The organism is Macrococcus equipercicus (assembly GCF_024205945.1).
GTDB classification, from domain to species: Bacteria; Bacillota; Bacilli; order Staphylococcales; family Staphylococcaceae; genus Macrococcus; species Macrococcus equipercicus.
Window position 1 is genome coordinate 1949782 of sequence record NZ_CP073809.1, and the last position, 190379, is coordinate 2140160.

The 190379-nt window shown below is 45.2% G+C and carries 190 protein-coding genes, 11 tRNA genes, 7 rRNA genes, 1 other RNA gene, 1 pseudogene, 1 riboswitch and 1 other annotated feature (1 of these 212 running past the window's edge); of the genes and pseudogenes, 38 read left to right on the top strand and 172 right to left on the bottom strand.

Annotation, left to right across the window (positions count from 1 at the left end):
* Nucleotides 1-170, top strand: partial view of a hypothetical protein gene (locus KFV11_RS10395; RefSeq protein WP_149459218.1) — the 3' portion only. The gene continues 34 nt to the left of window position 1, outside the view; only the last 170 of its 204 coding nucleotides appear in the window; its start codon lies off the left edge, out of view; its stop codon occupies nucleotides 168-170.
* A 40-nt stretch (nucleotides 171-210) separates the two neighbouring features.
* Here the strand turns inward: KFV11_RS10395 and KFV11_RS10400 are convergent, their stop codons facing one another.
* The 3 genes from KFV11_RS10400 to KFV11_RS10410 are packed head-to-tail and all read right to left on the bottom strand — an operon-like array spanning nucleotide 211 to nucleotide 2352.
* On the bottom strand, nucleotides 211-1086 hold the full coding sequence (locus KFV11_RS10400; protein ID WP_149459219.1) for a TcaA NTF2-like domain-containing protein: 876 nt from the start codon (nucleotides 1084-1086) through the stop codon (nucleotides 211-213).
* Between the two features lie 16 nt (nucleotides 1087-1102).
* Nucleotides 1103-1351, bottom strand: a complete 249-nt coding sequence (locus KFV11_RS10405) for a hypothetical protein (protein WP_254249888.1) — start codon at nucleotides 1349-1351, stop codon at nucleotides 1103-1105.
* 2 nt (nucleotides 1352-1353) lie between these two features.
* Entirely contained in the window at nucleotides 1354-2352 is a 999-nt protein-coding gene (locus KFV11_RS10410; protein ID WP_254249889.1) for a hypothetical protein, read from the bottom strand.
* Between the two features lie 165 nt (nucleotides 2353-2517).
* On the opposite strand from KFV11_RS10410, the gene KFV11_RS10415 reads away from it, so the two are divergent.
* Complete coding sequence (locus tag KFV11_RS10415) at nucleotides 2518-3672, top strand: MFS transporter (RefSeq protein WP_254249890.1); 1155 nt, start codon at nucleotides 2518-2520, stop codon at nucleotides 3670-3672.
* Nucleotides 3673-3676: 4 nt separating this feature from the next.
* Here the strand turns inward: KFV11_RS10415 and KFV11_RS10420 are convergent, their stop codons facing one another.
* Entirely contained in the window at nucleotides 3677-4672 is a 996-nt protein-coding gene (locus KFV11_RS10420) for an aldose epimerase family protein (RefSeq protein WP_254249891.1), read from the bottom strand.
* Between the two features lie 254 nt (nucleotides 4673-4926).
* Between KFV11_RS10420 and KFV11_RS10425 the strand changes: the two genes are divergently transcribed.
* Nucleotides 4927-5211 carry a hypothetical protein gene (locus KFV11_RS10425; RefSeq protein WP_149459224.1) on the top strand — a complete coding sequence of 95 codons (285 nt, stop codon included), beginning with the start codon at nucleotides 4927-4929 and terminating at the stop codon, nucleotides 5209-5211.
* Nucleotides 5212-5239: 28 nt separating this feature from the next.
* Here KFV11_RS10425 and KFV11_RS10430 read toward each other — a convergent pair whose 3' ends face one another.
* Nucleotides 5240-5524, bottom strand: coding sequence for a hypothetical protein (locus KFV11_RS10430; RefSeq protein WP_149459225.1), 285 nt, complete (start codon nucleotides 5522-5524; stop codon nucleotides 5240-5242).
* Nucleotides 5525-5682: 158 nt separating this feature from the next.
* Between KFV11_RS10430 and KFV11_RS10435 the strand changes: the two genes are divergently transcribed.
* Nucleotides 5683-5928, top strand: coding sequence for a helix-turn-helix domain-containing protein (locus KFV11_RS10435; RefSeq protein WP_149459226.1), 246 nt, complete (start codon nucleotides 5683-5685; stop codon nucleotides 5926-5928).
* A 35-nt stretch (nucleotides 5929-5963) separates the two neighbouring features.
* On the opposite strand, the gene KFV11_RS10440 is transcribed toward KFV11_RS10435, so the two are convergent.
* The 10 genes from KFV11_RS10440 to KFV11_RS10485 form a co-directional block, all read right to left on the bottom strand.
* Nucleotides 5964-6218, bottom strand: a complete 255-nt coding sequence (locus KFV11_RS10440; protein ID WP_149459227.1) for a hypothetical protein — start codon at nucleotides 6216-6218, stop codon at nucleotides 5964-5966.
* Nucleotides 6219-6296: 78 nt separating this feature from the next.
* Nucleotides 6297-6776, bottom strand: coding sequence for a glutathione peroxidase (locus KFV11_RS10445; protein ID WP_149459228.1), 480 nt, complete (start codon nucleotides 6774-6776; stop codon nucleotides 6297-6299).
* Nucleotides 6777-6874: 98 nt separating this feature from the next.
* On the bottom strand, nucleotides 6875-7945 hold the full coding sequence (locus KFV11_RS10450; RefSeq protein WP_254249892.1) for a hypothetical protein: 1071 nt from the start codon (nucleotides 7943-7945) through the stop codon (nucleotides 6875-6877).
* Between the two features lie 106 nt (nucleotides 7946-8051).
* The gene (locus KFV11_RS10455; RefSeq protein ID WP_149459230.1) at nucleotides 8052-8678 is read right to left on the bottom strand and encodes a YczE/YyaS/YitT family protein; all 627 of its coding nucleotides are present in this window, start codon (nucleotides 8676-8678) and stop codon (nucleotides 8052-8054) included.
* 46 nt (nucleotides 8679-8724) lie between these two features.
* Nucleotides 8725-9468, bottom strand: coding sequence for a class I SAM-dependent methyltransferase (locus KFV11_RS10460; protein ID WP_149459231.1), 744 nt, complete (start codon nucleotides 9466-9468; stop codon nucleotides 8725-8727).
* Between the two features lie 79 nt (nucleotides 9469-9547).
* The gene (locus KFV11_RS10465; protein WP_254249893.1) at nucleotides 9548-10321 is read right to left on the bottom strand and encodes an alpha/beta fold hydrolase; all 774 of its coding nucleotides are present in this window, start codon (nucleotides 10319-10321) and stop codon (nucleotides 9548-9550) included.
* Between the two features lie 126 nt (nucleotides 10322-10447).
* Complete coding sequence (locus KFV11_RS10470) at nucleotides 10448-11038, bottom strand: hypothetical protein (RefSeq protein WP_254249894.1); 591 nt, start codon at nucleotides 11036-11038, stop codon at nucleotides 10448-10450.
* A gap of 144 nt (nucleotides 11039-11182) precedes the next feature.
* The gene (locus KFV11_RS10475; protein WP_254249895.1) at nucleotides 11183-11974 is read right to left on the bottom strand and encodes an alpha/beta fold hydrolase; all 792 of its coding nucleotides are present in this window, start codon (nucleotides 11972-11974) and stop codon (nucleotides 11183-11185) included.
* A gap of 9 nt (nucleotides 11975-11983) precedes the next feature.
* Nucleotides 11984-12697 carry a hypothetical protein gene (locus tag KFV11_RS10480; RefSeq protein ID WP_254249896.1) on the bottom strand — a complete coding sequence of 238 codons (714 nt, stop codon included), beginning with the start codon at nucleotides 12695-12697 and terminating at the stop codon, nucleotides 11984-11986.
* Nucleotides 12698-12724: 27 nt separating this feature from the next.
* A complete protein-coding gene (locus tag KFV11_RS10485; protein ID WP_254249897.1) occupies nucleotides 12725-13393 on the bottom strand; it encodes an HAD family hydrolase in 669 nt (222 codons plus the stop codon).
* Nucleotides 13394-13473: 80 nt separating this feature from the next.
* Between KFV11_RS10485 and KFV11_RS10490 the strand changes: the two genes are divergently transcribed.
* The gene (locus tag KFV11_RS10490; RefSeq protein WP_254249898.1) at nucleotides 13474-13980 is read left to right on the top strand and encodes an NUDIX hydrolase; all 507 of its coding nucleotides are present in this window, start codon (nucleotides 13474-13476) and stop codon (nucleotides 13978-13980) included.
* Here KFV11_RS10490 and KFV11_RS10495 read toward each other — a convergent pair.
* The 14 genes from KFV11_RS10495 to pta all read right to left on the bottom strand — a co-directional run bounded on the left by KFV11_RS10495 (nucleotide 13977) and on the right by pta (nucleotide 26690).
* Nucleotides 13977-14897, bottom strand: a complete 921-nt coding sequence (locus tag KFV11_RS10495; protein WP_149459238.1) for a magnesium transporter CorA family protein — start codon at nucleotides 14895-14897, stop codon at nucleotides 13977-13979. The two genes, KFV11_RS10490 and KFV11_RS10495, sit on opposite strands and share 4 nt — an antisense overlap.
* A 15-nt stretch (nucleotides 14898-14912) precedes the next feature.
* Nucleotides 14913-15899 carry a FecCD family ABC transporter permease gene (locus tag KFV11_RS10500; RefSeq protein ID WP_254249899.1) on the bottom strand — a complete coding sequence of 329 codons (987 nt, stop codon included), beginning with the start codon at nucleotides 15897-15899 and terminating at the stop codon, nucleotides 14913-14915.
* Nucleotides 15853-16695 carry an ABC transporter substrate-binding protein gene (locus KFV11_RS10505; protein ID WP_254249900.1) on the bottom strand — a complete coding sequence of 281 codons (843 nt, stop codon included), beginning with the start codon at nucleotides 16693-16695 and terminating at the stop codon, nucleotides 15853-15855. Before KFV11_RS10505 ends, KFV11_RS10500 begins: the two co-directional genes overlap by 47 nt.
* 209 nt (nucleotides 16696-16904) lie before the next feature.
* Nucleotides 16905-18563, bottom strand: coding sequence for an arginine--tRNA ligase (gene argS / locus KFV11_RS10510; protein ID WP_254249901.1), 1659 nt, complete (start codon nucleotides 18561-18563; stop codon nucleotides 16905-16907).
* Entirely contained in the window at nucleotides 18560-18970 is a 411-nt protein-coding gene (locus tag KFV11_RS10515) for a YwiB family protein (protein WP_149459242.1), read from the bottom strand. The genes argS and KFV11_RS10515 overlap by 4 nt, the downstream gene beginning before the upstream one ends.
* A 146-nt stretch (nucleotides 18971-19116) precedes the next feature.
* Nucleotides 19117-19620, bottom strand: coding sequence for a YwhD family protein (locus tag KFV11_RS10520; RefSeq protein WP_254249902.1), 504 nt, complete (start codon nucleotides 19618-19620; stop codon nucleotides 19117-19119).
* A 10-nt stretch (nucleotides 19621-19630) separates the two neighbouring features.
* A complete protein-coding gene (locus tag KFV11_RS10525) occupies nucleotides 19631-20926 on the bottom strand; it encodes an HD domain-containing protein (RefSeq protein ID WP_254249903.1) in 1296 nt (431 codons plus the stop codon).
* Nucleotides 20927-21057: 131 nt separating this feature from the next.
* Nucleotides 21058-21540, bottom strand: a complete 483-nt coding sequence (locus KFV11_RS10530; protein WP_149459245.1) for a GNAT family N-acetyltransferase — start codon at nucleotides 21538-21540, stop codon at nucleotides 21058-21060.
* 11 nt (nucleotides 21541-21551) lie between these two features.
* On the bottom strand, nucleotides 21552-22040 hold the full coding sequence (locus KFV11_RS10535) for a GNAT family N-acetyltransferase (RefSeq protein WP_436970233.1): 489 nt from the start codon (nucleotides 22038-22040) through the stop codon (nucleotides 21552-21554).
* A gap of 69 nt (nucleotides 22041-22109) precedes the next feature.
* Entirely contained in the window at nucleotides 22110-23222 is a 1113-nt protein-coding gene (locus tag KFV11_RS10540; RefSeq protein ID WP_254249905.1) for a peptidogalycan biosysnthesis protein, read from the bottom strand.
* A gap of 16 nt (nucleotides 23223-23238) precedes the next feature.
* Complete coding sequence (locus KFV11_RS10545) at nucleotides 23239-24387, bottom strand: ATP-grasp domain-containing protein (protein ID WP_254249906.1); 1149 nt, start codon at nucleotides 24385-24387, stop codon at nucleotides 23239-23241.
* Between the two features lie 161 nt (nucleotides 24388-24548).
* Nucleotides 24549-24875 (bottom strand): YuzB family protein, encoded by a 327-nt coding sequence (locus tag KFV11_RS10550; RefSeq protein WP_149459249.1) that lies wholly within the window; start codon nucleotides 24873-24875, stop codon nucleotides 24549-24551.
* Nucleotides 24868-25701, bottom strand: coding sequence for a lipoate--protein ligase family protein (locus tag KFV11_RS10555; protein ID WP_254249907.1), 834 nt, complete (start codon nucleotides 25699-25701; stop codon nucleotides 24868-24870). The genes KFV11_RS10550 and KFV11_RS10555 overlap by 8 nt, the downstream gene beginning before the upstream one ends.
* A complete protein-coding gene (gene pta, locus KFV11_RS10560) occupies nucleotides 25701-26690 on the bottom strand; it encodes a phosphate acetyltransferase (protein WP_254249908.1) in 990 nt (329 codons plus the stop codon). Before pta ends, KFV11_RS10555 begins: the two co-directional genes overlap by 1 nt.
* Nucleotides 26691-26846: 156 nt before the next feature.
* Between pta and hemQ the strand changes: the two genes are divergently transcribed.
* Nucleotides 26847-27596, top strand: coding sequence for a hydrogen peroxide-dependent heme synthase (gene hemQ, locus KFV11_RS10565; protein WP_149459252.1), 750 nt, complete (start codon nucleotides 26847-26849; stop codon nucleotides 27594-27596).
* Nucleotides 27597-27652: 56 nt separating this feature from the next.
* Here the strand turns inward: hemQ and KFV11_RS10570 are convergent, their stop codons facing one another.
* The 4 genes from KFV11_RS10570 to KFV11_RS10585 form a co-directional block, all read right to left on the bottom strand.
* Entirely contained in the window at nucleotides 27653-28678 is a 1026-nt protein-coding gene (locus tag KFV11_RS10570) for a ferrated catecholamine ABC transporter substrate-binding lipoprotein SstD (RefSeq protein WP_254249909.1), read from the bottom strand.
* A gap of 91 nt (nucleotides 28679-28769) precedes the next feature.
* Nucleotides 28770-29573, bottom strand: a complete 804-nt coding sequence (locus tag KFV11_RS10575) for an iron ABC transporter ATP-binding protein (RefSeq protein WP_254249910.1) — start codon at nucleotides 29571-29573, stop codon at nucleotides 28770-28772.
* Nucleotides 29566-30519: an iron chelate uptake ABC transporter family permease subunit gene (locus KFV11_RS10580; RefSeq protein ID WP_254249911.1), complete on the bottom strand. Its 954-nt coding sequence runs from the start codon at nucleotides 30517-30519 to the stop codon at nucleotides 29566-29568. The genes KFV11_RS10575 and KFV11_RS10580 overlap by 8 nt, the downstream gene beginning before the upstream one ends.
* Nucleotides 30503-31465 carry an ABC transporter permease gene (locus KFV11_RS10585; RefSeq protein WP_254249912.1) on the bottom strand — a complete coding sequence of 321 codons (963 nt, stop codon included), beginning with the start codon at nucleotides 31463-31465 and terminating at the stop codon, nucleotides 30503-30505. The genes KFV11_RS10580 and KFV11_RS10585 overlap by 17 nt, the downstream gene beginning before the upstream one ends.
* Before the next feature lie 220 nt (nucleotides 31466-31685).
* On the opposite strand from KFV11_RS10585, the gene KFV11_RS10590 reads away from it, so the two are divergent.
* Complete coding sequence (locus KFV11_RS10590) at nucleotides 31686-33029, top strand: APC family permease (protein WP_436970234.1); 1344 nt, start codon at nucleotides 31686-31688, stop codon at nucleotides 33027-33029.
* Between the two features lie 431 nt (nucleotides 33030-33460).
* Here KFV11_RS10590 and KFV11_RS10595 read toward each other — a convergent pair whose 3' ends face one another.
* From KFV11_RS10595 to KFV11_RS10605, 3 genes are read right to left on the bottom strand one after another with little or no spacing between them, the layout of a single operon-like run.
* Nucleotides 33461-33823: a DUF423 domain-containing protein gene (locus tag KFV11_RS10595; protein WP_254249914.1), complete on the bottom strand. Its 363-nt coding sequence runs from the start codon at nucleotides 33821-33823 to the stop codon at nucleotides 33461-33463.
* A gap of 13 nt (nucleotides 33824-33836) precedes the next feature.
* Nucleotides 33837-34109 (bottom strand): DUF5327 family protein, encoded by a 273-nt coding sequence (locus KFV11_RS10600; protein ID WP_254249915.1) that lies wholly within the window; start codon nucleotides 34107-34109, stop codon nucleotides 33837-33839.
* Nucleotides 34090-34767, bottom strand: a complete 678-nt coding sequence (locus KFV11_RS10605; protein WP_149459260.1) for a uracil-DNA glycosylase — start codon at nucleotides 34765-34767, stop codon at nucleotides 34090-34092. The genes KFV11_RS10600 and KFV11_RS10605 overlap by 20 nt, the downstream gene beginning before the upstream one ends.
* Before the next feature lie 109 nt (nucleotides 34768-34876).
* On the opposite strand from KFV11_RS10605, the gene thiD reads away from it, so the two are divergent.
* From thiD to KFV11_RS10630, 5 genes are all read left to right on the top strand, one after another.
* Nucleotides 34877-35707: a bifunctional hydroxymethylpyrimidine kinase/phosphomethylpyrimidine kinase gene (gene thiD / locus KFV11_RS10610; protein ID WP_149459261.1), complete on the top strand. Its 831-nt coding sequence runs from the start codon at nucleotides 34877-34879 to the stop codon at nucleotides 35705-35707.
* A 169-nt stretch (nucleotides 35708-35876) separates the two neighbouring features.
* Nucleotides 35877-36233 (top strand): YojF family protein, encoded by a 357-nt coding sequence (locus KFV11_RS10615; protein WP_149459262.1) that lies wholly within the window; start codon nucleotides 35877-35879, stop codon nucleotides 36231-36233.
* A gap of 11 nt (nucleotides 36234-36244) precedes the next feature.
* Nucleotides 36245-36913 carry a bacillithiol biosynthesis deacetylase BshB2 gene (gene bshB2, locus KFV11_RS10620; RefSeq protein ID WP_149459263.1) on the top strand — a complete coding sequence of 223 codons (669 nt, stop codon included), beginning with the start codon at nucleotides 36245-36247 and terminating at the stop codon, nucleotides 36911-36913.
* 23 nt (nucleotides 36914-36936) lie between these two features.
* A complete protein-coding gene (gene folE2 / locus KFV11_RS10625; protein ID WP_254249916.1) occupies nucleotides 36937-37806 on the top strand; it encodes a GTP cyclohydrolase FolE2 in 870 nt (289 codons plus the stop codon).
* Between the two features lie 6 nt (nucleotides 37807-37812).
* Nucleotides 37813-38373 carry a sugar O-acetyltransferase gene (locus KFV11_RS10630; RefSeq protein ID WP_254250623.1) on the top strand — a complete coding sequence of 187 codons (561 nt, stop codon included), beginning with the start codon at nucleotides 37813-37815 and terminating at the stop codon, nucleotides 38371-38373.
* Nucleotides 38374-38436: 63 nt separating this feature from the next.
* On the opposite strand, the gene KFV11_RS10635 is transcribed toward KFV11_RS10630, so the two are convergent.
* Both KFV11_RS10635 and tadA read right to left on the bottom strand, forming a co-directional pair.
* Entirely contained in the window at nucleotides 38437-39315 is an 879-nt protein-coding gene (locus tag KFV11_RS10635) for a Cof-type HAD-IIB family hydrolase (RefSeq protein WP_149459266.1), read from the bottom strand.
* 43 nt (nucleotides 39316-39358) lie between these two features.
* On the bottom strand, nucleotides 39359-39841 hold the full coding sequence (tadA, locus tag KFV11_RS10640) for a tRNA adenosine(34) deaminase TadA (RefSeq protein ID WP_254249917.1): 483 nt from the start codon (nucleotides 39839-39841) through the stop codon (nucleotides 39359-39361).
* A 66-nt stretch (nucleotides 39842-39907) separates the two neighbouring features.
* On the opposite strand from tadA, the gene KFV11_RS10645 reads away from it, so the two are divergent.
* Both KFV11_RS10645 and KFV11_RS10650 read left to right on the top strand, forming a co-directional pair.
* Complete coding sequence (locus KFV11_RS10645; RefSeq protein WP_254249918.1) at nucleotides 39908-40501, top strand: deoxynucleoside kinase; 594 nt, start codon at nucleotides 39908-39910, stop codon at nucleotides 40499-40501.
* The gene (locus KFV11_RS10650; protein WP_149459269.1) at nucleotides 40494-41150 is read left to right on the top strand and encodes a deoxynucleoside kinase; all 657 of its coding nucleotides are present in this window, start codon (nucleotides 40494-40496) and stop codon (nucleotides 41148-41150) included. The genes KFV11_RS10645 and KFV11_RS10650 overlap by 8 nt, the downstream gene beginning before the upstream one ends.
* A 344-nt stretch (nucleotides 41151-41494) precedes the next feature.
* Here KFV11_RS10650 and KFV11_RS10655 read toward each other — a convergent pair whose 3' ends face one another.
* From KFV11_RS10655 to KFV11_RS10670, 4 genes are all read right to left on the bottom strand, one after another.
* Nucleotides 41495-42193, bottom strand: coding sequence for an HAD family hydrolase (locus tag KFV11_RS10655; protein ID WP_254249919.1), 699 nt, complete (start codon nucleotides 42191-42193; stop codon nucleotides 41495-41497).
* Nucleotides 42194-42290: 97 nt separating this feature from the next.
* Nucleotides 42291-43322, bottom strand: coding sequence for a PTS sugar transporter subunit IIC (locus tag KFV11_RS10660; protein WP_367305166.1), 1032 nt, complete (start codon nucleotides 43320-43322; stop codon nucleotides 42291-42293).
* A gap of 18 nt (nucleotides 43323-43340) precedes the next feature.
* On the bottom strand, nucleotides 43341-44408 hold the full coding sequence (locus tag KFV11_RS10665) for a branched-chain amino acid aminotransferase (RefSeq protein ID WP_149459271.1): 1068 nt from the start codon (nucleotides 44406-44408) through the stop codon (nucleotides 43341-43343).
* Between the two features lie 138 nt (nucleotides 44409-44546).
* A complete protein-coding gene (locus tag KFV11_RS10670; protein WP_149459272.1) occupies nucleotides 44547-45506 on the bottom strand; it encodes an IS30 family transposase in 960 nt (319 codons plus the stop codon).
* A 241-nt stretch (nucleotides 45507-45747) separates the two neighbouring features.
* Here KFV11_RS10670 and KFV11_RS10675 point away from each other — a divergent pair, with 241 nt between their 5' ends.
* From KFV11_RS10675 to KFV11_RS10685, 3 genes are all read left to right on the top strand, one after another.
* Nucleotides 45748-46869, top strand: a complete 1122-nt coding sequence (locus KFV11_RS10675) for an IS4 family transposase (RefSeq protein ID WP_254249921.1) — start codon at nucleotides 45748-45750, stop codon at nucleotides 46867-46869.
* A 186-nt stretch (nucleotides 46870-47055) separates the two neighbouring features.
* On the top strand, nucleotides 47056-47445 hold the full coding sequence (locus KFV11_RS10680; RefSeq protein ID WP_149459273.1) for an NUDIX hydrolase: 390 nt from the start codon (nucleotides 47056-47058) through the stop codon (nucleotides 47443-47445).
* 2 nt (nucleotides 47446-47447) lie between these two features.
* Entirely contained in the window at nucleotides 47448-48008 is a 561-nt protein-coding gene (locus KFV11_RS10685; RefSeq protein WP_254249922.1) for an LOG family protein, read from the top strand.
* A 150-nt stretch (nucleotides 48009-48158) separates the two neighbouring features.
* On the opposite strand, the gene KFV11_RS10690 is transcribed toward KFV11_RS10685, so the two are convergent.
* Nucleotides 48159-49334, bottom strand: a complete 1176-nt coding sequence (locus KFV11_RS10690) for an MFS transporter (RefSeq protein ID WP_149459275.1) — start codon at nucleotides 49332-49334, stop codon at nucleotides 48159-48161.
* 605 nt (nucleotides 49335-49939) lie between these two features.
* Between KFV11_RS10690 and KFV11_RS10695 the strand changes: the two genes are divergently transcribed.
* The 3 genes from KFV11_RS10695 (at nucleotide 49940) to KFV11_RS10705 (ending at nucleotide 51977) form a co-directional block, all read left to right on the top strand.
* Nucleotides 49940-50764, top strand: a complete 825-nt coding sequence (locus KFV11_RS10695) for a PhzF family phenazine biosynthesis protein (RefSeq protein WP_149459276.1) — start codon at nucleotides 49940-49942, stop codon at nucleotides 50762-50764.
* Nucleotides 50765-50821: 57 nt separating this feature from the next.
* Nucleotides 50822-51292, top strand: coding sequence for a DinB family protein (locus tag KFV11_RS10700; RefSeq protein ID WP_254249923.1), 471 nt, complete (start codon nucleotides 50822-50824; stop codon nucleotides 51290-51292).
* A gap of 166 nt (nucleotides 51293-51458) precedes the next feature.
* Nucleotides 51459-51977 (top strand): YfiT family bacillithiol transferase, encoded by a 519-nt coding sequence (locus KFV11_RS10705; RefSeq protein ID WP_149459278.1) that lies wholly within the window; start codon nucleotides 51459-51461, stop codon nucleotides 51975-51977.
* A 123-nt stretch (nucleotides 51978-52100) separates the two neighbouring features.
* Here the strand turns inward: KFV11_RS10705 and KFV11_RS10710 are convergent, their stop codons facing one another.
* Both KFV11_RS10710 and KFV11_RS10715 read right to left on the bottom strand, forming a co-directional pair.
* Nucleotides 52101-53045, bottom strand: coding sequence for an L-threonine 3-dehydrogenase (locus KFV11_RS10710; RefSeq protein ID WP_254249924.1), 945 nt, complete (start codon nucleotides 53043-53045; stop codon nucleotides 52101-52103).
* A gap of 129 nt (nucleotides 53046-53174) precedes the next feature.
* A complete protein-coding gene (locus KFV11_RS10715) occupies nucleotides 53175-54365 on the bottom strand; it encodes a glycine C-acetyltransferase (RefSeq protein WP_254249925.1) in 1191 nt (396 codons plus the stop codon).
* Between the two features lie 109 nt (nucleotides 54366-54474).
* Here KFV11_RS10715 and KFV11_RS10720 point away from each other — a divergent pair, with 109 nt between their 5' ends.
* Genes KFV11_RS10720 through KFV11_RS10730 form a run of 3 tightly spaced genes read left to right on the top strand, consistent with a single transcriptional unit; the run spans nucleotide 54475 to nucleotide 57981 of the window.
* A complete protein-coding gene (locus KFV11_RS10720) occupies nucleotides 54475-55644 on the top strand; it encodes an amidohydrolase (protein WP_254249926.1) in 1170 nt (389 codons plus the stop codon).
* On the top strand, nucleotides 55634-56806 hold the full coding sequence (locus tag KFV11_RS10725; protein ID WP_170234576.1) for an amidohydrolase: 1173 nt from the start codon (nucleotides 55634-55636) through the stop codon (nucleotides 56804-56806). Before KFV11_RS10720 ends, KFV11_RS10725 begins: the two co-directional genes overlap by 11 nt.
* Nucleotides 56806-57981, top strand: a complete 1176-nt coding sequence (locus KFV11_RS10730; RefSeq protein WP_149459283.1) for a M20 metallopeptidase family protein — start codon at nucleotides 56806-56808, stop codon at nucleotides 57979-57981. The genes KFV11_RS10725 and KFV11_RS10730 overlap by 1 nt, the downstream gene beginning before the upstream one ends.
* Nucleotides 57982-58050: 69 nt before the next feature.
* Here the strand turns inward: KFV11_RS10730 and tuf are convergent, their stop codons facing one another.
* From tuf to KFV11_RS10880, 30 genes are all read right to left on the bottom strand, one after another.
* On the bottom strand, nucleotides 58051-59238 hold the full coding sequence (gene tuf, locus KFV11_RS10735; protein WP_149459284.1) for an elongation factor Tu: 1188 nt from the start codon (nucleotides 59236-59238) through the stop codon (nucleotides 58051-58053).
* 127 nt (nucleotides 59239-59365) lie between these two features.
* Nucleotides 59366-61447, bottom strand: coding sequence for an elongation factor G (gene fusA / locus KFV11_RS10740; protein ID WP_254249927.1), 2082 nt, complete (start codon nucleotides 61445-61447; stop codon nucleotides 59366-59368).
* A 93-nt stretch (nucleotides 61448-61540) separates the two neighbouring features.
* Nucleotides 61541-62011 carry a 30S ribosomal protein S7 gene (gene rpsG / locus KFV11_RS10745; protein WP_133443661.1) on the bottom strand — a complete coding sequence of 157 codons (471 nt, stop codon included), beginning with the start codon at nucleotides 62009-62011 and terminating at the stop codon, nucleotides 61541-61543.
* Nucleotides 62012-62090: 79 nt separating this feature from the next.
* On the bottom strand, nucleotides 62091-62510 hold the full coding sequence (gene rpsL, locus KFV11_RS10750; RefSeq protein ID WP_149459286.1) for a 30S ribosomal protein S12: 420 nt from the start codon (nucleotides 62508-62510) through the stop codon (nucleotides 62091-62093).
* Nucleotides 62511-62597: 87 nt separating this feature from the next.
* A complete protein-coding gene (locus KFV11_RS10755) occupies nucleotides 62598-62852 on the bottom strand; it encodes a ribosomal L7Ae/L30e/S12e/Gadd45 family protein (RefSeq protein WP_149459287.1) in 255 nt (84 codons plus the stop codon).
* A gap of 175 nt (nucleotides 62853-63027) precedes the next feature.
* Complete coding sequence (gene rpoC / locus KFV11_RS10760) at nucleotides 63028-66645, bottom strand: DNA-directed RNA polymerase subunit beta' (RefSeq protein WP_149459288.1); 3618 nt, start codon at nucleotides 66643-66645, stop codon at nucleotides 63028-63030.
* A gap of 357 nt (nucleotides 66646-67002) precedes the next feature.
* Nucleotides 67003-70539, bottom strand: a complete 3537-nt coding sequence (gene rpoB, locus KFV11_RS10765) for a DNA-directed RNA polymerase subunit beta (protein WP_254249928.1) — start codon at nucleotides 70537-70539, stop codon at nucleotides 67003-67005.
* A 191-nt stretch (nucleotides 70540-70730) separates the two neighbouring features.
* On the bottom strand, nucleotides 70731-71330 hold the full coding sequence (locus tag KFV11_RS10770) for a class I SAM-dependent methyltransferase (RefSeq protein ID WP_254249929.1): 600 nt from the start codon (nucleotides 71328-71330) through the stop codon (nucleotides 70731-70733).
* Nucleotides 71331-71417: 87 nt separating this feature from the next.
* Nucleotides 71418-71780: a 50S ribosomal protein L7/L12 gene (gene rplL, locus KFV11_RS10775; protein ID WP_149459291.1), complete on the bottom strand. Its 363-nt coding sequence runs from the start codon at nucleotides 71778-71780 to the stop codon at nucleotides 71418-71420.
* 34 nt (nucleotides 71781-71814) lie between these two features.
* Nucleotides 71815-72372, bottom strand: a complete 558-nt coding sequence (gene rplJ, locus KFV11_RS10780) for a 50S ribosomal protein L10 (protein WP_149459292.1) — start codon at nucleotides 72370-72372, stop codon at nucleotides 71815-71817.
* Nucleotides 72373-72407: 35 nt separating this feature from the next.
* Nucleotides 72408-72533, bottom strand: a sequence feature (ribosomal protein L10 leader region).
* 34 nt (nucleotides 72534-72567) lie between these two features.
* Entirely contained in the window at nucleotides 72568-73263 is a 696-nt protein-coding gene (gene rplA / locus KFV11_RS10785) for a 50S ribosomal protein L1 (RefSeq protein WP_149459293.1), read from the bottom strand.
* Between the two features lie 107 nt (nucleotides 73264-73370).
* A complete protein-coding gene (gene rplK / locus KFV11_RS10790) occupies nucleotides 73371-73793 on the bottom strand; it encodes a 50S ribosomal protein L11 (RefSeq protein ID WP_149459294.1) in 423 nt (140 codons plus the stop codon).
* Nucleotides 73794-73944: 151 nt separating this feature from the next.
* Nucleotides 73945-74490: a transcription termination/antitermination protein NusG gene (gene nusG / locus KFV11_RS10795; protein ID WP_149459295.1), complete on the bottom strand. Its 546-nt coding sequence runs from the start codon at nucleotides 74488-74490 to the stop codon at nucleotides 73945-73947.
* Between the two features lie 11 nt (nucleotides 74491-74501).
* Nucleotides 74502-74678 (bottom strand): preprotein translocase subunit SecE, encoded by a 177-nt coding sequence (secE, locus tag KFV11_RS10800; protein ID WP_149459296.1) that lies wholly within the window; start codon nucleotides 74676-74678, stop codon nucleotides 74502-74504.
* Between the two features lie 11 nt (nucleotides 74679-74689).
* Nucleotides 74690-74830 (bottom strand): 50S ribosomal protein L33, encoded by a 141-nt coding sequence (gene rpmG, locus KFV11_RS10805; RefSeq protein WP_149459297.1) that lies wholly within the window; start codon nucleotides 74828-74830, stop codon nucleotides 74690-74692.
* A gap of 48 nt (nucleotides 74831-74878) precedes the next feature.
* On the bottom strand, nucleotides 74879-75493 hold the full coding sequence (locus tag KFV11_RS10810) for a sigma factor (RefSeq protein WP_246143142.1): 615 nt from the start codon (nucleotides 75491-75493) through the stop codon (nucleotides 74879-74881).
* Between the two features lie 92 nt (nucleotides 75494-75585).
* Nucleotides 75586-76107 carry an NYN domain-containing protein gene (locus KFV11_RS10815; protein ID WP_149459299.1) on the bottom strand — a complete coding sequence of 174 codons (522 nt, stop codon included), beginning with the start codon at nucleotides 76105-76107 and terminating at the stop codon, nucleotides 75586-75588.
* A complete protein-coding gene (gene rlmB, locus KFV11_RS10820; protein ID WP_149459300.1) occupies nucleotides 76107-76841 on the bottom strand; it encodes a 23S rRNA (guanosine(2251)-2'-O)-methyltransferase RlmB in 735 nt (244 codons plus the stop codon). Before rlmB ends, KFV11_RS10815 begins: the two co-directional genes overlap by 1 nt.
* The gene (locus KFV11_RS10825; RefSeq protein ID WP_149459301.1) at nucleotides 76838-77239 is read right to left on the bottom strand and encodes a Mini-ribonuclease 3; all 402 of its coding nucleotides are present in this window, start codon (nucleotides 77237-77239) and stop codon (nucleotides 76838-76840) included. The genes rlmB and KFV11_RS10825 overlap by 4 nt, the downstream gene beginning before the upstream one ends.
* Nucleotides 77232-78626 (bottom strand): cysteine--tRNA ligase, encoded by a 1395-nt coding sequence (gene cysS, locus KFV11_RS10830; RefSeq protein ID WP_254249930.1) that lies wholly within the window; start codon nucleotides 78624-78626, stop codon nucleotides 77232-77234. Before cysS ends, KFV11_RS10825 begins: the two co-directional genes overlap by 8 nt.
* Complete coding sequence (gene cysE, locus KFV11_RS10835; RefSeq protein ID WP_149459303.1) at nucleotides 78610-79251, bottom strand: serine O-acetyltransferase; 642 nt, start codon at nucleotides 79249-79251, stop codon at nucleotides 78610-78612. Before cysE ends, cysS begins: the two co-directional genes overlap by 17 nt.
* A gap of 260 nt (nucleotides 79252-79511) precedes the next feature.
* A complete protein-coding gene (gene gltX / locus KFV11_RS10840; RefSeq protein WP_254249931.1) occupies nucleotides 79512-80966 on the bottom strand; it encodes a glutamate--tRNA ligase in 1455 nt (484 codons plus the stop codon).
* A 15-nt stretch (nucleotides 80967-80981) separates the two neighbouring features.
* Nucleotides 80982-81461 (bottom strand): 2-C-methyl-D-erythritol 2,4-cyclodiphosphate synthase, encoded by a 480-nt coding sequence (ispF, locus tag KFV11_RS10845; RefSeq protein WP_149459305.1) that lies wholly within the window; start codon nucleotides 81459-81461, stop codon nucleotides 80982-80984.
* Nucleotides 81461-82138, bottom strand: coding sequence for a 2-C-methyl-D-erythritol 4-phosphate cytidylyltransferase (ispD, locus tag KFV11_RS10850; protein WP_254250624.1), 678 nt, complete (start codon nucleotides 82136-82138; stop codon nucleotides 81461-81463). Before ispD ends, ispF begins: the two co-directional genes overlap by 1 nt.
* The gene (locus KFV11_RS10855; protein WP_254249932.1) at nucleotides 82135-83187 is read right to left on the bottom strand and encodes a PIN/TRAM domain-containing protein; all 1053 of its coding nucleotides are present in this window, start codon (nucleotides 83185-83187) and stop codon (nucleotides 82135-82137) included. Before KFV11_RS10855 ends, ispD begins: the two co-directional genes overlap by 4 nt.
* A 12-nt stretch (nucleotides 83188-83199) precedes the next feature.
* Nucleotides 83200-84564, bottom strand: coding sequence for a DNA repair protein RadA (gene radA, locus KFV11_RS10860; RefSeq protein WP_149459308.1), 1365 nt, complete (start codon nucleotides 84562-84564; stop codon nucleotides 83200-83202).
* A gap of 135 nt (nucleotides 84565-84699) precedes the next feature.
* Complete coding sequence (locus KFV11_RS10865) at nucleotides 84700-87141, bottom strand: ATP-dependent Clp protease ATP-binding subunit (protein ID WP_149459309.1); 2442 nt, start codon at nucleotides 87139-87141, stop codon at nucleotides 84700-84702.
* Nucleotides 87142-87153: 12 nt separating this feature from the next.
* On the bottom strand, nucleotides 87154-88161 hold the full coding sequence (locus KFV11_RS10870; RefSeq protein ID WP_149459310.1) for a protein arginine kinase: 1008 nt from the start codon (nucleotides 88159-88161) through the stop codon (nucleotides 87154-87156).
* Nucleotides 88162-88542, bottom strand: coding sequence for a UvrB/UvrC motif-containing protein (locus KFV11_RS10875; RefSeq protein WP_149459311.1), 381 nt, complete (start codon nucleotides 88540-88542; stop codon nucleotides 88162-88164). It abuts the gene before it with no gap.
* 16 nt (nucleotides 88543-88558) lie between these two features.
* The gene (locus KFV11_RS10880) at nucleotides 88559-89017 is read right to left on the bottom strand and encodes a CtsR family transcriptional regulator (protein ID WP_149459312.1); all 459 of its coding nucleotides are present in this window, start codon (nucleotides 89015-89017) and stop codon (nucleotides 88559-88561) included.
* Nucleotides 89018-89223: 206 nt separating this feature from the next.
* Here KFV11_RS10880 and KFV11_RS10885 point away from each other — a divergent pair, with 206 nt between their 5' ends.
* Nucleotides 89224-90444 (top strand): NupC/NupG family nucleoside CNT transporter, encoded by a 1221-nt coding sequence (locus KFV11_RS10885; protein WP_254249933.1) that lies wholly within the window; start codon nucleotides 89224-89226, stop codon nucleotides 90442-90444.
* A 40-nt stretch (nucleotides 90445-90484) separates the two neighbouring features.
* On the opposite strand, the gene KFV11_RS10890 is transcribed toward KFV11_RS10885, so the two are convergent.
* The 4 genes from KFV11_RS10890 to KFV11_RS10905 all read right to left on the bottom strand — a co-directional run bounded on the left by KFV11_RS10890 (nucleotide 90485) and on the right by KFV11_RS10905 (nucleotide 94143).
* A complete protein-coding gene (locus tag KFV11_RS10890; RefSeq protein ID WP_254249934.1) occupies nucleotides 90485-91174 on the bottom strand; it encodes a LutC/YkgG family protein in 690 nt (229 codons plus the stop codon).
* Nucleotides 91164-92606, bottom strand: coding sequence for a LutB/LldF family L-lactate oxidation iron-sulfur protein (locus tag KFV11_RS10895; RefSeq protein WP_254249935.1), 1443 nt, complete (start codon nucleotides 92604-92606; stop codon nucleotides 91164-91166). The genes KFV11_RS10890 and KFV11_RS10895 overlap by 11 nt, the downstream gene beginning before the upstream one ends.
* Nucleotides 92603-93337, bottom strand: coding sequence for a (Fe-S)-binding protein (locus tag KFV11_RS10900; RefSeq protein WP_254249936.1), 735 nt, complete (start codon nucleotides 93335-93337; stop codon nucleotides 92603-92605). The genes KFV11_RS10895 and KFV11_RS10900 overlap by 4 nt, the downstream gene beginning before the upstream one ends.
* A 107-nt stretch (nucleotides 93338-93444) precedes the next feature.
* Nucleotides 93445-94143, bottom strand: a complete 699-nt coding sequence (locus KFV11_RS10905; protein ID WP_254250625.1) for a FadR/GntR family transcriptional regulator — start codon at nucleotides 94141-94143, stop codon at nucleotides 93445-93447.
* 197 nt (nucleotides 94144-94340) lie between these two features.
* Between KFV11_RS10905 and KFV11_RS10910 the strand changes: the two genes are divergently transcribed.
* Nucleotides 94341-95612: a pyruvate MFS transporter gene (locus tag KFV11_RS10910; protein WP_254249937.1), complete on the top strand. Its 1272-nt coding sequence runs from the start codon at nucleotides 94341-94343 to the stop codon at nucleotides 95610-95612.
* 34 nt (nucleotides 95613-95646) lie between these two features.
* Here the strand turns inward: KFV11_RS10910 and KFV11_RS10915 are convergent, their stop codons facing one another.
* From KFV11_RS10915 to pdxS, 3 genes are all read right to left on the bottom strand, one after another.
* Complete coding sequence (locus tag KFV11_RS10915; protein ID WP_254249938.1) at nucleotides 95647-96303, bottom strand: nitroreductase family protein; 657 nt, start codon at nucleotides 96301-96303, stop codon at nucleotides 95647-95649.
* A gap of 100 nt (nucleotides 96304-96403) precedes the next feature.
* The gene (pdxT, locus tag KFV11_RS10920) at nucleotides 96404-96964 is read right to left on the bottom strand and encodes a pyridoxal 5'-phosphate synthase glutaminase subunit PdxT (protein WP_149459315.1); all 561 of its coding nucleotides are present in this window, start codon (nucleotides 96962-96964) and stop codon (nucleotides 96404-96406) included.
* Between the two features lies 1 nt (nucleotide 96965).
* On the bottom strand, nucleotides 96966-97853 hold the full coding sequence (gene pdxS, locus KFV11_RS10925) for a pyridoxal 5'-phosphate synthase lyase subunit PdxS (RefSeq protein ID WP_254249939.1): 888 nt from the start codon (nucleotides 97851-97853) through the stop codon (nucleotides 96966-96968).
* A 101-nt stretch (nucleotides 97854-97954) separates the two neighbouring features.
* On the opposite strand from pdxS, the gene pdxR reads away from it, so the two are divergent.
* Complete coding sequence (pdxR, locus tag KFV11_RS10930) at nucleotides 97955-99322, top strand: MocR-like pyridoxine biosynthesis transcription factor PdxR (protein ID WP_254249940.1); 1368 nt, start codon at nucleotides 97955-97957, stop codon at nucleotides 99320-99322.
* A gap of 106 nt (nucleotides 99323-99428) precedes the next feature.
* Here pdxR and rrf (KFV11_RS10935) read toward each other — a convergent pair.
* The 43 genes from rrf (KFV11_RS10935) to metG form a co-directional block, all read right to left on the bottom strand.
* Nucleotides 99429-99543 (bottom strand): 5S ribosomal RNA (gene rrf, locus KFV11_RS10935).
* Nucleotides 99544-99740: 197 nt separating this feature from the next.
* Nucleotides 99741-102664, bottom strand: a 23S ribosomal RNA gene (locus KFV11_RS10940).
* A 138-nt stretch (nucleotides 102665-102802) separates the two neighbouring features.
* Nucleotides 102803-102879, bottom strand: a tRNA-Ile gene (locus tag KFV11_RS10945).
* 91 nt (nucleotides 102880-102970) lie between these two features.
* A 16S ribosomal RNA gene (locus KFV11_RS10950) occupies nucleotides 102971-104524 on the bottom strand.
* 129 nt (nucleotides 104525-104653) lie between these two features.
* A tRNA-Ala gene (locus KFV11_RS10955) sits at nucleotides 104654-104729 on the bottom strand.
* A 17-nt stretch (nucleotides 104730-104746) separates the two neighbouring features.
* Nucleotides 104747-104820: transfer RNA gene (locus KFV11_RS10960), tRNA-Pro, on the bottom strand.
* A 13-nt stretch (nucleotides 104821-104833) separates the two neighbouring features.
* Nucleotides 104834-104910 (bottom strand) — tRNA-Arg (locus tag KFV11_RS10965).
* Nucleotides 104911-104916: 6 nt separating this feature from the next.
* A tRNA-Leu gene (locus KFV11_RS10970) sits at nucleotides 104917-105005 on the bottom strand.
* 24 nt (nucleotides 105006-105029) lie between these two features.
* Nucleotides 105030-105104: transfer RNA gene (locus KFV11_RS10975), tRNA-Gly, on the bottom strand.
* 5 nt (nucleotides 105105-105109) lie between these two features.
* Nucleotides 105110-105196 (bottom strand) — tRNA-Leu (locus tag KFV11_RS10980).
* A gap of 9 nt (nucleotides 105197-105205) precedes the next feature.
* Nucleotides 105206-105278 (bottom strand) — tRNA-Lys (locus KFV11_RS10985).
* Nucleotides 105279-105283: 5 nt separating this feature from the next.
* Nucleotides 105284-105359, bottom strand: a tRNA-Thr gene (locus tag KFV11_RS10990).
* Between the two features lie 11 nt (nucleotides 105360-105370).
* Nucleotides 105371-105446: transfer RNA gene (locus KFV11_RS10995), tRNA-Val, on the bottom strand.
* A gap of 10 nt (nucleotides 105447-105456) precedes the next feature.
* Nucleotides 105457-105571 (bottom strand): 5S ribosomal RNA (rrf, locus tag KFV11_RS11000).
* Together the 16S, 23S and 5S rRNA genes with 10 tRNA genes alongside form the textbook arrangement of a ribosomal RNA operon.
* 217 nt (nucleotides 105572-105788) lie before the next feature.
* Nucleotides 105789-107276 carry a lysine--tRNA ligase gene (lysS, locus tag KFV11_RS11005; protein ID WP_149459887.1) on the bottom strand — a complete coding sequence of 496 codons (1488 nt, stop codon included), beginning with the start codon at nucleotides 107274-107276 and terminating at the stop codon, nucleotides 105789-105791.
* 2 nt (nucleotides 107277-107278) lie between these two features.
* Complete coding sequence (gene dusB / locus KFV11_RS11010) at nucleotides 107279-108277, bottom strand: tRNA dihydrouridine synthase DusB (protein WP_149459888.1); 999 nt, start codon at nucleotides 108275-108277, stop codon at nucleotides 107279-107281.
* 14 nt (nucleotides 108278-108291) lie between these two features.
* Nucleotides 108292-108765 (bottom strand): 2-amino-4-hydroxy-6-hydroxymethyldihydropteridine diphosphokinase, encoded by a 474-nt coding sequence (folK, locus tag KFV11_RS11015; protein WP_254249941.1) that lies wholly within the window; start codon nucleotides 108763-108765, stop codon nucleotides 108292-108294.
* Nucleotides 108766-108769: 4 nt separating this feature from the next.
* Nucleotides 108770-109126, bottom strand: coding sequence for a dihydroneopterin aldolase (folB, locus tag KFV11_RS11020; RefSeq protein ID WP_149459890.1), 357 nt, complete (start codon nucleotides 109124-109126; stop codon nucleotides 108770-108772).
* Nucleotides 109119-109901, bottom strand: coding sequence for a dihydropteroate synthase (gene folP, locus KFV11_RS11025; protein WP_149459891.1), 783 nt, complete (start codon nucleotides 109899-109901; stop codon nucleotides 109119-109121). The genes folB and folP overlap by 8 nt, the downstream gene beginning before the upstream one ends.
* Before the next feature lie 105 nt (nucleotides 109902-110006).
* Nucleotides 110007-110939 carry a cysteine synthase A gene (gene cysK / locus KFV11_RS11030; RefSeq protein WP_436970203.1) on the bottom strand — a complete coding sequence of 311 codons (933 nt, stop codon included), beginning with the start codon at nucleotides 110937-110939 and terminating at the stop codon, nucleotides 110007-110009.
* A 71-nt stretch (nucleotides 110940-111010) separates the two neighbouring features.
* Nucleotides 111011-111883, bottom strand: a complete 873-nt coding sequence (gene hslO, locus KFV11_RS11035; protein WP_302054842.1) for an Hsp33 family molecular chaperone HslO — start codon at nucleotides 111881-111883, stop codon at nucleotides 111011-111013.
* Between the two features lie 56 nt (nucleotides 111884-111939).
* Nucleotides 111940-114018: an ATP-dependent zinc metalloprotease FtsH gene (ftsH, locus tag KFV11_RS11040; protein ID WP_149459894.1), complete on the bottom strand. Its 2079-nt coding sequence runs from the start codon at nucleotides 114016-114018 to the stop codon at nucleotides 111940-111942.
* Between the two features lie 118 nt (nucleotides 114019-114136).
* The gene (gene hpt, locus KFV11_RS11045; protein ID WP_149459895.1) at nucleotides 114137-114676 is read right to left on the bottom strand and encodes a hypoxanthine phosphoribosyltransferase; all 540 of its coding nucleotides are present in this window, start codon (nucleotides 114674-114676) and stop codon (nucleotides 114137-114139) included.
* The gene (gene tilS, locus KFV11_RS11050; RefSeq protein ID WP_254249943.1) at nucleotides 114669-115916 is read right to left on the bottom strand and encodes a tRNA lysidine(34) synthetase TilS; all 1248 of its coding nucleotides are present in this window, start codon (nucleotides 115914-115916) and stop codon (nucleotides 114669-114671) included. The genes hpt and tilS overlap by 8 nt, the downstream gene beginning before the upstream one ends.
* A gap of 60 nt (nucleotides 115917-115976) precedes the next feature.
* Nucleotides 115977-116363, bottom strand: a complete 387-nt coding sequence (locus KFV11_RS11055) for a S1 domain-containing RNA-binding protein (RefSeq protein ID WP_149459897.1) — start codon at nucleotides 116361-116363, stop codon at nucleotides 115977-115979.
* Between the two features lie 97 nt (nucleotides 116364-116460).
* Nucleotides 116461-116835 (bottom strand): FtsB family cell division protein, encoded by a 375-nt coding sequence (locus KFV11_RS11060; protein ID WP_149459898.1) that lies wholly within the window; start codon nucleotides 116833-116835, stop codon nucleotides 116461-116463.
* Nucleotides 116836-116847: 12 nt separating this feature from the next.
* Nucleotides 116848-117117, bottom strand: coding sequence for an RNA-binding S4 domain-containing protein (locus KFV11_RS11065; RefSeq protein WP_254249944.1), 270 nt, complete (start codon nucleotides 117115-117117; stop codon nucleotides 116848-116850).
* Complete coding sequence (locus tag KFV11_RS11070; protein WP_254249945.1) at nucleotides 117104-118261, bottom strand: MazG nucleotide pyrophosphohydrolase domain-containing protein; 1158 nt, start codon at nucleotides 118259-118261, stop codon at nucleotides 117104-117106. The genes KFV11_RS11065 and KFV11_RS11070 overlap by 14 nt, the downstream gene beginning before the upstream one ends.
* Nucleotides 118262-118272: 11 nt before the next feature.
* Nucleotides 118273-119775: a polysaccharide biosynthesis protein gene (locus KFV11_RS11075; protein WP_254249946.1), complete on the bottom strand. Its 1503-nt coding sequence runs from the start codon at nucleotides 119773-119775 to the stop codon at nucleotides 118273-118275.
* Nucleotides 119762-123265, bottom strand: coding sequence for a transcription-repair coupling factor (mfd, locus tag KFV11_RS11080; RefSeq protein WP_254249947.1), 3504 nt, complete (start codon nucleotides 123263-123265; stop codon nucleotides 119762-119764). The genes KFV11_RS11075 and mfd overlap by 14 nt, the downstream gene beginning before the upstream one ends.
* Nucleotides 123262-123834 carry an aminoacyl-tRNA hydrolase gene (gene pth, locus KFV11_RS11085; RefSeq protein ID WP_149459903.1) on the bottom strand — a complete coding sequence of 191 codons (573 nt, stop codon included), beginning with the start codon at nucleotides 123832-123834 and terminating at the stop codon, nucleotides 123262-123264. The genes mfd and pth overlap by 4 nt, the downstream gene beginning before the upstream one ends.
* 188 nt (nucleotides 123835-124022) lie before the next feature.
* Nucleotides 124023-124667: a 50S ribosomal protein L25/general stress protein Ctc gene (locus tag KFV11_RS11090; protein WP_149459904.1), complete on the bottom strand. Its 645-nt coding sequence runs from the start codon at nucleotides 124665-124667 to the stop codon at nucleotides 124023-124025.
* Nucleotides 124668-124810: 143 nt separating this feature from the next.
* A complete protein-coding gene (locus KFV11_RS11095) occupies nucleotides 124811-125776 on the bottom strand; it encodes a ribose-phosphate diphosphokinase (RefSeq protein WP_149459905.1) in 966 nt (321 codons plus the stop codon).
* A 29-nt stretch (nucleotides 125777-125805) separates the two neighbouring features.
* Nucleotides 125806-127161, bottom strand: a complete 1356-nt coding sequence (gene glmU, locus KFV11_RS11100; protein WP_254249948.1) for a bifunctional UDP-N-acetylglucosamine diphosphorylase/glucosamine-1-phosphate N-acetyltransferase GlmU — start codon at nucleotides 127159-127161, stop codon at nucleotides 125806-125808.
* 157 nt (nucleotides 127162-127318) lie between these two features.
* Nucleotides 127319-127708, bottom strand: a complete 390-nt coding sequence (spoVG, locus tag KFV11_RS11105; protein WP_149459907.1) for a septation regulator SpoVG — start codon at nucleotides 127706-127708, stop codon at nucleotides 127319-127321.
* Nucleotides 127709-127751: 43 nt separating this feature from the next.
* Nucleotides 127752-128126, bottom strand: a complete 375-nt coding sequence (locus KFV11_RS11110; RefSeq protein WP_149459908.1) for a RidA family protein — start codon at nucleotides 128124-128126, stop codon at nucleotides 127752-127754.
* 13 nt (nucleotides 128127-128139) lie between these two features.
* The gene (gene purR, locus KFV11_RS11115; RefSeq protein ID WP_149459909.1) at nucleotides 128140-128964 is read right to left on the bottom strand and encodes a pur operon repressor; all 825 of its coding nucleotides are present in this window, start codon (nucleotides 128962-128964) and stop codon (nucleotides 128140-128142) included.
* 62 nt (nucleotides 128965-129026) lie between these two features.
* Nucleotides 129027-129878: a 4-(cytidine 5'-diphospho)-2-C-methyl-D-erythritol kinase gene (ispE, locus tag KFV11_RS11120; protein ID WP_149459910.1), complete on the bottom strand. Its 852-nt coding sequence runs from the start codon at nucleotides 129876-129878 to the stop codon at nucleotides 129027-129029.
* A 118-nt stretch (nucleotides 129879-129996) separates the two neighbouring features.
* On the bottom strand, nucleotides 129997-130260 hold the full coding sequence (veg, locus tag KFV11_RS11125) for a biofilm formation stimulator Veg (protein WP_133444403.1): 264 nt from the start codon (nucleotides 130258-130260) through the stop codon (nucleotides 129997-129999).
* Nucleotides 130261-130359: 99 nt separating this feature from the next.
* Nucleotides 130360-131250: a 16S rRNA (adenine(1518)-N(6)/adenine(1519)-N(6))-dimethyltransferase RsmA gene (rsmA, locus tag KFV11_RS11130; RefSeq protein WP_254249949.1), complete on the bottom strand. Its 891-nt coding sequence runs from the start codon at nucleotides 131248-131250 to the stop codon at nucleotides 130360-130362.
* Nucleotide 131251: 1 nt separating this feature from the next.
* Nucleotides 131252-131791, bottom strand: a complete 540-nt coding sequence (rnmV, locus tag KFV11_RS11135; protein ID WP_149459912.1) for a ribonuclease M5 — start codon at nucleotides 131789-131791, stop codon at nucleotides 131252-131254.
* A gap of 93 nt (nucleotides 131792-131884) precedes the next feature.
* Complete coding sequence (locus tag KFV11_RS11140) at nucleotides 131885-132652, bottom strand: TatD family hydrolase (protein ID WP_149459913.1); 768 nt, start codon at nucleotides 132650-132652, stop codon at nucleotides 131885-131887.
* A gap of 10 nt (nucleotides 132653-132662) precedes the next feature.
* Nucleotides 132663-134624 (bottom strand): methionine--tRNA ligase, encoded by a 1962-nt coding sequence (metG, locus tag KFV11_RS11145; RefSeq protein ID WP_254249950.1) that lies wholly within the window; start codon nucleotides 134622-134624, stop codon nucleotides 132663-132665.
* Nucleotides 134625-134888: 264 nt separating this feature from the next.
* Here metG and abrB point away from each other — a divergent pair, with 264 nt between their 5' ends.
* Complete coding sequence (gene abrB, locus KFV11_RS11150) at nucleotides 134889-135173, top strand: transition state genes transcriptional regulator AbrB (RefSeq protein ID WP_133444398.1); 285 nt, start codon at nucleotides 134889-134891, stop codon at nucleotides 135171-135173.
* Nucleotides 135174-135209: 36 nt separating this feature from the next.
* Here the strand turns inward: abrB and rsmI are convergent, their stop codons facing one another.
* The 14 genes from rsmI to KFV11_RS11220 form a co-directional block, all read right to left on the bottom strand.
* The gene (gene rsmI / locus KFV11_RS11155; RefSeq protein ID WP_149459915.1) at nucleotides 135210-136046 is read right to left on the bottom strand and encodes a 16S rRNA (cytidine(1402)-2'-O)-methyltransferase; all 837 of its coding nucleotides are present in this window, start codon (nucleotides 136044-136046) and stop codon (nucleotides 135210-135212) included.
* Nucleotides 136009-136296, bottom strand: a complete 288-nt coding sequence (locus KFV11_RS11160) for a GIY-YIG nuclease family protein (RefSeq protein WP_149459916.1) — start codon at nucleotides 136294-136296, stop codon at nucleotides 136009-136011. Before KFV11_RS11160 ends, rsmI begins: the two co-directional genes overlap by 38 nt.
* The gene (locus KFV11_RS11165) at nucleotides 136289-137014 is read right to left on the bottom strand and encodes a tRNA1(Val) (adenine(37)-N6)-methyltransferase (protein ID WP_254249951.1); all 726 of its coding nucleotides are present in this window, start codon (nucleotides 137012-137014) and stop codon (nucleotides 136289-136291) included. Before KFV11_RS11165 ends, KFV11_RS11160 begins: the two co-directional genes overlap by 8 nt.
* A gap of 35 nt (nucleotides 137015-137049) precedes the next feature.
* Nucleotides 137050-137370, bottom strand: a complete 321-nt coding sequence (gene yabA, locus KFV11_RS11170; protein ID WP_149459918.1) for a DNA replication initiation control protein YabA — start codon at nucleotides 137368-137370, stop codon at nucleotides 137050-137052.
* A gap of 12 nt (nucleotides 137371-137382) precedes the next feature.
* A complete protein-coding gene (locus KFV11_RS11175; protein WP_149459919.1) occupies nucleotides 137383-138180 on the bottom strand; it encodes a PSP1 domain-containing protein in 798 nt (265 codons plus the stop codon).
* Entirely contained in the window at nucleotides 138181-139104 is a 924-nt protein-coding gene (locus KFV11_RS11180) for a DNA polymerase III delta subunit-related protein (protein ID WP_254249952.1), read from the bottom strand.
* A gap of 42 nt (nucleotides 139105-139146) precedes the next feature.
* Nucleotides 139147-139476, bottom strand: coding sequence for a cyclic di-AMP receptor DarA (gene darA / locus KFV11_RS11185; protein WP_149459921.1), 330 nt, complete (start codon nucleotides 139474-139476; stop codon nucleotides 139147-139149).
* A gap of 30 nt (nucleotides 139477-139506) precedes the next feature.
* Nucleotides 139507-140121, bottom strand: a complete 615-nt coding sequence (tmk, locus tag KFV11_RS11190; RefSeq protein WP_254249953.1) for a dTMP kinase — start codon at nucleotides 140119-140121, stop codon at nucleotides 139507-139509.
* Nucleotides 140122-140129: 8 nt separating this feature from the next.
* A complete protein-coding gene (locus tag KFV11_RS11195) occupies nucleotides 140130-141464 on the bottom strand; it encodes an aminotransferase class I/II-fold pyridoxal phosphate-dependent enzyme (protein ID WP_149459923.1) in 1335 nt (444 codons plus the stop codon).
* A 135-nt stretch (nucleotides 141465-141599) separates the two neighbouring features.
* A 5S ribosomal RNA gene (gene rrf, locus KFV11_RS11200) occupies nucleotides 141600-141714 on the bottom strand.
* A 197-nt stretch (nucleotides 141715-141911) separates the two neighbouring features.
* Nucleotides 141912-144835: ribosomal RNA gene (locus KFV11_RS11205) — 23S ribosomal RNA — on the bottom strand.
* Nucleotides 144836-145072: 237 nt separating this feature from the next.
* A 16S ribosomal RNA gene (locus KFV11_RS11210) occupies nucleotides 145073-146626 on the bottom strand.
* Nucleotides 146627-146995: 369 nt separating this feature from the next.
* On the bottom strand, nucleotides 146996-147847 hold the full coding sequence (locus KFV11_RS11215; protein WP_254250627.1) for a patatin-like phospholipase family protein: 852 nt from the start codon (nucleotides 147845-147847) through the stop codon (nucleotides 146996-146998).
* Nucleotides 147848-147932: 85 nt separating this feature from the next.
* Nucleotides 147933-149441, bottom strand: coding sequence for a DNA-binding protein (locus KFV11_RS11220; RefSeq protein WP_254249954.1), 1509 nt, complete (start codon nucleotides 149439-149441; stop codon nucleotides 147933-147935).
* 207 nt (nucleotides 149442-149648) lie between these two features.
* Between KFV11_RS11220 and KFV11_RS11225 the strand changes: the two genes are divergently transcribed.
* From KFV11_RS11225 to phnE (KFV11_RS11240), 4 genes are all read left to right on the top strand, one after another.
* Nucleotides 149649-150596 carry a phosphate/phosphite/phosphonate ABC transporter substrate-binding protein gene (locus KFV11_RS11225; RefSeq protein ID WP_211359983.1) on the top strand — a complete coding sequence of 316 codons (948 nt, stop codon included), beginning with the start codon at nucleotides 149649-149651 and terminating at the stop codon, nucleotides 150594-150596.
* 80 nt (nucleotides 150597-150676) lie between these two features.
* A complete protein-coding gene (gene phnC, locus KFV11_RS11230) occupies nucleotides 150677-151450 on the top strand; it encodes a phosphonate ABC transporter ATP-binding protein (RefSeq protein WP_254249955.1) in 774 nt (257 codons plus the stop codon).
* Nucleotides 151450-152226 carry a phosphonate ABC transporter, permease protein PhnE gene (phnE, locus tag KFV11_RS11235; RefSeq protein WP_149458858.1) on the top strand — a complete coding sequence of 259 codons (777 nt, stop codon included), beginning with the start codon at nucleotides 151450-151452 and terminating at the stop codon, nucleotides 152224-152226. Before phnC ends, phnE (KFV11_RS11235) begins: the two co-directional genes overlap by 1 nt.
* The gene (gene phnE, locus KFV11_RS11240; protein WP_254249956.1) at nucleotides 152223-153029 is read left to right on the top strand and encodes a phosphonate ABC transporter, permease protein PhnE; all 807 of its coding nucleotides are present in this window, start codon (nucleotides 152223-152225) and stop codon (nucleotides 153027-153029) included. Before phnE (KFV11_RS11235) ends, phnE (KFV11_RS11240) begins: the two co-directional genes overlap by 4 nt.
* A gap of 56 nt (nucleotides 153030-153085) precedes the next feature.
* Here phnE (KFV11_RS11240) and recR read toward each other — a convergent pair whose 3' ends face one another.
* The 10 genes from recR to KFV11_RS11290 form a co-directional block, all read right to left on the bottom strand.
* Nucleotides 153086-153682: a recombination mediator RecR gene (gene recR, locus KFV11_RS11245; protein ID WP_149458860.1), complete on the bottom strand. Its 597-nt coding sequence runs from the start codon at nucleotides 153680-153682 to the stop codon at nucleotides 153086-153088.
* Entirely contained in the window at nucleotides 153682-154002 is a 321-nt protein-coding gene (locus KFV11_RS11250; protein WP_149458861.1) for a YbaB/EbfC family nucleoid-associated protein, read from the bottom strand. The genes recR and KFV11_RS11250 overlap by 1 nt, the downstream gene beginning before the upstream one ends.
* Before the next feature lie 15 nt (nucleotides 154003-154017).
* Entirely contained in the window at nucleotides 154018-155643 is a 1626-nt protein-coding gene (gene dnaX / locus KFV11_RS11255; RefSeq protein WP_254249957.1) for a DNA polymerase III subunit gamma/tau, read from the bottom strand.
* A gap of 114 nt (nucleotides 155644-155757) precedes the next feature.
* The gene (locus tag KFV11_RS11260; protein WP_254249958.1) at nucleotides 155758-156999 is read right to left on the bottom strand and encodes an aminoacyltransferase; all 1242 of its coding nucleotides are present in this window, start codon (nucleotides 156997-156999) and stop codon (nucleotides 155758-155760) included.
* Nucleotides 157000-157197: 198 nt separating this feature from the next.
* An RNA gene (gene ffs / locus KFV11_RS11265) (signal recognition particle sRNA large type) lies at nucleotides 157198-157463 on the bottom strand.
* 60 nt (nucleotides 157464-157523) lie between these two features.
* Nucleotides 157524-158258, bottom strand: a complete 735-nt coding sequence (gene treR, locus KFV11_RS11270) for a trehalose operon repressor (protein ID WP_254249959.1) — start codon at nucleotides 158256-158258, stop codon at nucleotides 157524-157526.
* A 70-nt stretch (nucleotides 158259-158328) separates the two neighbouring features.
* The gene (gene treC, locus KFV11_RS11275; RefSeq protein ID WP_254249960.1) at nucleotides 158329-159966 is read right to left on the bottom strand and encodes an alpha,alpha-phosphotrehalase; all 1638 of its coding nucleotides are present in this window, start codon (nucleotides 159964-159966) and stop codon (nucleotides 158329-158331) included.
* Nucleotides 159967-160018: 52 nt separating this feature from the next.
* Nucleotides 160019-161470, bottom strand: a complete 1452-nt coding sequence (gene treP / locus KFV11_RS11280) for a PTS system trehalose-specific EIIBC component (protein WP_254249961.1) — start codon at nucleotides 161468-161470, stop codon at nucleotides 160019-160021.
* Nucleotides 161471-161690: 220 nt separating this feature from the next.
* Nucleotides 161691-161783, bottom strand: a tRNA-Ser gene (locus KFV11_RS11285).
* 109 nt (nucleotides 161784-161892) lie between these two features.
* Complete coding sequence (locus tag KFV11_RS11290; RefSeq protein WP_254249962.1) at nucleotides 161893-162825, bottom strand: nucleoside hydrolase; 933 nt, start codon at nucleotides 162823-162825, stop codon at nucleotides 161893-161895.
* A gap of 147 nt (nucleotides 162826-162972) precedes the next feature.
* Between KFV11_RS11290 and KFV11_RS11295 the strand changes: the two genes are divergently transcribed.
* Both KFV11_RS11295 and KFV11_RS11300 read left to right on the top strand, forming a co-directional pair.
* Nucleotides 162973-163665 carry a hypothetical protein gene (locus tag KFV11_RS11295; RefSeq protein ID WP_254249963.1) on the top strand — a complete coding sequence of 231 codons (693 nt, stop codon included), beginning with the start codon at nucleotides 162973-162975 and terminating at the stop codon, nucleotides 163663-163665.
* Between the two features lie 146 nt (nucleotides 163666-163811).
* A complete protein-coding gene (locus KFV11_RS11300; RefSeq protein ID WP_254249964.1) occupies nucleotides 163812-165137 on the top strand; it encodes a sodium-dependent transporter in 1326 nt (441 codons plus the stop codon).
* A gap of 33 nt (nucleotides 165138-165170) precedes the next feature.
* Here the strand turns inward: KFV11_RS11300 and KFV11_RS11305 are convergent, their stop codons facing one another.
* The gene (locus tag KFV11_RS11305) at nucleotides 165171-165362 is read right to left on the bottom strand and encodes a hypothetical protein (RefSeq protein ID WP_149458870.1); all 192 of its coding nucleotides are present in this window, start codon (nucleotides 165360-165362) and stop codon (nucleotides 165171-165173) included.
* 195 nt (nucleotides 165363-165557) lie between these two features.
* Here KFV11_RS11305 and KFV11_RS11310 point away from each other — a divergent pair, with 195 nt between their 5' ends.
* Complete coding sequence (locus tag KFV11_RS11310; protein WP_254249965.1) at nucleotides 165558-166688, top strand: NADH-dependent flavin oxidoreductase; 1131 nt, start codon at nucleotides 165558-165560, stop codon at nucleotides 166686-166688.
* A 187-nt stretch (nucleotides 166689-166875) separates the two neighbouring features.
* On the opposite strand, the gene KFV11_RS11315 is transcribed toward KFV11_RS11310, so the two are convergent.
* A complete protein-coding gene (locus tag KFV11_RS11315; RefSeq protein WP_149458872.1) occupies nucleotides 166876-168099 on the bottom strand; it encodes a Fic family protein in 1224 nt (407 codons plus the stop codon).
* A 493-nt stretch (nucleotides 168100-168592) separates the two neighbouring features.
* On the opposite strand from KFV11_RS11315, the pseudogene KFV11_RS11320 reads away from it, so the two are divergent.
* Nucleotides 168593-169024, top strand: a pseudogene (locus KFV11_RS11320) (tyrosine-type recombinase/integrase); the annotation flags it as partial.
* 337 nt (nucleotides 169025-169361) lie between these two features.
* Here KFV11_RS11320 and guaA read toward each other — a convergent pair.
* The 4 genes from guaA to xpt are packed head-to-tail and all read right to left on the bottom strand — an operon-like array spanning nucleotide 169362 to nucleotide 174288.
* Entirely contained in the window at nucleotides 169362-170903 is a 1542-nt protein-coding gene (gene guaA, locus KFV11_RS11325) for a glutamine-hydrolyzing GMP synthase (RefSeq protein ID WP_254249966.1), read from the bottom strand.
* Between the two features lie 13 nt (nucleotides 170904-170916).
* Complete coding sequence (gene guaB / locus KFV11_RS11330) at nucleotides 170917-172386, bottom strand: IMP dehydrogenase (protein WP_149458888.1); 1470 nt, start codon at nucleotides 172384-172386, stop codon at nucleotides 170917-170919.
* Nucleotides 172387-172441: 55 nt separating this feature from the next.
* A complete protein-coding gene (locus KFV11_RS11335) occupies nucleotides 172442-173710 on the bottom strand; it encodes a nucleobase:cation symporter-2 family protein (protein WP_149458889.1) in 1269 nt (422 codons plus the stop codon).
* Complete coding sequence (xpt, locus tag KFV11_RS11340; protein WP_149458890.1) at nucleotides 173710-174288, bottom strand: xanthine phosphoribosyltransferase; 579 nt, start codon at nucleotides 174286-174288, stop codon at nucleotides 173710-173712. Before xpt ends, KFV11_RS11335 begins: the two co-directional genes overlap by 1 nt.
* A 98-nt stretch (nucleotides 174289-174386) precedes the next feature.
* A riboswitch (purine riboswitch) is annotated at nucleotides 174387-174488 on the bottom strand.
* Nucleotides 174489-174725: 237 nt separating this feature from the next.
* Here xpt and KFV11_RS11345 point away from each other — a divergent pair.
* Both KFV11_RS11345 and KFV11_RS11350 read left to right on the top strand, forming a co-directional pair.
* Entirely contained in the window at nucleotides 174726-175886 is a 1161-nt protein-coding gene (locus KFV11_RS11345) for a YsnF/AvaK domain-containing protein (protein ID WP_254249967.1), read from the top strand.
* Nucleotides 175887-175948: 62 nt separating this feature from the next.
* Entirely contained in the window at nucleotides 175949-176728 is a 780-nt protein-coding gene (locus tag KFV11_RS11350; RefSeq protein ID WP_149458892.1) for a ZIP family metal transporter, read from the top strand.
* Nucleotides 176729-176752: 24 nt separating this feature from the next.
* Here KFV11_RS11350 and KFV11_RS11355 read toward each other — a convergent pair whose 3' ends face one another.
* The gene (locus KFV11_RS11355; protein ID WP_170234550.1) at nucleotides 176753-177268 is read right to left on the bottom strand and encodes a YfbU family protein; all 516 of its coding nucleotides are present in this window, start codon (nucleotides 177266-177268) and stop codon (nucleotides 176753-176755) included.
* A 217-nt stretch (nucleotides 177269-177485) separates the two neighbouring features.
* Here KFV11_RS11355 and KFV11_RS11360 point away from each other — a divergent pair, with 217 nt between their 5' ends.
* Nucleotides 177486-178073 (top strand): GNAT family N-acetyltransferase, encoded by a 588-nt coding sequence (locus KFV11_RS11360; RefSeq protein ID WP_254249968.1) that lies wholly within the window; start codon nucleotides 177486-177488, stop codon nucleotides 178071-178073.
* Between the two features lie 37 nt (nucleotides 178074-178110).
* On the opposite strand, the gene rpsR is transcribed toward KFV11_RS11360, so the two are convergent.
* The 16 genes from rpsR to rpmH form a co-directional block, all read right to left on the bottom strand.
* A complete protein-coding gene (rpsR, locus tag KFV11_RS11365) occupies nucleotides 178111-178353 on the bottom strand; it encodes a 30S ribosomal protein S18 (protein WP_149458895.1) in 243 nt (80 codons plus the stop codon).
* Between the two features lie 27 nt (nucleotides 178354-178380).
* Entirely contained in the window at nucleotides 178381-178902 is a 522-nt protein-coding gene (gene ssb, locus KFV11_RS11370; protein ID WP_149458896.1) for a single-stranded DNA-binding protein, read from the bottom strand.
* Nucleotides 178903-178922: 20 nt separating this feature from the next.
* The gene (gene rpsF, locus KFV11_RS11375) at nucleotides 178923-179213 is read right to left on the bottom strand and encodes a 30S ribosomal protein S6 (RefSeq protein ID WP_149458897.1); all 291 of its coding nucleotides are present in this window, start codon (nucleotides 179211-179213) and stop codon (nucleotides 178923-178925) included.
* 106 nt (nucleotides 179214-179319) lie between these two features.
* Nucleotides 179320-179643, bottom strand: coding sequence for a hypothetical protein (locus KFV11_RS11380; RefSeq protein ID WP_149458898.1), 324 nt, complete (start codon nucleotides 179641-179643; stop codon nucleotides 179320-179322).
* Between the two features lie 11 nt (nucleotides 179644-179654).
* The gene (ychF, locus tag KFV11_RS11385) at nucleotides 179655-180755 is read right to left on the bottom strand and encodes a redox-regulated ATPase YchF (RefSeq protein ID WP_149458899.1); all 1101 of its coding nucleotides are present in this window, start codon (nucleotides 180753-180755) and stop codon (nucleotides 179655-179657) included.
* 11 nt (nucleotides 180756-180766) lie between these two features.
* Nucleotides 180767-180964, bottom strand: coding sequence for a DUF951 domain-containing protein (locus KFV11_RS11390; RefSeq protein WP_149458900.1), 198 nt, complete (start codon nucleotides 180962-180964; stop codon nucleotides 180767-180769).
* Complete coding sequence (locus KFV11_RS11395; RefSeq protein ID WP_149458901.1) at nucleotides 180954-181850, bottom strand: mechanosensitive ion channel family protein; 897 nt, start codon at nucleotides 181848-181850, stop codon at nucleotides 180954-180956. The genes KFV11_RS11390 and KFV11_RS11395 overlap by 11 nt, the downstream gene beginning before the upstream one ends.
* 9 nt (nucleotides 181851-181859) lie before the next feature.
* On the bottom strand, nucleotides 181860-182711 hold the full coding sequence (locus KFV11_RS11400; RefSeq protein WP_149458902.1) for a ParB/RepB/Spo0J family partition protein: 852 nt from the start codon (nucleotides 182709-182711) through the stop codon (nucleotides 181860-181862).
* Entirely contained in the window at nucleotides 182704-183462 is a 759-nt protein-coding gene (locus tag KFV11_RS11405; RefSeq protein ID WP_149458903.1) for a ParA family protein, read from the bottom strand. Before KFV11_RS11405 ends, KFV11_RS11400 begins: the two co-directional genes overlap by 8 nt.
* A gap of 165 nt (nucleotides 183463-183627) precedes the next feature.
* Entirely contained in the window at nucleotides 183628-184479 is an 852-nt protein-coding gene (noc, locus tag KFV11_RS11410) for a nucleoid occlusion protein (RefSeq protein WP_254249969.1), read from the bottom strand.
* 33 nt (nucleotides 184480-184512) lie between these two features.
* Complete coding sequence (rsmG, locus tag KFV11_RS11415) at nucleotides 184513-185229, bottom strand: 16S rRNA (guanine(527)-N(7))-methyltransferase RsmG (RefSeq protein ID WP_254249970.1); 717 nt, start codon at nucleotides 185227-185229, stop codon at nucleotides 184513-184515.
* The gene (gene mnmG, locus KFV11_RS11420; RefSeq protein ID WP_149458906.1) at nucleotides 185230-187101 is read right to left on the bottom strand and encodes a tRNA uridine-5-carboxymethylaminomethyl(34) synthesis enzyme MnmG; all 1872 of its coding nucleotides are present in this window, start codon (nucleotides 187099-187101) and stop codon (nucleotides 185230-185232) included.
* Nucleotides 187102-187113: 12 nt separating this feature from the next.
* Nucleotides 187114-188493, bottom strand: coding sequence for a tRNA uridine-5-carboxymethylaminomethyl(34) synthesis GTPase MnmE (gene mnmE / locus KFV11_RS11425; RefSeq protein WP_254249971.1), 1380 nt, complete (start codon nucleotides 188491-188493; stop codon nucleotides 187114-187116).
* Between the two features lie 124 nt (nucleotides 188494-188617).
* On the bottom strand, nucleotides 188618-189409 hold the full coding sequence (gene jag / locus KFV11_RS11430; RefSeq protein WP_254249972.1) for an RNA-binding cell elongation regulator Jag/EloR: 792 nt from the start codon (nucleotides 189407-189409) through the stop codon (nucleotides 188618-188620).
* 15 nt (nucleotides 189410-189424) lie between these two features.
* Nucleotides 189425-189772, bottom strand: coding sequence for a ribonuclease P protein component (gene rnpA / locus KFV11_RS11435; protein WP_254249973.1), 348 nt, complete (start codon nucleotides 189770-189772; stop codon nucleotides 189425-189427).
* A gap of 93 nt (nucleotides 189773-189865) precedes the next feature.
* Nucleotides 189866-190003 (bottom strand): 50S ribosomal protein L34, encoded by a 138-nt coding sequence (rpmH, locus tag KFV11_RS11440; protein WP_133417655.1) that lies wholly within the window; start codon nucleotides 190001-190003, stop codon nucleotides 189866-189868.
* Between the last annotated feature and the right edge of the window lie 376 nt (nucleotides 190004-190379).

Sequence of the window (190379 nt, forward strand, 5' to 3'; positions counted from 1 at the left end):
TTGACGGTGTCGACCCGAAAGAAAGCGGCACGACTAAACCTGAAGCACTGACGAAAGACTTCGATCAGAGCATCGACGGTGTCGATGTCGACGGCGACGGACTCGTTACTGAACAGAAAGAACGCTTCACTGACAATGCCGACTACAAGACTGAAGTCGGCGGCGAGTAAATAAAAGAGTTCTGCGACAACGTCGCAGAACTCTTCTTTGTTATTCAGCGATAATTTCGTGAGAATGCAGATAAACTTTGAACGACTGCACCAGCTGGTTACCAGCTGTGGCCTGGACTGCATAGTATTTACCGCCGGCATCTGCTGCCGGCTGACTGTCGTGATAAGTGAAAGTGACAGCAGTCCCTTGTGCCTGTTCGACACGCGTCCGGTAAGTACGGTCGACGAGTGCGACTGCTTCCTGCACGGTCATCGGACCGGCCACTTGCGCGGCACTTTTCTCCGCCTGGATCGCCAGTGAATCTTTAATGGCACAGTTCAGGCAGTCAGTAAGCGCCGACTGCGGAAGTCTGCCTGACGTGACAAGCTTGTTGTACGACTGCTTAAGTTCATGCTCCGTCAGTCCGCTGCACTGCGACTTCAGGCCGCTCATGACACAAGTTTCGGCATCACTTTTACTGACCTGGACGGAGCTGTCGTTGAAATCAGTGATCCGCATCTGACGCGCCGCCTTGTCATAGCGCATGTCGAATACAGTCACGACTGTCGTCAGCTGCTCTTTTGTTGCACGGGATGACATGATGCGGGTGACGACAGCTTCAGTCGCTGTCCCTTTCACCGAGACTTTATCGATCGTTACACGCTTAATCGTGTAATGGTCAAAGCGGTCGGTCGCCATCGTCTGCTTAATATACTCGGCCGCTTTAGACTGCGGCTGAATATAGCGTTCGATACGCTTGTAATCTTTAGCGTTAAGGGCCGCGGGCAGCACTTTAAAGTAGGCGGTCAGCTGCTGCTTCGTCAGCGCGCCGTAGTCCGGCGCTTCCTGCACTGATGCGACATGGTCCGGCTGGACATTGGTCTTATTGCCGCATGCTGCAAGCAGCAGTACTAACAGTATACTGAGTCGTTTCATCTGATTTTCCTCATCTCTAGTATCGTTTCTGCGTGACTCTGCCCGCTATCAGCACACTAATTAAAGCGGCTAAGACAATGAGCGTCCACGGGCTGAGCAATTGAGCGGCAGCTGAACGGTAGTCCATATGGTACCACGTCACTCTCAGCACGACGAGCAGCACGCGGTGCAGCAGCATCAGGCCGAGCAGTGCGGCTATCGTCAGACCGCGTCTTGCGATGTAGAGCACGCCGGCAATGAATAATATGGTCAGCAGCAGTTCCATCGTCAGTTCTGTCTGAAGACGTCGAAGTTAATGACCTTCTTCTCTTTCTCTTCTTCTTCGACTTTCTCGCGTTCATCGGCGGCCACCTTCACTTCTTCTACGGTCATGCCGCCGTATATCCAGAGGCGTGTTGTCTCAAGCGTCTTCATGTATAATGACTCAAACGTCTCAAACGCCTCGTCTGATAAGCTGCCGGCGAATAAATCAATCAGCTCCTCCATCGTCACGTTGGCATCATTGCTCGCGACGATCAGGAAGACTGCTGTATCCATGACTTCCTCGCGGTTATCTTCTTCCGTATGCAACGCGATGAAGTCGAGCAGATTCTGCATGGCAGGCGTATGGCGGTGATGGTCCGGCCGTGAAAACTGCGCGAGTTCTTCGAGTGTCGCCGGCTCGTAGTAATAGTTCGGTGAATAAGCCGGTGTCTCCTGACCGTCGTAGCTGTCATAGATCGCAGGCATCATCACGATATCGTTCACGCGCTTCAAGCCGAGAATCGTCATCCACTCGTCCAGCTTATCGACCGGCAGCGGCTCCTCGAAGTAAGTGCGATAGAGCTTCGCGATATGCTGCTCGTGCACATAGCCGTATAAGAAGATAATACCTGTAATGAATGCCTTCTCCTGGTCGACCTGCGTGCGGCGTGCGGCAATCGCGCTCTTGTCGAGCGCCTTGACGGCATCGACCAGGTCATGCGGAATCATCAGCCCTTTCCTGCTTTCGAACATCATTAAGAACTGCAGCGTGAACAGCATGCGTTCTGCCGGCAGCGGCACAAAGTCATGCCCCTGATTCACGGCATTCATGTACAGCTGATACTCATCTTCCGGCATCATTGTCAGCATCTGCGTCATATAGTCCTCAGACAGCACAAGCTGGCGGATGGATTCAATCAGTTCAATGCGGTGCACATCGGTAGTATCTTCATCAATCAGATGGCTGTATATAAATCTTAAATCCTGGTCGCTTAAATTCATCAATGCTTCTCTATAATCCATGGCAATCATTCCCGTTCCTATATTTTGTTTTCATTATATGTTAATTGCGCACGAGACACAAAGAAAGTTCAAGAATATTTTGTATTTCATAGTTCCGGCCGGGACCACTTCCTTGACGAAGCCGTGCGATTTGTCATACTAGTAGTAAAGCTTAAGGAGGCTGCTATGACTAAGAATATAACACTCAGCATTTTGCTCGCCATCATGTTCATCATCTTTCTCGGCATCGGTCTCGTCATACCAGTGCTGCCGACGATTATGAATGAACTGCATATCAGCGGCTCGGTCGTCGGTTATTTGACGGCTTCATTCGCGCTGACGCAGCTCATCTTCTCGCCGGTTACAGGGAAGCTCGTGGACCGGCTCGGCCGGAAAGTCATCATTGTCGTCGGTCTCATTGTCTTCAGCGTATCTGAGCTGCTCTTCGGCCTCGGCAGAGCGACAGAATGGCTCTTTCTCTCACGTATACTCGGCGGCTTGAGTGCGGCACTCGTCATGCCGGCAGTGACTGCGTTCATTGCAGATGTCACAAGCATTCAGACACGCGCCAAGGCAATCGGCTATATGTCAGCGGCCATCAGCACGGGGCTGATCATCGGTCCCGGTATCGGCGGCTTCCTGGCAGGCTTCGGCTCCTGCGTCCCGTTTTTCGCGGCGTCAGTCATCGCCCTGCTCATTGCCGTCACGGCGCTGCTGGCACTGCAGGAACCTGAGCGGCAGGCGAAGACAACGCCAGGCGGTGAGAACAGTTCGCGGAAGTTACTGCAGCCGATGTTTCTCTATGCGTTTATCGTCATACTGATCTCATCATTCGGCCTCGCTGCCTTCGAGTCGTTCTTCAGCCTGTATACCAATCATAAGTTCGGCTTCACACCGTTTGATATCGCGGTTGCCATTACCGGCGGCGCGGTCGTCGGTGCAGCGGCACAGATTCTGCTGTTTGAACGGCTCACCCGCAAGATCGGTGAGATCAGCATCGTCCGCTGGTCCATCGCTGTCTCCATCGCCCTCGTCGTGATGATGACAGTCGTCACAACATACTGGATGATCATGCTTGTGACGTTCACCGTGTTCATCGGCTTCGACTTGATCCGTCCCGCGGTCACGACTTATTTGTCGCGTATCGCAGGTGACGAGCAGGGCTTTGTCGGCGGGATGAATTCCTTCTTCACGTCGTTTGCCAACGTGCTTGGACCAGTGATCGGCGGCATTCTCTTCGACATCGACTTGAACTATCCGTTCTATTTCAGCGCGCTTGTCTTAGTCGCTGCGCTTGCCGTCACTTTTTTCTGGCACAAAGAAAAACCAGCTGTCTCGTAGCTGGTTATTTTTCTATACTGAAATAATAGCTGGTTGATGACTGGAACGTCTCTGAGCCGAGTACTCTCACTTCACCGAGCTCAGGCTTGTTGATGGCGTCCGGCAGCACCTGCGTCTCAAGTGCGATAGCTGCACCGTCTCCGACATGAAAACCGTCTGACGCTGTAAAGTCGACGCCGCCTGCAGAATAGACGATGACTGCCGGACGGTCTGTCTTAATATCAAGCCTGCGCCCGGAGTCATCGTCCCGGAGCGTGATGCGTACGTCATCCGGGTCACCGGCGAGCACGTATGGTGTGTCGAGCCCTGCCGCCACGCGCTGCTCAGTGCTGTAATCGACGTCTGGTACTAGCAGACGTCCCGTCGGAATAAGTTCGTCATCAGTCTCAGCAACCTGCTGACTGTTAATGGTCAATAACTGCCCCGTGACGTCACCTGTCATACCGTTCAAGTTGAAGTAGCTGTGATTCGACGGATTGAACAGTGTGTCTTCATCGGTCACTGCCTGATAATGCACGGTCCAGGCGTTTTGGTCATTGACCGTATGCGTCACCTGCACCCGCATATTGCCCGGGTAATGATCTTCTGCCGACTTCACTTCTGTCGTCATGATCAGCGCAATTTCACTGCCGTCTTCACGGACGCTGACTTCCGTGTCATAGACGCGGTAGCTCATCGTGCCGCCGCCGTGCAGGTGATGGTCACCTAAATTTTTAGCCAGATGATACGTCTCCCCGTTCAATTCAAATGTGCCGTGCGCGATTCTGCCGGCGACACGGCCGAGTGTCATACCGTAGAAGCCGCCGCTCTCCACATAGTCGGCAGCTGTCGAAAAGCCGATGACGACGTTCTTCTTCCTTCCTTCTTTGTCAGGCATCATGACACTATGAAGCGCGGCACCGAAATCAAGAAACGCGAACACCATGTCGTCTGTCGTTATCGTGTACTTCTTAACCTCGCGTCCATGATATTCATCGAATCGCTCTGTTGTTACTTTCACCGCTATCTCCCCCTTATATCGTATCCATCATCTTTTACCCTGTTTTCGTGATCTGTGACGACCAGCGTCATATGGACTGGTAATATAATGTAAATTAATTATTTTCATATAGATAAAAAATGCATTTGAGCATATTATTTTTTAACGTATGTGTTTGGATATAAGTCTTCAGCCCGCCAATAGTTTTTATATTATTATAAGGCTTTTCGTGTTATTCTTACTTAAGTAAAACATTGTCCAGGAGGTTAAATCTTATGGAGATAGCGCGCGATATAGAGATTTTTGATTACCTCGGCAACCGCTGGGTATGTTCCATATACAATAACGATGATTACAGAAATGCCCCGTCTTTCATGCGCTTACGCTGCAGGCGACTCGGCTTCGACAAAATACTTGAAAGTCTGAACAACGACCAGACATTGATCAAAGTATTGAAGTTCATTACATTTTACAATTACTCAGCTGTCGAAGTCGGAAAAGACCCGATAAAAATGGATGCCGATGCGATTATTCATATCAGCGACGAGCCTGTCCTGTAATCCATCATGTTTGAACATGCCTGCTGACTTACCTTAAGCCCGGAAATAACAGCACGATGACGAAGAGCAGCACCATGATAGCAATACTTGCATAGCCGAACAGGCGGTCACGCGCTGTTACAACGACCGGTAATGCTGCTGCACGATATTTCTTGTTTTTGAAGCGGTTGACGACAACGAGCAGCAGCATTAAAATCATCAATGCTGATATCGCCAGTGAATCCCAGCCCGCGAACTTCAATCCGAGCACAAGCACTGTACTGAGCAGCAGGGCGACAATATTTGAATAATCGAGAATCGTTAATAACTTCATAGTTCCACTCCACTTCACTGATTTCATCATTAGTATACGGGATAACTGAAATTTTCGCTAATATGCATTAATACATAGGTAATATTCAAATTTCTCAATGACACGACATTTTAATAGCAACGTTCAGCCTCATGTGATTAAATTTATTTAATATTAACATGAAAGAGCGTGAGCGAATGAATGAGCTTCAGACACCTGACTTAAAATACAGCGTCCATGTATGCACACTGCTCGGCAAGCTGCGTGTCCTTGCCGGCTATTCCATTAAAGAAGCGGCAGACTTTGCCGGACTGACTGACAAAGAACTCACTGACATGGAAAGCGGCCACTCTGCCGCCGATGATGATCTCATCGATTCATTATGCCAGTTATACGGCGTCGATACGAGAAAGCTTGCTGCATAACAAAAGCTGGCCCCACTTTGTGGGGCCAGCTTTTGTTAACTCGAATAGAGGATCATGAACAGCACTAATATGATTGCATCAAATATATGACGGCTGCGATTTTCTCTCAGGCGGTTCCGGTCCAGGCTATCAAGCAGCCCTACAATGAGTAGAGCGGCAAGTGCCAGAATAATATACAGTCCGATATTCAGAGGCGTGAACCAGCGCGCTAAAATCATCATGATCACAGCAATGTTAAGGACACGGTACACCGTTCCCCATATAGGTCTATTGTTTGTTTCTCTGCTCATTTAAATCTCCTTCATGACGCTCAACTTCTACTTACTAGTTTACATATAATCAAGAAGAAATATAAGGGAATTGACTTATTAAGCTTCGAGATATTTTTCGATATCGCCTTTCAGCTTGCCAGGCTCTGTCTGCGGCGCATAACGCTCAACGACATTGCCTTCTTTGTCGACAAGAAACTTAGTGAAGTTCCATTTGACGGCGCTGCCGAGCAGACCTTTCGTCTCACTCTTCAAGTATTTGAACAGCGGATGTGTATTGTCGCCGTTGACATCAATCTTCTCATGCATCGGGAAAGTCACCCCGTAGTTCAGACGGCATGCCGCCTCTGCCTCTTCCGCAGTACCCGGCTCCTGATTCGCAAACTGGTTGCACGGGAAACCAAGAACAACAAGACCGCGGTCTTTATACTCCTGATATAACTGCTCAAGCCCATCGAACTGCCCTGTCAAACCGCATTTGCTCGCTGTATTGACGATGAGCAGCACATGCCCCCGATATTTATCCAGCTTGTAACTGTCATTTTTGCTGTCCGTCGCTTCAAATTGATAAACTGACATAGCTACCTCTCCTCTATCTTCATTTTTATTACTCCTCTATTATAGCGATTTGATAGCGGGAATAATAATATATTGATTAAGAGGTAAGTTTGAACCCGTTATTTCCTGAACCTGCTGACATTCATGTTCTTTCTGCGTTTCTTTGATTTCTTCTTCACTTGTTTGTTGATGACCCGCATCGGTGCTGTGCGTCTACTGCCTTCTGCTGCTGCGATTTCCAGCATTTGATGGCCGCCGAGATGCCAGTTGCGGACCGTTCTGAACGCCGCGATTAAATACAGCTCTGTCGGCTGCTGCGGCACAGATGCCAGTATCCCTTCCTGCTCAAGATCGGTGATGATGTTCATCAAGTGTTTCGGATGATCCATCATCTTCATCATGACGATGACAGAATCTATTAAGTCTTTCCGGCGCAGCGGTGTCGTCAAGTACTGCTCCAGATGGTCAAGCAGCGTTGTCAGCTCACGTGTCTCCGGATGATATTCAAACGCAAAGTACTGCTGGAACTCGTCCCACGTGTCCGGCATGTAATACGTCCGCTCGGTATCCACGCCCTGCCCGCTGAACATGCTCTCAGACATCAATGGGTTGAGCACAAAGCCGTCTTTCAGCGTCGCAACGCCTGCCAGTTCGCGCTCCAGGTCAGCAGCCGTCATCTCGATGTTCAAGTATTTCTTCAGCACTGCCGCATAGTGGTCGAGTGAGAAGTAGCCGTACAGATTGACCGCACTGACCAATGCCTTCACTTCATCGTCCTGACCTTCTGTGCCGCTTCTCTCAACGACATACGCTCTTAAGTATTCTTTGACGTCTGACGGCATGAAGGCATAGCCGCTTCCTGAGAAGATCAGGTGATGCGGTGCCAGCTCTGCATCGAATGCTTCCGCATAATGGTCTGATATCAGCAGATGATTGAGGACGTTATACTCTTCCACTGCCATGTCGTCGAACATTTTGTCCGCCGCTGCGTTGTCTTTGAACACGAAGTCATTGATCAGCGCAACAAGCGCCTCTTTATTTTTGCCGGAATAGCCTTTAATGCCGAAGAACCGGCATATTTCTTTCAATGAGTCGTTTTTCTGCTTCGTTAAATAGTAAGCGAGCGGACGTTCGAACTTCCGGATCTGTTCTATGTCCATCGCTGTTAAATCTAATTCTTTATCAAACATTCTGCACCTCAATCAGCTTATCGCTTATATAAATTTTAAGATATACTGTTGTATTCAGTTATTAATTGTAACACACATAAAAAGACGAAGTCACATCGACTTCGTTTCATTGTGCGTGTTCTGCTTTCACCCATATTTCCAGCAGCTTCCGTGTATAGGGCAGCCAGAGCTGGATGAACGGGCCGAGCATGAAGGTGATGATGATCGTGCCGACTGACACTGGTCCGCCGAGCAGCCAGCCGATGAGCAGGACGACAAGCTCCATGATCGTACGGGCGGTCTTCAAGTCAAAGCGCGTTCTCTCAATGAGCAGCAGCATGAACGTATCGCGCGGTCCTGCTCCGAGCTGCGGTGTAATATAGAGCGCGATGCCGAACGTCATGATGACAATGCCCGCTGTATAAGTCATGAGCTGAGCGGCAAAGCTGTGGGCGTCCGGCAGCAGACCATTGAATATATCGATAAACGTCCCGATGGTCAGCATGTTGACAAAGACGCCGACCCGCGGATACTGACGCGTGATGAGAATCGTCAGCAGCACAACGACAATCCCCATCAGAATGCTCCACAGCCCGATCGACAGTCCGAACTGCTTCCACAATCCGTAGTGCAGCACATCCCAGCTGCTCAGTCCGAACTGCTTCCCTCTCAGCATCAAGGCGATGCCGAGCCCGATAATCGCAAGGCCCGTGACAAAAAACGTCCATCTGATGCCGTATTGTCCTCTATACATTGTCCTACCCCTTTTCTTCTCATAAAAAAACTGCCTGTCCGGCAGTCTACTTGCGTCTGGCAGCAATAATCAGCATCATCGGACGCCTCAGCTCATCCTTCATATCCGGGTTCTCATTGATGAGCCGCTCTGACGGCACAGGTTCATCAATCCCTTTAATGACAAAGTTATGGTCGATCAGCACGCTCAAGTAATGCGTCATGGTCTTATGGTATTTAGTGAGCGGCTCACCGAGGAAATTCGTCTGCCGCTCGCCTTCCCGGTGGTAGTTATCCACCGGCCAGCTCACTTTATTGCCGGCCTCATCGTACAGCCAGTCCTGTGAGCCGTGCGCCGTGAAGATCGGATGTTCCACGCTGAAGACAAACGTCCCGTTGATCGTCAGCACATCTTTCACTGCTTCAACGACGTCGCTGAAACTCGGGAGATAATGCAGGGCAAGGCTGCTCATGACAACGTCAAACTCATGCGCTTCAAAGTTCAGCGGCTCCAGGTCATCAAGACTCCCTTGAATGTAAGTCACCTGATCTGCATGCGGCTGCTGCTTCGCCCGCTCGAGCATCTTCTCGGAAATATCGATGCCGACGACGCGCTCAGCTCCTTGTTCGACCGCATATTCACAGTGCCAGCCGTAACCGCAGCCGAGATCAAGGACATGTGCACCGTGTAACTCAGGTATCATCTTCTTGAATGCTTCCCATTCCCCTGCTGCTTCCAGCCCTTTTTGAGACCGCTGCATTTCACCGTAGTTGTCAAATATCGTACTGTCGTCATAATAATTGTTAGCCATCGCCTTAGTCTCCTTCAATCGACTTAACTCATATATACCACAAAAAACCTTTCCAATCCAGAAAGGCTCTCCCAGTGAATTAACTCAAAAAGCGGATGACCGTGTCATTAAACCGCGCGTGTTCTTCTACGAGCGGTGCATGGCCGGAGTGTTGAAACTCAAGCAGGAAGCTCCGTTTGACTTCATGTTCAATCGCTTCGCTCTCTTCCGGCGGATTCAAGCCGTCATGCTCACCGACGATGAGCAGCACTTCCTTATCGATGAACTTCAGCTCATCTCTGTAATCAAAGTTAGCCATGCTGCGTGAGGCGATCGCTTCTTCGTTCGAAGTCATCGTCGCATAGTCTTTAACTTTCAGCAGCCAGTCGTCTACGATATCAGTATTATGATAAATATAAGGATGCAGCTTATCCAGCACCTGCTCTTTAGTCAGCCCTTTAATCTCATGCCGGTGCTTTATCATCAGCCGGGCATAAGAACTGACCTCACCATGTCCTTTACCGCCGACTAGAATTAATTTATTCACGTATTCAGGATATTGGATCGCAAATCCAAGCGCAATATACGCCCCTAATGAGAAGCCGAGTATATTCGCCCGTTTGAGCTTCAAATGCTGCATTAAACGAAAACAGTCATCAATATGATTATCCATTGTGTAGTTAAGGGGTCTGTCCGATCTGCCGTGACCTCTAAGATCATAAGTGATCACCTGATAATGCTTACTCAATTCTTCGACGTTGTGATAAAACATTTCAAGGTTGCCGTTGATTCCATGAATAAGTATAAGAGGTTCTCCGTGACCGGTTACTTCATAGGCAATTGCTACAGACCCACCAGATTTAAAAGTAGTCATCGTCTGAGCCCTCCTTTAGTTAACACTACCCGATTTGCGGGATGTTTAACTAAAGAATATCATAAGTCATCCAAAATTAATTGATAACTTCGCAATAAAATGACGCGCCGGCCGCTTTTCATAATATTATTTGGTTGAATCATCCAGTGTATAAGTTTCTTTAATGACCGGCTGCTCTGACAGAGGAGCCGTCGTCTCTTCTGATGGTGCGTCAGCCAGTTCATAAATGGCAGCGTTCAAATAAGTATGGGCCGATACGAACTGCGAGAATCCTTCCTCCTTCAGTGCATCATCTTTCGTCTGAAGGCCGGTGACGACTTTATCGAGCGCGCTTAAATAGTTGGCGTTAGCTGCTCCGACATTGCCTTTCACTTCGGTCATCCGGCTCGAGGTCTGGAGTTTACTCTGCTTCTCGTTATAGGCCGCTATGTTTGCTTTCATCGTTTTGAAATAGGCGGTCGCGGTCTTTGTCGTCAAATCCGGACTCATCTCTTTGATCACTTCGTCTATTTCTGCTATATAGTAGAACGTCACCTGTCTATACTCGATGTCCTGCACCGTCCAGTTGTCGGCTGTCACTGCAGGGCGGTTCTTTGCGGCAGCGGTCAGGTGAATCAGCTCTGTCTTAGTCATGGTCTGCGGCTGTGGTTTTGTGTCTTTCGGCTCTGCTACTATTTTCCGGTCGTCACTGCATCCTGCCAGAACTATTATCAGCACGATAATCATTAATAGTTGATATCCAAGGCTTTTCAGTGCACTCCCTCATTTCTATCAGCTGTTTTATTGTTTTTTATGTAATTATTTTACAATAAAATACAGTGATTGTAAATCATTAATCACTGTAATAGAAATAATATGGAATTAAATGTCCAGCTCAGGTGCTAAAAATATTTTAACGTCCTGGACGAAACGGTCTTTTTCTTCGATCATCGGTGCATGACCGCTGTTTTCAAACAGCATGTAAGTAGCGTTCGGAATCTTTTCACTCAATGTCCGGCCGTGATCCGGACGGATGATATGGTCATGCTCACCGCTGACAACAAGCGCTGGTGCACTAATTAAATGCGACTGACTGAGCAGATCGACACCCTCTGTTGAATAGTTGACGGCTTTCCGCTCGAGGTTTGTCATTGTAGTCTCCGTATCCTTCAGCCGGCGCTTCCAGCGTTCAACTGTCTTCCGGTCATGGTACATGTACTGAGCCAGCAGCTTATCCTGATCCTTCTGCTTCATCGTCCGCAGCAAGTTGGCAAACTCCAGGTGGAACCGCTCCTCTGAATCATTGAACGGTTCGTTACCGACGCTGACCAGCACGAGCCGCTGCACAAGGTGGGGGTAGCGGATAGCGATGGCCTGTGCCACCATGCCGCCGAGTCCGTAGCCTAGAAAATGCGCTTTTTTGACGTAAAGTTCATCAAGCACTGACAATACATCTGAAATATAGTCATCAAGGTTAATATGCAGCGGCTTATCAGAATAACCGTGACCTCGTAAATCGATTTTGATGAGCTGATAATCCTCACCGAACTCCTGGTCAAATGTATCAAACATCGTTGAATTCATATACTGTCCGTGGAGGAGGACAAGCGGGTAACCCCTTCCCGACAGTTCGTAATAGATGGCCGTATCTTTCTCGCTAATCACTATATTCATAATATTCTCCTAATCTCTTGATATCTTTCCGAGTTCATAAACGTCAGAAGAGTCATCCAGCTGATAACTCTCCGTATATTCAACGACTTTGATTATGCAGTTCTGCCCGATACTGACCCGGTCACCACGCACAAGGTCGGCCACGACATTTTCAATGACAATATCGTTCCCTGCTATCTCTTTGACGACAAGTCGCGCATCATCGTCTTTAAAGAGCAGTGCTTCGCGCTGTGCTTTGACAGTGACATGTGCCGCATTGATGAAGTTGACTGTGCTGTTAAGTGCCGCTTTAATATGGACATCATCCCCGCTCAGCTGGTCAATTGTGAGCTTGCCGGAAGACTGGAATGTGGTCACTGCGGCAAAGCCTGCAGTCACGGTTCCTGATGCGTGCAGTGTGTCTGCCCGCAGGCTGCGGCCGAAGTCAAGCGTACCGTCATTATCGATAGTACGGGCGCTGACTTGGTCGCCTGCTTTGACAACGGCGTCTTGATGATTGGACAGCGCTTCAGTCTCAATAGTATCCATGACGTCAAGTATCCCTTTATTGCTGATGTACGGTGCATTCAGCCGCCCTTCAATGAACAAGTCACCAGCCGTGCCGAGCGTCAGTTCATTCGTCTCGACGCTAGACGTCAAATCTGCCCTCGCTTCCACGTTGATGCGTTCGAACACGCCGCCGGCCGCTGTGACCGGCTCTGTAACATGAAGCTTAGAATCCATTGAATCATCTCCTTCATCTTGCTGTAATCAGCTGTTTGCATGCAGTTCTTCCACTATATCAAGCAGCTCCATCAACCGGGTGATGCAGTAACCGGACGGCCGCTCGAAGTAGCCGTTGTCCTTGAAGACCGGAATCATCCCGAGTTCCCGGCTCGCCCGGACGTCATTATCAGGATGGTCGCCGACGAACATACAGTCTTCTGCACGCTCACCTAACTGGTCAAGCATCACCTCAAAAATCCGGGGCGACGGTTTTCGGTAGCCGACTTCCTCTGAAATGACAAAGCCGGTGACGAGCGTTTCCAGTCCGAGCACATCAATGATCATCGTCTGATGCTTTGTTGAGCCGTTAGTGATGATACCGAGCTTATAACCCCGCGCCTGCAGCCGGCGAAGTGTTTCCAGTGTATCGTCATAGCTGTAAGCAAAATGCGGGTATTTATCGTCGAAATCACGCAGCAGGTCAGACGGCTTAATATAACTGATGTCGAGAGCGGCGAATAACTGCTCGTATACTGCTGTTTTCGGCACGTAGCCATGGTCATCAAAGTCTATGAAATAATTGATGAAGTCAGCACGCTGGACATTCACCATATATTCATGATAACGCTCGTACTGGTCTTCCAGAAACATTTTGAGTGATTTGTCGCGGTCGAGCAGCGTTCCATCCAGATCAAATAAAACGGCATTCAGCATTGGTAACTCCTCCAATTTTTAATTCTTTTACCCGTTTTGCTAAAATAGTAACAGAACGCCCGCAGAAAGGAAGAGAAGCCATGCATAAAAAACAGCTTGCAAGCCATGACTACCGCATATTTAAAGTCCATACTGTTGAGCTTGAACTCAATCATCAGATGGGCACTTTCTACCAGGTGGACGCGCCTGACTGGGTCACGATTATCGCTGAGACGGCCGGCCGGTTCATCGTGGAATCACAGTTTCGCATCGGCATCGAAGCCGATGTGCTCGAATTTCCGGGCGGCGTCACCCTGCCCGGCGAAGACGTCATTGCAGCGGCCGTACGCGAACTGCAGGAAGAGACAGGCTACAGCGGGGACGGTCAAATTATCGGTGCCATGCATGCAAACCCTGCTTTTATGACCAATCGCTGTACGACCGTCCATATTCCAGAAGCAAGACAGACGAGCACGCCGTCACCTGAGCCATTCGAACACATCACCATTCAGCTCATGACGCTCCGCGAAATCGAGCAGGCAATCGCTGACGGCCGTTTTTCCAACGCGCTCCATATCGCGGCACTGCATCAGTGGCTCATGCGCTAGAAAAATTTCCTTCTTTTCTTAGTGTCCAGCAGGTCGCCCGTCCAGCCTTTGCCTTTCAAGTAGAAGTAAACAGCAAGCGTCACAGCCATAATGGACAAGAGCGCAATCAAATAGCCGTACTTCCAGTCAAGCTCCGGCATATTTTTGAAGTTCATCCCCCATATCGCTCCGAGCACGGTCGCCGGAGCGAACAGTGTTGTGAAGACCGTGAGTGTCTTTGAAATCTCATTGCCCCGGTATGATGAGACCAAGTTTTCAAAGTCAAGCAGCGCATCAATCTCCTGCTCGTAGGAGTCGATCAGAAATTTCGCCCGCTCTAAGCGCAGCTTCAGCTGGTTGAAGTATTTGTTATCCTGCAGCTCGCTGCAGAACGCTTCCTGAACGACCATGAAGATTTCAGTGATCGTCACGACCTGCGTCTTGCAGAGCAGCAGCTGGTGGTCTGCTTTGGCGACGGCGTCCATAATATTGATGTTGTTCCGCTCCTTGACTTCCCACAGTATGTCATGCAGCACATCTTCAAAACGGTCAATCTGTGCCATATATGTCGACGTCGCATGCTTTAAGATGACCATGAAGTTATCGATCGGTGACCGTCTGCTGTAATCGACGAGCAGTTCTTCGTCGGTCGTGTTCATCAGCCGGGCGACATCAAGATTGATCAGTATCAGTTCTTCTGCTGACAAGTAAAACTTAAACGCCTGATTGTCATGCTCCTCCTCGAGGCTCTGATAGTAGACGTAGTAACCCCACATATCACTGAAATCTTCTTCTGAATCAATTTTCACGATGTTCCGGTCAAAGCTCTCGAGGTCAGCGAATCGGGCCGTCCACGACTGTGCGTGCGGCTTTATCTGCTCTGCCTCAATAAAAAATTTTTCCCAGCTGCCTTTGCTATAACGGTATATTGTTTCCATGGATGGTTCCTCACTTTATTCAGTTTTGATAGTTGATGTTTTAATAGTCCGGATGGTGATGACGAGTAAGAGCGGCAGCCCGAGAAATGCCAGAATGATGCTGACCGGTATTTGCACGGGAGCCAGTATAACATTCCCCAGGAAATCCGAGAGAATGACTGTAACACTGCCGGCGAGCCCTGTCCAGATGAGCCTCACTGAGAAGCAGTCGGGCACACGCCACAGCTGCGGGACGAGCAGGCCGACGAAGCCGATAATCCCTGCCATGCTGATCAGCACGGCTGTCATGATTGACGCGACGGCAAGCACACTGTAGACGAATGTCGTCGTGCTGATACCGAGGCCTGTTGCCATCGTATCGCCGGTCGAGACGATGGCAACAGCACGGGCGTTGTAGAGCAGCCAGCTTGTACATAGCACAGCGACCGGCGTCAGCACGATAATGTCATGCCATTCCGCAGCGCCGACACTGCCGAATAAATAATTGAGCAGCGAGCGGGACTCGGCCGGCTTAAGCAGCACGAGCCCGTACAAGGCACTCGAGAAAAAGAAGTTGATAAACATGCCGAACAGCACCATCCCGGTCTGCTGATGGCCCTGGAACAACTGGTGGGTCAGCAGTATAACAAGCAGCAGCGTCAGCACGCTGAATGCAATGCTCGATAAGGCAGTCAAACTATAGAGGCCGAAGACGACCGCGACAGCACTGCCAAAGCTTGCGCCGCTTGCCAGACCGAGCGAAAAAGAATCCGCAAGCCGGTTATTGAAGATAGTCTGGAACACCATGCCGGTCACAGCGAGTATAAAACCTGCCAGCAGTCCGAGCAGCAGCCTCGGCAGCCGGATATCCAGCAGAATGGCCCGCTCGACGAGTCCATGAGGCAACGCGGGTCCGTTTGGTGTGATCAACAGCTGGAGCGCCGCCACTGCGACGAGCAGTGTGAGCAGGACAGCTTTACTTATCAGCGAGTACTGCCGCAAGTGCTTCCAGTCCTTTCGCAATTCTTGGACCCGGGCGTGACAGCAGGTCATCATTCAATGCATAGACACGCGATTTCTTGACCGCTGTAACTTGGCGGAACCCGCCGCGGCCGTCGACGGTTTTTCTGTAATCCGCTTCCTGCTGACCGCTTGTTGTGATTAAGATGTCAGGATTTTTGCGGACGATTGCTTCTTTTGATACCGGCTGCCAGCCTTCTATATCATGGAAGACATTTGTTGCATGCAGCGTCGTCAGCATATCGTCGAACAGCGTCCCGCGGCCGCCGGTATATATTTCAGGTTCCCCGGATACTTCCATAAAGACACGGCTGCCGGCTGCCGCTGGATATTTCCTGCTGACTTCTTTGATCTCCTTGTTGACTTCCGCCGACAGTTGTCTGCCTTCTTTAACGCGGTCTGTCGCTTTCGCAATCTGCATGAATGTGTCATCAATTTCTGTGAGACTCGTCGCATCTTTGACGTATATGACTTTGATGCCCTTTTGTTGCAGCGCTGATAAAATTTTCTCCTCTGCGGCTTTCGCGGATTCATGCGCGACAATCAGTGTCGGCTGTGCTTTAAGCAGCGCCTCCTTATTTAAGTTGAAACTATCGAACTGTTGTTTAGTCGCGACATCTTTCGGATAGTCATCGACCGTCGACACACCGATAATATTCCGGCCGAGGCCGAGGCGGTATAGTATTTCCGTATTGCTCGGCATGAGACTAATAATACGCATAGATTTTTCTGTTGTCGGCGCAGCAGCGTGCTGACATCCGGTCAGGACTAATAAAATAATTAACAGTAGTTTTTTCATAACGACCTCCTTTTTCTTCATTATAGCGAAGAAGAAAGAAATTGCATCACAAGTGTCAAAGTTATGATGCAAAAAACCGGAATTGCATCACAAGTCCCGGAGTTATGATGCAAAAAACCGGAATTGCATCACAAGTCCCGGAGTTATGATGCAAAAAAGCCCGGAACACCATTCTTCTCCCTGAAGAGATGATGTTCCGGGCTAAATTATTACATCCGTTCGGGCGCAGTGACGCCGATTAATGCAAGTGCGTTATGCAGGGTGATTCTGACGGCCTCAATCAGGGCGATATGTGCCTTTGATTTCTCAAGGTCATCTGTCAGTACTTTCTCTGCGTTATAAAATTTATGGAAATGACTTGCTAAGTCCTGAATATAATTCGTCATGCGGTGCGGTGCACGGTATTCCGCTGCGCTGTCGATCGTGCTTTCGAAGTCAGCGACACGTTTCAGCAGTTCAAACGCTTTGTCATTCGTAATAAGTGATAAGTCAGCGGCCGCATCGACTGTAATGCCCTGCTCAGCTGCCGCACGGATGATGGAGCATATACGCGCGTGTGCATACTGCGCGTAGTATACCGGGTTGTCGCTTGACTGACTTTTTGCGAGTTCCATGTCAAAGTCAAAGTGTGTATCCGGGCTGCGCATCGTCAAGAAGTAACGGGCTGCATCGACACCGACTTCGTCCATAATGTCACGCAGCGTGATGGCATTTCCTGTCCGTTTGCTCATCTTCACTTCCCGGCCGTCCTGCAGCAGGCGCACCATCTGCATCACCTGCACTTCGAGGCGGCTTGAAGAAACGCCTAACGTCTCAAGAGATGCTTTGAGACGCGGGATGTAACCGTGGTGGTCGGCACCGAATAAGTTGATCAGCACATCGTTGCCGCGCTTGATTTTGTCGTAGTGATACGCGATGTCCGGCAGGAAGTACGTATACGTGCCGTCATTCTTGATCAGCACGCGGTCTTTGTCATCACCGAAATCTGTCGTGCGCAGCCACGTCGCGTCTTCTGCCGTGAACGTATAGCCGTTCGCCGTCATCGTCTCAAGCGCACGCTTGATGGCACCTGATTCGTACAATGATGTTTCACTGAACCAGTCGTCAAAGTGCACGTTGAAATCTGCTAAGTCCTGCTTTAATTTCTTCATCTCATAGTCAAGGCCGAGCTTGCGGAAGGCTTTAATGCGTTCTTCTTTAGTAAGAGACGCATAACCCGGCTCGTTGTTCGCGATGTCTTCACCGATCGCAATGATATCTTTACCGTGGTAGCCGTCTTCCGGCAGTGCCGCTTCCCGGCCAAGCGCCTGCAAATAACGCGCTTCAATCGAATACGCGAGATTCTCAATCTGTTTACCGGCATCATTGATGTAATATTCACGCGTCACACTATAGCCTGCCGCCGCTAAAATATTGGCGAGCGTATCGCCGACTGCGGCATTACGGGCGTGACCGATATGCAGGTCGCCTGTCGGATTCGCTGAAACGTATTCCAGCAGCACGTGTTCGCTGCGGTCGCCCGGATGATGGCCGAACGCCGCACCTTTTGTGAGCGCCTCTTTAATGATATCTGTCAAATAGCTGTTATCCATGTAAAAGTTGATGAAACCCGGGCCTGCGATATCCAGTTTTTCGACATGTGCTTTTGATGTATCCAGGTGATCAATGATAGCCGCTGCTATGTCACGCGGATTGCGCTTCGCAAGCTTCGTCAGCACCATGGCGATGTTCGTCGCATAGTCTCCATTAGCTGTATCTTTCGGTACTTCAATCTTGATTTCAGGAACTTCAGTCACTAATTCCGCCTTAATAATAGCCGCCTTGATTTCTTCTATTAAAGTGTCCTTTAACTGGTTGACGATATTCATATAGCGCTCTCCTTATAGTCTAATTGATATTTGAATTGTCCGAGGTCCTCGCCCCGCTCACTCAGCTTGTAATGAATGATCAGCCGACCGCCTGTAGACAATGCCTTATAATCGAGTCTGGTCGTTGTCACATCCATCACAGTGCGTCCGGCAGGCGTCGTATAGACGTTCTGCGTCGTTTCACCGTAGACGAACAGAAAATCCATCTTCACAGCACCGCGCCTTGAAATGCGGATGCCCGCGGGGTCCATCTTGACGCGCACATCAATCGGTTCACCGTCCAGCATTTCTGTATATGAGACATAAGGAACGCGGCGCTTTGTCAGTGTTCCTTCTACCTCGTTATGATACTTCATCACTTCATTATTCTGCTTCAGCTTCTGTTCTGTTGTGACCCAGACTTTCATAATTATCACCTGTATTTTATTATAGCAAAAATTAAAGAAAGCAGGTACAGAGACCTGCTTTCTTTAGTGTCCTAGCTATTTTTATAGCTACCGTCATTTTACTTCTACCACCTTTAAAATACAAGGCAGCGAAAATATGTTCACAATTATGACACAAAAAGTTGTTCTTTAAGTGTGTCTGCTGAATACTCCCACATCTCAGCGTTATGATTTTTCAGGAAATCTGCAAGCACACGCTTATTGCCATCACCGATATGGTCAACAATAACATGGTGCTTCATCGATTTGTCCATCATATTGACATGTTCATGCATGCGTTTGAAGGCGCGCTTCTTCTCTTTGTTGACGAGCATATAGCAGGCGGTCACGCCGGCGTAATAAGGGCCGTCCTTACCGCGTTCTGTCGTCACCCAGACGAGCCAGTACGGCTTTGCCGCGTCACCTTTCACTGCTTCTTCGTCATCAATCCACTTGACGCGTTTTTCGACTTCACTTCTTGCGTGCATCGCACCGATATCGATGAAGGCACGCTGTTCCAGCACATCGATGAAGACAGGTGCGACGTTATCGAGACTGATGGCACCGATGTTCGTCCCTTTATGACCATCCAGCGGGTCGTTTTTTATAATATTGAATTGAAAATTACTCATCTTATCACTCCTAGTTCAATTCATTCAGCAGATTAATGATGGCGCCCCGGACTTCGAGGTCTTCAATGCCGAGGATCAGTTCTTTCGGATAATACAGCTTATAGTCCATGCGGTTCACGCCGGTAATACTGCTGATGATGACCGACTGCGTGCTGATTTCCTTAACGCGGCCGGAGCGGGTCAACAGATGTATCGGCTTGCGGTTGTTATTCGAGCCCGGCCGGTCATAGTCATATGGCAGGTCGCTGAACGAGTCAGAGACAAAGTAGTATTCCGGGTCAATGCCGGCACGTTCAAACAGTTCTGTCAGCTCACCGGTCGTAATGACCGAGCCGTCAAACGGCAAATACTTGAACAAGTCCCGGTTGACGAACCGACGTGACAAATCACTTAAAATCGCGTCGTCTTCTTCCATCCACTCCTGCAGATAATAGAAGACAACTGTCTCATCAAGCCGCAAGTAGTCTTTGACGGAGACACGGCCGGAAAAGAACGGCAGCAAGTAAGTCGGCAGCGCTTTGAAGTCGTAGCCCGCTTCATTCAGTACTTTCACGCGTTTGAAGCAGCGGTTCAGCAGCACTTCGCCGCCGCGGCTGACCGGATGGAAGTACACCTGCCAGTACATCTGATAGCGGCTCATCAAATAATCTTCCACCGCATGCATGCCACTCTCTTTGATCATCACTTCATCTTCAGTCGGCCGCATCAGTCTTAATATGCGCTCCATATCGAAGCTGCCGTAACTGACGCCTGTGTAGTAGGCATCGCGCTGCAAATAATCCATGCGGTCCGCATCAATCTGCGACGAAATCATCGAGATGACGAGCTTATTCGGATGCGTCTTGTTGATGACTTCCGCCACTTCTTCTGCGAACCCCGGGTGCACACGTGACAGCACGGCGTTCACTTCTGTGTCACCTGTAATAATGGCCTGCGTGTATTCCTCGTGGTCAGTGTTGAAGATCTTCTCGAAGCAGTGCGAGAACGGGCCGTGACCTAAGTCGTGCAGCAGTGCCGCGCATAGAGCGAGCGGCCGGTCTTCGTCATGCCACTCAGGCCTGCCGTGGAACACTTCGTCAATCATCCGGCGCACAATTTCATAGACGCCGAGCGAATGGTTGAAGCGCGAGTGCTCAGCCGAATGAAACGACAAATAGAGCGTGCCGAGCTGCTTGATCCGGCGCAGACGCTGAAATTCCTTCGTCTTGATCAAATCCCATATCAATTGATCTCTGACATGAATGTAGCGGTGTACAGGATCTTTAAACACTTTTTCTTCAGGCATTTTCTGAAATTGATAGGACATAGCGTTCTCCTTAGATGAATGTTAACTAAAGTTTACCACAAAAAAAGGAGACCCCCATATAGATAGGTCTCGAAACGTTCCGCACAGCATACTGCTGATGTGCGTCATGAACTACAGCAATCTACTTCGCATCACTCCAAGTTCAATCGTTTTTCCAGCAGCCCTGTCAGTATCTTCTCTCCGAAAATCTCTTCCTCATATTCTCTGACGAGTTCAAAGCCGTGCTTATGATAGAAATTCCGTGCACCCTGGTTGTCGCTTGCGACTTCGACGAATAATGCCGTGTAGTCGTCAAAGCGCTTGATGCCTTCCTGCAGCAGCGCTGTACCGACGTCTTTACGCTGGTAGCCGGGCATCACATAGATCGCCGCCAAATAAAGTTCACGGCCGTTGATGAAGTTCGCAAAAGCGATAACTTCACCTTGTTCCTCGGCGACGAGAAACAGTGAGTCATTCAGTCTTTTCTCCAAGCGCTCATCGCTGTATGCTGCTGTTAAAAACTGCACAATCGTGTTTGCCGCCATAATGTTCTGATAGGCATCGTGCCATGCCATTGTCGCTGTCTTCTTAATTGCCGGTATATCGTGTCGTTCTGCTTGTCTTACTTTAACCATTGTTGTCTCTCCTAATCTAATTTAAATCCCAGAATCGATAATGAATACTTATCCCCGTCCATTACCGCTACATCAGGCAGTCTGCCGTATTCTTCGAAGCCGTTCCGACCGAACAGCTTGAGCGCACGCGTATTATGCGAAAATACAAAGGCAAGCAGCGTCTCAATGTCAAGCGTCGCTGCAATGTCCTTCATCATAGCGACCGCCTGCTGCCCGATGCCGCGCCCTCTGAACTGTTCGTCTAAATAAAGACTGACTTCAACTGTCTTGTTGTAGGCCGGCCTGCCGTAAAATGTCTCAAAGCTGAGCCAGCCGACTGTTTCTCCGTCCTGTAAAAACAAAAAAATCGGACGCTTATCTGAATGGTTATTAAACCAGGCAGTCCGACTTTCTACAGTGACAGGCTCAGTATCGGCAGTAACTTGACGACTTGCTACGGTTGAATTATAAATCTCTACAATACGCGGCAGATCTGCGAGCACTGCCCTTTTCGTTTCTATTGCCAAGTCATCACCACCTAAAATATATGTAGTCTAATTATAGCATTATTGTCAGAAAAATAAATATATTTAGTTGAACTGCAGTCGTTTTAGCAGCAGCGCGCCGAGCGGTGTCGCGACTGCAGTGAACAGCTGATAGGCAAGCTTCTGTGTACCCGTCAAGTGGCCGCTATAGACGAGATGATATTCAAGCGCCGGCCGTGAACCGCGCGCGAGCTTATAATCTTTAGCGCCGGCACTGTTGTTGACTTTAAGTCCGTTGTCGATGGCATACTGATACAGCAGGCCGCTCGTCATGAAGTACAGGCCTTTCACCGACTGGTCCATACCGAAGTAAGCCGGAAACAACGTGTCGCCGACTTGCTGCACTGCCATAAATGAAATAATGCGGCTCTGATCTTTGACGATGAACCATTGCAGCTTGAGCTTATCATAGAGAAACTTGAAGAACGCTTCTGTGTAATGCGGATTATGGACGGAATACTTCTCGAGATATACTTGCTCATAAAGCGGCAGCAGCTGGCTGAACTCGTCTTCCGTCAGCTGGTCTGTCACTGTATAGCCGCTTTTGTTGAAGCGCTTAATATCCTTCTTCAGATCTTTACGTTCATTTTTAGAATGTGCTTCATTCGGATTGAACAAATAAACCGCACGGGAAATGAGCGGTTTATAACCTGCTGACTGAAGACAGAGGATTGCTCTATCGTCATGCACCGTGTTCAATGTCCGAAAGACGATTGCATGATGCGGAAAACATCGTGTCAGCTCTTCAGTGATGCGCCCAACGTGCTCAAACTGGCTGTCTGTATAGAGCGTCGTTGACATAAATGACGGAAACACCGTGACTGTCTGCTCTTTCGTCAGACGAAGCAGCAGCCGGCCTGCACCGAGCAGCAGTGACGCTGACCGCTTCATAACGGGCTTCAGCGTCATGCGGTCCACTTCTGCGATCATCTCATCGATATACTGTGCGGTGAATGAATGGATCCAGCTGTCATGATGACGCCCGTCTTTAATGCTGACCGGGACAAGCTGGCCGCTGACCGCCATCACCTGCACGTCTGCATGGACATTACGGATGCCTCTGTCGATACCGGCCATCATATAAGCCAGGTAATCAATATCCACCGGCATATCAGTCAGCTGCGCAATCGGCAGCGCGTTTAATGTGTGATAGATCATATGCTGCCCTCAACTTCTATAGATTCACGATATCTTCGTTCCATTCGATATCGTATGTCGTGATCTTATTGACTGTGACTTTCTGCTGCTTAGCCGAGAGCCACCACTGTGCCCCGCTGATCAGCTGTTCGAAGAAAATCACTTTCTCACTCGGATGCCAGAAAATATCTTTGCCGTACTTCAGCTTGTCGAAGTTATGCTTCTTCGGCCGCAGCAGCCAGTTGTAAAATGAGATGAAAATAAGCTGACGTGCTTCATATTTCGGTTCACAGACGTTTAAGTCCCAGACAGCGGGCTCCATGAACAGCGCACCATTCGTCGCCCGCGGATTACATTCAATGAAATAGTAGTCACCTGTCGTGTCACACTTAATGACGTCAAATGCTATCTGGTAGGACCAGTTCAGCTGACGGATAATCGATTCGATAATCGCCTTCAGCTCGTCATTTTTCCGGGAATGGAAATGCGTCGAGCAGTTATAGCTCTCGTGAGCATTGGATAAGTAAAGGGACGTCGATAACGTGCGGCCGCCGAGAGCGACAAGGGACGTCGATAACGTGCGGCCGCCGAGAGCGACAGAGTAGGAACACCACTCTGTTCCTTTGATCAATGTCTGTATCATAAACGGGAACTCGATGAAATTGCTGTTCTCAAGTTCCATACGTGTCAGCCTGCGCACGGACTGCCCGAAACGTCCGTAAGGCTGCTTGACGATATAGTCATCACCTGGGAAAGCAGCGATAAAATCCGTCAGCTCCGCCTGATTTGACACATAAGCTGTATCCGGCACTTTAAAGCCCATGGCGTCAATCAGCCGCGTAAAGTTATATTTATTATGGACAGACAGCATCTTCGTGATCTCTTCGACCCATACCGGTGCGAGCAGCCGGTGCTTGTACTGCGATAAGTAGAACGATTCTTCATTCAACGGGATAATGACATCGATGCGATATTTTCTAACAGTATTGTTGATCTCGCGGATGTATTCTTCAGTTGAAAAACGCGGCGATGTCGTCACAATAAACTGTTCGATAAACTTAGAGTTCTTGATGCTGACCTTGCTGGTAGAATCCGTCAGAAACACGCGGCGTCCAAGTGCGACCTGCTGCTGTACAACTGCATAGGAAATCGGTGCACGTGCACCCGTAATCAAGACACGCTCCATCAGATTGTCACCCCTAGTCCATAGTCTATATTCCACTTAAATATAGCACCCACATGTAAAGCGACTGTAAATTTACAATAAAGAAGTATGTAGGAATGTAAAAGCGCTCAGTTGACAAGATAGTAAAAGACGCACGGCCATGAGAGCCGTGCGTCTTCATATTATTTCATTCGTTTCGCTTTCAGCTTAGCATCGATTTCTGCCTGGCGGCGCTTACGTTCTTCGTTACGTGCTGCAAGTCTTGCTTCCTCTTCAGGGTCGCGTTTTTGTGCGAGTCGTTTAGCGACTTTCTCCATCAGCTCATCTTCAGTCAATGCCGCACATGGACGGTTGTTAACAAATGCGAATGTTTTCTTTCGTCCTGGACCACAGTAGGATTGACATGCGATTTCCACTTCTGCGTCTGGATCCATTTTCCGAAGCTTCGGCAGCAGCGTTCTAATGTTCACTGCCTGACAGTCGTCACAGATCTGAAATTTATTACGCATCGTTACTCACATCCTTCATATTTTTGATCATCTTATCATTACGTTCAATCATCCGGTCGAAGTAGTCATTATACAACGACCATACCTCATCTGTCATCTCTTTCTGAGTCAGTGCAGCACCGAGAGACTTCAGAGCAGCAAGCAATTTGAACAAGACGTCTTCTACCGTCAGTTCTACTTGCAGCAGTTCACTCAAGCTCGCCATATCTTCAGGATGAATGTCAGGATAACTGAACTTCGTCTCTTCGTTCTGCAGCGCCTGCTCATAAAAGTCACGCATCAGTTCAGCGCGCGCGCTGCCGCTTCCTTCCACACACAAATAGATCTGCACGGCGACGCCACCGCGGACGCGGCGCTGCGAGATGCCGGCAAACTTACGGCCGTCGATGCTTAAGTCATAGCTGCCGGGACAGTAGGAGTGGGCAATCTCCTTCGCCGCTATAACGCCCGCGTCTTTAAACATCTCTTTAACAAGTTCATACATCAAGTCGTAACCGGCATCAATCGAGAAACTTCTGCCGCCGTTGAATATGAGTGAAATGTTGAGGACGCCGCTGTCCAGCACGACGCCGAGTCCACCGGAATTACGGACGATGGCACCGTAGCCTGCATCATTTAAATACCTGATGCCGTCTTTCAAGTGCGGCAGCCGTGAATCATGAATCCCGAGTATGACGACATGCTGATGCACCCACGTTCTGACGACACTCTGCCAGCCGAGCGTGCCGGTCAGATGGCAGAATGTATCATCAAAACTGAAGGACTGCATCGGCTGCAGTCCTGTCGTGTGGTCAACATATTGCCACTCGTCATGAAACAAGTTCATTAAAGTGTTTGCGCTGCTGTGATGATCGCTAAAGAAACAACATCTTCTGTTGAGCAGCCACGTGATAAGTCATTGACTGGTGAGTTCAAACCTTGAAGAATCGGTCCTACTGCATCAAATCCGCCTAGGCGCTGCGCAATTTTGTAACCGATGTTACCCGCTTCAAGACTTGGGAATACGAAGACATTCGCATCACCTTGAATTGAAGATTCCGGCGCTTTTTTTGCTGCCACTGAAGGAACGAATGCAGCATCGAACTGGAATTCGCCATCGATGACAGTTCCTGCAAGTTCTGTTTCCCCAGCTAATTTTTCGTTAGCTAAGCGTGTCGCTTCAACGACTTTCTCTGTCTCGTCAGTTTTTGCCGACCCTTTAGTAGAGAAGCTGAGCATCGAAACTTTCGGTTCCATACCGAACGCTTTAGCTGTCTTCGCACTTTCAATCGCGATTTCTGCTAAGTCAGATGCTTCAAGTGTCGGGTTGATCGCACAGTCACCCATGACGTACTGCTCATCGCCGCGGATCATGAAGAAGACGCCTGACGTACGGGCAACGCCTGGTTTTGTTTTGATGATCTGCAGTGCCGGGCGGACCGTATCTGCTGTTGAGTGTGCCGCACCGGATACTAATCCTGCTGCTTTACCTGTGTAGACGAGCATTGTGCCGAAGTAGTTCGGGTCGTTCAGCAACTGTTCAGCCTGCTCCTGAGTCGCTTTACCTTTACGGCGTTCAACAAAGGCAGCAATCAGTTCTTCACGCAGGTCGCTTGTCGCAGGGTCCAGCAGCTCGATACCGTCAATCGCAATACCCAGCTGGTCAGCCAGTGCAGTCACTTTTTCCGTGTTACCTAAGACGACAGGTGACACGAAATCACTGTTGTTCAATTCAACCGCTGCCTGCAGGACGCGTTCGTCGTCACCTTCCGGTAAGACGATCTTCACGTTTTTACCTTGCAGATTGTTTTTTAATACATCTAATAAATTAGCCATAGTAGCCTCCTAATGCTTCTCTTATGTTAATTTCCTTATTCATTATATGACATTTCACCTATTATTTCACGTCATCAATTTGTAAAACTATGAATGCGGAATTTTCAGTGGATTATGGTATATTAGAAGTGACAAATCGTAAGGAGAGATGACGAAATGAACGAAGCAGCAATTACTCTAGACGGCTGGTACAGCCTGCACTTATTCTACACAATCGATTTCACGAGCTTGAAAGTGCTGGACAAGGCAGACCGGGATGCGATGGTCGATGAACTTAAAGCGTTCGTCGCTAAGCTGGACGACAACCATGCCGCTAAAGAAGGCTCATATGCCCTTTACAATATTACAGGACAAAAAGCCGACTTAATGCTCTGGCTTCTGCGCCCTGAAATGAAAGACTTGAACGCCCTTGAGAATGAATTCAACAAACTCGCACTCACAGATTATTTAATCCCGACGTATTCATATGTCTCCGTCATTGAGCTGAGCAACTACTTAGCAGGAGAATCCAACGACGATCCTTATCAGAATCCGCACGTGAGAGCACGCCTTTACCCTGAAGTGCCACGTTCAGCTTATGTCTGCTTCTATCCGATGGACAAACGCCGTACACCAGAAGATAACTGGTATATGCTCGATATGGATGCCCGTAAAGGCATGATGCGTTCACACGGTTTGATTGGCCGCAGCTATGCCGGTAAAGTCAAGCAGTTCATCACAGGTTCGGTCGGCTTTGATGACCATGAATGGGGCGTCACGTTATTCGCAGACGACGTTCTCCAATTCAAAAAATTGATCTACGAAATGCGCTTTGATGAAGTATCTGCACGTTATGCAGAGTTCGGCGAGTTCTTCGTCGGTCACCTGCTGACTACAGAAGATCTTGCGCCGCTGTTTGAAGTATAGTGCTGTAAAATACCCCGGTACCTGTTAAAGGTACCGGGGTATTTTGCGGGATGATGCTATTTATAGCCTTTTTCAATCTCTTCAATTTGCTGCACAGTTGTTTTCGCACCGCCACTTGAGAAGTACCAGAGATACGGATCGAGCTCGATAATCTTATGTTCTTTAACGGCATTCACATCTTTAATCACTTCATTTGACAGTGCCTGTTTGCTTGATGACTTACCGCCGACTGCGACGCCTCTATCCATCGCAAAGATAATATCCGGGTTTTTGTCGTTCAAGTATTCGAAGTTAATGACCTGACCATGGCCTTCTGCTTTAATGTGGTCGTCTGTTTCTTTGACGCCAAGCACTTCATGGATGAAACCGAAGCGGCCGCCTTTACCGAAGACAGACAGCTCGCCTTCATTCGCCAGCACGAATAATCCTTTTGCGTCTGATGCCGCTGTCAATTTCTTCACTTCTTTGATCTTCATATCCAGCGTGTGAATGAGCTGCTTCGCTTTGTCTTCTTTATTAAAAATTTTGCCGAGGTTTTCAGTGTTTTCTTTCACACTGCCAATGTAATCTTTATCATCTGTACCAACATAAAGGATGGTCGCGTCAGGTGCTGCTTTTTTCATTTCATCCAGCACTTTACTGTTTGCCTGGCGGCCAGAGATAAGAATTAATTCAGGGTTTATTTCAGCCAGCTTCTCGAAGTTTGGTTCTTTTAGTGTCCCTAAGTTCGTATATTTGTCATCTTTGAATGACGCAAGGAACTTAGGCAGTGAGCGGTTGCCTTCTCCTTTCGGCAGACCGACAACGCGATCTTCCACACCAAATTCCTGTATTGTAGAAAGTGCACCGTAATCAAACACCGCTACTTTTTTCGGGTTTTTCGGTACTGCAACAGTTTCTGTCACTTTTTTCGCATCGCTGCCGTCTTCTTTCTCACCCATGACCTGGTAAGATGATTTAATCTTCACTGCTTGCTGCGATTCACCTGCTGCTGATGATTTTTCTTTGTCCGTCTTATTCCCGCAAGCTGCAAGCGCCAGGATAAACACTAAAGTTAATAACACTAATGATAATTTCTTCATTTTCTGCTCCTTTATAGTTATATGATTTCCCCGCTTAGTATGCCCGATCAACTGCTTTCTCCCCGGCAACACTCCCTTCAATGATTGATGCTTACACCAGCTGGACTTCTTCAATGAATTCATCGACTGTCTTCTCATCGTCGAAGTAGACGCAGATCTGCTGGCCGAATATACATTCGATGTTAATGTCCATATCGTAAACTGCTTTCAGCGCCTCTGTCGTGATCACGTCGTCTTTCCTGCCGTCCAGCAGCACTTCACCGTCTTTTAAGGCGATGATATAGTCCGCATAGCACGACGCAAAGTTGATGTCATGAATGACGATGACAATCGTTTTCTGTTTTTCACGGACGAGCTTACGGAGCAGCTGCATCATCTGGACAGAATGCTTCATGTCCAGGTTGTTCAGTGGTTCGTCCAGAAAAATATAGTCGGTGTCCTGGGCAAGTGTCATAGAAATGTAGGCACGCTGGCGCTGGCCGCCTGACAGTTCATCCAAGTAGCAGTCCTGCATATCGGTAAGGGCCATATATTCAAGCGCCTCATCCACTATTACGTGGTCCGCTGTTGACAGCCGCCCTTTCGTATACGGGAAGCGGCCGAAGTTGACCAGTTCTCTTACTGTAATTTTAAGATTTGTATGGTTACTCTGCTTGAGTACAGCTAATTTCTTTGCAACAGTATCGCTTTTCATTGTCATAATGTTCTCGTCATCAAGGTAAACTGTGCCGGCATCGGCATCAATCAGCCGGGTCGCGGCGTTCAGCAGTGTGCTCTTACCGGCACCATTCGGCCCGATAATAGCAGTGATAGCCCCTTCTTTGATGCTCGTAGTCACATTGTGCAGAATCGGTTTCTTTCCTATATGAACAGACAGTTGTTCGATGTTAATCATGTGCACCCTCCTTAAAGAGTAAGTAAATAAAATACAGGCCGCCCGCAAAATTGATCATAATCGTAATTTCTGTATTCCCATCAAATAAATACTGCGTCAGCATCTGTCCGACCATCAGCGTAATCGCTGAAATAGCAATGGTCGCGGGAATCAGCAGACGGTGCTCAAATGTCTTCATAAACTGATAAGTGACGTTACAGACGATGATACCGAGAAATGTAATCGGACCAACAAGCGCTGTCGATACACTGACCAGCACCGCAACGATGAGCAGCATAGAGCGGGTCAGCTGGTCGAGATCAATACCGAGATTCAGCGCATGCACTTTACCGAGACTTAACACATCCAGCTCATGACGTTTTTTGTAAACGAGCAGAAGCATGGCGACAATGATGACGGCACAAATGCCGAGCAGTGATGAATTCACTGTGTTGAAGCTGGCAAACATTCTGTCCTGCAGCATCAGGAAATCATCTGGGTTCATGACCATATGCATGAAGCTCGACAAACTTTGAAAGCATGTCCCCATGACCATCCCGAAGAGCAGAATGAAATAAACGGAGACATTCTTTTTGAAGACCAGCTTGAACAGTCCGAGCGTGAACAGAACCATTAAAATCACTGAGATAAAGAAATTCACATATGCATTGACCAGCACAGCGCTGAACGTTCCGAACACAAAGATAAGAATCGTCTGAATAAAGAGATACACAGCGTCGAGACCTATGATTGACGGCGTCAGCAGATGATTTTCGGTCACTGTCTGGAAGATGAGCGATGACACGCCGATTGCAGCTCCCACAAGAAGAATGGCAGCGACTTTTCTCAGCCGTGACGGGAGTACATAACCGAGCGTGTTAACGTTCAGCTGGATGATGATGAACAAAGCAATCATCACTACAAGGACAACAGCAAGCAGGATAATTGCGTTAAATTTTTTCTGCATAGCTTTTTCTCCTTATTAAGAGCAGCGTCATAAATATAAGACTGCCGAGTATACCGAGCGTCAACCCGATCGGAATCTCATACGGGAAAATAATGAGACGGCTGAAAATATCTGCTGTCATCACGAGTATGGCGCCGAGCACCGCTGTAAAAGGCAGCGTCTTCTGCAGATGATCTCCGACCAATAAGTTGACGATGTTCGGCACAATCAGCCCTAAAAACGGCAGTACTCCGACGGTGACGACGACAGTAGCTGAGACGACCGCTGCAATGACTACACCAAGGTTCATGATTCTGTCATATGAAATGCCGAGGTTACGGCTGAATGACTCACCCATGCCGACTATCGTGAAGTGATGCGCAAAAAAGTAAATGAGGATGACCATCGGCACAATAATGATCAGCACTTCATAACGCCCGGTCGTTATCATTGAGAAATCCCCGACAAAGAAATTGCCGATGCTCTGTATCGCATTGAATCTGAGCGCTATAAATGTTGCGAGACTTGAGACGATGTTGCCGAGCATGAGTCCGACAAGCGGAATAAAAATCGCATCTTTATACTTGATGCGTCTGACGATTCCCATGAACACCATCGTGCCGATAATAGCACTGGCGATTGCAAACGATAATTTAATGAGAATATGTGCGTCAGCAAAAAAAATCATCGCCAGCAAAATGCCGAGTTTCGCAAAGTCAAGCGTCCCTGCGGTCGTCGGTGAGACAAACTTATTGCGCGTCAGCTGCTGCATGAGTAGACCGGCAACGCTTAGTGCGACTCCTGCCAGAATGATGGATAATGTACGCGGCAGCCGGCTGTTCAATAATATATTTTTGTCGTTCTCTGATAAATGAAGCAGACTTGCCGGTGTGACAGTCACTACTCCGATGAACATAGAGACGATTGACAGTAATAAGAGCGTGATAACAAAATAACGTAACTTCATGATAAACTCCTTCGCGAATGATAATCATTCTCATTAATCATAAAAAAGATGACTGAAGAAATCAAGCCATTTCTGAAAAATAGACATATTTTATGCACCCATCAATAATTTTAACAGCCTCATTACGCTGAAATAATGACAGAATATGATATCAAAAAAATATATTCTTAAAATTCAGTTCATGTTATATTGGTATCAATTCGTGTATTAAAGGAGAACTATTATGGAGAACAAGCAGGGTTTACAGCAGACCATCGGCTTCTGGACTGCGATCACTATTGTTATTGGTACTATTATCGGTTCAGGTGTCTTCGTCAAACCGTCCGTTGTACTGAATCATGCCGGTACTAGCACGATGGCCATATGGGCATGGATTGTCGGTGGTATTTTGACGCTTGCAGCCGGTCTGACAATTGCTGAAGTCGGCGCGCAAATTCCGAAGACCGGCGGATTATATGCTTATATCCGCGACATTTACGGCCGCTTCTTCGGCTTTTTGACGGGCTGGGTGCAGACCGTTATTTACGGGCCTGCAATCATCGCATCACTGACATTATTCTTCGGTATTCTCGTATCAAACTTCTTCAATCTGAGTCAATCGGCCGGCGTCTGGCTCGGCATTATCGCGCTTACGTTTCTTGTGCTGCTCAATATTATGGGCACTTCTCTCGGCGGTGCGATGCAGAACATTACAACGATCGCCAAGCTGATTCCGGTAGTGGCCATCATTATTTTCGGCCTGCTGTGGGGTAAGGCGACGATTTTCAATCAGGATGTGACAAGCTTAATCGTCGAGAAAGACCAGATCAACTTCGGCCGCGCAGTGCTTGCTACATTATTTGCCTACGACGGCTGGATCATGCTGACGAACTTAACAGGTGAGATGAAAAATGCGAAGCGCAATCTGCCGCTTGCGATGCTGGTCGGTCTGTCCGTCGTGACGCTGGCCTACGTCTTCATCAATATCGCTGTCTTCCACGTCATTCCGGCTGAAACACTCGTCGGCCTCGGCAACACGAGTTCAGCAGAAGCTGCTAAAGTACTGTTCGGCGACCTAGGTTCGAAGTTCGTCAACATCGGTGTCATCATTTCGATATTCGGCTGTCTGAACGGTAAAATCATGACATTCCCGCGCGTGCCGTTCGCTATGGCAGACGATAAGCTGCTGCCGTTTTCAGGGCCGATCGGCTATGTCAGCAAGAAAACGAAGACGCCGGTCGGTGCACTCGTCATCGTCTATATTTTAGGGCTTATTCTTGTACTGCTGACACTCGCTGTGCCGTCAGTCGTCAATGCTGACTACTTATCAGAAATCTGTATTTTCGTCATCTATGTATTTTATATTATGGCGTTCGTCGGCTTATTCCTGCTCCGTAAGCGACATCAAGGAATGGCAAGAAGTTACTCCGTGCCGCTGTATCCAATCGTGCCGATTGTTGCGATTGTCGGCGGGCTGTTCATTATTATCAGCACACTGCAGAGTGACTTTCTCGGCGCACTCTACTCCATCATCATCGTCCTGATCGGTATTCCGTTCTACTTCGCGCTGAAGAAGAACAATTAATGTTTATCCGGCTGCCATTTTGGTTATAGTCTAATAAAACTAGCGAAAAGAGGATTTTAACTATGAGCAGATTAATTCGTCTATTAATCAGATTAAGCCCAATCTTACTACCAATCATTCAACGTCAACTGAATAAACGTTCTAGCAGCAATCGCTACAACAAGTAAAAATCAAGCCATTGTACTGCACCCTAAACATTAGACCTAGAATCTAATGTTCAGGGCTTTTTTTGGTTAATTATGATCTCGCATTCAAGCTGAAAGTAGTAAATGCATTACAATAATAAGCGTATCAACTCTAAATCAGACTGGATGAACCCAGCAGGATTCAGAGAGAAAAGCCTAAGTTTAAAAACTGCATAAAAAAAGGAACGGATTTCTCCATTCCAAAAAATTCTGACGTTTGGGGTTCACTTCAAGATAGCTTGGTTTTTATAATTTCCATGCTGCAATGACAAGCATGACCCATGCGGCAATAAACATCACGCCGCCGAGCGGTGTGATGGCGCCAAGCATTTTGATCTGTGTCACTGCAAGTATATATAGTGAGCCGCTGAAGAAAATGATGCCGAGCGTCATCAGCCAGCCCGCTACATTCAAGTTCAGTGATGTTGTGCCTGACAGCACACCGAGCACGAGCAGGCCAAGTGCGTGGTACATCTGATACTGCACTGCTTTCTCCCAGATGCCGAGATATTTCGGTGTCAGCTTCCCTTCCAGTCCGTGCGCACCGAACGCACCAAGTGCCACTGCCAGCAGTGCATTAATCGCACCGATAATTAAAAATGTCTTCATTTACATGTTCCTCCTAAAAATCAAATAGTGACGCGCCATTACCATGGCCGTCGTCTGTTACTGCCGTTGTTCCTTTAATCGTACCGCCCATCATCTTCAGTTCCGCCGCTGAAATCTCATCCGACTTAATAGACGATATGGCGGCCGGTTCTTGACTGCCGGTGCTGGAACAAAGTGCTGCCAGCGTCTGAATGGCATACATATGTTTTTCGAATGCTGCCTGAGACCCGGCCGTCTTCGCAAGTGCGAGTTCATGTTCTATCTGCTTAATCAGCTGCTGATTCATCCATCAATACCTCCTTACACCAGTCGATCGGCGGAATGTTATGCGCCTTAAGATAGTCATTCGTCCTGCTGTACGGCTTTGATCCGAAGAAGCCACGTGATGCACTGAGCGGACTCGGATGGACACTCGTGATGACGTGATGCTTCGTCTCGTCAATCAGTGGGCGTTTCGACTGGGCAGGTTTCCCCCACAGTATAAAGACGATATGCGCTTTATAGTCGCTCACTGCCTGGATCACTTCATTCGTGAACGTCTCCCAGCCGATGCCTTTATGGGAATGCGCAGCGCCATCTTCCACAGTCATCACTGTGTTCAGCAGCAGCACACCTTCTTCTGCCCACCCGGTCAGTTCGCCGGTTATTCTCGTGCAGCCGATATCCGCTTCAAGCTCCTTGTACATATTGCGCAGTGACGGCGGAATCTTCGTCCCGTTCTTCACGGAAAACGCCAGACCATGCGCCTGATTCGGTCCGTGATACGGGTCCTGCCCGAGAATGACGACCTTGACCTGATCAAACGGCGTGTACTTGAAGGCGTTGTATATATTCTTGCGCGCCGGATAAACGGTCTTAACAGCATAAGCGTTCTCCAGAAAATCATCCATCGTCGTGAAATCATGCTTGTCTTTAATATCCTTGAAAATCGTCTCCCAGTTCATCTCATTCACCTCGTCATAAATTGTATCATATTATTGAAGCATTTTATTTTGTCATACCTTTATTTCTGATATGATATTAACAAACACATTAAGAATGGGGTATGTCAAAATGGCTTTGAAGAAAACTTTAACGATTGCAGGTTCAGATACAAGTGCCGGAGCAGGCATGCAGGCTGACCTGAAAACATTCCAGGAGCATAACACATACGGTATGGTCGCACTGACTGCGGTTGTCGCAATGGACCCTGAAACGTGGAGCCATGATGTGACGGCACTGCCGATTGAACTGCTGGACAAGCAATTGAAAACTGCTTTATCCATTAAGCCGGACGCGATTAAAACAGGGATGCTCGGCACTGAAGAAATCATCGGCCGTGCCGCTCAGGCATTCAAAGATTCTGACGCTGAATATTTCGTGGTCGACCCTGTTATGGTCTGCAAAGGTGAAGATGAAGTACTTAACCCGGGAAATACTGAAGCGATGATTAAAGAACTGCTGCCGATCGCAACAGTTGTTACTCCGAACTTGTTCGAAGCAGGACAGTTATCCGGCCTCGGCAGACTGACTTCTGTAGAAGCTATGAAGACAGCGGCACAGATTATCCATGACCGCGGCGCACAACACGTCGTCATTAAAGGCGGCAAAGCGCTGGAAGGCGAAGAAGCAGTTGACTTGTACTACGACGGTGAGACATTCACACTGCTGACAACGGATAAATTCCAGTCATCTTATAACCATGGTGCAGGCTGTACATTTGCAGCGGCTGTGACAGCGAACTTAGCAAACGGCTTAACACCACGCGAAGCAGTGATCAACGCGAAAGCATTCGTGGCATCAGCGATTAAAAACGGCTGGAAGATGAATGACTTCGTCGGTCCTGTACAGCACGGCGCTTATAACAAAGTCGAAAAAATCGACGTACAGACAAAAGAAGTATAACTCAATCGATACGCCTTGGCCGACTCACAAGTACAGCGCTCTGTCTGTAAGTCGCCAGGGCGTTTTATGCGTCAGTGACAATAATGAGTGACAGTCAAGCTCAAACGGTATAATTTTTCAACAAGTTCTAGTAAAATAGTAAAGTATCAAAAACGAAGGAGTCCTGACGATGGAATTAATTAACCAGGAAACAGTGCAGCAGCACTTAGAAGAATATCAAGGTCAGCCTGTCTATTTACATGTCGAAACGACCAATGGTGCCTACGCCTCTCATTTCGACAAGCAGGTGTTCAACGCCGGCACATTTTTACGCAATATTCAGGTCACTTATGTTCAGGCGAAAATTACCGGCGGCGGCAAAGAGCCTTTTCGCATCGGTCTGAAGCTTGAAGGCGGCTGGGTATATGTACAAGGTTTAACGCATTACGAAATCACAGAAAACGGTGAATTCCTGCTCGCAGGACATAATTTCCAGGGACAGCTGGCAGCTGCTCTTGAAATCAGCAGAACACCGTTCCCGTTATAAGAGGTGTAACTATGGAAGAATCACAAGTATTAGTCGTATTTCCCCATCCCGATGATGAGGCATTCGGTGTCTCAGGAACGCTTGCCAAGTTCATTGACAGCGGTGTCCCTGTTACTTATGCCTGCCTGACACTCGGTCAGATGGGCCGCAACTTAGGCAATCCCCCGTTCGCGACACGTGAATCACTGCCTCATATCCGCGAGCAAGAACTTGAGGCAGCAGCTGCAGCAATCGGCATTACTGATTTACGTAAAATGGGCTACCGGGATAAAACACTCGAATTTGAAAAGACAAGCGACCTTGCTAATATGGTCGGTGCATTAATCGATGAGCTGAAGCCGTCACTGATCATTTCATTTTATCCGGGTTACTCTGTCCACCCGGACCACGAAGCAACAGCGGCTGCGGTTGTTGAAGCAGTACGCCGCCTGCCTGCAAGCGAACGGCCGAAGCTGCATCTCGTCGCTTTCAGTAATGATACATTCGAGGACCTCGGCGAGCCGGACATCACTGTCGATATCGATGGTTACAGCGACAGAAAGCAGCGCGTGCTGGAAGCCCATGCATCACAGACCGGCCCGATGCTTGCCTCACTTGCAGCAGATACACAGGAAGCAGAAGCCGCAGCAAATATGTGGTTTAAAATAGAACGATTCTACAGCTATCACATCGGTGATTAATGAGAAGTAATTAGGAGATAACTATGGATTATAATTTAGCTACGCGAGAAGGCCGCTGGAAGCATTTCGGTTCAGTCGATCCCGTCAAGGGGACGAAACCGACCGAAAAAGCACTCATGACTGACCTTCAAAGCTCAAAAAAAGACTTTTTATTCGAAATCGACCATGTCGGTATTAAAAACTTAACATACCCGGTCAGACTCGGTGACTTTCAGACGGCCGGCACATTCAGCTTATCGACGCACTTAGCGCAGGACGAAAAAGGCATCAACATGAGCCGCATTCTCGAATCAGTGGAGGCGCACTATGATCAAGGGCTGCCGCTTGATTTCGACACGCTGAAAAAAGTGCTTATCACACTGCAGACGACAATGAGACAGCAAAATGCGACAGTCGATGCTTCTGCAGTCTGGTTTTTTGACCGCTTCAGTCCGGTCACTAACTTAAAGGCGGTCGGCCATGCGGATGTGACGTTCTCCATGACTGTCGCTGATGAAAAAGTGACGGCACAAGCTATTACCATTCAGGCGGATGTGACGACATTATGCCCGTGCTCGAAAGAGATCAGCGAATATTCTGCGCATAACCAGCGCGGTGTCGTCACCGTGACAGCAGAGCTGACAGCAGCGCTGCCTGACGACTTTAAAGAGCAGCTGCTCGATTCGATGGAAGCGAACGCCTCAAGCATGCTCTATCCGATCTTAAAACGGACAGACGAAAAAGCAGTGACTGAACGCGCCTACGAAAATCCGCGCTTCGTTGAAGACTTACTGCGTCTGATTGCAGCAGATTTAGTGGATTTACCCTTTGTCACCGGCTTTGAGATTGAATGCCGCAACGAAGAGTCCATTCATCAGCACGACGCTTTCGCGCGGTTACGTTACACTAAATAGGAGCCACTGATGACTGAAAAAGAGAAGATGCTGGCAGGCGAACTGTATAATCCGCATGACCCTGAGCTGGTGAACGACCGCATTCAGGCGAAACTTGCGACGAGAAGCTACAACGCCGTGCCTGAGAATCTTGAAAGAGAACGTGCACAGCGCATCAAAGCGATTCTCGGTGCGACCGGTGAGACTATCTGGATTGAAAGTAATTTCAAAGTCGACTACGGTTATAACATTCATGTCGGTGAGAACTTCTACGCCAACTACGACTTGACGATACTGGACGTTGCCCGCGTCGATATCGGCGACAACTGCATGATAGCTCCAGGCGTTCACATCTACACCGCGACCCACCCTGTGAAAGCAGCAGAACGGAACAGCGGCGTCGAATATGCGAAGCCCGTCAAGATCGGTCACAACTGCTGGATCGGCGGCCGCGCGGTCATCAATCCCGGTGTCACAATCGGCGACAACTGTGTTATTGCAAGCGGCGCTGTCGTCACAAACGATGTCCCTGACAATGTCGTCGTTGCCGGAGTGCCGGCGCGCGTCATCCAGGTGATAGCACAATAAGAAAGCCATGCTCAAGTGAGCATGGCTTTCTTTGTCTGTCGTGCGTGTGAAATTGTACGCAAGTTAAACGTCCAGTCCGTTCACTTCTCGTAAGTATTTGAAGATAGCTTTGCCGACGCCGCTCTCTTCATTCGACTCAGTGATGTATTTTGCTGCGGCTTTTGTTTCCGGTGCGCCGTTTGCCATAGCGACAGAGTAGCCGGCGCGTTCGAGCATTGAAATATCGTTTAAGTTGTCACCGAGCGCCATCGTCTCGTCCATTGAAATATGCAGCTGGTCAGCGATGGCCTGAAGCGCGATTCCTTTTTGCGCATCATTGTGCGTGATTTCAATATTGCCGCGGGAAGACGCGGAGATCGCAAGACTTTCGTACTGCGCAAGTTCAGCTTTTGCCCTGTCGATTTTGTCGAGGTCTGCGGCATAAGCGAGAAATTTCAGCACCAGTTCCCCGTCACGCTCATAAATCGCATCGTAGCGGTCGACCTGCTTCAGCGTCCCTTGATCAATCCGCTTCTGAATGCCTGCTTTAATTTTGTCGACGTCAGGCACATTGCCTGCTTTATCAGCGATATCGATATAGATCTGCAAGTCTTTATCAACGTCTTCTGTGTAAATCCCGAAGTTCGTATATACTTGGTAGAAAATATCATAGCGGTCTAAAATCGCTGTAATATTACTAATCTGACTGCGGCTTAAACTCGATGTATGCATAATATTGAATGCCTCATCGCGCACTTCTGCCCCGTTCAGACAAATATAAGGGACGACCAGTCCTGTCGGTTTGACAGGTGTGTTCGCTTCATAAAAAGCACGGCCGGTCGCAATAGCGACAGTTACTCCGTTATGTTGTGCGGCTTTAATCGCTGCTATATTTTCCTCCGAGATTTCATGGGCTGCGTTCAGCAGTGTGCCGTCCATATCAGTGGCAATCAATTTAATCATTTATTCATCTCCTATATCTTCATGTCATACGTTTACCCTTAAATCAGTTCGTTACCCGCTTCTTCTCAAGTAATTTCTTTTGTCTGAGTTCTCTGAAGAACGTCGTTAACAGCATACTGCACTCATCGTGACAGATGCCGCTGATGACGGTCGCCCGGTGATTGAAGCGCGGTTCGTTCAAGAGATTCATCAGACTGCCGCTGCAGCCGCCCTTCGGATCATGCGCGCCGTATATAACGACAGGAATGCGGCTCATGACAATCGCGCCGGAGCACATGACGCACGGCTCAAGCGTCGCATAGAGCACGCATTCTTCAAGCCGCCACGAGCCGAGGTGCGCACTTGCTTCATTGATCGCCATCATCTCTGCATGATACGTCGGATTCTGGCCCGTCTCGCGCAGATTATGACCGCGCCCGATGACTTCTCCGTGATGGACAACGACCGCTCCGATAGGCACTTCAGCGATAGCACCTGCTTTATGTGCTTCTTCGATTGCGAGTTTCATAAAAGTTTCATGATTCATTTGTCATCCGCCTTCATTATTTTGTGATACAATAACATATACATTTTATCATTACGGGAGAGAAACATGACACTATATATTGCAATTGAAGGGCCAATCGGTGTCGGCAAAAGTTCTCTCACAAGAAAACTTGCTGACACTTTGCATATGGATACACTGTATGAAATCGTAGAAGAGAATCCATTCCTGAGTGATTTTTATGACGATATCAATAAATGGAGCTTTCAGACTGAGATGTTCTTCCTCTGCAACCGCTACAAGCAGATCAGCGACTTAGGAGACACAAGTATCGTCAGTGACTATCATATTATGAAGAATAAGATTTTTGCGCGCAATACATTGAACAGCAAAGAATACGGCATGTTCGAGAAAATCTATGACGTCATGACGTCTGAACTGCGCCAGCCGGACATTACGCTATTTTTGACAGCGGACCTGCCTGTCTTAAAAGAACGTATCGCTAAACGCAACCGGGAGTTCGAGTCGGCGATTACAGATGACTACCTGCGCACGTTAACCGCGGACTACAACCGCATATGCGACCAGACACCGAACAGCCTGTGCATCGATACAACCCACCTCGATTTTGTCCATAATGAAGCGGACTATCAATATATTCTCAGCCAAATAAACACAGTGATTGGAGAACAACATGTATAAAATACCAAGCGATGCAGTCATCACGATTGCTGGAACAGTCGGTGTCGGCAAATCGTCACTGACAAAAGCTTTAGCAGAAAAACTAAACTTCAGAACATCATTTGAAAAAGTCGATAACAATCCTTACCTCGAGAAGTTCTATCATGATTTTGACCGCTGGAGTTTCCATCTGCAGATCTATTTCCTTGCTGAACGTTTCAAGGAGCAGAAACGAATGTTCGAATATGGCGGCGGATTCATTCAGGACCGCTCTATTTATGAAGATGTCGACATCTTCGCTAAAATGCACGAAGAAGGCGGCACGATGACCGCAGAAGATTTCGAGACATACCGTCAGCTCTATGAAGCGATGGTCATGACGCCGTACTTCCCGAAGCCGGACTGCCTTATTTACCTGGAATGTGATTATGACGCTGTTCTCCGCCGCATCACTGAACGCGGCCGTCAAATGGAGATCGAGACAGACGAACTATACTGGCGTGCATTATTTGCCCGTTATGAACAATGGATCGACAGCTTCAATGCCTGCCCGGTCATCCGCATTCACATTGATGAATATGACGTCTTTGACAATATCGATACATTAGATCCGGTCATTGAGAAAATCGGCCGTGTAATCGAAGAACATAGAAAATCTCAGCAGCGATAATAAAAGAAGTGGTCTTCAGCAGCTGTTTGAAGGCCACTTCTCGTCGATTTTATAGAATTTTGGCCTTCAGGAGCTGTTTGAAGGCCACTTCTCGCTAATTTTCGTGGATTTTATAGAATTTTGGCCTTCAGGACCTGTTTGAAGGCCACTTCTCGTCGATTTTCGTCGATTTTATAGAATTTTGGCCTTCAGGAGCTGTTTGAAGGCCACTTCTCGTCGATTTTCGTCGATTTTATAGAATTTTGGCCTTCAGGAGCCGTTTGAAGGCCACTTCTCGCTGATTTTCGTGGATTTTATAGAATTTTGGCCTTCAGGACCTGTTTGAAGGCCACTTCTTCTATAGACTACTGATTCAGCACGCCGCTATTGATTAAATCAGCAACACTGTCGAGGATGACGTCGGCACTGCGTAAGTCCTGTTTATCGCCGGAGCCGCTCAGCACGCCGACTGTTTGAGCGACGCCTCCGTTTTTGCCGAGCATGACGTCCATCTCGGTGTCACCGACCATCATCGTTTCTGTGCATGCCACTCCTATTTTCTCCAGTATTTCATCCATTAAGCCGCGGTCTGGTTTCTGATGAACCGAGTTATCGCTTGTGACAATTAAATCAAAATACTGACGAATGTCATATTTATCAACGAACAAATTCATGGACTCTGTATCGTCAGCTGAAACAATCGCGAGTTTGTAACCGCGCTCTTTCAACTGCTGCAGCACTTCAGGCACGCCTTTAATGATTTTGATGTCGTCGACTTCATTATCATTAGACAGATGCTCCATCTCACTAAGTGTCCAGTCAGCCAGCTGGTCACCATGCGGCAGCACTCTCAGACGGTCGGCGATACTTTTTGCTGCATTCGATTTCATCACCATGTCCAGCTTGTCATCAACCATGCCGAACGCATCTTTAATCTCTGACTTCGGCACATGAATAGGTGTGCGTACTGAGAATTCGTTAATCAAATCATCTGCCAGCTTGACGATAGTGCTGCCGAGTTCCATCAATGTGCCGTCCTTATCAAAGACAATTAACTGTACCATACACTCACCTCTTCTTATCAATACTACTATTGTACTGAGCAAGTACTGAATAACAAAATAATAACACAAAAATCCTGCAGCAAAAGCTGCAGGATGATTAACTGACTTGTAAGGCAAGGTCCCCTGTTTTGACGAGGTTGGCTCTTCTTAACAACAAATAGTGCACAGCAACGGCGACTAACAGCGGGATGACAACGCCTGCGATCATATAACTCAACAGCACGCCGCTGCCCTGCTCCGTCAAAATCTGTATCGGCGCGATCAGGCCGCTCAGTCCGAGTCCCGCGATAGCAGACGGTACACCGAGCTTGAAGACAAGGACTGCTACCGGCCCTGCCACAGCAGCACCGACCAGTGGGGCAATCAAGATATTCGGATTGCGGACGATGTTCGGGAACTGGACTTTCGGCGTGCAGATCAGCTGCGCCAGAAATCCTCCTAAATCGTTCTCGCGCAGACTGATGGCTGTAAAGCCGACAAATTGAGCGGTAATACCGACGAGCGCTGCTGCACTCGCATGCGGGTCAAGCTGCAGCGCGACTGCAAGAGCAGCACTGGAAGCGGGCGTCATCACTAATACAGCGAAGACGACGATAACAACAGACGCAAGTAATGGATGACCATCGACAGATGATGTAATGGCTTTTGAGATGACTACGAGTGCCGGTGCAATGACTGTTGATAAATAATAGCCTGCAATGCCGCCTGACAATACGGCAGCGAGCGGTACAGCCATTAAATCCAGGAATGTTCTTCCCGTCACTTTCTTACCGGCATAAGTGGCGATAATCGCTGCGATGATTGCACCGACCGGTTCTCCGGTCTTCAGCGTGAAAGCCTCACCCGCAGGTGCCACGGCACTTGCGCCGACCGCTGCCGCAATCATTGCAGAGACGACCGTCAGGCTGTTCGCCCCGAGACTGTGAGCAATCGCTGCGCCGAGTGCGGGTGCCATAAGCAGTGTCGCAACAGTACCAATGGTCAGCAACAGGTCAAGACCTGTCAGCCCGCCGATGGATTTCAGCAGCAGGCCGATTCCGAGCGAGACAAGAATAGCCGCCGAAATGCCTGCTGCTCCTTTTTCCATTCTATTAAATAAATACTCACGAGTTGTCATCTTTTCTTCCATACACATTGCTCCTTTATCTTATAATTTGACGCACCAGCCGAACGGATCTTTTTCAGTGCCGTTTTGAATCCCGGTGTAATGATTGTATAAATCCAGTGTCACCAGCCCTGCTTGACCATTGTTCACAACAAGCTCCTGGTCTTTGTATTTCACGGACCCGACCGGCGCAATGACAGCTGCTGTCCCTGAACCGAAGATCTCCTGCAGTGTGCCTGCCTGTGATGCTTCGAACACGTCATCAATTGAAATGCGCCGCTCCTCGACCGGATACCCTAAGTGCTGCGCTAATTCAAGAATAGACTTACGGGTGATGCCCGGCAGGATGCTGCCGTTCAATTCCGGCGTGACTACTGTGCCGTCAATCACGAAGAAGATATTCATGCTGCCAACTTCTTCTACATAGCGCTGTTCAACACCGTCCAGCCACAGCACCTGGTCATAGCCGAGTTCTGTTGCACGCGTCTGCGCCATTAAACTCGCTGCGTAGTTCCCGGCAACTTTGGCAAAGCCGACGCCGCCGCGCACTGCACGCACGTATTCATCTTCCACATAAATCTTAGTCGCGAGCAAGTGATCGCTGCCGTAGTAAGCGCCGACTGGTGATAAAATAATCAGCAGCTTATAATGTGTCGCTGCACGGACACCAAGGTAAGCTTCTGTCGCAATAACAAACGGCCGGATATAAAGCGACTGTCCTTCGCCTGTTGGAATCCAGTCCTTTTCAAGCGTGACAAGCTGCTTCAGCGTGTCCACCATAAAGTCGATATCCACTTCGGGCATATTGAGCCGTGCATTCGACTGGTTCATCCGCCTGAAGTTCTCTTCCGGTCTGAACAGTCTCACTTCGTCTCCTGTACGATATGCTTTCATGCCTTCAAATACTGCCTGACCATAATGCAGCACTTGCGCTGCTGGCGACAGCTCGATGTTCTGATAAGGTAGAATGACTGCATTATGCCACCCTTGTTCAGGATTGTAGTCCATCGAAAGCATATAGTCGGTGAATACGGTCCCAAATCCAAGTGTCGCCATGTCCGGCTTCTCCTTTAGATGTTCTCTTCTCACGACTTCTAGTTGTTTAATCATCATTACACACCCTCTACTGGTTTAATGTATGTTAGTATAGCACACTATAAAAACAATACGATAAGTTTTTTGAAAATTTAAAATAATTTTATATTGTGAACGATTACATTTATGTTCATTTTTTTATGCTTTCGTTTGTCAAAATAAGCTAGACAACTTCTCATCTTCGATGAAACTCATAAATGCTTCCAATGGTGTCCTGTAACCAAGAGATTTTCTTGGCCGATTATTGAGGGAATGTGCAACTTGAATAATATAATCGTCTGTAACTGTGTTGAAATCCATATCTTTGTCCAGACCGTTTCTTCTAAGCATACCATTTGAATGTCCATTAAGACCACGCTGCGAAGGTGTGCCTGGATCAGCAAAAAAGATAGATATATCGTGTTGGTTACTGATTGACTTCCAGCTGGAAAACTCTTTACCGCAGTCGAATGTAATGGATTTAAAGAGACGATAAGGTAAAGCCGAGAACATACTGTTTAATGCTTTTTCAATGTCGGATGCCTTGCGACCTTCCGGTCGTAGGGTGATGATCATCTTAGAAACGCGTTCAACAAGGGTGATGACTGCGCTACCATGACGACGACCAACAATCGTATCGCCTTCAAGATGACCGAACTCTTTATCAAAGTCGGGAAATTCAACTGTTCTTTCTGAAATGTGACGTTTGAAAGTCTGACGACCTCTTTTCTCATGATGACCGTTAGGTTTTCTTTTCCCTTTCATCGGAAGTGATTGAACAGGAAGAATATCTTCCCTGAACATTCTGTACAGAGTTTTGACAGAACAGCTGATAGGTTCTTCATTTCTGCCTATGATGGTGTCAGGTGTCCAGCCGTCGGCTATCCTTTTTTGAATATAACTGATCTGATGCTTAGGAAGGACGATTCTACGTCTTCCGCAAAGAGATTTTCTTTTCTTATAGTTCTGATAGAATTCCAGTGCAGATATACCTGATTTGAGTGCATTAATTACATTATAGACGGTCTGTCTTGAACGCTTAATTCTCCGGCAGATCTCACTGACCGAAATTTTCTGGTGGTAATATGATTCTATGAACGCAAGTTCATCCGTGGTAAGATGTGTATAGGCCATTTGTGCTAACTCCTTATGTTTTCTTTGGACGGAAATACATATTGAGTTTAGCACAGAAGGCTTTATTAGTTGTCTAGCTTAATTTTACAATCGGCGAATAAATCACTAGTGTTGCATAAAAATATTTCAACCTACGGTTTTAAATGGAATATTCTAAAAATTTATTTTCTGTACAAAAAAAGTCCTTTATAATGGTTGGAGGTAGTAATACACATCCAAATCCAATACAAAGGATCTCAACATGGATAAGTTTACTAGAAAATCATCATTTGAACAATGGATTTCACCGATAGATTTCAAGAAAATTTCTCAACAAGTGAAAATCCTGAACTTAGACTACTATACAAAGAAGCTAGATACCTGTGCTTTCATTAAACTCCTGTTATATTCACAGTTATTTGAGACCGAAAGTCTACGAGCTGTCAGTGACAGTGTTTTTTCAGAGAAACTTCAGAAAACCTTAGGTTTTGATTCTATCAGCTATTCTCAGCTCAGTAGAAAACTATCTGACGTTCCCACACAGATTTTTAAGGATATCTTCAGTCAGCTATTAGACCAGATCCAGAGGGAGACGCATTTTAATCAGAAGAGAAAGATCACTACACCATTGAAGATCATTGACTCAAGTACACTGCCTCTGAACCTTCATCACTGTCGCTGGGCAAAATTCAGAAAAACAAAGTCAGGTGTCAAGCTGCACTTACGGTTGGTTCACATGGACGATCATGATTCATATCCAAATGATTTTTACCTTACCAATGCCTGTGAGAATGATCAGAATCATCTTGAGCTTTTAGTGGATGACAAGGAATGTATGTACGTTTTTGATCGTGGATATGTACAGTACAACAGATTTGATGAAATGACTGATGAAGGCTACTTCTTTGTATCCAGATTACGGAGTAATGCGGTTCGTAGAGTCATTCACGATTTTGGTGCCGGCGAACAGAGCAGCGTCATTTCAGATGAGATGGTGGTTCTTGGAACAACGACTAACAGGACAGAGCATTACTTTCGCCGTGTGACTGTTCAGGATGACAAGGGTAAGAACCTTGTCTTAGTGACCAATAGATTTGACTTATCTCCGGAGGAGATTGGCGAAATCTACAAATCACGCTGGGCGATTGAACTGTTCTTTAAATGGATCAAGCAGCATCTGAACGTCAAAACATTTTACGGCTGTTCGGAGACAGCTGTCTCCAATCAGGTTTATATCGCTTTGATTGTCTACTGTTTGAATATGCTGATTAAGTTGAAGAATAATAGTAGAAAGAGTATTCTGCAGATCACCAGGTTACTTAAAGCCTCTGTATGGAGCAAGGGACACCATTTGATTCGTAGAATCAGGGGGCCTATCCCCTGATAGTTACTAAAAAATGTCGCTTAGTTATTACGTAATTACATCAGTAAAAAAATGGATGATCGCTACCTCTGTTTAGGCGTTTTCAATTTTTAAATTTTCGTAGAAAATACAAGTTCAGAAAATTCTGTATTTATTTATGCAACACTAGTGCGAATAAATAAGAAATTATTTTTAGGGGCGATTGGATTGATTAAGTATATATGTTCAAATTTAGTAGATATTAAAGGTGATAAAATACTGCTTGTAAAGGTAAGAGATAATGAAAAATATTATCTTCCAGGTGGTAAGATAGAGGCAGGAGAAGATGATAAAGAATCTTTAGTGCGTGAGATACAGGAAGAACTGTCGGTAGAATTAGATCCTGTAAGGTTAACATATTACGATACTATTATTGGCCCTGCCTATCCAGACATAGAAAATCAAGTAGAATTAAGATGCTATATGTATGATGGTATTAAAGAGTATCAAAAATCAAATGAAATAACGGCTGTAGAATATATTGAAATGAATAAAAGTGAATTAATTGCACCGGCCGTTAATATATTAATCGAAAAATTACGTGAAAAAGGAGAATAATTTTGAATATTATAGTTTACTGTGGAGCAAGCAAAGGCAATGAAGCTCAATTTAATGATAATGCTGTTGAACTAGGAAAATGGATTGTAGATAATAATCATTCTCTTATTTATGGGGGTGGAAATGTTGGCTTAATGGGTACTATCGCTAACACGGTCTTAGAAAATGGTGGAGAAGTGATTGGTGTAATGCCTAAGTTCTTAGCTGCTAGAGAGATTTCACATCCGGGATTAAGTGAATTAATCATCGTGGAAAATATGTCAGAAAGAAAAAATAAAATACTATCAATAGGTGATGTATGTGTGGCATTGCCGGGTGGACCTGGAACACTAGAAGAAATTTCTGAAGTTATATCATGGTCTAGGATTGGACAAAATGATCGCCCGTGTATTCTTTATAATAAAAGTGGATATTATGATTTACTAGCATCGTTCTTTGATGAGATGGTAAATAAGGGCTTCCTAACAGAGAGTGATAGAAATAATATCGCATTTCCTGATTCAATTGAGAATCTAGAAAAAGTTATTAGAGAATATAAGCCTGTAGAGATTAGAAGATATTGAAGATATCAAAAAAGCTGATCATCCTTTTGATGAATGATGCAAACATAATCAAACGATACCACATCATAAAAAGAGGAAAATTTTAACTTTAATGAAATAGAAACACGCTTCAATTTGAGTAATTTTCAAAATGAAGCGTGTTTTTAAACTTTAAAATATTTTTCTAAATCGATAAGTGAGCAGACATATTGATAAATAACTTAATGACGCAATAATAAATACTACCGTCAAGTTGGAGTGGTCTCCAATTGATGACATAGCAAATGTTGATATACAGAATCCCAAACTATATATCGTCTGATTTAGTGTGTAAGTATCAATCAGCAGTTCGTGGTTTAATTGTTTTTGTATTTCAGTATGGAGTGTAATTGATAATATTTGTTCAATAACACCATAAAGCCATGATAGAAGTACGGCAAAGAAGAGGAAACGATTAATACCAAATAACAATGTAATGATTGATAGCACCAGATATCCAATAAAGTATATGTGTAAAATTTTATAGGATGTAGTTTTACGAATTATTTTTGTTCCAAAAAGCAGACCTATAAAGAACGTAGCATTGATAATTCCAAACCAGAATGATGGTGCATTTAAATAATCTTTTACAAAAGCAATCATTATTGCTGCAATCCAAACTGAATGGCCGAATGATGCTAAGAATGTATTCCAGTTTAAATATTTACTGTAGCTAGAATTACCATTGCTTTGTATGACTTCTTTGAAACTCTTTGAGCCTGCTATTTCTTTTTCTACAGTATTAATACTAAAATTTATTTTCATAATAAAAATGACTGAAATAATAGAAAATATTATACACGTAATGATTAATCCTTCGCTATGAAGAAGAGTTAATAGTATACTTCCTAGTGCCCAAGCTGATATTTGAACTATATTATTCATACTACTGATTTTTGTGTTTGCTCCAAGAATATTTTCTTTTTTCTCGAAATAGGGGATCAACGTATTGCTTAATGGATTTGTAAATCCATCTAAAAAAGCAATGAGAAAAGCTAAACCTAATATATAAACCATTTGAATTTCAAAACGCATTGTCAAAAGAAGAGTGATTAATAAACAACATTTCGTCGTTTGATTAAAAACTAAAATATATTGCTTTTGAAATCTTGAGTATACGTAAGGTGCAATAAATCCACTTAAAAAATAAGCTGATGTAATGAAGATTGGTATTAGTGCACTGGTTTGAACTGAATTTGTCATTGCGTATAAATAGGCAATGAGCGCAATGATGTATAAATTATCACTTGTATTAGCGAAAAGCTGGCTAAAGTATAAATATTTAAAGTTATTTGTATATCTTTTCATGATTCCCTCCTAATATAGAGGATCATAGACGTACAAATACAATTCTTTATTTAGTTTTATTGGACTTGTAAGTCTATGTCCGTTGTTATTGATTAGAAAGAAATCTCTACATATCAGATCACCTTTAAACTTATTTTTGTTTCTTATTAATGTATCATTATCAGAAAATTTGTACAATATGTTTTTGAAATTTTACTTGCATTAATTAGTATTTTACTTTTCTCTTGTAACGTAAGTTGTCTATTTTTACATTCATTTCTACCTAGTTGATAATTGTTATATCAGTTGTGGGATGACTAATCCAAGTTAATCATTATCTAGGTTATTGACTCTTAGATATTCTGTTTTTATATAGTGCTTTGAAATCGCCTTGTCTTTGATATGCAATATATTTAAGGTAATAAAATAGTCCTATCAAGTTTTTATCAAAGTCATTTCTGACGTAAATGAATAATATTTAGAATATCTCAATTTAATTATAAACTGAGTTGGGGTAATTTTTATTATTAATAAAGAAAAGTAACTTAAATATCTATATAATTAAAGTAATAACATTTTGAGGATGTAACATATAATAAGATAAAAATTATCTGAGGAGTTTTAATATGAAAATTTATAATACAACTGTGTTTGCATATAATAATAAAGGTGGTAATCCTTGCCCTGTAGTGTTGGAGGCAGATAAATTAACCTACGATGATATGATAGGTATAGCTCAAAAAATGAAATTAGAAGTGGGATTTGTTCTAAATAGTAATAATTCTTCATATGAGTATGAATTTAAATATTTTGTTCCAAATAAAGAAATGGAAATGTGCGTTCATGCAACGATAGCATGTGTAACTGTTCTTAAAGAACAGAAGTTTCTTGATAAAAATAAGTTTTCAGTAGGGACATTGGCAGGAGTTATAGAGATTGAGATTGTAGGGGACGATTCGGATTTCAAAGTCAAAGTAAAACAAGGTAAGCCTGAAATTAGTAACCAGTATATTGATAAACTTGAAATTGCCAATGCTTTGAATATATCTGTAAATCAACTTTCAGATAGTCTTGTGAAGAACGTTTCTACTTCTAGATTTAAAACAATTATCGAATTGAAAGATTTAGAAAAATTAAATGAACTAAAGCCTAATTACGATTATTTATGGGAAGTCTGTGACAAAATTGGATCTACTGGATTATATCCTTTTGTAAAAGATGAAAACAATATATATCATGCTAGACAATTCCCTAATAACACAGGATACTTTGAAGATTCAGCTACTGGTGTAGCTGCTTCAGCACTAGGGATTTATGTTAGAGATGTAATAAATCAATCTTTTGATGAATTAAAGGTATATCAAGGGTTTGCTATGGGTAGTCCGAGTGAAATAGTAGTAATTAATAATGAGAAATCAAATTTTGTTGTAGGAAGAGCAGTTATTGAATAATAATTTACTTATGAATTATAAAATATAACAATAAATTAAATTAAAAGGGGATGTATTATGAATAGTATAGATGTCTTGATTTTAAACATGTCAGAAGTGAGAAGACGTAGTGAGATTATTTGGAAAAGTATTGATAAAAAGTATTATGAATTTAAGCCTGATAAAGATGCTTTAACAATATATGAAATGATTAAACATGTATTACAATCAGAATACATGTACCATGAAATGTTTATTAAAGGTGGCAGCATTGATGAAATTCCAACACCTTACGATAATATTGATAATAGCATTGAAGAACTAATAATAGTTTCAAAAAAATATAGAGATGAGTACAAAGAATTCATTAAAAAAATAAGTGAAGAAAATCTTACTAATATTAAAATTGATAGAACTCAAGATGCAGGTTATATAAGAACAATTGGAGATATGATAGAAAGAGTAACTTTCCATGAAGCAGTTCATCTAGGACAATTATTAGATTATATGAGAACTGCAGGACTTGAAAGACCGAGAATTTGGGATTAAAAATCGTGAATACATATATCTTGTCAGATCATTTTAACAATATTGATGGAACGATATTAAATTATTAAACTTCATCAAATAGTCTTTAAAAGTAAAAATATTAATTTAATACAATCAGTTGCTAATAACGATTGTTAATTTCATAAAATATTATTGAGGTGATTCCATGAAAAATCAATTTCCAATAGGAAAATATGAAATACCAAAGGATATTAAAAAAGAACAAGTTAAACTATGGATTAATCAAATTAAGACTTTATCTCAAAGAATTGCGCAAGTTACTGTTAATTTAAATGAAAATCAATTAACTCAACAATATCGTGAAGGCTCATGGGATGTAAGAACATTGATACATCATATTGCTGATAGTCATTTACATGGATATATTAGAACGAAATTAATTCTAACGGAAAATTGTCCAAGTGTATCTACATTTGAGGAAAATGAATGGTTTAAACTAAGTGACAATAAAAATGATATTAATGATTCAATAATGATGATTACTGGAATTCATAATAGATGGGTAAAGGTTTTAGAATCATTAAATGATGAACAGTTTGAGCGTTCAATGCATCACCCTGAAAACGGGTTAGTTCCTTTAAAACAAATGATAAGTCTTTATGCATGGCATGGAGAGCATCATTTACAACATATTAAAATAGCTTTAGAAAAATTAGAGAAATAGATAAATATTTATAAAAAAGGATGTTTTAATAATGTATATTAGAGAATTTAAAATTGATTTACCGCGGTTTTCAGCGCCTGCCAACTAAAAAAGCCGGGACTCATGTCCCGGCTTCTATTGCTGTTATTTCGCTTTAATAGCGTCAAGCATCGTCTTAGTCATTGTGTCTAAATCGAACTGCGGATTGAAGCCCCATTGTTCTTTCGCTTCTGTTGCATCAATAGAGTTCGGCCAGCTGTCAGCAATCGCCTGACGGACCGGATCGACATCGTAGCCGAGCTCGAACTCGGGGATGAACTTGCGGATGCTTGCTGCGACCGCTTCAGGATCGATACTCATCGCTGTCACGTTGAACGCATTACGCGTGATTAACTTGTCAGCATCTGCTTCCATCAGCTCGATGATGCAGTTGATAGCATCGTCCATGTACATCATATCCATGAACGTCCCTTTATCGATATAGCTGTCGTAACGGCCGTCGCGTACTGCTTTGAAGTAGATTTCAACGGCATAGTCAGTCGTCCCGCCGCCTGGTTCTTTCACGTGTGAGATTAGACCCGGGAAGCGCACTGAACGTGTATCAACGCCGAAGCTGTGATAGTAGTAGTCACAGAGCAGCTCACCTGCCACTTTATTGACGCCGTACATCGTTGTCGGACGCTGGATTGTCAGCTGCGGTGTATTGTCTTTTGGTGTTGTTGGACCAAAGGCACCGATAGAGCTCGGCGTAAAGAACTGCATGTCGTGTTTACGTGCTATCTCAAGGGCATTCAATAAGCCGCCCATGTTCAAGTTCCAGGCAAACACCGGGTTCTTCTCAGCAGTCGCACTGAGCAGCGCCGCCATGTGCATCATTGTGTCCGGCTTGAAGTCTGCAGCGATGCGCTCCATTGTCTCGGCGTCCATCACGTCAAGCTCTTCAAACGGCCCTGCAAGTATAATGCTATCTTCTTCCGGGCGACGTAAATCTGTCGCCAGTACGTTGTCTGTACCATAAATTTCACGTAGTTTAACAGTCAGTTCTGTACCGATCTGACCTAAAGCACCGGTAATCATAATTCTTTTCATCAGTCATACTCCTTATAACGACAGCTGTCCATAGACAGTGTACATAATCATTATTTTCACTATTATTTTACCGCTTTCATTATCATTTGTACACCATAAGAAAACACCGCATCAATGATGCGGTGGCTGTTATTTAATGATATTCAGTTCACGGCCAACTTTGGCGTAAGCTGCCAGTGCCTCGTCCAGCATGTCTGTCGTATGTGCTGCTGTCGGCATGTTTCTGACACGTCCTGTGCCTTTCGGTACGGTCGGGAAGACGATAGATTTCGCATAGACGCCTTCTTCCATCAGACGTTTTGAGAACTGCTGCGTCGTTTTCTCGTCGCCGATAATACATGGTGTAATCGGTGTTTCAGAATGACCGATATCGAAGCCGAGCTCTTTTAAGCCTTGTTTCAAGTAGTCGCCGTTCTCCCATAACTTATCGTGAAGTTCTGTCGATTCCGTCAAAATGCTCAGTGCTTCAGTGATCGCTTTCGTATCACCAGGAGCAAGAGATGTTGAGAATAAGAATGGACGTGATGCCACTTTCAGCCAGTCGATCAAGTCTTTCGTACCTGCGACGTAACCACCGACAACACCGATTGCTTTAGACAGCGTACCAATCTGGAAGTCAATCTTATCCTGCAGACCGAAATGTTTCACCGTGCCTGCCCCTTTCCCCATTACACCGCTTCCATGCGCATCATCCACATAAATGATGAGGTCGAACTCCTGGGCGATTTCAACGATTTCAGGAAGCTTTGCGACGTCGCCGTCCATTGAGAAGACGCCGTCAGTAATGTACATCACTTTGTTATAAAGACCGGATTCAACCGCTGCTTTTGCTTTCGCGCGCAGGTCAGCCATATCTGAATGGTTGACGCGGATGATCTTCGCTTTAGACAGACGACAGCCGTCGATGATAGAAGCATGGTTCAGTTCATCAGACAAAATCGCGTCATTTTTGTTCATGACTGCACTGATCGCAGCCATATTACAATTGAAACCTGATTGATAAGCAATCGCCGCTTCTGTTCCTTTGAACTTCGCCAGCGCTTCCTCCAGTTCAATGTGAAGGTCGAGTGTACCGTTGATTGTACGGACAGCCCCTGCACCGACACCGTGAGAGTCAATCGCCTGCTTCGCAACAGTTTTCAGGCGCTCGTTTGTCGCAAGTCCTAAATAGTTGTTGGAAGATAAATTGATCAGCTCTTTGCCGTCGATCGTAATCTTCGCCCCGTTTGCCCCCTGCACGACGTTGATCTCATTATATAGGCCGTTTTCCTTCAGCTCAGTTAAGTTAGTTGTCAGAAATTCATTTAACACGTTAGACATAATCAGTCTCCTTCTCCCTTTTCCTCTATCATAACATAAAGTTCATACTATTTAATTATACTGAAATGTCTGATAAAATCGACTAATATAGACATAATGGAGGGATAATATGAACAAAGCAGAAGTCGTAGCAGCAGAACAGCATCCACTGATTGCACAAAGAAGATATTTACATATGCACCCCGAATTATCTTTCCATGAGACAGAAACATATCAGTACATACGACGTCATTTAACGTCACTACCTAACCTGGAGCTTCGCGAACAAGTCGGCGGTCACGGCATCGTCGCTAAAATTACCGGCGGCACAGGACCGACCATCGCATTTCGCGCAGATTTCGACGCACTGCCGATTCAGGATGAGAAAGAGGTGCCTTATCAGTCGACCGTTAAGAACGTCATGCATGCATGCGGTCATGATGGTCACACATCAACACTGCTGAGCCTGGCAACCATTCTGTCAGCGCATCAATCAGAACTGTCCGGCAGTGTCGTGCTGCTCTTTCAATTTGCCGAGGAACTGGCGCCGGGCGGTGCACGCCCGATGGTCGATGACGGCGCCCTTGATGGTGTAGATGCGGTCTACGGCAACCATTTCTGGAGTCAGTTTGAGACTAACACTATCCACTCAGCAGCCGGTCCGTTAATGGCAAGTCCTGATATGTTTAATATCACGATCTACGGCCGCGGCGGACACGGTGCGAAGCCGCATACGACGATAGATGCAGTTGTCGTTATGGCAGAGTTCATCATGAACATCCAGACGATTGTCGCACGTAACGTCAATCCGATTGACAATGCTGTATTAACTATCGGCAAAGTGACAGCCGGTAACACGTTCAATGTCATCAGCGACCGCGCTTCCTGCTCAGGAACAGTCCGCACGTTTAATGCGGATGTGCAGCAGACAATCCGCACGGCACTGGAAAACGAATTAAAAGGGCTCGCCGTCTCAAAAGGCATCACTTACGAGTTGAACTATGTCACAGGCTATCCGCCAGTCGTCAATCACGAAGCGGGCTACGAGGTCATTAAGCGGGCAGCTGCACGTGCCGGCCTCGACTTCGATGATGCACCGCCGATGATGATCGGCGAGGACTTCTCCTACTACCTTCTTGAGAAGCCCGGCGCATTCTTTCTGACAGGCTCAGGCAATGAAGAGAAGACGACGGCACCGCATCATCACCCGCTGTTTGACCTTGATGAAGATGCAATGAGCGGGGCACTCACCATGTTTCTCGCTATTTTAGAAGAAGAAGGTGTCATCCATGCTCAATGAATATGCAGATAATTTGTACGAAGAACTGATCGATCTCAGACGCCATTTCCATATGTATCCGGAACTGAGCTTTCATGAGGAGAAAACACCTCAGTATATCGCTGACTATTTGACGGCCCTCGGCATAGAAGTAGAGACCGGAGTCGGTGGACGCGGTGTTGTCGGCCGGATAATCAATGATCCAGAACTGCCGACGCTTGCCATCCGTGCAGACTTCGATGCCCTGCCTATCCAGGACGAAAAAGAAGTTCCTTATCAATCGACGGTTCCCGGCGTGATGCATGCGTGCGGACATGATGCGCATACAGCCGTGTTATTGATCACAGCGAAGATTTTAAGCGAGCACCGCGACCAGCTGAAAGGTAACGTCGTCTTCATCCATCAGCATGCTGAAGAAGTGGACCCGGGCGGTGCGCTGCAGATGGTCGCAGATAACTGTCTCCGCGGTGTTGATGCGATTATCGGCCAGCACGTCTCAAGCAGCATCCCAGTCGGTACGGTCGGCTACCGTTACGGTACAGTGACCGGGATCCCGGATGACTTCTGGATTACGCTGCAAGGAAAAGGCGGACATGCCGCCCATCCTGATACGACGGTAGACCCAGTGGCAGCAGGCATACGGCTCTGTAATGACCTGCAGTACATCGTCTCCAGAAAGACGAACCCGACGACACCCGCTGTACTGTCCATCACAACGTTCCAGGCGGGCGAACAGACGAACGTCATCCCGGATACAGCGAAGATCTCAGGCACTATCCGGACGTTTGACCCGGCAACACAGCAGCATATGTACGATGAGCTGAAGAAATGTCTCGAAGGGCTTGTAACGACAACAGGTATCACTTATGACCTGAAATATTTGAAAGGCTATCCGCCGGTCGTCAACACAAAAGAAGAAACGGACCTGATCGTCAATGCAGCACGCAAAATCGACAGCGTTGAATCAGTCGTAGAGATTGAACCTGCACTTGGCGGCGAAGACTTCTCGTACTACTTACAACGCGTACCCGGCGCTTTCTTTTACACCGGCACAAGAAATGAGAACTTCAAGGCAGATTTCCCGCACCACCACCCGAAATTCGATATCGACGAAAAAGGAATGCTGAATGCAGTGAAAATATTCCTGCAGGCAGCAGAAGATTTCTTTGAAGGAGGCAAATGATGAGCTGGTTAACTGAAGTCGCACAACATCAAGACGAACTGATTAAGATCCGCCGTTTTCTCCATCAGCATCCTGAACTGTCATTTCAGGAAGAAAACACGAAGAATTATATCGCTGATTATTTAGCAGCACTTAATATTCCGGTGACACGTGACGTCGGCGGCAATGGGCTGCTCGGTTATATTAAAGGCGGAAGACCCGGCCCGACTGTTGCGTTCCGCGCTGACTTTGATGCGCTGCCGATAGATGATGAGAAAGATGTGCCGTACAGATCAACAATGCCCGGTGTCATGCACGCGTGCGGTCATGACGGCCATACAGCTATGCTGCTGATCACTGCCCGCATTTTAAAGCAGCACGAGGCAGAACTTGCAGGCAACATCGTCCTCATTCATCAGCATGCAGAAGAAGTGCTGCCGGGCGGTGCTCAGTCCATGATTAAAGCAGGCGCGCTTGACGGTGTCGACTATGTCTTCGGCACGCATACAGCGAGCTACATCCCGACCGGCACAGTCGGCTTCTGTCCAGGTCCTGCCTACGCAAATGCCGATGCTTTCAAACTACATATACAAGGCAAAGGCGGACACGGTGCGGCGCCCCATGAAACAAACGATGCAATCATCGCAGCGAGCAGCTTGATCACTCAGTTCCAGACGATCATCTCCCGGTCGGTGAACCCGATGGATACAGCTGTTGTCACCATCGGCGAGTTCAAGGCCGGTACTGCCTTCAACGTCATTGCGGATTCCGCCTACTTGTCAGGGACCGTGCGGACTTATACGCGGGAAGTGAAAACACTCATTAAACAGCGCATGGCTGAACTGATTCATGCTGTTGAAATCGGCTCTAACGTCTCTATCACACTCGACTATACAGATGGTTATCCGGCACTCTTCAACCCGGAGAAAGAAACCGCATGGGTGAAAGCATTGACAGAAAGTATTACAGAAGTCGATGAAGTCATCCAGCAGGCACCGTCGCTCGGCGGTGAAGACTTCAGCTATTTCCTTGCAGAGCGCCCCGGCACTTACTTTTATACCGGCGTTATGAATGAAGCGATCGGTGCGCACTACTCACATCACCATCCCAAATTCGATCTGGATGAAAATGGCCTGCTGAACGGTGTCCGTGTGTTCCTGAAAATCGCAGAGAATATGGACCAGCTGACTAAATAATAAGTCACTTAAAATAACAAAAAAATCCGAAGAGCGTCCTCTTCGGATTTTTTGATTCACAACTGTGAATTATTTTTCGATTACAGATACAACACCTGATCCAACTGTACGTCCACCTTCACGGATAGAGAAACGAGTACCGTCTTCGATCGCGATTGGTGAGATTAATTCAACGTCCATTTCGATGTTATCGCCAGGCATTACCATTTCAGTACCTTCTGGTAAGTTAACTACGCCAGTTACGTCAGTTGTACGGAAGTAGAACTGTGGACGGTAGTTTGAGAAGAATGGCGTATGACGTCCACCCTCTTCTTTTGATAATACGTAAACTTCAGCTTTGAATTTAGTATGTGGAGTGATTGTTCCTGGTTTAGCTAATACTTGACCACGTTGAACATCGTCACGTGATACACCACGAAGTAAAGCACCGATGTTGTCGCCAGCTTCAGCGTAATCTAATAATTTACGGAACATTTCAACACCAGTTACAGTTGTTTTAGATGGTTCTTCAGTTAAACCGATGATTTCAATTTCTTCACCGACTTTAACTTGTCCACGTTCAACACGTCCTGTAGCTACTGTACCACGACCAGTGATTGAGAATACGTCCTCAACTGGCATCATGAATGGTTTGTCAGAGTCACGTTCTGGAGTTGGGATGTACTCATCAACTGCGTTCATCAGTTCCATGATTTTTTCTTCGTATGCTTCGTCGCCTTCTAATGCGCGTAATGCTGAACCTGAGATTACAGGTACATCGTCGCCTGGGAAGTCATATTCAGATAATAAGTCACGAACTTCCATTTCTACTAATTCTAATAATTCTTCATCGTCAACCATGTCAACTTTGTTTAAGAATACTACTAATGCAGGTACACCAACGTTACGTGATAACAGGATGTGCTCACGAGTTTGTGGCATTGGGCCATCAGCAGCAGAAACTACTAAGATACCGCCGTCCATTTGCGCAGCACCAGTGATCATGTTTTTAACATAGTCAGCGTGTCCTGGGCAGTCTACGTGTGCGTAGTGGCGTTTTTCAGTTTCGTACTCGATGTGTGAAGTATTGATCGTGATACCACGTTCTTTTTCTTCAGGAGCGTTATCGATTTGATCGTATGAACGCGCTTCCCCACCTAATTTTTTTGCTAATACAGTTGCGATAGCAGCTGTTAAAGTTGTTTTACCATGGTCAACGTGACCAATTGTGCCGATATTGGCATGAGTTTTCGAGCGGTCGAATTTTTCTTTAGCCATTTTGAAATCTCTCCTTAGAATATAAGTATATTATATCTCATGAGGGATTCTCACCCTCATGAGGTAACGCTATAACTCTGTTATAAAGCATTTCATTGGAAAAATCAATCAGAGTTGATTAAAGGGATTATTGACCTTTATTTTTCTTGATGATTTCTTCAGAAATTGATTTTGGAACTTCTTCGTAGTGATCGAATACCATTGAGTAAGTACCGCGACCTTGTGTGTTAGAACGTAAGTTTGTAGCGTAACCAAACATTTCTGCAAGTGGCACGAACGCACGAACGACTTGAGCGTTACCACGCGCTTCCATACCTTCTACACGGCCACGACGGCTTGTTACGTCGCCCATAATATCGCCCATGTACTCTTCAGGCATAACGATTTCTACTTTCATGACTGGTTCAAGGATGATTGGGTCACATTTTTTAGCTGCTTCTTTAAGCGCTAAAGATGCTGCCACTTTGAAGGCCATCTCAGATGAATCGACATCATGGTAAGAACCGTCTACTAAACGTGCTTTAACATCGATTAATGGGTAGCCGGCTAATACACCGTTTTCCATTGAATCTTTAAGACCAGCTTCGACGGAAGGAATGTATTCACGAGGAACTACACCACCGACGATAGCATTTTCGAATTCGAAACCTGCTCCCACTTCGTTCGGTTCGAACTCAATGTGAACGTCACCGTACTGACCACGACCACCTGATTGACGAGAGAATTTACCTTGAACGCGTGCAGCTGTTTTGAACGTTTCACGATAAGATACCATTGGCGCCCCAACTGTACATTCAACTTTAAATTCACGTTTCATACGGTCAACTAAAATGTCTAAGTGAAGCTCACCCATACCACCGATGATAACTTGTCCTGTTTCAGGATCAGTATGCGCGTGGAATGTTGGGTCTTCCTCCTGCAATTTAACAAGAGCGTTAGTCATTTTGTCCTGGTCAGCTTTAGACTTAGGTTCTACTGACAAGTGGATAACTGGCTCTGGGAATTCCATAGATTCAAGGATAACTTGAACTTTTTCATCACACAGTGTGTCACCTGTTGTCGTATCTTTAAGTCCTACTGCTGCTGCGATATCTCCAGCATATACTGTCGAGATCTCTTCACGTGAGTTAGCGTGCATCTGCAGGATACGTCCGACACGTTCACGTTTACCTTTCGTTGCATTCTGTACATAAGAACCAGAGTTCAATGTACCAGAGTATACACGGAAGAATGTTAACTTACCAACGAATGGGTCAGTCATAACTTTGAACGCGAGTGCTGCGAATGGCGCAGAGTCATCAGGTTTAGCTACGATTGCTTCGTCTTCATCATCAGCCGCATGACCAACGATTGGTTTAACATCGAGTGGTGATGGTAAGTAGTCAATTGCTGCATCAAGCATTAATTGAACACCTTTGTTTTTGAAGGCAGTACCTGCTAAAACCGGGAAGAATTCAACGTCACAAGTCGCCTGACGGATAGCAGCTTTCAGTTCTTCAGCACTGATCTCTTCTCCACCAAGGTATTTTTCCATTAATTCTTCGTTAAAGTCTGCAACTGCTTCGATTAACGCTTCACGTTTCGCCTGTGCATCTTCTAAAAATTCTTCAGGCACGTCAGTTACTTCGATGTCAGTTCCTAAGTCATTTGTATAAGTGTGAAGTTTCATTTCAACTAAATCAACGATTGCGTTGAATTCGTCTTCAGCACCGATAGGCATTTGAATAGGATGAGCATTCGCTTGTAATCTGTCGTGTAAAGTTCCTACAGAATAGTCAAAGTCCGCACCAGTTTTATCCATCTTGTTGATGAATACGATACGCGGTACACCGTATGTTGTCGCCTGACGCCATACAGTTTCTGTTTGTGGTTCTACACCTGATTGTGCATCAAGTACAGTAACAGCACCATCAAGTACACGCAGTGAACGTTCAACTTCAACTGTGAAGTCTACGTGTCCTGGTGTATCGATGATGTTGATACGGTGACCATGCCACTGTGCTGTTGTCGCAGCAGAAGTGATCGTGATACCACGTTCTTGTTCTTGCTCCATCCAGTCCATCTGTGAAGCACCTTCGTGCGTTTCACCGATCTTGTGGATACGGCCAGTATAATAAAGAATACGTTCAGTAGTCGTCGTTTTACCAGCATCGATGTGGGCCATGATACCGATATTACGAGTGTTCTTCAAAGAGAATTCTCTTGTCATGGGTATTCTTTCTCCTTCCAGGAAATGGTTTATATTTAGAAAGATACCATAGGTACAGCAATAAATTGCAGATGCCTATGGTCAACTTTCATCTTACCAGCGGTAGTGAGCAAATGCTTTATTTGCTTCCGCCATTTTGTGTGTATCTTCACGCTTTTTAACAGCACCACCAGTGTTGTTAGCAGCATCAAGGATTTCATTAGCTAAACGCTCTTCCATAGTTTTTTCACCACGAAGACGTGAGTAGTTAACTAACCAGCGTAATCCTAAAGTTGTACGACGCTCAGCGCGTACTTCTACAGGTACTTGGTAGTTAGAACCACCGACACGACGAGCTTTAACTTCTAATACAGGCATGATGTTGTTGATAGCTTCTTCGAAGACTTCCATCGCATCACGGCCTGAACGCTCTTGAACTAAGTCGAAAGCTGAATAAAGAATTTTTTGAGCAGTACCACGTTTACCATCAATCATAATTTTGTTGATTAATTTAGTAACCAATTTTGAATTATGAATTGGATCCGGTAATACGTCTCTTTTTGCAACAGGTCCTTTACGAGGCATGAGTATATCCTCCTTCCACAGTATATTTGTTTGCTGTTTTAGTGTCTAGCGGGACAGTAATATTTACAGAAATGAAATATTATTTTTTAGCTTTAGGGCGTTTTGCACCGTATAATGAACGGCTTTGCATACGACCGTCAACACCTGAAGTATCTAACGCACCACGAACGATATGGTAACGTACCCCTGGTAAATCTTTTACACGTCCACCACGAATAAGTACAACACTGTGTTCTTGTAAGTTGTGGCCGATACCAGGAATGTAAGCATTAACTTCGATATTATTTGATAAACGTACACGTGCATATTTACGTAACGCTGAGTTAGGTTTTTTAGGAGTCATAGTACCTACACGAGTACAAACACCACGTTTTTGTGGAGATGCAACATCTGTAGCTTTTTTCTTATGACTGTTGTAACCTTTGTTCAATGCAGGTGCAGTTGATTTTTTAATTTTAGAAGTACGAGGCTTCTTAACTAATTGGTTAATAGTAGGCATTTTAATTGTCCTCCTCTCTGGTCTTTAATTCCACACATCCAGGTGGTTCATTTTTTGGATAAATAAAAATTTTGTAAGTTTAGCGGCTTACAAACCACTTTTCAAATGAGCTGCGACAGTCGCTCTCACTTGAATTCCAAATTCACCGCCGAGCGATCTACTGGAATCACTATACGTTATTGGAAGTTGCTGCTCATGTGCCATTAACAGCACATCGGTTAATAAGTGGACTTGAACATCTTCAGCAATCACAAGTGACGCTGCACGATGTTCCTTTAATGCCTTAAGCGTTTCCTTAAGACCCACTACATATTGATTAGAATGAACTTTTTCATTAGACATCATATCCTCCAAAGCGCTTCTGCATCAACCTTAATAATTCTAACACCTATCACACTCACTGTCAACAATATATCTTGTATTAATCTCTGCATTTTAAACGGAATTTCAGCAGTGCTTTTAAGAGAAAATCATGCTATTAATAAAAGAACGGATCCTATTAAGGATCCGTTAATTATTATTCTGTGACGAATGCTTCTTCCGGTTCAAATTCAGGAGTTCCTTTTTCGTATTTCACGCCAGAGTAGCGTCTCATACCTGTACCCGCTGGAATTAATTTACCGATGATAACATTCTCTTTAAGACCAAGTAAGTCATCACGTTTACCTTTAATTGCTGCATCTGTTAACACACGAGTTGTTTCCTGGAATGACGCTGCTGACAAGAAACTTTCTGTTTCAAGTGATGCTTTTGTAATACCAAGCAGCACTGGTTTAGCAGTTGCAGGGCGTTTTCTGTTTTTGAAGACATCGCGGTTGGCATCTGTAAATACGTGAATATCGACTAATGCGCCTGGTAACAAGTTCGTATCGCCTGCTTCGATGATGCGGACTTTACGTAACATTTGACGTACCATGACCTCAACGTGCTTATCTGAGATTTCTACCCCCTGCATACGGTAAACTTTCTGTACTTCTTTCAGTAAGTAGCTTTGTGTCGCATTCAGACCAGCGACTGCAAGCAGTTCTTTCGGCTCGATAGAACCTTCAGTCATGACTTCACCACGGCTGACTTTTGTGCCCACTTCTACTTTAAGTCTTGCTGTTGCAGGTGCAAGGTACGGACGTACTTCATTCTCGCCTTTAACTTTGATTTCCTGCATGCGGTCTTTCACGATATTGATCTCAATGACTTCACCATTGATTTCAGAAATGATCGCCTGACCTTTTGGATTACGCGCTTCGAATAACTCCTGAATACGCGGTAAACCTTGTGTAATATCGGCACCGGCTACCCCGCCTGTATGGAATGTACGCATTGTAAGCTGTGTACCTGGTTCACCGATAGATTGTGCAGCGATTGTTCCGACTGCTTCACCGACTTCAACTTTTTCACCTGTTGCAAGGTTTTTACCGTAACATTTCTCACAGACACCGTGACGTGTGTTACAAGTAAATGCTGAACGGATATGCATCTCTTCAATGCCTGCATCGACGATATTTTTAGCGATTTCAGCAGTGATCAGTTCGTTTACACTCACTAATACTTCTTTTGTTTCAGGATGACGCACTGTCTCGCGGGAGTAACGACCTTCAAGACGTTCAATGAACGGTTCAATCAACTCTGAACCTTCTTTAATAGCAGATACCGGTAAACCTCTATCTGTGCCGCAGTCAGCTTCGCGGACGATAACATCCTGTGCCACGTCAACAAGACGACGTGTCAAGTAACCTGAGTCAGCTGTTTTCAGTGCTGTATCGGCAAGACCTTTACGCGCACCGTGAGTAGAGATGAAGTATTCAAGTACTGTCAGACCTTCACGGAATGAAGATTTGATCGGTAACTCGATAATCCGGCCGGCCGGGTTGGCCATCAGCCCACGCATACCCGCAAGCTGCGTGAAGTTAGAGGCGTTACCACGGGCACCTGAGTCACTCATCATGAAGATCGGGTTAAGATTATCAAGGGAGTTCATCAGTTTCGCCTGGATTTCGTCTTTCGCTTTCGTCCAGATATCGATAACTGCAGCGTAACGTTCACTTTCAGTGATCAGACCACGTGTGAACTGTTTCGTCACTTTATCGACTTTCTCTTCAGCAAGGCCGATGATTTCCTGTTTGTCAGGTAATACGACGATATCAGATACACCTACTGTAATACCTGCACGTGAAGAGTATTTGAAACCTAAGTCTTTCATTCTATCCAGCATCGTTGATGTATCTGTGAAGTGGAACTTGTTGAATACTTCAGCGATAACCTGCCCGAGGAATTTCTTGTTGAATGGTTTGACAAGTGGTGTTGACTCCAAGTATTCAAGCAGTCCATGTTCTGATAAATCAGTTGCATTGATGAAGTACTGCTCAGGTGTTTTCTCTTCAAGGTTGGATAATGTCGGTTCATTGATGTACGGGAATGATTCCGGCATGATTTCATTGAAGATGACTTTACCTACTGTTGTGACAAGCAGCTTGTTGTTTTGTTCTTCTGTGAATGTCGGGTTACTAAATGAACTTGCTCTTACTGCAATACGTGAGTGCAGGTGAACATAGCCGTTAGTGTAAGCCATAATGACTTCACTCGCATCTTTGAAGATCTTACCTTCTCCGATAGAACCTTTACGTTCAAGCGTCAAGTAGTAGTTACCAAGTACCATATCCTGAGAAGGTGTAACAACTGGTTTACCATCTTTCGGGTTCAGGATGTTCTGTGCTGCAAGCATCAGCATACGCGCTTCAGCCTGTGCTTCTTTAGACAGCGGTACGTGAACGGCCATCTGGTCACCATCAAAATCGGCGTTGTAAGCAGTTGTTACAAGCGGATGAAGACGGATCGCACGTCCTTCAACAAGTGTTGGTTCAAAAGCCTGGATACCTAATCTGTGAAGTGTCGGTGCACGGTTTAACAGAACAGGATGTTCACGGATAACGTCTTCTAGTACGTCCCATACTTCTGCATCCATACGTTCGATTTTACCTTTAGCGTTTTTGATGTTTGTTGCGATTTCACGTTCAACGAGTTCTTTCATGACGAACGGCTTGAATAATTCAAGTGCCATTTCTTTCGGCAGACCACATTGATACATTTTAAGGTTAGGACCTACGACGATAACTGAACGACCAGAGTAGTCGACACGTTTACCAAGTAAGTTCTGACGGAAACGACCTTGCTTACCTTTTAACATGTGTGACAGTGATTTAAGTGGACGGTTACCTGGTCCAGTGACCGGACGGCCGCGACGACCATTGTCAATCAATGCGTCAACTGCTTCTTGTAACATACGCTTTTCATTTTGCACGATGATACCAGGAGCGCCTAAATCAAGAAGACGTTTCAGGCGGTTGTTACGGTTGATGACACGACGGTATAAGTCGTTTAAGTCACTTGTCGCAAAACGGCCACCATCTAATTGAACCATCGGACGGATTTCCGGCGGGATAATCGGCAGCACATCTAAGATCATCCATGATGGATCATTACCTGAATTACGGAATGATTCAACCACTTCAAGACGTTTGATTGCTCTAGTTAAACGCTGACCAGTTGCTGATTCTAATTCTTCACGCAGCATTTTGAGTTCCGCATCAAGATCGATAGATGTCAATAAATCTTTGATTGCTTCTGCTCCCATCTTCGCAGTGAACTGACCAGGGAACTTGTCGTAATACTCACGGTATTCACGTTCAGATAACAATGATTTCTTCTCAAGACCAGTCGGACCTGGGTCTACGACAACATAAGATGCGAAGTAGATGACTTCTTCAAGAGAACGAGGAGAGATATCAAGTAATAAGCCCATACGGCTTGGAATGCCTTTGAAGTACCAAATATGAGAAACAGGTGCTGCAAGTTCGATGTGACCCATACGTTCACGACGTACTTTAGATTTAGTAACCTCTACGCCACAACGGTCACAGACCATCCCTTTATATCTGACACGTTTATATTTACCACAGCTACATTCCCAGTCTTTTGTCGGACCGAAAATCTTCTCACAGAATAAACCATCTCTTTCAGGTTTTAATGTACGGTAGTTAATTGTTTCCGGCTTTTTAACTTCACCAAAACTCCATGAACGGATTTTTTCAGGTGAAGCGAGACCTATCTTCATGTAATGAAAGTTATTTACATCAATCAAAGCCCTACCTCCTCAAGTTTTATATTAATCAAGCGAATGAGTATTTAACACCATCTGACAACAGTTGATTTTATAATCTTCAAGCTTAACTGTTAAATATATCATCATCAATTATTACTGGTTGATGCTTAGGCATCAGCCAGTAACAATCTCGATGCAAAGTTTGCTATTATTCAAACTAAAATTCTAGTGACGAATTGTCTGCCTTGGCGACTCCTGCGGAAAAACGAAACAAGCGAGACTACAGGCTCGCGTTTTGTCCGCGGAAAGCGTCTAAGGCTTAACAAGTCGTAAGAATAGTTGTCAGAAATAGTAATACTCAAGCTGTTCTAATGCTCATTTCTCGTCAGACAGTTATTATTCAGTGATTTCAGCCTGCTGCTGGCGGTCAAGCGTGATTTTGTTGTCGATGAAGTCATCATCTTCAAGATCGCGCATTTCGATTTCTTCGTCTTTGTTGTCCATCACTTTGACATCCAGCCCTAAACTTTGCAGTTCTTTCATCAATACGCGGAATGATTCAGGAACACCTGGTTTAGGAATGTTTTCACCTTTGACGATTGCTTCGTATGTTTTCACACGGCCGACCGTATCATCTGATTTGTACGTCAGAATTTCCTGTAATGTGTAGGCAGCACCGTATGCTTCAAGTGCCCATACTTCCATCTCACCGAAACGTTGTCCACCGAACTGGGCTTTACCACCAAGCGGCTGCTGTGTCACTAATGAGTAAGGACCTGTTGAACGTGCGTGAAGTTTATCATCGACCATGTGCGCAAGTTTCAGCATGTACATGACACCGACAGATACACGGTTATCGAATGGTTCACCAGTACGACCGTCATAAAGGACAGTTTTACCGTCACGAGCCATACCCGCTTCTTCAATCGTTGACCAGACATCTTCATCGCTCGCACCATCAAATACTGGAGAAGCAACGTGCAGGCCTAAGTTTTTCGCCGCCATACCTAAGTGCAGCTCAAGAACCTGACCGATGTTCATCCGTGATGGTACACCCAGTGGGTTTAACATGATGTCAATCGGTGTACCGTCAGGCATGAACGGCATATCTTCTTCCGGTAAAATACGTGAGATAACACCTTTGTTACCGTGACGACCACACATTTTGTCGCCGACGTGAATTTTACGTTTCTGGACGATGTAGACGCGGACTAACTGATTGACACCAGGAGACAGTTCATCGCCGTCTTCACGGTTGAAGACTTTAACATCAAGAACGATACCGCCTGCACCGTGAGGCACACGCAGTGATGTATCGCGGACTTCACGTGCTTTTTCACCGAAGATTGCATGTAACAGACGCTCTTCAGCTGTCAGTTCCGTTACCCCTTTAGGCGTCACTTTACCGACTAAAATATCGCCGTCTTTAACTTCTGCACCGACGTAAATAATACCGCGGTCGTCCAAGTTTTTAAGTGCGTTATCAGACACATTCGGGATATCACGTGTAATTTCTTCAGGTCCGAGTTTAGTGTCACGTGCTTCTGATTCATATTCTTCAATATGGATAGAAGTATAGACGTCATCTTTCACAAGACGTTCACTCATAATAACCGCATCCTCGTAGTTATAACCATCCCAAGTCATGAAGCCGACAACAACGTTACGGCCAAGTGCCATCTCACCAAGTTCCATCGAAGGACCATCAGCTAAGATTTCACCTTTTGTCACCACATCACCTACAGCGATGATCGGACGCTGGTTGTAACATGTACCTGAGTTAGAACGAGCAAATTTAGATAATTTGTAAGTATCTAAATCTGTTTCAATTTCTTTGCCGTTTTCTTCAACGATACGGCGTACTTTAATTTGACGTGCTTCAACATGTTCCACGCGTCCTTTGTATTTCGCAACGACAGCGGCACCTGAGTCACGGGCAGCGACGTGTTCCATACCTGTACCAACAAATGGTGCTTCAGGAATCATCAGCGGCACTGCTTGACGCTGCATGTTCGCACCCATCAATGCACGGTTTGAGTCATCGTTCTCTAAGAACGGGATACAAGCCGTCGCAGCAGATACAACCTGCTTCGGTGATACGTCCATGTAGTCCATACGTTCGCGGGCCATTGTTGTATTGTCACCACGGAAACGGCAGACAATCTCGTCATCAATGAAAGCACCGTTGTCATCAAGACGGGCATTCGCCTGAGCAACGACGTAAGCATCTTCTTCATCTGCTGTTAAGTAGTCGATCTGTGATGTTACTTGATTTGTTTCAGGGTCGACTTTACGGTACGGTGTCTCGATGAAACCAAACTCATTCACACGTGCATAGCTTGATAATGAGTTGATCAAACCGATGTTCGGCCCCTCTGGTGTTTCGATCGGACACATACGGCCATAGTGAGAGTAGTGAACGTCACGTACTTCCATGCCGGCACGCTCACGCGTTAAACCACCGGGTCCTAATGCAGACAGACGGCGTTTATGTGTCAGCTCGGCTAATGGGTTCGCCTGGTCCATGAATTGTGATAACTGCGAGCTGCCAAAGAATTCTTTAGTAGATGCAATCACTGGACGGATATTGATTAACTGCTGCGGCGTGATAGATTCAGTGTCCTGAATACTCATACGTTCGCGTACAACACGTTCCATACGAGACAGACCAATCCGGAACTGGTTCTGTAATAATTCACCGACTGAACGCAGACGACGGTTACCTAAGTGGTCGATGTCATCTGTATCACCGACACCATGCAGTAAGTTGAAGAAGTAGCTGATAGAAGCAACGATGTCAGCTGGTGTAATACATTTCACTTCGTCATCCGGGAATGCATTACCGATAACTGTTGTTGTGCGTTTTTCTTCATCACCAGGGATGTAGACTTTCACTGACTGGATTTCTACAGGCTCATCTAATAAACCGTTCTCTAAGTCATACACTTTACGGTTAGCGTTATTTTCAAGAACTTCCATAATGCTGTCAAGGTTGCGACGGTCAAGAACCGTGCCTTCCTCAGCAACGATTTCACCGGATTCAACATCAACAATCGGCTCAGCGAGTGTCTGATTGAACAGACGGTGTTTTAAATGAAGTTTTTTATTCATTTTATAACGACCGACGCTTGCTAAGTCATAGCGTTTTGGGTCGAAGAAACGAGAATATAACAGGCTTCTTGCGTTGTCCACTGTTGGTGGCTCGCCTGGGCGTAAACGCTCGTATATTTCAAGCAATGCTGTTTCTACTGAATCTGTGTTGTCTTTATCTAATGCATTACGCAAGTATTCACTCTCACCTAATAAATCAACGATTTCCTGATCAGATGAGAAACCAAGCGCACGTAACAATACCGTAATCGGTAATTTACGCGTACGGTCAATACGAACAAATACAACGTCTTTCGCGTCTGTTTCATATTCCAGCCAAGCACCACGGTTAGGGATAACTGTTGCACCAAAACTTACTTTACCGTTCTTATCAACTTTGTCATTGAAGTAGACGGACGGTGAGCGCACTAATTGAGAAACGATAACACGTTCTGCACCATTAATCACGAAAGTACCAGTGTCTGTCATAATCGGGAAATCTCCCATGAAGACTTCCTGTTCTTTCACTTCACCAGTTTCCTTGATGATCAGTCGGACTTTTACACGGAGTGGCTTAGAGTAAGTAGCATCATGATTTTTGGCTTCATCTAAATCATACTTTGGTTCACCCAATTTATAATCGACGAATTCTAAAGAAAGATTACCTGTGAAGTCTTCGATTGGAGAAATGTCGCGGAACATTTCAAGAAGGCCTTCTTTCAGGAACCATTCATAAGATTTTGTTTGAATCTCAATTAAGTTTGGTAGTTCTAAAATTTCGGAGATACGCGCGTAACTTCTACGTTTGCGGTGTCGTCCATACTGGATAAGTTGACCTGTCAACAGATTCACCCCTCAAAAATTGTGGTTACCTTACTCTCCGGCAGACATAAGACAAAAAGAAAACGGAATCTAAATAAACCCCATTTTCGTTTGTTTTCGACTTAGTTCTGCCAAATATGAGCTAGAAAAGTACACACTTATTGAATTTAAATTTTTACATTCTATTACTATAACAGACTGCCTTTATAAGGTCAACCTTTTACACTCTTTAAAATATAATAGCCTTTGTCTTTTGTCACAATTTCTACATTTCCGAATAGCTGCTGCAGGCGTTTCTTTGCAGACGGCATACCCTGCTTTTTCTGAATGGCGACAAATAGCGCGCCGCCTCCATCAAGAAACTCATAGCTTTGATCCAGAATTTTTGATACGACATCTTTCCCTGCACGGATCGGCGGGTTAGTCAGTATCGCATCAAATGTGCCTGCTACTGAATCGAGCGCATCACTTTTATAAATACGTGTATTATCAATATCGTTATTCTTCTTATTTTCTTCTGCCAGGCTAAGCGCACGGGCATTGACATCAATCATATCGACCAGGCTCTCCTGACGCACTTTAGCAACCATCAGCCCGATCGGACCATAGCCACAGCCGACATCAAGAATGCGCGGATAACTGCCCGCATCCTTAAGAAACGCTTTGACCAGAACGTCCGATCCATAATCAATGCCGCCTTTTGAGAAGACACCGCTATCCGTCTTCAGCTCAAGACTGTAAGATTCATAACGGTAAGTGAACATGGACGGATTTGACTCAACATCCTGTTCCTCACTATAATAATGACTCATCATTGACCTCCAGTGCAGGTGAAAATTATAAAGTATAAAAAGAAAACCCGTTATCAATAATAACGGGTTTTTAATGGAAGTGACAAATTATTTAACTTCTACTACTGCGCCAGCTTCTTCTAATTTAGCTTTTAATTCTTCAGCTTCGTCTTTAGAAACGCCTTCTTTAACAGTTTTAGGAGCGTTGTCTACTAAGTCTTTAGCGTCTTTCAAGCCAAGACCAGTTGCTTCTTTAACAGCTTTAACAACTTTGATTTTTGAAGATCCAGCAGATACTAATTCTACGTTGAATTCAGTTTGTTCTGCTTCAGCAGCGCCTGCTGCTGCGCCAGCTGCTGCTACAGGAGCTGCTGCTGTTACACCAAATTCTTCTTCAATAGCTTTTACTAAGTCGTTTAATTCTAATACTGACATTTCTTTAATCGCGTCGATGATTTGTTCTTTAGTCATGATTTTATTTCCTCCGTTTTTTTATTAGTTTATTTTATGCTTCTGTTGATTCAGATGCTTCTTCTGCTGCAGGAGCTTCAGCTGGTGCTGCTGCTTCTGTACCAGTTTCTTTTTGTTCGCCGACTGCTTTAACCGCATAAGCGAAGTTTCTCATTGGTGCTTGTAATACTGAAAGAACCATAGAGATAAGACCTTCTTTTGAAGGAAGTGAAGCGATTGCTTTAACTTCTGCTTCAGAAGTCACTTTACCTTCGATGATACCTGCTTTAATTTCTAATTTCTCATTTGTTTTAGCGAAATCAGCAATGATTTTAGCAGGTGCAACAACTTCCTCGTTAGAGAATGCGATTGCGTTAGGACCAGTAAGGAATTCTTCAATTCCTTCGATACCTGCCGCAGTAGCAGCACGACGTACCATCGTATTTTTGTATACGCGGAATTCGATGCCTGCTTCACGAAGTTGTTTACGTAGTTCAGTTACTTGCGCAACTGTTAAACCACGGTAGTCAACAATAATTGTAGATACTGAGTTTTTGAACTGCTCAGTGATCACTTCAGTTTGTTGTTGTTTAAGTTCAACTGCTTTAGACATTATGACACCTCCATTTAGATTTTCGTGCTTTTCTAATATGAATTAAAAAAGCACTTTTCACCTATGGCAAAAAGTGCTTGAACGTTATCAAGTCAATTTTCACCTCGGCAGGATGATTAAGCTGTCGCCCCTGCTGTCTTAGGTTATGAACACAAACTACACTATAACGTGTAGTTTGTAATCTGTCAATATAAATTAGTTACGGATTTCGCTTGGGTCCACTTTAATACCAGGGCCCATAGTTGTTGAAACCGCGACTGTTTTGAAGTAAGTTCCTTTAGATGATGCTGGTTTAGCTTTAGCTAACACGTCTTTAAGCGTGTTGAAGTTTTCCACTAATTTAGCGTCGTCAAATGATACTTTACCGATTGCTGCATGTACGATACCAGATTTCTCAGCACGGTATTCTACTTTACCTGCTTTGATTTCCTGCACTGCTTTAGTAACGTCCATTGTTACAGTACCAGTTTTAGGGTTCGGCATTAAACCTTTAGGTCCTAAGACACGTCCAAGTTTACCAACTTCACCCATCATGTCAGGTGTTGCAACGATGACATCGAAATCGAACCAGCCTTGGTTGATTTTGTTGATGTATTCTGTGTCACCAGCGTAGTCAGCACCTGCTGCTTCAGCTTCTTTTAATTTTTCGCCTTTAGCGAATACTAATACACGTTGTGTTTTACCAGTACCGTTAGGCAGTACAACTGCACCACGGATCTGCTGATCATTTTTACGTGTATCGATTCCTAGACGGAACGCAACTTCAACAGATGCATCGAAGTTAACTGTGCTTGTTTCTTTCGCAAGTTTGATTGCTTCTTCTACTGAGTAGAAAGATTGACGATCAACTTTTTGAGCGGCTTCTTGATACTTTTTACCTTTTTTAGCCATTGTTTATTTTCCTCCTTATAGTGGTTTTAGCGGAATTTCCTCCCACGTTTGCACTGCAGAACAATGCAAGAGCAGACGTCGCGACGTCTGCTTTCAAAAAACTTTTATTATTTGATTTCAAATCCCATGCTGCGAGCTGTTCCTGCGATAATACGCATTGCTGCTTCAACGCTTGCTGCGTTCAAGTCTTCCATTTTTTCTTGAGCAATTTGACGTACTTGATCTTCAGTCACTGTAGCAACTTTGTTTTTGTTAGGTTCGCCTGAACCTTTTTCAACGTTTGCTGCTTTTTTCAGTAATACTGCTGCAGGTGGCGTTTTAGTGATAAATGTAAATGAACGGTCTTCAAATACTGAAATCTCAACTGGAATGATTAAACCTGCTTGTTCTTGAGTACGTGCGTTAAATTCTTTACAGAATCCCATGATGTTGACACCTGCTTGACCTAATGCTGGACCAACTGGTGGAGCTGGATTCGCTTTACCTGCAGGGATTTGCAATTTAACTACTTTGATTACTTTTTTAGCCACGATGTGCACCTCCTATAATATCGTGATGTGGTCACAGGGTATGAGATTTACCCTCCCACTCAAACACGCATGCTAATAGCACGACCCTAAAATAATAGCATTTTTTAGCGCCGATTGCAAGTGTATTTTTACTGTTATTTTTTGATGTGCGTTATAACTTTTCGATCTGGTCGAATTCTACTTCTACCGGTGTCTCCCGGCCGAACATATCAACCAGTACTGTCAATTTGTACTTCTCAGCGTCCATTTCCTTGATTTCACCGACTTGGTTCGTAAACGGTCCGGAAGTCACGCGCACTTGTTCACCGATCTCCAGTTCAACGTCGATTGTTTTCTCGGACATCCCCATTGATTTCAAGATGAAACGTGCTTCTTCAGGTAATAATGGGTTAGGTTTTGAGCCTGCGCCTGCAGAGCCGACAAATCCTGTGACGCCTGGTGTGTTACGGACAACATACCATGATTCATCTGTCATCACGAGTTCAACAAGCACATAGCCCGGGAATGTTTTTTTCAGTGATGTTTTTTTCTTGCCATCTTTAATCGTTGTTTCTTCTTCTTCAGGAATCACAACGCGGAAGATTTGGTCCTGCATGTTCATTGATTCCAGACGCTTCTCCAGATTATCCTTGACTTTGTTTTCATATCCGGAGTAGGTATGGACTGCATACCAATGTTTTGTACTTTCTTCAGACATAATGTGCCTCCTTAATTAATTAGCTTGATTAGTTCTGTAATACCAAGGTCCACTGCAAAGAAAAATAAAATAAAGAACAGTACCGTCAAGACAACGATTGTCGTATCGCGCACTACTTCTTTGCCTGTCGGCCATGACGTCTTCTTCATTTCGGAGACGACGCCCTGGAAGAAGTTTTCTTTCTGCATGTTAAAGCCTCCTATAGAGATTCCTTATGAATCGTATGTGCATCGCATGTTTTGCAGTATTTCTTGAGCACCATGCGCGTTGTTGAATCTTTTTTTGCCACCGTGTAGTTACGACTGCCGCAAACCGAACAATTTAATGCCACTTTTTTCAATGAGGTTCACCTTAATCTTATTTAATATACAAAGTAAAGTTTCACTTGTCAACGCATCAAGTGACCGAGCACCTTCTGTTTCAGCCGGTGATAAGCGTTTCTGATGATGCGTTCGTCCCGGTCTTCGCACGCTGAAATCTCTTCCAGCGTGCGCCCCGCTATCAAGTGTTTTGCCATGCGGTATTCCAGCGGGCTCAGCCCGAGCGTCACTGGATCAAGCTGTGCTGACAGCTCATTATAAATGCTGACGGATTCGGGCGATGCCTGCGTATAGTCGCCCAGTTCTTCTGTCAATGTCCGTTCTTTATCCCCGGACAGCGGTGCATCAAGACTAATGAGCGGAATCTTCAGGCGGTTCTGCTCTTTTCTGATCCAGTCAATAATCCGATACTGCAGCAGCCGCAAGTAATAGGGTTTAAATGTATCACACTTCGCCCGGTCGTAGTCAATGGCAGTGTGATACAGCAGAATCAGCGCCTCTTGATATAAATCATCATTATCTATAGCGCGGTGACGGCTCAAGTAAGTAAGTATGAGCATCCGCATGCGGACAACAAGCAGTTCAAATGCCTGCTCGTCCCCTGCTTTAAGCTCAGTAATTAACTGTTCATCCGACTTCGTCTCATAGCGTTCTTCAGTCTCAAAAAGAATGAATGTCAGCACTTTGAACAAAAGTTAACACTCCTTAAATGTATTCACTTAAGTTTACAATATGATGACAAATATTGACAAGGTCTGCTCATAAGATAATAAATTTACTTGTCGAGTCCACGCCTCAGCCGCTCAAGCCGCAATTTTGTCTCGTCATCGATGGCTATTCTCGTCCGCGGCTTAAACGCGTCCATTTCTTCCATGTCTTTTGCGAGCAGCGCCTTCTCTTCTTCAAGTTCTGCGAGAAACTCACGCGATGATACGCGCAGTGCACCCGTCCCGAAAATCGCATGCTGTTCAGACAAATCACTTGTCACGACTGTAATACGGGTGATGTGTTTGTCATACAGATCATAGACGAGACGTTCGATGACTGAATCCGCTGTTTCCTTCTCTTTGGAGTAGATAACTTGGACGCCGTGGAATACTTCTGTTGATTCCGTCCGCTTCACGTCATACGCATCAAACACACAGATCAGTTCGCCCTGCTGTCTGGCATCATAGTTGACAAGGTCAAGCAGCAGCGTTTTCCGCGCTTCTTCGAGCGATTCAAGTGCCATGGCTTTCAGCCGTGCACTCTGGCCGATGACATTGTAACCATCCACTATCGTATAGAATGCCTTCATCAGTCAATGGCATGACGCTTTCTATAAACTTCATACATCAGCAGTCCGGCCGCAACAGAGGCGTTCAGGCTGTTGACATGACCGACCATCGGCAGATGAACAAGAAAGTCGCACTTCTCTTTGACGAGTCTGCTCATCCCTTCGCCTTCAGAACCGATGACAATCGCAAGCGGCATGTCAGCGTCCATCTTCCGGTAATCCACTGATTGCTGTGCATCCGTGCCGCAGATCCAGAAGCCTGCTTCTTTCAGCCGGTCCATCGTCTGAGCGAGGTTTGTCACGCGCATGACCGGCACATGTTCAATCGCGCCAGTTGATGCTTTGACAACTGTAGCGTTCAATGTGACCGAGCGGCGCTTCGGAATAATGATACCGTCCACCCCGATCGCATCTGCCGTCCGGATGATCGACCCTAAGTTATGCGGATCTTCAAGGCCATCCAGAATCATGACAGTCGCCGTCTTATCCTTTACCGCTTCGATGAAATCTTCAAGCTCGGTGTAGTCATACGGTGAAATCTGTGCAGCGATACCTTGATGCGGCACATCGCTCATCTGGTCCAGCTTGCTTTTCGGCACTTGCTGCACCATGATTTTCCGTTCTTTCAGCAGGTCGAGAATGGGCTTGATCTGCTGCTTGTTGATGCCTTCCTGAATAAACACTTTGTTGATCTCGCGGTCAGACGCCGCAGCACTTTTCACCGCATGTCTGCCGACGATAATATCTTCGTTCATTTCAGTTCCCTCTCTTCACATAGCGCCACTATTTGGTCGAGCAGTTCTTTCAGCCGCCCTTCTTCTCCTGCCAGCTGCAAGTAGCCGATGACCGCTTCAAGCCCCGTGCTCTTCTTATAAGTGACGACATCCGTATTTTTTGCTTTCGTATGGCTCTTCGCATTGCGTCCGCGCATTAATACATCCAATTCCTGCTCAGTGAAATACTGTGCGTCAACGAGTGCATCGAACGTCTGTGCCTGGCTTTTAGCGGATACATAGAACGTTGCAGCGCGGTGCAGCGTATTAGGTTTCGCCTGCAATTTTAGTATGACATGTTCTCTGACATGGAGGTCGAGAATAGCGTCTCCTAAATAGGCGAGCGTCAGCGGATTATGGAGATGAGCAGCGTTAACCACGGCGGAAACGCACTCCTTGCGCTGTATCTTCAAGGATGATGTTCTGTGCCTTCAGCAGGTCGCGGATTTCGTCAGCGCGTTTGAAGTCTTTGTCCGCACGAGCTTGCTGGCGCTCTGCGATCAGTGCCTCTACTTCATCATCCAGCAGACCATTGTCTGCTTCCAAGTCCACCCCGAGCACATCGCTCATAATACCGAACACTTCAAGAAAGCGTTCAATGACGGACAGGTCAGTCGATGTATTCGCGTTATAGACATTCGCAAGTTTCGCAAGCTCATACCAGCTAGTCACCGCATTCGCTGTATTGAAGTCGTCATCCATCGCTTCTTCGAACTTCGACAGTATCGCATTGATGGCGTCAATCACTTCGTGGTGAGAGACGACATCGACCGCAATGGCTTGTCGTTCAATAAGTGCCTGATAAGCATTCTGTATTCTTTCAAGGCCTGCCTTCGCCGCATTGACCAGCTCCATATTGTAGTTGATCGGATTGCGGTAATGGACGCTGATCATGAAGAATCTGAGGACGTTCGGATTGATCTCCTTAATGATGTCATGCACTAATATGAAGTTGCCGAGTGATTTACTCATCTTCTCGTTGTCGATATTGATGAAACCGTTATGCAGCCAGTAATGAGCGAACGACTTATCGTTATGAGCTTCCGACTGAGCAATCTCATTCTCATGGTGCGGGAACGTCAAGTCGCTGCCGCCTGCATGAATGTCGATTGTGTCTCCTAAATGTTTGCGCGCCATGACTGAACATTCGATGTGCCAGCCCGGACGTCCTTCCCCCCATGGGCTGTTCCATTTAATCTCATCAGGTTTTGCTGCTTTCCACAGCGCAAAGTCAAGCGCATCTTCTTTCAGTTCGCCCTGCTGAATACGCGCGCCGACTTTCAGTTCATCGATGGACTGCTGGCTGAGCTTGCCGTAGCCGTCGAACTTACGCGTTCTGAAATAGACGTCGCCCTGGTTGGCATAAGCATATCCTTTGTCAATCAGCACTTGGATGAAGTCAATGATGTCATCCATATGCTCCATGACTCGTGGATTGGCTGTCGCGCGCCGGCAGTTCAGCGCCTCCGTGTCCTCGAAGTAAGCTTCGATAAAACGGTCAGCGACTTCCGGCACTGTTTCGCCGAGTTCATTGGCTGCGCGGATGAGTTTATCGTCCACATCAGTGAAGTTGGAGACGTAGTTGACGTCATAACCTTTATACTCAAAGTACCGGCGTACGACGTCAAAACTGATCGCAGGGCGTGCGTTACCGATATGAATATAGTTGTAGACCGTCGGCCCGCAGACGTACATCTTCACTTTACCTTCTTCAATCGGCACAAACAGTTCTTTGCTGCGTGTCAGTGTGTTATATAACGTAATCATCTGTAATCTCTCCATTTCTCGTCGCTTCTATCTGGCGTTCCAGTTCTTTTAGTTTCTCAAAAATCGGATCCGGTAAATCTGTATGCTCAAAGCTTTTGCCGACTTTCATACCGCATTGTCTGACGATTCTGCCGGGAATACCAACAACTGTTGTACAGTCCGGCACGTTTTTCAGCACGACTGAATTCGAGCCGATATTGACATTGTTGCCGATTCGTATATTGCCGAGCACTTTAGCACCGGCCGCAATCAGTACGTTATCACCGATATCAGGATGGCGCTTCCCGCGTTCTTTACCCGTTCCCCCGAGCGTCACGCCCTGGTATATCGTCACATTGTCACCGATTGTGCAAGTCTCACCGATGACGACGCCCATACCGTGGTCGATGAACAGCCGTCTGCCGACTGACGCCCCCGGATGGATTTCAATACCCGTGAAGAAACGGGACACTTGACTGATGACTCTCGCCGCAAAAAACAAGCGTCTGTTAAAAAACCAGTGGGCGACAAGATGCCACCATACAGCATGCAGTCCGGAATACGTCAGGAATACTTCAATCGGGCTGCGTGCTGCGGGGTCCTGTTCGAATACCATCGCAATGTCATCTTTAATACGTGTGAACATCAGTATCCTCTCTTTCCATCAAATTAAAAGACACCTCCGACTTACGCCAGAGGTGCCTAACTGAATAAACACGGTTCCACTCTTCATTAATGATTACTATCATTCACTCATTAAAATTATGAAATTAAACAACGGAAGGTGCATTCAATCATGTCAGCACACCCTTTCACCAGCCGGATGCTCTCTACTAGTCTGACACTATTTACTCTGTCTTCCTGATTAAGTTCTATTATAAGGCGTTTTAATGAAATATCAAGCACTTAAGCACAGTAAGGCGCGATTCGTGCAAGCACTTTCTCACGGCCGAGCAGCTCAATCGTGTTCGGCAGTTCAGGACCGTGTGTCTGGCCTGATACGGCAACGCGGATCGGCATAAACAAGTTTTTGCCTTTAATGCCCGTCTCTTTCTGCACCGCTTTGATCGCGGCTTTAATCGCTGCTGCATCAAATGTTTCCAGCGCTTCAAGCTTCGCTGTCAAAGCACGCATCAGCTCAGGCACTTGTTCACTGTTTACGACTGCAGTCGCTTCTTCGTTCAACGTCAGTTCTTCTTTGAAGAATAGTTCAGACAGTTCCACGATTTCACCGGCATAGCTCATCTGCTGCTGGTACAGCTGGACAAGTTCTTTCGCCCATTCAAGTTCAGCAGGCGTTGGATTCTCAGGTACAAGCCCTGCTTTTGTCATATGAGGCAGCGTCATCTCAAACACTGTATCCAGGTCCTGCTCTTTCATGTACTGATTGTTGATCCATGCAAGCTTCACTTTATCGAAGAAGGCCGGTGATTTGCTCAGACGGTGTTCATCGAACATCTCGATGAACTGCTCTTTCGAGAAGATTTCCTCTTCGCCGACCGGAGACCAGCCGAGCAGGCCGATAAAGTTGAACAGTGCTTCCGGCAGATAGCCGAGGTCATGGTACTGCTCGATGAACTGAATGATTGAGCCGTCACGTTTTGATAACTTTTTGCGGTCTTCGTTGACAATCAGTGTCATGTGACCGAATACCGGGATGTCATAGCCCAGTGCTTCATAGATCATCATCTGTTTCGGCGTGTTGGAAATATGATCATCACCGCGGATGACGTGTGTAATCGCCATAAAGTGGTCGTCCACCGCTACCGCGAAATTATACGTCGGAATGCCGTCTTTTTTCACGATGACCCAGTCACCGATACCGTTTGACTCAAACGACACGTCGCCTTTGACCATATCATTGAATGTGTACACTTTATCCTGCGGCACACGGAAACGAATGCTCGGCTGACGTCCTTCAGCGACAAACGCCGCTTCCTGCTCTGCAGTCAAGTGCGCATGCTGTCCGCCGTATCTCGGCATCTCGCCGCGGCTGATCTGCGCTTCGCGCTCTGCTTCAAGCTCTTCAGCCGTCATATAGCATTTATAAGCTTTGTCTTCAGCAAGCAGCTGCTCGACAATTGGATTGTAGATAGCGCTGCGTTCAGACTGACGGTATGGTCCATAACCACCGTCTTTATCAACGGATTCATCCCACTCAAGGCCGAGCCATTTCAAGTAGCGCAGCTGTGACTCCTCGCCGCCTTCAACGTTACGTGCTGTATCCGTATCTTCAATGCGGACAATGAAATCACCGCCGTGATGTTTCGCAAATAAATAGTTGAATAATGCTGTACGCGCATTACCGATATGAAGGAAACCTGTAGGTGAAGGTGCATATCTCACTCTTACTTTATCCATGTCTGTCACTCCAATTTAATTATTATTTGTTAATAATACCACAGCTTGTGCGGCAATTCCCTCTTCTCTTCCTAAAAAGCCCATCTTCTCAGAAGTCGTCGCCTTGATATTCACTTGATCAATCGTTACTTCCAGCAGTTCGCTGATAATACCGCGCATCGTATCAATATGCGGTCTGAACTTCGGACGTTCTGCTACAATCGTCGCATCAATGTTGCCGATCATATAACCTTTAGCTTTCACTTCATTGAACGATTCCTTCAGCAGAATTTTGGAATCCGCATCTTTGAATGCCGCATCTGTATCCGGAAACAGCTTGCCGATATCACCGAGTGCTGCTGCACCGAGCATCGCATCTGTAATTGCATGCAGTAAGACATCAGCGTCACTATGACCGAGCAGTCCCTTGGCATGCGGAATCTCAAGTCCGCCGATGATTAATTTCCTGTCAGCAGCCAGCTGGTGGACATCATAACCAAAGCCGATTCTAAACATTATATCCCTCTTTTCTTCAATAGCGCTGCCGCAAAATATAAATCTTCCGGTGTCGTCAGTTTAATATTATCATAGCTGCCTTGAGCGACATGAACTATAACACCTGTCCGTTCGACAAGCGAAGCGTCGTCCGTCCCTAAAAACCCATCGGCTTCCGCCCTTTGATAAGCAGTCAGCAGCACGTCGTATGTAAAAGCCTGAGGTGTCTGAGTAAGCCATAATGTGCTGCGTTCAGGCGTGCTGCTGACTTGTCCGTCGACTACGACTTTAACAGTATCTTTAGCAGGTACTGCAGCGATGGCTGCCCGGTTATTCAGCGCTGACTCATAGAGCGCGTCCAATGTTTCATGTGAAATAAACGGCCGCGCACCGTCATGAACCATGACGATATCGGTCTTCGGAATCACTTTCAATACATTATAAATGCTGTACTGACGTTCACTGCCACCTGCTATGATGCCTCTTACTTTCGGGAAATCATGCAGCAAAGTAGTCAGCTGCCCGATTTCATCTTCTTTGGCGGCCAAGTAAATCGCACTGCATGCTGCATGTGCCTGGAAGACTTCCACTGTCCGTCTGATGACCGGGATACCATCCACTTCAAGGAACACTTTATTATGACCGCAGCCCATGCGTCTGCCCTGCCCTGCTGCAGGAATAATCACTGTATACATTATTTATCTGCCACTTTCTTCGTAAAGATAATGCGTCCTGACGACGTCTGCAGTATCGACTGCACTTCCACAAGTTTCTCCTGGTTAATCAAATTTTTGCCGTGCTCCACGACAACCATCGTCCCGTCTTCTAAATAGCCGACGCCTTGACCTTCTTCTTTACCCGCCTTAGTGATCAGCAGTTTGAAGCGGTCGCCCTGCTGCACGACTGGTTTGATCGCTTCAGACAGATCATTGACGTTCAATACTTTAATGCCTTGAACCTGGCACACTTTATTCAAGTTATAATCAGTCGTAATCACACCGGCATTAGATTCTGCCGCCATTTTCACGAGCAGCTGATCCACTTCTTTAATCTCTTTATGCCCCGGGTGAAACTTCACCGGATGTCCTGTTTCTTTCAGTTCCTGCAGAATATCAAGGCCACGTTGTCCTTTGTCGCGTTTCAGGCCATCTGTTGAGTCTGCAATCAGCTGCAGTTCATCAAGCACACCTTGCGGCACGACAATCGTTCCGTCGATAAAGCCGCACTGGACAATCTTCAAAATACGGCCGTCAATAATCGCTGACGTATCCAGCAGTTTTGCAGCATCTGTGACTTTGCGTCTGCTGCCTTGAAATCTTTCCGGCAGGAGACTTTGAATCTCTTCCCGCTTCTTCAGGCCGACCTGAAATCCGAGGTAGCCGAGAATGACTGCGAGCGCGATTGGAATCGTGTTTTTCAGCAGCGGGAAGCCGATTGTATCGAAGATCAGACTAATCATCGATGCGATCATCAGTCCCATCATCATACCGAGCGTCGCAAATATGATCTCCATGAAATTCCGCTTCAACAGCAGTCCTTCACCTGCCTCGATTAATGCCACCACTTTATCAATCAACCAGAAAAACAATAGTAAAAAGACAATAATACCGATTATGCCATCAACATAACTATTCAGGACGAGTAGATGGACATTCAAACTGAACACTTTAACAACTTCCGGAATCAAAAAGATTCCGAGAGAAGCACCGATAATAATAAATAATAACAAGACAAGTCTTCTGAGCATAACGTCACCTCCTTAATTAAATGCCAGTCTCAACGCTTCAGAAATATTTGTAATACCAACAATCTCAATGCCGTCCGGGAAGTCCCAGCCGCCAATGTTATTCTTCGGTATGACAGCACGCTTGAAACCAAGTTTCGCCGCTTCCTGTACGCGCTGCTCGATGCGGGCGACACGCCTTACTTCTCCTGTCAGGCCGACCTCACCAATGAAACAGTCATCACCACGCGTCGGTTTATCATTGAAACTTGAAGCGATACTAATAATGACGCTCAAATCAACTGCCGGTTCATCCAGTTTGACCCCGCCTGCAACTTTAATATAAGCATCCTGCTGCTGCAGCAGTAAGCCCTGCTTCTTCTCAAGCACTGCCATCAGTAAGCTCAACCGGTTATGGTCAATCCCTGTGGCCATACGCCGCGGATTGTGGAATGTCGTCGGTGTGACCAGCGCCTGCACTTCAACAAGCAGCGGCCGCGTTCCTTCCATCGTCGCGACAATCGTGGAACCTGCGACGTTTTTTGTCCGTTCTTCAAGAAACATCTCTGACGGATTCAGTACTTCGCTCAGCCCCGTATTCCGCATTTCAAAAATACCCATTTCATTCGTGGAGCCGAAACGGTTCTTCACTGCCCGCAGTATACGGTAGCTGTGATGTGTATCGCCTTCAAAATAGAGTACAGTATCCACCATATGCTCCAGCAGCCGCGGCCCGGCAATCTGGCCTTCTTTCGTCACGTGACCGACGATGAACGTTGCGATATTCATGTTCTTCGCCATGCGCATTAATTCCTGCGTACATTCTCTCACCTGTGATACAGAACCGGGTGCTGACGTCACTTCGGGGTGGAAAATCGTCTGAATGGAGTCGATGACAAGAAATTTCGGATTTGTCTTCTTCACTGTTTCGTGGATGATCTGGAGGTTCGTTTCTGCATAGACGCTCAGTTCACCGGCGTCTTCTTTCAGCCGGTCAGCGCGCAGTTTTGTCTGTCTGACCGATTCCTCACCGGAAATATAAAGCACGGCGTTATCCTTTGATAGGAGGGCACATACTTGCAGCAGTAACGTTGATTTCCCGATACCCGGGTCCCCGCCGATTAAAATAAGCGAGCCCGGCACAATGCCGCCGCCGAGCACGCGGTCAAATTCACGAATATATGTTGTAGAGCGCGGCGTGCTCTCTTTAGTGATGTTTTTAAGTTTTTCGACGCGTTCACTGGAAGATGATTCAGTGATTGCGGTTTTTGGTCCTTTGGCTTTATGTTCTATGACTTCTTCCATCTGGTTCCAGGCACCGCAGTTCGGGCATTTGCCCATCCATTTAGGAGATTGATACCCGCAGGCCATGCATTCAAACGTTGATTTCGTTTTCGCCAAAAAATTTCCTCCTGTGTCAATATGGTATTATTGTAAACTGTTTCACTCTTCAATACAATAAAACCCCTAATGCAACAGCATTAAGGGCGTTGTCCCGTGTTAATCTTACGGTCGATGATTATTTAATCAGTCAGCTTATACTTCTTCAGTGACGCGTTCTTGTTTCTCTACAGTGAACTCATCATTCTGATAATCGATGACAATGTCCTGTCCTGCTAATGTTTCGCCGCGCAGCAGTTCTTCTGACAGTTTGTCTTCGATGTTTTTCTGAATCGCACGTGCGAGTGGTCTTGCACCGTACTCAGGGTCATAACCTTCATCAGCAATCTTGCCTTTAGCCGCGTCAGTCAATGTGATGACAATGTCCTGTTCTTTCAGACGTTTCGCCAGTCCTTCGACCATAAGCGTCACGATTTCTTTCAGATGTTCTTTTTCAAGCTTGTGGAAGACGATGATGTCATCGACACGGTTCAAGAACTCAGGACGGAACTGATTTTTCAGTTCATCCATCATTGTTTTGCGTATAGTTTCATAATCCGGACCGACGTCGCTTGCACCGAAGCCGACAAACTTATTGTCTTTCAATTCCTGCGCACCGACGTTTGAAGTCATGATGATTACCGTGTTACGGAAATCAACTGTCCTGCCCTGTGAATCTGTCAGGCGACCGTCATCGAGCACTTGCAGCAGCATATTGAAGACATCCGGATGAGCTTTCTCAATTTCATCGAATAAGATGACTGAGTATGGTTTACGGCGTACTTTTTCAGTCAGCTGGCCGCCTTCTTCATGGCCGACGTAGCCTGGAGGAGAACCGACAAGACGTGACACACTATGTTTCTCCATGAACTCACTCATGTCGACGCGGATCATCGCATCTTCTTCACCGAACATCGCTTCAGCTAATGCTTTTGCAAGTTCTGTCTTACCAACACCCGTTGGCCCAAGGAAGATAAAGCTGCCGATCGGACGCTTCGGATCTTTCAGTCCGGCACGTGCACGGCGGACTGCTTTTGAGATAGATTCCACCGCATCGGACTGACCGATGACACGGTTGTGCAGAATTTCTTCAAGGTTCAGCAGTTTTGCGGATTCAGTCTCCGCGATTTTGTTCAGCGGAATTCCAGTCCACTGGGCAACGACAAGTGCGATGTCGTCAGCAGTGACTGATGACTCTGATTTCCCTTGTGTTTTCTTCCATTCTTTCTTTGTTTCATCTAACTGCTGCTCAAGCTTGGATTGTTTGTCACGCAGTGCGGCTGCCTGTTCGAACTCCTGCGAATGAACAGCGGCATCTTTTTCTTTTTTCACTTGTTCGAGTTCTGTTTCAAGCTCTTTTAAGCTTGGCGGTGTTGTATGATTACGCAGTCTCACCTTAGAACCTGCTTCATCGATCAAGTCGATCGCTTTATCCGGCAGGAAGCGGTCAGAAATGTAGCGGTCACTCATCTTCACTGCTGCTTCCAGCGCTTCGTCTGTGATTGTGATGCGGTGATGCGCTTCGTAACGGTCACGCAGTCCTCTAACGATTGCAATCGCATCTTCGACGTTCGGTTCATTGACTGTGACCGGCTGGAAGCGGCGTTCAAGCGCTGCATCTTTTTCGATGTATTTACGGTACTCTTCAAGAGTCGTCGCACCGATACATTGCAGTTCGCCGCGGGCAAGAGCAGGTTTCAGGATATTAGATGCATCAATCGCACCTTCAGCGCCGCCTGCACCGATCAATGTATGCAGCTCATCGATGAAAAGAATAATGTTACCTGCTGAATGGATTTCTTCCATTACTTTTTTCAGGCGCTCTTCAAATTCCCCGCGGTATTTAGTACCTGCGACAACTGTACCCATGTCAAGACTCATGACGCGTTTATCTTTCAATGTTTCCGGTACTTCGTTATTGATGATCGCCTGTGCCAGTCCTTCAACAATCGCTGTTTTACCGACACCTGGTTCACCGATAAGCACTGGATTGTTTTTTGTCCGGCGGCTCAATACTTCGATGACGCGTGTAATTTCGCTGCTGCGTCCGATAACTGGATCCAGCACGCCGTCTTTAGCGATAACAGTCAAGTCACGGGCCAGGCCGTCAAGCGTCGGCGTTGCATGAGATTTTGCCGCCTGTGAGTTTTTCGCGCTCATTTCCGGGCTGCCGAGCAGCTTCACGACTTGTGCACGGGCTTTTGTGATGTTCAAGTCAAGGTTTGCCAGCACACGTGCCGCTACTCCTTCGTTTTCACGGATCAGGCCGAGCAGAATATGCTCTGTACCGACAAATGAGTGGTTCAGTTTACGCGCTTCGTCGAGTGACAGTTCAATGACTTTCTTCGCGCGCGGTGTATATTGAATCGTTCCTGACATTTCAGAACCGTGACCGATTAACTGTTCTACTTCTGTAATAATCTTTTCTTCTGTTACATCAAATGTTGCTAATACTTTAGCCGCAATGCCTTCTGGTTCTCTGACAAGGCCTAATAATAGATGCTCTGTACCGATATTGTTATGCTGTAACCTAATAGCTTCTTCCTGTGCGTGAGCGAGTACGCGCTGCGCACGTTCTGTTAATTTTCCAAACACGATATAGTTCCTCCTTTAAAGATGCTCTCTCAGCATCTTAGCTCGTTTTTCGTTAACGGGTATAGCTTCTTCAAGTGTTGCTAGAAATGGCGGCTGAATAGCAACCATCAGCTCGTTGAAACGAAAAGGCATCGGTTCAACTATTCCCATATCGATACCCATTTTCAGTTCACTTAATCTTAAACTTGCCTCTTCAGCAGTGATCAGCTGAGCATATTTCAAAACTCCAAGGCTTCTATAGACACGGTCTGCCGTCTCGATATAATCATAATCTTTGAGGCGTTTACGCATGCCTTCTTCTTCAGTAATAATCTGCTCGACAATCTGCTTCAGATCTTCAATAATCGCTTCTTCTGTCTTACCGAGCGTCAGCTGGTTGGATACTTGGTACACGTGGCCGAGCGCCTGCGTCCCTTCACCGTAGATCCCGCGGATTGTATAGCCGAAGCGGTTAATTGCCTGGGCAATACGACCCATCCGGTTCATGATGGACAGTCCAGGCAGATGCAGCATCACACTTGCACGCAGTCCTGTCCCGATATTGGTCGGGCATGTCGTCAAGTAACCGAGCGTCTCATCAAATGACAATGTCAGTTTCTCGTCGATCAGACTGTCCACTGCTAACGCCTTGCTGTACAGTTCATCCAGTGACAGTTCAGGCCCCAGCACTTGTATACGGATATGATCTTCTTCGTTGACCATAATACTGACTGATTCATCCTCATTCAAAAACACAGCACCGTGGTCCTGGGCGAGCAGCTCCTTGCTGACTAAATGCTTGATGACCAGTATTTGACGTTCGTTTTTGTCGAGTGCGCTTAAGCGCACTTCTTCGTAATGAGGCTTGAGTACTGCTGATACTTCCTCAAGCACTTCGAGCGCAGTCTGCTCGTCATACATGAGCGGATGAACGAAGTTCTCAAGGTTTCTTGCAAGACGGATACGAGAGCTTAATATAATCGGCTGCTCGGTTTCCTGCTGCATCCAGTCGCTTAAAGTATGGCTCAAATGTTTATCCAGCATTTACTCCGCCTCGCTTTCCTTTAATGCTTTAATCTCATCTCTGACATGAACCGCCTGCTCGAAGTCCTGCAATTCTACTAGTTCCTGCAGCTTCAGTTCAAGTTCTTCAATCTTCTTGCGGCGGGCAATTTTTTCTGCTGATTTCAGTGGTGCTTTACCGACGTGCTTCTGGTTACCGGCTTGAACGCGTTCTACAATACGCGGCAAGTATGCCTGGAACGTGCTGTAGCATTTACTGCAGCCGAACTTCCCGATATGCAGCGATTCACGCAGCGTCAGCCCGCAGTTCGGACAGGGTTCCTGCCGGCCGTTCAGTTCACTGGATGCCAGCAGATGCTTAAGCAGCTGGTTCATTGTAAATTCTTCTTCATTAAAGTTCATAAGCGTCCTCTCCTGACTACTGATATTGAAGCACAGTCAGCACGTTCTGCAGTATATTCGCACGTATGTGATCGCGGTACGGGACATCAACATAGAGTACGTCCCGGTGAATAGTCACAAGCAACAGACGTTTTTCGCGTAATGTAATCAGTTCGTTCTGATATAAACCTTCTATAATATGTTCAGCATTCTGCTGAGTGATCTGACTGCCAGTCATGTCTTTCAAATGATTGATGAAAGCAGACTGATTACTGGATTCAATTTTCGTGATACGTATATAGCCGCCACCACCGCGTTTACTTTCAATGGCATAACCATGTTCGTTAGTAAACCGTGTCTTAATGACATAGTTCAACTGAGATGGGACGCAATCAAATTTTTCCGCAATATGAGCGCGCTTAATCTCAACGACATCGCCGCTCTGCTCAAGCAGCTGCTTTAAATACTGCTCAATGATATCCGACATATTTTTCATGACTTCACCTCTTTTTGACCATCTTTGACTTTATTATATGAGCATTCTTTCTGAAGTGCAAACAATATGTTTTATTCTGTATTTACATACTATTTATCATGCGTTTACAAAAACTTTAAGTTTTTGTACCGCTTTCATTTTAAATGTAGTATGATATTAAAAGCGAAAAAATATAGCGCTATCAAATATAAAAGAGGTGTTAAAACTTGCAATATATAATTGGTCTTATCGGTTTAGCTGTCTTCCTGCTGCTTGCATGGGTTGTCAGTTCAGATAGAAAGAATGTCAGATGGCAGTATATCGCTATTATGATGGTTATTCAGTTTCTCCTCGCCTTCTTACTGCTTAAAACACCAGGCGGCGTATATTTAGTCAATAATCTGGCTAAAGGATTCGGTTACCTGCTAGGATACGCAGCAGAAGGTGTCAACTTCGTCTTCCCTAATATGGTGAATGTAGATAGTAAGGGCGCACCACTGAACAACTTCTTCACGCAAGTGCTGCTGCCGATCACATTCATTTCTGCATTGATCGGTATTCTGCAGTATTTAAGACTACTACCGTTCATCATCAAATATTTAGGCCTTGCGATTTCTAAAATCAACGGTATGGGTAAGCTTGAGTCTTACAATGCAGTGGCTTCAGCCATTCTCGGTCAGTCAGAAGTCTTCATCTCATTGAAGAAGCAGCTGCCATACATTCCGAAACACCGTCTTTATACATTGACAGCGTCAGCGATGTCGACCGTATCATTATCAATTGTCGGTGCCTACTTCTCGATGATCAAACCTGAATACGTCGTGACAGCGATCGTCCTGAACTTATTCGGCGGCTTCATCATCGCATCTATCATTAATCCGTACCGCGTAACCGATGAAGAAGAAAATGAAGTCATTATGACTGAGAATGAGCATCAACAATCATTCTTCGAAATGCTCGGTGAATATATTCTCGATGGTTTCAAAGTAGCAATCATCGTCGGTGCGATGCTGATCGGTTACATCGCACTAATCGCCATGTTAAACGGCATTGTCGATGCATTCACTCCTGGCCATGTTAACTTCCAGACGATTCTCGGCTACGTCTTTGCGCCGTTTGCATTTTTAACAGGTATCCCTTGGCATGATGCTGTCCGTGCAGGATCTATCATGGCAACCAAACTTGTCTCGAATGAATTTGTAGCGATGCTTGATGTTCAAAACATCGTCAACAATAAAACAGGTGAGTTATCAGAACGTGCTATCGGTATCGTCTCAGTGTTCTTAGTGTCGTTTGCGAACTTCTCGTCTATCGGAATCATCGCAGGTGCCATCAAGTCATTGAATGACAAGCAGGGCGATGTCGTTGCCCGCTTCGGTCTGAAATTACTTTACGGTGCGACACTTGTTTCATTTATCTCTGCAACTATCGCAGGATTCTTCTTATAACAAAAAAGATGGAATGGCTCAGGCCATTCCATCTTTTTTATTAACAATCTTCTACTATTATATAAGTCGCTTTGACCGGTCCATGGACCCCTACGACAAGCTTCATCTCAATATCTGCAGAGTTCGATGGTCCTGTGATCAGATTGATACAAGTCGGAAAATCCTTGTCATCATTCATAAGATTCATCTGTTCTGCTGCCTGCGTGAAGCGCGGCACAATTGTCGACTTAGGAATGATGGCGACATAAGTTGCCGGCAGCAGGCTGACGCTGCGTCCTTTCCCTTTATCTGCGTAGAGTACAACCGTCGCACTTTCAGCTAATGTCACATCGCTGAAAGTAATACCGATATTCGCACGCTCAGCAACTGTGATATTTTCCTCACCTTTCGCTTCGTCCCAGATAAATGTGTCATAACGGCCAAGATCAATACCCAGCTGATCAAAACGCGGATCATTCCAGGCGATGACTTCTCCACCGCCATATGTCTTCACTACTTGTTCAAGAGCAGTATTGAGCTCTGCTGTTGTTGTCTGTACAACATCTGTATGAATAAAAATGCTGTGCTGTTTCATCAGTTCAACCAATTCATCTTTTGACAGCTCGGTCAATGTTTTATCCTGCGGTCTGAACTGCCAGTTAGGCTTTTGGACAGCATGCGGCTTCGGCCGTGCGAGATTACCGGTGATGTTTTGTAAAAAACGCTCGCGGTTATAAATTTTACCTGTCATTCTGTTTACCTCGTTTCAGCCGATTTTTCATCCAGTCCCGGAAATTCTCTTCATCAGGCATTGGAAAATCTCTCGTTTCCGTCCAGGCCTGAAGCGGCTTCGGTCCTTTTGTGATCATATGGGTCTCTTTATTCTCAAATGGCGACATGAGGGAAGGTGCCATCTTTGAACCATATTTGAATAGTGACGGCTGGGAAGCACCCATACCGAATCCTTTCATCACCAGCCGTTCGGCTATCGGTGTCATCTTCTTCTCTTCTACAATAACCTGACGGTGCTTAAGGAGCAGGTCATGAAGTGGAATTTTCACGGGACATGCCTCTGTACAGGCTCCACAAAGCGTGGATGCATAAGGCAGTTCACTATAGTCCTCATAACCGCCAAGTAAAGGCGACAATACAGCCCCCACCGGCCCCGGATAGATAGAACCATATGAATGACCGCCGACTTGGCGATAGACCGGACAGACATTGACACACGCAGCACATCTGATGCACTGCAGAATAGACTGGAACTGCGTCCCGAGTATTTTAGAGCGTCCATTATCGACGATGACAAGGTGAAACTCTTCAGGCCCGTCAATTTCATCTTCTGCTCTCGGACCCGTCAACGTTGTCACGTAGCTGGTCAAGCGCTGTCCGACCGCACTTCTAGTGAGCATAGAAACAAGGACTTCCAGTTCTGTATGAGACGGTACGATGCGCTCCATCCCCATCACTGTAATCTGTGTCTTCGGCAGTGTCGTAACCATACGGGCATTTCCTTCATTAGTGACAAGTGTGAATGAACCGCTCTCCGCAACTGCAAAGTTGCAGCCGGTAATGCCGACATCTGCAGTCAGAAACTCTTCTCTTAATTTCTGGCGGGCGAACAGCGCCAGATCCTCAGGCTGGGACGTTCGGTCATAGCCTAATTTATCATGGAAAACCGCGCGGATCTGCTCCTTATTTTTATGCAGGGCAGGTGCAACGATATGGGACGGCGGATCATGGTCATCAATCTGCAAAATATATTCACCGAGATCCGTCTCGACGACTGAGCAGCCGACTGCTTCCATCGCTTGATTCAGTCCGATTTCCTCTGTGACCATTGATTTCGATTTTGCAACTTTCTTCGCATTCTTGTCCTTCAGCACTTGCTGCACATACTGATTCGCTTCTTCTGCCGTTTCCGCAAAAAAGACATGGCCGCCGCGCTTACTGACGTTGTCAGCGAGCATATCAAGGTAATAATCAAGGTTCTCCAGTGTATGCTGACGAATTTCTTCTGAATGACTGCGCCACTCCTCCCAGTTTCCGAGTTCCTCTTGTGCCCGCAGTTTGCGTTCACGTAGACGATCCTGAGCACTGGATACAGCACCGCGCATAAATGTATCTTTCAGCTCCGTTTTAACTGCCTTCTTAAACGTTTCTTCACCGATTTTCATGCTCATAATGTCACCGCCTCCACCTGATTATTGAGAATTTCAACAATGTGGACCACTTTGACAGCTGCGCCACGGCGTTTCAGTCTGCCTTCAATATTCATCAGGCAGCTGGCATCTCCGCCGACTAAATAATCAGCACCACTCTCCAGTATACAGTCAACTTTCTCGTCGACCATCTCGCCTGATACATCGTTCATCTTGACTGCAAATGTGCCACCGAAGCCACAGCAGTTATAGTATTGCGGCAGTTCCACCACTTCCAGTCCTTCCACTTCAGCAAGCAATTTCTTCGGCGCTGTCACATTGCCTAGCAGGCGGGTCATATGACAGGACGGATGCATGGTCGCCTTCCCTTTCAATGCCGCTCCGACATTTGTAATACCAAGCACCTCAACGATGAACTGCGTGATCTCATAGGATTTATCTGCCAGACGCTCTGCGCGTTCCTGCCAGATGGCATCATCATCAAACATAGCTGGATAATGTTTGAACATCGTGATACATGAACCCGAAGGCGCAACGACCACTTCTGACTTTTCAAACGCTTTAATCATATTTTTTGCTGCGCGTTTAGCATCTTGCACATAACCGGAGTTGAAGGCCGGCTGACCGCAGCAGACTTGTGCAGCAGGAAAATCGACCTCACAGCCAAGTTTCTCCAGCAATTCGACAGTCGCTATGCCTACTTTTTTCTCAAATACATCAACAAGACATGTACTGAATAAACTGACTTTCATTATAACCACCCTTTCTCACCTCTGTGCCCACAGAGTTCATACAGTCATCCGATGACTGTATGATTATGATTACAAGTTTAGGTCATACTTAATGTTTTTGCAACCGCTTAATCAATATTTAAATGTGTGAGCAGTACTTCTTCTACCTCATCGAGGTGCGCTGTCATCTTTAGTACAGCATACTCAGCATCGCTCTTTGCGATAGCCTCATAAATTTCAAGATGCTCATGATAAAGTTTATCTATCGTCTTCGACTTATTATAAAGCCATATTTTACGTGTCTCCTTCATCGCCGTTTTCATAACGTCCGAAACATCAAAGAGCAATTTTTTGAGCAAGTGATTATTAGCAGCATCGGCAATCGCCATATGAAAGTCCAGATCGCTTTTTTCTCCCAGTTCATTCTCAGCAGTCGCCATCTTCATACTTTCAAGAGCTGATTCTATGACCTGTAATTGTTCTTCTGTACGCTTTAAAGCCGCTATTCTGACCGCCCCTACTTCGATGATTTTGCGGACTTCGAGCAGCTCGATGATATCCTGACGTTTAAAGACAGCCATTTCAGCAGTGAATGCTTTAGGACTACTGGACTTCACAAAGGTTCCCTCCCCATGTTTTATCTCTACAAGTCCCATTACGCGCAGCGCATTCAATGCTTCTCTGATGGAAGCCTGGCCCACTCCATATTTAGCAGCGAGGCTTTGAATAGAAGGGAGTTTCTCTCCTTCACTGAGCTTACCTATTCTTATATTATCACTGATTACATCAGCTATTTCTTCATACAGTTTTTTCTTTTCAATACGCACCAAATGACTAACCTCCGTTTAATAGATGCTCTTATTATAGCAAAGCTCTTCTCATCAATGACGACTTAATCCAATAATTGAGCGAACTCTCCCGTCTAAATTTCTTTAAATATTTTATTGAAAGCGCTTTTTCATTATGCTAGTATGTAAGAGCAACTCAATTGGTCATCTGATGACTACATGATTATGGAGGGTATATGAAAACAAAACCTACAAAAATTCGCTGGTATTTTATGGTTGCATTTTTTATCATCGGCGTTATTGCCTACATGGATCGCTCGAATATTTCTATTATCGCGGGACCCATGATGGAAGATCTAAATATGAACAAGACTCAGTTCGGCCTTCTCGCTTCCTTCTTCTCACTGGGCTACGCCCTGATGCAAGTACCTGCCGGCATTATGGCAGAGAAGTTTGGTCCTAAGAAAATGCTTACCTTTGCGCTTATTTGGTGGAGTGCTTTTACTATTCTGACAGGTCTAGTTAAAAACCATGGTGTCCTCTACGCAGTTAGATTTCTATTCGGTATCGGTGAAGGACCAATGTATCCTTCTAACGCTGTGTTCAATACCTACTGGTTCCGCAAAACAGAAAAAGGACGTGCATCCAGTGCGCTTCTTGCTGGTAGTTACTTTGGTCCTGTTCTTGCCCCTTTTGTTACAATCGCTATTACACAAGCATTTGGCTGGCAGGCTGTCTTCATTATCTTCGGTCTTATTGGTATTTTAATCTCTTTACTTTGGGCTGTCATTGCGAAGGACCTGCCTGAGCATCATAAATGGGTAAACGCAGCGGAGCGCGAGCTGATTATGTCAGAGCGTGATACAGTTTCTACTACAAAGACCTCAGCTCCATGGAGCCGATTCTTTAGACGATTCAGTTTTTATGCCATTGCTGCACAGTATTTTGTCGTGCAATTTGTCATTTCGTTATTCCTGATCTGGCTGCCGACTTATCTTGCAGAGGAACATCATGTGCAATTGAAAGATATGGGAGTATTCGCTGCCGTACCTTGGCTCGCTATGTTCATACTGATTCTTTCAGGCGGCACGCTGTCCGATAAGATCATTTCGAGCGGCCGTTCAAAATTTGTTGGTCGCGGTGTGATTGCCATTATAGGTTTTATCATCTTCTGTGGTGCATTGTATTTATCACTAACGGCAAAAGATGTGCATATCACTATTCTTTGGTTCTCACTTTGTTTAGGAGGTATCGGTTTGTCGATGGGAATGAGCTGGGCTGCTGCAACAGACCTTGGCCGTAATTTTTCCGGGACAGTCTCAGGCTGGATGAATTTATGGGGCAATATCGGTGCCCTGATCAGTCCGATTCTCTGTGGTTTCCTTGCTGACAGAATCGGCTGGACCAATACGCTGATGCTGACAATCGTTCCTGTTATTTTCGCCATCATCATGTGGTTCTTCGTTAAGCCGGACAAACCCCTCATCACTGATGAAACATCAGCCTGAAAATAAGAAAACTCAAGCTTTCGCTTGAGTTTTTTTATTGACCAATATGACCAGCAGCGTCCCCGTAGTTATAGGATATAATCTCCTCTAATTCGTGACGACTACTGTCATGCGGTGCTTTCACACCTTTACCGATAGCGATGAACATGACAGGCATGTAGCGCTCTTTATTGATGGACAGTGCAGCCATCACTTCATCGCGTTCAAAGCCACCGATTGGATTTGTATCATAGCCATAATCTTTCGCTACAAGCATAAGCTGCATTGCTGCAAGATTTGCATCCATCATTCCCTGCATCTGAATATAGCTCTCGGGAGCGTTCGATAACGATTCTTTAAGAGCAGCGACGTTTGTTGTCATCACTTCCTGCGGCATATAACCAAGTTCCACGCTTTTACCATAGACCTTTTCAATATCATGAATATGCGTATTATCAGAAAGGACGAGTATAAAAGCAGCACTCGTCTCAAGCTGGCGTGTGTTGAAGCGCACGAGGTCTTTAATCGCGGCTTTTGCTTCCTCCGACTCTACAATCACAAAGCGCCACGGCTGCAAGTTAATAGATGATGGAGCTTTTGTCGCAAGGGCGATCATTTCTTCCATTTCTGCGCGTGGAATTTTAACGCTGCTGTCAAATTCCTTCACTGATTTACGGGATTCTATTGCTTCTATTAAAGATAAATTATTCATTGTTTACTCCTTAAATTATAATAAAACATTATAGCACGATATTAATTCAAGTAGAAATCATCTGTTTACAGCAAAAAAACAAGCCGCTGCTGCGGCTTGTTTATTTTGCGACCATTTCTTCGATAAAGTACTTCATTATTTTATAATCGTCGGTGAGCTCCGGATGGAATGAGATGCCGAGGTAATCGTGCTGTCTGACTGCGACCATTTTACCATCCACTTCACTGAGCACTTCGACTTCCGGTCCGACTGACGCGATATGCGGCGCCCGGATGAACACAGCATTGACTTGTTCCTCAATCCCTTTGACGTCAAGGTCTGCTTCAAAGCTGTCGACTTGGCGGCCGAATGAATTACGCTCTACTGTAATATCCATCTTCTTTAAATGACCTTCGTCATAACCGACAATATCTTCTGCCAATAGAATAAGCCCCGCACATGTGCCGTACATCGGCAGCGAACTTTGTCTTAATGATTCCGTGAAGCCGTATAAGTCCATCAGCCGGCGCATCGTCGTTGATTCACCGCCTGGCAGGACAAGGCCGTCAATATCATCGAGCTGTTCAACGCGTTTCACCGGGATTCCTGTATGACCGCTCAGCTCAATGTGCCTTAAATGCTCCCGGACTGCTCCTTGCAGTGCAAGCACTCCTATTTTCATCTTACCAGCCACGTTCCTGCATGCGCTGTTCTAGTGTCAGTGTGTTGATGTCGATGCCTTTCATTGCTGCACCAAGTTCTTTAGAAAGGTCACCAATCAACTTGTAATCCTGATAATGCGTCGTCGCCTGAACGATTGCACGCGCAAATTTCTCTGGTGATTCAGATTTGAAGATACCAGAACCGACGAATACACCGTCAGCACCGAGTTCCATCATCAGTGCAGCATCAGCAGGTGTCGCAACGCCGCCTGCAGCGAAGTTCACGACCGGCAGTTTACCGAGTGCTTTAATTTCTTTCAGCACTTCGTAAGGTGCGCCGAGTAACTTAGCTTCTGTCATGATCTCATCATCGTTCATTACTGACAGTTTACGGACTTGCGCATTCACTTTACGTAAGTGACGGACAGCTTCAACGATGTTCCCTGTACCTGGTTCCCCTTTAGTACGAAGCATTGCTGCACCTTCACCGATACGGCGGGCTGCTTCTCCTAAATCGCGGCAGCCGCAGACGAATGGCACTGTGAATTCATCTTTTTTCAAGTGGAACTCTTCATCAGCCGGTGTCAGCACTTCAGACTCATCGATATAGTCTACACTCATCGCTTCTAATACACGTGCTTCTGTAATGTGACCGATACGACCTTTAGCCATTACCGGAATAGATACAGCGTTCATGACTTCCTCAACGATACGTGGATCAGCCATACGGGCAACGCCGCCTGCTTTACGGATATCACTTGGCACACGCTCCAGTGCCATAACAGCGACTGCACCGGCAGCTTCTGCGATTTTCGCCTGCTCTGCGTTAACAACGTCCATGATGACGCCGCCTTTTTGCATTTCAGCCATACCACGTTTTACTTTATCAGAACCAACAATTTTAGACATTCACTACACTCCCTTTATTTCATTACATTCCTTACTGTATAATAATAACTGACATTAAAAAAGTATCAGATTTCATAAAAATAATAAGGTCAGTGATAATCATGGAACAACTCACTTATCCATTAACAGGAAATGATTTTTTATACCAGCAGCTCTATCAGTTCATTAAAGATGATATTTTAGCAGGACGTCTGACATTCGCTGAGAAACTGCCGTCCAAGCGCAAGCTGAGCCAGCATTTAAGTATCAGTCAGACAACCGTAGAAATCGCCTATCAGCAGCTTCAGGACGAAGGATTCATCTACTCGAAGCCGAAAGTCGGTTATTTTGTCGAAGATATTAAAACAGTCAATAGTGCTCCAAAAAATTCAATTGAGCTTCATCTTCCTTCAACAATAGATCATACACTTTCACTGACAATCGAAGACAGCCATCAGGCTAAGTTTCCATTCCAGCTGTTCAGAAAATATGCCCGCGATGCCTTCGAAGTAGAGAGCAGCATACTGCTTGAACGTGGGGATGCCCAGGGTGAGCCGGCACTGCGGAATGAAATCAGACGTTATCTTTACCATTCACGCGGCGTGCACTGCACCAATGAACAGATTATTATCGGCAGTTCAACAGAGCAGCTGTTTACACTTCTGACACGTCTGCTGCCGGATGCCACTTATCTTCTTGAGAATCCCGGCTACCCTTCTATCCGAAAAGTACTGCAGTACGAAAACAAGCCATTCAAAACGATTGATGTCGACGCAGAAGGAATTATCGTCAGCGAAATCCATAATCAGGGGAACATCGTGCATGTCACACCCAGCCATCAGTTTCCGACAGGTGCCGTACTGTCAGCCGGACGACGCACAGAACTGCTTGCCTGGGCAGGTAAAAACAGTGGGCACTACATTATAGAAGATGACTATGACAGTGAATTCAGATATAAAGGACGGCCGCTGAAGGCGTTGCAGGGAATGGATAACAGTCATAAGGTCATCTATATGAGTACATTTTCAAAATCTATTTTTCCAAGCATCCGGATGGCTTATTTAGTACTGCCTGAACCTCTGTTGAAACGTTATCAGCAGCTGAGTAATAAGCCGAATATCACTGTGCCGAGACATATGCAGTATATCGTCACACAGTTTATGCAGGACGGGGAGTTTGAGCGTAATATTAACCGTATGCGTAAAATTTATAAGCGTAAATCAGAACTGGCACTGAGTGCTTTAGCACACTATAAAGAAGCAATTAATATCTCCGGTGAGTTTGCAGGCATGCACTTTATAGTAGAAGTGAAGGGAAACGAAGATATCCGGCCGATTATAGACGACATGAATATTAAGATCAGCATGCTGGAAGATTATATGCAGTGCCATAAAGACAAAGCATTCAACAAATTTATACTTGGATTTGGTGGACTGGAAGACGCCGCGATAGAAGAAGTGATTACAAAGTTAATGAAGGAGTTAGTGTAGATGTTCAAGGCACTATTCCTCACGTTTATATCAAGGGAATAGTACCTTAAAAGAACACAAAAAAAAGAGACCTGAACGGTCTCGGTGCGGCTCATCGCATATTTCTGCCCGGCAGCGTCCTACTCTCGCGGGACGTCAGTCCAACTACCATCGGCGCTAGAGAGCTTAACTTCTGTGTTCGGTATGGGAACAGGTGTGACCTCTCTGCCATCGTCACCAGACAGATGGGGTGAATTATACCCTCAAAACTAGATAAACGCTGAAGAAGTGATCCGACCGGCAATGCCGATAAATCTATGTTTGTCCAGCTACAGCTGCGCTGTCTTTCATCATTTTCTAAGCCGTACTGACAATCAGGATTGTCATCCGCCTCATCAAAAATGATTCAAGCCATTCCGCTTGCCTTCGCTTTTCTTAATTGATTAAGTCTTCGATCGATTAGTATCCGTCAGCTCCACACATTACTGTGCTTCCACCTCGAACCTATCTACCTCATCATCTTTGAGGGATCTTATAACCGAAGTTGGGAAATCTCATCTTGAGGGGGGCTTCATGCTTAGATGCTTTCAGCACTTATCCCGTCCATACATAGCTACCCAGCTATGCCGCTGGCGCGACAACTGGTACACCAGAGGTATGTCCATCCCGGTCCTCTCGTACTAAGGACAGCTCCTCTCAAATTTCCTACGCCCACGACGGATAGGGACCGAACTGTCTCACGACGTTCTGAACCCAGCTCGCGTACCGCTTTAATGGGCGAACAGCCCAACCCTTGGGACCGACTACAGCCCCAGGATGCGATGAGCCGACATCGAGGTGCCAAACCTCCCCGTCGATGTGAACTCTTGGGGGAGATAAGCCTGTTATCCCCGGGGTAGCTTTTATCCGTTGAGCGATGGCCCTTCCATGCGGAACCACCGGATCACTAAGTCCGTCTTTCGACCCTGCTCGACTTGTAGGTCTCGCAGTCAAGCTCCCTTGTGCCTTTACACTCTGCGAATGATTTCCAACCATTCTGAGGGAACCTTTGAGCGCCTCCGTTACTCTTTAGGAGGCGACCGCCCCAGTCAAACTGCCCGCCTGACACTGTCTCCCGCCACGATAAGTGGCGCGGGTTAGAAAGTCAACACAGCCAGGGTAGTATCCCACCAGCGCCTCGACGTAAGCTGGCGCTCACGCTTCGAAGGCTCCTACCTATCCTGTACAAGCTGTGCCGAATTTCAATATCAGGCTGCAGTAAAGCTCCACGGGGTCTTTCCGTCCTGTCGCGGGTAACCTGCATCTTCACAGGTACTATGATTTCACCGAGTCTCTCGTTGAGACAGTGCCCAAATCGTTACGCCTTTCGTGCGGGTCGGAACTTACCCGACAAGGAATTTCGCTACCTTAGGACCGTTATAGTTACGGCCGCCGTTTACTGGGGCTTCAATTCGTAGCTTCGCTTGCGCTAACCACTCCTTTTAACCTTCCAGCACCGGGCAGGCGTCAGCCCCTATACGTCACCTTACGGTTTTGCAGAGACCTGTGTTTTTGATAAACAGTCGCTTGGGCCTATTCACTGCGGCTCTTCAGGGCTTGCACCCTAAAAAGCACCCCTTCTCCCGAAGTTACGGGGTCATTTTGCCGAGTTCCTTAACGAGAGTTCGCTCGCTCACCTTAGAATTCTCATCTTGACTACCTGTGTCGGTTTGCGGTACGGGCACCTAATTTCTAACTAGAGGCTTTTCTTGGCAGTGTGAAATCAACGACTTCGCTACTATAATTTCGCTCCCCGTCACATCTCAACCTTCGCGAGCACCGGATTTGCCTGATGCTCAGTCTTGATGCTTGGACGTACATAACCAACAGTACGATCGCCTATCCTTCTGCGTCCCCCCATCGTTCAAACAATCTTAGGTGGTACAGGAATATCTACCTGTTATCCATCGCCTACGCCATTCGGCCTCGGCTTAGGTCCCGACTAACCCAGAGCGGACGAGCCTTCCTCTGGAAACCTTAGTCAATCGGTGGACGGGATTCTCACCCGTCTTTCGCTACTCACTCCGGCATTCTCACTTCCAAGCGCTCCACATGTCCTTGCGGTCATGCTTCGACGCCCTTGGAACGCTCTCCTACCATTGTCCTACGGACAATCCACAGCTTCGGTAATATGTTTAGCCCCGGTACATTTTCGGCGCAGCGTCACTCGACTAGTGAGCTATTACGCACTCTTTAAATGATGGCTGCTTCTAAGCCAACATCCTAGTTGTCTGGGCAACGCCACATCCTTTTCCACTTAACATATATTTTGGGACCTTAGCTGGTGGTCTGGGCTGTTTCCCTCTCGACTACGGACCTTATCACCCGCAGTCTGACTCCCGCATTAAATTATCTGGCATTCGGAGTTTGTCTGAATTCGGTAACCCGAGGGGGGCCCCTAGTCCAAACAGTGCTCTACCTCCAGTAATCATCATGCGAGGCTAGCCCTAAAGCTATTTCGGAGAGAACCAGCTATCTCCAGGTTCGATTGGAATTTCTCCGCTACCCACACCTCATCCGCTCACTTTTCAACGTAAGTCGGTTCGGTCCTCCATTCAGTGTTACCTGAACTTCAACCTGGACATGGGTAGATCACCTGGTTTCGGGTCTACGACCTGATACTCATTCGCCCTGTTCAGACTCGCTTTCGCTGCGGCTCCGCATCCACTGCTTAACCTTGCATCAAATCGTAACTCGCCGGATCATTCTACAAAAGGCACGCCATCACCCATTAACGGGCTCTGACTACTTGTAAGCACACGGTTTCAGGTTCTATTTCACTCCCCTTCCGGGGTGCTTTTCACCTTTCCCTCACGGTACTGGTTCACTATCGGTCACTAGAGAGTATTTAGCCTTGGGAGATGGTCCTCCCGGATTCCGACGGAATTCCACGTGTTCCGCCGTACTCAGGATCCACTCAGGAGGGAATAACTTTTCGACTACAGGACCTTTACCTTCTCTGGTTGACTTTTCCAAAGTCATTCGTCTAAATTATTCCTTTGTAACTCCGTGCTGAGTGTCCTACAACCCCAGGATGCAGGCATCCTGGTTTGGGCTCTTCCCGTTTCGCTCGCCGCTACTCAGGGAATCGAGTTTTCTTTCTCTTCCTCCGGGTACTTAGATGTTTCAGTTCCCCGGGTGTGCCTTCTCATATGCTATGTATTCACATATGGATAACATGACATGACTCATGCTGGGTTTCCCCATTCGGAGATCTCTGGATCAAAGCTTACTTACAGCTCCCCAGAGCATATCGTCGTTAGTAACGTCCTTCGTCGGCTTCTAGTGCCAAGGCATCCACCGTGCGCCCTTAATAACTTAATCTGTTATTAATAATGTGATGTCTGCATAAATGCAGACGCGCGATTTCTAAGAATTCAAAAAATGAACTCACTCGGTATTGCTTGGTAAAATCTTTTTCTTCTTCATTGCTTATCTAGTTTTCAAGGTACAAATTATAAATGGTGGGCCTAAATGGACTCGAACCATCGACCTCACGCTTATCAGGCGTGCGCTCTAACCAGCTGAGCTATAGGCCCATTTGAATGATGAACATTCAAAACTGAATACAATATGTCAGACGTTAATCCCTAAGGGATATCAAGTATCCCTTTTCCGTATAATCCTTAGAAAGGAGGTGATCCAGCCGCACCTTCCGATACGGCTACCTTGTTACGACTTCACCCCAATCATCTGTCCCACCTTCGACGGCTAGCTCCTAAAAGGTTACTCCACCGGCTTCGGGTGTTACAAACTCTCGTGGTGTGACGGGCGGTGTGTACAAGACCCGGGAACGTATTCACCGTAGCATGCTGATCTACGATTACTAGCGATTCCAGCTTCATGTAGTCGAGTTGCAGACTACAATCCGAACTGAGAATGGTTTTATGGGATTGGCTTGACCTCGCGGTTTTGCTGCCCTTTGTACCATCCATTGTAGCACGTGTGTAGCCCAAATCATAAGGGGCATGATGATTTGACGTCATCCCCACCTTCCTCCGGTTTGTCACCGGCAGTCTCTCTAGAGTGCCCAACTGAATGATGGCAACTAAAGATAAGGGTTGCGCTCGTTGCGGGACTTAACCCAACATCTCACGACACGAGCTGACGACAACCATGCACCACCTGTCACTCTGTCCCCCGAAGGGGAACGCTCTGTCTCCAGAGTTGTCAGAGGATGTCAAGATTTGGTAAGGTTCTTCGCGTTGCTTCGAATTAAACCACATGCTCCACCGCTTGTGCGGGTCCCCGTCAATTCCTTTGAGTTTCAGTCTTGCGACCGTACTCCCCAGGCGGAGTGCTTAATGCGTTAGCTGCAGCACTGAGGGGCGGAAACCCCCCAACACTTAGCACTCATCGTTTACGGCGTGGACTACCAGGGTATCTAATCCTGTTTGATCCCCACGCTTTCGCACCTCAGCGTCAGTTACAGACCAGAGAGCCGCCTTCGCCACTGGTGTTCCTCCATATCTCTGCGCATTTCACCGCTACACATGGAATTCCACTCTCCTCTTCTGCACTCAAGTCTCCCAGTTTCCAATGACCCTCCCCGGTTGAGCCGGGGGCTTTCACATCAGACTTAAGAGACCGCCTACGCGCGCTTTACGCCCAATAATTCCGGATAACGCTTGCCACCTACGTATTACCGCGGCTGCTGGCACGTAGTTAGCCGTGGCTTTCTGGTAAGGTACCGTCAAGGTACGTTCAGTTACTAACGTACTTGTTCTTCCCTTACAACAGAGTTTTACGATCCGAAAACCTTCTTCACTCACGCGGCGTTGCTCCGTCAGACTTTCGTCCATTGCGGAAGATTCCCTACTGCTGCCTCCCGTAGGAGTCTGGGCCGTGTCTCAGTCCCAGTGTGGCCGATCACCCTCTCAGGTCGGCTACGCATCGTCGCCTTGGTGAGCCGTTACCTCACCAACTAGCTAATGCGCCGCGGGTCCATCTATAAGTGACAGCAGAACCGTCTTTCACTGTTTCACCATGAGGTGAAACATATTATCCGGTATTAGCTCCGGTTTCCCGAAGTTATCCCAGTCTTATAGGTAGGTTACCCACGTGTTACTCACCCGTCCGCCGCTGACTTCAAGGAGTGCAAGCACTCCTGTCTGTCCGCTCGACTTGCATGTATTAGGCACGCCGCCAGCGTTCATCCTGAGCCAGGATCAAACTCTCCATAATAGTTTGTCTGATAAAAGCTCGTTGACTGCTTAAGCCAGTCACTCTTTGAAAGTACTAAAGTACTCAAATTATTGGAATTAACGTTGACATATTGTCATTCAGTTTTCAATGTTCATTTTAATTAAATAATGGTGGAGACTAGCGGGATCGAACCGCTGACCTCCTGCGTGCAAAGCAGGCGCTCTCCCAGCTGAGCTAAGCCCCCATAATTTTAAGTTAAAGTCGGGAAGACAGGATTCGAACCTGCGACCCCTTGGTCCCAAACCAAGTGCTCTACCAAGCTGAGCTACTTCCCGTTTGTAATAAAAATGGCGCGCCCGAGAGGAGTCGAACCCCTAACCTCTTGATCCGTAGTCAAACGCTCTATCCAATTGAGCTACGGGCGCATTATATGGTGCCGAGGACCGGAATCGAACCGGTACGGTAATCACTTACCGCAGGATTTTAAGTCCTGTGCGTCTGCCAGTTCCGCCACCCCGGCTGGTAATCAGCATAATAAAATTAATGGAGCGAAAGACGGGATTCGAACCCGCGACCCCAACCTTGGCAAGGTTGTATTCTACCACTGAACTACTTTCGCAAATATGGTGCGGATGAAGGGAGTCGAACCCCCACGCCCGTGAAGGCGCTAGATCCTGATTCTAGTGCGTCTGCCAATTCCGCCACACCCGCAAAATATAATGAGCCATAGAGGATTCGAACCTCTGACCCTTTGATTAAAAGTCAAATGCTCTACCAGCTGAGCTAATGGCTCTAACATGGTGCCGGAAAAAGGACTTGAACCCTCAACCTACTGATTACAAGTCAGTTGCTCTACCAGTTGAGCTATTCCGGCATAATAATAAATGGTGGAGGATGACGGGATCGAACCGCCGACCCTCTGCTTGTAAGGCAGATGCTCTCCCAGCTGAGCTAATCCTCCAAATGTTTCTGCCCGGCAACGTCCTACTCTCGCGAGACGTCAGTCCAACTACCATCGGCGCTAGAGAGCTTAACTTCTGTGTTCGGTATGGGAACAGGTGTGACCTCTCTGCCATCGTCACCAGACAAAAATTGACTACTTGATTAAGTATATAGACTTCAAAGCGCTTTTGCAACAGTAAATTTTACACTCTCTTTACGAACTTTACAGTTCGTTTATTCGTGTTATTGCTTCTGTCATAAGCGACTTTTTTATATTACATGATGCAGCGATTCGTGTCAACGCTTTTAACTAAAAATAATTAAAAAATTCCCCGGCGCTTGCAGCCCGGGGATAACAGGTCTATTTCTGTCTCATATGTGGGAATAACAGTACGTCTCTAATAGAAGGCGCGTCCGTCAGCAGCATGACTAAACGGTCAATGCCGATACCGAGTCCACCTGTCGGCGGCATACCATATTCCAGTGCTTCGATGAAGTCATCGTCCATTTCATGCGCTTCATCATTTCCTTCTGCTTTTTCTACCATCTGTGCTTCAAAACGCTGACGCTGATCGATCGGGTCGTTCAGCTCGGTAAATGCATTGGCATGTTCACGACGTACGATGAACAGTTCAAAACGGTCCGTAAAGCGTTTATCTTCAGGGTTCTGCTTGGCAAGTGGTGAAATCTCTACTGGATGACCATAGATGAATGTCGGCTGGACAAGTTCTTCTTCTACTTTCTGCTCGAAGAATTCATTTAAGATATGCCCGTATTTCATATTCGGTTTGACGTCGATGCCATGCTCTTTAGCCAGCTGATGTGCTTCTTCGTCAGATGTAACGTCATAGAAGTTGACTCCTGTGTATTCCTTAACCGCATCAACCATATGCCATCTGCGCCATTTAGGAGCCAGATTGATTTCTTCGCCGTTGTAAGTGACTGTCGTTGAACCTGTTACACGTTCAGCGATATGCGCGATCAATGATTCTGTTAAGTCCATAATATCGTTGTAGTCTGCATAGGCCTCATACAGCTCAATCATCGTAAACTCAGGGTTATGTCGCGTAGATATTCCTTCGTTGCGGAAAACACGGCCGATCTCGTATACTTTCTCAAGTCCACCGACAATGAGACGTTTCAAGTGAAGTTCAATCGCTATACGCATATATAAGGTCATATCAAGTGCGTTATGATGCGTGACGAATGGTCTTGCTGCTGCCCCGCCGGCAATCGCATGCATCATCGGCGTCTCTACTTCAAGGAAGCCTTTGTCGTTCAAGAAGCTGCGCATCTCCTGAATAATACGGCTGCGTGTAATAAAGGTCTGTGTAGACTCATCACTAGTGATTAAATCAAGGTAACGCTGGCGATAGCGCTGCTCCACGTCCTGCAGGCCATGGAACTTATCCGGTAATGGACGCAGTGCTTTCGCAAGCATCTTGAATGACGTCGCCTTAACAGAAAGTTCTCCCGTATTGGTCTTGAACATCACACCTTCAATACCGACGATATCTCCTAAATCTGCGTTGTTCCACAACTCGAACTGGTCATCTCCGACAGCGTCTTTACGGACATAAATCTGAAGCTGACCGGTCAAGTCTTTAACATGAGCAAAACCTGCCTTACCTTTACCACGTTTTGTCATAATACGGCCGGCGATCGCTGTCACTGACTCAGACTCTTTGTCATGTAATTCTTCTTTAGAAAACTGGTCCCAGTCTGCTGCCAGGCTTGCTGCCGTTCCTGTACGTTCAAATTTCTGACCGAACGGATCAATACCAAGGTCAAGCAAGTCCTGCATTTTCTGACGGCGGACCAGCATCTGATCGTTTAATTCTTCTGTCATGGTTACACTCCTTCAGCTACTTTTTCTTCTTCCAGCACATGCTGTTCGAACGTTCTTAGTATATCAACTAATTCGTCGCGTGTCTCGGCTGCATTAATCAGCTTACGTGCCTTACCGTTTCCTTTAACGCCTTTTAAATACCATGAAGCATGCTTGCGCATTTCCATCACGGCGATTTTCTCGCCTTTCAGCTGAATCAGACGGTCTAAGTGCAGTATCGCCACAGTCATCTTCTCAGAGATAGACGGCTCCGGCTGCAGTTCACCTGTTTCAAGATAGTGCACCGTGCGGTAGATCATCCACGGGTTACCCAGTGCTTCACGGCCGATCATGACCGCGTCTACTCCTGTTTCATCGAGCATTTTCTTCGCAAGTTCCGGCGTTGTAACGTCGCCATTACCGACAACAGGAATAGAGACCGCTTCTTTCACCTGTTTGATGATGTTCCAGTCTGCATGTCCTTCATACATCTGAACGCGTGTCCGTCCGTGCACCGCAATTGCGGCAGCGCCTGCTTTCTCAATCATCTTCGCGTTCTCTACTGCATAAATATGGTCGTCATCCCAGCCAATACGCATCTTTACTGTGACAGGCTTTGATACCGCTGCAACAACAGCCGACACCATCTCATAAATTTTCGGCGGGTCAAGCAGCCAGCGCGCTCCAGCTTCACATTTAATAATCTTAGAAACAGGGCAGCCCATATTAATATCGATGATATCCGCTGTTGTGTTCTGATCCACATATTTTGCCGCTTCGACCAGCGTCTCTTTTTCGCCGCCAAAAATCTGCAGTGACAGCGGACGTTCGTTCTCATCAATGTACAGCATCTTCATCGTCTTTTCGTTGTTGAAAAGAATTGCTTTGTCACTTACCATCTCCGCACAGACAAGACCAGCGCCAAATTCTTTGACAGTCAGTCTGAACGCAGCGTTACAAACACCAGCCATCGGTGCCAGTACTACTTTGTTGTTAATTTCAATATCGCCTATTTTCCACATAATTATAGCCTCACTTATAGTTTCCTAACTTCCGGGTCGTCATACACGAGTTCATCAATTCTTTTCTTTACTACAGGGTGTACTGCGTCAGCTGCAATTTCGTTCAAAGGGATCAAGACAAAGCTTCGTTCAAGCATGAAAGGATGCGGTACTTGCAGATTCGGTTCATCTATCACATAGTCATCCACCATTAAGATGTCGAGGTCAATGGTCCGTGGTCCCCAGTGAATACGGCGCACCCGTGCAAGCTCTTGTTCAATCGACTGACATACTGCCAGTACTTCCTGCGGCGTAAGTGTTGTGTCCGCGACTACACATATATTATAGAAATCATCCTGTGCGACACCACCGACCGGCGCAGTCTCGTAAATAGAAGAAACGCGCATGACGCGGATGCCTGCCGTCTGACCAAGTAATTCAACCGCCCGTGCCAGCTGCTGTGCTCTGTCACCCATATTGCTGCCAAGACTCAAGTAAATAGTAGTCATTATACTACCTCGTCCGGTTTATTTCAATCCCTACGCCGTCGTAATGACCGGCGATCGGCGGATTTTCTTTTGTAATTCTGACGCTTAACGCCACTACCCGATTATAGTGAGCAAACAGCGTTTTGGCAATACGGCCCGCAACATGCTCCAAAAGCTTCGACGATTCTTTCATCTCTTCTTCGATAAGCTGATAAGCTTCACCGTAATTCACTGTCGTCTCAAGCTCATCTGTTGCACAAGCTTCTGTCAGATCGATAGAGAGTTCAACATCTACGACAAATATTTGACCGAGCTTATTCTCTTCTTCAAATACACCGTGGTACGCATAAAATTTCATTCCCTGTAAAAATATTTTATCCATTGTTCCCTCTCAGTCCGTCAGCGACTCGCGCGACTTTTTTATTCATTGCTACATTATGTACACGTACAGCATGGATTCCTTTAGCGATGCCCCATACCGTTGTGGCCGCTGTGCCTTCGTCTCGTGCAGCGGCCGGCCGGCCATCATCAAGCAGCTCTTTGACCATGCGTTTACGGCTTGTTGCGAGCAGCACTTTGTAGCCGAGCCCGCACAGTTCATCAAGCCGTCTCATCACTTCGATCTCCTGCTCTCTTGATTTGGCAAAACCAATCCCCGGATCCAGCCATATATGTTCCCGCTGAATGCCAGCCTGCTCTGCAAGTTCGGCCTGCCGCAGCAGGTCCTCTGTCATCGCTGCCATCACGTCCCCGGTCACTTCTTCTTCCGCGTTATGCATCAAAATGATCTGCGCATTGTGTCGTGCCGCAGCATCAAACATCGCCTTGTCATATTTCCCGGCCCACTGGTCATTGATGAAATCCGCGCCGGCTGACAGGGCAGCTGCCGCCACTTCACTTCTGAACGTGTCAACTGAGATCAATACGTCAAACTGACGAATCGCCTGCACGACCGGTATGACCCGTGCCAGTTCCTCTGCGACTGAAACCTCCTGATAGCCGGGACGCGTTGAATACCCGCCGACGTCCACGATATCAACGCCTTCAGCAATCATTTCTTCCACGCGCTGCACGGCCTGCGCGACAGAATTATACCGGCCGCCGTCCGAAAAAGAGTCCGGCGTCACATTAAGAATGCCCATCACTAATGTTCTCATCTCTACCTCCTGGCTGAAAAGTGATCTTGTGCTGATGATCAGCACTCACTTCTCTCTATTATAGCAAACAAAAAAGCTATCTTATGACAAGATAGCTTTGAAATATTATTTGCTGAGGTCTGCGTATAACGGTGTTGATAAGTAACGCTCACCGTTGCTTGGTAATATCGCTACGACATTTTTGCCGGCGCCAAGTTCCACAGCTTTTTTGATGGCTGCGTGAACGGCTGCACCTGAAGAGATACCGCCGAGAATGCCTTCTTCACGTGCGACTTTACGGCTCATTTCCATCGCTTCGTCGTTAGTGACCTGCGTAATTGATTCGTAAATGTCAGTATTCAATGTATCAGGCACAAATCCTGCACCGATCCCTTGAATTTTATGCGGCCCTGGTCTGCCGCCGCTTAATACTGGAGAATCTGTCGGCTCAACTGCGACAATATGCACTTCTGGATGGCTTTCTTTAATGACTTCGCCGGCACCCGTAATAGTACCCCCTGTTCCGATTCCTGCGATAAACGCATCGATCGACATACCTTCCATCGCTGCGACAATTTCAGGTCCTGTTGTTTTTCGGTGAACTTCAGGGTTTGCCATGTTTTCAAACTGCTGCGGCATGAAGTAACCTTTTTCGTCTTTTAGTTCGTTGGCCTTCGCAATGGCACCTTTCATACCTTCAGCACCCGGTGTCAATACTAATTCGGCGCCATAAGCACGCAGTAATGTGCGGCGCTCCTGGCTCATTGTATCAGGCATGACAAGTACAGCTCTATAGCCTTTTGCTGCTGCGACCATCGCCAGACCAATTCCAGTGTTGCCTGATGTAGGTTCGATAATCGTATCGCCCGGCTGCAGACGGCCGTCCTGCTCTGCTGCATCAATCATCGCAACTGCAATACGGTCCTTAACAGAAGAACCCGGGTTCTGGTACTCAAGTTTCACATAAACATCTGCTGCGCCTTCAGGAACAACACGGTTTAATTTGACAAGCGGTGTATTACCAATTACTTCAGTGATATTATCGACTCGTTTAGCCATGATTTAATCTCCTCCAAAACCTAGTATTGTTATCGGATTAAGTATATCAGCAGTTTTCCGCGACTTCAAAATTATTGCTTTAGCGCTGCTAGTTCTTCTGCAGAGAAATGATATTTCTCACGGCAGAAATGACATTCCACTTCAGCACCATTATCTTCTTTAATCATGCTGTCAATTTCTGCATTGCCAAGGCCTTTAATCGCTGTGCTGAATTTTTCCTTGCCGCAGTGGCATTTAAATTCAACCGGCATCCGGTCGATGACGCGGATATTATCTTCTCCGAGCACTTCTTCAAGCAGCTGTTCAGGCGGCAGGCCTTTATCAATTAAGGTCGATACCGGCTGCATCGCTCCTAAATGCTGCTCAATCGCACTGATGGTTTCTTCTGACGCACCCGGCATCAGCTGGATAATGAATCCGCCGGCCGCTTTAATCGTATTGTCCGGATTCACAAGAACGCCGAGACCGACCGCAGACGGCACCTGCTCACTTGTCACAAAATAATAAGTGAAATCCTCGCCCAGCTCACCTGAGACAATCGGTGTAGATCCTGTGAAGAAATCTCTCATCCCGATATCTTTGACGACATTGAGTGCACCGTTTGTCCCGACAGCACGACGGACATCCAGTTTGCCGTGCTCATTCAAGTCGAAGTGTGTCTGCGGATTAGTGACATAACCGCGCACTTCACCTTTGCCGTTCGCATCAACGATGATCTGACCGATCGGTCCGCCGCCGTTGATTGTGACCGTCAGTTTCTCGTCGTTCTTCAACATAGAACCCATCATTACACCAGCAGTCATCGACCGTCCAAGTGCAGCTGATGCTGTCGGCCATGTGTAGTGTCTTGTCTGTGCTTCCTGCACGGCATTCGTAGACCGGACGCTGAATGCACGTACTTCATCATTGAACGCGAGTGCTCTTATTAAATAATCTTCCATCATTATTCTCCTTTAAAAAATCCCTTTCTTCTGTCAGACAGCGAGAAAGGGATTGAAATTTAGAAATTATCTTTGTCCAGACGATCGACTTTCGGTTCAGGTTCATTAATGCTCTGATCTTGAACATCCTCGCCGTCCTGCAATTCTCTTTTTACATCTTCATAAGATGAGCCGATTTTATCGTCTTCATCCGCTTCTTTAACGGTGACACGCTCGTCATTATTAACGACAGTCACCCGGTCATCAGACTTAACAGTCGGATGGTACAAGTGTGAATCATCATAATTAACTTCAGGCAGTGTGCCGTGACGGAACAAGCTTTCGATCTGGTTGGCAACCAGTGTTTCTTCTACAAGCAGTGTTCTTGCGATTAAATCAAGCTGTTCGCGGTGCTCTGTCAAAATCTGACGGCAGCGCTCGTAAGCTTCTTTAATAATACGCTGGATTTCCAGGTCAATCTCATAAGCGATCTGATCAGAGTAATTCGGCTCTGAATGCATATCGCGGCCGAGGAATACTTCGCCGCCTTGTGTATTGCCGAACTGAAGCGGTCCAAGTTTATCACTCATACCATATTCAGTAACCATCTGGCGGGCAATCCCTGTCGCACGCTGGAAGTCATTGTGCGCTCCTGTTGATACTTCACCGAATGTAATTTCTTCTGCTACACGACCACCAAGCAGACCGACAATTTTGTCGAGCAGCTCAGGTTTCGTCATGAAGTAACGGTCCTGCTTCGGTAACATCATTGCATAACCACCGGCCTGACCGCGCGGTACGATTGTTACTTTATGAACCATCTCTGCTTCATCAAGCACTTTTCCGATCACTGTATGACCTGCTTCATGCCATGCAACGATATTGCGTTCTTTCTCTGAGATTACGCGTGATTTTTTCGCTGGACCTGCAATGACACGGTCTGTCGCTTCATCAATATCGCGCATATCAATTTTCGTCTTACCTTGACGGGCAGCAACAAGTGCCGCTTCGTTTAACAAGTTCTCAAGGTCTGCACCTGAGAAACCTGGTGTCCGCTGACTCAGTGCTTTAATATCGACAGTTTCGTCAAGCGGCTTGTTGCGGGCATGGACTTTAAGTACCGCTTCACGGCCTTTAACATCCGGGCGACCGACTTGAATCTGTCTGTCAAAACGACCTGGACGCAGTAATGCAGGGTCTAGAATGTCCGGTCTGTTGGTCGCTGCAATCATGATGATGCCTTCATTCTCACCGAAACCATCCATCTCTACAAGCAGCTGGTTCAATGTTTGCTCACGTTCATCGTGACCACCGCCGACACCAGCACCACGCTGACGACCGACTGCATCAATCTCATCGATGAAGATAATACAAGGTGCATTTTTCTTCGCGTTCTCGAATAAGTCACGGACACGGCTTGCACCGACACCGACGAACATCTCAACGAAGTCAGAACCACTGATTGAGAAGAACGGTACGCCTGCTTCACCGGCAACTGCACGGGCAAGCAATGTTTTACCTGTCCCTGGAGGTCCTACAAGCAGCACCCCTTTAGGAATGCGGGCACCCATTTTTTTGAACTTACGATTGTCTTTTAGGAAATCAACAATTTCTACAAGTTCCTGTTTCTCTTCATCAGCACCGGCAACATCTGTAAATCTTACTTTTTTCTTCTTGTCATCATAGAGCTTCGCTTTTGATTTACCGAAGTTCATGACACGACCGCCACCGCCGCCGCCTTGTGACTGTGACAGGAAGAAGATAAAGAAGAAGGCAAGCAGCAGTAGTGGAATTAATGTTGACAGCATGCCTAAAAAGACATTCTGTTTCTCTGCAGGCTTAATCGTAAAGTCCATTTTCCCTTTGTTTGCTTCTGCTATATCTGTAATACGCTGTAAATCTTTTTCGTTATTGTAAAGTACGACAGAAGTAAATGTTTCATTCTTGTCTGCACCTTTGAGTTTACCATTAACTAAATAAACTTCCTGTGCGGGCTGTAACGTCAATTCTTCTACGTTACCTTTTTCCAGCTCAGTCATTAATTTTGTATAAGTGATCGGTTTAGGCAGTGCGCCGTTACCGTTGATCCACGAAAATACGCCAAAAATGACGATGCCGAATAATGCGACCATCAGGATGTTACGAAAGGCCTTTTGCATTCACGTTATCCTCCTAATTCATATGTAAAGCTAAAAAAAATTTTATCATACTTAATCGTTATCAAGCTACTAATTGAACTTCAAATATCAAAAATAGTCAAACCCCGTAAAAATTGGATTATTTAGCGTATACTTCTTCTTTTAACAGACCGATGTACGGCAAGTTTCTGTATCGTTCCTGATAATCAAGCCCATATCCTACTACGAAGTCATCAGGAATTTTCTCACCGACATATTTTGCTTCAATATCTACTTTACGACGTGACGGTTTATCAAGCAGCGTCACAATTTCAATAGATTTTGCTTTGCGGTATTTCAGTAAATCAACGATAGAGTTAAGCGTCGTACCTGTTTCCAGAATATCTTCGATGATAATGACATCACGGTCTTCAACAGAAGTGCTTAAGTCTTTCAGAATCTTTACTTCGCCGGTACTTTCCGTGCCGCCGTGATAGCTTGAAACGTCCATAAAGTCAATTTCAACATGGGTATCAATATGTTTGATTAAATCTGTCATGAATAAGACGGAGCCTTTCAAAATACCGACGCAGAGCGGCAGGCTATCTTTGTAGTCAGCAGTCAGCTGCTGACCAAGGCGGACGCAGGCTGCTTCAATCTGTTCTTCTGTTAATACAATACTTCCAATATCATTATGCATGTTGTTCTTCTCCTTTTATGGTTAATATATCATTGATCGGATGGCTGGCACGTTTGAACGCCCCGACTGCGACTATCGTTCCATCTATCTCTACAATCGGCAGCCGGTTCCTAACAGCAGCCGGTACTTTATTATTAATCATGATGCGGTTAATCTTCTGATGGTGCTTACCTATCTTTATTTTATCACGCGGACGCGGCAGACGGACAATAATTATTTTATCGACCGGGGCGGTCAGTTCAATTTCAAAGCCATTGAACTGATATTTCCCAGGTGATTGAATCTCCATATAGTCATCCACCGGCTGTTTGCACTGTAACATCAATTTATCATATGCGATTTCGATATGCCATTTTGAAGTAACTTGATAACTTGCCTGAGCCGTGTCCGAGGCGCTGACCCGGACGATTTCATCCAAATAACTATGTGCGAGCGCCACGTGGTCACCTGTTGCTTCTTCCAGCAGCTGAATTAAGAGGGCGCGGCGTACCAGTTTATTCTCCATGTTGAACAGCGCCCTGTCCCAGCGGTAACCTGAAGATGTCTGGTCAACGCGGCCTTTAAATTCATTCACGCCGGCTGTCACTAGTTCAAGCACTTCCTCCTGCCAGACAGCAAGATCAAGCAATGATTCTGATGACAATTGACTGATGGAATCAATCACCGGCAGCAGCTGATGGCGGATTGCGTTGCGGGCATACTTCGTACTGTTGTTCGAGGCGTCTTCCATATACGGGACACGATGCGTCACAGCGTAGTCAATGAGTTCATGCTTCTTCACATCAATCAACGGCCGGCAGATGACATAGCTTTCTCTTTCAGTATCAGCGATTGACAAACGCTGTGTATAAAACCGTCTCGTCAGCAGCCGGAACATAATGGTCTCAAGCTGATCATCCTGATGATGCGCAGTCAATAATACGTCCAGCTGCTGCTGTTTCATCACTTGATCAAAAAATCGGTAGCGATAATCCCGTGCCGCCCGCTGAATGCTCTGCCCTTCCTTGAAGTAACCAGCCGGTATAGTTGCCGTAAAACACGGAATGCCGTATTGGTGTGCATATTCTTCAATCAGCTGCTGCTCATCCTTTGATTCTGGTCGCAGGCCATGATTCACATGCAGAATCACAAGCGCACTACAGCGACCAGATTCTCTCACCTTATCGAGCAGCACCATCGAATCAACTCCGCCTGATACAGCTACTGCTGCACGCTGTCCGGCAGTCCAGCACCAGTTCATTGTCAGTCCTCCTTCGAAACAACAAAAAGATTGTCCGCAGACAATCTTTATGCCAATCTATTAACGTTTAGAACCTTTACCGCCACGGCGTGATTCTGTCTGACGTTTAATTGAAGTTAGTCGGTCCTCACTATCTTTCAGAAAGTTTGACAGCTTCTTCTCGAAATCTTCAGGTTTTTTCTCCTGCTGTGGTGCGCGCTGAGGTCTCGGTCTTTCTTTTGCTTTTTTTATAGAAAGGCTGATTTTGCCGTCAGTTCCTACAGTCAGTACTTTAACTTCTACTTCTTGTCCGAGTTCAAGATGATCAGCAACATTTTCAACATAGCTGTCTGCAACTTCACTGATGTGAACAAGGCCGCTTTTCCCTTCAGGCAACTCCACAAAAGCACCGAAATTTTTAATGCCTGTGACTTTACCTTTTAACTTACTTCCAACTTCAATTGCCATATGCTTAACGAATCCTCCCAGATTTTTTTCCTCTTTATATTATATGCCTGATTCCTATAAATGACAACTCACTTAACTCGTTTTCTGAATCTTTAATCTAGTTCCTATCGGCTTTCTTCTTAGCCTGGTCATCAGGTATTTTAAATATGATTTCACCGTCATTGCTCAGGAAATATTCACTGCGGGCAATTTTAGTGATGTACTCTTTGTTGTTCAGCTGCTTTAGTTTTTCCTTCAGCGCAATCTCTCGGTCCTGCAGCTGGGCAAGTTCAGCGGTCTTCGCGTCATGTGCTGCTTTCAGTTCGCTGTTCTGCTTCATCTGCGTGACCAGCAGGACAGTCAGGAAAAGCAAGATGGCAAGCAGCGCACCTCCAAATACAGTCAGTCTTTTTCTGACGACTCGACTTGACTTCACTTTTATCCGGTTCTGCTTAGTATAGTCATTATTCATCCTTTTAACTTTACGTGCCATCCTGGTCTCCTCCTATTCCAGCGTTGATATCACTTTTTCTTCTTTTTTCACTTCGAACATCTGCTTCGCATTATCTTTAGTCGCATGCTCAGACAACGCCGTCACTTCTACCGTCATAATCCGCTGACCGAGTTTAACGACCAGCTCATCACCGACACTGACTGTGGACGATGCTTTAGCAACATTGCCGTTAATCGTAATACGTCCCTGGTCACTGACTTCTTTCGCCAGTGTGCGGCGTTTAATCAGTCGTGATACTTTCAAATATTTATCGAGTCTCATCTGCTACCTCCTTAATGGCATTCTCTATCGTTTCACCTTGCTGCATCCGTTCATATAATGCCATCACAACATTAGCAAAAGCTTTTTCTGCTTTAAAGTCACGCTGCTCTTTACCTTCTTTGCGTTTCTCGTCTTCCCATACGCGATGCAGCTCGTCTACGGTAGTAACCGTCTCGGTGCCGAACACATGCGGATGGCGGCGGATCATTTTCTCTGTAATCGATGTTACTACATCTTTAATATCGAACAGCGCTTCTTTCTCGCCGAGTGCGGTATGGAAGACGACCTGCAGCAGTATATCGCCGAGTTCTTCGATGATATTATCGATATCATCCGCATCAATAGCTGCCATCAGCTCATAACTTTCCTCGACTAAATAACGTTTCAGCGTCTGATGGGTCTGCTGCTGATCCCACGGACAGCCGTCCGGACTGACAAGCCGCTCCATCACACCAATCAATGTGCTGAATTCACCGTTCAGTCCTTCATCTGTTACAGGCGGTATGAACAGACTCGTCAAATTTGACTCTGTGAAGTCGTGGTCCAGTTCATATAAAGGGACGTGACAAAGCGAAGCTGACGCGCCCCGTGCCCCGGTGACTATCATGACAGGATGGTCATCCGGATACTTAGTCATCAGGGCGATCTTCAAGTCGCTTGCAACAATCTGGTTATAGACCTGCGTCACAACAAGCGCATTTCTAATATTGACGTGGTTCGTCTCAAACTGAGTAGCGTCAAGCAGCTGGAAACCATCATTTGGATCATATCCTGCCGCTGTAAATAAATCATCGATAAAGCTTTTGCCGCCTTTAATCGTCACTTTGACGTCGTCGCGGTTGAGCAGCAGCTGCGTCGTTGTTTCAGCTACCATTGGATGACCCGGCACAGCATAGACGACCGGCCCCTGCTTGCTTTTAGCAGCAAGCAGTTCAACGATCTCATCATAGACCGCTGCAAACTGATCGTGCCGTTCATATACTGCATCAAAACTCTGCCAGTTAACATCAGGCAGCTCATCGATGACCGGGTGTTTCAGCGTTCTGACATAAACTTCTGCTGTATTATTCAGGAGCTGATAAATGCCGTATGGCAGTTCATCAAGTCCGTAGTTACCAAGGCCGATGACCGTTATTTCATTCATAGTATATCCCTTCATTCTTTCATCAAATCCATCATCTTATCACCAAGCGGCAAATAAGACCATTCCTGCTTCGTCAGCAGTCTCCATCTTATCAGCACTATTGCTACTATCATAACCCCTAACGCCACACCTATCAAGGAAACAACTAATGCGCTGAGCCGTGTCCCCGATGGAATGAGACAGACCAGCTGTAACATGATACTCATGGCGGCAAGAACGATGCACCATTTCACCATAAATGACTGCATCCCAAGCTGGTAGCGCTGTCTAATGCAGCTGTGCAGTATTAAGGCATAGACCGTCAGACCTGCAACTGTTGCCACTGCAGCGCCGAACACGCCGAAACGGGCGATAAGGATGACGTTCAGTCCCACTTTAACAAGCAGTCCTGTCAGCACACCGATACCCTGCACTTTGTAGTCTTCCGTTACTTGCAGCATCGCCGTATACATAATGATGAGCGACACAAAAATAATGGCGAGCATATAAACACTGAGCGTTCCTGTTTCTCTCGTATCCTCAAACAGCAGCAAATTAAACGGTCTGATCAAGTTCATCAAACCGATGGCTGCTGCACTGCTGAAAATAATGGTGATCTTCAACGCAGAACGCGCATAATCATTCATCGCGTCGTATGCTTTGTTGTTACGGCTGGCCGCAAGCAGAGGTATCAGGACAAGCGAGAACGATGTCGTCACAATCAGGCCGAGCTGAATCAGCGAGGCCCCGCGGTCATAAATGCCTTTCAGTGCACGGGCATCATCCAATGCTATACCGGACTGTTTCAACCCGTTCAACACGGTGAAACTATCCACGAGCTGCCACAAAATCATAATCAAGTAACTCAGCGAATAGAACAAGGTCAGTATGAAGAAACGTCTGAATTCCTCGTTTGTCAGCCGACCGCTGCCTGTGACAGATAGTTTCCTGCCGAACTTCAAGTAAAGCCAAGCACCTGACAGACCAAGAAATGACCCGCATATGCTGAGCATGCCGCTGTCATAGATAGAAAATCCTTTTGTGAACAGCAGAACAGCCACTAAAATTGTACTGACCCGCAGTACTTGATCAATCACCTGCGACATCGCAATCGTCCGCATATCATTTTCGGCCTGCAGTCTCCCACGTACAACTGCTATAAAGCTGAATGGCAGCAGCACGAGTAATGATGTTCTGAACATGCCGCTCAACTGCTTGTCTCCCATTAATGATGTGATTACATCACTGCAAGTGAACAGTATGACGAAGACAACGATACTGATGACCCGCAGCAGCCGCAGTAATTTGCCGGGAAAATACTTATCCTGCTGCTGACTGATAACACTTGGTACAGCATTTAAGCTGAGCACTGAGACAATAGCGACTACTGGATAAACTTGCTGATAGGCATAAAGTCCTGCGTCACCGAGCACATTTTGATAAGGAACGCGGTAAATCGCACTTAAAGTTTTGACCAGCAGCATCGTAATAGTCAGTACGATGACTGTATTAAAGACGCGTTCATTGTTCTTCATCAAGCTTTAAACTTCCTTGCATAATATTTGTCAGCTGCACGAGTGACTGCAGCCAGCTGCCTCGTTTTTTCAGCGCGAGCTTCATACGGTTGCCGGCGACGCTGACTTTCAAGTCACGGCCGAATGTCTCTGTATCTTTGAAGAGCTGTACCCCGTCGACTTTCGCAGTCGATGCTTCTGATACGAATATTTCGATGTCTTTTGCGGTCTCCTTAATGTTGACTATTCCAAAAGCGAGGGCATTGACTTTAATCTTCACAATATTAAGCAGACGTTCTACTTCAACCGGATAATCGCCGTAACGATCTGTCAGTTCATCCTGAACGTCCAGCAGCTCCTGTTCAGACTGAACGAGACGGAGTTTCTTGTAGAACTCAATCTTCGCCTGTTCCTCCCGGACATATTCAGCAGGAATATAGGCATCCACCTGCACATCGATTTCAATGTCCGGTGCTTCTTCCTTCGTTTCGATGCCGCGTTTTTCGTTGACTGCCTGCTGCAGCATTTCTGTATATAAGTCATAGCCGACTGCATCGATGAAGCCGTGCTGCTGCCGGCCGAGCAAATTACCGGCACCACGGATATTCAAGTCGCGCATCGCAATCTTGAAGCCGGAGCCGAGCTCCGTGAATTCTTTAATGGCCTGCAGCCGCTGTTCAGCAACTTCTGTCAGCACTTTGTTCGGTGCATGGAGAAAATAAGCATAGCTGATTCTATTGCTTCGGCCGACGCGTCCGCGCAGCTGATACAGCTGACTGAGTCCGAAGCGGTCCGCATCTTCTATGATCAGTGTATTAGCGTTCGGCACATCAACTCCAGTCTCAATAATCGTCGTCGTCACCAGTACATCGTATTCTCCGTTAATAAAGCCGAGCATCGTCTCTTCAAGTTCCCGCTCTGCCATCTGGCCGTGAGCGACAGCAATACGGGCAGATGGCATCATCATTTCCAGCTGCTCCGCTTTCTGATAGATCGTCTGCACACGGTTGTACAAATAGAACACTTGACCGTTACGTGCAAGTTCACGGTCCATCGCTTCCTTGATGAAGTTCTGCTGATACTCAAGCACATACGTCTGCACCGGGAAACGGTTTTCCGGCGGCGTTTCGATGACTGACAAGTCACGCACACCAAGCAGACTCATATGCAGCGTCCGCGGGATAGGTGTTGCCGTCAACGTCAATACATCGACATTTGTCTTGAGCGCTTTGATTTTCTCTTTATGGGTAACGCCGAAACGCTGTTCTTCATCGACGATTAATAATCCTAAGTCTTTATAGACAACATCTTTACTGAGCAGTTTGTGCGTACCGATAACAATATCAACAAAGCCGGATTTCAGTCCTTCTTTTGTCTGCTTGATTTCTTTCGCTGTTTTGAAGCGGCTCATCATCTGCACTTCAACCGGAAAATCCTGAATTCGTTCAATGAATGTCTCGTAATGCTGCTGCGCAAGAATCGTCGTCGGCACAAGAAAGGCGACCTGCTTGCCATCCATGACGGCCTTGAATGCAGCACGGACGGCTACTTCTGTCTTACCGTAACCGACATCCCCGCATAACAGCCGGTCCATCGGTTTTGGTTTTTCCATATCCTCTTTAATCTCTTCAAGCGAACGCTTCTGGTCTTCTGTCGGCTCATACGGAAAGTCCATTTCAAAGCTGTCCTGCTCTTCTGTGTCCGGTCCAAACTGGTAACCTTGAACACGTTCACGCTCTTGATATAATTTCAGCAGTTCATCTGCAATATCATTGACGCTCTGCTGCACCCGCGCTTTTGTCTTCTTCCATTCTGTGCCGCCGAGCTTGTTCAGCTTCGGCTCCTTCTCCTCAGAACCGACGAACTTCTGGACGTAGGACATCTGGTCCACTGGAACAAACAGCTGATCGGTCCCTTTATACTGAATCTTGATGTAATCCTTATGAATATTGTTGACGAGTAATGTCTCCACGCCGAGATAACGCCCGACCCCGTGATGCACATGGACGATATAATCGCCGATGTTCAGCTCCTGATAAGACTTGATTTTCTCGGCGTTGGACATTTTTTTCTGCGTCCGTCTCGGTTTCTCTTTACGCAGTTTAAACAGTTCCCGCTCTGTTATGACCGCGAGTTTCATATAAGGCAGTTCAAAACCTTCAGATAAGTCGCCTTCTGTAATTAAAGCGATACCCGGTTCATTGACGATTCGGTCGACTGCGACAGGCAGCTGCATGTCAACAAGCATGTCCTGAATTTTCTTCTTCCGGGTCGGATTTGATGCCAGGACGACCATTGTATAGCCCTGCTTACGGAACCGGTCAAATTCAGAGAACATCAAGTCATACTGACCGTAGAACTGCTGCACCGGTTTGCATGAGAATTTTACCAGCTCTTCGATAGCAACCGGCATTGTCGCCGTAAACAGCGTGAAAAATGACGTCTTATAACGGTTCAGCAGTTGATTGAACGCCTCTTCCTTCATAAAGCGCTGACCGATAAATCCGCGGCCGGATTCAATGAGCGATGTCTGGAATTCTTCGATTTCTCGTGCGACCGACAGCTCTGTCTCTTTCACCCGGTTATATTCATCGACAACAATAATGGCGTCGTCTGCTAAATAATCGACAATCGCTGTCTCTTCCGGATAAGCGAACTTAATGGCACGGCGCAGAATATTATGATCTAAGAGCTCTGTCGTATGCATCATGAGCGAGTCATACGTTTCATGCAGTGTTTCTGCCGCTTCCTTTGAGAGTTTTTTCTCTGTGGCAGCGAGCGCTCTGCCCAGTCCTTCCTGTATGCTGGCAATTTGTGCGGCATTAAAGATGAATTCACTGGCAGCCGTAATCTCTACCTGCTCTATGTTCTCTTCAGAACGCTGACTGTCCGCATCAAAGTAGCGCAGCGCATCAATTTCCGTATCAAACAGTTCCATACGGACAGGTTTACCGATCATGGGAAAAATATCGACCAGTCCCCCACGCACAGAAAACTCACCGACTGTCGTAACGCGGTTACGTCTGACATAACCCATGTCAACAAGCTGCTGCTGCAGTACATCAAGCTCAATATCGTGTCCTAGCGTTAATGACACGATATGGGAGCCGAACAATGCTTTCGGTGTGATCAATTTCTTCAGTCCGCTGACCGGTACGATAAAAAGCCCAGGTCGCCCGGTTGCGAGGTGGGATAACGTTCTTATTCGTTCACTCATCAACTCAGGACTCTTTGTAGAGTATTCCTCTATCATAATGTCCTGGACGGGATACTTAAACAGTTCATCTTCCGGAACCAGCCGGGAAAGGTCTGCTTCCAGTTTTTCTGCCTGATACAAATTACTGGTCACAACCATCATCTGCCGGTCTTCAGCTAAATACTGCTCAGCCATCATGACCGCCTTGGCAGAAGGATTCAAGCCGGTAATCAGCAAGTTCTTACGGCCGAATATACTACTCAGTTCATTGAATCGTTCGTCCTGTCGTAAAATTCTAGTTATTATATCCTTCAATTGACATCACCATTATATTGATTCATTATATTTTCAAAACGCTCAGGCGTGAGAAACGCTTCACATGCTTCGACTGTCCGGTCAATGACCCGTGCCATCGTAATCATCTCATCAGCACTGAAACGCTGCAGCACGAAGTCAGGTACACTCATACGGCCTGACGGGCGGCCGATGCCGATCCGTATCCGCTTGAACTCATCAGTCCCTAAATGCTGAATCAATGACCTGATGCCGTTATGGCCACCGGCAGAGCCTTTCTGTCTTAACCGTAATCTGCCAGGCGGCATATCGAGATCATCATACAGCACGATCATATCTTGTATATCGACTTTGTAATAATCCAGCAGCGGTCTGACAGCCTCACCTGACAAATTCATATATGTCATCGGTTCAATCAACAGCACTTTCTCGCCGTTAATCGTCGCTACTGTATGCAGCCCGTTGAACTTCTGTTTATCAAGATCAAAGTGATGTTTTTTCGCGAGCTCATCCACCACCATAAAGCCGATATTATGTCTTGTCTCTTCAAATTTACGCCCGATATTGCCGAGCCCTACTATACACTTCATCATAGCCTCCACATATTCATTCTATTATAAAGAGTTTACCACTTTTCACCGTCTAACATAAGCACAGAAGACTAGCGGCACACTGTTATGATCAAAATAAAAATGCCTTGGCGGCACTCGAAACACTACATGTTCTGCAGTGCCTCGACTATGCGTCCAAGGCGTACTTATCATTCGTTAATCAGCTGTTATTCAGCTTTTTCTTCTGTCTGCTCTTCATTACCTTCAGCTTGGTCTTCTGCCGCTTCCTCAGTGCCTTCTTCAGCATCTTCAGCTGGTTCTTCAACAGTTGGAGGTACGACAGATACAACAGTTTCGTCATCTTCATTGTTGATTGTGAAATTACGTCCTGTACGAAGGTCGCCGACAGTAACGACATCACCGATATTTAATGAAGTGACATCTACTTCGATTGTTTCAGGAATGTCATCAGGTGTAGCCGTCACTGATACTGTAAATAATGGCTGCTGTACTACGCCGCCTTCTGCAGCGCCTGCCGCTTCACCAATCAATGTCACTGTAACATCAACTGTCAATTCAGCTTTCATGTTGATAGCCAGGAAGTCAATGTGAGTGATTTGATTTTTAAGTGGATTGACTTGATAATCAGAAACCATTACTTTAACGGGTTGTGAATCAACGTTAAGTTCAATAACGCCGTTACGGCCGACTTCACGGATGACTTTACCGAATTCTTTTTCTGCTACATATACTGATGTATTTTCTGCACCATAGCCGTATACGACTGCTGGAATTTTACCTTCATGTCGTAACTGGTTTAATGCTGATTTCGTTTGTTTACCTTCACGGGTAACTGAATTTAATGATGTCATAATAATATTTCATCCTTTCGATTGCGCACTACTAGCGCTCCTACATTTGCCCATCAGTTGTGTTAACCTGCTTGCAGAATGTTTTTTATCGTTCATGAAATAAATATACCCCCGTTTTCACGGGGGTAAACATTGATAGAGAATTAATCAAACAGGACGCTGACAGATTCTTGTTCGTAGACACGGATAATCGCTTGAGCGAGAAGTTCACCGACAGACAGCTGCTTGATTTTAGCTGGTCGGTTTGCTTCAGGTAAGACAATAGAGTTAGTTACAACGAGTTCTTTAATGGCTGAACCTTCAATTCGTTCATAAGCAGGTCCTGACAAGACTGGGTGCGTACAGCACGCATATACTTCTTTCGCTCCTTTATCAATTAATGCTTGAGCGGCTAAAGTAATCGTTCCTGCAGTATCAATGATGTCATCGATAATAATCGCTGTTTTACCGTTAATATCACCGACAATATTCATCACTTCTGCTACGTTCGGCTTTGGACGACGTTTGTCGATGATAGCAATCGGCGCTTTTAGACGGTCAGCCATTTTACGGGCACGTGTCACACCACCGTGGTCAGGCGAGACAACGACCGTTTCTGCAAGGTCGATATCATGTTTACCAAGAAAGTAGTCGGACAGAATCGGCACACCCATTAAGTGGTCAATAGGAATGTTGAAGAATCCTTGAATCTGAGGCGCATGCAGGTCGAGCGCAATAACGCGGTCGGCTCCTGCTTTTTCAATCATATCTGCTACAAGCTTCGCAGTGATCGGCTCACGACTTCTGGCTTTACGGTCCTGACGCGCGTAGCCGTAATAAGGCATCAGTACATTGATTGTCGCTGCTGAAGCACGTTTCAGTGCATCAATCATAATCAATAGTTCCATCAGATGTTCGTTGACTGGATTTGAAGTTGGTTGAACGATGAAGACGTCACAGCCGCGGATACTTTCTTCGATATTAATCTGTACTTCACCATCACTGAAACTTTTAACGCTGCATTTCCCGAGAGGAATGCCTACGTATCCGGCGATCTCTTCTGCTAGTGCCGGGTTCCCGTTCAACGAAAAAATCTTTAACTTTGAATTCTTATATTCATTCTTCAACATCATATTAGCCCCCATCATAGTCCTGCTTATTATTTTTTGTAGTATCCTTCTTTAGTCGTCTGGCGCGCCCGGCCAAGTGCGAGGCTTGACTCGGGTACGTTCTCTGTAATCGTCGAGCCGGCCGCAATAAATGACTCGTCACCGATTGTCACAGGCGCTACAAGATTTGAGTTGCAGCCGATAAACGCATCTTTACCGATTGTTGTCTTGAATTTATTAATACCATCGTAATTGACGGTGATAGCGCCGCAGCCGATATTCGTCCGAGCCCCGACTGTCGCATCACCAATATAGCTCAGATGAGAAACTTTTGCTTCATCATCCAGTTGCGATTTCTTGATCTCCACAAAGTTTCCTACTTTAACGGCTTTGCCAAGTTTACTGCCTGGTCTCAGCTGAGCATACGGACCAACTGTCGTGTCTTCACCGATGATAGACGCTGTCACTACAGACTGTTTAATCTGTGCTCTGTCGCCGATCGTGCTGTCTTTAATATCACAGTTAGCACTGATAAACACGTCTTCACCGATAATTGTCTGACCTGCAAGGACAGTCCCCGGGTAAACAACGGTGTCTGCTCCGATGACAACATCTGCATCAATATAAGTCGTCTCCGGATCGATCAATGTGACGCCGTTCATCATGTGGCGGTCGTTAATACGTTTTCTCATCAGACGTTCAGCCTTTGCTAAGTAGACTCTGTCATTAACGCCTAATGTCTCATCAAAATCTTCGGTAATATATGCTTCTACCTTCTCGCCATCAGCCTGCAGCAGCTGAATCACATCAGGCAGATAGTATTCTCCCTGCGCATTGTCGTTGGATACTTGCGCAAGTTTCTCAAATAAAGCGGCATTATCAAAACAGAACGTGCCGGAACTAATTTCCGAAACCAGCTTCTCTTCCAACGAGGCATCTTTTTCTTCAACAATCTTGACGACATTGTTATGGTCATCACGGATAATCCGGCCGTAACCGAACGGCTGATTCGTCACCGCTGACAAAATCGTTGCTTTAGCACCGCTGTTTTCGTGATGAGCGATAAAGCTGCTGATTGTCTCTTCAGAAATTAACGGTGTGTCTCCACAAATGACGACTGTTGTGCCCGTATGTTCTCCTAAATGTTCCTGCGCCATTGCCACAGCATGGGCCGTACCTAGCTGTTCTTCCTGCCGGCTGAACTTTGATTCTCCGGCAAGTACTTCCTGCACCTGCTCTGCGCCATGTCCAACAATGGTGACGACTTCCGATACGCCGGCACCGCGGATATTATCAAGAACATGTTTCACCATCGGCTTACCACAGACAGGATGCAGTACTTTGTACAGCTTGGATTTCATACGTGTCCCTTTTCCTGCCGCCAGAATGATTGCTTGTCTATTCATAAAGAGCGCCTCCATAATTCACTTTATTCCTATTATAATTTAATCACTATGTGACTTTCAAGAACTATCAGTCGTTCCGTATAGATGATGCCTATGACATTCCGCTTTATAACTAAAAAAAACATCACTTTTCCAAGTGATGTTGTCCTAATCATGATTAATGGGTTAAATCTTCAGCGGCTGTTGTAGTAGAGTCTGCTTCTAATAAGTCAGGCACTTCTTCGCTTGTTGCAGCACTAGACTGGTCAAAAGTCTGAATCGGCTCATCAGCGGTTGTCGTCCGGTAGTTCTCTATTTCGATTTCCTCGTACACTTTCATTACAGCCTGTTGTATCTCCTGTCGCATCTCACTGTTGATAGGATGCGCGATATCTCTGAATTCTCCGTCTGGTGTCCGCTTACTCGGCATTGCAACAAACAGTCCTGAGTTGCCTTCAATCACCCGGAGATCATGAATAACAAATGCTTCATCAAGTGTAATGGATACTAATGCTTTCATGCGACCATCTGCATCTATTTTTCTCAACCTCACGTCTGTAACTTTCACTTCAGTAAGCCCCCTATCTGTATATAAAACCATCAATTATCGCTTAATGGACTAGAGCTACTGCCTCAATCTCGACTTTAACATCTTTTGGTAGACGGCTGACTTCCACACAGCTTCTTGCCGGCAGATGCTCATTAAAATACGTACCGTATACTTCATTGATGACAGGAAAGTCATTCATATCACTGATAAATATCGTTGTCTTTACTACTGTATCCAGCGATGCACCGCTATCTTCCAGCACAGCCTTAAGATTGACAAGAACTTGCTCTGTCTGGTCTCTTACATCATCGCTGACGATTGAACCTTCCAGTGTTAAAGGAATCTGTCCGCTGGTATATACCATGTTATTCACGACAACTGCGTGACAATATGGTCCAATGGCTTCCGGTGCTTGTTTAGAAAAAACTGTTTTCATGTTGTGAGCTCCTTTATTTAAACCGTTCCAGGCAATTGCCTTCTTCAACTGTGAACGACTGATTATATTCATCTACGTCTGATAACTTTACTAAGGAAGTATAATCTTCAATTAAGCGATGTTTGACCTCTTTCGATTCTACAAGTACAGATACCCCGATTACTTGCGCTTTAAACTCGCTCATCAAATTCATGACACCTGTGATAGAGCCGCCGGCACGCATAAAATCATCGACGATTAAGACGTTCGAGCCTTCAGGCAGTGTACGCTTTGACAGCACCATTGTTTCGATTTTTCTCGACGAACCGGAGACATAGTTGATTGACACTGTTGAGCCTTCTGTCACTTTGTTATCTTTCCGGATGACAACGACCGGCACATTCATAATATTCGCCACGGCGTTTGCAAGCGATATCCCTTTTGTCGCAATCGTCACGACTGCATCGACTTCCCGGCCCATATACATCGTTGCAATGAGCTCACCAACTTGACCGAGCAGCCGCGGATTACCGACTAAATCGGACATGAATAAATAGCCGCCGGGCAGAAGGCGTTCTTTCTCCTGCAGCATCTCACATAAGTAGGCAATCAGTGCTTCTGCTTCTTTTCGGTACATCTTCGGCATAAAAGTAACGCCGCCGCTTGCACCGGCAGTTGTCGTCACAATGCCCACTTCCTCTTTCTGGAAAGTTTCTTTAATGATTTGAATGTCCTCACTAATGGATGATTTTGCCTGCTCAAACTTCTGGACAAAAAATGTCAATGGGACTAGTTCATTTGGATGGCTCAGCAAATAGCTTGTCATAAAGACAATACGTTCACTTCTTTTAAACTTCATATAAAACCCTCATTTACGCATATTTTATGTATAATATAACATAAATGTTCGGTTTTACAATATTATCCGAGCAATCTTACCATATAAACTTCTTTGCAGCAGCCTTTTAATGCGTTGACCACGCTTTTTGCCTGGCGCTCCTTGCTCATCAGACCATAAACAGTCGGACCGCTTCCACTCATCAAGGCAGCGTCCGCACCGCTTTTCAGCATCGTTTCTTTCAACGTCTTAATGACTGGATGCATAGCTATCGTCACTTTCTCAAGATCATTGCCGAGGCTGTTGACCAGCAGATTATAATCACCGGTTTTTATGGCAGTGATACATTGGCCAGTCGGTATAGCATCGTCGTTATCATCAAGCTGCAGTGCGCCGTACACGTCTGCAGTTGATACGCTGATATCCGGTTTTGCGAGTACGACCCATGATGCCGGTGGTTTCGGCAGCTGTGTCAGCTGTTCACCGCGTCCTTTGCATAGGGCCGTCCGGCCGTAAATACAGAAGGAAATATCAGAACCGATTTCAGCGGCGAGTTCACTCAGTGTCTCAAGCGGCAGATTCAAGTCGAAAAGACGGTTCATCCCGCGGAATGCCGCTGCCGCATCACTGGAGCCGCCAGCAAGCCCAGCGGCAATCGGAATCGATTTATCGAGTGTAATAGTGACCCCCTGCTGCAGCTGGTAACGCTCCATCATCAGCTGCGCCGCCTTATAGGCCAGATTTCTATGATCGTTCGGTACATACCTGTGCTCGATTTTCAGCACGATTTTTTTATCTTTGCGCTTTTCAAAAGACAGGCGGTCATTTAGATCCACTGTTGTCATGACCATCTCGACTTCATGATAGCCGTCATCACGTTTATATAATGTATCTAAGGTCAAATTTATTTTCGCCGGTGCATTTTCATAAATCATTAGTCGTCCTCACTTAAAATTATTAGTACAAGTTTACCATAAGTTATAAATGACCGGTACAGCGATTTATGATAAAGAAAAAAGCACAGCCGGGATAGGCTGTGCTGACTCACATAAATTATTGAACAAGAAACTCTTCTTGGTTTTCGTTGACAAAAGTGACCTGAACATTCTCAGTTAATACATCAGTGTATGTATAAGACACGCGCTCAAAATTATGTTTATCCTGATCGAGTTCTACAATAAATACTGATGGATAAGTTTCTTTGAGTACGCCACTGCGCTCAATTAACTTCTTACGGCCTCCATTAGCTCTAAGTACAATACGATTTCCTAACTGACAATCAAGAATTTTTTTGATGTCTATTAATGTCTTTGGCATATTGACCCACCTCGCTATAGTTGAAATTATAGCATTTTTTGGGTAATTAGTCAAACAAATTTTTAATTTTATCAACTACTGCAGGTATTGTCAATAGATTTATATCGAAAGATTCGAAAATTTGTCAAAATTATTAGATAATTCCGAGAATTCCTGTAATGTCAAACTTTCACCACGGCGTGACGGTGCTATACCGGAACGCTCAAGCCAGCTGATAATGTCTTCCTTATGTTCTTTGCTGTTTTGAATCAGCGACATATAGTTGTTGAGTATCGTTTTACGACGCTGTACAAATGCACCGCGTGTCAGCTTAAAGAACAGCTGCTCATCGTTCACCGCTACAGCAGGCTCATTTAAAGCCGTCAGTTTAACAACTAATGAATCGACATTCGGCGGCGGCATGAAAACACCTTTAGGTACGACCATCACTTTTTCCACAGTCGTGTAATACTGGACGGCAATGGACAGCGAACCGTAGCTTTTAGTTGAAGGAACCGCACTCAGGCGCTCGCCCACTTCTTTCTGCATCATGACGACATAGCTTGAGATCGGCAGCTGCTGCTCCAGTAGTCCCATTAAGATGGGTGTCGTAATATAGTACGGCAGATTGGCAACAACTAGTATCTCCTGACAGTCAGTTAAATGTTCATCAATTGCTGCCTTGACGTCTGCTTTCAATATATCCTCATTGATGACAGTGACATTATTATAAGGGCTTAAACTGTCTTCAAGAATCGGTATAAGGCGCTGGTCAATTTCAAAAGCAAGTACCTTTTTAGCGCGTTTTGCCAGCTGTTCAGTCAGCGAGCCCATGCCCGGGCCGATTTCAATCACGCCTGATTGTTCTGTAATGCCGCTCGCTGTAATAATGTTGTTAATGACATTCGTATCAACGAGAAAATTCTGCCCGAGACTTTTCTTAAACGAAAAACCATACTTATCAAGCAGCATCTTCGTACGGACAGGTGTAGCAATATCTTTCTGTTCCATGTTATCCTCCATGTTTCAAGGCTGCAATCACATCTTCTTCAGTTACACCAAACGCATTTAAGCGGTGGAATAACTGCTTGCCGTTGCAGTAGCCCAGTTTTAAGTTGTTGCATACTTTGCTTCGCCGCTCTCTTGCGCCTGGTCCCATAATCAGACCGAGGTCAACAAGCAGTTCCTTTGATACGGTTTCCACATCACTGTCAAACGGTGTGCTGATATTGACCAGCGCATCGCGGATGGCATCCAGCGGCGCATGTTCAACACCAATCTTGCCGCGCTTATTACGAGCGACAGCCGCATCAATAAATGCCTGTTTTGCTGTAGGCACGCGTTTTTCAATCGTCATTCTGATTTTATTTCCCGGGTAATCCGGATCCGTCAGAATAATGACACCGCGTTTCTCAGCTGCATGTTCAATCGCCTGCAGCGTCTTCTCATTAATAGCGGAACCATTGGTCTCGATTGTATCGCAGTCAACAGCCTGCTTCACCCGCACTGTATCATCCTTGCCTTCGACAATGACAATTTCATTTATTTTCATATTAATCACCTGCGCTATTATACCATATGCACGACCTATACAAGTACAACAACGCGCCTCAGCAGCTTTTTAAAGCCACTGAGGCGCGTTACTTTATTGCAAATTAAACAACCGTTCAGCATTCGCCGTAGTAGCGGCTGCTAATTCTTCATAACTAATGCCCCGGAGTTCAGCAATCTGTTCTGCGACCAGCTTGACGTAAGCTGGTTCGTTCCGCTTGCCGCGGTACGGATGCGGCGTTAAATACGGCGCATCCGTTTCAACAATCAGCTTATCAAGCGGGACGTGCACCGCCACTTCTTTCGGCTGCTTCGCATTTTTAAATGTCACAGGGCCGCCCAGTGAAATGATGAAGTTCAGTTTCAGCACTTCATCGCACATCTCCGGTGAACTACTGAAACTATGCATAACACCCCCGACTTCAGCTGCATTTTCAGATTTTAATATATCGACGACGTCCTGCGTCGCTTCTCTGTTGTGGATGACAATCGGCAGTTTCAGTTCTTTTGCCAGAGCAATCTGGCGTTTGAAGACCGTCTTCTGAATATCTTTCGGTGATTTATCCCAGTGATAATCCAGCCCCATCTCACCGAGCGCAACAATTTTCGGGTGTTTTGCCAGTTCTTTAATCCACTCATAATAGTCATCAGTAAAATCAATCGCGTCTACTGGATGCCAGCCAATGACACCATAGAGGAAGTCATGCTCATCAATCAATGTCATAGTCCGTTTGATTGTCTTCTCATCAAAGCCGACGACAATCATGCGGTCAATGCCTGCTGCTCTCGCCCGGTCAATGACTTCTGTTAAATCCTCATCATATTGATCGGCGTTTAAATGGACATGCGTATCGATTAACATTGAATCACTCCTATTTGACGATTGAGCCGTTATCGATAGTGTTTGGCACACTCACCAATGTCAGCTGGCCGTCTTTTTCCGCGGACAGAATCATACCTTGTGACAGTTCACCGCGCAGATTAACTGGCTTCAAGTTGGTCACGACGATGACTTTCTTGCCGATAATATCTTCCGGCTTATAATATTCTGCGATGCCTGAGACAATCTGGCGTTTTTCACTGCCTAAGTCCACTTGGATTTTAAGCAGTTTTTTCGCTTTTTTCACGTAATCGGCATCAATGACAGTGGCGACTTTAAGTTCTACTTGGTCGAACACATCAATCGTGATTTCATCCTTACCCGGTGCTTCCACTGCTTCGACTTTCGGCTGCATCGTACTCTTGATGAATGCCACTTCTTTGTCCGCTTCCAGACGCGGGAAGATAGGCGCAGGCGTTGGTGTGACATGAACTTCACCTAATTGGCCGAACGCGTTGAGACTGCTGTATTCTTGCAGAGCACTGTCTGTTAAGTTCATCTGCTCAAATATTTTGTACGGAGCTTTTGTCAAAAATGGACGTAACAGCACAGCCGCAAAACGGATGCTTTCAAGCAGATGGTACATCACACTTTCGAGCAGTTCTTTCTGGCTGTCATCTTTTGCAAGAATCCATGGTGTTGTCTCATCGATGTATTTGTTCGTCCGGCTGATCAGTTTCCACACTTCCTGCAGAGCTACTGAGAACTGCAGAGCCTCCATCGCTTCATCGTAATGTTTCTTCGTCTCAAGCGCCAGTGCCTCAAGCTCAGTATCTTTATCATGCAGCTGTCCGTTATAGCCGGACAATTTACCGCCAAAGTATTTATTGATCATCGCAATCGTTCGGTTCACTAAGTTACCGAGATCATTAGCAAGGTCAAAGTTCGTGCGGTCGATAAAGGCTTCCGGTGTAAAGACACCATCAGAACCAAACGGCAGTTCACGCATTAAATAATAGCGGACAGCATCGAGGCCGTAACGGTCGATCAAAATATGCGGATCGACAACATTTCCTTTAGATTTACTCATCTTACCGTCTTTCATTAAAATCCAGCCGTGTGCGAATACTTTTTTCGGCAGCGGCAGATCAAGCGCCATCAGCAGAATCGGCCAGATGATTGTATGGAAACGGACAATTTCCTTCGCCATAATATGCACGTCTGCCGGCCAGTATTTTTTGAACAGTTCATCGTCATCGGATAAGTAGCCGAGCGCTGAAATATAATTCGTCAGTGCATCAATCCAGACGTAGACAACGTGCTTTGGATTAGACGGCACTTTAATACCCCAGTCAAATGATGTCCGGGACACTGCCAAATCTTCCAGTCCAGGCTTGATGAAGTTATTCAGCATTTCATTCTTTCTTGATACCGGCTGAATGAAGTCAGGGTGCTCTTCATAATACTGAACAAGCCGGTCTGCATATTTACTCAGCTTGAAGAAATAGCTCTCTTCTTTCACAAGCTCTACCGGGTGGCCGGAATCCGGACTTTTACCGCCGACAACTTTGTCGCCCTCAAAAATCGGATCAACAAGCTGCGTCTCTGTATAGTATGTTTCATCAGGCACAGAATACCAGCCTTCATATTCGCCGAGGTAAATATCACCCTGCTCCAGCAATCTTTCAAATATTCTCTCAACGACTACTTTATGACGTTCTTCAGTTGTACGGATGAAATCATCATTTGAGATTTCAAGCTTCTTCCATAATTCTTGAATATCTGTGATGATCTCATTTAAATATTCTATTTCCGGTTTTTCTGCTGCCTGAGCTTTCTCCTGGATCTTCTGGCCATGCTCATCAGTCCCCGTTAAATATCTTACATCATACCCTTGCAGCCGTTTATAACGGGCGATCGTATCTGCAGCCACTGTAGAATACGCGTGCCCGATATGCAGTTTGCCGCTTGGATAATAAATCGGTGTCGTCACGTAAAAAGTCTTGTTTGTCATCGTAGTCCTCCTCAGTTCTTCTATCCATTAAATATACAGAAAAAAAACCTATATTTCAATATCCTTTAAATGTAAATTCGACATATTTAATACTAAACTATCAATACAAAATATTACTCAATTATTACAAATGTTATTATACAAACAAAGTTATTGACATTGTATATTTATGGTAGTATATTCTAACTATGTCAAATGTCGAATTTGTCTAGATAAATGTCGAATTAACAAATATTACTAACTATTTTTTGGAGGCTATTTTATATGAAATCAACAGGAATCGTAAGAAAAGTTGATGAGTTAGGACGTGTAGTAATTCCAATCGAATTACGTCGTATTCTGGACATCGCAGAAAAAGATGCATTAGAAATTTATACAGATTCAGATAAAATCATTTTAAAAAAATATAAACCAAGCATGACTTGTGCAGTGACTGGTGATGTTTCTGAAGATAACTACTTATTAGCAGGCGGCAAGCTTGTCCTTTCTAAAGAAGGCGCTGAACAGTTAATCAAAGAAATTCAAGATAAAGAAAAAGCAGCAAAATAATCAATCAGGCCCCGGCGTAATAACGCTGGGGCTTTTTTATGACTGTATATGAAAACTTTCGTAAACTTCCCGCTTCTTTATTCCCCGGTCAACCGCTACTTGTTTAATCGCATCTTTGGATGACTGTCCTGCTGCGATATAATGATCGACATGAGCATTCAACGACAACGCATCCCACCATTGTTCCTGCTGTATACTATCATACTGACCGTCAATGACGACGACAAATTCACCTTTCAACGGAATGTCTTCCTCAAGCTTTAGCAGCAGTTCGCCGACAGGCAGTGTCACGACCTGCTCATACCGCTTCGTCAGTTCTCTTGCCAGGGCGACTTTCCGCTGTTCATCCACTGTCGCGATTGTCGTCAATGTATCTTTAATACGGTAAGGTGATTCATATAGTAATATAGAATGCGGCTGCTCCATCAACAACTTAAGCTTCGCAAGCTTTTCCGATTCTTTGCGGGGCAGGAAACCATTAAACAGAAATGAATAAGAAGATAGACCACTTGTCATCAACGCGGTCAGTGCTGCATTCGGGCCCGGCACTGTAACGACTGATAGACCACTGTCCCGGACGGCAGTCACCAGTTCATAACCCGGGTCGCTGATAAGCGGCAGCCCGGCATCTGACACGAGAGCGATTGATTTTCCTTCTTCAAGCATAGCGACTAGTACTGCTGTCATCTTATCTTTATTATGTTCATGATAACTTTTAAGCGGTGTTTTAATGTCGTAATGATGCGTCAGCTTACCTGTCACTCTCGTGTCTTCACAGGCGATGACATCTACTTCCTGCAAAATACGCACGGCGCGGAAAGTCATATCTTCAAGATTACCGATCGGCGTTCCGACTAGATAAAGTGTACTCATGTGCTGCCTCCTTGATTAATTGTAGTTTTTCATTTCTCGTCAGCTGCTTAATGGCATATTCACGCTGCATCGCTGCTGACTTTGTCGGGTGACGCTCTGAATAAACGCGTATGACGGGCAGCCGATGACGTGTATACTTTGCGCCTTTACCCGAATTGTGAACGGTCAACCGCTTATCTAGATCTGTTGTGTAACCTGTATATAATGTATTATCATTACACTTTAATATATAGATATAATGTTTATCCATAATATACCTCTTTCATTTCGGCAGAATAATCTCCGTTCCCGTCATAAATATAAAAGGGCGGCATCACTTTGCAGTCAGGTTTACCACCTTTCAATGCTTCAATGACAACAGTGACGGCATGAGGTTTCTCGGGCTTTGAATAAATATTCCATATCTTCTTCGGCTCCATGCCGGCTGACCGCATGGATATGAGACAGTCAACAAGCCGGTCGGCACGGTGCACCATATACAGCCTGCCCCCCTGTTTGAGCAGATGACGGGCTGCCAGCGTGCAGTCATCAAGCGTGCACATCACTTCATGCCGTGCTATTCGATGCGCTTCCTTCAAATGCTGGAATGACTGATTTTCTCTGAAGTACGGCGGGTTGCATGTAACAATATCGTACTGGCTCGGCGTCAGATGGTTCGCTTCTTTTAAATCCATCTCGTAGACCTTAATTCTGTCGTCAAGCCTGTTATGTGCAACTGACCGCTTCGCCATATCCGCAAGCAGCGGCTGTATTTCAATGGCATCTATCGCACAGCTTGAGCCATCGCTGAGTAACAACGGTATAATGCCATTCCCTGAGCACAGATCCATTACCCGGCCTTTTTTCAGCGTCGGCACGAAATGACCGAGCAGCAGTGCATCGGTCGAAAAGGAGAAGACTGCGTCGTTCTGAATGATCTCCAGGCCTTCCTTTATTAACTGATCAAAACGTTCATTCTCTTTAAGCATATTTTCCTCCAAGAAAAAAAGGCATGGCTGCCCTTTTAATCTGAATCCAGCAGGCTGAGGCAGAATATGCAGTCACCACCGCCGCGGTGCTTGCCGAACAGCTCACCTCTGCATATATGAAAGCCTTCCGCATAAAGCATCGCCAGATTATCTTTACTCTGCAGCGCCTTCATCTTCTTCGGCTGGTTTTTCGGCGACTGAATCATCCGCTGCATGTTGTCGCGTTCAAGCTTCAACGCTACATTCTCTTCGACCAGATCGACCGTCTGCTGCTTCAGCTGCGTGAAACCTTGCTGCAGCCCGTTCATCTGATGTTCAAGCTCCATAATTTTATTCAATAACTCGTCTCGATTCACCTTCATCATTCCTTATGCATTGATTTCATCGATATGATATTCAAGCGGCTGTTCCATACCCTGAACTTTCACCTGCATCGTTACATCAAGAATGTTAAGTGCGATGACTTTACCAGGGCCTTCCGGCGTATTGATTTTATCGCCGATATCCGGCAGCTTTCTTCTCGTTTCTTCGTAATAATCATTTTCATATTTCAAGCAGCACATCAATCTGCCGCACGCACCGGAAATCTTCGTCGGATTCAGTGACAAGTTCTGATCTTTTGCCATCTTAATCGATACTGGTTCAAAATCACCGAGGTAAGTTGAGCAGCAGAGACTGCGGCCGCATGGTCCGATGCCTCCGAGAATTTTCGCTTCATCACGCACACCAATCTGTCTAAGCTCAATACGTGTTTTCAGTTCAAACGCCAGACTTTTGACCAGTTCCCTGAAATCAATCCGTTCGTTCGCTGTAAAGTTAAAAATGATTTTTCCTTTATCGAGCGTATATACTGCGTTGACTAAATACATATCCAGCCGGTGCTTTTTGACCAGCTCTTTACAGCGCCTGAAAGCAGCGTCCGCTTCCTGCATATTCGATTCGTACTTCATCATATCTGCTACTGTCGCACGGCGTTTAATCGTCGGAACGGGCATGACAATGTCTGTTTCCTCCACTTGACGGTTACCGATAACGACACGTGCAAGTTCCTGGCCGCGCTTTGAATCTACGACGACATAATCATTTAATCTATACTGTTCATTATTCGGGATGAAGTATTCTGTTTTATCTGCTTTATGGTATTTAATACCGATGACTTCTATCAACTATTTCACCTCTTTCGCGATTTGAATGGCAATATACTCGAACACCAGCATCGGGCTGACATATTGCAGTAAATTTCTTTTACTTAACAAGATCACATCAATCCACTGAACGCATCGGGCGAGCGACATGTCACGGCCGACAGTCTCCAGCTTCGGCTTGTGGTCAGGAAAACTCAACTGGTCGTTGTTGAGCTTAATGTACATGACATCCTGGAAATAAAGCTGAAGCATATCAAGTGCGAGCAACTGCTGCTCACGTTCAGAAACTGTCTGCAGCAGTTCCACGATGTGGACAAGCCCCATTCTGCTGTCTGCCATCATTGTATCTGCCCATTTTAACACGGCTGTGCGCAGTTCACTAAATTCTTTTTCTTCCATCCACTGCATGGCTTCTTCTTCACCGAATGACAGCGCAGCAAGTGTTGCTGCTAGCCCGTCATTAATTCCACCGTTCATGAGCGCCGTGCGGATGACGCTATTTGACTGTGCCGTCACCGTAATATGCTGACAGCGCGAATGAATCGTCGGGAGGATTCCGCCTGACTTTGTCGTCAGCAGCAGCGCAATTGTATTGGGCGGCGGCTCCTCAAGAAACTTAAGGATCGAGTTCTCGCCCTGCACAGTCACTTTATCGAAATCGACAATGACATACACTTTATACTGCCCTTCTACCGGCTTCCGGTTCATCCGGTGCAGTACTTCTTCTATCATTTCTTTTTTGATCGTCTGGTCATCTGTTTCCAGCCAGTAGAAGTCTGAATGATTATGTTGATACACACGGGAACGGGCTGTATCGTCTGTTCCTAATATTTCTGCAGCAAACTGCAAGGCTTCATCTTTGAGCGCCGTACGCTGTGTGCCTTCCATCAAGTAAGCATGTGATAATTTTTGTGTGGTTACTAACTGCTGGAGTTGTTTATTCATAAATCCTCCGTTATATTGAAAAAGCTGCATGGCTGCAGCTTGTTAAAATTGATGGAATTGTTCAATCGGCATAACAAACACTGTAGCACCACCGACTTCTACTTCAACTGGGTAAGGAATGTAATTATCCACATTACCACTCATCGGCGTCACCGGAGACACGAGTTGATCACGGTTGCGGCAAGTGTTATTGATTAACGATAACAGCTCCTGGACACGCTCGTCTTCGACACCTGTCAGGAAAGTTGTATTCCCGGCACGTAAAAATCCACCTGTTGTTGCAAGTTTCGTCGTTCTGAAATCATGTTTTGTTAACTGACTCATTAAGTTCTGGCTGTCCTGGTCCTGGACAATTGCTATAACCATTTTCATAGTAAACACCTCAGTCACATTATAACATAACTATTTCAATTTTTTGATGATGATATTATAGACCGTTTCAATCACTTCTTCAAGTGGACGCGATGCATCGACACTGACAATTCGGTCCGGATAGTTCTCAGCAATCAGATCATAGCCGGCAGAAACTTTTTCGTGGAATGACAATGTCTCCTTATCAAGACGGTTCATCTCCCGGTTGTTTGATGCAATACGGTCAAGTCCTATTGCAGGTGCTACACGTAAATAGAGTGTCAGATCAGGAAAATGAGATTCGATAGCAAATTCATTGATCTTTAATATATCTTCCAAACCGACACCACGGGCATAGCCCTGATAGGCGAGAGAACTGTCAATAAACCGGTCACAAAGTACTAATTTTCCTGCTAAGAGCGCCGGCAGCACCTTTTCAACGAGATGCTGTCTACGGCTTGCAGCAAACAATAATGCTTCTGTCCGGTAATCCATGTCATTTTTTTCATCGAGCAGCAGTTCCCGGATTGATTCACTAATTCTAATACCGCCGGGTTCACGCGTCGTAACAACAGGATACTCCTTATGAAGACGCGCAGCAACTGCTGTCAGCACCGACGATTTACCTGAACCTTCAGGACCTTCAAACGTTATAAATAAACTCATATTACCCCTCACTCAACTATCGTTATCTTACCGTCCATCATACCATGAATCCGAATACCCTGTGCAGTGTACTTTTCAAGTTCAGCAATATGCGTAGACGTCAGTTTTTCGCCGGCTAGCACAAACGGGATACCCGGTGGATATGGAATTAGCGCTTCAGCTATATAATGGCCGATTCCTGCTATTAACGCTACTCGGCGCTCTGTACCTTCAACAGGTTTAAAAAATCCTGCTACTGCAGTTAATTCATTCTTTTCTAATACTTTACTGACACGAGTTCTAGGGACAACTTCAATTCCTTCAATTAATGACAGCAGTCTAGCGAACGGAAACTGATCCTCATGATGCCACAGCGGCAGCACTAACAGGACATCAGTCAATGTAGCAAGTTCCGTATAAATGAACTGTGCCTCAAGCAGTGCCTGTAGTTCACTTCCTGAATACCCTTCCTGTCGGATCAGCAGTTTAAGTGGATCATCCACTTCAATGACTTCAAACTTTTCACTTAATTTCCTGATGAACAACTCACGCTTCTGCCAGAACGCGCGCGCATCATACTGAAGATAAAAGTGGTGTGCCTGTTCAAGACTCGATAGCAGTAAATAAGACGGGCTTGATGTTTGCAGCACCGATAAATAACGAAGTACTTGTTCCTTCAGCTTTCCTTGTTGATGAATATGTATGACGGAGCCCATTGTCAATGCTGGAAGTGTTTTATGGTAAGACTGAACGACATAATCAGCACCATAGTGAACAGCAGATACGGGAAATCCAGCAGCAATTCCAAAATGTGCACCATGAGCTTCATCCACAAGGACCTCTATATCACGCTCGTGAAAGAACTGGATAACTTCCTTGATATTATAAATCTCACCAAAATAATTAGGATAAGTCAGCACAGCAAGTTTTACATCTTGTAAGTGCGACTCATCAATTAAGGAGAGGTCGATATGTGAGTATTGATTAGAAAGGGATGATAGAGCAGTCGGTAAAATATAAGCGTTAAGTCCAGCGAGTGACAGACCATTAAAAACAGACTTATGAACATTTCTCATAATTGCTACCGATGATTCAGGAGTAATGCTCTGCAGTACAGCAAGAATACCTGTTGTCGTTCCATTCACTATATAACGGGACTGGTAACTATGATGACGCTTTAAAGATAATTCGCTTTGTTTAATGATGGCTTCAGGATGATGATAATCATCAAGGCCAGTAATTTCAGTCATATCATACGCAATATTAAGGTCAAGGCCGCCGATTGTACCATTATGATGACCAGGAACGTGAAGAGAAATCGCTTCCTTAGCGTATACTTTAAGCCGATCTGTAATAGGATTCATGAAGTTCTCTCCTTTAACTATCAATTAACTAGCCATGTAGATTGTAACACTGACACTTGTTATTTTAAACATTCCTTAAAAGAACACAAAAAAAAGAGACCTGAACGGTCTCGGTGCGGCTCATCGCATATTTCTGCCCGGCAGCGTCCTACTCTCGCGGGACGTCAGTCCAACTACCATCGGCGCTAGAGAGCTTAACTTCTGTGTTCGGTATGGGAACAGGTGTGACCTCTCTGCCATCGTCACCAGACAGATGGGGTGAATTATACCCTCAAAACTAGATAAACGCTGAAGAAGTGATCCGACCGGCAATGCCGATAAATCTATGTTTGTCCAGCTACAGCTGCGCTGTCTTTCATCATTTTCTAAGCCGTACTGACAATCAGGATTGTCATCCGCCTCATCAAAAATGATTCAAGCCATTCCGCTTGCCTTCGCTTTTCTTAATTGATTAAGTCTTCGATCGATTAGTATCCGTCAGCTCCACACATTACTGTGCTTCCACCTCGAACCTATCTACCTCATCATCTTTGAGGGATCTTATAACCGAAGTTGGGAAATCTCATCTTGAGGGGGGCTTCATGCTTAGATGCTTTCAGCACTTATCCCGTCCATACATAGCTACCCAGCTATGCCGCTGGCGCGACAACTGGTACACCAGAGGTATGTCCATCCCGGTCCTCTCGTACTAAGGACAGCTCCTCTCAAATTTCCTACGCCCACGACGGATAGGGACCGAACTGTCTCACGACGTTCTGAACCCAGCTCGCGTACCGCTTTAATGGGCGAACAGCCCAACCCTTGGGACCGACTACAGCCCCAGGATGCGATGAGCCGACATCGAGGTGCCAAACCTCCCCGTCGATGTGAACTCTTGGGGGAGATAAGCCTGTTATCCCCGGGGTAGCTTTTATCCGTTGAGCGATGGCCCTTCCATGCGGAACCACCGGATCACTAAGTCCGTCTTTCGACCCTGCTCGACTTGTAGGTCTCGCAGTCAAGCTCCCTTGTGCCTTTACACTCTGCGAATGATTTCCAACCATTCTGAGGGAACCTTTGAGCGCCTCCGTTACTCTTTAGGAGGCGACCGCCCCAGTCAAACTGCCCGCCTGACACTGTCTCCCGCCACGATAAGTGGCGCGGGTTAGAAAGTCAACACAGCCAGGGTAGTATCCCACCAGCGCCTCGACGTAAGCTGGCGCTCACGCTTCGAAGGCTCCTACCTATCCTGTACAAGCTGTGCCGAATTTCAATATCAGGCTGCAGTAAAGCTCCACGGGGTCTTTCCGTCCTGTCGCGGGTAACCTGCATCTTCACAGGTACTATGATTTCACCGAGTCTCTCGTTGAGACAGTGCCCAAATCGTTACGCCTTTCGTGCGGGTCGGAACTTACCCGACAAGGAATTTCGCTACCTTAGGACCGTTATAGTTACGGCCGCCGTTTACTGGGGCTTCAATTCGTAGCTTCGCTTGCGCTAACCACTCCTTTTAACCTTCCAGCACCGGGCAGGCGTCAGCCCCTATACGTCACCTTACGGTTTTGCAGAGACCTGTGTTTTTGATAAACAGTCGCTTGGGCCTATTCACTGCGGCTCTTCAGGGCTTGCACCCTAAAAAGCACCCCTTCTCCCGAAGTTACGGGGTCATTTTGCCGAGTTCCTTAACGAGAGTTCGCTCGCTCACCTTAGAATTCTCATCTTGACTACCTGTGTCGGTTTGCGGTACGGGCACCTAATTTCTAACTAGAGGCTTTTCTTGGCAGTGTGAAATCAACGACTTCGCTACTATAATTTCGCTCCCCGTCACATCTCAACCTTCGCGAGCACCGGATTTGCCTGATGCTCAGTCTTGATGCTTGGACGTACATAACCAACAGTACGATCGCCTATCCTTCTGCGTCCCCCCATCGTTCAAACAATCTTAGGTGGTACAGGAATATCTACCTGTTATCCATCGCCTACGCCATTCGGCCTCGGCTTAGGTCCCGACTAACCCAGAGCGGACGAGCCTTCCTCTGGAAACCTTAGTCAATCGGTGGACGGGATTCTCACCCGTCTTTCGCTACTCACTCCGGCATTCTCACTTCCAAGCGCTCCACATGTCCTTGCGGTCATGCTTCGACGCCCTTGGAACGCTCTCCTACCATTGTCCTACGGACAATCCACAGCTTCGGTAATATGTTTAGCCCCGGTACATTTTCGGCGCAGCGTCACTCGACTAGTGAGCTATTACGCACTCTTTAAATGATGGCTGCTTCTAAGCCAACATCCTAGTTGTCTGGGCAACGCCACATCCTTTTCCACTTAACATATATTTTGGGACCTTAGCTGGTGGTCTGGGCTGTTTCCCTCTCGACTACGGACCTTATCACCCGCAGTCTGACTCCCGCATTAAATTATCTGGCATTCGGAGTTTGTCTGAATTCGGTAACCCGAGGGGGGCCCCTAGTCCAAACAGTGCTCTACCTCCAGTAATCATCATGCGAGGCTAGCCCTAAAGCTATTTCGGAGAGAACCAGCTATCTCCAGGTTCGATTGGAATTTCTCCGCTACCCACACCTCATCCGCTCACTTTTCAACGTAAGTCGGTTCGGTCCTCCATTCAGTGTTACCTGAACTTCAACCTGGACATGGGTAGATCACCTGGTTTCGGGTCTACGACCTGATACTCATTCGCCCTGTTCAGACTCGCTTTCGCTGCGGCTCCGCATCCACTGCTTAACCTTGCATCAAATCGTAACTCGCCGGATCATTCTACAAAAGGCACGCCATCACCCATTAACGGGCTCTGACTACTTGTAAGCACACGGTTTCAGGTTCTATTTCACTCCCCTTCCGGGGTGCTTTTCACCTTTCCCTCACGGTACTGGTTCACTATCGGTCACTAGAGAGTATTTAGCCTTGGGAGATGGTCCTCCCGGATTCCGACGGAATTCCACGTGTTCCGCCGTACTCAGGATCCACTCAGGAGGGAATAACTTTTCGACTACAGGACCTTTACCTTCTCTGGTTGACTTTTCCAAAGTCATTCGTCTAAATTATTCCTTTGTAACTCCGTGCTGAGTGTCCTACAACCCCAGGATGCAGGCATCCTGGTTTGGGCTCTTCCCGTTTCGCTCGCCGCTACTCAGGGAATCGAGTTTTCTTTCTCTTCCTCCGGGTACTTAGATGTTTCAGTTCCCCGGGTGTGCCTTCTCATATGCTATGTATTCACATATGGATAACATGACATGACTCATGCTGGGTTTCCCCATTCGGAGATCTCTGGATCAAAGCTTACTTACAGCTCCCCAGAGCATATCGTCGTTAGTAACGTCCTTCGTCGGCTTCTAGTGCCAAGGCATCCACCGTGCGCCCTTAATAACTTAATCTGTTATTAATAATGTGATGTCTGCATAAATGCAGACGCGCGATTTCTAAGAATTCAAAAAATGAACTCACTCGGTATTGCTTGGTAAAATCTTTTTCTTCTTCATTGCTTATCTAGTTTTCAAGGTACAATCTGAATGCATGGACCACAGGTCCTATGAACATTCAAAACTGAATACAATATGTCAGACGTTAATCCCTAAGGGATATCAAGTATCCCTTTTCCGTATAATCCTTAGAAAGGAGGTGATCCAGCCGCACCTTCCGATACGGCTACCTTGTTACGACTTCACCCCAATCATCTGTCCCACCTTCGACGGCTAGCTCCTAAAAGGTTACTCCACCGGCTTCGGGTGTTACAAACTCTCGTGGTGTGACGGGCGGTGTGTACAAGACCCGGGAACGTATTCACCGTAGCATGCTGATCTACGATTACTAGCGATTCCAGCTTCATGTAGTCGAGTTGCAGACTACAATCCGAACTGAGAATGGTTTTATGGGATTGGCTTGACCTCGCGGTTTTGCTGCCCTTTGTACCATCCATTGTAGCACGTGTGTAGCCCAAATCATAAGGGGCATGATGATTTGACGTCATCCCCACCTTCCTCCGGTTTGTCACCGGCAGTCTCTCTAGAGTGCCCAACTGAATGATGGCAACTAAAGATAAGGGTTGCGCTCGTTGCGGGACTTAACCCAACATCTCACGACACGAGCTGACGACAACCATGCACCACCTGTCACTCTGTCCCCCGAAGGGGAACGCTCTGTCTCCAGAGTTGTCAGAGGATGTCAAGATTTGGTAAGGTTCTTCGCGTTGCTTCGAATTAAACCACATGCTCCACCGCTTGTGCGGGTCCCCGTCAATTCCTTTGAGTTTCAGTCTTGCGACCGTACTCCCCAGGCGGAGTGCTTAATGCGTTAGCTGCAGCACTGAGGGGCGGAAACCCCCCAACACTTAGCACTCATCGTTTACGGCGTGGACTACCAGGGTATCTAATCCTGTTTGATCCCCACGCTTTCGCACCTCAGCGTCAGTTACAGACCAGAGAGCCGCCTTCGCCACTGGTGTTCCTCCATATCTCTGCGCATTTCACCGCTACACATGGAATTCCACTCTCCTCTTCTGCACTCAAGTCTCCCAGTTTCCAATGACCCTCCCCGGTTGAGCCGGGGGCTTTCACATCAGACTTAAGAGACCGCCTACGCGCGCTTTACGCCCAATAATTCCGGATAACGCTTGCCACCTACGTATTACCGCGGCTGCTGGCACGTAGTTAGCCGTGGCTTTCTGGTAAGGTACCGTCAAGGTACGTTCAGTTACTAACGTACTTGTTCTTCCCTTACAACAGAGTTTTACGATCCGAAAACCTTCTTCACTCACGCGGCGTTGCTCCGTCAGACTTTCGTCCATTGCGGAAGATTCCCTACTGCTGCCTCCCGTAGGAGTCTGGGCCGTGTCTCAGTCCCAGTGTGGCCGATCACCCTCTCAGGTCGGCTACGCATCGTCGCCTTGGTGAGCCGTTACCTCACCAACTAGCTAATGCGCCGCGGGTCCATCTATAAGTGACAGCAGAACCGTCTTTCACTGTTTCACCATGAGGTGAAACATATTATCCGGTATTAGCTCCGGTTTCCCGAAGTTATCCCAGTCTTATAGGTAGGTTACCCACGTGTTACTCACCCGTCCGCCGCTGACTTCAAGGAGTGCAAGCACTCCTGTCTGTCCGCTCGACTTGCATGTATTAGGCACGCCGCCAGCGTTCATCCTGAGCCAGGATCAAACTCTCCATAATAGTTTGTCTGATAAAAGCTCGTTGACTGCTTAAGCCAGTCACTCTTTGAAAGTACTAAAGTACTCAAATTATTGGAATTAACGTTGACATATTGTCATTCAGTTTTCAATGTTCATTTTTCGTCTCACAAGATTTAACTATACTCTCTTTCGTTTTGAAAGTCAACTCTTTTTTAAAATTTTTTTAAAATCAAGTTTTAGTATGCTGTTATATCTCTGCCGGACAAGATTTAATTATACTCTCATGTGAAGTATAAGTCAACTCTTTTTTTAATTTCTTTTTTTGAGCTGCCGTTATCTCTGCCGGACAAGATATAACTATACAGGGTTGCAAGCCCTTCTACAAGCGCAAAATTTACACTTTTAACAATTAATTAATATTTCTTAATGCATTAATTTTATCCAGTGCTTTCTCGGCATCGCTGTAACCTAATTGATAGAGATCGTCGAGCTTTCCTTTATCTTTCTCCATGCGATCAACTTTTAAATCAGCTGATGGCCGGATGACTACTACATTGCCCACTTCTTCCTGACGATTAACATAGTGGAGTGTTTCATTATAGAGGGCCGGCCGTCTGCGCATTGCTTCATCAACTTGCGGATAACCTTTCACTTTAAACCATTTAGCAAGACGGCTTGATTTCTTCACGTAACCTTTTGGCCGTGTCAGTATAACGACATTTTTAGTAATGCCGTCTGCCTGTGCCTTACGCAGCGGGATAGGATCAGTCACGCCGCCGTCCAGCAATTTCTTACCTTGATAGTCAACGACAGGTGCCATTAACGGAAGCGAGCTTGATGCTCTCAAAATTGTGAGCAGATCTTTGTTCAAGTAAGACTGGTCAAAATACTCCGTCTCTCCCGTTTCACAGTTAGTACACGCAACGACATATTGTCCTTCATATAGAAGAAAGTCCTTCATATGAAAAGGTACATGAACACTTGGAATTTCATTGAAGATAAAGTCCATGCCGAACATTTCACGGTTTTTAATATAGTTCTGAAGAGATAAGTATCGTTTGTCCCCTAAAAAATCAAGGCTGACCTGCCTATTACGCCCACGCTGCTTCGATAAATAGGAAGCTGCCATATTGGCTCCTGCAGAAACACCGATGATATAGTCGAACTCGATACCTTTATCCAGAAACAAATCCAGTACACCCGCTGTATATATACCGCGCATACCGCCGCCTTCTAATACTAATCCTGTCTTATTCATTATGTCACTCCTTTGACTATTCCATATTATAGCAAATAGCACTTTATAAAAAAAGCGGCCGATTATCGGCCGCTTCACTATACAGTCTTTATTTAATCGTAAATGCTTCTGTGTAAAGAGAGGATGTGCCGCGTTTTAATCTAATATTCGCGTTCCCTGTTATTCCTTTAGTCGTCTTTGCTGTGATAACCGTTGAAGCAGAGCCTCGAGCATCTGTAGTCAAAGTAACAGCCGGACTGTAGCCCACTGCACTCCATTGATTGTTCATATAGAAAGAACCGAGCTGAGTGCCTGCCGTATTATAGATGCCTACTTTTAAATCATTATAAGTTGTATTAGGTGTCAGACCATTCAATACAAGTGTCGTATTAAATGACTGACCATTTGTAACTACAGGCAGTACAAAGTCATATCCAGTACTCGAGACAAGGGAGGAATAACCATAGCTGCCTTGCTTGAAAGTCGACTCATCATACCATTTATAAGTCGCTGCCGGTGTAGACCACGGTTCAGTTGCAGGTTCTGTAGATGCTGCCGGCACTTCAAAGGAAAGTATAGGTGATGCCTGATCCAGTGTCAGTCCTTTCTCCTTGAATGAAGTATAGGACTCATCGCGCGACAGCCAGCTGACGATATTAGTTAACAATGTGCTGTCATCTTGTTCTTTATAACCGTCATAAGTCTTTTTAGTCTGGCCGTTATCTTCTCTTAAATATTTAGGAGTTGCATCTTCTACCATAGAAGAATCACCGATGAAGGCAGCTTTTCCTAATCCCACTTTACTGATAGCTACATAAGCACCTTCATCTTTACCGCCGCCGAAGTATACTCCTTGATCGACTGCCGGTCCCCATTTGTCCGCTGTTGTTAATCCTGACGGGACGTACACGAGGCCTTTAGCGATATCAGGGTTGGTCAGTGCGATAGTAGAGCCTGCATGCATCGCTACGCTGTTGATACCGGCAGTGATACCGAATGCTCCTGCATCTTTGACGATATCTGTCGCGACAAGGTCACTTAACGCATTATATCGGAATCTCACTCCGAAATTATTGGACAGCCAGTCAGAACTTGTAACGCCTGACATTCTGACAGATTGCGCTTCTTCTGCTGTCATTGCTTTAGCAGGTGCCCCGTAAGCACCTCGACGATAGCCATTAAAAATTTCCGAAGAATCATAGCGGTTCAAATTTCTATCTGCATTATAATGATCGGCGATAAAAAATACACTGCCGCCTTCTTTAACGTATTTTAAAATTGCATCTTGTTCCGATTGTTTGAATGGAATGTTCGCTTCCGGTATAACAAATACATCGTACGGTGCTAAATCTTCATAAGTGACTGCTGTTTTTTTACGAAGCTCTTTAACTTGATAGCCTTTTGCTGCTACACCCCGACCGAAATCAGAGAACGCGCCGTCAATGACCCAGTCTGCTGCTCCTGCGGTCTGCCCATGTGTATTGTCAACGAGTACGCTTTGTCCATTAGAAACTGCCGGATTAATGATTGGCGCCTGATCGTTGTAAGTTTCTGCATAAAGAGCCGGTGTGCCGAGCATGAACGTTGTCATTGTAGCAATAACTGCTTTTTTAATCATTAGTTTTCCTCTTTTCACTATGATGGCATAGATCCATGACACCCTCTTATTATTAGCAAAGTAGTTTTAATTCTGTGTAAATGATATGTAAGTAAATAGGCGATTTCGTTTTCAATCTTTACAGGATTGTTATAACCGCTCAAAGACTTCTTTTGTTATCATTTACTAGAACGTTACAAAAATAGGAATAGGAAAAGGAGCATCATCATGTTTAAAAAAATCGTGAAAACTTCTGTCCCTGCTTTAATGGCCGTTGCAGTACTTGCAGCTTGTGGCACGACAGACAATAAATCAGAAACTCAAAAAGATTCTACTGCGTCATCAAGCAAAGAAGGCTACACGCCTGAAAAATTAACTGTGCAGTTCGTTCCTTCTCAGAATGCTGAGACACTTGAAGCAAAAGCGAAGCCCCTTGAAAAGTTATTAAAAGCTAAACTGGGCATCCCGGTTGAAGTATCTGTATCTACTAACTACAATACAATTGTTGAAGCGATGAAGTCTAAAAAAGTAGATGTCGGTTTCCTGCCGCCAACAGCTTATGTGTTAGCACATGATCAAAAAGCGGCTGACGTCCTGCTGCAGGCACAGCGTTACGGTGTTAATGATGATGGTTCTCCAACTAAAGAACTCGTTGATTACTACAAATCTCAGTTTATCGTTAAAAAAGATTCTGGAATCAACAGCCTGAAAGATATGAAAGGCAAGAAAATTGCGATGCAGGATGTCACTTCTACAGCGGGTTATGTGTTCCCTGCGGTCGATTTGAAGAAAGAAGGCATCGATCCACTGAAGGACATGAAAGTGACAACAGTTAAAGGTCATGATCAGGCAGTCATTTCATTATTGAACGGCGATGTGGATGTCGCAGTAACATTCCAGGATGCACGTAGTATTGTTAAAGGCGACCAGCCAAACGTCTTCAAAGATACTAAAATCGTCAAATATACAGAAAAAATTCCAAATGATACTATCTCTGTTCGTTCAGATATGACTGACAAATGGAGAGATAAATTAACAACAGCGTTTATCGATATCAGCAAAGATAAAGAAGGACAAAAAGTTATCCGCGAAGTTTATTCACATGAAGGTTATGTGAAATCAGATGATTCTAAGTTCGATGTTATTCGTGAGTATGACAAAAAAGTCAAAGAATAATTTCTTGAGCATGAACATGCTACTAAGAAGGCTAAACTCACTCATGTGAGTTTAGCCTTTTATTATAAAGGAGTGTCACGATGAGCCAAATCATATTTAACGATGTCAGCAAAGTGTATCCAAACGGCCATGTCGGACTGGATCACATCAACCTTGAAATCAATCAAGGAGAATTTATAGTGATTGTCGGTCTGTCAGGTGCCGGGAAATCAACGCTGCTCCGTTCTATTAACCGCCTGCACGAAATTACATCCGGCGATATCTCGATTAGCGGACAGTCGATTACGAAGGCTAAGGGAAACAAGCTGCTGCTGATGCGCCGGAATATCGGTATGATCTTCCAGAGTTTTAATCTAGTGAAGCGTTCTTCAGTCATCAGAAATGTACTGTCAGGACGTGTGGGCTATCATCCTACTTGGAAAATGGTGCTCGGTCTATTTCCGAAAGAGGATAAGCAGATTGCTCTTGAAGCGCTTGACCGCGTCAACATCGTTGAGAAAGCTTATAACCGTGCTGACGAACTGTCAGGCGGTCAGCAGCAGCGTGTATCAATTGCACGTGCACTGGCACAGGAGCCGGAAATTATTTTAGCTGATGAACCGGTTGCCTCTCTTGACCCGTTGACTACTAAGCAGGTTATGGACGACTTACAGCGCATCAATAAAGAACTCGGCATCACTATCGTCGTCAATCTGCACTTCGTCGACCTGGCTCGTGAATATGCGACAAGAATCATCGGACTGCAGTCAGGCAGAATTGTATTTGACGGACCAGTTGAACAGGCAACAGACGATGCTTTCAGCCGCATATATGGACGGGAAATTAAAGATGATGAGAAAATGGGGGTTAACTGATGAACCCGTCAATTAACAATGCTAAGCGCTATAAAACCATCTTCTCCCTGCTGCTGCTCACGGCTTTAGTCATCTGGAGCGGCTTTGAGACAGGATTCAGTTTAGAGAGCCTGGCGCTCGGCGCACCGGAAATGATGAACCTTGTTAAGGAAATGCTGCCGCCGGACTGGTCTTATTTCAAAGAAATTATTGCACCGATGCTCGACACTATACGTATGGCTGTTCTCGGCACGACATTCGGCTCACTGCTTGCACTGCCCGTCGCTCTGCTGTCAGCAAACAATGTCTTCAGATCACGCTGGGTGAACATGCCCGTACGTTTTTTACTCAATATTGTCCGGACGATTCCCGACCTGCTGCTCGCTTCTATATTCGTAGCAGTCTTCGGTATCGGTGCACTGCCCGGTATATTCGCGCTGACTGTACTGTCATTCGGCATCGTCGCCAAACTGTTCTATGAGGCACTGGAGAATATCGACAACGGGCCGCTTGAAGCGATGACGGCAGTCGGTGCCAATAAATCAAAATGGATAGCGTTCGGTGTGCTCCCGCAGGCACTCGCACCTTATCTCTCATTTGTATTATTTACGTTTGAGATCAATATCCGTGCGGCTGCCGTCCTCGGTCTTGTCGGCGCCGGCGGTATCGGATTGTTCTATGATAAGACACTCGGTTACTTTGAGTATCCGAAAGTGACTGCGATTATACTGTTCACTCTGCTTATTGTAATAATCATCGACTATACGAGCTCGAAAGTGAGGAAGAAACTGTTATGATTAAAAACTATGATCATTTAAAGCCTAAATCATCAGCGCCTGTTATTATCAGAAATATCCTCCTCATTATTCTGCTGCTCGCCGTATACATATGGGCATTCAGTGGCATGCCGGCGATAGCAATAAAAGAAAAGTCATGGGAGATTCTGTCAAACATATTGTCCGGTATCATCCACCCGGACTGGAGCTATGTCTATATGCCTGATGGCGAGGACTTGCTGCGCGGTCTGCTTGAGACATTCGCTATCGCCTTTTTAGGTACTATTATCTCAGCGGTTCTATGTATTCCATTCGCTTTTTTAGCGGCGCGCAATATTTCCAACCGCTTGCTGTCAGAGCTCAGCAAATTTCTGCTCAGTGTCATCCGCGTATTCCCGGAGATCATTATGGCGCTGTTATTCATTAAAGCCGTCGGTCCCGGGGCATTCGCCGGGGTGCTGGCAGTCGGGATCCATTCAATCGGTATGCTCGGCAAACTGTTTGCTGAAGATATAGAGAACCTTGACCTCGGACCGTCTGAAGCATTAACGGCAACGGGGGCAAACAAGACAAAGACATTGATGTTTGCCGTCGTGCCCCAAATACTGCCGGCATTCATTTCATTTGTGCTCTACCGCTTTGAGATCAACTTAAGAAGTGCATCTATCCTCGGCTTAATCGGTGCAGGCGGTATCGGTACGCCGCTCATTTTCGCACTGCAGGGAAGAACATGGGAGCGCGTCGGCATTATCCTGATCGGCATCGTCATTATGGTCATCATCGTCGATACTTTGTCAGGTGCCATCCGGAAGCGGCTCATCTAATACTATTTCACAAAAAAGCAGTGAAGCTGGATGCTTCACTGCTTTTTTGAACTTCTTTATATTTCTGTACGTCCTGATATAGCTTTAGACAGTGTCACTTCATCCGCATACTCAAGGTCACCGCCGACCGGCAGGCCATGAGCAAGACGCGTCGTCTTAATGCCGATTGGTTTGACGAGGCGCGAAATATACATAGCTGTCGATTCTCCTTCGATGTTCGGATTCGTCGCCAGAATTAACTCCTGTACTGTTTCATCCTTTAACCGGTTCAACAGACTTGGAATGTTGATATCTTCAGGTCCAATGCCTTCCATCGGAGAGATGGCACCTTGCAGCACATGATACAGCCCTTTGTATTCACGCATCTTCTCCATCGCAATGACATCTTTCGATTCCTCAACGACGCAGATCATCGAGCGGTCGCGCGTCTTATCCGCACAAATATAACATGGATCCGTGTCCGTAATATGACCGCAAATAGAGCAGTATGTCAGCTCACGCTTTACGTCGACGAGCGCTTTCGCGAAGTTCATGACGTCCTCTTCCTTCATATCAAGCACATGGAACGCAAGTCTCGCCGCTGTTTTCGGGCCGATTCCCGGCAGTTTCATAAAGCTGTCTATGAGTCTTGAAATAGGTGCAGGATAATGCATTACATCATTCCTGGAATGTTCATTCCTTTAGTATGCTGACCTAAACGCTGAGCCGTCACATCATCCGCTTTAGATAATGCTTCGTTTGTTGCTGCCAGTACTAAGTCCTGTAACATTTCGATATCTTCTGGATCTACTACTTCTTCCTTGATGATGACATCAAGCACTTCTTTATGACCTGAAACAACAACAGTGACCATACCGCCCCCTGCTGTTCCTTCAATACGTTCGTCTTTTAATTTTTCCTGCTCTTCCGCCATTTTCTTCTGCATTTTCTGCATTTGTTTCATCATTTGCTGCATATTTCCGCCACCGCGCATAATTAGTTCCTCCTATTAATCAATTAAATTTATTGTATCTTTACCAAACAACTCTTCTGCCGTCTTGATGATATCATCTTTTGGCTCTGCCTTCACTTCTGACTGCTGCTTCTTGTTTTTAATGTAGTCATGTCTGACCTGCAGCCACTGTGAATCAGGTACACCTACCATTTTAACTTTTTTATTGATGATTGTGTATACAATCGACTCAATCTGTTCACGTTTATCGTCACCTTTATTGACGAGTTCACAGTGAATATCTTCCTCGAACTTGATCAATACATGCGTGCTGCTCGCTGCCACCGGTTCTGAGTTCTGCAGCAGGCTGACGAGCGCCCTATCATTTTGCTTCACATGGTCAATCAGCGCCTGCCAGTTCTCCTTCAAATATGTCAGATCTTCGCGATTGGCGTTATCCAGTACATTTTCTATTTGTGCAATTGAGAACTTGTTTACATGGCGCTCTGCTTTCGGTTTTGCCTTAGCCGGTGCTGCTGTCGGATTCAGCTGAATATTCGAAAGCTTCTCCTCGAACTCTTTCATCCGCGCATCGATGTACTCGGTACTCGCACCTGCCCCTTTCTCGTGAGACTTCACAAGTTCAGACAGTTTGACGATGAGCACTTCAAAGTGAATGTTCATATTGACTGCAAACCGCATCGACACAAGCGTGTCATTAATTTTATCAATCATCTCATAAATGACAGACAAGTCGACTTCATATATTTGGCCGTCTCCTTTAGTGCCTGTTGCAACATCAACGATGACGTCACGTAAATAATAAATATAGTCAGTCACAAGACGGTTTACTTCCTTGCCGCCGCTTAACAGCTGATGATATAATTCAAAAGCCGTGCGTACGTCATGCGTTACAATCGCATCAGTCAGCTGCCGCAGATCTTCTTTACCGACACTGCCCGTCACGTCCAATACATGTGCCAATGTCAGCTCTTCGTCTCCGAACGCAATCGCCTGATCTAAAATACTAAGTGCATCACGCATACCGCCTTCTGCTGTCTGGGCGATAAATTCAAGTGCCGGCAGTTCAAACGAGATGCTTTCCTTGTCACACACATATTTCAAATGCTCGACAATATCAGGGGTAGCAATTGCCTTGAAATCAAATCGCTGACAGCGGGAAATAATCGTCGGCGGTATTTTGTGCGGTTCTGTCGTCGCCAGAATGAAAATAGCATGACCCGGCGGCTCTTCCAATGTTTTTAACAAAGCATTAAATGCACCTGTCGTCAGCATATGCACTTCATCGATAATATAGACTTTGTATCTGGATTCACCTGGTGCATACTTCACTTTATCTCTAATATTACGGATTTCATCCACGCCGTTATTGCTGGCTGCATCAATTTCAATGACGTCCGAGTTTGTTCCGTTCGTAATCGAAATACAGCTGGCACATTCATTACATGGTTCGCCGTCATGACGTTCAGTACAGTTGATAGCTTTGGCAAATATTTTCGCGATACTTGTTTTCCCTGTACCACGCGGTCCGTTGAATAAATAAGCGTGTGATATTTTATTTCTCGCTATAGCGTTCTTCAGCGTAGTCGTCACATGCTTCTGTCCGACTACTTCTTCGAAAGCCTGGGATCTGAACACGCGATATAATGCCTGATAACTCAAGACGTCCCCTCCATCAATATTGGTCCTTTCATTATACCATTAGACATAACTGCTTCATAACAAAAAAGAGAAGACTCATCAGAATGAACTGTTGATGAGTCTTCCGCAACATCGTTATTTCTTTTTCATTTTTTTGTACAGCCAGTATGCCCCAGGGTTCAGCGGCTTGATAAAATCACCAATTTGCTCATCAATATAGGCATTGAATCCTTTCTTGAACTTCGCAACGCCTAGGTCAGGCGACGATTCTGTAAAGTCCCCGCTGACGCCATAGAAGTTATAGCGCTTCAGGCCAAGCTGATTGGCAAACTTAATCATTTCCCACTGCATGTTATACGCACCCATGAACTGATTATAAGCAGGATTAGAGCCGCTTGATAAGTAATACAGCTCATGATTGTTGAAAACATAAATAGCACTCGCCAATTCAAGCACATCGCCGTCACTTGCTTTTAAGGCTTCTGTTTCCGCGACTTTCTTCTCGATCTGTGCTACTGCCTTTTCGAGTTCTACTGTTTTATTTTTCAGCTTTCTGTAGTCAGGGTTCTCTTCCAGTTCTGCTGCTGCCTTATTATAATCCGCGCGTTTTATGCTCAGCTGGTCGTTCAGGCGTTTTAAGTAATCATTGAGGTTGATATACGTCATCACAACGCGCGCATTGTCCCCGTATGTTTGTTTCATACGCTTGAACGTCTGCAGGTCAAACAATGAGAAATGATGTTTATCTTCCGCCATTTTATACAGCCTGAAAAACTTCTCCATTTCATCATCTGATAAGTCACGCATCTGCACACCCATCTCAATCGTTTTATTGATATTACGGCGCGTCTTATAATCCATTTCTTTCAGCAGTTCGTCATCTGTCTTATCTGTTAAATCAAGTACTGATAAGAAGCGTGCCTGGGAATCCATAGAGTAGCCGATACTGTAACCTTGGTGTTCATAGCCGAGGCGTTCCATTTCGGTGATAATATCGTCCACTTCAAATGACTCAGTGACATAGCCGTCGCCGTCCAGATGATTACGCGTAATATAAGGGTCCACTAATACAAACAGCCCTTTATGCTTCTTCAAATAATTAGTTAAATGCGTGTAGAAGAAATCGACAAGTGCTTTGTCATGATGATCAAACACCGGCCCTTTATGCGTATAGAAATAATTGAAGAATTTAAAGCTCGGCGCACCGTTCAACAAGCAGGCGGCCAGCACTTTATCCCCTTCTTTTACTCCTACGAGATGGACATCGAGGTTTAATGCCTGACGACCCGCGTAGTGAGCTTTAGATTGTGTATAGTGACTGAAATGGTCGTTAACAAACGATTCAAATTCATCTATCGTCAAATTACAAAACTTCATTAAAAAACTCTCCCGTTCTGTGATTGTTTCTATGTCGTTATTTACTATAACACTTTCGTGTAATAAATATGTAGTAATACTATTTCTTTATCTTATATCCAATGTTATTGAAAGCTCCACTCAGCTGAAAATGTTCAAAAAAAAGACCTAGTCTCCTAGGTCTATCTATTAGATGTACGATTAATTTTTATATAAATACCGTGCACCTCTGCTTCGTTTAACAGTCACAAGCGGAACCTTGGTCGACAGCTCAAAGACGGCTGCCCCAGCCACATATAAGTGACCACTTAATGCTGCTTCCTTCCGGACCTGACATGCTTCATGGGCTTATATTGACTCGGACCGTCTTCTCAACACTACGTGTCAAGGTCAGGCCTCACAAAATGTTACCCTCAGCAGAGGGATTCGGTCTTGCCTAAGCGGCTTGCAAGTACAGGGAACCGCTACCTCCCCACTTAGCACGGCAGAATCTATCATACTATACATCATGAATATTTGGCAAGGAAAACACTGCTGTTTTTTGATTATGCTTTCTTATGAGCTGGACGTCTGGAAAAGTCGACGAACTTAAACTCGCTGGCACGGTGCTTTGATATATTGTACTGAAAAGGCAGCGCATTAGCCAGATGGACAGTTGAGCGGACAGTTGCTGCATAAGGCGGCGTCACTTCTCCGAACAGCTCTAGTTCACTTGCTGTCATCGGTTCAAATGTGATAGCTTTGTTGGAGAAGCTGATGGTCTGTTCCAGCTGATTCTCTATATAAGAATAAATGGACTGCCGGGCAATTTCCTTCGTTAAATTCGGCATAAGACTAACTAGGAAGTAGTCAGTATCGATAATATTGACTTTCCCTCCTTTACGCCTTGTTCTGACGACTCTAAACAATTCTGTCTGCTCTGCAAGGTCAAGCGCTGCCATCACGACAGGATAATCCCCGGCGTTCACTTTCTCGAATATTTCTACAGCTGTCACATAGTCCATATTGAGTGATTCTTTAATTTCTTCAAAGCTGATGAGCTGAGATACAGGGAAATTCATTGATTCATTGTAAATAACTACAGAACCTTTACCTTTTAATTTCTGGATAAAACCATTTGTTTGCAGCAGACTAAGCGCTTTTCTTACTGTTTCACGTGAGACATTGTATTGCTTCACGAGTAAATTTTCAGAAGGCAGCTGTTCATGCTGCTTATATTCACCATTGATGATCTTACCGCTCAGCTCCTGATAAATTATTCGATACTTATTTCTATTCATTTTATCGGTCACCCCTTGTTTCCAAATTATCTTAACATAAAATAACTGTTTTGGAACAAAGTGATTGCAATTATTTTTTAACAGCTACTGCCTGATAAGGCTTAAGCGTACGGCTATATGATTCGTAATTGTTAATCAGTACAGTTCCTTCAAGCGCTATATCATCCGGCACAGTGACTTCCTGCCCACTGAAGTTGGCCACTATAATCAATGTATCATCGTCCAGCCTGCGCTCATAAGCAAATAATTCAGGGTGATTTTCCAGTAACGGCAGAACTTTGCCGTACGTGATAATCTCAAAGTTATGTCGCAGCCTGATTAAATGCTGATACGTATAGAAGATAGAATTCTTATCTGCAAGCGCCTGTTTGACATTGACCGTCTTATAGTTTTTCGCCGTTTCAATCCACGGTGTTCCAGTTGTAAAGCCGGCATGCTCACTATCATCCCACTGCACAGGTGAACGCGAGTTATCCCGTGATTTATGCTGCAGTATACGCATCGTCTGATCGTCTGAAATGCCGCGTTCTTTCATAATAGAATAGGCATTCAATGACTCCACATCACGGTACTGCTTAATATTGTCGAAATACAAGTTCGTCATGCCGATTTCTTCGCCCTGATATATATACGGCGTACCTTGCAGCAGATGCAGCGCTATCGCGAGCATTTTAGCACTTAACACACGGTTCTCTTCTGTCGAATCATCACCGAAACGCGACACAACACGGGGCTGATCATGGTTGCACCAGAAAATAGCGTTCCAGCCGCCTCCTGCTTGAATACCGAGCTGCCACTTGAAGAGAATCTGCTTCAGCTCAACAAAATCAAATGGCTGTTCAGACCATTTTTCACCGTCTTTATAGTCCACCTTCAAATGATGGAAGTTAAAGACGCTGCTCAGCTCACGACGTTCAGGATTTGTGTACTTAATGCAGTGCTCGAGTGTCGTTGAACTCATCTCACCGACTGTCATAAACCCTTCTTTATCGCCGAATGTATTGCGGTTTAATTCATGTAAAAATTCATGAACTCGTGGTCCATCTGTATAGAGCTCCTTGCCGATTGCTTCAGAATTCTTATATTCTGCTTTAGAGATCAAGTTGATGACATCGAAGCGGAAACCATCCATCCCGAAGTCAATCCAGTAATTGATCATATCATAAATTTCCTGGCGGAGCTTACTGTTCTCCCAGTTCAAGTCTGCCTGTGTGACATCGAAGAGACGGAGATAGTACTGGCCTGTCACTTCGTCTTTCTGCCAGGCATTGCCGCCGAACTTCGACTCCCAGTTCGTCGGCGGATTGCCGTTGTCTCCGTCTTTCCAGATGTAATAATCACGGTAAGGATTGTCCTTCGACTGACGTGACTCTACAAACCAGCGATGTTCTGTTGATGTATGATTGATGACGATGTCAGACATAATCTTAATACCGCACGCATGGGCCTCATTAAGCAGACGTCTGAAATCCTCTTTCGTACCGAAGTCAGGATTGATTTCATAGTAATCGCTGATATCGTAGCCGTTATCGTTCATCGGAGAACAATACACCGGCGTCAACCATAAATAATCCACGCCGAGCGTCTTCAAATAGTCCAGCTTGTCGATAATCCCGTTAATATCACCGTGGCCGTTACCTGTCGTATCATTGAATGACTTCGGATAAATTTGATAGACCACTGATTTCTTCCAGTCGGAAACTCCCAATTAAAAAACTCCTAACGTTTTGAAATAGTTTCAGTTGAACAAGATTTATAAGTTAATCGATTTCTCTGATGACTTCTTTATTATTCTTCTGAGCAAATCTTGAGAAGATGAGTGTCAGCACAATCGGCAGAATCACAGCGATCACCATGCCGAGCAGGAACGTCAGGCGGAATCCTTCATTGATCGAAATGATACCTGGCAGTCCGCCAACCCCTACTCTACCGAGCAACTGCTGTGAACCGAATATAGAACCGACAATCCCTGTCGTGATAATTGCTGCGACGAAAGGATATTTAAGCGGGATGTTCACACCGAACATCGCAGGTTCTGTGACGCCTAACCAGCCTGATATTCCCGATGTCAATGCCAGACCTTGTTCTTTAACCATGCTGCGTCGTTTGTACAGCCACCATGCAGCGAATGCCGCTGAACCTTGTGAGATATTTGAAATAGCAAGTATCGGCCATAAGTACGTGCCTTTTAAATTTGAATTCATCAGCTGGAAATCTACCGCAAGGAACATATGATGCAAACCCGTGACGACGAGTGGTGCATAAATAAGGCCGTAAATCAAACCGCCTAACCAGCCGGCTCTTGTGAAGATCCACTGAATGACATCTGTAATCTGTGTACCGAGCCATAAAGCGACTGGTCCGATAAGAATGAATGCAAGAAAACCTACTAAGAGTAATGAGACAGGCCCAACAACAAGCATTTTAATCGAATCATGGACGCGTCTATTTAAGAAGCGTTCAACTTTCGCCAGCACCCACGTTGCAATCAATACAGGAAGTACTTGCCCTTGATAGTTCAATTTCTCAATATGCAGTCCAAAGACGTTCCATTCAGGAATCTTTGTCAGTTCACCTGTATCTTGATCACCAAGAGTGTACTGTGACGCAAGACCCGGGTGACACATAACAAGACCGAGCACGAGACCGAGAATCGGACTGCCACCGAACACCCGCATCGCTGACCAGCCGATTAATGCCGGCAGGAAGATAAATGGTGCCGCTGCAATAAAGTTAATAATTTCAGCTAAGTCTTTTAACTGCGGGAACATCTTAACAAGCGGTTTATCGCCGAACAGTCCGCCAGCTGTTAAAACGTTGTTTACACCAAGTAGTAAACCAGCTGTAACGATAGCCGGCAACAACGGGATGAAGACATCTCCTAATGTTTTAATTGCACGCTGCAACGGATTCATCTTTTCTGCCGCTGCCGCTTTGACATCATCTTTCGTGCTTTCTCCGATGCCCGTTTCCTCTACAAACACTTTGTATACGTCATCGACTGTACCCGGCCCGATCACAACCTGGAACTGATCGTTTGCTGCAAATGAACCTTTGACAAGATTTAACTTATCCAGTGCAACTTTATCGACTTTCGTCTCATCAACCAATGCTAAACGTAATCTTGTGACACAATGTGTTGCTGCGTTGACATTCTCTTTACCGCCGACCGCTTCAATAATCTGTCTGACTTCATCTCTATTGACCGCCATTTTGCCATCTCCCTTATTTTTGTTATCCTCATTGTAATCTGTCTATACAAGTATGTAAAGGCTTTCTGAAAAGGGTTACAAATTCTTCAGGCTATATAACAATAACCAGCTGGGCAATTATCATTGTTCACTGGATCATCTAATTATTTTTTAACACAAAAAAAAGATGCCCCGGAGAGGACATCTACATATCAAAAAATTAGTCTTGGTTTTAAAATAATGGCGGAGGAAGAGGGATTCGAACCCCCGCGGGCCGTTAAGCCCCTGTCGGTTTTCAAGACCGATCCCTTCAGCCGGACTTGGGTATTCCTCCAAATAAGACAATAACAATTTTATAACACCCATTATTTTTTGTCAATGCTTTTCACGAAATTTATTCATATTTATTAAAGGCATAGAATCACTTAATGCTGAATAATAGACTAATCTATCTTTTTAGCAAGCGTCGTAATATATTCAAAAAATTGCTCACGGTCTACATCATAAACTACATTTACTGGCCGGCCATTTTCTTCTTCATATGTTCTTCCTTGAGCAGGTCCTTCTGTAATCACATTTGACTGAATGACTTTTGATCTCACTAAGTCAGGGTTGCCGAGAGCAGCAGTTGTTAAGACATCCCACAGATAATAAGTGGAGTTTGTCGCGAAATGCTTAAGCGGCGGCACCATGGCATAACTTACTCCTAAAAAATCGACTCCTTCAAATGCTCTTTCATCCGCCCACATTTGACGTACTTCTGTCGTCAAAGGAACTTGTAAAGTGCTCTCGAGTGCCACCATGTCTATAGCGATAGATGACTTAAAGACGACACCTACTGCTTCTGGATCCCAGAAAGCATTCCATTCTGCTGTCCCATCGTGCTCTGGTTCATGGACATTACCTTCTGCAAGATAAGTTCCACCCATCCAGACTAGACGCTCAATTTTCTCAGTAATAGCGGGTTCCACTTGAAGTGCTTTAGCTAGATCTGTCAGCGGACCTGTGAATAAGAGTGTCGTTTTCTCCGGTTCTGCCATTACTTTATCAATTAAGTGCTGATAAGCTTCTTGTTCTGCAAGCGGTGCCAGTGTCTGGCGTTCATTTAATATCGGCAATGCATCCATAAAAAAGGCATGCATCCGCCAGTCTTTTGGAAACGGATTTTTGCCTCGTTCCTTCGACATGGCCGTCTCAATTTTGTTGTCACCAAATCGTGCAATAATTTTGCGGCTCGCAAAAGTAGCAGGTTCAATATAGCAGTCAGCATCGATTACACTGACGCCTGTCAGTTTTATATTGTCCATCTGCAGCAATAAAAATAAAGAAATTAAATCGTCAACTCCACCATCATGATTAAAATATACATTTTTCATATCAGTCATCCCCTATATTGTTGATTTGTCTTCTTAACTTTATAATTATAATATAACTATTAGTTGAACACACCTCTTCAAAAAGCTTTTCCTGTAAGTTTAAAATTTACAGTACAGCGCTACATTACGCATGACGAAGGAGACCATATGATCAGTTCTTACGAAGTGAAGGTATATGCCAATCGACAGGCATTATCGAAAAAAGGCAAGATTGCTTCATTTGTGCTTGAGGCATTTAATGCTAAGAAAAAAGATGAAGATTTTCTTGTCCAGTTCATCGACCATGACAAGACGCATTACATAGAGAATATGACTTATCGTATCCGTAAATCAGAGGATGAAGATATCTATCAGCTGCAGTTCAAAAAACGTTACCCTGTTACAGCATCGGTTGACGAAGCGGTGAGCCAGGCGGAGCAGGACGGCTTTAAGGATGGCAGCTTTGAGATCGAATACGGTGCCGGCAGACAGACGCTCAGTGTCTACTACGAAGCGGAAGTGTCAGCTAAAGACCACGTGCTTCCTGACCTTGCAACAAGTCACCTGCACTTAAAAGAGCAAGTTCATGACGCCTTCAAAACGTATTTAAATACTATTACTGCCCCGTCTATCATCGGTCCTATTGAGTTTGAACGGCATATAGGCAGACTTGATGATTATAAGATTAAACTCGAGAAGTGGGATATTAAAGATAAACATATTATAGAGTTATCCGCTAAAGTATTGACTGAACAGGAAGCCAGAAAGCTACAGCAGTTACTCATCGAAAAACTACAGTCACTTCACGTTTATGAACCAGAAGATCAGCTGAAAACGACGATGATCTTTAATCATTACTGAACACTGTACAGCGCAGCATTAAGCCGGATGCTGCGCTGTTATTTTAAAAATAATGTTTGAATGACTTTCATTACTCATGTTGACTTTTATACTCAATGTGATATCATCACTTTTAAGCGTTAAAGTGAAAGAGAGGATTTTACATCATGGATCATAAGTCACAATGGATGTCATCTACAGGTTTTATTCTCGCAAGTGCAGGCTCCGCTATCGGTCTCGGTGCCATCTGGAAGTTCCCTTATATGGCCGGCCAGTATGGCGGTGGTGCTTTCCTGCTGTTATTTCTATTATTCACCATACTAATCGGCTTACCGCTCTTAATGATGGAGTTCAGCATCGGTAAATTAGGACAGACATATACGACTGTCCTATACGATAAACTGACCGGCTATAAACTATTCAATTTAATCGGCTGGAATGGCAATCTTGCTGTCTTCATCTTATTCGCCTTTTATAGTGTCATCGGCGGCTGGATCATCATCTATATCGGCAGAACGCTGCTAGCATTCGTTAACATCATTCAGCCGCAAAATGCAGCAGCATCATTCAACTGGATTATCAGCACGCCATGGACCGCTTTACTTGGTCAGTTTCTGTTCATCGCAATTACTGCGCTTATCGTCTCGATGGGTGTCGAAAAAGGCATCGAACGCGCATCAAAATGGATGATGCCGCTGCTCTTCCTTTTATTTGTTGTTATCATCATCCGTTCACTGACGCTGGAAGGTGCCGCTGAAGGGGTCCGTTACTTTCTGACGCCCCGGTTTGAAGATATTACTTTTGAGTCCATCGTCTTTGCGCTCGGGCAGTCATTCTTCGCCTTATCACTCGGAACAACTGGCATGATCACTTATGCCACTTATTTAAACAAAGAAGCGAATATCGGGACTGCTTCTTTCTCCATCGTCATTATGAATCTGCTCGTCTCCATTATGGCAGGACTTGCAATCTTCCCGGCAACCGCATCGTTTCACGTTAAACCCGAGCAAGGACCTGGCTTACTGTTCATTGTGCTGCCGCAGATTTTCAACCACCTGGCATTCGGTAATGTCTTCTACTTACTGTTTTTAATATTATTTCTATTCGCAGCACTGACATCTTCCATCTCGCTGCTTGAACTCAATATTTCAAACGTCACGAAAAATGATAACTCGCAGCGCCGCCGCTGGTCACTGCTGCTCAGTGCCTTTATTATTATCGCAGGCATACCTGCTGCCTTGTCGTTCGGTGTATTAAATGATATCCGCTTCGGCGCTGGCACGATATTCGACAATATGGATTACCTCGTATCGAATATACTGATGCCACTCGGTGCTTTAACGACTACTATAGCCTGCGGACACTTTATGGATAAAGACGCCATCATCAGCCAGTTCAACAGTAAGACTAAAACTATCAGCGTCTGGTTTATAGCGATTAAATATATTCTGCCCGCTGTCATTCTGCTGGTCTTTATAATGCAGTTCATATAAAAAAATCCTGCCGCTCAACTGAGCAGGCAGGATTTAATTAATAAAGCGGCCGTTATAAGGATTATTAGCACGGCGATCTATAATGAACATGACGATTAAAAACAGCAAACCTAATGCGATAAAAACAAAAGCTCCGAATAATGATGTTTTATAAACAGCGAAACCCGCAATAATTTCAATCAGTCCAAGGACGAAGACAAACAACTTCTTGTATGTTGTGCTCATTCATTTCACCTCTTCACAAAATTCTATAAGCCTATCATACAACAAACCCTCTACAAAGTACGGCTGAAAGATTGCACAATTTTGTGACATGATTTTAAAAATTTCACTTCATTAACATCTCACAAACAGTTGCAGGCAGTTCTTTTGTCACCTTTTTTATAGATGCTATACTGATTGATATAAGGAGGCATCACAATGAATACTAAATACAATGATTTATTTCAACCTTTACAATTAAATAACGGTGTAGCACTGCGCAATCGCTTTGTTCTTGCACCATTGACACATATTTCTTCTAATGCAGACGGAACAATCTCGGATAGAGAGATTCCTTACATGGAAAGCCGCTCAAAAGACGTAGGCATGGCGATTACAGCTGCGTCTCATGTCACTGAATTAGGCCAGGCCTTTCCAGGACAGCCTTCCATCGCCCGTGACAGTGACATTGAAGGACTAAAACGCTTAGCGGCAGCAATCAAAAAGAACGGCCCAAAAGCTATCATCCAGATTCATCACGGCGGCGTCCAGGCATTGCCGGAGTATACTCCAAACGGTGACGTTGCAGGACCAAGTGCGATGGCGCTCAAAAGCTTCCGTCAGGCGCACACGCACACTGCCAGAGAAATGACAGAAACAGAGATCAACGAGACAATCAAAGCATTCGGCGCAGCGACACGGCGTGCTATTGAAGCAGGATTCGATGGTGTAGAGATTCACGGCGCAAACGGCTATATTATCCATCAGTTTGTCTCTCCTCACTTCAACAAGCGGACAGACCAGTGGAAAGATCCATTGTTATTCGCTCTGAAAGTCGTCGATGAAGTCGTCAACACAGTAAAAGAATACGGCAATGAAGAATTCATTATCGGCTATCGCTTCTCACCGGAAGAAGCGTTTAACCCGGGCATCAAGATGGAGCTGACTGAAGAACTGATTAAACGATTAATCGAAAAGCCGCTCCACTATTTACACGCTTCACTGATGCACATTCATGGTGAAGTCCACGAAGGTAAATACGAAGGCCAAAGCCGTATCCAGCTGCTGCATCAGTGGGTCAATGGACGCATGCCGCTCATCGGTATCGGTTCCATCTTCACAGCAGACGAGGCCATTGACGCTCTACATACAGGCGTAGAACTTATCGCAATGGGCAGAGGACTTCTGCTCGATCACGCATTTGTCAGCAAGATCAAAGAAGGCAGAGAAGACGAGATCATCTCTTACTTTGACCCTCACCACCCAAATAAACATGACCTGCCTGACCCATTATGGCAGCAGTTCAAAGCCGGCTTCTATCCACTGCCTTCGAAAGAAGATGCTAAATAGCACGAAAAACCTCTAACCGTGATGGTTAGAGGTTTTTATATCTATTCCCCCTCAATCCAAAATAGAAAATAAAGAAATTTCATAGAGTTTCAAAACCTTATATATCAAGGGTTTGAAGCGTTGCATATCTTAAATGTGTTTCCTGGCGTTGCCCCGAGTCACAAATATCTGCCCTTTTTTTGCTCTTTTATTCAAAATCAAAGTATCCTTCTATACTTTTATATAACTTCGGCCTGCTACCCTCTACTTCTAACAAGCCCATGTCTACAAGATCATTTAATACTTTACGGGCCGTTATTTCAGCTACTTCTAAATAACTTGCCATCGCCTGGACTGTCAAATCATTATCAGTGAATAGCTGGATTTGACCAATAATAAATAAAGCATCGAAATATTTTTGATCTTTGTTCTCTAACTTTTTCTCTGACGATAATTTTAAAAATGCACTATCTATCAGTCTAAGCTTTATGACTAATTCATTTTTGACTTCTTCTTGTCCCTTGATGATGTATTCTAAGAAGGTTTCAATAAACTCATTTAGTTCGCCGGCATTAAGCGTACTGTTAGTATGCTCAAATATTTCATAATATTTTTTGGAGTTATTATTTATAGCTCTTGATAAGGAGATAGATGTTAAGCGGCTGTGACTTTTAGAAAGGTATAAACTATTTATAAATCTTGAAGTCCTACCGTTTCCGTCATAAAAAGGATGTATATATCCAAAAATGTAATGGGCAACAGCTACTTTTATTATTGCTGAAATTTCTTCGTACCCGTTAAGAATATCTAACATCTTATCTATGGCGATTATAATATTTTCATGCCCGTTTATTCCTTGGTGTATTACCTTTCCTGTGCTAGTTTTAACATCCACACCATCTAACCTGAAATACTTTCCGTCTATCTTATCTTCTTCCTCCACTTCTGAAGCTGAAATTTTATCGTAAATTTTTCTTATATCTTGTGGTGTCGAAGGGAGTTTAATTTCATTAAGATATAAACTTAAATAAGAGTTAGCCATGCTCAAAAAACGTGTAGTTTTTTTAGTTTTTTTATTCTCTTTAGCAAGCTTCACACTTTCAGCAATTTCTCTCTTAGTACTTTTCACACCTTCTAAATCATTAGTTGAAAATAATTCGTTAGTTATTACTTCCCTCTCAAAAGCTTCACGAGCTGAATCAGGAAGAGCATCAAAATATTTATCTAGTAATCTATCACGTTTAGCAATGGCTTCAACCATTTTTATCATCTTTAAAGTAGGAATAAAATATAGTCTATGCTTATCTTCTCTTTTATATTGTTTTACTTTAAAGTTAAACTCTATTCTAGAAGGAGCTGAAAGACGTTTTTTTACTTCTTCTTTATAATCTTTTTGTTCATTATTGTAATAATATTTATATAAATATTCCATCTTCTCTCTACCTTTCTATAAAAAACTTTTATATTTTATACTTTAAATTATTTATTGATATATATAAAGATAATTTTAAGCTTTTTTTATACATACAATTTTTATTATCTCTATATAAACATAAGATATGTAATTATTCTTCTTTTACACCTTATTACTTTTAAAATCTTAATTTGGGCGTTATTCAGCGTTTTTATACAGGCCTATATACTTTTGGAAATTAAGGATCCTTGGTTTTTCAAGGCCTTCCTTATATGCGAGAAGTGAATAAGTCTGAAAATTAGAGACTTCCCTATCTGTTTCCAGCTACACAAAAAAGCCTCCAATTTGTTTGAACAGGGCTTCTTTCTGCTCGATTACCCATATTACTAACTTGTCTTAAAAATAATTACTGAAATTAAATTTTTACATTTTAATATACAATAAATTACAGATTGAGCTATAATGATAAATAAGACAATCTATTGTTTTTTATGATCTAGACTACAGTATGAAAAATGTACTTAATATGGAAGCGTCTTATAGGACTATCTCACTGACTACTAGAAGCTGTGACATCTTGCGTAAAGTCATGTTAGAGAATAAGAAAGCGACATAGTGGGAGAGCAACTATATAAATCATGGCTTTATCCTCACTAACCACTACGGCAATCCTATGGCCCTTACTTCCGTCAATCGCAACATCAAGACAGCTGTAGATGAGATTAAGGACGCCCAGGGCAAGAAGTTGATTAATAAGCATGTGACAACGCACACACTAAGACACAGCCATATATCGCTGTTAAGTCAGTTAGGCGTGTCACTACGGGCTATTATGGATAGAGTAGGCCATACAGACCATAAGACCACGTTACAGATATACAGCCATGTGACTGAACAAATGGATAAAGACATGATGAGTAAATTAGAAGCGGTGAGTTATTAGGAGGACTATGATGAATACTATATTAATTACTGTATTTATATTTTTTCTATGTTTAGCTTCATATTACGGAACACAATTTCTAATCAATAAATTTAGTCCATTTAAATCAGAGGGTAAGCACTTTATAGCTTTTTTTATCGCTATATGGTTTTCTGCTATGTATTATTTAATAATTACTTTTTTATGAGCCTCTTATAAGGCTCTTTTTCGTTGCCTGGGACTGCCTTGTATATAGTTTTTCTCACACTTTGCCCTTTTTCTGCCCTTTTTCTTAAATTTAAGCATTAAAAAAGACCCTCTAACCGTTGCGGTTAAAGGGTTTTACTATTTTACAGTTCTATTCCCACTCAATCGTGCTCGGTGGCTTAGAGGTAATGTCATACACCACACGGTTAACGTGATTCACTTCGTTGACGATCCGGCTGGATACTTTCTGCAGCACTTCCCAGTCGATTCGTGCGAAGTCGCTCGTCATGCCGTCAATACTTGTCACGGCACGGACGCCGACTGTGTAATCGTATGTGCGATAGTCACCCATGACACCCACTGAACGGATGTCAGGGAGGACCGTGAAGTATTGCCAGATGTCGCGCTCGAGGCCTTCTTGTGCAATGACTTCTCTTAGAATCGCGTCTGATTCACGGACGATTTCCAGTTTCTCTTCTGTGATTTCACCTAACACACGGATTCCAAGACCCGGGCCCGGGAACGGCTGACGCCATACGAGGTGTTCTGGGATACCGAGTTCGATACCGAGTGCACGTACTTCATCTTTGAAGAGTGTGTTGATCGGTTCGATTAATTTGAACTGCATGTCTTCTGGTAAGCCGCCGACGTTGTGATGAGATTTGATAGTCTGAGCGGTCTTTGTACCTGATTCGATGATATCTGTATACAGTGTACCTTGCGCCAGGAATTCAACGCCCTGTAATTTAGACGCTTCATCGTCAAAGACATAGATGAATTCATTACCGATGATTTTACGTTTCTGTTCAGGGTCAGAGATGCCTTTAAGCTTGCTCATGAAGCGGTCTTTCGCGTCTACTCGGATGATATTGATGTTGAACCCTTCTGCGAAATGCTTCATGACCATGTCGCCTTCGCCTTTACGCAGTAAACCGTGGTCGACGAAGATACATGTCAGCTGGTCGCCGATTGCTTTATGCAGCAGCACAGCAACGACTGATGAATCGACGCCGCCGCTCATCGCGCATAATACTTTTTTGTCGCCGACCTGCTCACGGATTTTCTCCACTTCGATATCGATGAAGTTTTCCATCGTCCATTCGCCTGTGCAGTTACAGATTTTACGGATGAAGTTGCGAAGTAAGTCGTTACCGTATTCAGAGTGACGGACTTCCGGATGGAACTGCACGCCGTACAGCTGACGTTCTGCGTTCTCTACTGCTGCGTATTTACAGCTTGGTGAATTCGCGATCATGCGGAAGCCTTCAGGGATGTTGATGACTTTGTCACTGTGGCTCATCCATACCGTCTGCTCTTCCGGCAGCAGATGGAAGAGTGAATGTGTCTCAGCCGTGATGACTGCTTTACCGTATTCGCGTTCGTTCGCACGTTCTACAGAGCCGCCGAGTAACTTCGTCATCAGCTGCATGCCGTAACAAATACCAAGAACAGGTACGCCTAAATCGAAGATAGCAGGATCGATTGTGAATGATCCTTCTTCGTATACTGAGTTTGGTCCACCTGAGAGGATGATGCCTTTCGGGTTCATCTTCTTGATCTCATCGATTGAAATCTCGTGGTCATGCAGCTCACTGTACACACCCATCTCGCGGATACGTCTTGTAATCAGCTGATTGTACTGACTTCCGAAGTCGAGGACAAGAATCAGTTCTTGCTCTAATGCCATTTCCATGTATGATATCTCCTTATATTGAGTAGTTAGGTGCTTCTTTTGTAATATGCACGTCGTGCGGATGGCTTTCTTTCAGACCGGCACCTGTCATCTTGATGAACTGTGCTTCTTCTCTCAGCGCCGCTAAATCTTTAGCGCCTGTATAACCCATACCGCTTCTAATGCCACCGATTAACTGATAAATAGTATCCTGCAGTGCTCCTTTGAATGCGATACGTCCTTCGATTCCTTCCGGCACGAACTTCTTCGCTTCTTTGTCGTCCTGGAAGTAGCGGTCTTTAGACCCTTTCTCCATCGCACCGAGTGAACCCATACCGCGGTACACTTTGTACTGACGTCCCTGGAAGATTTCAGTCGCTCCGGGGCTTTCCTCTGTTCCGCCGAGCAGTGAGCCGAGCATAACCGCGTGCCCGCCGGCAGCAAGCGCTTTGACGATATCGCCGGAATATTTAATACCGCCGTCTGCGATAATCGTTTTCCCAAGTTTTTTTGCTTCTGTGGCTGCGTCATATATAGCAGTAATTTGAGGTACACCAACTCCTGCAACGACACGCGTCGTACAAATAGAGCCTGGTCCGATACCAACTTTAACGACATCTGCTCCTGCTTCAATCAATGCACGTGTGCCTTCAGCAGTCGCCACGTTACCTGCAATCAATGTCACGTCAGGGAAGTTTGATTTAAGCTCTGACACCATGTCGAGCACACCTTTAGAATGGCCGTGTGCTGTGTCGATGACGAGTGCATCTGTTCCTGCTTCTACTAAATACTTCGCACGTGTAATTGTATCTTTTGCGATACCGACGGCTGCTGCTACTAACAGACGGCCGTGCTCATCTTTAGCCGCGTTCGGGAATTCAATCACTTTCTCGATATCTTTAATCGTGATTAAACCTTTCAGCATCCCTTTATCGTCGACAAGCGGCAGCTTTTCAATCTTGTACTGCTGCAATAGCTTCTCAGCTTCAGCAAGTGTAGTGCCGACTGGTGCTGTGACGAGGTCGTCTTTTGTCATGACATCATTGATTTTAATAGAGTAATCTTCAATGAAACGGAGATCACGGTTCGTAATAATCCCTGCAAGTTTCATTTCTTTCTCGTTATTAACAATCGGCACACCGGAAATACGGTATTTGCTCATTAAATGTTCAGCTGTAAATACTTGCTCTTCCGGCGTCAAGAAGAACGGATTTGTAATGACGCCGTTCTCTGACCGTTTTACTTTCTGCACTTCATCTGCCTGCTGCTCGATGGACATGTTTTTATGAATAACGCCAAGACCACCTTGACGTGCCATTGCGATGGCCATCTTCGCTTCTGTTACTGTGTCCATACCAGCAGACAGAATTGGAATATTTAATTTGAGACGCTCTGATAAGGCCACTTTTAAATCTACTTGGTTCGGCAGTACATCTGATTTACCAGGAATCAGTAATACATCGTCAAAAGTCAGTCCTTCTTTTTGAAACTTTGTTTCCCACATGTTGACTACCTCCATTTATTATTCTAAAAATCATAAGTTCTTTTCTATCTCTCTATTATTTCATATAATCCGTGTTTTGTTGATTGTTAAAGCCGTTAAATAATAAATTCAGAATAATCGCAGTAAACGTTCCAAGGACAATACCGTTCTGTGTCAACCAGGCAAAGTCATTGCCGAACTTGCTGAAAGCACCGGGTACGGTTGTGATACCGAGACCAAGGCCGACTGAAACCGCGATAATCAGCAGATTGTCCTGCTTCGTAAAGTCAATGGCACCGAGCATTTTAACGCCGTATGCCATGACCATCCCAAACATCGCAATCATCGCACCGCCGAGAACTGCTGCCGGGATAATAGTCGCAATAGCACCGAGCTTTGGAATAGAACCACAGAATAAGAGCAGTGCCACCATGCCGTACATTACTTTATTGGACTTGACGCCTGATAATGAGACGAGACCGACGTTCTGTGAATACGCCGTATACGGGAAGGCATTGAAGATGGAACCGAGTATAATCGCAAGTCCTTCAGCCCGGTAACCTTTTCCGATATCTTTACGTGTCAATGGGGTTTTCGTGATTTCACTGAGTGCTGAATAGACACCAGTCGATTCAATCAAGCTGACAATGCCGACAATAACGAATAATAGTATGGAGCCAAGTTCAAACTTAAAGCCGCTGAAGCGGAACGGTCGTGGTAATTCAAACCAGTTAGACTGCGTCACTGCATCCATATGCACAAGACCAAAAAACGCTGCAATAACTGTTCCTGCGATCAGACCGAGCAGGATTGCAATTGATCTGATAAATCCTGAAGACAGACGGTGAATCAATAAGATGATGATCAATGTAATTAAGCCGAGCATAATATTAAGAGGACTACCGTAATCTTTTGAGCCTTGACCACCAGCGAGATTATTCATCGCAACCGGCATTAATGTAATACCAATAATCGTAACGACACTGCCAGTGACAACGGGCGGGAATATTTTAACTAAATAAGAGAAAAACGGTGCAATCAGTACAATAATAATCCCGGAAACAAAGAGCGAGCCATAGAGTACACCTATGCCATGCTTCGAGCCGACTATAATCATCGGTGTTACTGCTGTAAATGTACAGCCAAGTACAACCGGCAGACCGATACCAATTCCTTTATAAACTTGCAGGAATGTCGCTACCCCGCACATAAAGATATCGATTGACACGAGATACGCAATCTCTTGCGGCGTAAAATGAAGCGCACCGCCAACAATGATCGGTACGATGATAGCACCTGCATACATCGCCAGCAGATGCTGAATACTCAGTAACAAATTTTTCATCATTCTTCTCCCACTAATGTCACTTTATTATTTTCAAGTGAAGCAATACGGCAGAGACTTAATACATCAAGCCCTTCATCTTTTAAGCGGGCTGCGCCCTGCTGGAAACTTTTCTCGATGACAATGCCGACGCCGGCACAGTCAGCACCAGCCTGTCTTACTAGATCATACAGACCAAGCGCTGCTTCACCATTGGCAAGAAAATCGTCAATAATCAGCACATTGTCATCCGCACTGAGAAACTTCTGGGAAATTACTACATGACTTGTTTTATTTTTCGTATAAGAATGGATATCTGTCGCATAGACGGCTTCAGTCAGCGTAGAAGGCACGGCTTTTTTCGCAAACAGACACGGTACATCAAAGACGAGTGCTGCCATAATCGCCGGTGCAATACCTGACGCTTCAATCGTCAATATTTTAGTGACACCTTTCTTATTAAAATAATTATAAAATGTCTGTCCGACTTCTTTCATTAGATGGGCATCAATCTGATGATTTAAAAATGCATCGACTTTTAAGATCGCTCCATCAATAACGACACCTTCATCTTTTACCTTTTGCTGTAGTAATTCCAATTGAGTCCTCCTTAAACAAAAAACTCACTCTATTAAAGAATAGGTGAGTAAAAAAAGAAGATTCAATATATACTTCCTGGTCAAAAAGGATATAGCGAATCCAGTCTTTTATTACTCATAGTCACATCATTTACGGTAATGTGGTAGAAACTCTAAAGCCATATCCTTTATATTATATGAGTGTTTTTGATTTATTTTATCTTATGATGATAACAAAGTTATCTCAGGATATCAACAGGAAATCCGCATAATATAAGGCTTTCAAGAGAAATATCTCCGCAGCTCAGTCACATAAGTCGCCTGCGATTTCAAAATATTTTGGTTTTAGTGTTTAGCTTTTTTAAAGCACGGGTATCAATTAACTATCACAAGAAAATTACAACGACATCTTAGAGCATCACAATCACATTAAAAGTAATTGGGAGGTATACGCTGAAATGAGAAACATTGAATCGTTTTCAAGCGAACAAGCACTTTTAAGTAGAATCGACAACTTGAAATCACAAGGTGTCGCTGAACGCGACATACATGTAATTTCGAAGAATAAGCTTGAAGGTTCGGCGCTGGATTATACAGATGTCCAGTATAAGAATGCAGATGGCTCATTCGGTGACAAAGTGGCTTCCTTATTTACTGGTGAAGACCCACAGCATCGTGTGTTTGAAAGATTAAATTTATCAGATGCCGAACAGAATCAGTATGTGAGAGAAGTTGAAAGCGGCAACATCCTATTATATGTAGATAACAATGCAACATATAATAACGATACAACGACTACAACACGTGATCATCATTACGTGGAAAGTAACGAAACACGCCGCGTTGGTAATACGAATGGTGTTGTCGGCGGATTTGCAAGCGCAGACGCTGTAAACAATGACAAAGGCCGTACGTTAACGAACGAAAGCTATGGTCATCCAGATGATGGCACTACAGGCTTAAGCAACAGAGCAAGCTATGAATCAGATACTGATGCACAGTATTCATCACACCACCGAGAAAGTAATCTTAATAACAGAGAGGAACGAGTAGACATGAGAAACGAATTTAATAACACAAACGATTTTGACAGAGTAGATAACGACCGCTTAGATAACAATTTAGTTGGAGGACGTGACGGAGCTTTAAATAACGACCGCCGCGATTATGAATTCGACGAAGATATTAAAAACCGCGCTGATTTATCAGATGACGAAAAAATCCGTTTACACGAAGAACGTTTACGTGTAGGTAAAGATCAAGTTCAAACAGGCGAAGTACGTATCGACAAAGATGTAGTTGAAGAGCGTCAAGAATTCGATGTACCAGTAAGCCGTGACGAAGTGACGATTGAACGTCGCCGTGTTGACGAAAGAGTAGACGGAGATGTTGACTTTGACCGTTTAGACAACGATACAATCCGTGTACCATTAACTGAAGAACGCATCAACGTTGAGAAAGAAAACGTTGTAGCTGAAGAGTTAATCATTAAGAAAAACCGTGTTCAAGATACAGCGCATGTATCTGAAACAGTACGTAAAGAACAGGTTAATATCGACGATACTCAAAACACTCATGTTGATAACGACCGTTTAGATAACGACTTAAATCGTCGTTAATATTAAAACATTAAATATCAACCTCGGAGGCTCTCCTTCGAGGTTTTTTTGGAGGCGTTTTTATGGGAATGGCGTTACTTTGGGGACTCGTCAGTGGTGGTGCTGTACTATTAGGCTCTATTATCAGCCTGCTTGTTAAAATACCGAAAAAGCTGCTTGGCTTTATTATGGCTTTCGGTGTAGGTGTATTAATCGGTGCGGCAACATTTGAACTGCTGCAGGAATCGCTTGCTAAAGGTGAAATCGCCAATACGATTATCGGCTTTTTAGTAGGGGCTGTTGTCTTTACTGTTTTAGAAGCTATTATTTCCAGTAAAGGCGGAAAACATAGAAAGAGATCAGCAATTCCGGATGAAGAGAATAATAAGCAGGACAGTAAAAAACAAAGTAATAATCAATCAAGTGATGCTGAATCTGGTGCCGGAATATTCATCGGTACTGTCATGGATGCAATTCCTGAATCCATTATGCTTGGTGTCAGCTTAATCGGCGGAAAAGGTGTCAGCCTGCTGCTCCTCCTTGCCATCTTTATCAGCAACATACCAGAAGGCTTATCAAGTACGTCAGGGATGCTAAAAAGCGGGAATTCTAAAAAGAAAATCTTATCTTTATTTATAGCGGTCACAGTTATTGCAGGATTAAGTTCACTTGGAGGCTACATCTTTCTTGATAACGCAGATCCAAAAGTACTCGCCTTCATTTCAAGTTTTGCGGCAGGCGGTATCATTACAATGATTGGTGCTACAATGATGCCGGAAGCTTATGAAGACGGCGGTGCACTGGTCGGTTTAATCACAGCCTTTGGTGTACTGACTTCTGTATTATTAGATCATTTAGGATAAGGAGCGGGAAATTTTCCGCTCCTTTTATTTATGCGTATAGCAGTTCAATATAGACTCAAGCACCTCGTATGTTAAATAGTCATCGTATTGGTAAGGATGATAAACCTTCAACATATCGCGGTAACTACTCAAATAACTTTTCTTCTCAGTTCTTAAATGATAACTAGTCAAGTCAAGATCCTGCTGTTCATCCAGCCGTCTTAAGTAATGCTCAGCATAACGAGCATGATGCCACTCATCATCATCATGATGATTAAATCCTAAAAAATAATACGGAACTTTCATTTCATAATGAGAGACTCTTATAGATTTCCCTATATGTATAAACATATGGACAATCTCGATGACCTCTTCGCTTATTTCAAAAGGAATACAGTCTTCTTCCCGCGGTAATTCATCAAACATCGTGCTGTAATCATACACAATACCTTCTCTTAAAATCTCTTTGTACTGCTGATAAAGTTCTGCTTTATCAGGGTCAAGTCTCTCCAGCAGCTGATAATTTTGTAGCAGAAGTAATTTCAGCGTCCTGTCATCCATTCTCATCCTCCACTTTCGCCGATTTAATAAGAAATGCTGTATCATGATTGTAAACACATCCAATAACGTATAATATTACACATTATCTTTTTTATTATAATTATTATACATTTATTAATCAAGAAAATTGTTATTCATTGTATTATATTTTTAATAAAAGTTGATAGTTTAACAGATGATATAATGCATATATGTATTTTAATGAAAGGATGATGAGATGACTGTTATCAATATTACAGAAGACTTTTATTTTGAAGAGGCAATGACATTGTACGGCCAGACCTTCCCTGCAGAAATCAGAGAGTCAGAAGAAGTTTTTCGCCGCAGTCTGCAGTTACTAAACGACCGTTATCAATTCATCGGTCTGACGATTGACGACCAGCTCGCAGGTTTTATTACATTTCATGTGGAGAAAGACTATCATATCGGCTTTATCGTTTATTTAGTCGTTCATCCTGCATACAGAGGACAACACGTCGCTTCAAGGCTGCTTGCTTATGCAGAAGAACGCATGACAGCTATTGACTGCAGTCTTGAGACCATTATGCTGGAATGCGAAAAAGATCAGTATGGCGTGAGCCCGCTTGAATCGTTTTATAAGAAGTTTAATTACGTTAAATATCCAATTTTCTATATGCAGCCCAGCTTACAAAATAACGACCCTGTGCCGATGAATCTCTTTATTAAGAAGATAAAAAAGAGCCGCCAGCTGTTTCTCGCTATCACTCAAATGTATATAGCAAAGTATCACGACGCAAACGGCATCCCTCTTACAAAGCTCCAGGACTATATCAATAACATGTAAAAAAAGACCTTACAGCATAGCTGCAAGGTCTTCAATCTTATTGCTCTTCTTTAACATATGGTAATAAAGCCATATGACGTGCACGTTTGATAGCTACAGTTAACATACGTTGGTATTTAGCTGAAGTACCTGTTACACGACGTGGTAAAATTTTACCGCGTTCAGAGATGAATTTTTTAAGCATTTCTGAGTCTTTGTAGTCAATTTGTGTAATACCGTTTGCTGTAAAATAACAAACTTTTTTACGACGACGTCCGCCTCTTCTTGGTCCACCTGCCATGATTGCTGCCTCCCTTACAATAGTCTATTAGAACGGTAAGTCATCATCGCTTATATCAATCGGTCCTGTTGCATTGGCAAAAGGATTGTTTGATGGAGCGGATGATGCCTGATTTGAATTATTTTGATTAGTGTTGTTGGATTGATAATTCTGACCTTGTGTTTGTCCACCGAATCCTGGATCATAGCCAGAATAGTCATCATTATTATTCTGACGGTTCTGGTTAGCGCCTTTAGGTTCAAGGAACTGCACTGAGTCGCAGACGACTTCAGTCACATACACTTTGCGGCCTTCTTGATTATCATAACTGCGAGATTGCAATCTGCCGTCTACACCGGCTAAGCTGCCTTTACTTAAGAAGTTATTGACATTCTCTGCCTGCTTGCGAAAGACGACACAGTTCAGAAAATCTGCCTGGCGTTCTCCCTGTGCATTCGAAAATGTACGGTTAACTGCTAATGTAAATGTGGCTACTGACACGCCTGATGGTGTGACTCTGTATTCTGGATCCTTTGTTAAACGACCTACTAATACAACTCGGTTAAGCATGCAATCGCCCCCACCTGTTATTATTTTTCTTCTTCGCGTACAATGATATGACGGATAATATCGTCATTGATCTTAGCTAAACGATCGAATTCGTTAGTGGCTTGATCCGTTGAGTTAACACGTACGATTTGGTAGAAACCTTCTTTGAAATCATTGATTTCGTAAGCTAAACGACGTTTACCCCAGTCCTTTGCTTCGATGATTTCGGCTCCGTTAGAAGTTAAGATCTCGTTGAAACGTTCTACTAACGCTTTCTTCGCATCTTCTTCAATGTTCGGGCGTACAACGTACATAATTTCGTATGTTCTCATCTATTACACCTCCTTATGGTCTATGCGGCTTTACTACGTAAAGCAAGGAATAATTTTCATTACTCACAATTGAATATTATAGCATAGAGTTATACAGATTACAACATTAGTACAATACTTCATTCAACTTATAGACGACCATGTCTTTAACATGGAACAGCTTCGTGTCCTTTGTTCTGTAAAGATAGTCATATAAGTGGTAATCGCTGTCTCCGGGCTCTATTTCATCGCAGCTGATGATATCTAAGTAGCGTATGGCAGTAGCTGCATAGCTGATTTTGTCATAGATGTCTTCATTCAATGTCACATGCTCATCTGGCAGTACTGCCTGCACGAAATAATAATAAGTGACATGATACATTTTCTCTTTCTTGTCGTCAGACTTCGTGATGACTTTAATACCATAGATAATCCGTTTTAAAGGCTGCATATAAGTCCTCCTTAGACATTAAATCTAAAATGTACTACGTCGCCGTCTTTCATCAAGTATTCTTTGCCTTCCAGTCTGACTTTACCCGCTTCTTTTGCGCCTGTCATACCATTGTTGTCGACTAAGTCATCATAACTTACAGTTTCCGCACGGATGAACCCACGTTCAAAGTCTGTATGGATAATACCTGCACATTGAGGGGCTGTCATGCCATGTCTGAACGTCCAGGCACGGACTTCCTGTTCACCTGCTGTGAAGTACGTTGCAAGACCAAGTAAGTGATAAGATGCTCTAATCAGCTTATCAAGACCTGCTTCTTCAATACCGAGGTCTGTTAAATATTCTTTTTTATCGTCGTCGTCAAGCGCAGCAAGTTCTTCTTCGATCTTCGCGCTGATCACAATTACTTCTGAGCCTTCATTATCCGCATACGCTCTGATGGCTTTCAAGTAATCATTCTCATCGCCGCTCACTAAGTCATCTTCTGATACATTCGCGACATAGAGCATGGGTTTAGCCGTCAATAAGTGCATGCCTTTAACGAGCTTTAACTGTTCAGGCGTAAAGTCGATGCTGCGTACCGGGCGTTCATTTTCAAGTGCTTCTTTGACGATAGCAAGTATTGCTTCTTCAGCTATTGCATCTTTATCTTTCTGCTTGGCCATCTTCTGAACACGTGCATAGCGTTTTTCCACTGACTCAAGGTCAGCGAGAATTAATTCCATATTAATTGTTTCGATGTCATCCACTGGATCTACTTTTCCTGAGACGTGCGTAATGTTCTCATCATCAAACGCACGGACGACTTGACAGATTGCATCGACGTCACGAATATGAGATAAGAATTTGTTGCCAAGGCCTTCACCTTTAGAAGCCCCTTTAACGATACCGGCAATATCTGTGAACTCAAACGCTGTCGGTACTGTCTTCTTCGGTTTCACGAGTTCTGTCAACCGGTCCAGACGGTAATCCGGCACTTCTACGATACCGACATTCGGGTCGATCGTTGCGAACGGATAATTGGCCGCCAGCGCCCCTGCTTTAGTAATTGCGTTGAATAATGTTGATTTCCCGACGTTTGGGAGACCTACGATTCCTGCTGTTAATGCCATGTTTTTCTCCTTTAAGCTTCGTCACTGGACGAAATTATTTTTTTCATTTTTTTATTGAATTCATGCCGCGGCAGCAGAACGCTTCTGCCGCAGTTTTCACATTTAATTCTAATATCAGCACCCAGGCGGATAATGCGAAAAGCATTTGTCCCGCAGGCATGCTGCTTTTTCATCTCGACAATATCATTCAGCTTGTAGTTACTGTCCATCCCCAGGACCTCCTTTCGGCTGATTGTACATGACCATGCGCGGCACCGGTGCTTTAATACCATGTGCGTCCAGGAAGTCCTTTAAATCACGTCTCAGCAGGCGGGCAATCTTCGCATGATTATTAGGTAGTGTCTCAGCCGCAATTTTAATGACCGCTTCTCCTGCTTTGACCATTTCAACACCAAGTATATCCGGGACTGCTGTCAGCTCCTCATATTTCTCCTGCAGTGATTCCAGATAAGACTCGAGCAGCTGCTCGACGTCTCTTAAATTCTCATCGCTTGATACTGACACTTCAAACACAGCAACAGAATTGTTGACTGAAAAGTTGACGATTTCATTCATCGTCCCGTTCGGCAGTATCGTCAATTCTCCTGTAAACGATCTAATGCGCGTTGAACGGAGGCCGATTGACTGCACTGTTCCTTCTGCGACTTTTGTTCCCGTCGTGTTAATTCTGACATAGTCACCGACGTCGAACTGGTTTTCAAAGATGATGAAAAAGCCGGTGATAATATCTTTAACAAGTGTCTGTGCACCGAAACCGATGGCAATACCTGCTACACCCGCTCCTGCGATAATACTTTCAACTTTAATACCGAAGTTGCTTAATATTGTTGTAATAACGATAAACCAGACGACATATGAAGCGATATTCTGCAGTAGTTTGACAAGCGTAATGTCTCTCTTCTCAGAATGCGATAAATTCGATCGTCTTCTGACATTAAAGAACTGTTCGATGAACTTATGGACGAGTTTTACGACAACCATCGCCAATATAATTGTAACGACCGCCCAGAAAATGTTTTTAAGAATCATCGTCCATAGTTCGGGATCTGTAAAAGGTTTTACGACTTCCTGCATAAATTCATTGAAATAATTCATCAGTCGCTGTTAACGGCCGGCGCTTTCCAGTAAGGAAATTAACCGGTTGAATTCTTCTTCTGATGTAAATTCGATGGCGATTTTTCCTTTTTTGCGCGACTTTGAAATTTCAACTTTTGTACCGAGTCGTTCTTTTAATGACTGCTCATGTTTCACGAGAAACTTCGGTTTTGTCGCTTCTTTCTTATCTTTGACAGGCTGGTCACTTAACGACTTGACGTAGAGTTCCAGCTGGCGGACACTCATTGCTTCAGTGATGACTTTGGCGGCAGCTGTCTGCATTGTTTCAGTATCTTTTAAGCCGAGCAGTGTCCGGCCGTGACCGCCTGATATTTTCTTATCATTAATCAGCTGTTTGATGTCGGCCGGCAAGTTCAACAGACGCAGCATATTAGCGATATATGGTCTTGATTTACCGAGACGGTCAGCCGCTTCTGACTGCGTTAAGTTTAAGTGTTCCATCATTAATTGATAACTTCTCGCTTCTTCGAGCGGGTTTAAGTCTTCACGCTGCAAGTTCTCGATGATCGCAAGTTCCATCATCTGCTTATCCGTCATTGATTTGACTATCGCAGGAATATCCTGTTTACCTGCAAGCTTGCTCGCTCTATAGCGGCGCTCTCCGACGACAATGTCATAGCCTTTAACAGACTTTCTGACAACGATCGGCTGCAGGACGCCGTGAATTTTAATCGATTCAGCAAGTTCGTGCAGTGCTGCTTCTTCGAACTCCTGACGAGGCTGATAAGGATTAGGGCGAATAGTATGTAAGCGGAGCTGTTCTACTACTTCATCACCTTGATTGTCCTGAAAGAGCGCATCAAGCCCGCGCCCTAAACCTTTTCCTAAACTTTTAGCCATGGCTGATGACCTCCTCTGCTAATTCGTTATACGTTTTTGCACCAGCAGAGCGGGCATCATATACATTGATCGGCTGGCCATGAGACGGTGCTTCTGACAGCCGGACATTTCTCGGGATAATCGTGTCGTATACTTTGTCACCAAAGTGTGCACGCACTTCAGCCATAACGTCATTGCCGAGGTTCGTGCGGGCATCGAGCATTGTCAGCAGTACGCCTTCAATCTCGAGCGACTGATTCAAGTGACGCTGCACGAGTTTAATCGTGTTCAGCAGCTGACTCAATCCTTCAAGCGCATAATATTCACACTGCACAGGAATGATGATGCCTGTCGCCGCTGTAAATGAGTTAATCGTCAGCAGACCAAGAGACGGCGGACAGTCGATAATAATATAATCAAAATTCTGCTCCAGTTCTTTAAAAGCATATTTTAAGCGGACTTCACGGCTCATCGCTGACACAAGTTCAATCTCAGCGCCGGCAAGTGCGATATTCGCCGGGATAATCCAGAGATTTTCCTGTTCAGTCGGCAGCACGACTTTGTTAATAGACACATCTTCAACCAGCATGTCATACACTGAGTATTCCACATTATTTTTATCGATACCGACACCACTCGTCGCATTACCCTGCGGATCTGTGTCGACTAATAGTACTTGTTTTCCCTGTGCTGCAAGAGCGGCACTTAAGTTCACGGACGTCGTTGTCTTACCTACGCCGCCTTTCTGATTCGCAATAGCCAATATTTTCATGTAACTTCTCTCCTCGCTTGTAGTACGGCCCTATTCATACTACTGATTATATCAATTTTAAGCGCAAACTGCACAACCTAAAATATTTGCCATACATTGCATTCAAGTGCTCAATCATAATAAAACAGACAGTCACTACTGTGATTGTCTGTTTTTCTGAAAATATTACTTGCTATCCGGGTTTTTGAACACTTTGATTGAGATCTCGTAGAAGTTCTCATACTCAGTATCTTTACGTTTTACTTTAATACCGCTTTTTTCTACTGTTCTGACGCTTTCGCCGATTGTGTTGAAAGCGAGTTTGATATCACGTGTAAAGGCGATACGTGTTGGTTTAACATCTTCTCCGCCGAGCATGCGCTTCACGCGCTCTTCCGTCTGCTTGACATTCAGGCTCTGCCTTTTAATGATCTGAAGCATCTCCAGCTGCTGTTCAGGGGACAATGCTAATAAACTTCTCGCATGACGTTCTGTAATCATGCCGCCGCCTAGAGCATCCAGAATAGGCTGTGACAGGCGCAGCAGTCTCAGTTTGTTGGCAATAAATGACTGACTTTTACCTAGGCTGACTGCAAGATCCTGCTGAGTGATCCCGTCCAGGTCAAGCAGTTTGCGATAAGCCTCTGCTTCTTCTACAGCTGACAAGTTTTCACGCTGAATATTTTCAATCAGCGCAATCGCTGCCGTCTGCTTGTCATTCATCGGTTTCACAATCACTTCTGTTTCCGCTGTGCCGTTTAATTTCATCGCACGGAAACGACGTTCCCCGGCAATGATCTCAAACATACCTTCTTCAATTGGTCTGACAACGATCGGCTGCAGCAGGCCATATGATTTAATAGAATCAGCCAGCTCCTGAATTTTCTCTTCATTAAAGACTTGTCTCGGCTGATAGCGGTTCGGCACAATGCGTTCTATCGGCAGAATAATGACGTTGCCTTTTTCGCGTTCACGCTCTACTACAACATCTTCTTCCTTATCTCGTAATCCAAATAATTTAGAAAAGGGTTTCTTCATGACAATCGGCTCACTTTCTTAAATCATATCATTTTACTTCATCAGCGGTTCTTTATTCGGTGTTCCGGGTTTTCTCGGATATTTCTTCGGCGTTTGCCGGCGCTTCTCAATGTCGACAATATAACGTGTGCTTTCTTCCATCGGTAAAGTGAACTGATGATTCGCCACTACTTCTCCGCCTAGTATATGAACAGCGAATAGACCTTCGTCAATCTCAGCTTCTCCCTGAGCACCTTTGAGCGCCAGGAAATGCCCCCCTTTTTTAACGAGCGGCAGACAGAGCTCACTCAGCACAGACAATCGGGCAACGGCACGTGCCGTCACTACGTCGAACTGCTCACGCTGCGGTGATTTACCGAATGTCTCAGCGCGGTCATGGACGAAACAGACTTGTTCAAGGTTCAGTTCTGCCGCCAGATGATTGAGAAAGTTAATCCGTTTATTCAAAGAATCAACAATCGTCAGCTTAATATGAGGAAATAGAATTTTAATAGGAATGCTCGGGAACCCCGCTCCTGCACCGACGTCACAAATCGTTTCGACCTTACTGAAATCAAAATAGAAGCTTGGTGTAATAGAATCAAAGAAGTGCTTTAAATAAACTTCATCTTTGGCAGTCACTGCTGTTAAATTAATTTTCTCATTCCACTCTACTAAATTCTTATAGTAGATTGCAAACTGTTTCTGCTGTGTCTCTGTTAATTCAAACCCTTTTTCAGCTAAATTATTAACAAATTGTTGTTCGTTCATCTAGTTCACCTTTGCGATTTTACCTTGCTCGATGTACACAAGGAGAATGGATATATCTGCCGGATTGACGCCGGAAATACGAGATGCCTGACCGACGCTGAGCGGTTTTACTTCTTTAAGTTTCTGACGGGCTTCTGTCGCCAGACTATGGATTGCATCATAGTCGATGTTCTCAGGAATCTTTTTATCTTCCATACGTTTCATCTTATCGACCTGCTGCAGTGATTTCTGAATATAGCCTTCATATTTTGTCTGAATTTCTACTTGTTCGGCCACTTCAGGATCTACAGTCACTTGTTCGTCCATCAGTTCAATAATAGCCGCATAATCCATTTCCGGACGGCGCAGTAAGTCGATCGCTAATATACCATCTTTTAATGCTGCACCACCATGTGATTCAATAATCGCCTGTGTTCTGTCATTTGGTTTAATACGATAAGCAGCCAGCCGGCTTATTTCCTCGGAAATAGCATCTAATTTGAGCAGGAATTTCTGATAGCGTTCATCTGAGATCAAGCCGATCTGATGACCTATTTCTGTCAGGCGGATATCTGCGTTGTCATGGCGCAGCAGCAGACGGTATTCTGCACGGCTTGTTAAGAGACGGTACGGTTCATTTGTTCCTTTAGTTACAAGGTCGTCGATTAACACACCGATATAAGCATCAGCACGTCCTAAAATGACCGGCTCATGATTCAGCACTTTAGCCGCTGCATTAATTCCAGCCATGAGTCCTTGTCCAGCCGCTTCTTCGTAACCTGATGTCCCGTTGATCTGTCCTGCGGTAAAGAGGCCGTCAATTTTTTTCGTTTCTAATGTCGGCCAGAGCTGTGTCGGTACGACCGCATCGTATTCTATCGCGTAACCCGCACGCATCATATCCGCGTTTTCAAGACCTGGAATTGACTGCAGCATTTGACGCTGGACGTGTTCAGGCAGACTTGTAGACAATCCTTGAACATATACTTCTTTCGTGCTGCGTCCTTCCGGCTCAAGGAAAATCTGGTGCCGTGGTTTATCGTTGAAACGCACAAACTTATCTTCAATGGACGGGCAGTAACGCGGGCCTGTCCCTTTAATCATGCCTGAGTACATCGCAGACAAATGAAGATTATCATCGATGACTTGGTGCGTCTTATCATTTGTATAAGTGAGCCAGCATGGCAGCTGGTCTAAAATATATTCTGTCGTTTCATAACTGAATGCCCGTCCGACATCGTCACCCGGCTGAATTTCAGTTTTTGAGTAATCAATCGTTCCACCGTTGACACGTGGTGGTGTACCTGTTTTAAAACGGACAATATCAAAGCCGAGGTCACGCAGATGATCCGCAAGTTTAATAGACGGCATCTGATGGTTCGGGCCTGATGAATATTTAATATTGCCAAGAATGATTTCACCGCGCAGAAATGTCCCAGTGGTCAGCACGACTGCGTCTGCGTAATACGTCGTACCAATCACTGTTTCCACACCTTTGACTTTACCGTCCTCGATAATCAGACGTTCAACCATTCCCTGCATAATATCCAGGTTCTCCTGATTTTCAATGACTTCTTTCATTTCCTGCTGATAAAGTACTTTGTCGGCCTGTGCACGAAGCGCGCGCACCGCAGGACCTTTACCTGTATTCAGCATACGCATTTGAATATGCGTTTTATCGATCGTTTTGGCCATCTGACCACCTAATGCGTCAATTTCACGGACAACGATTCCTTTAGCCGGTCCGCCGACTGATGGATTACATGGCATAAATGCGACAGAATCTAGACTGATAGTCAGCATTAAAGTTTTGGCGCCTTTACGGGCAGAAGCAAGACCTGCTTCTACACCCGCATGACCGGCACCGACGACAATGACATCATAATGTTCCACTTTATTTCCTCCTTATTTACCGAGACAGAACTGACTGAATAACTGATCAATCAAGCTGTCTGATACTTCTTCTCCAATGACTTCTCCGAGCAGTTCCCACGTTCTGATCAAATCTATTTGCACGATATCGATAGGGACACCTGATTCTGCAGCTGTCATCGCATCGTTAATCGCTTGTTTCGCTTGTTTCAGCAGACTGATATGCCGTGCATTAGAAACATAAGTCATGTCCTGAGCCGCGACTTCGCCCTGAAAGAACAGTCTGCTGATTTCTTCTTCCAGTGCATCAATACCACTTTGAGACAGCATCGATGTCTGCACCATCGGCACATCGCCGACCATCTGCTGCACTTCCTCGAGATCAAGCTGCTTCGTCAAATCGGTCTTGTTGATGATGACGATGACATCTTCACCTTTAATCAGTTGAGCCAGCTGATAGTCACTTGCTGTGAGCGGCTCATTATAATTCAGCACATACAAAATGAGATCTGCTTTTTTCAGTGCTTCACGGCTGCGCTCCACCCCGATTTTTTCAACGATATCTTCTGTCTCACGAATACCTGCTGTATCGACCAGTCGGAGCGGCACACCGCGGACGTTGACGTACTCTTCCAGTACATCTCGTGTCGTTCCTGCGACTTCCGTGACAATCGCTTTATTGTCCTGAATCAAATTGTTCAGCATCGAACTTTTACCGACATTGGGCTTACCGATAATAACTGTGGATAACCCTTCACGCAGTATTTTCCCCTGTGCACCTGTCTGCAGCAGACCATCGATTGCTGAATCAATCTGTCGTGCTTCGCTTAACAGAAACTGCGTCGTCGCTTCTTCTACATCATCATATTCTGGATAGTCGATATTGACTTCCACCTGCGCCAGTATTTCGAGAATAGATTGACGCAGCCCTTTGATCATTGTCGACAGCCTGCCCTCTATCTGATTCATCGCAACTTTGCTTGCGCGGTCCGTTTTAGAGCGGATGAAATCCATAATCCCTTCGGCCTGTGATAAATCAATACGGCCGTTTAGAAATGCGCGCTTTGTAAACTCTCCCGGTTCAGCCAGCCGTGCGCCGTTCGATAATGTCAATTCAAGAATGCGGTTGACGGTCATGATTCCGCCGTGACAATTGATCTCTACTATATCCTCACGCGTAAATGTTCTCGGTGCACGCATCACCGCGACCATCACTTCTTCTATAATATCTCCGGAGACTGGATCGACGATATGGCCATAGTTAATCGTATGACTCTGCACATCATTCAATGCAGTCTTTCCTTTATATAGACGGTCAGCAATTGTGACAGCGTCCGGCCCTGATAGTCTGACGATGGCTATAGCCCCTTCACCCATCGGTGTCGATATGCTCGAAATCGTATCAAAATCCATAGTATCTCCTCCATAATAGTCATTTGTTGATTGTAGAACGAACGTCCTGAAATTAAAATGAATATGCTTTAAATAAACAGATTAACTCTAAAAACAAAAGTTTTTAGAGTTAATTCGCTAATGGTTATTTAGCTTTAATGACTAAATATCTGTTAGGTTCCCGTCCTTCTGAGTACGTTTCTATATCTTTCATGCGCGTTAACATTTGATGCATAATTTTTCTCTCATAGTTCGGCATCGGTTCAAACTTTACAGGACGTTTCGTTGCTTTAGCTTTACCGGCCATGTTCAGTGCTAATGTCTCAAGTGTTTCTTTTCTTTTAGCCCGGTAATTTTCAATGTCAATCGTTACGGTAACGAAGCTCTTCTGGATGTTCTGAAAATATGTTTGAGCCAGCACTTGCAGCGCATTCAAAACTTGCCCGTGCTTGCCGATGATTCGCGCCGCTTCATCAGAAAACAGTTCAATGGTTATGTCATTGCCCTTAATACGGCAGGCGCTTGTAACTTTAATATCCAGCGCACTGATGACTGCTTTAACGTAATCCGCTGTTTTTTCTGCGTTATCAGAAATGTTGAGGCGGCCGTCAGCTGGTTTCTGCTCTTTCAGCAGTTCAGCTGCTGTGCTCTTTTTCAGTTCTGAAGTGTCTTTAATGAAAGGTTCACGCTGAATTGCAACGACAGACCGGAATTTTTCTGCGGGTGCTGCAGTAGTGTTCAGATCAGCCAGCTTCTTCAGTTCAGGATCAATAATCGTCAAGTTCACTTCTGCATCACACTGTCCGAAGCCGAACCAACCTTTTTTACCCGGTTTCAGCACATCTATTTTGACCTGGTTTTCAGTGACGTTCATTTCGCTTAAGCCCAGTTGAACCGCTTCTTCTACTGTTCTGCCTGTGAATGTCTTCTGCAGCACAAGCACAGCTCCTTTCTACTTAAATCGTTTATTGAATCCTTTAGCGAGTTTCATGACATGTTCAAGACTGCTGTTAATCTCTTCAACGGACATATCGTTTGCCGGCTTTCTAGCAATGACAATAAAATCTGCCGGAACAATGTCGTGCTTATGTTTGGTGAAGCTTTCTCTGATGGAACGTTTAATGCGATTTCTGACAACGGCGTTCCCGAGCTTTTTAGAAACGGAAATGCCAAGTCTGAAATGCTCAAGCTGGTGTGCATCATACCGATAGACAATAAACTGACGGTTAGCTACTGATTTACCACGCTTGTAAATCGTCTGGAAGTCTTCATTTTTTTTAATCCGATAATTCTTTTCCACTGTTTTCACTCACTTCCAGGCCCGCATTTTATACAATTATACTAGATGAGACCATCGTTTTAAACCAAAAAAAAGACCACTGCAAGAGTGATCTTAAGCTGATAATACTTTTCTGCCTTTACGACGACGACGTGCAAGAACGCGACGTCCGTTTTTAGTGCTCATACGTGCACGGAAACCGTGAACTTTACTATGTTTACGTTTATTTGGTTGATAAGTACGTTTTACCACTTAGGACACCTCCTATTAATATATTCCTCTATTTTCACTTTATATGTGATTGACAATAACTACTGAAGTATAACAAATTACATTTCAACTTGCAACTACTAAATCAGCTGATGATATTAAAAAAGTTATACACTTATCCACACTTTAAACAATAAAAAATGTGGATAATTAAAAACTGAATTTCTGTTATTCACATTTATTTTTTGTGTCACCCACAAATCCACAGGTGTGTATAAATAGCGGGGTGAGTCATGGTAACTTTGTGGATAACTTTACAAATATGTTGATATTATCGTATTTATTTGATAATATCTTGTTATATTTCGTGTGAAAAACTATACCACTGGATTTATTTATCCACACAATGTTAATAATA

Excerpts from the sequence above, each read along its gene's own strand:
- KFV11_RS10400 (WP_149459219.1), bottom strand. The coding sequence starts at position 1,086 with ATGAAACGACTCAGTATACTGTTAGTACTGCTGCTTGCAGCATGCGGC.
- KFV11_RS10405 (WP_254249888.1), bottom strand. The coding sequence starts at position 1,351 with ATGGAACTGCTGCTGACCATATTATTCATTGCCGGCGTGCTCTACATC.
- KFV11_RS10410 (WP_254249889.1), bottom strand. The coding sequence starts at position 2,352 with ATGGATTATAGAGAAGCATTGATGAATTTAAGCGACCAGGATTTAAGA.
- KFV11_RS10415 (WP_254249890.1), top strand. The coding sequence starts at position 2,518 with ATGACTAAGAATATAACACTCAGCATTTTGCTCGCCATCATGTTCATC.
- KFV11_RS10425 (WP_149459224.1), top strand. The coding sequence starts at position 4,927 with ATGGAGATAGCGCGCGATATAGAGATTTTTGATTACCTCGGCAACCGC.
- KFV11_RS10430 (WP_149459225.1), bottom strand. The coding sequence starts at position 5,524 with ATGAAGTTATTAACGATTCTCGATTATTCAAATATTGTCGCCCTGCTG.
- KFV11_RS10435 (WP_149459226.1), top strand. The coding sequence starts at position 5,683 with ATGAAAGAGCGTGAGCGAATGAATGAGCTTCAGACACCTGACTTAAAA.
- KFV11_RS10440 (WP_149459227.1), bottom strand. The coding sequence starts at position 6,218 with ATGAGCAGAGAAACAAACAATAGACCTATATGGGGAACGGTGTACCGT.
- KFV11_RS10445 (WP_149459228.1), bottom strand. The coding sequence starts at position 6,776 with ATGTCAGTTTATCAATTTGAAGCGACGGACAGCAAAAATGACAGTTAC.
- KFV11_RS10450 (WP_254249892.1), bottom strand. The coding sequence starts at position 7,945 with ATGTTTGATAAAGAATTAGATTTAACAGCGATGGACATAGAACAGATC.
- KFV11_RS10455 (WP_149459230.1), bottom strand. The coding sequence starts at position 8,678 with ATGTATAGAGGACAATACGGCATCAGATGGACGTTTTTTGTCACGGGC.
- KFV11_RS10460 (WP_149459231.1), bottom strand. The coding sequence starts at position 9,468 with ATGGCTAACAATTATTATGACGACAGTACGATATTTGACAACTACGGT.
- KFV11_RS10465 (WP_254249893.1), bottom strand. The coding sequence starts at position 10,321 with ATGACTACTTTTAAATCTGGTGGGTCTGTAGCAATTGCCTATGAAGTA.
- KFV11_RS10475 (WP_254249895.1), bottom strand. The coding sequence starts at position 11,974 with ATGAATATAGTGATTAGCGAGAAAGATACGGCCATCTATTACGAACTG.
- KFV11_RS10480 (WP_254249896.1), bottom strand. The coding sequence starts at position 12,697 with ATGGATTCTAAGCTTCATGTTACAGAGCCGGTCACAGCGGCCGGCGGC.
- KFV11_RS10485 (WP_254249897.1), bottom strand. The coding sequence starts at position 13,393 with ATGCTGAATGCCGTTTTATTTGATCTGGATGGAACGCTGCTCGACCGC.
- KFV11_RS10490 (WP_254249898.1), top strand. The coding sequence starts at position 13,474 with ATGCATAAAAAACAGCTTGCAAGCCATGACTACCGCATATTTAAAGTC.
- KFV11_RS10495 (WP_149459238.1), bottom strand. The coding sequence starts at position 14,897 with ATGGAAACAATATACCGTTATAGCAAAGGCAGCTGGGAAAAATTTTTT.
- KFV11_RS10505 (WP_254249900.1), bottom strand. The coding sequence starts at position 16,695 with ATGAAAAAACTACTGTTAATTATTTTATTAGTCCTGACCGGATGTCAG.
- argS (WP_254249901.1), bottom strand. The coding sequence starts at position 18,563 with ATGAATATCGTCAACCAGTTAAAGGACACTTTAATAGAAGAAATCAAG.
- KFV11_RS10515 (WP_149459242.1), bottom strand. The coding sequence starts at position 18,970 with ATGAAAGTCTGGGTCACAACAGAACAGAAGCTGAAGCAGAATAATGAA.
- KFV11_RS10520 (WP_254249902.1), bottom strand. The coding sequence starts at position 19,620 with ATGAGTAATTTTCAATTCAATATTATAAAAAACGACCCGCTGGATGGT.
- KFV11_RS10525 (WP_254249903.1), bottom strand. The coding sequence starts at position 20,926 with ATGTCCTATCAATTTCAGAAAATGCCTGAAGAAAAAGTGTTTAAAGAT.
- KFV11_RS10530 (WP_149459245.1), bottom strand. The coding sequence starts at position 21,540 with ATGGTTAAAGTAAGACAAGCAGAACGACACGATATACCGGCAATTAAG.
- KFV11_RS10540 (WP_254249905.1), bottom strand. The coding sequence starts at position 23,222 with ATGATCTATCACACATTAAACGCGCTGCCGATTGCGCAGCTGACTGAT.
- KFV11_RS10545 (WP_254249906.1), bottom strand. The coding sequence starts at position 24,387 with ATGGAGCGTGTCTTGATTACGGGTGCACGTGCACCGATTTCCTATGCA.
- KFV11_RS10550 (WP_149459249.1), bottom strand. The coding sequence starts at position 24,875 with ATGCGTAATAAATTTCAGATCTGTGACGACTGTCAGGCAGTGAACATT.
- KFV11_RS10555 (WP_254249907.1), bottom strand. The coding sequence starts at position 25,701 with ATGAACTTGTTTCATGACGAGTGGCAATATGTTGACCACACGACAGGA.
- pta (WP_254249908.1), bottom strand. The coding sequence starts at position 26,690 with ATGGCTAATTTATTAGATGTATTAAAAAACAATCTGCAAGGTAAAAAC.
- hemQ (WP_149459252.1), top strand. The coding sequence starts at position 26,847 with ATGAACGAAGCAGCAATTACTCTAGACGGCTGGTACAGCCTGCACTTA.
- KFV11_RS10570 (WP_254249909.1), bottom strand. The coding sequence starts at position 28,678 with ATGAAGAAATTATCATTAGTGTTATTAACTTTAGTGTTTATCCTGGCG.
- KFV11_RS10575 (WP_254249910.1), bottom strand. The coding sequence starts at position 29,573 with ATGATTAACATCGAACAACTGTCTGTTCATATAGGAAAGAAACCGATT.
- KFV11_RS10580 (WP_254249911.1), bottom strand. The coding sequence starts at position 30,519 with ATGCAGAAAAAATTTAACGCAATTATCCTGCTTGCTGTTGTCCTTGTA.
- KFV11_RS10585 (WP_254249912.1), bottom strand. The coding sequence starts at position 31,465 with ATGAAGTTACGTTATTTTGTTATCACGCTCTTATTACTGTCAATCGTC.
- KFV11_RS10595 (WP_254249914.1), bottom strand. The coding sequence starts at position 33,823 with ATGAAGACATTTTTAATTATCGGTGCGATTAATGCACTGCTGGCAGTG.
- KFV11_RS10600 (WP_254249915.1), bottom strand. The coding sequence starts at position 34,109 with ATGAATCAGCAGCTGATTAAGCAGATAGAACATGAACTCGCACTTGCG.
- KFV11_RS10605 (WP_149459260.1), bottom strand. The coding sequence starts at position 34,767 with ATGAACTGGGAGACGATTTTCAAGGATATTAAAGACAAGCATGATTTC.
- thiD (WP_149459261.1), top strand. The coding sequence starts at position 34,877 with ATGGCTTTGAAGAAAACTTTAACGATTGCAGGTTCAGATACAAGTGCC.
- KFV11_RS10615 (WP_149459262.1), top strand. The coding sequence starts at position 35,877 with ATGGAATTAATTAACCAGGAAACAGTGCAGCAGCACTTAGAAGAATAT.
- bshB2 (WP_149459263.1), top strand. The coding sequence starts at position 36,245 with ATGGAAGAATCACAAGTATTAGTCGTATTTCCCCATCCCGATGATGAG.
- folE2 (WP_254249916.1), top strand. The coding sequence starts at position 36,937 with ATGGATTATAATTTAGCTACGCGAGAAGGCCGCTGGAAGCATTTCGGT.
- KFV11_RS10635 (WP_149459266.1), bottom strand. The coding sequence starts at position 39,315 with ATGATTAAATTGATTGCCACTGATATGGACGGCACACTGCTGAACGCA.
- tadA (WP_254249917.1), bottom strand. The coding sequence starts at position 39,841 with ATGAATCATGAAACTTTTATGAAACTCGCAATCGAAGAAGCACATAAA.
- KFV11_RS10645 (WP_254249918.1), top strand. The coding sequence starts at position 39,908 with ATGACACTATATATTGCAATTGAAGGGCCAATCGGTGTCGGCAAAAGT.
- KFV11_RS10650 (WP_149459269.1), top strand. The coding sequence starts at position 40,494 with ATGTATAAAATACCAAGCGATGCAGTCATCACGATTGCTGGAACAGTC.
- KFV11_RS10655 (WP_254249919.1), bottom strand. The coding sequence starts at position 42,193 with ATGGTACAGTTAATTGTCTTTGATAAGGACGGCACATTGATGGAACTC.
- KFV11_RS10660 (WP_367305166.1), bottom strand. The coding sequence starts at position 43,322 with ATGGAAGAAAAGATGACAACTCGTGAGTATTTATTTAATAGAATGGAA.
- KFV11_RS10665 (WP_149459271.1), bottom strand. The coding sequence starts at position 44,408 with ATGATTAAACAACTAGAAGTCGTGAGAAGAGAACATCTAAAGGAGAAG.
- KFV11_RS10670 (WP_149459272.1), bottom strand. The coding sequence starts at position 45,506 with ATGGCCTATACACATCTTACCACGGATGAACTTGCGTTCATAGAATCA.
- KFV11_RS10675 (WP_254249921.1), top strand. The coding sequence starts at position 45,748 with ATGGATAAGTTTACTAGAAAATCATCATTTGAACAATGGATTTCACCG.
- KFV11_RS10690 (WP_149459275.1), bottom strand. The coding sequence starts at position 49,334 with ATGAAAAGATATACAAATAACTTTAAATATTTATACTTTAGCCAGCTT.
- KFV11_RS10695 (WP_149459276.1), top strand. The coding sequence starts at position 49,940 with ATGAAAATTTATAATACAACTGTGTTTGCATATAATAATAAAGGTGGT.
- KFV11_RS10700 (WP_254249923.1), top strand. The coding sequence starts at position 50,822 with ATGAATAGTATAGATGTCTTGATTTTAAACATGTCAGAAGTGAGAAGA.
- KFV11_RS10705 (WP_149459278.1), top strand. The coding sequence starts at position 51,459 with ATGAAAAATCAATTTCCAATAGGAAAATATGAAATACCAAAGGATATT.
- KFV11_RS10710 (WP_254249924.1), bottom strand. The coding sequence starts at position 53,045 with ATGAAAAGAATTATGATTACCGGTGCTTTAGGTCAGATCGGTACAGAA.
- KFV11_RS10715 (WP_254249925.1), bottom strand. The coding sequence starts at position 54,365 with ATGTCTAACGTGTTAAATGAATTTCTGACAACTAACTTAACTGAGCTG.
- KFV11_RS10720 (WP_254249926.1), top strand. The coding sequence starts at position 54,475 with ATGAACAAAGCAGAAGTCGTAGCAGCAGAACAGCATCCACTGATTGCA.
- KFV11_RS10725 (WP_170234576.1), top strand. The coding sequence starts at position 55,634 with ATGCTCAATGAATATGCAGATAATTTGTACGAAGAACTGATCGATCTC.
- KFV11_RS10730 (WP_149459283.1), top strand. The coding sequence starts at position 56,806 with ATGAGCTGGTTAACTGAAGTCGCACAACATCAAGACGAACTGATTAAG.
- tuf (WP_149459284.1), bottom strand. The coding sequence starts at position 59,238 with ATGGCTAAAGAAAAATTCGACCGCTCGAAAACTCATGCCAATATCGGC.
- fusA (WP_254249927.1), bottom strand. The coding sequence starts at position 61,447 with ATGACAAGAGAATTCTCTTTGAAGAACACTCGTAATATCGGTATCATG.
- rpsG (WP_133443661.1), bottom strand. The coding sequence starts at position 62,011 with ATGCCTCGTAAAGGACCTGTTGCAAAAAGAGACGTATTACCGGATCCA.
- rpsL (WP_149459286.1), bottom strand. The coding sequence starts at position 62,510 with ATGCCTACTATTAACCAATTAGTTAAGAAGCCTCGTACTTCTAAAATT.
- KFV11_RS10755 (WP_149459287.1), bottom strand. The coding sequence starts at position 62,852 with ATGTCTAATGAAAAAGTTCATTCTAATCAATATGTAGTGGGTCTTAAG.
- KFV11_RS10770 (WP_254249929.1), bottom strand. The coding sequence starts at position 71,330 with ATGAGTCATTATTATAGTGAGGAACAGGATGTTGAGTCAAATCCGTCC.
- rplL (WP_149459291.1), bottom strand. The coding sequence starts at position 71,780 with ATGACTAAAGAACAAATCATCGACGCGATTAAAGAAATGTCAGTATTA.
- rplJ (WP_149459292.1), bottom strand. The coding sequence starts at position 72,372 with ATGTCTAAAGCAGTTGAACTTAAACAACAACAAACTGAAGTGATCACT.
- rplA (WP_149459293.1), bottom strand. The coding sequence starts at position 73,263 with ATGGCTAAAAAAGGTAAAAAGTATCAAGAAGCCGCTCAAAAAGTTGAT.
- nusG (WP_149459295.1), bottom strand. The coding sequence starts at position 74,490 with ATGTCTGAAGAAAGTACAAAACATTGGTATGCAGTCCATACCTACTCC.
- secE (WP_149459296.1), bottom strand. The coding sequence starts at position 74,678 with ATGCAGAAAGAAAACTTCTTCCAGGGCGTCGTCTCCGAAATGAAGAAG.
- KFV11_RS10815 (WP_149459299.1), bottom strand. The coding sequence starts at position 76,107 with ATGAAGGCATTCTATACGATAGTGGATGGTTACAATGTCATCGGCCAG.
- rlmB (WP_149459300.1), bottom strand. The coding sequence starts at position 76,841 with ATGAACGAAGATATTATCGTCGGCAGACATGCGGTGAAAAGTGCTGCG.
- cysS (WP_254249930.1), bottom strand. The coding sequence starts at position 78,626 with ATGATTACGTTATATAACACACTGACACGCAGCAAAGAACTGTTTGTG.
- cysE (WP_149459303.1), bottom strand. The coding sequence starts at position 79,251 with ATGTTCACACGTATTAAAGATGACATTGCGATGGTATTCGAACAGGAC.
- gltX (WP_254249931.1), bottom strand. The coding sequence starts at position 80,966 with ATGGATAAAGTAAGAGTGAGATATGCACCTTCACCTACAGGTTTCCTT.
- ispF (WP_149459305.1), bottom strand. The coding sequence starts at position 81,461 with ATGTTTAGAATCGGCTTTGGTTATGATGTCCACCAGCTGGCTGCTGAC.
- KFV11_RS10855 (WP_254249932.1), bottom strand. The coding sequence starts at position 83,187 with ATGCTCAGAAGACTTGTCTTGTTATTATTTATTATTATCGGTGCTTCT.
- KFV11_RS10870 (WP_149459310.1), bottom strand. The coding sequence starts at position 88,161 with ATGCTGGATAAACATTTGAGCCATACTTTAAGCGACTGGATGCAGCAG.
- KFV11_RS10875 (WP_149459311.1), bottom strand. The coding sequence starts at position 88,542 with ATGAACTTTAATGAAGAAGAATTTACAATGAACCAGCTGCTTAAGCAT.
- KFV11_RS10880 (WP_149459312.1), bottom strand. The coding sequence starts at position 89,017 with ATGAAAAATATGTCGGATATCATTGAGCAGTATTTAAAGCAGCTGCTT.
- KFV11_RS10890 (WP_254249934.1), bottom strand. The coding sequence starts at position 91,174 with ATGACAGGTAAAATTTATAACCGCGAGCGTTTTTTACAAAACATCACC.
- KFV11_RS10895 (WP_254249935.1), bottom strand. The coding sequence starts at position 92,606 with ATGAGCATGAAAATCGGTGAAGAAACGTTTAAGAAGGCAGTTAAAACG.
- KFV11_RS10900 (WP_254249936.1), bottom strand. The coding sequence starts at position 93,337 with ATGAAAGTCAGTTTATTCAGTACATGTCTTGTTGATGTATTTGAGAAA.
- KFV11_RS10910 (WP_254249937.1), top strand. The coding sequence starts at position 94,341 with ATGAAAACAAAACCTACAAAAATTCGCTGGTATTTTATGGTTGCATTT.
- KFV11_RS10915 (WP_254249938.1), bottom strand. The coding sequence starts at position 96,303 with ATGAATAATTTATCTTTAATAGAAGCAATAGAATCCCGTAAATCAGTG.
- pdxT (WP_149459315.1), bottom strand. The coding sequence starts at position 96,964 with ATGAAAATAGGAGTGCTTGCACTGCAAGGAGCAGTCCGGGAGCATTTA.
- pdxS (WP_254249939.1), bottom strand. The coding sequence starts at position 97,853 with ATGTCTAAAATTGTTGGTTCTGATAAAGTAAAACGTGGTATGGCTGAA.
- pdxR (WP_254249940.1), top strand. The coding sequence starts at position 97,955 with ATGGAACAACTCACTTATCCATTAACAGGAAATGATTTTTTATACCAG.
- lysS (WP_149459887.1), bottom strand. The coding sequence starts at position 107,276 with ATGACAGAAGAATTAAACGATCAGATGCTGGTCCGCCGTCAGAAAATG.
- dusB (WP_149459888.1), bottom strand. The coding sequence starts at position 108,277 with ATGTGGAAAATAGGCGATATTGAAATTAACAACAAAGTAGTACTGGCA.
- folK (WP_254249941.1), bottom strand. The coding sequence starts at position 108,765 with ATGACTACTATTTACTTGAGTCTTGGCAGCAATATGGGTGACAGAGCA.
- folB (WP_149459890.1), bottom strand. The coding sequence starts at position 109,126 with ATGGATAAAATATTTTTACAGGGAATGAAATTTTATGCGTACCACGGT.
- folP (WP_149459891.1), bottom strand. The coding sequence starts at position 109,901 with ATGAGAACATTAGTGATGGGCATTCTTAATGTGACGCCGGACTCTTTT.
- cysK (WP_436970203.1), bottom strand. The coding sequence starts at position 110,939 with ATGGCTAAACGAGTCGATAATATCACTGAAGTAATTGGTAATACACCG.
- hslO (WP_302054842.1), bottom strand. The coding sequence starts at position 111,883 with ATGATGGAAGATTATTTAATAAGAGCACTCGCGTTCAATGATGAAGTA.
- ftsH (WP_149459894.1), bottom strand. The coding sequence starts at position 114,018 with ATGCAAAAGGCCTTTCGTAACATCCTGATGGTCGCATTATTCGGCATC.
- hpt (WP_149459895.1), bottom strand. The coding sequence starts at position 114,676 with ATGCATAATGATATTGGAAGTATTGTATTAACAGAAGAACAGATTGAA.
- tilS (WP_254249943.1), bottom strand. The coding sequence starts at position 115,916 with ATGAACTGGTGCTGGACTGCCGGACAGCGTGCAGCAGTAGCTGTATCA.
- KFV11_RS11055 (WP_149459897.1), bottom strand. The coding sequence starts at position 116,363 with ATGGCAATTGAAGTTGGAAGTAAGTTAAAAGGTAAAGTCACAGGCATT.
- KFV11_RS11060 (WP_149459898.1), bottom strand. The coding sequence starts at position 116,835 with ATGGCACGTAAAGTTAAAAGGATGAATAATGACTATACTAAGCAGAAC.
- KFV11_RS11065 (WP_254249944.1), bottom strand. The coding sequence starts at position 117,117 with ATGAGACTCGATAAATATTTGAAAGTATCACGACTGATTAAACGCCGC.
- KFV11_RS11070 (WP_254249945.1), bottom strand. The coding sequence starts at position 118,261 with ATGAATGAAATAACGGTCATCGGCCTTGGTAACTACGGACTTGATGAA.
- KFV11_RS11075 (WP_254249946.1), bottom strand. The coding sequence starts at position 119,775 with ATGAAGAACAATGAACGCGTCTTTAATACAGTCATCGTACTGACTATT.
- pth (WP_149459903.1), bottom strand. The coding sequence starts at position 123,834 with ATGAAGTGTATAGTAGGGCTCGGCAATATCGGGCGTAAATTTGAAGAG.
- KFV11_RS11090 (WP_149459904.1), bottom strand. The coding sequence starts at position 124,667 with ATGACATCATTAAATTCAGTTACCCGTGAAGGTAAACAAACGAAATCA.
- KFV11_RS11095 (WP_149459905.1), bottom strand. The coding sequence starts at position 125,776 with ATGTTGAAGAATGAATATAAGAATTCAAAGTTAAAGATTTTTTCGTTG.
- glmU (WP_254249948.1), bottom strand. The coding sequence starts at position 127,161 with ATGAATAGACAAGCAATCATTCTGGCGGCAGGAAAAGGGACACGTATG.
- KFV11_RS11110 (WP_149459908.1), bottom strand. The coding sequence starts at position 128,126 with ATGAAAACAGTTTTTTCTAAACAAGCACCGGAAGCCATTGGACCATAT.
- purR (WP_149459909.1), bottom strand. The coding sequence starts at position 128,964 with ATGAAGTTTAAAAGAAGTGAACGTATTGTCTTTATGACAAGCTATTTG.
- ispE (WP_149459910.1), bottom strand. The coding sequence starts at position 129,878 with ATGATTTATGAAAATGCACCGGCGAAAATAAATTTGACCTTAGATACA.
- veg (WP_133444403.1), bottom strand. The coding sequence starts at position 130,260 with ATGCCAAAGACATTAATAGACATCAAAAAAATTCTTGATTGTCAGTTA.
- rsmA (WP_254249949.1), bottom strand. The coding sequence starts at position 131,250 with ATGGAACAGAAAGATATTGCTACACCTGTCCGTACGAAGATGCTGCTT.
- rnmV (WP_149459912.1), bottom strand. The coding sequence starts at position 131,791 with ATGAAAATAAATGAAATTGTCATTGTCGAAGGCAAGGATGATACAGTG.
- KFV11_RS11140 (WP_149459913.1), bottom strand. The coding sequence starts at position 132,652 with ATGTTAATCGATACGCATGTCCATTTAAACGCCGATCAATATGATGAG.
- metG (WP_254249950.1), bottom strand. The coding sequence starts at position 134,624 with ATGACAAACAAGACTTTTTACGTGACGACACCGATTTATTATCCAAGC.
- abrB (WP_133444398.1), top strand. The coding sequence starts at position 134,889 with ATGAAATCAACAGGAATCGTAAGAAAAGTTGATGAGTTAGGACGTGTA.
- rsmI (WP_149459915.1), bottom strand. The coding sequence starts at position 136,046 with ATGAGTACACTTTATCTAGTCGGAACGCCGATCGGTAATCTTGAAGAT.
- KFV11_RS11160 (WP_149459916.1), bottom strand. The coding sequence starts at position 136,296 with ATGGATAAACATTATATCTATATATTAAAGTGTAATGATAATACATTA.
- KFV11_RS11165 (WP_254249951.1), bottom strand. The coding sequence starts at position 137,014 with ATGCTTAAAGAGAATGAACGTTTTGATCAGTTAATAAAGGAAGGCCTG.
- KFV11_RS11180 (WP_254249952.1), bottom strand. The coding sequence starts at position 139,104 with ATGAATAAACAACTCCAGCAGTTAGTAACCACACAAAAATTATCACAT.
- darA (WP_149459921.1), bottom strand. The coding sequence starts at position 139,476 with ATGAAAATGGTTATAGCAATTGTCCAGGACCAGGACAGCCAGAACTTA.
- tmk (WP_254249953.1), bottom strand. The coding sequence starts at position 140,121 with ATGAGTTTATTTATAACGTTTGAAGGTCCTGAAGGTTCAGGTAAATCG.
- KFV11_RS11195 (WP_149459923.1), bottom strand. The coding sequence starts at position 141,464 with ATGAATCCTATTACAGATCGGCTTAAAGTATACGCTAAGGAAGCGATT.
- KFV11_RS11220 (WP_254249954.1), bottom strand. The coding sequence starts at position 149,441 with ATGATTAAAAAAGCAGTTATTGCTACAATGACAACGTTCATGCTCGGC.
- KFV11_RS11225 (WP_211359983.1), top strand. The coding sequence starts at position 149,649 with ATGTTTAAAAAAATCGTGAAAACTTCTGTCCCTGCTTTAATGGCCGTT.
- phnC (WP_254249955.1), top strand. The coding sequence starts at position 150,677 with ATGAGCCAAATCATATTTAACGATGTCAGCAAAGTGTATCCAAACGGC.
- phnE (WP_149458858.1), top strand. The coding sequence starts at position 151,450 with ATGAACCCGTCAATTAACAATGCTAAGCGCTATAAAACCATCTTCTCC.
- phnE (WP_254249956.1), top strand. The coding sequence starts at position 152,223 with ATGATTAAAAACTATGATCATTTAAAGCCTAAATCATCAGCGCCTGTT.
- recR (WP_149458860.1), bottom strand. The coding sequence starts at position 153,682 with ATGCATTATCCTGCACCTATTTCAAGACTCATAGACAGCTTTATGAAA.
- KFV11_RS11250 (WP_149458861.1), bottom strand. The coding sequence starts at position 154,002 with ATGCGCGGTGGCGGAAATATGCAGCAAATGATGAAACAAATGCAGAAA.
- KFV11_RS11260 (WP_254249958.1), bottom strand. The coding sequence starts at position 156,999 with ATGAAGTTTTGTAATTTGACGATAGATGAATTTGAATCGTTTGTTAAC.
- treR (WP_254249959.1), bottom strand. The coding sequence starts at position 158,258 with ATGAATAGAAATAAGTATCGAATAATTTATCAGGAGCTGAGCGGTAAG.
- treP (WP_254249961.1), bottom strand. The coding sequence starts at position 161,470 with ATGGCGGTCAATAGAGATGAAGTCAGACAGATTATTGAAGCGGTCGGC.
- KFV11_RS11290 (WP_254249962.1), bottom strand. The coding sequence starts at position 162,825 with ATGAAAAATGTATATTTTAATCATGATGGTGGAGTTGACGATTTAATT.
- KFV11_RS11295 (WP_254249963.1), top strand. The coding sequence starts at position 162,973 with ATGATCAGTTCTTACGAAGTGAAGGTATATGCCAATCGACAGGCATTA.
- KFV11_RS11300 (WP_254249964.1), top strand. The coding sequence starts at position 163,812 with ATGGATCATAAGTCACAATGGATGTCATCTACAGGTTTTATTCTCGCA.
- KFV11_RS11305 (WP_149458870.1), bottom strand. The coding sequence starts at position 165,362 with ATGAGCACAACATACAAGAAGTTGTTTGTCTTCGTCCTTGGACTGATT.
- KFV11_RS11310 (WP_254249965.1), top strand. The coding sequence starts at position 165,558 with ATGAATACTAAATACAATGATTTATTTCAACCTTTACAATTAAATAAC.
- KFV11_RS11315 (WP_149458872.1), bottom strand. The coding sequence starts at position 168,099 with ATGGAATATTTATATAAATATTATTACAATAATGAACAAAAAGATTAT.
- guaA (WP_254249966.1), bottom strand. The coding sequence starts at position 170,903 with ATGGAAATGGCATTAGAGCAAGAACTGATTCTTGTCCTCGACTTCGGA.
- guaB (WP_149458888.1), bottom strand. The coding sequence starts at position 172,386 with ATGTGGGAAACAAAGTTTCAAAAAGAAGGACTGACTTTTGACGATGTA.
- KFV11_RS11335 (WP_149458889.1), bottom strand. The coding sequence starts at position 173,710 with ATGAAAAATTTGTTACTGAGTATTCAGCATCTGCTGGCGATGTATGCA.
- KFV11_RS11345 (WP_254249967.1), top strand. The coding sequence starts at position 174,726 with ATGAGAAACATTGAATCGTTTTCAAGCGAACAAGCACTTTTAAGTAGA.
- KFV11_RS11350 (WP_149458892.1), top strand. The coding sequence starts at position 175,949 with ATGGGAATGGCGTTACTTTGGGGACTCGTCAGTGGTGGTGCTGTACTA.
- KFV11_RS11355 (WP_170234550.1), bottom strand. The coding sequence starts at position 177,268 with ATGGATGACAGGACGCTGAAATTACTTCTGCTACAAAATTATCAGCTG.
- KFV11_RS11360 (WP_254249968.1), top strand. The coding sequence starts at position 177,486 with ATGACTGTTATCAATATTACAGAAGACTTTTATTTTGAAGAGGCAATG.
- rpsR (WP_149458895.1), bottom strand. The coding sequence starts at position 178,353 with ATGGCAGGTGGACCAAGAAGAGGCGGACGTCGTCGTAAAAAAGTTTGT.
- ssb (WP_149458896.1), bottom strand. The coding sequence starts at position 178,902 with ATGCTTAACCGAGTTGTATTAGTAGGTCGTTTAACAAAGGATCCAGAA.
- rpsF (WP_149458897.1), bottom strand. The coding sequence starts at position 179,213 with ATGAGAACATACGAAATTATGTACGTTGTACGCCCGAACATTGAAGAA.
- KFV11_RS11380 (WP_149458898.1), bottom strand. The coding sequence starts at position 179,643 with ATGCAGCCTTTAAAACGGATTATCTATGGTATTAAAGTCATCACGAAG.
- ychF (WP_149458899.1), bottom strand. The coding sequence starts at position 180,755 with ATGGCATTAACAGCAGGAATCGTAGGTCTCCCAAACGTCGGGAAATCA.
- KFV11_RS11390 (WP_149458900.1), bottom strand. The coding sequence starts at position 180,964 with ATGGACAGTAACTACAAGCTGAATGATATTGTCGAGATGAAAAAGCAG.
- KFV11_RS11395 (WP_149458901.1), bottom strand. The coding sequence starts at position 181,850 with ATGAATTATTTCAATGAATTTATGCAGGAAGTCGTAAAACCTTTTACA.
- KFV11_RS11400 (WP_149458902.1), bottom strand. The coding sequence starts at position 182,711 with ATGGCTAAAAGTTTAGGAAAAGGTTTAGGGCGCGGGCTTGATGCGCTC.
- KFV11_RS11405 (WP_149458903.1), bottom strand. The coding sequence starts at position 183,462 with ATGAAAATATTGGCTATTGCGAATCAGAAAGGCGGCGTAGGTAAGACA.
- noc (WP_254249969.1), bottom strand. The coding sequence starts at position 184,479 with ATGAAGAAACCCTTTTCTAAATTATTTGGATTACGAGATAAGGAAGAA.
- rsmG (WP_254249970.1), bottom strand. The coding sequence starts at position 185,229 with ATGAACGAACAACAATTTGTTAATAATTTAGCTGAAAAAGGGTTTGAA.
- mnmE (WP_254249971.1), bottom strand. The coding sequence starts at position 188,493 with ATGGATTTTGATACGATTTCGAGCATATCGACACCGATGGGTGAAGGG.